This is a genomic window from Micromonospora sp. CA-249363, assembly GCF_050950185.1.
Lineage (GTDB): Bacteria > Actinomycetota > Actinomycetes > Mycobacteriales > Micromonosporaceae > Micromonospora.
In genome coordinates this window covers 1,648,036-1,878,721 of sequence record NZ_CP192020.1, presented here as the reverse complement: position 1 = coordinate 1,878,721, position 230,686 = coordinate 1,648,036, and the positions used below count along the sequence as shown (strand labels likewise).

Annotated in this window: 190 protein-coding genes and 5 tRNA genes (2 of these 195 running past the window's edge); 88 read left to right on the top strand and 107 right to left on the bottom strand. The window is 72.2% G+C overall.

Translation table 11 applies throughout. The features are described from left to right. From ACQPZK_RS08680 to ACQPZK_RS08665, 4 genes are all read right to left on the bottom strand, one after another. On the bottom strand, window positions 1-167 hold the 5' portion of the coding sequence (locus ACQPZK_RS08680) for a sporulation protein (RefSeq protein ID WP_433537780.1). The gene continues 802 nt to the left of window position 1, outside the view; only the first 167 of its 969 coding nucleotides appear in the window; it begins with the start codon at window positions 165-167; its stop codon lies off the left edge, out of view. A 193-nt stretch (window positions 168-360) separates the two neighbouring features. Next, a complete protein-coding gene (locus ACQPZK_RS08675) occupies window positions 361-1,392 on the bottom strand; it encodes a HEAT repeat domain-containing protein (RefSeq protein WP_433537779.1) in 1,032 nt (343 codons plus the stop codon). 119 nt (window positions 1,393-1,511) lie between these two features. Beyond that, a complete protein-coding gene (locus ACQPZK_RS08670; RefSeq protein ID WP_433537778.1) occupies window positions 1,512-1,733 on the bottom strand; it encodes a DUF397 domain-containing protein in 222 nt (73 codons plus the stop codon). Then, entirely contained in the window at window positions 1,730-2,599 is an 870-nt protein-coding gene (locus ACQPZK_RS08665; RefSeq protein ID WP_433537777.1) for a helix-turn-helix domain-containing protein, read from the bottom strand. Before ACQPZK_RS08665 ends, ACQPZK_RS08670 begins: the two co-directional genes overlap by 4 nt. Before the next feature lie 336 nt (window positions 2,600-2,935). On the opposite strand from ACQPZK_RS08665, the gene ACQPZK_RS08660 reads away from it, so the two are divergent. Then, window positions 2,936-3,184, top strand: coding sequence for a DivIVA domain-containing protein (locus ACQPZK_RS08660; RefSeq protein ID WP_433537776.1), 249 nt, complete (start codon window positions 2,936-2,938; stop codon window positions 3,182-3,184). Further along, the gene (locus tag ACQPZK_RS08655; RefSeq protein ID WP_433537775.1) at window positions 3,181-3,513 is read left to right on the top strand and encodes a hypothetical protein; all 333 of its coding nucleotides are present in this window, start codon (window positions 3,181-3,183) and stop codon (window positions 3,511-3,513) included. The genes ACQPZK_RS08660 and ACQPZK_RS08655 overlap by 4 nt, the downstream gene beginning before the upstream one ends. Window positions 3,514-3,623: 110 nt before the next feature. On the opposite strand, the gene ACQPZK_RS08650 is transcribed toward ACQPZK_RS08655, so the two are convergent. Beyond that, a complete protein-coding gene (locus ACQPZK_RS08650) occupies window positions 3,624-4,400 on the bottom strand; it encodes a DeoR/GlpR family DNA-binding transcription regulator (protein WP_433537774.1) in 777 nt (258 codons plus the stop codon). A gap of 37 nt (window positions 4,401-4,437) precedes the next feature. Further along, window positions 4,438-6,426 (bottom strand): beta-galactosidase, encoded by a 1,989-nt coding sequence (locus ACQPZK_RS08645; RefSeq protein ID WP_433537773.1) that lies wholly within the window; start codon window positions 6,424-6,426, stop codon window positions 4,438-4,440. A 282-nt stretch (window positions 6,427-6,708) separates the two neighbouring features. On the opposite strand from ACQPZK_RS08645, the gene ACQPZK_RS08640 reads away from it, so the two are divergent. From ACQPZK_RS08640 to ACQPZK_RS08610, 7 genes are all read left to right on the top strand, one after another. Then, entirely contained in the window at window positions 6,709-8,037 is a 1,329-nt protein-coding gene (locus ACQPZK_RS08640) for an ABC transporter substrate-binding protein (protein WP_433537772.1), read from the top strand. 21 nt (window positions 8,038-8,058) lie between these two features. Then, the gene (locus ACQPZK_RS08635; RefSeq protein ID WP_433537771.1) at window positions 8,059-9,015 is read left to right on the top strand and encodes a carbohydrate ABC transporter permease; all 957 of its coding nucleotides are present in this window, start codon (window positions 8,059-8,061) and stop codon (window positions 9,013-9,015) included. After that, on the top strand, window positions 9,012-9,893 hold the full coding sequence (locus tag ACQPZK_RS08630; protein ID WP_433537770.1) for a carbohydrate ABC transporter permease: 882 nt from the start codon (window positions 9,012-9,014) through the stop codon (window positions 9,891-9,893). Before ACQPZK_RS08635 ends, ACQPZK_RS08630 begins: the two co-directional genes overlap by 4 nt. Continuing rightward, window positions 9,890-12,025: an alpha-galactosidase gene (locus ACQPZK_RS08625; protein ID WP_433537769.1), complete on the top strand. Its 2,136-nt coding sequence runs from the start codon at window positions 9,890-9,892 to the stop codon at window positions 12,023-12,025. The genes ACQPZK_RS08630 and ACQPZK_RS08625 overlap by 4 nt, the downstream gene beginning before the upstream one ends. A gap of 95 nt (window positions 12,026-12,120) precedes the next feature. After that, window positions 12,121-12,522 (top strand): YciI family protein, encoded by a 402-nt coding sequence (locus ACQPZK_RS08620; protein ID WP_433537768.1) that lies wholly within the window; start codon window positions 12,121-12,123, stop codon window positions 12,520-12,522. Between the two features lie 63 nt (window positions 12,523-12,585). Next, entirely contained in the window at window positions 12,586-13,818 is a 1,233-nt protein-coding gene (locus ACQPZK_RS08615) for an RNA polymerase sigma factor (RefSeq protein WP_433537767.1), read from the top strand. Between the two features lie 326 nt (window positions 13,819-14,144). After that, window positions 14,145-14,468 (top strand): DMT family transporter, encoded by a 324-nt coding sequence (locus tag ACQPZK_RS08610; RefSeq protein ID WP_433537766.1) that lies wholly within the window; start codon window positions 14,145-14,147, stop codon window positions 14,466-14,468. Between the two features lie 95 nt (window positions 14,469-14,563). Here ACQPZK_RS08610 and ACQPZK_RS08605 read toward each other — a convergent pair whose 3' ends face one another. Continuing rightward, a complete protein-coding gene (locus tag ACQPZK_RS08605) occupies window positions 14,564-15,970 on the bottom strand; it encodes a cellulase family glycosylhydrolase (protein WP_433537765.1) in 1,407 nt (468 codons plus the stop codon). Window positions 15,971-16,345: 375 nt separating this feature from the next. Here ACQPZK_RS08605 and ACQPZK_RS08600 point away from each other — a divergent pair, with 375 nt between their 5' ends. Together ACQPZK_RS08600 and ACQPZK_RS08595 are read left to right on the top strand one after the other, a co-directional pair. Next, on the top strand, window positions 16,346-17,308 hold the full coding sequence (locus ACQPZK_RS08600) for a TIGR03557 family F420-dependent LLM class oxidoreductase (protein WP_433537764.1): 963 nt from the start codon (window positions 16,346-16,348) through the stop codon (window positions 17,306-17,308). Beyond that, window positions 17,305-18,144 carry an alpha/beta fold hydrolase gene (locus ACQPZK_RS08595; protein ID WP_433537763.1) on the top strand — a complete coding sequence of 280 codons (840 nt, stop codon included), beginning with the start codon at window positions 17,305-17,307 and terminating at the stop codon, window positions 18,142-18,144. The genes ACQPZK_RS08600 and ACQPZK_RS08595 overlap by 4 nt, the downstream gene beginning before the upstream one ends. Before the next feature lie 131 nt (window positions 18,145-18,275). On the opposite strand, the gene ACQPZK_RS08590 is transcribed toward ACQPZK_RS08595, so the two are convergent. The 7 genes from ACQPZK_RS08590 to ACQPZK_RS08560 all read right to left on the bottom strand — a co-directional run bounded on the left by ACQPZK_RS08590 (window position 18,276) and on the right by ACQPZK_RS08560 (window position 24,730). Then, window positions 18,276-18,614, bottom strand: a complete 339-nt coding sequence (locus ACQPZK_RS08590; protein ID WP_433537762.1) for a hypothetical protein — start codon at window positions 18,612-18,614, stop codon at window positions 18,276-18,278. Window positions 18,615-19,453: 839 nt separating this feature from the next. After that, window positions 19,454-20,254, bottom strand: coding sequence for an endonuclease/exonuclease/phosphatase family protein (locus ACQPZK_RS08585; protein ID WP_433537761.1), 801 nt, complete (start codon window positions 20,252-20,254; stop codon window positions 19,454-19,456). 8 nt (window positions 20,255-20,262) lie between these two features. Then, a complete protein-coding gene (locus tag ACQPZK_RS08580) occupies window positions 20,263-21,753 on the bottom strand; it encodes a phosphatase PAP2 family protein (protein WP_433537760.1) in 1,491 nt (496 codons plus the stop codon). Between the two features lie 70 nt (window positions 21,754-21,823). Continuing rightward, window positions 21,824-22,825, bottom strand: a complete 1,002-nt coding sequence (locus ACQPZK_RS08575) for a YihY/virulence factor BrkB family protein (RefSeq protein ID WP_433537759.1) — start codon at window positions 22,823-22,825, stop codon at window positions 21,824-21,826. After that, the gene (locus ACQPZK_RS08570; protein ID WP_433537758.1) at window positions 22,818-23,822 is read right to left on the bottom strand and encodes a diacylglycerol/lipid kinase family protein; all 1,005 of its coding nucleotides are present in this window, start codon (window positions 23,820-23,822) and stop codon (window positions 22,818-22,820) included. Before ACQPZK_RS08570 ends, ACQPZK_RS08575 begins: the two co-directional genes overlap by 8 nt. A gap of 93 nt (window positions 23,823-23,915) precedes the next feature. Beyond that, window positions 23,916-24,494 (bottom strand): Clp protease N-terminal domain-containing protein, encoded by a 579-nt coding sequence (locus ACQPZK_RS08565; RefSeq protein WP_433539150.1) that lies wholly within the window; start codon window positions 24,492-24,494, stop codon window positions 23,916-23,918. Then, complete coding sequence (locus ACQPZK_RS08560; RefSeq protein ID WP_278151289.1) at window positions 24,494-24,730, bottom strand: HTH domain-containing protein; 237 nt, start codon at window positions 24,728-24,730, stop codon at window positions 24,494-24,496. The genes ACQPZK_RS08565 and ACQPZK_RS08560 overlap by 1 nt, the downstream gene beginning before the upstream one ends. Before the next feature lie 170 nt (window positions 24,731-24,900). Here ACQPZK_RS08560 and ACQPZK_RS08555 point away from each other — a divergent pair, with 170 nt between their 5' ends. From ACQPZK_RS08555 to ACQPZK_RS08535, 5 genes are all read left to right on the top strand, one after another. Beyond that, window positions 24,901-25,761: a universal stress protein gene (locus ACQPZK_RS08555; RefSeq protein WP_433537757.1), complete on the top strand. Its 861-nt coding sequence runs from the start codon at window positions 24,901-24,903 to the stop codon at window positions 25,759-25,761. Window positions 25,762-25,826: 65 nt separating this feature from the next. Further along, entirely contained in the window at window positions 25,827-28,220 is a 2,394-nt protein-coding gene (locus ACQPZK_RS08550; RefSeq protein WP_433537756.1) for a phosphoketolase family protein, read from the top strand. Between the two features lie 11 nt (window positions 28,221-28,231). Further along, on the top strand, window positions 28,232-29,077 hold the full coding sequence (locus tag ACQPZK_RS08545) for a universal stress protein (RefSeq protein WP_433537755.1): 846 nt from the start codon (window positions 28,232-28,234) through the stop codon (window positions 29,075-29,077). 150 nt (window positions 29,078-29,227) lie between these two features. Then, window positions 29,228-30,223, top strand: a complete 996-nt coding sequence (locus ACQPZK_RS08540; RefSeq protein ID WP_433537754.1) for an Acg family FMN-binding oxidoreductase — start codon at window positions 29,228-29,230, stop codon at window positions 30,221-30,223. A 97-nt stretch (window positions 30,224-30,320) separates the two neighbouring features. Continuing rightward, window positions 30,321-31,997 (top strand): GAF domain-containing protein, encoded by a 1,677-nt coding sequence (locus ACQPZK_RS08535; RefSeq protein WP_433539149.1) that lies wholly within the window; start codon window positions 30,321-30,323, stop codon window positions 31,995-31,997. A 113-nt stretch (window positions 31,998-32,110) separates the two neighbouring features. Here ACQPZK_RS08535 and ACQPZK_RS08530 read toward each other — a convergent pair whose 3' ends face one another. Beyond that, window positions 32,111-32,749, bottom strand: coding sequence for a response regulator (locus ACQPZK_RS08530; protein WP_433537753.1), 639 nt, complete (start codon window positions 32,747-32,749; stop codon window positions 32,111-32,113). Between the two features lie 191 nt (window positions 32,750-32,940). Here ACQPZK_RS08530 and ACQPZK_RS08525 point away from each other — a divergent pair, with 191 nt between their 5' ends. Next, window positions 32,941-33,915 (top strand): Acg family FMN-binding oxidoreductase, encoded by a 975-nt coding sequence (locus ACQPZK_RS08525; RefSeq protein ID WP_433537752.1) that lies wholly within the window; start codon window positions 32,941-32,943, stop codon window positions 33,913-33,915. A 601-nt stretch (window positions 33,916-34,516) separates the two neighbouring features. Here the strand turns inward: ACQPZK_RS08525 and ACQPZK_RS08520 are convergent. The 5 genes from ACQPZK_RS08520 to ACQPZK_RS08500 all read right to left on the bottom strand — a co-directional run bounded on the left by ACQPZK_RS08520 (window position 34,517) and on the right by ACQPZK_RS08500 (window position 46,378). Then, window positions 34,517-41,338: a polymorphic toxin-type HINT domain-containing protein gene (locus ACQPZK_RS08520; RefSeq protein ID WP_433537751.1), complete on the bottom strand. Its 6,822-nt coding sequence runs from the start codon at window positions 41,336-41,338 to the stop codon at window positions 34,517-34,519. Window positions 41,339-41,484: 146 nt separating this feature from the next. Next, window positions 41,485-45,198, bottom strand: coding sequence for a LamG-like jellyroll fold domain-containing protein (locus tag ACQPZK_RS08515; RefSeq protein WP_433537750.1), 3,714 nt, complete (start codon window positions 45,196-45,198; stop codon window positions 41,485-41,487). 202 nt (window positions 45,199-45,400) lie between these two features. Beyond that, window positions 45,401-46,051, bottom strand: coding sequence for a TOPRIM nucleotidyl transferase/hydrolase domain-containing protein (locus tag ACQPZK_RS08510; protein WP_433537749.1), 651 nt, complete (start codon window positions 46,049-46,051; stop codon window positions 45,401-45,403). A 133-nt stretch (window positions 46,052-46,184) separates the two neighbouring features. Beyond that, window positions 46,185-46,259: transfer RNA gene (locus tag ACQPZK_RS08505), tRNA-Val, on the bottom strand. Between the two features lie 46 nt (window positions 46,260-46,305). Next, window positions 46,306-46,378, bottom strand: a tRNA-Gly gene (locus tag ACQPZK_RS08500). 149 nt (window positions 46,379-46,527) lie between these two features. On the opposite strand from ACQPZK_RS08500, the gene ACQPZK_RS08495 reads away from it, so the two are divergent. The 8 genes from ACQPZK_RS08495 to ACQPZK_RS08460 all read left to right on the top strand — a co-directional run bounded on the left by ACQPZK_RS08495 (window position 46,528) and on the right by ACQPZK_RS08460 (window position 57,581). Continuing rightward, the gene (locus ACQPZK_RS08495) at window positions 46,528-46,773 is read left to right on the top strand and encodes a DUF6458 family protein (RefSeq protein ID WP_355051783.1); all 246 of its coding nucleotides are present in this window, start codon (window positions 46,528-46,530) and stop codon (window positions 46,771-46,773) included. A 99-nt stretch (window positions 46,774-46,872) separates the two neighbouring features. Continuing rightward, window positions 46,873-47,607 carry a GNAT family N-acetyltransferase gene (locus tag ACQPZK_RS08490; protein ID WP_433537748.1) on the top strand — a complete coding sequence of 245 codons (735 nt, stop codon included), beginning with the start codon at window positions 46,873-46,875 and terminating at the stop codon, window positions 47,605-47,607. A gap of 88 nt (window positions 47,608-47,695) precedes the next feature. Beyond that, complete coding sequence (locus ACQPZK_RS08485) at window positions 47,696-48,628, top strand: ABC transporter ATP-binding protein (RefSeq protein ID WP_433537747.1); 933 nt, start codon at window positions 47,696-47,698, stop codon at window positions 48,626-48,628. Then, the gene (locus tag ACQPZK_RS08480) at window positions 48,625-49,344 is read left to right on the top strand and encodes an ABC transporter ATP-binding protein (RefSeq protein ID WP_433537746.1); all 720 of its coding nucleotides are present in this window, start codon (window positions 48,625-48,627) and stop codon (window positions 49,342-49,344) included. Before ACQPZK_RS08485 ends, ACQPZK_RS08480 begins: the two co-directional genes overlap by 4 nt. Before the next feature lie 7 nt (window positions 49,345-49,351). Next, complete coding sequence (locus ACQPZK_RS08475; protein ID WP_433537745.1) at window positions 49,352-52,525, top strand: FtsX-like permease family protein; 3,174 nt, start codon at window positions 49,352-49,354, stop codon at window positions 52,523-52,525. After that, window positions 52,522-55,278, top strand: a complete 2,757-nt coding sequence (locus ACQPZK_RS08470) for an FtsX-like permease family protein (protein ID WP_433537744.1) — start codon at window positions 52,522-52,524, stop codon at window positions 55,276-55,278. The genes ACQPZK_RS08475 and ACQPZK_RS08470 overlap by 4 nt, the downstream gene beginning before the upstream one ends. 186 nt (window positions 55,279-55,464) lie before the next feature. Continuing rightward, window positions 55,465-56,148: a response regulator transcription factor gene (locus ACQPZK_RS08465; RefSeq protein ID WP_433537743.1), complete on the top strand. Its 684-nt coding sequence runs from the start codon at window positions 55,465-55,467 to the stop codon at window positions 56,146-56,148. Beyond that, on the top strand, window positions 56,145-57,581 hold the full coding sequence (locus ACQPZK_RS08460; RefSeq protein WP_433537742.1) for a HAMP domain-containing sensor histidine kinase: 1,437 nt from the start codon (window positions 56,145-56,147) through the stop codon (window positions 57,579-57,581). Before ACQPZK_RS08465 ends, ACQPZK_RS08460 begins: the two co-directional genes overlap by 4 nt. Before the next feature lie 54 nt (window positions 57,582-57,635). On the opposite strand, the gene ACQPZK_RS08455 is transcribed toward ACQPZK_RS08460, so the two are convergent. The 4 genes from ACQPZK_RS08455 to ACQPZK_RS08440 form a co-directional block, all read right to left on the bottom strand. Further along, window positions 57,636-59,786: an MMPL family transporter gene (locus ACQPZK_RS08455; RefSeq protein WP_433537741.1), complete on the bottom strand. Its 2,151-nt coding sequence runs from the start codon at window positions 59,784-59,786 to the stop codon at window positions 57,636-57,638. A gap of 336 nt (window positions 59,787-60,122) precedes the next feature. Beyond that, a tRNA-Val gene (locus ACQPZK_RS08450) sits at window positions 60,123-60,194 on the bottom strand. A gap of 14 nt (window positions 60,195-60,208) precedes the next feature. After that, a tRNA-Cys gene (locus ACQPZK_RS08445) sits at window positions 60,209-60,279 on the bottom strand. Between the two features lie 34 nt (window positions 60,280-60,313). Next, a tRNA-Gly gene (locus ACQPZK_RS08440) sits at window positions 60,314-60,386 on the bottom strand. A gap of 378 nt (window positions 60,387-60,764) precedes the next feature. Here ACQPZK_RS08440 and ACQPZK_RS08435 point away from each other — a divergent pair. Both ACQPZK_RS08435 and ACQPZK_RS08430 read left to right on the top strand, forming a co-directional pair. Then, window positions 60,765-61,367: a TetR/AcrR family transcriptional regulator gene (locus tag ACQPZK_RS08435; RefSeq protein WP_433537740.1), complete on the top strand. Its 603-nt coding sequence runs from the start codon at window positions 60,765-60,767 to the stop codon at window positions 61,365-61,367. A 70-nt stretch (window positions 61,368-61,437) separates the two neighbouring features. Further along, window positions 61,438-62,019 carry a TIGR03086 family metal-binding protein gene (locus ACQPZK_RS08430; RefSeq protein ID WP_433537739.1) on the top strand — a complete coding sequence of 194 codons (582 nt, stop codon included), beginning with the start codon at window positions 61,438-61,440 and terminating at the stop codon, window positions 62,017-62,019. A gap of 4 nt (window positions 62,020-62,023) precedes the next feature. Here ACQPZK_RS08430 and ACQPZK_RS08425 read toward each other — a convergent pair whose 3' ends face one another. Continuing rightward, complete coding sequence (locus tag ACQPZK_RS08425; RefSeq protein WP_433537738.1) at window positions 62,024-63,157, bottom strand: alkane 1-monooxygenase; 1,134 nt, start codon at window positions 63,155-63,157, stop codon at window positions 62,024-62,026. 198 nt (window positions 63,158-63,355) lie between these two features. Here ACQPZK_RS08425 and ACQPZK_RS08420 point away from each other — a divergent pair, with 198 nt between their 5' ends. Then, window positions 63,356-66,286: a M36 family metallopeptidase gene (locus tag ACQPZK_RS08420; RefSeq protein ID WP_433537737.1), complete on the top strand. Its 2,931-nt coding sequence runs from the start codon at window positions 63,356-63,358 to the stop codon at window positions 66,284-66,286. Window positions 66,287-66,331: 45 nt separating this feature from the next. Here ACQPZK_RS08420 and ACQPZK_RS08415 read toward each other — a convergent pair whose 3' ends face one another. Then, on the bottom strand, window positions 66,332-67,189 hold the full coding sequence (locus ACQPZK_RS08415; RefSeq protein WP_433537736.1) for a hypothetical protein: 858 nt from the start codon (window positions 67,187-67,189) through the stop codon (window positions 66,332-66,334). 172 nt (window positions 67,190-67,361) lie between these two features. Between ACQPZK_RS08415 and ACQPZK_RS08410 the strand changes: the two genes are divergently transcribed. The 3 genes from ACQPZK_RS08410 to ACQPZK_RS08400 are packed head-to-tail and all read left to right on the top strand — an operon-like array spanning window position 67,362 to window position 70,126. Next, entirely contained in the window at window positions 67,362-68,030 is a 669-nt protein-coding gene (locus ACQPZK_RS08410; protein WP_433537735.1) for a class I SAM-dependent methyltransferase, read from the top strand. Between the two features lie 9 nt (window positions 68,031-68,039). Further along, the gene (locus tag ACQPZK_RS08405; protein WP_433537734.1) at window positions 68,040-69,218 is read left to right on the top strand and encodes a cytochrome P450; all 1,179 of its coding nucleotides are present in this window, start codon (window positions 68,040-68,042) and stop codon (window positions 69,216-69,218) included. A gap of 35 nt (window positions 69,219-69,253) precedes the next feature. Then, window positions 69,254-70,126, top strand: a complete 873-nt coding sequence (locus ACQPZK_RS08400; protein WP_433537733.1) for a polysaccharide deacetylase family protein — start codon at window positions 69,254-69,256, stop codon at window positions 70,124-70,126. Between the two features lie 176 nt (window positions 70,127-70,302). Here the strand turns inward: ACQPZK_RS08400 and bioD are convergent, their stop codons facing one another. Together bioD and ACQPZK_RS08390 are read right to left on the bottom strand one after the other, a co-directional pair. Continuing rightward, window positions 70,303-71,034 (bottom strand): dethiobiotin synthase, encoded by a 732-nt coding sequence (gene bioD, locus ACQPZK_RS08395; RefSeq protein WP_433537732.1) that lies wholly within the window; start codon window positions 71,032-71,034, stop codon window positions 70,303-70,305. Further along, window positions 71,031-72,167: an 8-amino-7-oxononanoate synthase gene (locus tag ACQPZK_RS08390; RefSeq protein ID WP_433539148.1), complete on the bottom strand. Its 1,137-nt coding sequence runs from the start codon at window positions 72,165-72,167 to the stop codon at window positions 71,031-71,033. The genes bioD and ACQPZK_RS08390 overlap by 4 nt, the downstream gene beginning before the upstream one ends. A 282-nt stretch (window positions 72,168-72,449) precedes the next feature. On the opposite strand from ACQPZK_RS08390, the gene bioB reads away from it, so the two are divergent. The 3 genes from bioB to ACQPZK_RS08375 are packed head-to-tail and all read left to right on the top strand — an operon-like array spanning window position 72,450 to window position 74,176. Next, complete coding sequence (bioB, locus tag ACQPZK_RS08385; protein ID WP_355051766.1) at window positions 72,450-73,445, top strand: biotin synthase BioB; 996 nt, start codon at window positions 72,450-72,452, stop codon at window positions 73,443-73,445. A 1-nt stretch (window position 73,446) separates the two neighbouring features. Next, on the top strand, window positions 73,447-73,665 hold the full coding sequence (locus ACQPZK_RS08380; RefSeq protein WP_433539147.1) for a hypothetical protein: 219 nt from the start codon (window positions 73,447-73,449) through the stop codon (window positions 73,663-73,665). Window positions 73,666-73,669: 4 nt separating this feature from the next. Further along, the gene (locus ACQPZK_RS08375) at window positions 73,670-74,176 is read left to right on the top strand and encodes a GNAT family N-acetyltransferase (RefSeq protein ID WP_433537731.1); all 507 of its coding nucleotides are present in this window, start codon (window positions 73,670-73,672) and stop codon (window positions 74,174-74,176) included. Between the two features lie 63 nt (window positions 74,177-74,239). On the opposite strand, the gene ACQPZK_RS08370 is transcribed toward ACQPZK_RS08375, so the two are convergent. Further along, window positions 74,240-76,717, bottom strand: coding sequence for a non-reducing end alpha-L-arabinofuranosidase family hydrolase (locus ACQPZK_RS08370; protein ID WP_433537730.1), 2,478 nt, complete (start codon window positions 76,715-76,717; stop codon window positions 74,240-74,242). A 215-nt stretch (window positions 76,718-76,932) separates the two neighbouring features. Continuing rightward, window positions 76,933-79,827, bottom strand: a complete 2,895-nt coding sequence (locus tag ACQPZK_RS08365; RefSeq protein ID WP_433537729.1) for a glycoside hydrolase family 9 protein — start codon at window positions 79,825-79,827, stop codon at window positions 76,933-76,935. Window positions 79,828-80,184: 357 nt separating this feature from the next. Here ACQPZK_RS08365 and ACQPZK_RS08360 point away from each other — a divergent pair, with 357 nt between their 5' ends. Next, a complete protein-coding gene (locus tag ACQPZK_RS08360; protein WP_433537728.1) occupies window positions 80,185-80,970 on the top strand; it encodes an LPXTG cell wall anchor domain-containing protein in 786 nt (261 codons plus the stop codon). Here ACQPZK_RS08360 and ACQPZK_RS08355 read toward each other — a convergent pair. Together ACQPZK_RS08355 and ACQPZK_RS08350 are read right to left on the bottom strand one after the other, a co-directional pair. Then, window positions 80,963-82,057 carry a GNAT family N-acetyltransferase gene (locus ACQPZK_RS08355; protein WP_433537727.1) on the bottom strand — a complete coding sequence of 365 codons (1,095 nt, stop codon included), beginning with the start codon at window positions 82,055-82,057 and terminating at the stop codon, window positions 80,963-80,965. The genes ACQPZK_RS08360 and ACQPZK_RS08355 overlap by 8 nt on opposite strands. 89 nt (window positions 82,058-82,146) lie before the next feature. Next, entirely contained in the window at window positions 82,147-82,848 is a 702-nt protein-coding gene (locus tag ACQPZK_RS08350; RefSeq protein ID WP_433537726.1) for an amino acid-binding protein, read from the bottom strand. Between the two features lie 145 nt (window positions 82,849-82,993). Between ACQPZK_RS08350 and ACQPZK_RS08345 the strand changes: the two genes are divergently transcribed. Beyond that, window positions 82,994-84,073 carry a phosphotransferase family protein gene (locus ACQPZK_RS08345; RefSeq protein ID WP_433537725.1) on the top strand — a complete coding sequence of 360 codons (1,080 nt, stop codon included), beginning with the start codon at window positions 82,994-82,996 and terminating at the stop codon, window positions 84,071-84,073. Next, the gene (locus ACQPZK_RS08340; RefSeq protein ID WP_433537724.1) at window positions 84,073-85,275 is read left to right on the top strand and encodes an acyl-CoA dehydrogenase family protein; all 1,203 of its coding nucleotides are present in this window, start codon (window positions 84,073-84,075) and stop codon (window positions 85,273-85,275) included. Before ACQPZK_RS08345 ends, ACQPZK_RS08340 begins: the two co-directional genes overlap by 1 nt. A gap of 164 nt (window positions 85,276-85,439) precedes the next feature. Here ACQPZK_RS08340 and ACQPZK_RS08335 read toward each other — a convergent pair whose 3' ends face one another. From ACQPZK_RS08335 to ACQPZK_RS08310, 6 genes are all read right to left on the bottom strand, one after another. Next, window positions 85,440-86,486, bottom strand: a complete 1,047-nt coding sequence (locus tag ACQPZK_RS08335) for a LacI family DNA-binding transcriptional regulator (protein ID WP_355051755.1) — start codon at window positions 86,484-86,486, stop codon at window positions 85,440-85,442. Window positions 86,487-86,565: 79 nt separating this feature from the next. Further along, complete coding sequence (locus ACQPZK_RS08330) at window positions 86,566-87,999, bottom strand: GH1 family beta-glucosidase (RefSeq protein ID WP_433537723.1); 1,434 nt, start codon at window positions 87,997-87,999, stop codon at window positions 86,566-86,568. Next, window positions 87,996-88,841: a carbohydrate ABC transporter permease gene (locus ACQPZK_RS08325; protein WP_355051884.1), complete on the bottom strand. Its 846-nt coding sequence runs from the start codon at window positions 88,839-88,841 to the stop codon at window positions 87,996-87,998. Before ACQPZK_RS08325 ends, ACQPZK_RS08330 begins: the two co-directional genes overlap by 4 nt. Window positions 88,842-88,911: 70 nt before the next feature. Next, a complete protein-coding gene (locus ACQPZK_RS08320; protein ID WP_433537722.1) occupies window positions 88,912-89,898 on the bottom strand; it encodes a carbohydrate ABC transporter permease in 987 nt (328 codons plus the stop codon). Window positions 89,899-90,007: 109 nt separating this feature from the next. Continuing rightward, entirely contained in the window at window positions 90,008-91,318 is a 1,311-nt protein-coding gene (locus tag ACQPZK_RS08315) for an ABC transporter substrate-binding protein (RefSeq protein ID WP_433537721.1), read from the bottom strand. Between the two features lie 258 nt (window positions 91,319-91,576). Then, window positions 91,577-92,122 carry a plasmid pRiA4b ORF-3 family protein gene (locus ACQPZK_RS08310; protein ID WP_433537720.1) on the bottom strand — a complete coding sequence of 182 codons (546 nt, stop codon included), beginning with the start codon at window positions 92,120-92,122 and terminating at the stop codon, window positions 91,577-91,579. A gap of 150 nt (window positions 92,123-92,272) precedes the next feature. Here ACQPZK_RS08310 and ACQPZK_RS08305 point away from each other — a divergent pair, with 150 nt between their 5' ends. The 10 genes from ACQPZK_RS08305 to ACQPZK_RS08260 all read left to right on the top strand — a co-directional run bounded on the left by ACQPZK_RS08305 (window position 92,273) and on the right by ACQPZK_RS08260 (window position 103,978). Next, entirely contained in the window at window positions 92,273-93,019 is a 747-nt protein-coding gene (locus tag ACQPZK_RS08305) for a pyrimidine reductase family protein (RefSeq protein WP_433537719.1), read from the top strand. A gap of 222 nt (window positions 93,020-93,241) precedes the next feature. Beyond that, window positions 93,242-94,993: an ATP-binding protein gene (locus ACQPZK_RS08300; RefSeq protein ID WP_433537718.1), complete on the top strand. Its 1,752-nt coding sequence runs from the start codon at window positions 93,242-93,244 to the stop codon at window positions 94,991-94,993. A gap of 15 nt (window positions 94,994-95,008) precedes the next feature. Beyond that, a complete protein-coding gene (locus ACQPZK_RS08295; RefSeq protein WP_433537717.1) occupies window positions 95,009-96,157 on the top strand; it encodes an exonuclease SbcCD subunit D in 1,149 nt (382 codons plus the stop codon). Next, complete coding sequence (locus ACQPZK_RS08290; protein WP_433537716.1) at window positions 96,157-98,631, top strand: AAA family ATPase; 2,475 nt, start codon at window positions 96,157-96,159, stop codon at window positions 98,629-98,631. The genes ACQPZK_RS08295 and ACQPZK_RS08290 overlap by 1 nt, the downstream gene beginning before the upstream one ends. Next, window positions 98,628-99,593, top strand: coding sequence for a hypothetical protein (locus ACQPZK_RS08285; RefSeq protein WP_433537715.1), 966 nt, complete (start codon window positions 98,628-98,630; stop codon window positions 99,591-99,593). Before ACQPZK_RS08290 ends, ACQPZK_RS08285 begins: the two co-directional genes overlap by 4 nt. Window positions 99,594-99,606: 13 nt before the next feature. Next, window positions 99,607-100,464 (top strand): spermidine synthase, encoded by an 858-nt coding sequence (locus tag ACQPZK_RS08280; protein ID WP_433537714.1) that lies wholly within the window; start codon window positions 99,607-99,609, stop codon window positions 100,462-100,464. A gap of 136 nt (window positions 100,465-100,600) precedes the next feature. Then, the gene (locus ACQPZK_RS08275; RefSeq protein ID WP_355051883.1) at window positions 100,601-101,293 is read left to right on the top strand and encodes a sigma-70 family RNA polymerase sigma factor; all 693 of its coding nucleotides are present in this window, start codon (window positions 100,601-100,603) and stop codon (window positions 101,291-101,293) included. Beyond that, window positions 101,290-102,072: an anti-sigma factor family protein gene (locus ACQPZK_RS08270; protein ID WP_433537713.1), complete on the top strand. Its 783-nt coding sequence runs from the start codon at window positions 101,290-101,292 to the stop codon at window positions 102,070-102,072. Before ACQPZK_RS08275 ends, ACQPZK_RS08270 begins: the two co-directional genes overlap by 4 nt. A gap of 203 nt (window positions 102,073-102,275) precedes the next feature. Further along, window positions 102,276-102,926 carry a hypothetical protein gene (locus ACQPZK_RS08265; protein WP_433537712.1) on the top strand — a complete coding sequence of 217 codons (651 nt, stop codon included), beginning with the start codon at window positions 102,276-102,278 and terminating at the stop codon, window positions 102,924-102,926. Window positions 102,927-103,057: 131 nt separating this feature from the next. Next, window positions 103,058-103,978 (top strand): DNA-3-methyladenine glycosylase family protein, encoded by a 921-nt coding sequence (locus ACQPZK_RS08260; RefSeq protein ID WP_433118955.1) that lies wholly within the window; start codon window positions 103,058-103,060, stop codon window positions 103,976-103,978. Window positions 103,979-103,995: 17 nt separating this feature from the next. Here ACQPZK_RS08260 and ACQPZK_RS08255 read toward each other — a convergent pair whose 3' ends face one another. Next, complete coding sequence (locus ACQPZK_RS08255) at window positions 103,996-104,526, bottom strand: DUF1990 family protein (RefSeq protein WP_433537711.1); 531 nt, start codon at window positions 104,524-104,526, stop codon at window positions 103,996-103,998. 60 nt (window positions 104,527-104,586) lie between these two features. Here ACQPZK_RS08255 and ACQPZK_RS08250 point away from each other — a divergent pair, with 60 nt between their 5' ends. Then, window positions 104,587-105,081, top strand: coding sequence for a GNAT family N-acetyltransferase (locus tag ACQPZK_RS08250; RefSeq protein ID WP_433537710.1), 495 nt, complete (start codon window positions 104,587-104,589; stop codon window positions 105,079-105,081). Window positions 105,082-105,131: 50 nt separating this feature from the next. Here ACQPZK_RS08250 and ACQPZK_RS08245 read toward each other — a convergent pair whose 3' ends face one another. After that, a complete protein-coding gene (locus ACQPZK_RS08245; RefSeq protein ID WP_433537709.1) occupies window positions 105,132-105,344 on the bottom strand; it encodes a hypothetical protein in 213 nt (70 codons plus the stop codon). A gap of 135 nt (window positions 105,345-105,479) precedes the next feature. Here ACQPZK_RS08245 and ACQPZK_RS08240 point away from each other — a divergent pair, with 135 nt between their 5' ends. From ACQPZK_RS08240 to ACQPZK_RS08230, 3 genes are read left to right on the top strand one after another with little or no spacing between them, the layout of a single operon-like run. Then, window positions 105,480-106,595 (top strand): ATP-dependent DNA ligase, encoded by a 1,116-nt coding sequence (locus ACQPZK_RS08240; protein ID WP_433537708.1) that lies wholly within the window; start codon window positions 105,480-105,482, stop codon window positions 106,593-106,595. Window positions 106,596-106,653: 58 nt separating this feature from the next. After that, window positions 106,654-108,225 carry an alpha/beta hydrolase gene (locus ACQPZK_RS08235; protein WP_433539146.1) on the top strand — a complete coding sequence of 524 codons (1,572 nt, stop codon included), beginning with the start codon at window positions 106,654-106,656 and terminating at the stop codon, window positions 108,223-108,225. Window positions 108,226-108,246: 21 nt separating this feature from the next. Further along, window positions 108,247-108,699, top strand: a complete 453-nt coding sequence (locus tag ACQPZK_RS08230) for an N-acetyltransferase family protein (protein ID WP_433537707.1) — start codon at window positions 108,247-108,249, stop codon at window positions 108,697-108,699. A 472-nt stretch (window positions 108,700-109,171) separates the two neighbouring features. Here ACQPZK_RS08230 and ACQPZK_RS08225 read toward each other — a convergent pair whose 3' ends face one another. From ACQPZK_RS08225 to ligD, 12 genes are all read right to left on the bottom strand, one after another. Then, window positions 109,172-109,897, bottom strand: a complete 726-nt coding sequence (locus ACQPZK_RS08225; RefSeq protein ID WP_433539145.1) for an ABC transporter ATP-binding protein — start codon at window positions 109,895-109,897, stop codon at window positions 109,172-109,174. 11 nt (window positions 109,898-109,908) lie between these two features. After that, window positions 109,909-110,904, bottom strand: coding sequence for an ABC transporter ATP-binding protein (locus tag ACQPZK_RS08220; RefSeq protein ID WP_433537706.1), 996 nt, complete (start codon window positions 110,902-110,904; stop codon window positions 109,909-109,911). A gap of 1 nt (window position 110,905) precedes the next feature. Continuing rightward, window positions 110,906-113,605, bottom strand: coding sequence for an FtsX-like permease family protein (locus ACQPZK_RS08215; RefSeq protein ID WP_433537705.1), 2,700 nt, complete (start codon window positions 113,603-113,605; stop codon window positions 110,906-110,908). Beyond that, a complete protein-coding gene (locus ACQPZK_RS08210; protein WP_433537704.1) occupies window positions 113,602-116,787 on the bottom strand; it encodes an FtsX-like permease family protein in 3,186 nt (1,061 codons plus the stop codon). Before ACQPZK_RS08210 ends, ACQPZK_RS08215 begins: the two co-directional genes overlap by 4 nt. Window positions 116,788-116,895: 108 nt before the next feature. Next, window positions 116,896-117,051 (bottom strand): hypothetical protein, encoded by a 156-nt coding sequence (locus ACQPZK_RS08205; protein ID WP_421475270.1) that lies wholly within the window; start codon window positions 117,049-117,051, stop codon window positions 116,896-116,898. Next, entirely contained in the window at window positions 117,048-117,263 is a 216-nt protein-coding gene (locus ACQPZK_RS08200) for a helix-turn-helix domain-containing protein (protein WP_433537703.1), read from the bottom strand. Before ACQPZK_RS08200 ends, ACQPZK_RS08205 begins: the two co-directional genes overlap by 4 nt. Further along, window positions 117,263-117,721: a DUF2975 domain-containing protein gene (locus ACQPZK_RS08195; RefSeq protein ID WP_433537702.1), complete on the bottom strand. Its 459-nt coding sequence runs from the start codon at window positions 117,719-117,721 to the stop codon at window positions 117,263-117,265. Before ACQPZK_RS08195 ends, ACQPZK_RS08200 begins: the two co-directional genes overlap by 1 nt. Window positions 117,722-117,815: 94 nt before the next feature. Next, a complete protein-coding gene (locus ACQPZK_RS08190) occupies window positions 117,816-118,553 on the bottom strand; it encodes a VOC family protein (RefSeq protein ID WP_433537701.1) in 738 nt (245 codons plus the stop codon). A 29-nt stretch (window positions 118,554-118,582) separates the two neighbouring features. Next, entirely contained in the window at window positions 118,583-119,329 is a 747-nt protein-coding gene (locus ACQPZK_RS08185) for an MBL fold metallo-hydrolase (protein WP_433537700.1), read from the bottom strand. A 59-nt stretch (window positions 119,330-119,388) separates the two neighbouring features. Continuing rightward, a complete protein-coding gene (locus ACQPZK_RS08180) occupies window positions 119,389-120,615 on the bottom strand; it encodes a hypothetical protein (RefSeq protein WP_433537699.1) in 1,227 nt (408 codons plus the stop codon). Between the two features lie 191 nt (window positions 120,616-120,806). Next, on the bottom strand, window positions 120,807-122,057 hold the full coding sequence (locus ACQPZK_RS08175) for a DUF222 domain-containing protein (RefSeq protein WP_433537698.1): 1,251 nt from the start codon (window positions 122,055-122,057) through the stop codon (window positions 120,807-120,809). Between the two features lie 98 nt (window positions 122,058-122,155). Then, window positions 122,156-123,175: a non-homologous end-joining DNA ligase gene (gene ligD, locus ACQPZK_RS08170; protein WP_433537697.1), complete on the bottom strand. Its 1,020-nt coding sequence runs from the start codon at window positions 123,173-123,175 to the stop codon at window positions 122,156-122,158. A gap of 47 nt (window positions 123,176-123,222) precedes the next feature. Between ligD and msrB the strand changes: the two genes are divergently transcribed. Continuing rightward, entirely contained in the window at window positions 123,223-123,627 is a 405-nt protein-coding gene (gene msrB / locus ACQPZK_RS08165; RefSeq protein WP_433537696.1) for a peptide-methionine (R)-S-oxide reductase MsrB, read from the top strand. Here the strand turns inward: msrB and ACQPZK_RS08160 are convergent. From ACQPZK_RS08160 to ACQPZK_RS08150, 3 genes are all read right to left on the bottom strand, one after another. Further along, the gene (locus tag ACQPZK_RS08160; RefSeq protein ID WP_433537695.1) at window positions 123,593-124,198 is read right to left on the bottom strand and encodes a DUF305 domain-containing protein; all 606 of its coding nucleotides are present in this window, start codon (window positions 124,196-124,198) and stop codon (window positions 123,593-123,595) included. The genes msrB and ACQPZK_RS08160 overlap by 35 nt on opposite strands. Window positions 124,199-124,259: 61 nt before the next feature. Then, window positions 124,260-125,006: a lytic polysaccharide monooxygenase gene (locus tag ACQPZK_RS08155; protein WP_433537694.1), complete on the bottom strand. Its 747-nt coding sequence runs from the start codon at window positions 125,004-125,006 to the stop codon at window positions 124,260-124,262. Between the two features lie 109 nt (window positions 125,007-125,115). Further along, complete coding sequence (locus ACQPZK_RS08150; RefSeq protein WP_433537693.1) at window positions 125,116-125,391, bottom strand: isoamylase early set domain-containing protein; 276 nt, start codon at window positions 125,389-125,391, stop codon at window positions 125,116-125,118. A gap of 154 nt (window positions 125,392-125,545) precedes the next feature. Between ACQPZK_RS08150 and ACQPZK_RS08145 the strand changes: the two genes are divergently transcribed. The 4 genes from ACQPZK_RS08145 (at window position 125,546) to ACQPZK_RS08130 (ending at window position 128,181) form a co-directional block, all read left to right on the top strand. Next, window positions 125,546-125,806, top strand: coding sequence for a Prokaryotic metallothionein (locus tag ACQPZK_RS08145; RefSeq protein WP_355051720.1), 261 nt, complete (start codon window positions 125,546-125,548; stop codon window positions 125,804-125,806). A 48-nt stretch (window positions 125,807-125,854) separates the two neighbouring features. Then, window positions 125,855-126,322, top strand: coding sequence for a GNAT family N-acetyltransferase (locus ACQPZK_RS08140; protein ID WP_433537692.1), 468 nt, complete (start codon window positions 125,855-125,857; stop codon window positions 126,320-126,322). A 118-nt stretch (window positions 126,323-126,440) separates the two neighbouring features. Beyond that, on the top strand, window positions 126,441-127,583 hold the full coding sequence (locus ACQPZK_RS08135) for a lytic polysaccharide monooxygenase auxiliary activity family 9 protein (protein WP_433537691.1): 1,143 nt from the start codon (window positions 126,441-126,443) through the stop codon (window positions 127,581-127,583). 91 nt (window positions 127,584-127,674) lie between these two features. Continuing rightward, window positions 127,675-128,181: a GNAT family N-acetyltransferase gene (locus ACQPZK_RS08130; protein ID WP_433537690.1), complete on the top strand. Its 507-nt coding sequence runs from the start codon at window positions 127,675-127,677 to the stop codon at window positions 128,179-128,181. Window positions 128,182-128,513: 332 nt separating this feature from the next. Here the strand turns inward: ACQPZK_RS08130 and hemQ are convergent, their stop codons facing one another. The 3 genes from hemQ to hemE are packed head-to-tail and all read right to left on the bottom strand — an operon-like array spanning window position 128,514 to window position 131,726. Further along, window positions 128,514-129,215, bottom strand: coding sequence for a hydrogen peroxide-dependent heme synthase (gene hemQ, locus ACQPZK_RS08125; protein WP_421475255.1), 702 nt, complete (start codon window positions 129,213-129,215; stop codon window positions 128,514-128,516). Next, window positions 129,212-130,621, bottom strand: a complete 1,410-nt coding sequence (gene hemG, locus ACQPZK_RS08120; RefSeq protein ID WP_433537689.1) for a protoporphyrinogen oxidase — start codon at window positions 130,619-130,621, stop codon at window positions 129,212-129,214. The genes hemQ and hemG overlap by 4 nt, the downstream gene beginning before the upstream one ends. Window positions 130,622-130,628: 7 nt before the next feature. Beyond that, window positions 130,629-131,726 (bottom strand): uroporphyrinogen decarboxylase, encoded by a 1,098-nt coding sequence (gene hemE, locus ACQPZK_RS08115; RefSeq protein ID WP_433537688.1) that lies wholly within the window; start codon window positions 131,724-131,726, stop codon window positions 130,629-130,631. 137 nt (window positions 131,727-131,863) lie between these two features. On the opposite strand from hemE, the gene ACQPZK_RS08110 reads away from it, so the two are divergent. Continuing rightward, a complete protein-coding gene (locus ACQPZK_RS08110) occupies window positions 131,864-132,436 on the top strand; it encodes a DUF3000 domain-containing protein (RefSeq protein WP_433537687.1) in 573 nt (190 codons plus the stop codon). A 31-nt stretch (window positions 132,437-132,467) separates the two neighbouring features. Here the strand turns inward: ACQPZK_RS08110 and ACQPZK_RS08105 are convergent, their stop codons facing one another. Then, window positions 132,468-133,340 (bottom strand): hypothetical protein, encoded by an 873-nt coding sequence (locus ACQPZK_RS08105; protein WP_433537686.1) that lies wholly within the window; start codon window positions 133,338-133,340, stop codon window positions 132,468-132,470. 143 nt (window positions 133,341-133,483) lie between these two features. After that, window positions 133,484-134,707 (bottom strand): trypsin-like peptidase domain-containing protein, encoded by a 1,224-nt coding sequence (locus ACQPZK_RS08100; RefSeq protein WP_433537685.1) that lies wholly within the window; start codon window positions 134,705-134,707, stop codon window positions 133,484-133,486. 210 nt (window positions 134,708-134,917) lie between these two features. On the opposite strand from ACQPZK_RS08100, the gene ACQPZK_RS08095 reads away from it, so the two are divergent. The 5 genes from ACQPZK_RS08095 to ACQPZK_RS08075 all read left to right on the top strand — a co-directional run bounded on the left by ACQPZK_RS08095 (window position 134,918) and on the right by ACQPZK_RS08075 (window position 143,014). Beyond that, window positions 134,918-136,243 carry a ribonuclease D gene (locus tag ACQPZK_RS08095; RefSeq protein ID WP_433537684.1) on the top strand — a complete coding sequence of 442 codons (1,326 nt, stop codon included), beginning with the start codon at window positions 134,918-134,920 and terminating at the stop codon, window positions 136,241-136,243. Window positions 136,244-136,540: 297 nt separating this feature from the next. Beyond that, a complete protein-coding gene (locus tag ACQPZK_RS08090; RefSeq protein WP_433537683.1) occupies window positions 136,541-137,737 on the top strand; it encodes a thiolase family protein in 1,197 nt (398 codons plus the stop codon). Further along, window positions 137,734-139,827, top strand: a complete 2,094-nt coding sequence (locus ACQPZK_RS08085; protein ID WP_433537682.1) for a 3-hydroxyacyl-CoA dehydrogenase NAD-binding domain-containing protein — start codon at window positions 137,734-137,736, stop codon at window positions 139,825-139,827. The genes ACQPZK_RS08090 and ACQPZK_RS08085 overlap by 4 nt, the downstream gene beginning before the upstream one ends. 168 nt (window positions 139,828-139,995) lie before the next feature. Beyond that, window positions 139,996-140,859, top strand: coding sequence for a hypothetical protein (locus tag ACQPZK_RS08080; protein ID WP_433537681.1), 864 nt, complete (start codon window positions 139,996-139,998; stop codon window positions 140,857-140,859). Window positions 140,860-141,031: 172 nt separating this feature from the next. Continuing rightward, window positions 141,032-143,014, top strand: a complete 1,983-nt coding sequence (locus tag ACQPZK_RS08075) for a M36 family metallopeptidase (RefSeq protein WP_433537680.1) — start codon at window positions 141,032-141,034, stop codon at window positions 143,012-143,014. 58 nt (window positions 143,015-143,072) lie between these two features. Here the strand turns inward: ACQPZK_RS08075 and ACQPZK_RS08070 are convergent, their stop codons facing one another. The 6 genes from ACQPZK_RS08070 to ACQPZK_RS08045 all read right to left on the bottom strand — a co-directional run bounded on the left by ACQPZK_RS08070 (window position 143,073) and on the right by ACQPZK_RS08045 (window position 148,336). Beyond that, the gene (locus tag ACQPZK_RS08070) at window positions 143,073-143,480 is read right to left on the bottom strand and encodes a VOC family protein (protein WP_433537679.1); all 408 of its coding nucleotides are present in this window, start codon (window positions 143,478-143,480) and stop codon (window positions 143,073-143,075) included. Window positions 143,481-143,540: 60 nt separating this feature from the next. After that, window positions 143,541-143,669, bottom strand: coding sequence for a hypothetical protein (locus ACQPZK_RS08065; RefSeq protein ID WP_433537678.1), 129 nt, complete (start codon window positions 143,667-143,669; stop codon window positions 143,541-143,543). Window positions 143,670-143,840: 171 nt separating this feature from the next. Further along, complete coding sequence (locus tag ACQPZK_RS08060; RefSeq protein ID WP_433537677.1) at window positions 143,841-145,025, bottom strand: sensor histidine kinase; 1,185 nt, start codon at window positions 145,023-145,025, stop codon at window positions 143,841-143,843. Then, window positions 145,022-145,690: a response regulator transcription factor gene (locus ACQPZK_RS08055; protein ID WP_396802942.1), complete on the bottom strand. Its 669-nt coding sequence runs from the start codon at window positions 145,688-145,690 to the stop codon at window positions 145,022-145,024. Before ACQPZK_RS08055 ends, ACQPZK_RS08060 begins: the two co-directional genes overlap by 4 nt. Window positions 145,691-145,775: 85 nt before the next feature. After that, window positions 145,776-147,062, bottom strand: a complete 1,287-nt coding sequence (locus ACQPZK_RS08050) for a PQQ-binding-like beta-propeller repeat protein (RefSeq protein ID WP_433537676.1) — start codon at window positions 147,060-147,062, stop codon at window positions 145,776-145,778. Further along, window positions 147,059-148,336: a PQQ-binding-like beta-propeller repeat protein gene (locus ACQPZK_RS08045; RefSeq protein WP_433537675.1), complete on the bottom strand. Its 1,278-nt coding sequence runs from the start codon at window positions 148,334-148,336 to the stop codon at window positions 147,059-147,061. Before ACQPZK_RS08045 ends, ACQPZK_RS08050 begins: the two co-directional genes overlap by 4 nt. A 116-nt stretch (window positions 148,337-148,452) precedes the next feature. On the opposite strand from ACQPZK_RS08045, the gene ACQPZK_RS08040 reads away from it, so the two are divergent. Continuing rightward, on the top strand, window positions 148,453-150,309 hold the full coding sequence (locus ACQPZK_RS08040; protein ID WP_433539144.1) for a hypothetical protein: 1,857 nt from the start codon (window positions 148,453-148,455) through the stop codon (window positions 150,307-150,309). Here the strand turns inward: ACQPZK_RS08040 and ACQPZK_RS08035 are convergent, their stop codons facing one another. After that, window positions 150,310-152,100, bottom strand: a complete 1,791-nt coding sequence (locus ACQPZK_RS08035; RefSeq protein ID WP_433537674.1) for a hypothetical protein — start codon at window positions 152,098-152,100, stop codon at window positions 150,310-150,312. It lies immediately after the preceding gene. After that, window positions 152,100-153,905 carry a hypothetical protein gene (locus ACQPZK_RS08030; RefSeq protein ID WP_433539143.1) on the bottom strand — a complete coding sequence of 602 codons (1,806 nt, stop codon included), beginning with the start codon at window positions 153,903-153,905 and terminating at the stop codon, window positions 152,100-152,102. The genes ACQPZK_RS08035 and ACQPZK_RS08030 overlap by 1 nt, the downstream gene beginning before the upstream one ends. Before the next feature lie 587 nt (window positions 153,906-154,492). Between ACQPZK_RS08030 and ACQPZK_RS08025 the strand changes: the two genes are divergently transcribed. Then, on the top strand, window positions 154,493-155,689 hold the full coding sequence (locus ACQPZK_RS08025; RefSeq protein WP_433537673.1) for a hypothetical protein: 1,197 nt from the start codon (window positions 154,493-154,495) through the stop codon (window positions 155,687-155,689). A gap of 591 nt (window positions 155,690-156,280) precedes the next feature. Here ACQPZK_RS08025 and dxs read toward each other — a convergent pair. The 3 genes from dxs to ACQPZK_RS08010 form a co-directional block, all read right to left on the bottom strand. Then, window positions 156,281-158,230 carry a 1-deoxy-D-xylulose-5-phosphate synthase gene (dxs, locus tag ACQPZK_RS08020; RefSeq protein WP_433537672.1) on the bottom strand — a complete coding sequence of 650 codons (1,950 nt, stop codon included), beginning with the start codon at window positions 158,228-158,230 and terminating at the stop codon, window positions 156,281-156,283. A 106-nt stretch (window positions 158,231-158,336) separates the two neighbouring features. Beyond that, window positions 158,337-159,581 (bottom strand): class I SAM-dependent RNA methyltransferase, encoded by a 1,245-nt coding sequence (locus tag ACQPZK_RS08015; RefSeq protein ID WP_433539142.1) that lies wholly within the window; start codon window positions 159,579-159,581, stop codon window positions 158,337-158,339. 40 nt (window positions 159,582-159,621) lie between these two features. Continuing rightward, on the bottom strand, window positions 159,622-161,691 hold the full coding sequence (locus ACQPZK_RS08010) for an APC family permease (protein ID WP_433537671.1): 2,070 nt from the start codon (window positions 161,689-161,691) through the stop codon (window positions 159,622-159,624). A gap of 163 nt (window positions 161,692-161,854) precedes the next feature. On the opposite strand from ACQPZK_RS08010, the gene ACQPZK_RS08005 reads away from it, so the two are divergent. Both ACQPZK_RS08005 and ACQPZK_RS08000 read left to right on the top strand, forming a co-directional pair. Then, window positions 161,855-162,520 carry a potassium channel family protein gene (locus tag ACQPZK_RS08005; RefSeq protein WP_433537670.1) on the top strand — a complete coding sequence of 222 codons (666 nt, stop codon included), beginning with the start codon at window positions 161,855-161,857 and terminating at the stop codon, window positions 162,518-162,520. Between the two features lie 2 nt (window positions 162,521-162,522). After that, window positions 162,523-163,212: a potassium channel family protein gene (locus ACQPZK_RS08000; RefSeq protein ID WP_433537669.1), complete on the top strand. Its 690-nt coding sequence runs from the start codon at window positions 162,523-162,525 to the stop codon at window positions 163,210-163,212. A gap of 21 nt (window positions 163,213-163,233) precedes the next feature. Here the strand turns inward: ACQPZK_RS08000 and ACQPZK_RS07995 are convergent, their stop codons facing one another. From ACQPZK_RS07995 to dut, 4 genes are all read right to left on the bottom strand, one after another. Next, entirely contained in the window at window positions 163,234-163,917 is a 684-nt protein-coding gene (locus ACQPZK_RS07995) for a DUF3159 domain-containing protein (RefSeq protein WP_433537668.1), read from the bottom strand. Between the two features lie 25 nt (window positions 163,918-163,942). Next, window positions 163,943-164,323 (bottom strand): OB-fold nucleic acid binding domain-containing protein, encoded by a 381-nt coding sequence (locus ACQPZK_RS07990; protein WP_357122730.1) that lies wholly within the window; start codon window positions 164,321-164,323, stop codon window positions 163,943-163,945. A gap of 116 nt (window positions 164,324-164,439) precedes the next feature. Further along, a complete protein-coding gene (locus ACQPZK_RS07985) occupies window positions 164,440-165,090 on the bottom strand; it encodes a DUF3710 domain-containing protein (protein ID WP_433537667.1) in 651 nt (216 codons plus the stop codon). A 25-nt stretch (window positions 165,091-165,115) separates the two neighbouring features. After that, on the bottom strand, window positions 165,116-165,613 hold the full coding sequence (dut, locus tag ACQPZK_RS07980; RefSeq protein WP_433537666.1) for a dUTP diphosphatase: 498 nt from the start codon (window positions 165,611-165,613) through the stop codon (window positions 165,116-165,118). Window positions 165,614-165,698: 85 nt separating this feature from the next. On the opposite strand from dut, the gene ACQPZK_RS07975 reads away from it, so the two are divergent. Continuing rightward, entirely contained in the window at window positions 165,699-166,292 is a 594-nt protein-coding gene (locus ACQPZK_RS07975) for a DUF3093 domain-containing protein (RefSeq protein WP_433537665.1), read from the top strand. Window positions 166,293-166,311: 19 nt separating this feature from the next. On the opposite strand, the gene ACQPZK_RS07970 is transcribed toward ACQPZK_RS07975, so the two are convergent. Together ACQPZK_RS07970 and ACQPZK_RS07965 are read right to left on the bottom strand one after the other, a co-directional pair. Next, on the bottom strand, window positions 166,312-167,109 hold the full coding sequence (locus tag ACQPZK_RS07970) for a hypothetical protein (RefSeq protein ID WP_433537664.1): 798 nt from the start codon (window positions 167,107-167,109) through the stop codon (window positions 166,312-166,314). Between the two features lie 120 nt (window positions 167,110-167,229). Next, window positions 167,230-167,526: a DUF4193 domain-containing protein gene (locus tag ACQPZK_RS07965; protein WP_007075406.1), complete on the bottom strand. Its 297-nt coding sequence runs from the start codon at window positions 167,524-167,526 to the stop codon at window positions 167,230-167,232. A 435-nt stretch (window positions 167,527-167,961) separates the two neighbouring features. Here ACQPZK_RS07965 and ACQPZK_RS07960 point away from each other — a divergent pair, with 435 nt between their 5' ends. Beyond that, window positions 167,962-168,480: a LytR C-terminal domain-containing protein gene (locus tag ACQPZK_RS07960; RefSeq protein WP_433539141.1), complete on the top strand. Its 519-nt coding sequence runs from the start codon at window positions 167,962-167,964 to the stop codon at window positions 168,478-168,480. 28 nt (window positions 168,481-168,508) lie between these two features. Here the strand turns inward: ACQPZK_RS07960 and ACQPZK_RS07955 are convergent, their stop codons facing one another. After that, a complete protein-coding gene (locus tag ACQPZK_RS07955) occupies window positions 168,509-169,330 on the bottom strand; it encodes an inositol monophosphatase family protein (protein WP_433537663.1) in 822 nt (273 codons plus the stop codon). Window positions 169,331-169,620: 290 nt separating this feature from the next. Between ACQPZK_RS07955 and ACQPZK_RS07950 the strand changes: the two genes are divergently transcribed. After that, window positions 169,621-171,246, top strand: a complete 1,626-nt coding sequence (locus ACQPZK_RS07950) for an RNA polymerase sigma factor (RefSeq protein ID WP_433537662.1) — start codon at window positions 169,621-169,623, stop codon at window positions 171,244-171,246. A 245-nt stretch (window positions 171,247-171,491) separates the two neighbouring features. Next, on the top strand, window positions 171,492-171,725 hold the full coding sequence (locus tag ACQPZK_RS07945; protein WP_355234582.1) for a DUF7455 domain-containing protein: 234 nt from the start codon (window positions 171,492-171,494) through the stop codon (window positions 171,723-171,725). Window positions 171,726-171,912: 187 nt separating this feature from the next. Here the strand turns inward: ACQPZK_RS07945 and ACQPZK_RS07940 are convergent, their stop codons facing one another. The 3 genes from ACQPZK_RS07940 to ACQPZK_RS07930 all read right to left on the bottom strand — a co-directional run bounded on the left by ACQPZK_RS07940 (window position 171,913) and on the right by ACQPZK_RS07930 (window position 174,726). After that, window positions 171,913-173,646 carry a DEAD/DEAH box helicase gene (locus ACQPZK_RS07940; RefSeq protein WP_433537661.1) on the bottom strand — a complete coding sequence of 578 codons (1,734 nt, stop codon included), beginning with the start codon at window positions 173,644-173,646 and terminating at the stop codon, window positions 171,913-171,915. A gap of 179 nt (window positions 173,647-173,825) precedes the next feature. Beyond that, a complete protein-coding gene (locus ACQPZK_RS07935) occupies window positions 173,826-174,467 on the bottom strand; it encodes a trimeric intracellular cation channel family protein (RefSeq protein WP_433537660.1) in 642 nt (213 codons plus the stop codon). Window positions 174,468-174,507: 40 nt separating this feature from the next. Next, entirely contained in the window at window positions 174,508-174,726 is a 219-nt protein-coding gene (locus ACQPZK_RS07930; RefSeq protein WP_007456912.1) for a DUF3039 domain-containing protein, read from the bottom strand. Window positions 174,727-174,814: 88 nt separating this feature from the next. Between ACQPZK_RS07930 and ACQPZK_RS07925 the strand changes: the two genes are divergently transcribed. Continuing rightward, the gene (locus ACQPZK_RS07925; protein ID WP_433537659.1) at window positions 174,815-175,750 is read left to right on the top strand and encodes a pseudouridine-5'-phosphate glycosidase; all 936 of its coding nucleotides are present in this window, start codon (window positions 174,815-174,817) and stop codon (window positions 175,748-175,750) included. Beyond that, window positions 175,747-176,649 (top strand): carbohydrate kinase family protein, encoded by a 903-nt coding sequence (locus ACQPZK_RS07920; RefSeq protein WP_433537658.1) that lies wholly within the window; start codon window positions 175,747-175,749, stop codon window positions 176,647-176,649. The genes ACQPZK_RS07925 and ACQPZK_RS07920 overlap by 4 nt, the downstream gene beginning before the upstream one ends. Before the next feature lie 29 nt (window positions 176,650-176,678). Here the strand turns inward: ACQPZK_RS07920 and ACQPZK_RS07915 are convergent, their stop codons facing one another. Further along, window positions 176,679-177,038 carry a DUF3099 domain-containing protein gene (locus tag ACQPZK_RS07915; RefSeq protein ID WP_433537657.1) on the bottom strand — a complete coding sequence of 120 codons (360 nt, stop codon included), beginning with the start codon at window positions 177,036-177,038 and terminating at the stop codon, window positions 176,679-176,681. 104 nt (window positions 177,039-177,142) lie between these two features. On the opposite strand from ACQPZK_RS07915, the gene ACQPZK_RS07910 reads away from it, so the two are divergent. Together ACQPZK_RS07910 and ACQPZK_RS07905 are read left to right on the top strand one after the other, a co-directional pair. Then, the gene (locus tag ACQPZK_RS07910) at window positions 177,143-177,430 is read left to right on the top strand and encodes a hypothetical protein (protein WP_433537656.1); all 288 of its coding nucleotides are present in this window, start codon (window positions 177,143-177,145) and stop codon (window positions 177,428-177,430) included. Next, entirely contained in the window at window positions 177,427-177,756 is a 330-nt protein-coding gene (locus ACQPZK_RS07905) for a hypothetical protein (RefSeq protein WP_422738941.1), read from the top strand. Before ACQPZK_RS07910 ends, ACQPZK_RS07905 begins: the two co-directional genes overlap by 4 nt. A gap of 3 nt (window positions 177,757-177,759) precedes the next feature. Here ACQPZK_RS07905 and ACQPZK_RS07900 read toward each other — a convergent pair whose 3' ends face one another. Beyond that, complete coding sequence (locus tag ACQPZK_RS07900) at window positions 177,760-178,344, bottom strand: HhH-GPD-type base excision DNA repair protein (RefSeq protein ID WP_433539140.1); 585 nt, start codon at window positions 178,342-178,344, stop codon at window positions 177,760-177,762. A 95-nt stretch (window positions 178,345-178,439) separates the two neighbouring features. On the opposite strand from ACQPZK_RS07900, the gene ACQPZK_RS07895 reads away from it, so the two are divergent. The 4 genes from ACQPZK_RS07895 (at window position 178,440) to ACQPZK_RS07880 (ending at window position 182,331) form a co-directional block, all read left to right on the top strand. Next, complete coding sequence (locus ACQPZK_RS07895) at window positions 178,440-179,924, top strand: DUF7059 domain-containing protein (protein ID WP_433537655.1); 1,485 nt, start codon at window positions 178,440-178,442, stop codon at window positions 179,922-179,924. A 109-nt stretch (window positions 179,925-180,033) separates the two neighbouring features. Continuing rightward, the gene (dtd, locus tag ACQPZK_RS07890) at window positions 180,034-180,456 is read left to right on the top strand and encodes a D-aminoacyl-tRNA deacylase (RefSeq protein WP_433537654.1); all 423 of its coding nucleotides are present in this window, start codon (window positions 180,034-180,036) and stop codon (window positions 180,454-180,456) included. A 370-nt stretch (window positions 180,457-180,826) separates the two neighbouring features. After that, window positions 180,827-181,831, top strand: a complete 1,005-nt coding sequence (gene sigB, locus ACQPZK_RS07885; RefSeq protein WP_433537653.1) for an RNA polymerase sigma factor SigB — start codon at window positions 180,827-180,829, stop codon at window positions 181,829-181,831. A gap of 92 nt (window positions 181,832-181,923) precedes the next feature. Then, on the top strand, window positions 181,924-182,331 hold the full coding sequence (locus ACQPZK_RS07880) for a VOC family protein (protein ID WP_433537652.1): 408 nt from the start codon (window positions 181,924-181,926) through the stop codon (window positions 182,329-182,331). A gap of 229 nt (window positions 182,332-182,560) precedes the next feature. On the opposite strand, the gene ACQPZK_RS07875 is transcribed toward ACQPZK_RS07880, so the two are convergent. Genes ACQPZK_RS07875 through ACQPZK_RS07865 form a run of 3 tightly spaced genes read right to left on the bottom strand, consistent with a single transcriptional unit; the run spans window position 182,561 to window position 187,222 of the window. Then, window positions 182,561-185,116: a GNAT family N-acetyltransferase gene (locus ACQPZK_RS07875; RefSeq protein WP_433537651.1), complete on the bottom strand. Its 2,556-nt coding sequence runs from the start codon at window positions 185,114-185,116 to the stop codon at window positions 182,561-182,563. A 15-nt stretch (window positions 185,117-185,131) separates the two neighbouring features. Beyond that, entirely contained in the window at window positions 185,132-186,313 is a 1,182-nt protein-coding gene (locus tag ACQPZK_RS07870; RefSeq protein ID WP_433537650.1) for an acetoin utilization protein AcuC, read from the bottom strand. Window positions 186,314-186,361: 48 nt separating this feature from the next. Then, window positions 186,362-187,222, bottom strand: coding sequence for a sulfurtransferase (locus ACQPZK_RS07865; RefSeq protein WP_433537649.1), 861 nt, complete (start codon window positions 187,220-187,222; stop codon window positions 186,362-186,364). A gap of 100 nt (window positions 187,223-187,322) precedes the next feature. Here ACQPZK_RS07865 and ACQPZK_RS07860 point away from each other — a divergent pair, with 100 nt between their 5' ends. Beyond that, window positions 187,323-188,012 carry a metal-dependent transcriptional regulator gene (locus tag ACQPZK_RS07860; RefSeq protein WP_433537648.1) on the top strand — a complete coding sequence of 230 codons (690 nt, stop codon included), beginning with the start codon at window positions 187,323-187,325 and terminating at the stop codon, window positions 188,010-188,012. A 16-nt stretch (window positions 188,013-188,028) separates the two neighbouring features. On the opposite strand, the gene ACQPZK_RS07855 is transcribed toward ACQPZK_RS07860, so the two are convergent. Next, on the bottom strand, window positions 188,029-188,577 hold the full coding sequence (locus ACQPZK_RS07855; protein ID WP_433537647.1) for a hypothetical protein: 549 nt from the start codon (window positions 188,575-188,577) through the stop codon (window positions 188,029-188,031). Between the two features lie 89 nt (window positions 188,578-188,666). After that, complete coding sequence (locus ACQPZK_RS07850; RefSeq protein ID WP_433537646.1) at window positions 188,667-188,921, bottom strand: DUF5522 domain-containing protein; 255 nt, start codon at window positions 188,919-188,921, stop codon at window positions 188,667-188,669. Between the two features lie 50 nt (window positions 188,922-188,971). On the opposite strand from ACQPZK_RS07850, the gene ACQPZK_RS07845 reads away from it, so the two are divergent. Further along, complete coding sequence (locus ACQPZK_RS07845) at window positions 188,972-189,931, top strand: MerR family transcriptional regulator (protein WP_433537645.1); 960 nt, start codon at window positions 188,972-188,974, stop codon at window positions 189,929-189,931. On the opposite strand, the gene ACQPZK_RS07840 is transcribed toward ACQPZK_RS07845, so the two are convergent. After that, window positions 189,907-190,842: a DUF2332 domain-containing protein gene (locus ACQPZK_RS07840; protein WP_433537644.1), complete on the bottom strand. Its 936-nt coding sequence runs from the start codon at window positions 190,840-190,842 to the stop codon at window positions 189,907-189,909. The genes ACQPZK_RS07845 and ACQPZK_RS07840 overlap by 25 nt on opposite strands. 195 nt (window positions 190,843-191,037) lie before the next feature. Here ACQPZK_RS07840 and ACQPZK_RS07835 point away from each other — a divergent pair, with 195 nt between their 5' ends. Beyond that, on the top strand, window positions 191,038-192,498 hold the full coding sequence (locus ACQPZK_RS07835; protein ID WP_433537643.1) for a glycerophosphodiester phosphodiesterase family protein: 1,461 nt from the start codon (window positions 191,038-191,040) through the stop codon (window positions 192,496-192,498). Between the two features lie 260 nt (window positions 192,499-192,758). Here ACQPZK_RS07835 and ACQPZK_RS07830 read toward each other — a convergent pair whose 3' ends face one another. From ACQPZK_RS07830 to nrdR, 4 genes are all read right to left on the bottom strand, one after another. Then, complete coding sequence (locus ACQPZK_RS07830) at window positions 192,759-193,976, bottom strand: MFS transporter (RefSeq protein WP_433537642.1); 1,218 nt, start codon at window positions 193,974-193,976, stop codon at window positions 192,759-192,761. Window positions 193,977-194,064: 88 nt separating this feature from the next. Then, the gene (locus ACQPZK_RS07825; RefSeq protein WP_433537641.1) at window positions 194,065-194,640 is read right to left on the bottom strand and encodes a TetR/AcrR family transcriptional regulator; all 576 of its coding nucleotides are present in this window, start codon (window positions 194,638-194,640) and stop codon (window positions 194,065-194,067) included. A 908-nt stretch (window positions 194,641-195,548) separates the two neighbouring features. Then, window positions 195,549-198,455 carry a vitamin B12-dependent ribonucleotide reductase gene (locus ACQPZK_RS07820; RefSeq protein WP_433537640.1) on the bottom strand — a complete coding sequence of 969 codons (2,907 nt, stop codon included), beginning with the start codon at window positions 198,453-198,455 and terminating at the stop codon, window positions 195,549-195,551. A gap of 34 nt (window positions 198,456-198,489) precedes the next feature. Further along, on the bottom strand, window positions 198,490-198,990 hold the full coding sequence (gene nrdR, locus ACQPZK_RS07815; RefSeq protein WP_433537639.1) for a transcriptional regulator NrdR: 501 nt from the start codon (window positions 198,988-198,990) through the stop codon (window positions 198,490-198,492). A 528-nt stretch (window positions 198,991-199,518) separates the two neighbouring features. Here nrdR and lexA point away from each other — a divergent pair. Continuing rightward, window positions 199,519-200,304 carry a transcriptional repressor LexA gene (lexA, locus tag ACQPZK_RS07810; RefSeq protein ID WP_433537638.1) on the top strand — a complete coding sequence of 262 codons (786 nt, stop codon included), beginning with the start codon at window positions 199,519-199,521 and terminating at the stop codon, window positions 200,302-200,304. 106 nt (window positions 200,305-200,410) lie between these two features. Here the strand turns inward: lexA and ACQPZK_RS07805 are convergent, their stop codons facing one another. Both ACQPZK_RS07805 and hflX read right to left on the bottom strand, forming a co-directional pair. After that, window positions 200,411-202,162, bottom strand: a complete 1,752-nt coding sequence (locus ACQPZK_RS07805; protein ID WP_433537637.1) for a hypothetical protein — start codon at window positions 202,160-202,162, stop codon at window positions 200,411-200,413. Between the two features lie 50 nt (window positions 202,163-202,212). Beyond that, complete coding sequence (gene hflX, locus ACQPZK_RS07800; protein ID WP_433537636.1) at window positions 202,213-203,667, bottom strand: GTPase HflX; 1,455 nt, start codon at window positions 203,665-203,667, stop codon at window positions 202,213-202,215. 184 nt (window positions 203,668-203,851) lie between these two features. On the opposite strand from hflX, the gene ACQPZK_RS07795 reads away from it, so the two are divergent. Continuing rightward, window positions 203,852-205,318, top strand: coding sequence for an NAD-dependent malic enzyme (locus ACQPZK_RS07795; RefSeq protein ID WP_433537635.1), 1,467 nt, complete (start codon window positions 203,852-203,854; stop codon window positions 205,316-205,318). Window positions 205,319-205,694: 376 nt separating this feature from the next. Here ACQPZK_RS07795 and dapF read toward each other — a convergent pair whose 3' ends face one another. The 3 genes from dapF to ACQPZK_RS07780 are packed head-to-tail and all read right to left on the bottom strand — an operon-like array spanning window position 205,695 to window position 208,403. Then, on the bottom strand, window positions 205,695-206,552 hold the full coding sequence (dapF, locus tag ACQPZK_RS07790) for a diaminopimelate epimerase (protein ID WP_433537634.1): 858 nt from the start codon (window positions 206,550-206,552) through the stop codon (window positions 205,695-205,697). Window positions 206,553-206,559: 7 nt separating this feature from the next. After that, window positions 206,560-207,465: a tRNA (adenosine(37)-N6)-dimethylallyltransferase MiaA gene (gene miaA / locus ACQPZK_RS07785; RefSeq protein WP_433537633.1), complete on the bottom strand. Its 906-nt coding sequence runs from the start codon at window positions 207,463-207,465 to the stop codon at window positions 206,560-206,562. Then, on the bottom strand, window positions 207,462-208,403 hold the full coding sequence (locus ACQPZK_RS07780; protein WP_433537632.1) for a hypothetical protein: 942 nt from the start codon (window positions 208,401-208,403) through the stop codon (window positions 207,462-207,464). The genes miaA and ACQPZK_RS07780 overlap by 4 nt, the downstream gene beginning before the upstream one ends. 201 nt (window positions 208,404-208,604) lie before the next feature. On the opposite strand from ACQPZK_RS07780, the gene ACQPZK_RS07775 reads away from it, so the two are divergent. The 3 genes from ACQPZK_RS07775 (at window position 208,605) to ACQPZK_RS07765 (ending at window position 214,289) form a co-directional block, all read left to right on the top strand. Beyond that, window positions 208,605-209,813: a DUF349 domain-containing protein gene (locus tag ACQPZK_RS07775; protein WP_433537631.1), complete on the top strand. Its 1,209-nt coding sequence runs from the start codon at window positions 208,605-208,607 to the stop codon at window positions 209,811-209,813. A gap of 1,179 nt (window positions 209,814-210,992) precedes the next feature. Beyond that, on the top strand, window positions 210,993-212,612 hold the full coding sequence (locus ACQPZK_RS07770) for a cellulase family glycosylhydrolase (RefSeq protein WP_433537630.1): 1,620 nt from the start codon (window positions 210,993-210,995) through the stop codon (window positions 212,610-212,612). A 291-nt stretch (window positions 212,613-212,903) separates the two neighbouring features. Beyond that, complete coding sequence (locus ACQPZK_RS07765) at window positions 212,904-214,289, top strand: cellulose binding domain-containing protein (RefSeq protein WP_433537629.1); 1,386 nt, start codon at window positions 212,904-212,906, stop codon at window positions 214,287-214,289. A 46-nt stretch (window positions 214,290-214,335) separates the two neighbouring features. Here the strand turns inward: ACQPZK_RS07765 and miaB are convergent, their stop codons facing one another. Next, window positions 214,336-215,775 carry a tRNA (N6-isopentenyl adenosine(37)-C2)-methylthiotransferase MiaB gene (gene miaB / locus ACQPZK_RS07760; protein WP_433539139.1) on the bottom strand — a complete coding sequence of 480 codons (1,440 nt, stop codon included), beginning with the start codon at window positions 215,773-215,775 and terminating at the stop codon, window positions 214,336-214,338. A 259-nt stretch (window positions 215,776-216,034) separates the two neighbouring features. Between miaB and ACQPZK_RS07755 the strand changes: the two genes are divergently transcribed. Then, complete coding sequence (locus tag ACQPZK_RS07755; RefSeq protein WP_433537628.1) at window positions 216,035-216,943, top strand: alpha/beta fold hydrolase; 909 nt, start codon at window positions 216,035-216,037, stop codon at window positions 216,941-216,943. Between the two features lie 68 nt (window positions 216,944-217,011). Here the strand turns inward: ACQPZK_RS07755 and fxsT (ACQPZK_RS07750) are convergent, their stop codons facing one another. The 7 genes from fxsT (ACQPZK_RS07750) to ACQPZK_RS07720 all read right to left on the bottom strand — a co-directional run bounded on the left by fxsT (ACQPZK_RS07750) (window position 217,012) and on the right by ACQPZK_RS07720 (window position 230,062). Next, a complete protein-coding gene (fxsT, locus tag ACQPZK_RS07750) occupies window positions 217,012-220,869 on the bottom strand; it encodes an FxSxx-COOH system tetratricopeptide repeat protein (RefSeq protein WP_433537627.1) in 3,858 nt (1,285 codons plus the stop codon). A gap of 30 nt (window positions 220,870-220,899) precedes the next feature. Continuing rightward, window positions 220,900-224,775: an FxSxx-COOH system tetratricopeptide repeat protein gene (fxsT, locus tag ACQPZK_RS07745; protein ID WP_433537626.1), complete on the bottom strand. Its 3,876-nt coding sequence runs from the start codon at window positions 224,773-224,775 to the stop codon at window positions 220,900-220,902. Further along, a complete protein-coding gene (locus tag ACQPZK_RS07740) occupies window positions 224,765-226,015 on the bottom strand; it encodes a TIR-like protein FxsC (RefSeq protein WP_433537625.1) in 1,251 nt (416 codons plus the stop codon). The genes fxsT (ACQPZK_RS07745) and ACQPZK_RS07740 overlap by 11 nt, the downstream gene beginning before the upstream one ends. Then, entirely contained in the window at window positions 226,012-226,629 is a 618-nt protein-coding gene (locus ACQPZK_RS07735) for a TIR-like protein FxsC (RefSeq protein ID WP_433537624.1), read from the bottom strand. Before ACQPZK_RS07735 ends, ACQPZK_RS07740 begins: the two co-directional genes overlap by 4 nt. A gap of 101 nt (window positions 226,630-226,730) precedes the next feature. After that, window positions 226,731-227,543, bottom strand: a complete 813-nt coding sequence (locus ACQPZK_RS07730; RefSeq protein ID WP_433537623.1) for an aminoglycoside N(3)-acetyltransferase — start codon at window positions 227,541-227,543, stop codon at window positions 226,731-226,733. Next, entirely contained in the window at window positions 227,536-229,866 is a 2,331-nt protein-coding gene (locus tag ACQPZK_RS07725) for an FxsB family cyclophane-forming radical SAM/SPASM peptide maturase (RefSeq protein WP_433537622.1), read from the bottom strand. The genes ACQPZK_RS07730 and ACQPZK_RS07725 overlap by 8 nt, the downstream gene beginning before the upstream one ends. A 4-nt stretch (window positions 229,867-229,870) precedes the next feature. Further along, complete coding sequence (locus tag ACQPZK_RS07720; RefSeq protein WP_433537621.1) at window positions 229,871-230,062, bottom strand: hypothetical protein; 192 nt, start codon at window positions 230,060-230,062, stop codon at window positions 229,871-229,873. Window positions 230,063-230,201: 139 nt separating this feature from the next. Between ACQPZK_RS07720 and ACQPZK_RS07715 the strand changes: the two genes are divergently transcribed. Beyond that, window positions 230,202-230,456 carry a DUF2277 family protein gene (locus ACQPZK_RS07715; protein ID WP_433537620.1) on the top strand — a complete coding sequence of 85 codons (255 nt, stop codon included), beginning with the start codon at window positions 230,202-230,204 and terminating at the stop codon, window positions 230,454-230,456. Window positions 230,457-230,547: 91 nt separating this feature from the next. Here ACQPZK_RS07715 and ACQPZK_RS07710 read toward each other — a convergent pair whose 3' ends face one another. Continuing rightward, window positions 230,548-230,686: the 3' end of a hypothetical protein gene (locus tag ACQPZK_RS07710; RefSeq protein ID WP_357122620.1), read on the bottom strand. It continues 341 nt past the right edge of the window; only the last 139 of its 480 coding nucleotides appear in the window; the start codon falls outside the window, past its right edge; its stop codon occupies window positions 230,548-230,550.

Below are 230,686 nucleotides of genomic sequence, written 5' to 3'. Positions count from 1 at the left end.
GTGACCAGGCCGATCACCACCTGCTCGATGGCCGCCGGGTTGTCACCGCCGACGATTCTGACCTGCCCGTCGAGGGTCAGGCCAGGCCGGGTGTTGGGGTTGGCCAGCACAGTGTCCACGCTGGGACCACCCACACCGAACGCGCTCAACATCTTCTTGAAGACCATCGGAACTCCTGTGCGACAGCCGACCGCTCCACCATGGAGTCGGACGTTGACTCACCGCGCACCCTATCCAGACCCCCTGTGAGATGGCTGTGAGCGCGCCGACGCGGGCCCTTTGATCAACTCCACATCGCCGAGGTGGCGGTATCCGCCGCCCGGCAAGGCCCCACGTCGGCGATCTCGCGTCGAGACCAGCTCACGCCGGGGTCAGGTCGGCGACCGCCAGGTCGGCTGCGCGTTCGGGATCGTCGCCGGCCCGGCGGAGCAACCCGTCGACACACCAGTAACCCGACCGGTCGGCACCATCGGTGATGTCGAGCTGGAGGTCGAGGTCGCACCGTTCGCCAGCGAGGGTGACCTCCCAGTCGGGCCGACGCCGGTGCACGGCGAGCAGTAGCCGCCACGCCAGGTCGTGCCGCCGGTCACGTCGCAGCGGATCGCATTCGCGCAGGGCCTCGGCGACGGGGGCGGCGTCGGGATCGAAGCCGGCCAGCAGCGGCAGCAGTGACGGGTCACCGAGGTAGGCGGCGGCCTTGATGGTGAAGTTGTGGACCTCGTCCTGGGCGAGCAGTTCGCGTACCAGTGGAAGCGCCCGCGCGTCCCGCCGCCGGGCCAGTCCGCGGGCACCCTCCGCGCGTACCTCCGGATCGACGTCGCGCGTACGCTCCCACAGCGCCTCCCGGACGGCGTTCCCGTCCGCGGTGCTCACCCAGCCGAGCCCGAAGGTGGCCCACTCCCGCACCCGCGCGTCGGGGTCGGCGCAGAGGTCGACCAGCGCCGCCTCGCCGGCCTCGGCCGGCGGGTCGTCGAGCACCATCGGCACCGCGACAGCGACCTGGAACCGTACGTCGCTGTCGGGGCTGCCCGCGAGGCCGATCAGGGTCGGCAGGACGCGAGGGTCACAGGTGGCGCCCAACGCGCGCGCGACCGACCAGTGCACCTCGGGATCGGTCTCGGTGGCGGCCAGCGAGATCAGCGCCGTCGCTGCTTCCGCGCGCAGGTCGTCCCCGTGCACCTCGCTCGCGAAGCCGAGCAGGTCACACGCCACCGCACGCACGACAGGGTCCGGATCGGCGAGCCGCCCGACGGCCAACTGGACGGCCACCGCGCCCGACGCGGCCGCCTGCCGGAGCAGCTCGGACCCGTCGTCGGAGTCGCCGTCCTCGACGGTCCGCCGCAACCGCTGCACCGCCTGGTCGAACAGATCCGCCACCTCGTACGCCTTCACGCCCGGGATGGTGCCCTCCGGCCCGTGGATGCCGCCAGCGACTTCTGATCGACTCGACTTCGCTGAAGTGGGGGTGTCAACCCGACCGGGACACCCCGACATCGGCGAAGGCGAGTCGATCACGGGTCGGTGCGCGGGAAAGTGCCGTCCTTGACCCCATCGACGAAGGCGGTCCAGCCGCTGCTGCCGTAAACGAGGGTCGCCGCCGCGCGGTCCTTGCTGTCACGCACCGCCACCCGCCCGGAGCCGTCCAGAACAGGCCCCGCCTCGACGCAGCTTCCGCCGTTGCTGTTGCTCCGAGTGCTGATGTGCCACGCCACGGCCGGCAGGGCTTCGTTCATGGCAGTTCCTCCGTGATCTTCGCGATCAGCTCGGCCGCCTCGCGCCGAACGAGCGCGACATCCTGAAGGCGATGGTACGCAAGCGCGTAACGTCTCGACTTCGGAGATTCCATGAACCGGCGCCCACCCAAAGTCTCGGCATAGGCCACCTCGGGATAGGGCTTGGGCATCCGGAAGAGGACGAACGAGCCGTCGAGCCCGGCGTGCAGGCCGACCCGTGATGGCAGCACGCGGACGTCGATGTGCGGCCGCCGCATCAGCTCGGCGAGGTGTTGTAGTTGGCCGCGCATGACGGCAGGGCTTCCGACCGGGCGGCGAAGAACGCTTTCGTCGATGACTGCCGCCACGTGGATGGCGGGATTGCGCGTGAGCACGCGCTGGCGGTCGACCCTCAATTGCAGCCACTTGCGCACCGAGAAATCCGATGCCTGCTCGCCCTCGGCGTTACGGATCACCGCCTCCGCGTAGGCCGCCGTCTGCATGAGCCCCGGCATGAGAAAGGCATCCCACGAGCAGATGCGCTCTGCTCTGGTTTCCAACCAGGGGAAGTCAATGAACGAGGCGTCCACCAACTCGTCGTAGTCGTCGTCCCAACGGTCGGTCCTCCAGGCGTCCTCGGCAAGCTGGAGGAAGCGGTTGCGCTCTCGCCCGTCGTGCTCGCCGTAGAGATCGAGGAGCGATTCGACAACTCCCCGTCGAAACGGCCACTCGGCACGCTCCCAGCGGGCGATGGACGAGAAGTCCCGCTCCAGAAACTCGGCCGCCTGCTTGAGAGTGATGCCACGCTGCTCGCGCAACTGTCGCATCTGCTGGCCGAGCCACTGAGCACGCAATGTCTGGACGAACGATTCACGCCTGGCGGGCATGGGTCCCCTCTCTTGATGTCCCTCATGACGAACTTTGTTGGTGTCGTTGCACCAATGCCGAGGCCACTGGAAACGTGACCTGCGGGTGAGGGTGATTGCCGGCCCCCGGGGATACCCGGTGCCAACACGGCAACCGCGGCTGTGCCAACAGCCGAGAAGGTGACGAGAGGCGGCTTCGCGAGTGGCAGTCGCATACCGGCTCTCGTCGGGTCTCAACTAGAGCGTCGGGATACGCAGAACCCCGGCTCCGAACCGACTTGGACGAATACGTACCACGAACAAGGGCGCTCTCGCGACCCCGACGCACCCATCGACCGACGACGACAGAGGTGACCGATGACGAGAGGCGCGTTCCACGACGGCGGCCGGCTGCATCCGCGGCACGTACGCGACCATCAGTTCGCCACCGTGGGCTTCGGCCGGCGGGGCCTCGACCCCCGGGAGGTGCGGCGGTTCCTGCATCGCGTCGCGCTCGACCTGACCACGCTGCACCACGATCTGGCGCTGCTCAGCGAGGAGAACGCGCGGGTCAAGCGTGCGCTGCGTGCCCGGCAGGTCGACTGGCCCGAGAGGCGGCAGTGGTGATCCCGCCGGACCGGATCTTCGTACCGCTGCCTCGGGCCGCCGTTTTGGCCTTCACCGAGCCGACCGATTCGGCAGACCCACCGCCCCGACACGTGATCCACTTGCCGGTAACGGTTCCCGACCTGGCCGGCACGCTGGATCTGGCCCGCACACTCGCCCGATCGCTGGCCTCGATGCCAGAGGTCGACGTCGCCGGCCTCACGGTGTCGGCCGAGGACGCGCAGCACGTACGACAGTGGGTTTTCTGCGACCGGATCTTGCCCGATCGCCGCCGCTGCGCGCGGCCGGCGGACCACGTCGGCACCTGCCTGTCTGCCGACGACCCCTAACGGCCCATCGCCGTCCACGTTCCGCGATCTTGCACTTTCTGTCACGACATAAGGTGCATCTCACGCAAGCCGACAACCGAAACTGCAAGATCGGCGCAGCGGGGCGGGGTTCAGGCGGGGTCTACTACGACCAGCTCGCCGACCTGTTCGCCGATCGTGGTGCGGGCCTCGGCGGGCATTCCGACGTCGGTGATGAGGACGTCGGCGGCCTCCAGCGGGGCGATCGTGGCGATGCCGATCGTCTCCCACTTGGTGTGGTCGGCGAGCACCACGAGCCGGCGGGCCGCCCCGATGAGGCAGCGGTTGACGCCGGCCTCCAGCAGGTTCGGCGTGGTGAAGCCGGTACGCGGGCTGAGCCCGTGCACGCCCAGGAAGAGCAGGTCGACGTTGAGCGCACTGATCGCCGCCTCGGCGACCGGGCCGGTCAGCGCGTCGGACGGGGTACGGATGCCGCCGGTGAGGACGACGGTCTGGTCGGCGCGCGGGTTCTGGTAGAGCGCGTCGGCCACCGGGATGGAGTTGGTCACCACGGTCAGCCCGTGTACGTCGGACAGCAGGGTGGCCAGCGCGGCGGTGGTCGTACCGGCGGACAGCGCGATGGCCATCCCCGGCTCCACCATGGTGGCCGCCCGCTCGGCGATGGCCCGTTTCTCGGCCTGCTGGCGGATCGACTTCGCGGCGAAGCCGGGCTCGTCGGCCGACCCGGGCCCGGCCAGCGTCGCGCCACCGTGGACCTTGTCCACCAGGCCGCGCTCGGCCAGCACCTCCAGGTCGCGCCGGATCGTCATGTCGGACACGCCGAACCGGCTGACCAAGTGGCTCACCCGTACCCCGCCGCGCTGGCGGATCAGGTCGAGGATGGCGCTCTGCCGCTGCTGGGCCAGCATCTGGGGAACCTCCTTCGCACCGTGGCCGTCGACCACACTACGACCGGTCCTCGCGGACCACGGCCACCTCGCCGGCCGGCACGGTCAGCTCATCCGTGCACGGCACACCGGTCAACAGTTCGACGCCGGTCGCCGAGACCCGTACCTCCGACGACGTGTGGTTGATCGCGAACAGCCAGCTTCGCTCGCCGTCGCGCCGTCGTACCACCTCCACCCCGGTCGGCGCCTGCGCCGCCGGTCGGACGCCGGCCTCGTCGAGCAGCCGGGCGACCAGCCGGTCGGTGGCCGGCTCGTCGAGCCGGGCGCCGACGTACCACGCGGCGCCCGCGCCGACCGGCCGCCGCGTCAGCGCGGGCACGCCCGGCAAGGGCCCATCGGTGTACGACGCCAGCACCTCGGCGTCGTCGGCGTGCAGCCACTCGGTCCACACGTCGGCGGCGCTGCCGTCGTCGAGGCCGACGCGCTCGCCCTCGCGCAGGGGGAAGAACTCCTCGGCGCGGACGCCGAGCAGGTCCCGGAACGCGCCGGGGTAACCGCCGAGGCGGATGTGGTCGTTCTCGTCGACGATGCCGCTGAAGTAGGTGATGGCCGCCGTGCCACCGGTCTCCACGAATCGGCGCAGCGCCTCGACGTTGGCGTCGCGGACGAGGTAGAGGGTGGGCGCCAGGACCAGTCGGTAACCGCCGAGGTCGGCCGACGGGTGGACGATGTCGACGGTCACGCCGGCCCGCCACAGCGCGCCGTACAGGGCGTTGAGGCGGTCGGCGTACGTGACGTCGACGCTGGGGTGGGAGTCCAACTCGACCGCCCACCACGCCTCGAAGTCGAACAGGATCGCCACGTCGGCGTCGACCCGGCTACCGCGTACCTCGGCGAGGGCCTTCAGGTCCGCGCCGAGCTGGCAGACCTCGCGGAACACCTTGGTGTCCGGGCCGGCGTGCGGCACCAGCGCGGAGTGGAACTTCTCGGCCCCGGCCCGGGAGGCCCGCCACTGGAAGAACAGCACGCCGTCGGCGCCCCGGGCGACGTGGGCCAGGCTGTTGCGGCGGAGCTGGCCGGGGAGCTTCGCCACGTTGCGCGGCTGCCAGTTGACCGCGCTGGTGGAGTGCTCCATCAGCAGCCAGGGTTCACCGCCGGCGACACCGCGGGTGTGGTCGGCGGCGAGCGCCAGCCCGAGGTGGGCCTGCGGATCGGCGGCGGTCAGGTAGTGGTCGTTGGAGACGAGGTCCACGTCGCCGGCCCAGGAGTGGTAGTCCATGTGCTTCGCCATGCCGACCATGAAGTTGGTGGTGACCGGCTGGCGGACCAGCGTCGTCAGCACCTCGCGTTCGGCGCGGAGCTGGGCTCGCTGCTCGTCTGAGGAGAAGCGCAGGAAGTCGAGCTGCTGCGTGGGGTTGGCGAACGTCGGGGCGGTGCGCGGCGGGTTGATTTCCGCCCAGTCTCCGTAACGCTGGCTCCAGAAGGCGGTGCCCCATGCGTCGTTGAGCCGGTCCAGGTCGCCGTAGCGCTCGCGCAGCCACCCGCGGAACGCCTCGGCGCTGACGTCGCAGTAGCAGTGCACGTTGTGGCAGCCCAGCTCGTTGGAGATGTGCCACATGACGACGGCGGGGTGCTCGGCGTACCGGCCGGCGACCGCGCGCACCAGCTCCAGGGAGCGCTCGCGGAAGACTGGGGAGCTGGGGCAGTACGCCTGCCGCCCACCCGGCCAGAGGATCGCGCCGTCGGCCCGCCGGGGCAACGTCTCCGGGTACGCGCGGGACAGCCAGGGCGGCGGACTGGCGGTGGCGGTGGCCAGGTCCACCTGGATGCCCCCGTCGTGCAGGAGGTCGAGCACACGGTCCAGCCAGCCGAACTCGAACCGGCCGGGGTGGGGTTCCAGCAGCGCCCAGGAGAAGATGCCGACGGAGACCAGGTTGACCCCCGCCCGTCGCATCAGTTCGACGTCCTCCGACCAGGTCTGTTCGGGCCACTGCTCGGGGTTGTAGTCGCCGCCGAAGTAGATGCCGTCGCCCTGCCATCGCCGCATGACAGGTGAGGGTGCACCCGCCATCCAACGAAGTCAACAGGTTCCAACATCGACTTCTCTTCCAACGTTTACCTCGTAACAGCCAGATCACGACTGGGTTATCAGAGGCGAAAGTACCTCTTGACAGCGGCCTATGGACGGGTAGCTTGAGGCCCCAACTGGCCGATCGTGTTCGCCAATGTGGATTCTCGGTGGATCACGATGCGTATGTGCCAGGCCGGACCGCTCCTCACCACACCTGACCCCTTGGGCGTAGCACCTCTTCATCCGCAGGAGGCACAGATGTCCCGTCCCCGATCGCAAGCCGAATATCTGGCTCGGCTCGTACCGCCCTCCGTCGCCGGCATCAACCGGCGGTCACTGCTGGCCGGCGCGGCCGGCACGGGCGCGCTGCTCAGCACCGGTCTGCTCGCCGGCTGCGGCGACGACTCCGGCTCCGGTGGGTCCAGTAAGGACGTCACGCTCGGATCGAATCAGTCCGACCCGAAGCCCAAGGACGTCCTCGCCAAGATCACCGACGCGTTCAAGACCTCGTCCGGGGTGCAGGTCGCGACCAACACGGTCGACCACAACACGTTCCAGGAGAACATCAACAACTACCTGCAGGGCAAGCCCGACGACGTCTTCACCTGGTTCGCCGGCTACCGGATGCGCTTCTTCGCCGCCAAGGGTCTGGCCGGCGACATCAGCGACGTGTGGGGCAAGCTCTCCGGTTACTCCGACGCGTTCAAGAAGGCGTCCACCGGCGACGACGGCAAGCAGTACTTCGTGCCGGCGACGTACTACCCGTGGGCGGTCTTCTACCGCAAGTCGGTCTGGAAGCAGTACGGCTACCAGGTGCCCACCACCCTGGACCAGTTCACCACGCTCGGCGCGCAGATGAAGAAGGACGGCCTCACCCCCATCGCCTTCGCCGACAAGGACGGCTGGCCGGCGATGGGGACGTTCGACATCCTCAACCTGCGGATCAACGGCTACCAGTTCCACGTCGACCTGATGGCCGGCAAGGAGGCGTGGACCTCCGACAAGGTCAAGAAGGTCTTCGACACCTGGGCCGGCCTGCTTCCCCTGCACCAGCCGGACAGCCTCGGCCGCACCTGGCAGGAGGCCGCGCAGTCGCTGCAACAGAAGAAGAGCGGCATGTACCTGCTCGGCCTCTTCGTCGGCCAGCAGTTCAGCAACGACGAGCAGGACGACCTCGACTTCTTCACCTTCCCCGAGATCGACCCCGCCATCGGCGCGAAGGCCCTGGACGCCCCGATCGACGGCTACATGATGGCCCGCAAGCCCAAGAACGAGGACAACGCCCGCAAGCTACTGGAGCATTTCGGGGGCAAGGCCGCCGCGGACATCAACCTCAAGAACGACCCGGCCGTCCTCGTCGCCAACAGCGGCGCGGACGTCGGCGGTTACACCGCGCTCCAGAAGAAGGCCGCCGAACTGGTCGGCTCGGCCACCGAGATCGCCCAGTTCCTCGACCGGGACACCCGGCCGGACTTCGCCTCGACGGTGATGATCCCGGCGATCCAACAGTTCATCAAGAACCCGAAGGACATCGGCGGGCTGACCTCGTCCATCGAGAACCAGAAGAAGTCGATCTTCACTGACTGACGGCGGAAGGGGGAGGACATCGTGTCCGACCTGCCCCTGATCCAAGCGGATCGCGCCGTGCCGCCGCCGGCGACGACCACCTCCACGGGTGGCCGTCGCCGACGGCTACGGCTCCTGTCCACCACCGACCGCGTGGTCATCACGCTGATGGTGCTCGTCCCGCTGCTGATCGTCACCGCGTTCGTCTGGCTGCCCGCGCTGGCGACCGTGGTGCTTTCCGGCACCGACTGGGACGGCATCGGTCCCCTCAACGAGATCGACTTCGTGGGCGCGCGCAACTACAGCGACGTGGTGAACATCTACCCGCCGTTCGTGCCGGCGATCCAGCACAACCTGCTCTGGCTGGCCGCGCTCTTCGTGGTCGCCACGCCGTTCGGCATGTTCCTCGCCGTACTGCTCGACAAGGAGCTGCGCGGCAGCCGCTTCTACCAGACGGCGCTGTACCTGCCGGTGGTGCTCTCGTTGGCGCTGATCGGCTTCGTCTGGCAGCTGCTCTACTCGCGCGACCAGGGTCTGATCAACGCCGTCCTCGGCAGCAACGTCGACTGGTACGGCGACTCGAACGTCAACATCTGGGCCGTCATGGTCGCCTCCGGTTGGCGACACGTCGGCTACATCATGCTGCTCTACCTGGCCGGCCTGAAGGGCGTCGACCCGTCGCTGCGGGAGGCGGCCGCGGTCGACGGCGCGTCGGAGAGCCGGACGTTCTTCCGCGTGGTGTTCCCGGTGCTACGGCCGATCAACATCATCGTGCTGGTGGTGACGGTGATCGAGTCGCTGCGCGCGTTCGACCTGGTCTGGGTCGTCAACAAGGGACGCAACGGTCTGGAGCTGATCTCCGCGCTGGTCACCCAGAACGTGGTGGGCGAGGCGAGCCGGATCGGCTTCGGCTCGGCGCTGGCGACGATCATGCTGGTCGTCTCGCTGGTCTTCATCACCATCTACCTGGCGACCGTGATGAGGGAGAACCGGCGATGACCGTCGACACCCCGATCCGCCAGCGCAGGCTGACCCCGCTGCGGGCGCTGCTGCACGGCTTCCTCATCGTCGTCTCGCTGGCCTGGCTCTTCCCCATCGGCTGGGCCGTCCTGACGTCGTTCCGCTCGTACGAGTACACCGCGACCAACGGGTACGTCTCGTTCGGCGGCTGGACCATCGACAACTACGTGACCGCCTGGCGTACCGCGGAGTTCGGCAAGCACTTCCTGAACTCGGTCTACATCACGCTGCCGGCGGTGCTGCTGACGCTCTTCCTCGCCTCGTGCGTGGCGTTCGTCATTGCCCGGTTCAGCTGGAAGATCAACCTCGTCCTGCTCGGGATCTTCACCGCCGCCAACCTGCTGCCGCAGCAGGCGCTGCTCATCCCGCTGTTCCGGCTGTTCACCGAGGTGCCGCTGCCGGAGTTCATGAGCGACTCGGAGCTGCTCTACGACAGCTACTGGGGCCTGATCCTGATCAACGTGGCCTTCCAGTGCGGGTTCTGCGTCTTCGTGCTGAGCAATTACATGAAGGCGCTCCCCCACGACCTGTACGAGGCGGCGATGGTCGACGGCGCGAGCGTTTGGCGGCAGTACTGGCAGATCACCATGCCGCTGTGCCGGCCGGCCCTGGCCGCGCTGGCCACCCTCGAGGTGACCTGGATCTACAACGAGTTCTTCTGGGCCACCGTCCTCATGCGTACCGGCGACAAGTTCCCGGTGACCAGCTCGCTGAACAACCTGCGCGGCGAGTTCTTCACCGACAACAACCTGGTCTCGGCGGGCAGCGTGCTCGTCGCGATCCCCACCCTGGTGATCTTCTTTATGCTCCAGCGGCACTTCGTCCGGGGCCTGACCTTGGGAGCCTCCAAAGGATGACGATCCTGCACCTGCGCCGCGCGCGGATCAGCCTGGTGCTCGACGCGCGCGGCCCAGGGCTGCCCCGCGTGGCGCACTGGGGTGGCGACGTCGGCGACCTGGACGACGACGGCCGGCGCCACCTCGTGGACGCCACCCTGCCACCGGTGGTGCCGAGCAGCTTCGACGAGCCTCCCGTGCTGTCGCTGCTGCCGGAGGCGAGCGCCGGTTGGAGCGGCCGACCGGGGCTGGCCGGGCACCGCGACGGGCGGGACTGGTCCACCGCGTTCCGGCTCGACGGACTCGACGTCGACGACTCCACCGACGCGGCGGCGCTCGTCACCGTACGGGCGTCGGACCAGGCCGCCGGGCTGTCCCTGACCATCGAGATCACCCTCGACCCGTACGGCCTGGTGACCATCCGGCACCGGCTCCGCAACGACGGCGAGAGCGCGTACGAGGTGCGGGAGCTGACCCCGGTGCTGCCGGTGCCGGCGGTCGCCACCGAACTGCTCGACCTGACCGGCCGCTGGTGCCGCGAACGCTCGCCGCAGCGGCACCCGTGGCAGCACGGCGCGTGGGTCCGCGAGGGGCGGCACGGTCGCACCGGGCACGACGCGACACTGCTGTTGGTGGCCGGCACCGCCGGGTTCGGGTTCGGCCACGGCGAGATCTGGGCGGTGCACACCGCCTGGAGCGGCGACCACGTCACCGTCGCCGAACGCCGACCCACCGGCGAGTCCACCCTCGGTGGCGGAGAACTGCTGGCTCCCGGGGAGATCCGGCTCGCCCCCGGCGAGGTGTACGAGACTCCGCTGCTCTACGCCGTCTGGTCCGACGAGGGGCTGGACGGACTCAGCGACGTACTCCATTCGCACGTGCGGGCGCGGCCCGGACACCCGCGCTCCCCGCGCCCGGTGACCCTCAACGTCTGGGAGGCGGTCTACTTCGACCACGACCTGGACCGGCTGCGGGCCCTCGCCGACCGCGCCGCGCAGATCGGCGTGGAACGGTTCGTGCTCGACGACGGCTGGTTCCGCGGCCGACGGGACGACACGGCCGGGCTGGGCGACTGGTACGTCGACGAGGGCGTGTGGCCCGACGGCCTGCGACCCCTCATCGACCACGTGACCGGCCACGGCCTTCAGTTCGGTCTCTGGGTGGAGCCGGAGATGGTCAACCCCGACTCGGACCTGTTCCGCGCGCACGCCGACTGGCTGCTGACCGTGCCGGGGCGGCTCCCGCCGGCGTGGCGCAGTCAGCAGACGCTCGACCTGGGCCGCCCCGAGGCGTACGACTACGTGCTGGAACGCCTCGACGCGCTGCTCACCGAGCATCCCGGGATCAGCTACCTCAAGTGGGACCACAACCGGGACCTCACCGAGGCGGGGCACCACGGCCGGCCCGGGGTGCACGGCCAGACCCTCGCGGTCTACCGCCTCCTCGACGAGCTGCGTCGACGCCACCCCGGCGTGGAGATCGAGAGTTGTTCGTCCGGCGGCGCCCGCGTGGACCTGGCCATCCTGGCCCGCACCGACCGGGTCTGGGCCAGCGACTGCAACGACGCACTGGAACGCCTCGGCATCCAGCGCTGGACCGGACTGCTGCTGCCACCGGAGCTCGTCGGCACGCACATCGGTCCGCAGCGGTCGCACACCACGCACCGCGTACACGACCTGGGTTTCCGGGCGGCCACGGCGCTGTTCGGTCACCACGGCATCGAGTGGGACGTCACCTCGATCAGCGGCGCCGAACAGGCCGAGTTGACCGCCTGGGTGGCGCTGCACAAGCGGCTGCGTCCGCTGCTGCACGCCGGGCGGGTGGTCCGGGTCGACCACCCGGATCCGGCCGTCTGGGCGCACGGCGTGGTCGATCACGACAAGACCCGAGCGGTGTACGCGGTGGCCCGGCTCGCCACCTCGGTGGCGCAGACCCCGGGCGCGGTACGGCTGCCCGGTCTCGACCCGGCGCGGCGTTACCGGGTACGGCCGGTCGCGGATGTGCCGCCTCCGGCGACGATCGACCTGTCCGGGCCGCCCTGGCTCACGAGTGGCGTCACGCTCAGCGGCGCGGCGCTGGCCCGGGTGGGCGTGCAGCTGCCCGCGCTGCACCCCGAGCAGAGCCTGGTGCTGGAGGTCGACGAGGTCGGCTAGAAATTTCTGTGTCCGGGGTGTCGAGAACGGTGTCGTCGGCTTCTACCTCAGGGTGAGAGCACCGAGGACGGTGCGCAGGTGTGAGGAGCAGGACGATGAAGTACATGCTGTTGATGCAGTTCAGCGCCAGCGGGACCGACTTCCCGGGCATCGACACCTGGACGCAGGACGAGGTCCGGGCGCACGTGGCGTTCATGCGTGAGGTCAACGAGAAGCTGGCTGCCGATGGCGAGTGGGTCGACGCGCAGGGCCTCGGCGGCCCGCAGCAGGCGCGGATCGTGCGCGCCGGCGAGGGCGGCGCGCCGGTCGTCACCGAGGGCCCGTTCGCCGAGACGAAGGAGTTCCTCGCCGGGTACTGGGTTGTGGACCTCGACAGCCCGCAGCGGGCGGTGGAGTTGGCCGCGCACATCTCCACCGCGCCCGGCCCTGGTGGCCGACCCCTGAACATGCCGATCGAGGTGCACCCGGTGATGTCCGCACCGTCGCAGGAGCTGTGAGCGCTGACCACCGATCCCCGCGTCGAGGACCTGCTGCGCGAACTGGCGCCGCAGGTCCTCGGCGTGCTCACCCGCCGGTTCGGTGACTTCGCCACCGCCGAGGACGCCGTACAGGAGGCACTGCTCGCCGCCGCCACGCAGTGGCCGACCGACGGGCTGCCGACCAACCCCCGCGGCTGGCTGATCCAGGTCGGCTACCGCCGGATGATCGAGCTGATCCGCGGCGAGCAGGCCCGGCGTCGCCGCGAGGACCTGGTCAGCCGTCAGGACCCGGACGACCGCCGGTACGCGCCGACCCCCGACGAGGAGTTGACCGCCGAGCGGGACGACACCCTGGTCCTGCTCTTCCTCTGCTGCCATCCGGCGCTCGCCCCCACGTCGGCGGTCGCGCTGACCCTGCGCGCGGTCGGCGGCCTCAGCACCGCCGAGATAGCCCGCGCGTTCCTGGTGCCCGAGGCGACCATGGCCCAGCGGATCAGCCGGGCCAAGCAGCGGATCCGCTCGTCCGGGCTGCCGTTCCGGATGCCCGAGGAGACGGAACGGGCCGATCGGCTGGCCGCCGTCCGACAGGTGCTCTATCTGATCTTCACCGAGGGGCACACCAGCACCGCCGGCCCGGACCTGCGCCGTGTCGACCTCGCGGCCGAGGCGATCCGGCTGACCCGGGCGCTGCACGTGCGCCTGCCCGACGACAGCGAGACCGCCGGGCTGCTCGCGTTGCTGCTGCTCACCGAGGCGCGCAGCCCGGCACGGACCGGGCCGTCCGGAGAGCTGATCTCGCTGGCCGAGCAGGATCGCAGCCGCTGGGACGCGGCGGCCATCGCCGAAGGCGTCGCCCTGGTCACGGCGGCGCTGCCGCGCGGCCCGGTCGGCCCGTACCAGGTGCAGGCCGCCATCGCCGCGCTGCACGACGAGGCAGCCAGCACCGACGCGACCGACTGGCCCCAGATCCTGGCGCTGTACGACGTGCTGGATCGGATGGCCGGAACCCCGGTGGTGGCGCTCAACCGGGCCGTCGCGACCGCCATGGTGCACGGGCCGGCCGCCGGCCTCCGGGCCCTTGACGCGCTGATCGACGATCCCCGGCTGGCGGAACACCACCGACTGCCCGCCGCCCGCGCGCACCTGTACGAGATGGCCGGCGACCGGGAGCGGGCCATCGCGGACTACCGGTACGCCGCTGCCCGCACGAACAGCCTCCCCGAACAGCGCTACCTCACCATGCGCGCCGCCCGGCTCGCCGCCGAGGCCCGGGGCGAACCAGGGCCCAGCTCGCCTCGACTCGCCTCGCCGTAGTGCTCGGTCGGACCGGGCTCCGCCCGACGGGCGTAGGGGTCTGCTCGCTGCCTTTGGAGCTGATGTCGTAAACGATTCACCCGCTGATCGGGCCGGAACCGCTGACCGCGACCGACTGGGCCGGTCCCCCGCCCGGCGGCCATCCGATTCGTTTACGGCATCAGCTCCAAAGGACTCGCATGACATGCGCCGGGCGGAGACGCCACGCGCGGTAAGGCGAGGCGTCCGCCCGTACCGCCGACGGCATTAGCCTGGGCATCGATGCTTTGATCACGGCCGGCCGCGGCCGGCCAAAGAGGACCGCGAACCGAAGGCTGAGGGGCCGTATGGCGTACGTGCTGTTGGGGATCGCGATCCTCGCCGAGGTGGTGGCGACCAGTCTGATCAAGAGCACCGCCGGCTTCAGCCGCCTCTGGCCCACGCTGGGCTGCCTCGCCGGGTACGCGTTGGCGTTCCTCCTCCTCGCCCAGGCGGTCAAGGAGATACCGGTCGGTGTCGCGTACGCCCTCTGGTCGGGCCTGGGCACCGCGGCCATCGTGGCGATCGGCGCGGTGTTCCTGGGCGAGTCGGTCGGGCTGGTGAAGCTCACCGGGATCGCCCTGATCATCGTCGGCGTGGTCATCGTGAACCTGGCCGGCGAGCAGCACTGACCGGCGAGCCGCACTGACCGCGCTCGGGCTCACGACGGACCAGGTGGCCGGGCCCGTACCGGGCCCGGCCACCTTGCGTTGTCACCACACGTCGCTCAGCTGGCGGTGCAGCTCACCTGCGGCGTCGGGTTGGTTCCGGTCCACGCTCCGAGGAAGCCGAAGCTGGCGCTGGCACCGGCGGCCAGCCGGCCGTTGTAGTCCACGTTCCGCGCGGTCACCGTGCCGCCGCTGCTGGTCACCGTCGCGTTCCAGGACTGCGTGACGCTCTGGCCGTTGGCGAGGGTCCACCGGGTGGTCCAGCCGGTGATCGCGTTCGAGCCGGCCGTCACCCGCACCTCACCCTGGAAGCCGCCCTGCCACTGGTTGGTGATGGTGTAGGTGGCCGTACAACCGCCCGCCGGAGGCGGCGTGGTCGGCGGCGGCGTGGTCGGCGGCGGCGTGGTGGGAGGCGGCGTGGTGGGAGGCGGTGTCGTCGGCGGGGGCGTGGTGGGGGGTGGTGTCGTGGGCGGCGGGGTGCCGCCGAAGACGGTGGCTTCACGGGCGGTCTGCCGGATGCCGTTGACGCCGTTGAAGACCCGCTGCCCCCAGGTGGTCAGGCTGGCCGGGTTGAAGGCGGTGGCCATGTCGAGATATTCGACCCCACCACCGTTGCCGCTCCACGACCAGCCGAGCCAGCCGATCCCGTTGGCCTGGCTGTACGCGAGGATGGTGTCCTCGTCCGGGTCGCCGTCGCTGTGGTTGAAGCCGAACTCACCGACCACGATGGGCAGCCCCGCCGTACGGAACCGGCCCAGGTAGTCGGTGATCTCGGCAGCGGTGTCGAAGACGCCGTACATGTGGATGGAGAAGAGCGTGTTGCGGGCCGGGTCGGCGGCGAAGACCGAGGCGGCGTTGTCGCGCATCGTGAACGACCAGTCCTGACCCCAGTTCGGCGCGTCCACCATGATGGTGTGCGTCAGGCCGCCGGCCCGCAGCCGCTTGATCGCGTTGGCGCTGTCGGTGGCCCACGAACCGTAGTTCTGGTTGCCGTACGGCTCGTTGCCGATGTTCACGATGACGTACCGCTCCTGGCCGACCAGCACGTCCTTGAGGCTGAGCCAGTAGTCGACGGCACGGTCCAGGGTGATGGCGCCGCTCTGCTCGCCGTAGCCGGTGGTGTCGTGGACCTCCAGCACGCAGATCAGCCGGTTGGCCCTGCACAGCGAGATGACGTTGGCGACGTCGGCGTTGGTGTTCCGGGTCCAGCGGTCGCCACTGGCGAGCACCACCCGCACGGTGTTCGCGCCGAGGGCCTTGACGTTGGCGAACGAGCTCGTCTGCTGCGGGTACCAGGTGTGCGCGTGGTTGACGCCGCGCATGACGAATTCGGCGCCGTTGGCGTCGTACAGCTTGCCGCCCGCGATGGAGAAGCCGGCGGCGGCGTGCGCGGGTTGACCGAACGCCAGCATGGCGAGCAGCAACGCGAGCAGGGCGGCGCCGACGGCGGAGAGTCGAGTCTTCATGGCCTTCCTCAGGGAGGACCCCCGATGCCCGGCAGGGGTGGGGTGCGACAGGGGAAGGCGGCTGCAGCCCGACAGCCGCCGCCCGGCTCCCGGCGGCGCGCATCAGCCTAGGGCGATGGATCAGCCCTCGCAACCGGTTCAGTAGGACGCTCGAAGGGGCGGGCAGCCGTGACGGCCCACGCGAACGCGGGCCGTCACGGGGCGGTCATCCCCACCACAGGATGTGCGCCACACCGAGGGTCTTAACCGGTTAAGAGGACCGTAGGCGGGTCCGCAGCATCCGTCAAGCATCGGCTGAGCGAACCGGACGGGAGGGTTGACCGTTGCTGACCTGGGTATCCCGGGACGAACCGTCGGCGAGAAGGAGATACCGGGATGGTGAGCGTCGGCTACACCCTGATGTGCGAGCAGGCCGGTCCGAAGCAACTGGTGGACCACGCGGTACGGGCCGAGGCGGCCGGCTTCGACCAACTGGTCATGTCCGACCACTACTACCCGTGGTTGGACTCCCAGGGCCACTCGCCGTACGCCTGGTCGGTGCTCGGCGCGGTCGCGCACGCCACCTCCCGCGCGGAGCTGATGTCCTTCGTGACCTGCCCGATCCGCCGCTACCACCCGGCCGTGGTCGCCCAGAAGGCCAGCACTATCGGGGCGCTCTCGGACGGCCGGTTCACTCTCGGCCTGGGCGCCGGGGAGAACCTCAACGAACACGTCGTCGGCGGCTGGCCGCACGTGCAGCAGCGCCACGAGATGTTCGAGGAGGCGTTGCAGATCATCCGTCCGCTGCTCAACGGCGAGACGTTGACCTTCTCCGGGAACCACTTCGACGTACCCGACGCCTACGTCTGGGACCGGCCCGAACGGCCCGTCCCGATGGCGATCGCCGCCTCCGGCCGGCAGTCGGCCACGCTGGCCGCCGAGTACGGCAACGGTCTCGTCTCCACCGAACCCGACCGGCACATCATCGAGATGTACGACGACGCGGGCGGCGCCGGCCAGCCGCGCTACGGGCAGGTGGCGATCTGCTACGGCCCCGACGAGGCCGAATGCCGCAAGATCGTGCACGACCAGTTCCGCTGGTTCGGACTGGGCTGGAAGGTCAACGCCGACCTGCCGGGGCCGGAGTCCTTCGCCGCCGCCACCCAGTTCGTCCGGGAGGAGGACGTCGCCGAGGGCATCTCCTGCGGCCCGGACGTGGAGGCGCACGTCGACGCGTTCCGCAAGTTCGTCGACGCCGGTTTCACGCACGTGGCGATCATCCAGGTCGGCGGGGAGACCCAACCGATGTTCCTGGACTGGGCGCAGGACCAGCTACTGCCCCGGCTGCGTCAACTGTGAGGTTGACGGCGACCGGCCGGTTCGGGTTGGCCGAGCTGCGGCTCGCCCTGGCCGCTCCCCGGCCGGCCGCCGGTCTCACCAGCGACTGGCGGCTCGTCGACGGACTGCGCACCCACACCCGGCGAAGCGCCGACCCGGACGTCGGGGCCACCCCCGTGGTGCTGGTGCACGGCCTCGCCGTCTCGCACCGCTACCTCACCCCGCTGGCCGTCGCGCTCGCCGACACCCACCCGGTGTACGCGCCGGACCTGCCCGGCTTCGGCCTGAGCGACCACCCGCGGGGCGCGTACGACGTCGCCCGGCACGCCGACCACCTGGCCGCCTGGCTGGCCGCGTACCGGCTGCCACCGGTCTGCCTCGTGGGCCACTCGTTCGGCGCGGAGGTCGCCGCCGCGGTCGCCGCGAACCATCCGGACGCCGTACGCGCGCTGGTGCTCGCCGGACCGACCAGTGACCCGGCGGCCCGGTCCCGACGAGCCCTGTTCGGCCGGTGGCTGGTGGACACGCTGCGCGAGGCCCCGTTGCAGGCGCCCATCCTGGTTCGGGACATCTGGGACGCCCGGCCCTGGCGGGTCTTCGCGACGCTGTCGCACTCGGTGCGCAACGCGATCGAGACCGACCTCGTACGGATCACCGCGCCGACCCTCGTGGTGACCGGAGGAGACGACCCGGTGGTACCGGCGCGGTGGCGCGACCAGGCGACCCGGCTCGTGCCGCACGCCGACCTGACCGTCGTACCGGGTGCCGCGCACAACGTGGTGACCACCGCGCCGACGCCGGTCGCGGACGCGATCCGCCATCTGCTCAGCCCGCAGCCCGCACTCACGGAGAGGTGAACTCATGCGCTTCGGAAACACGGAGATCCGTCCGCTCGGTGGTGGACTCGGCTGCCTTCTGATGATCCTCTTTTCGATCCTGGCCTCGGTGGTGCTGACCGTGCTGCTCAACCTGGTGCTGTGAGGGGTCGTCAGCGGCGCAGACCCAGTGCGCTCAGCACCTCGCGAGACGCCACCCGTGCCGGGTCGAGCACCGCGCGGCGGGTCCACCGGGCCGCCGGCGTGACGGTGGCCCGCCAGACCGCACGCAGGCCGCGCGCCGTCGGCACGACCGTCACCGACCAGACCCAGCGGATGGCCGACAGCACCGGACGTACGGTGTGCCGCCACAGCCAGCGCAGCCCGAGCCCGATCGGGCGCAGCAGCAGTCGGTAGACCCACCGCAGCAGCCAGCCGGCGGTCCGCCACGCCCCCCACCAGCGCGGCGACGACCAGCCGGCCGAACCCGACGACGAGCCACCAGGCTCCACGCGCCACACCGACCACGACCCATTGGACTCCCCGCGCCAGCGCGACGAACGCGACGCCCACCGCCCCGGCGAGCAGCGTCACGCCGCGCCACAGCAGCCGTCCGGCGGGGGCGAGCGCCGCGCCCAGCCAGCGCAGCGGCCGTCGGACCAGGTGCTCGGCGAGCCAGACCAGCACGCGTCCCAGGGCCACGAGGGGCGGGCGCAGCCCGTTGCGGGCCAACCACACCAACGGCAGCCAGACGAGCGTGCGAGCCACCCACGCGACACCCCGCGCCAGCCACACCAACGGCAGCCAGACGAGAGTCCGCGCTGCCCACGCGAGACCGCGCCCGAGCCACACCAGTGGCAGCCAGACGAGCGTGCGAGCCGCCCAGGCCAGACCGCGCCCCAGCCACACCAGCGGCACCCACACGAGGTTGCGGGCCATCCAGCGCAGGGGACGCCACAGCAGATGGTCGGCACACCAGAGCAGCGGACGCCACAGGAGCCGGTCCAGGGCCCAGACCAGCGGGGCCACCAGCCAGTCGCGCAGGAACCGTCCGACCGGAGTGAGCAGGTACCGGCGCAGCAGCCGGCCGGCAGCCGCGATCAACTCCCAGAGCAGGCGTACCGGCAGAACGAAGACCAGCGCCACACCGCGCGCGACGGCCGCGACGAGCGGAAGCGCGTCGGTGGCCGGCTCGGTCGTGCGGATGGTCGACGGCGCTCGGTCCGCGAGCGTCGCCGTCGGCGCATCCGGGCGGTCTGTCGGCGGCGCGGGCAGCGGTGAACGGAGGGCGGGGCGGTCGGTCACGGTGGGCACGGTAGCCCGGCGACGCCATCCGCCCGGGCCCGTGCCGTCACAGGTCGATGGTGGCCAGGAGCGGGTAGTGGTCGGAGGCGGTGTCCGTCGTCGCGTCACGGATCACCTGGCAGCCGCGCACCCGCTCGGCCAGGGCACGGCTGCCCAGCAGGTAGTCCAGCCGCATACCGGCGAACTCCGCGCCCCCGAACCGGGTGGGGACGGTGAGGCCGGCGGCCTCCGGGGCGCCGGCGTTGGCGGACGGCCACAGGTCGACCAGGTCGGCGTCGAGCAGTCGGGCGATCGCGCGGGTGTCCACGGCGCCGCCGCGCCGGCGCAGGTGCCGTCGCTTGTAAAGGTCGGGCAGGCCGTCCAGACGAGCGGTGTGGTCGACCGTCGGGTCGAGCGAGTTGAGATCACCCGCGAGCAGGGTCAGCGGCCCGGGGGCGCGGCGCAGGGCGGCGACGAGCCAGTCGACCTCCATCCGCCGGCGTCCACCGGAGTACGGCCAGAGGTGGGTGCCGAGCACGGTGAGCGGCCCGGCGGGCGTGGCCACGACGACACGGGCGGCGGCGTGGTGGAACGGCCGGCGCAGCGCCCCCGCGGCGAGGACCCGGTGCGGCGGCCGGACCAGCACCGCCACCGGCTGCCCGAAGCAGGACCGGGCCAGGTGGGGCGTCATCCCGACCCGGTCCGCGACCGTGGCCATCAGCCCGCCCCGGTCGAAGCCGCGCAACTCCTGCAACACCAGCACGTCCGGCGTCTGCCGGTTGACGACCTGGACCACCCGGTCCAGCCGGTCGGAACCGCCCGGGTCCCGGCCGCCGGTACGGATGTTCCAGGTCATCACCCGCAGCATCGTGGCGCTCAGTCGGCTCGTCCGGCGCGCGCCAGCTCGTCGTCGAGGGTGTCCACGTCCTCCGACTCGATGGCCGGCTGGTTGCCCTCCGCCAGGTCGGCGTTGGGGCGGATCACGAGGTAGAGCAGGCCGATCCAGAGCGCCGAGAGCAGGATCGCGCCCATGAAGTCGGTCGGGTGGTGCATCCCTCGGTACATCCGGGAGGTCGCGACCCCGGCGGGCATGATCACGGCCAGCGCCACGAAGATCCACCGCCACCAGCGGTCGGTACGCGGGAACACGATCAGCGTGATCGCCAGCCAGATGCAGATCGTGGCCGCGATGTGCCCGGACGGGAACGAGGAGGTGGGCATCTGCCCGTCCAGGTTCTCCACCGGGGGCCGCGGCCGGTCGACCACGTGCGCCGACGCGAGGAAGAGGGTCAGCTCACCGACCATCGCCAGCACCACGAACAGCACGGGCCGCCACCGCCGCCACACCGCCAGCACCAGCGGGCAGAACACCAGCGAGATGAGCAGGATGGCGTGGGTGTCCCCGAACTTGCTCCACCACCAGCTCACGTCGGTCAGCACGTCGGTGTGCCGGTCGGCGAACCAGCGGGGGACCTCGGTGTCCAGGGTGGCGAAGAAGGTGCCCTTGGCGTAATAGCTGACGAACGTGCCGAAGCCGTACAGCGCGCCGAACACGAGCACCCAGCCGACCAGCAGCTCGGCCACCGCCGAGCGGGGGTGCGCCAGCACACGCTCCTCGGCCGGGGCGATGGCGATGTCGTGCCCCGCCTCCGGCTCCAGGCCCTCGGTCAGCGGCGGGACCGGCTTGCCGCGCTCGCGCCGCCACAGCCGGAAGGCGTACGCGGTGACGCCCAGCCAGGCGGCCCCGAGCAGCCAGGCGCCCAGCACGTCGGAGACGAAGTGCACGCCCAGCGCGATCCGGGTCAGCCCGATCAGCGCCACCAGCACGCCGACGCCGACGATCGCGGGCCTGCGCCAGCGAGGCGCCATCGCCGGCAGGAACACCAGCAGCAGCGCCCCGTACGCGACGATCGAACCGAGCGCATGCCCGCTCGGGAAGCTGTTGCCGGGGGCGCTGGCGACCGGCACGTCCACCACCGGGCGGAGCCGACCGACGAGCGCCTTGAGCGAGGGGTCGAGGATCAACCCGCCGACCCCCGTGACGATCAGGTAGACCGCCAGCCGGGGCTGCCGCCGGATCAGCAGGCCGATCGCCGGGATCGCGACCAGCCAGATGAGGATCGGTCGACCACCGAGGTCGGTCACCGCCTGGAGCACGGTGACCAGCGGGTGGTGGGGGGCGACGAGCGAGTTGAACCACTCGGCGAGCGCGTGGTCGGCGTCCTGCAGCGGGCTCCACCGAAAGCGGACGAGCAACAGCAACAGCCCGAACGCCGCGCCCGCGCCGATGATGGCGACCAGACCGGCGATGCTCCGTTCGGCGAAGTGACCGATCGGACGCCGAGCCACCTCTTTGACCGCGGTCACCCCGCACCTCCCTTGTCGTACCTGGCGAGGCGAGGTACCCGATCCGCGTCCGGCGTACACCCGGACGCGCTCAGAGCGCGGTCATGTCCCCGGTGTCGAACAACTCGGCGCGGTCGGCCTCGGGTTCCCACAGGTCGGGCTGCGCCGGCTCCTGCACGCCGATCCGCAGCGCCTCCAACTGGGCGGCGAAGGCCAGCCCGCCGAAGAGCGCCATGCCGGTCAGGTTGGCCCAGAGCAGCAGCGCCATCATGCCGGTCAGCGCGCCGTAGGTCTGCCCGAAGCCCTCACTGAACTTGACGTACGCGGCGAGCAGCAGGCTGGCCAGCCACCACAGGGCCGTGGCGATGCCGGCGCCGAAGAACAGCCACGACAGGCCGGGCTGGTTGCGGCGCGGCGCGTGCCGGAACAGCACCGCCACGGCGAGCACGGTCAGGCCGAGGCTCAACGGAAACCGGATCACGTTCCAGATGATGTTGGCGGCCTCGCCCCACTCGTAGTGCTCGCGGACCGAGTCGCCCATCGCACCGCCGCCCACGAGGATCAGGAAGCCGGCCAGCGCGGGCAGGCCGGCGGTGACCGCCAGGACGGCCGCCCGTAGGTACTTCCACAGAGCCGGGCGGTCCCGCTCGACGCCGTAGATGCGGTTGGCGCCCCGCTCGATCTGAGCCATCGTGGTGGTCAGCGCGACCAGGCCGGTGAGCAGACCCAGGGTGAGCGCCAGCTCCCCCGCGTCCTCGACGCGGTCGCCTTCGCCGAGCAGTTCACCGACGACCTCGGCGCTCTGGCCGGGGGTGAGCGCCAGCACGGTGTCGGCGACGACCCGGCCGCCCTCCTCGACGCCCAGCTCACTGATCAGACCGGTGAGCGCGATGAGGAACGGCACCACGGCCAGGCAGAGCTGCAACGCGAACGCGCGGGAGTGGCTGAACCCGTCGCCGTAGCGGAACCGGATGAACGCGTCCCGCAGCAGGTGCCAGCCGCCCTTGCGGCGCAGTGTGTGCCACGCGTCGTCGGCCGACAGCTCCTCGTCGGCCATCAGCCGGGTCTCCGGCACGATGCGGGTGCTACTCACGACGCGCTTCCTCGATCAGCTGCTCGCCCCGCTCCCCGGCGCCCTGTGCGTCGACGGACAGGTCGGGGGCGTCCTCGGGCTGCGGAACGCAGAGCCACAGCGCCTGCGGCCGGATCTCGGCGCGGAGCTGCCGTCCGGGGGCGATGAGGTCACCGTCGAGCTCGCGCGGCTGCGCGCGGTTGCTGCTGACCACCACCGTCCGGCCGCGGAACACCTCCATCTGCGGCACCTGACCGCTGCGGCGGACCACGGCCCAGCCGAGCGCGAGCCAGTGTCGCAGGTTGCGCGGGGTGAGTACGGCGACGTCGAGCCAGCCGTCGTCCGGCTCGGCCTCGGTCAGCAGGGTCACGCCGCCCTGGAGCCGGCCGACGTTGGCGATCAGCACCGAGCGGGCCCGGCGGCGCACCGGAGGCCGGTCGTCGATGCGGATCTGCACCCGCATCGGCCGGTCCCGCAGGTGCTTCACGGCACCCATCACGTACGCCGGCCAGCCGATGCGGGCCTTGGTGGTCTCGTTGGTGGCGTCGAGCATCTGGGCGTCGAAACCCATGCCGGCCATCACGGTGAAGTACTGGTCCTCCACCGCGCCGACGTCGAGCAGTCGCCGACCGCGTTCGACGGCGACCTGGAGCCCCGCCGGAAGGTCGGTGGAGAGGCCGAGGTTGGCGGCGAGCAGGTTGCCGGTGCCCTGCGGCAGGACGGCGAGGGCCACGTCGGTGCCGACGAGCCCACTGACGCAGGACATCACGGTGCCGTCGCCGCCGCAGGCGAAGACCAGGTCGACGCCGTCCTTGACGGCCTGTTCCGTCTGGCCCCGGCCGGGATCGTCGACGGTCGTCTCGAACCACCGCGGCTCCGGCCACCCGGCGGCGGCCAGCGCGTCGTTCACGGTGCGGCGCAGCTCGTCGAGGTCGGCGACCTTCGCCGGGTTGACCACCACGGCGGAGCGCAGCCCGCCGTCGCCACCTGAGGGGCGCCTGTCCTGTCCAGCATCCACGGCGTCAGTGTGCAGCACCGGGCCGCTGTCAGCGACCCGGCGGACCGCCGGCGTCGGAAGTGCCACAGACAGGTTTCAACGCCTGGGTGACCGTCAGGCCGCCGTCCGCAACGCCGCCTCCACCCGGCGGCGCAGATCGTCGAGGTCGACCCCGGCCTCGGTGAGCACCAGCGCGCCCAGCCCCTGGCCCTCGCGCAGCACTCCGAGCAGGATGTGCTCGGTGCCGATATGCTTGTGGCGCAGCCGCAGCGCCTCACGCAGCGACAGCTCCAGCGCCTTCTTCGAGCGGGGCGAGAACGGGCCGCCCAGGTAGCGACGACGCCCCCAGCGGCGACGCGGCGCCGGCACCGCCTCGCGCAGCGCGTCGGGGCCGAAGGACTGCTCGATGCGGGCCACGATCGCGGCCAGGTCGATGCCGATCTCGCGCAGCGCCGCCGCGTCCGCGTCGCCGAGACCGGCGCCTCCGCCCGTGGTGTGCCGCCGGACCCGCTCGCGCAGGTCGTCGGCGCGGACCCCGGCGTCGGCCAGCACGCGGCCGGCCAGGCCGTCCTCGTCGGCGAGGAGGGCGAGCAGCAGGTGTTCGGTGCCGATCGGTCGCCGGCCCTCGGCCCGCGCCTCCTCCAGTGCCTGCCGCACCACGCCCCGCGCCCGGTCGGTGAACCGTTCGAACATCACGCCTCCCAGGATGTGTTGACCGCCGGTCGCCCGGCGTGCTTCTTGTGCACCGCCTGCCGGCTGACCTCGAGCGCGTCCGCGATCTCCTGCCAGGACCAGCCCTGTCGCCGGGCGTTGTCCACCTGGACCACCTCGAGTCGCTCGAGCAGCCGGCGCAGCGCGCGGACGGCGCGGAGCCCGACCCGGGGGTCGGTGCTGCCGGCTGCCGCCGCGAGTTCCGTTGCCTGACTCATACTGTCAACATACGTTGACAGCCCCTCGCTCGTCAACATTTGTTGACACCACGCGCCCTGGTTCGCGTACCCCATGGGCCGATCCCACCCACGCGGCGCAACCGCCCGACTACCCTCGGTGCAGGGACAGCGTGGTCGTGCCGGGCGCGACGCCCGGGAGGTGGTATCGGATGGCGGCATCGGCCGACGCGGCGGTGCTGGTCGGCCTCGGCTCGGACGGTGACCTCCCGGTCGTGGAGCAGGCCGCCCAGGAGGCCGCCGGCCACGGGCGGCCCCTGCACCTGGTGCACACCTTCGACTGGCACGCCGCCTTCGCGGCGGACACCGTCGCCGCGCCCCGCGACGCCGCCGAGAGCCTGATCACCCGGGCCGCCCAGCTCGCCCACCAGGTCGAACCGGGTCTGACCGTACGCGGCGAGATCGTCGAGAGCGCCCTGCTGCCCACCCTCATCCGCCGGTCCGAGACGGCCTTCCTGCTGGCCGTCGGCGACAGCGGGATGGCCGGCAGCGGTCAGTGCGTACCGGCCGACACGCCCGCCGTGCAGTTGGCGGCGCGGGCCAACTGTCCGCTGCTGGCCGTCCGCCGCGAACCGCCGCCGCAGGGACCGGTCCTGGCCGGGGTGGACGGCTCACCCAGCTCACACCTCGCCCTGCGGTGGGCCGTGGAGTGCGCCGGCCGGCGGGGCGCGCGCCTCGTGGCCCTGCGGGTGGTGGAGAGCGACGAGGACACCGACGCGGTCGCCGAACAGCTCGGCGAGGCCCTGGCCGGCCACGCCGACCGGCACACCGGAGTGCCCACCGAGTGCCGGGTCGTCCGCGGCGACCCCGCGCAGGTGCTCATCGACACGTCCCGGTCGGCCCAGATAGCGCTGGTCGCCGCCCGCGGCGACGAACCGGGACGCACCATGCTCGGCGCGGTCGCCCAGTCCCTGCTCTACCACTCCCCCGCCCCGGTGGTCGTCGTACGCGGCCTCGCCGAGGTGCCGCTCGCCGGGCCCGACGCCCACCCGACCCGGGACCAACGACCCTGACCGACCACGTCCGCAGCGGCGAGGCTGGACGACGGACAGCCGCCCTACCCGCGAGAGGCAGCAGCATGGACACCGCTCTCGACGTACAGCGCGCACTCACCGACGACGAGCTGCGCCGGTTGGACGCCTACTGGCGCGCCGCGAACTACCTCACCGTCGGGCAGATCTATCTGCTGGGCAACCCTCTGCTGCGGGAGCCGTTGACCCGCGACGACATCAAGCCCCGGCTGCTCGGGCACTGGGGCACCAGCCCCGGGCTCAACCTGATCTACGCCCACCTCAACCGGGTGATCGTCGCGCGCGACCTGAACGCCATGCTGGTCACCGGGCCCGGGCACGGCGGCCCGGCCATCGTGGCCAACACGTGGTTGGAGGGCACCTGGTCCGAGCGCTACCACGACGTCGCACGCGACGAGACCGGCATGGCCCGGCTGTTCCGGCAGTTCTCCTTCCCCGGCGGCATCCCCAGCCACGTCGCGGCGGACGTGCCGGGTTCGATCCACGAGGGCGGCGAGCTGGGGTACGCCCTGAGCCACGCCTACGGCGCCGCGTTCGACCACCCGGATCTCGTGGTCGCCTGCGTGGTGGGCGACGGTGAGGCGGAGACCGGCCCGCTGGCCGGCAGTTGGCTCTCCAATGTCTTCCTCAACCCGGCCCGGGACGGCGCGGTGCTGCCCATCCTGCACCTCAACGGCTACAAGATCGCCAATCCCACCGTGCTGTCCCGGATCCCCGAGACGGACCTGCTGGACCTCATGCGGGGCTCGGGCTACGAGCCGTACGTGGTGGCCGGCGACGACCCGAGCGTCGTGCACCGCGCTCTCGCCGCCACCATGGACCGGGCGCTGGACGAGATCGCCGCGATCCAGCGCGAGGCCCGCTCCGGCGGCGTCGTCGAGCGTCCCCGCTGGCCGATGATCATCCTGCGGACGCCGAAGGGCTGGACGGGCCCGCGCGAGGTCGACGGCACCGAGGTCGAGGGCACCTACCGCGCGCACCAGGTACCGCTGTCCGGCGTACGCGACAACCCGGCGCACCTGGCCGAACTGGAGCGCTGGCTGCGCAGCTACCGACCGGAGGAGCTGTTCGACGCCACCGGCGCGCCGGTCGACGAGCTGCGGACACTGCCGCCGACCGGCGACCGGCGGATGAGCGCCAACCCGGTCACCAACGGCGGAGTGGTCCTGCGCGACCTGGACCTGCCCGACTTCAGCGAGTACGGCGTGGACGTACCCGAGCCGGGCCAGCCGATGGCCGGCGCGACCGGGGTGCTCGGGCCGTGGATCCGCGACGTGATCACCGCCAACCCGCAGACGTTCCGGCTGTTCGGCCCGGACGAGGTCGCGTCCAACCGGCTGGGGGCCGCCTTCGAGGCGACCGACCGGGCCTGGATGGCCGCCACGGTCCCCGGCGACGACCACCTCTCCCCCGACGGCCGGGTCATGGAGGTGTTGTCCGAGCACCTGTGCCAGGGCTGGCTGGAGGGCTACCTGCTGACCGGCCGGCACGGGGTGTTCACCAGCTACGAGGCCTTCATCCACATCGTCGACTCGATGCTGAACCAGCACGCCAAGTGGCTGAAGGTGACCCGGGCCATCCCCTGGCGGCAGCCGATCGCCTCGCTGAACTACCTGCTGTCCAGCCACGTCTGGCGTCAGGACCACAACGGCTTCTCCCACCAGGACCCGGGCTTCATCGACCACGTCGTCAACAAGAAGGCCGAGGTGGTGCGGGTCTACCTGCCGCCGGACGCCAACACCCTGCTCGCCACCATGGACCACTGCCTGCGCAGCCGGCACTACATCAACGTGGTCGTGGCCGGGAAGCAGCCGGCGCCCAACTGGCTCACGATGAACGAGGCGATCCAGCACACCCGCCGTGGCCTGGGCATCTGGGAGTGGGCCAGCAACGACGACGACAGCGAGCCGGACGTCGTCCTCGCCTGCTGCGGCGACGTGCCCACCCTGGAGACCCTGGCCGCCGCCGACCTGCTCCGCCGACACCTGCCGGACCTGAAGGTCCGGCTGGTCAACGTCGTCGACCTGATGCGCCTGCAACCGGACACCGAACACCCGCACGGCCTGCCCGACAGCGAATTCGACACCATCTTCACCCCGGACCGACCGGTCATCTTCGCCTACCACGGCTACCCGTGGCTCATCCACCGCCTCACCTACCGCCGGTCCAACCACGACAACCTGCACGTACGCGGCTACAAGGAGGAGGGCACCACCACCACCCCGTTCGACATGGTGATGCTCAACGACCTGGACCGGTTCCACCTGGTCATCGACGTCATCGACCGGGTGCCGGGCCTGGGCGCGCGCGCCGCGCACCTGCGCCAGCGGATGGTCGACGCCCGGCAGGCGGCCCGCGACTACACGCGCCGGTACGGCGAGGACGACCCGCAGGTCGCCGAGTGGCGGTGGGTCCGCGAGACCGACCCGACCAACCCCTGAAGGAGGACGACGTGCGCGACGCGGAGATCCTGGTCGGCTACGACGGCTCGACCGACGCGTCGGTGGCCCTGAACTGGGCGCTCGACGAGGCCGAACACAGCGGGCAGCCGGTGCGGCTGGCGTACATCTTCGAATGGCTGACCGTGGCCAGTTGGGTCGGTCCGGGCGTGGCGCCCGGCATCTGGCCGGACGACACCGCCCGGCGGCAGGTGGACGACCTGGTGCGCAAGGCCGCCGCGGACGCCGCCGCCGCGCATCCCGGCCTGACGGTCACCGGCGAGGTGTACGACGGGCCGCCCGCCCTGGTGTTGCAGGAACGCTCCACCGACGCGGGGATGCTCGTGCTCGGCAGCCGGGGTCACGGCGGGTTCGGCGGGCTGCTGGCCGGCTCGACGGCGGTGGCGGTCGCCGCGCACGCGCACTGTCCCGTCGTCATCGTCCGCGACGGCGCGGCCCACGGCCCGGCCGACCCCGTGACGGTCGGTGTGGACGCCTCCGAGCCGTCGCTGGTGGCGCTCGGGTTCGCGGCCGAACGGGCGGCCCGACGACGGGTACCGCTGCGCGTGCTGCACGCCTGGACCCCCGGCCCCGACGCGGAGGCCGGGGTGCCCGACGAGCGGGCCGCCGTCGAGGAGGCGGTCGAACCGTGGCGGCGGACGTTCCCCGAGCTGGATCTGACGGTCGACCTGGTCGGGGGCAGTCCGGCGGCGACGCTGATCGAGGCGAGCCGGTCGGCGCAGTTGGTGGTGGTCGGCAGCCGGGGCCGGGGTGGGCTGGCCGGGATGCTGCTCGGCTCGGTCAGCCAGCAGGTCATCCAGCACGCCGGCTGCCCGGTCGCCGTCGTCCGGGAACGCTGACGCCGATCCGCCGTCGTCCGGGTCGACCGGCCCTCGCGTCGGGACCTGTGGCCCCTGCGCGCGGCCCGCCGAGGCCCGACGATGGAGCGGCAACACAGCGCGCGACAGCGGCAGGTCAGGCACGATGGCAGAGACGGAAAGGTCGTGACGATGAGTCAGGAGAGCCAGCTGACCACCGCGCTGGCGGAGGCCGCCGCCACCGCCGGCCACGCCCCCTCGGTGCACAACACGCAGCCCTGGCGTTGGCGGGTACTTCCCGAGGCGCTGGAGCTGCACACGGTCACCGACCGGCAGCTCGCGGCCAGCGACCCGGAAGGACGACTGCTGGCGGTCAGCTGCGGCGCTGCCCTGCATCACGCCCGGATGGCGCTCGCCGCCGAGGGCTTTCGCGCGGTGGTGCGACGCCTACCCGACCCGGGCGAGGAGAGCCTGGTGGCCCGCCTGACCGACCTGACCCGGACCGAGGCCGACCCGGACGCCATGCGCCTCGTGCAGTGCATGTCGGTGCGGCACACCGACCGGCGGCCGGTCAGCGACGAGCCGGTGCCCACCGACGCGATCGGGGAGATCACCCGGGCGGTCACCGCCGAGGGCAGTCGCCTCCAGATCCTCGACCGCGACCAGGTGTTGGAGCTCGCCGCCACGGCCGGGCACGCCGGCGCGGTCGAGGCCGAGGACCCCGAGCTGCGTGCCGAGCTGGCGTACTGGACGAGCCGCGCCGACACCGGCACCGGTCTACCCGCCGAGGTGCTCCCCGCGGAGCCGCCGCAGACCACCGTGCCCGGCCGTGACTTCGGCCGTCCCGGCAGCCTGCCGATCGGGCCCGGCCACGACCGCGCGGCCGTGTACGCCATGCTGCACGGCGACGAGGACGACCGGGACAGCTGGCTCCGCGCCGGTGAAGCCCTCTCCGCCGCCTGGCTGACCGCCACCCGGCTCGGGGTGTCGGTGGTACCGCTCAGCGCGGTCGTCGAGGTGCCCGGCACCCGGCAGACACTGCGTCAGGTGCTCTCCGGCATCGGCTTCCCGTACCTCGTGCTGCGCCTGGGTATCGCGGACCCGGCGCACGCGGAGCCGCCGCACACCCCGCGACTGGCCAGCGAGCAGGTGGTCGACACCTCCGCGGTACGCGGCGACCAGGCCTGACGGGTCGATCGTCGCTGCCCGTCGACGTTACGATCGCGCGGTGACCAGCAGCGTCCCGCAGCCTCGCCCGGAAATCCCGGTCACGCCGTCGCTCGGTCTGAGCCCGCTGTCCCGGGTCCGCCTCGACGAACTGCTTCAGGAGATGCTGGACCGGGTCGGCGAGGTGATGACCAGCCGGGAGCGGCTGCGGGCGCTGCTCGACGCGGTCGTCGGTATCGGCACCAACCTGGATCTGCGCACCACCCTACGGCGCATCGTGCAGGCGGCCTGCGAGCTGGTCGGCGCCCGGTACGGCGCGCTGGGCGTGGTCGGCCCGGACCGGCTGCTGCACGACTTCATCGTGCACGGCATCACGCCCGAGCAGCACGCCCGGATCGGCGACCTGCCCCACGGGCGGGGCGTACTCGGCCTGCTCATCGACGATCCCCGCCCGCTGCGCATGCCGGACATCACCCAGCACCCCCGCTCCTACGGCTTCCCCGCCAACCACCCGCCCATGCACAGCTTCCTGGGCGTGCCGGTACTGATCCGCGACCAGGTGTTCGGCAACCTCTACCTCGCCGAGAAGCAGGGCGGCGCCCAGTTCACCGAGGACGACGAGGAGATCGTCGTCGCGCTCGCCGCCGCCGCCGGTGTGGCCATCGAGAACGCCCGCCTGTACGCCCTCGCGCATCGGCGGGAGCGTTGGCTCGCGGCGACCGCCGAGATCACCGGGGTGCTGCTCGGCGAGGTGCGTCGCACCGACGCGCTGGCGCTCGTCGCCCGCCGCGCCCGCGAGGTCGCCGAGGCGGAGTTGGCGCTGGTGCTGCTGCACGACGCCGACACCGCGCAGTTCACCGTGGAGGTGGTCGACGGCGTGGACGAGCGGGCCCGGGCGCTGGTGGGCGCGGTTCTGCCGGCCGCCGAGACCAGCTTCGGGGCCGCCGTGGCGCAGGGCCGGCACGACCAGGTGGACGACCTGGCGCACGCCGCGCCGTGGCCGGCGCTGCTGCACACCGGGCCTGCGGTCGTCTCACCGCTGGCCACCGCGGAGACGCTGCACGGCGTGCTGATCGTGGCGCACCGGCCGGAGCGTGGCGGCGGCGCCAGCGACGAGGACGTGGCGCTGCTGGGCAGCTTCGCCGGCCAGGCGGCGCTGGCCATGGAGCGGGCGCGTGGGCAGGAGGAGCGCGAGTTGTTGGTGGTCCTGGAGGACCGCGAACGGATCGCGCGTGACCTGCACGACGTGGTGATCCAACGGCTCTTCGCCACCGGCCTGCAGTTGCAGAGCGCCGCGCCGATGATGGCCCGGCCCGAGGTCGCCAAGCGGATCAACGCTGCCGTCGACGACCTCGACGACACCATCCGCGACATCCGACGGACGATCTTCGAGCTGCGGACGCCGATGACCGCCGCGCTGCGCACCGAGATCCGCGAGGCGACCGAGCTGGCCGCCGAGTCACTGGGCTTCAAGCCGCACCTGGAGGTGACCGGCCCGGTGGACAGCGCGGTCCCCGACGCCATCCGTCCGGAGCTGACCGCCGTGCTGCGCGAGGCGCTGTCCAACACGGTCCGCCACGCGCGGGCCACCCGCGTCGACGTGGCCGTACGCGTCGAGGGTGATCAGGTGAGCGTGACGGTGACCGACGACGGGGTGGGCTGCGCCCCGAGCGCGGCCCGAGGTGGCCTGATCAACCTGCGCGAACGCGCCGACCGCCTGGGTGGCACCTTCACGATCCGCCCCGCCGACCCCCACGGCACCGAACTCCGCTGGACAGTGCCGCTGCGCGACTGACCCCCGCGCGCGCCTCCCAACCTCGCCGATCTTGCACTTTCGGTTGACGAGATGAGGGGCAACGTCGGTTTTGTCGGCACAGAAAGTGCAAGATCGCGGAACCGGGGACGGGGTCAGGGGGTTTTGCCGAGCAGGCGGGTCGCCAGGACCGCCGCCTGGGTGCGGCGTTCCAGGCCGAGCTTGGCCAGCACGCTGGAGACGTAGTTCTTCACCGTCTTCTCCGCGAGGAACATCCTTCCCGCGATCTCGCGGTTGGTCAGCCCCTCGGCCACGTACTCCAGGATCCTCCGTTCCTGCTCGGTGAGCGACCTCAGCTCGCGCGGCTGCTCGACGCCGTTGCGGATCCGTTCCAGCACCCGCGTGGTGATCGCCGGGTCGAGCAGCGACTGCCCGGCCGCCACCCGGCGCACCGCGTCGACCAGGTCGGTGCCGCGGATCTGCTTGAGCACGTACCCGGCGGCACCCGCCATGATCGCGGCGAACAGCGCCTCGTCGTCCTCGTACGAGGTCAGGATCAGACCCTTGATGGACGAGTCGACGGCCCGCACGTCACGGCACACGTCGATGCCGTTGCCGTCGGGCAGCCGAGCGTCGAGGATCGCCACGTCGGGCCGCAGCGCCGGGATACGACGCGACGCCTCCTGCGCGGAGCCGGACTCGCCGACCACCTCGATGTCACCGCTGCTCTGCAGCAGGTCGGCCAGGCCACGGCGGACGACCTCGTGGTCGTCGAGGAGGAAGACGCGGATCATCCCCCGTTTCTACCGGTGCCGAGAGACGGGTGCACGGGCCGAAGGTCCCGACCCGATGGACCGACGGTCGCCGGGGCGGTCAGGCCCGGCGGATCGGGACGTCCGGCCCTGCTCGGCGCCGCCCGATCGGCGGACCGTGGGGTGCGCCAGCCGTCACGGCTCGACAACCCAGCCACGGGAGGAGCACCGCCATGGACCTCGGCTACACCGCGGACCACCTGCGGACCGCCGCCGCCAGCGCGGTCCGGGCGCCGTCGCTGCACAACACGCAGCCGTGGCGGTTCCGGCTCCGTGACGGCGGGATCGAGGTACTGGCCGACCCGTCGCGGCGGCTGCCGGCCACCGACCCCAGCGGGTGGGGCGTACGAATCGCCTGCGGCGCGGCCCTGTTCAACCTGCGGATCGCGTTGGCCGTGGCCGGCGTACCCGCCCGGGTGCGCCTGCGCCCGGACCCGGCCGAGCCGGATCTGCTGGCCCGTCTGGTGCCGGACCTCCCGCGCCGACCCAGCCCCACCGAGCAGAGCCTGCACACGGCCATCCCCCGCCGGTTCAGCAACCGGCTCCCGTTCTGGCCGGACCCGGTGCCGCCCGACGCCCGCTGGCGGCTCGGCGAGGCGGTCCGCGCCGAGGGGTGCTGGCTGGAGTTACTGGTCGGGGTGGGCGCGGTGAACGCGTTCGGCGAGATCGCCCGCAGCGCGCACCGGGTGCTGGAACGCGACCCGGCCTACCGCGCCGAACGGGAGCAGTGGCTGCGTCACGAGCCCGCGCCGGACGGCGTACCCGTCTCGGCCGGCGGGCCGCAGCACGAGCCGCAGGACGTACTGCCCTCGCGCGGCTTCGGCGGGCGGGACCGCGCGCCGGGGCGGGACTTCGAGCCCGAGCCCTTGGTGGCAGTGCTCGGCTCGGTCGGCAACACCGCCGTGGACCAGGTGACCGCCGGTCAGGCCCTGCAACGGGTGCTGCTCACCGCCACCGACTCGGGGTTGAGCGCGTCCCTGCTGTTCCAGCCGATCGAGGTGCCCACCGCCCGGGAGCAGCTTCGGGTGTCACTGGGCCGGTTCGGCACGCCGCAGATGGTGCTGCGGATCGGGTACGGCCAGCCGGGCCGACCCACCCCGCGCCGGGAGCTCGCCGAGGTGCTGAACCCGCCGGCGGTACGCCCGTGATACGCCCACACCTCATCAGATGGCCGTGGTCGGCGACTCACCAGGCCCGCAGAACTAGGGGCGACCGCAATTGCCTCGCCGGCCGTCGAGCGACACGACGACACAGGCCGCCCCCATGGACATCCTTCGATGGGGGCGGCCTGCGGCATCAGCGGTCAAGCGACGCTACGACCGCCACTCTCGGGCCTTGATTACTAGGCGAGGGGCGTCAACTCATAATTATCGATGAGGAGCCTGACCAGACGAGTCAGATTCTCAACAGAGTTCACCTCACGCAGGTCCTCGTACGTGCCTCTCCCCACGTCAATCAGCGACACCAAACCCCTGTTCGACCTACCGCTGGCGAAGAACACATGACACCGATAGGACTCGGGCTCGCGGACCAGCCCTCCGTTACGGAAGAGCGGACACAGGAACGCGGTGGACCCTTCCGCGACGTCGCTCCGAAGCGCAGCCGGCGAACTCCACCGAGCCGACCACCCACGGCGCTGATTCTCAACATTAATCTCGACCAAGTCCTCAATGCCAGCCGCACGAACACTAAACTCAGCGTCACGTGGACTGATCTTGTACTCCGGTCGATACTCTAGCTCTCCCGGCATCAGTCGAGGTCCCAGAAATCGCTGAGATCCCGGCGGTACTCGTCGATTCGAACCTTGGTGCTTCCCGTAATCCTCGTGTTACCGACGTCGTCGGCTCGTCGAATCAATTCATTGATCCGGTGATGCCCATTCACGATTGTTCCGCTCTCATTGATTCGCGCCACCCCACCGTCAAGAGGGTTATTGAACGAGGCCAGAAGATCGTCGTCACTCCAGTTCTCCATCGCCTTAGCCTTATCTGGGTCAATCCCGTGCCCCTCGATCGGCTTGGCATTCCGAAGATCATCGACTGAGGTTCCGCAATTGTGGACGAGGACAGGCGTGCCACCGGCCACCACATAGTACGTGTGGATGTCGGCGACCGTGAGGTCGTGCATCGTCTTCAGACCGGCGTACGACCGGACGGCCTGGACCGTGATGGCCGTGCCGTCGAGCGCCCGTAGCGCCTCGCCGACCCGCACGTCGGCGGCGTCGATCCAGTCCTTGCGGTCCTCGCTCCAGAACGGGTGGTGCTGGGTGGTCTTGATGACCGTCGCCTCGGCGCCGTCGGCCTTGACCGTCACGTCGGTCAGGTCCGCATCCTCGTTGCGATGCGTACGGGTGACCTCGCGTGCCTCGGTTTTCCCGGTCTCCGGGTCGGTGGCGAGGACCAGGTCACCCTCGCGCAACTCCTCGATGGCCTTGTAGCCGCCCGAGGCCAGCACCACCTTCGTGCCGGGCGCGAAACTGTGCCGCTTCGTCAGACAACTCTCGGCCGCCTTGAGGACGTCGTCGGCCCACTTTGTATCGTCGCTCCACTTCAACACGGCCTTGAAGGCCCTGTTGATCGTGCTGGCCATGGGCTTGGCCTTGCGGAGGAACTGGAACGCCTTGCCCACCGGCAGCATTCCGGCGAGCGTGAAGACGCAGGCCATCAGGTCGCCGTGGATGCAGTCCAGGATGTCGTTGATGCCGAAGAAGTCGAGCAGGAGCTTCCCACCGGCCTCGATGATGATCGAGATGGCGTTCTGCTTCTTGACCTCCTTGGCCCGCTTGATCTCCTCGTCGGTGGGCCCGCCGTTCTTGCCGCCGCCCTTGCCGCCCTTGCTGCCGCCGCCGTTGCCACCGCCGGCCTCGTGCGCCGCGCGGGCTTCGGCCCAGTCGTCGTCGCCGCACTTACCACCGCAGCCGTCGTTGTCGCCCTTGACCTCGACGTAGTTGCCGTACATGTCCTCGTAGTCGGCGCCCGGACCGCAGGCGTCGTCCGAGCACGCCCGCAGGCCGCTCGGGTCGGAGAACGTGATCGGGCTGTTGTTGCTGTAGGCGTACGCATTCCACTGCTGCGGGTCGGCCAGGTCCTGCACCGGGTCGACGGAAATGAACCGTCCCAGTGCGGTGTCGTACTGCCGGGCTCCGACGTTGGTCAGACCCGTCGGATCCTTGTCGCCTCCGACGAAGCCCTTGCTGTTCGTCCACTGCGGCTGGGTGCCGCGCGGATCGCCGTACGGCGTCTGGCGTCGGATGGTGACGGCCTGGGACGCCGCGTTGATCCCGGTCTGCTGGGTGCCCTGGTGGTCGGAGTAGAGCCAGGTCAGGGCACTCGGCGTACGGTTGGCGACCATCCTGCCGGCGAAGCTGTAGTAGCGGGTGCCGGTGACGACGGAGTTGTTGTCGCGCCGGATCTCCTGGCCCGGCAGGTAGAGCGTGCTTCCGGTGGAGTCCCGACGGATCAGACGCGCGCCGTCGGCGTCGTAGATGTTGGTCTCGACGGTCTGCCCACCAACGCTCACCGAGGCGAGCTTGCCCTCGGTGTTCCACTTCAGCGTCTGCGAGCCGGTTCCGTTGGCGCAGTTGTTCGCGGTGGCGGCGACCGGCCGGCAGGTCATGTTGCCGACGTTGTCGTAGGCGTACTGGGTGGTGACGGCGGCCTGGCCGGGCGCCTCGGTCAGGACCGAGGAGACCGAGTGTGGCCGTACGGAGGTTGGGCCGCTGGCCGGTGACGTGTACGTGCGGGTGGTGTCACCCGCCGCCGTGTGCACCTTCTCCGTGCTGCGGTTGCCGACGGCGTCGACGGTCCACTCGTGCCAGTACGGTGCCGGCCCGCCGAGGTTCGACACGGCCGGATCGGTCTTGCAGTCGACGCCCGCCTTGGGCGTCCAGGCGTTCGTCATCCGGCGCAGGTCGTCGTAACGGAAGCACTGGGTGTCCGCGGCGCCGACCTGCGGGGTGTCCTTGATCCCGATGATGTTGCCGGCAGCGTCGTGTTCGTAGTCGGTGTCCACCACCGTGCCGGCGGCGGTCTCCGGCGTGACCGTCACCCGGTCGAGGCGTCGGGTGGTCAGGTCGTAGGAGGTGTTGTCCTCGACGTACACGCCGCCGTCGGTCTTGCGGGTGGTGAGCGTCGGCTCGCCGTACTGGGTGTACTGCTGGCCGATCACGTAGCGGCCCACGTTGATCAGGTTGGTGGTGAGTTCCGTTGGCAGGCCGGTCGTGGAGTCGTACTTCGTCTGGACCTTCTCGGTGGTCAGACCACCGCCGGCCGGATAGGTGATCGCCGTCGGAGTGCCGTCGAACGGCGAGTACTCGTAGCCGTAGGTCCAGGTGCCGGCGATCTTGTCAGCCTCGTTGGTGGGGATGACGTAGTTCGTGCCGGTGGGCTGGTAGCGGTCACTGAAGCCGCGCACCTGCCACTTGTAGGCGTTCGAGGAGCCGGCCGTCTCGTACCGGATGCTCTCGGTGAGCTGACCGCGCACCACCTGACCGGTGTAAAGCTGGTCGTACTTCCACTCGGCCAGCTTGTTGGCGGCGCTCACGCTGCCGGCGTAGAGACCCTTGCGCCGCCCCGACGTGTCGTACTCGTTGACCAGCACGCCGTTGGCGTCGGTGACCGTCTCCACCTGGTCGTACTGGGTGAAGGTGGTCGTGGTGGTGCCCTTGTCCGGGTCCTTCGCGCTCGTCTGGCGGCCCTTGACGTCGTACGTGTTGACCCACTCGTTCCCGGCGGTGTCCTTGACGAGGGTGAGCTGCCCCTTGCGGTTGTAGGTGTAGGTCGTCACGTGGTCCGGCGTGACCTGGGTCCGGTCAGTCTGCTGTCGCAGCTCCACGGTCCGGCCCTGGACATCGGTCCTGGTGGTGGTGACGGTGCCACCCGTCGGCGGGGTCACCTTCGTGGCGTCACCGAGGTACTCGGTCCTGGTCCGCCACTTCTCGACGAGGTTGGTGATCCCGTCGGTGCCGAAGAAGACCTGGTCGGTGACGCGGGAGGCGTTGTCGTAGACGGCCTTCGACAGCGCCGGCACCGACCACTCGGGCTCCCACCAGAGCGCGCCGTCGGGCGTGCCCGGCTCGGCGTGAGCCTGGTAGCTGGTCACGGCCCGGCCGGTGGCGTCGTAGAGGGTGTCGGTGACCACCCGGCCACCGCCCACCCCGGCGGCCTGCGTCTGGCGCGGCCGGAGGAAGGCATCCTTGATCTCGTACGACGTCAGGTATCCGCCGCCGGCGTTGAGGACCCGACTCTTGGTGTACGGGTAGGCGTCCCGGTTCGGCGCGTAGTAGTAGGTGTACTCGACCGACGGACTGTTCGGGTAGGTGGCCTGCGGCCAGCCCACCTTCCACCCCTTGGCGAGCCGGCCCATCGGGTCGTACACCAGGTCGGACTGCTTGCCGTTGAAGTCCTTGGTCCGGACCGGCTGGCCCCAGTAGGGACGGGTCTCGATCGTGTTCACCCAGTCGACGCTGGTGCCGTTCGGATCCGGCGTCTTCGTGGTCACGGCCGTCACCGGCCCCCCGGTCGCGGGGGTGTACGCCGTGGTGACCGTGCGGCCACGCGCGTCGGTGGCGGTCTTCGGACGGCCGTACTCGTCGAAGGTGGCCTGGCTGATGGTCTGCCAGACGGTGCCGCCGGCGGCGGACCAGTCCTTGAGCCGGTCGATCCGGGTGACCTCGCCCCGGGTCGGCGCGGTGTCGGCGCTCGTCGCGCCGTCGTAGAACTTCCGCTCGTCCGCGACGATGTCGTCCTGGCTGGTGGGTGCGGTCGCACACGGCACGGCCTTGACGGTGATCTGCTTGACCGTGTCGAGCAGGTTCGCGCCGGTGTTGCGGTTGTAGAGGTAGGTGGTGCACGTTTCGTCACCGGTCTTGGCGACGTCACCGTCGGACTGGACGGACTTCGTGCTGCCGTAGTCGTCGTCGAAGTCCTTCACCGTGCGCGCGGTGCGCCAGCCGGACGCGCCGTTGACTCCCAGCGCCACCGCCTCGTAGGTGACCCGGGTGTTCGTGAAGTGGGCGGAGACCAGGTCCTTGTTGATGGTCCGGCTCGCGGTCGCCGGCGATCGCCACGGCACGTTTACCGTCTTGCTGACCGGCTTGGTCGTGGTGCCGTTGTAGACGACCTGCTCGCGGACCATCCCGGCGAACTGATCCTCGTCGTACACCGTCTCGCTGCCCAGGGAGGCGCCGACGGTGACGCTGCGGGTGCCGCCGGAGGGCGCCGCCCGGTCACCGTGCATGCCGCGCAGGAACGTCGTACGCGTCAGCGTCTGCGCCGGGGCGTCGCCCTTGCGGACCTCCACCTGGCCGAAGCCGCGGAACTGGTTCCAGGTCTTGCGCTTCGGCGGCACCAGCCCGTTGTCGTCGGCGTAGTGCCAGGCGGGATCGCCCACGTAGTCGTAGTAGGTGTTCTGCACCGGCTGACCGTGGTCGGTGCCGCCGGCCATCACCTTGATGTCGGACTCGGACACCTGCTCGACGACGTACTTGTGCCAGTACTCGGTGAGCTCCTTGCCCGGTTCGTACGGGTCGGGGCCCACCACCGGGTAGCAGAGGCGCGTGTTGGACGACGGGGACGACGGGAGGCTGTTGCTCTTGCAGTCGGCCTGGCTGTACGTGACCTGGATCTGCCCCCCGGTCTCGGTGAAGATGTTGCCGATCCGCATCCGGTTGTTGCTGGTGTTGTTCTTGCTCAACACCCGGTTCGCCATCGACACCGGCTCGAAGGTCACCGGCGGCATGACCACGGTGCCGCCGACCAGACCCTTGTGCACCAGCGAGGTCAACCACATGCCCGCGTGGTCGCTGCCGTCACCGACCGGCGGGTAGGAGTGGACCAGCGTCCACGAGTCAACCGGCTGCCAGTCCGCCGTGGTCTTGGTGGTGTCCCAGACGCGCGTGGTGACCGTCGACAGCCGCTTCGTCGTCCAGAACGTCGGGCCGTAGTTCTCCTTGCAGTCCGCGGCGGCCGCCGTGCACTCCTGGTCCCAGGGGACGTCCTTCCAGTTGCCCCGGTTCGAGCAGTCGGTCACGCAGCGGTCCGCCACGTCGAGGACGACCTGGGCCAGAGGCTTGACCGAGCGGTCGGTCGAGCTGCGGTCCCAGGTGCCGTAGTCGATGCGCCGCAGCGCACCGCCACGGTCGTAGCGCGCCTTGTTGGTGGACGTGGCGAGCTTGGCGTAGTAGTTGGACTCCTTCTCGTACCAGTACGACAGCGTGTTGCCGCGCGGGTCGACGACGTAGTCGAGGTTCCACCGCCAGGTCTGGTCACAGAACGACGAGGCGAACGAGGAGCCGTTGCACGGCTCCTTCGAGTGGTTGCCCGCGACTGGAACGGTCCAGGCGGACTCGGTGGTGGCGCTCTGACCGGGCAGCGTGTTGCGGCCGAAGAAGTACTGCGTGCCGTCGGGCGTGGTGACCTTCCAGTACTCACCGTCGTCGTCACCGTTGGACGTGCCGGTCAGTTTCTGAATCTTCGTGCCGTCCTCGTTGCGGCTGTGCCAGCCCTTGCCCTCCTCGAAGATCAGTTCGCCGCCGCGGCCGTTCAGCGACATCGTCGCGTTGTCGGAGCGCCAGCACTGGTCTCCAGTGCGGTTGGAGCTGTTGTTGCCGCCGCTCATGTCGTCGGCGCACGCCACATAGCTGCGCTCGATGTAGCCGGACCAGAGGCTGAAGCCCTCACCGGCCCACGACGGCTGGCTGTTCGACGCGTCGGACTGGCCGTCGACCGCGTCCGAGGTGTAGGAGAGGCCGAGGCTGGGCGCCGGGCCGCCGATGGCCGGCGGCATGCGCATCGGGTACGACCAGGCGAAGCCGCCGGTCGACGTACCCACCGACCAGGTGGCGCTGGCCGACATCGGCGTGGCGGAGAAGTCACCCTCCGGACCCGAACTGCCCGCCGCGAGCGCGACGAGCGTCCCGGCCTGCCCGGCGGTCCGCGCCGCCGAGGCACCGGCAGCCACCGGCACCTCGGCGGTGACCGAGCTGCCGTCGTTGTCGGAGATCAGCGGCTGGGCCGCGCACTCGGCCCGCTGCGGGTCGCGTAGCCCGCACTCGGGCACCTGCCACAGTCGCAACCGGGATGCCCAGTCGCCGCCGAAGGCGTCCCGGAAAGCGCGGTAGTCCACCGAGACGGTGGCCGCACCGGGCTGGGTGGAGGTCGCGGACCGGGAGGTCGCACCCTCCTGGCCGGCGTCGTCGATCCGCAGCACCAACCCGTCGCGCCAGCGCGCCGGCATCGCCGCCCGGTCGAGCAGGTGGACGGTGACCGCCGAGGTCCGCGCGCCGGCCGCGCCGGCCGCCCGGTTGACCGACACCGGCAGCGCACCGGCGCGCACCGAGGACGCGGACGCCGAGCGGCGCTGGCCGGGCGTGCCGTCCGTCGGGAGCGCCACCGTCGCCTCGCCCGGCTTGGGCCAGACCGGTGCGGCGGGCTTGGCGTTCGGTACGGCCTTCGTCGGCCAGGCACGACCGACCGCCGGGCCGCCGTCCTTGTCGAGCTTCTCCCGCTGACCGGTCTGGGGCTTGGGGCCGGCCGGCGCGGCGTGCGCCGGCACCGACAGTCCCGTGATCACCAAGGCGGTGCTGAGGAGCCCCGCCACGAGCACCTTGCCGGAGCTATAGGCTTTATGAGGGGATTTGCGGGCGTTTTTTGGGTAGGGGGTCACCATGCCTCCAGGGACGAGGTCGATGTGCGGGGCTGGTCAGGGGTGCGGAGCGATCAGTCCTCGGGTGCTTCCACCGACTCGGGTGACTCCGCGTCGAAGAGCGTCTTGACCGCCACGTCGGTCAGCGCTCCCTGGTAAAGGCCGAGCTTGTCGATGTCACCCCGCCAGAGGTCGGCCCACCGGGTCGTTCCGCCCACCGGGGTGAAGCGGGCAGCCCCGACGACGAGCGGACCGGTCGCGTCGAAGGCGCCGGTGAAGGTGCTACCGCCGTAGCTGTTCAGGCCCTCCTGCTTGCCGTTCACGTACAGCCGGACCTCACGGCGGGTCACGTCGTACACGGCGACCAGATGCGTCCACCTGGCCCGGTCGTCCTCCGTCAGGACCGCCGACGTCATCGGAACCGCCACGGTCTGACCCGAGATGACGTCGTCGTCGACACCGAAGACGCTGACACACCAGCGGGTCTCGACAGTGCTGCCCACCGTGTACGCGCGCTGGCCGAGGTAAAAGGCGGACTGCTCGGTTCCGGCCTGACTGACGGCCGTCATGGTGCCCGTCGCCTCCACGTCGGGTCGCACCCAGACGGACACGGAGAAGGACTGGTCGGTACGCAGCACCCGACCGTCCTGCCAGACGGGGTTCTGCGGCTCGGCGAGATTGTCCTGGGAGCGCCCGTACTCCGTGGTCAGCTGGGTCGGATCGTCGATGCCCTGCCGGTCCAACGTCAGGAACCTGTCGTCGGAGAGCGAGCCGAAATCGGCGCCCGCCGTCAACGCGAGCCTGCGGCCGAACTGCCCGTCCTCCGGCGCGCCGCACAGCGTGGGATCGGTGGACTCCACGTAGCAGCCGATGCCGTTGGCAAAGCCCCAGTCGCCCACCCGGATGGCCGACAGCATCCCCGGCTCGTCATAGCCCCCCGAGTTCGGGTCCTCGGCGAGCTGGCCGGTGAAGTCGTGCTCGACCAGGACGCGGTCGTACACCTGCACGTCGGCCAGGTTGCCCTTGAACCAGTTGCCCGGCCCGCCCGAGGCCCATCCCCGGCCGACGCTGAACGCGCCGCTCGCGCCCCACGTCGCCACGGTCCGATCGGTCTCGGCGGTGAGCTTGCCGTTGACGTAGAGCCGGACCTTCCCGGCCGTCTTGTCGTAGACACCGGCGATGTGGGTCCACCTGCCGACGTCCGCCGTCGTCAGGGCGCTGCCGACCGCCGCCCGGGTCGTGCTGCTCTGCACGTCGGTGTCCTTCATGAGGAACGACCAGCGCGGAGTCGCCGGCGAGCCCTCCAACCGGGTACCCAACACGAAGCCGGCCGTGCTCGTACCGGCCTGCGCGGCGACCGCCATGTCCGTCGTGGTGGGCAGCGCCGCCAGCCGTACCCAACCCGCGACGCTGAACGACTTCGTGGTGTCCACCACCGGTCCGGCCGTGGCCAGGCTGGACGAGGTGCCGTTGAACGACGCGGTCTCGCCACGGATCAGCCGCAGGTCCCCGGTCCAGGAGACGCTGCCCGAGGACAGTGGGGTGCTGCCGGACGGGGGCGACTGCTGCTGGTCGGTGAGAGCCTGTGCGGCCGTGACCCCGGGGTACGTCTCCAGACCCCAGCGGGCCGTCGCCGGCGCGGGGCGGAGCGCGGTGAACTCCTGTGAACCGCGGCCGATGTTTCCAGCGCCGTCGGTCGCCGCGACGAAGAGGGTGTTCAGCCCGTACTTGGGTACCACGAGCGACACGACCGCCTGCTTCACGTTCACCGTGACGTTCGACGGGTTGGTCCACGTGCCGCTGGTCGCCGCGATCTCGGTGACCGCCGGGTCGACCCAGCCGTACCGGAACTTGGTCACCGTCGTGTCGGTGGACCTGATCGTGAAGGTCACCGTGCTGCCCGGCAGCGCCGTCCCGGAGGTCAACGTCGCGGTCACCGGCGGCACCTTCGTGTCGCCCACGAACTTGCACCAGTCCGACCAGACGCTGGTCTGGCTGTAGGGGGCCGGGTCCGTCGCCTTGGCACGGAACGCGTACGTCACGCCCTCGCTGGCGGTCACCGCGGCCGTCGTCGAGCGGCCTCCGGCGGGAACCGACGCCCCGGCGGGCGCCGACCGGCGCGGGGTCGACGCGTCGATCACACCGTTGGCGGGCACCTGGACCCACTCGTACCCGGTCGTCAGCGCCTGGGTGCCGTCCGCGTCCGGGAAGATCGCCGAGAACGTCGGCTTCAAGGTGCCGATGACGAGCGTCGTGCTGGCCGAGCAGGCCACACCGGCCGCCTGCAGGTTGTTCGGCTTACCGGGGATGGAGTCGAAGTCGACCACGAGCTTGGCGTTGCCGGGGAAGAACTTCTTCCACCGGTCGGTGGTGCTCTCGCCCGACCCGTCGGTGGCGCTGCACGCACAAAAACCGAACGTGATGTTGGTGGCGTTGCTGGTCGCCGCGGACTGGATCACACTCGTCACCGGGGAACCCTGGAAGTTGACGGTCATGTCCGGCTGCGGCGAGTCGGAACATCCCGAGCCCTCGTTGGCGTGCGAGCTGGCCGAGGCCTTCAGACCGATCAGCTTCGGCGCCCAGTTCGTACGCGGAGTCGAGGCGATGACACCCGAGTGGTACAGGTAGGTCGGGGTGTTGCCACACGACCAGGTGTGGTCCACCTTCATCTGCACGTACGCCGACTCGATGTGCTTGCCACGCACGGTGGTCAGCGGGAAGTCGAAGTAGGACCGGTACAGCTTGCCCGACTCCGGGTCACGGCCCACCCGGGCCACCGACGTGTCCGTGTTGTTGCTGTTGTTGTTCGTCGAGTACGCCCACCGGGACTTGCCCGTGGACCAGGCCGGGTCGATGTAGACCGGGAACGTCGCACCGGCCGGCGAGAGCAGCGCGGCGTCCGGACGGAGCACCAGGTCACCACCGGCGACCTGGACATCGACGGGCGCGACACGCGCTCCCTCACCCGGGGCCGCCGCCGACGAGGGCTCGGCCGGCCCACCCGTGGACGCGGCGTCTGCGGCCGAGGCCGTCGCCGAGCGCTGGCCCGACGACGCGACGCCGACGCGGGAGTCCCACATGACGGCACTGTCGGCGGCGGCGATCACCTCGTCGCCGGCGAGCGCCGACAGGCGACCGTCCCGACCCCGCACCACCCGCGCGTCACCGCCCAGGTCGAAGCGGAGTTCACGCAACCGCGGGTTCGCCGCCGCCTCCGGCGTCCTGACCACCAGGACGTGGGTGAACCCGGTCCGCGTGGCCCGCAGCACCAGGTCCGTACCGGGCAGCACATCGGCGTAGGTGGCGGCGTCACCCGACACCGACGGTCGGGGAAGGCCGCCCGGCCACGACAGGGAGAACGACCTGCCGTCGCGGGACAGCATCACGGCAGCGTCGCCGCCGCCGGCGGAGAACCGTACGTCCGCGACCGACGACGTGGGCCGCCAACCGTCCGCCGCTCGACGCAGCGCGAGGTCGACGGCCGCCCAGGAACCGTCGCTCCGCTTGACGCGTTGCGGCAGCACGGCGGTCTCCGCCGTGAAACCGCCCGCCGGGTTGGCGAACACCTGGGTCAGCTCGGTACGAGCGGCCGTGACCTCCACCCGCTGCCCGGAGCGACGGGCGGCGGCGGAGGCGGACTCGGAATCGATGCTCCGGGCGGCACCGGTCGCCGGTTTCGGCGAGGGTGTCGGCGCGGCCTGCGCGGGCACCGCGACCGATGGGCCGAGGAGCGCGACGGCGCAGCCGACGGCGAGGAGAGTGCGTTTCTTCAGGAACGCAGGCAGCATCGAGCGGCCAGTGATCATCATCGCTTTCCCCCGTGTGATGAGAACTAGTCGGCCGAACTGTAGGGGTGCCTAACAGGTTTGTCTATGTCCGCTACGGAGCGCGATAACAAATGGGACGGTGGCCTTCAATGATCACCGCCGCGACACCCGCTGTGACCGATGTGAGCACCGGTCACCGTGCCCTCACCAGCGACGCGGCGGGTCAGTCGGCGAGTATCCGGTCCAGCGGGCGGGGCACGCGATCCGGGTCGAGCGCCCGCACGAGCGCCTCGGCATAGCGCGCCTTGCGGCCACTCATCGTGCCCAGGAAACGACGCAGTTGCCGCTCGATCGACCGTCCACGTTGGGCGGGTTGGTTCTGGAAGACCCGGAACCGGGCCAGGTCGCGCTGGTCCGCGATGACCCGCTGTACGCCCTCGCTGCCCAGGGCACGGATCAGCTCGTCCTCCAGGTCGGTGACGCACACACCGAAACCGAGGGCCTCCATCGCCGAGCGGTCCAGGGCGGCGCCGAGGCCCGCCTGCTCCAGGCCGCGACGGAAGAAGCCCTCCTCGGCCTCGTCGCACAGCCCGCGTACCGTCACGGCGAGGCCCTGCGTCCCGAACAGCCGCAGGTACCGGCCGACGCTCATCGCGCCGCCGAGCGGCACCACACAGACACCCTCACCGGCGAGATCACGGTGCCGTCGTTCCGCGAGTGCCTCCACCGCACGCTGGTCGCTGACCCCTTCGACGAGGACGACGGTACGCAGGCCGGCCGCCGACTCCCGGGCCGCATCGGCGGCCGTCGCGGCATCCGGACCGCCGGCCGCCCACAGGTGTACGGCGGCTCGGAAGCGGTCCGGCTCGTGCACGGGACCGAGTCTCGCAACGGTCGGCGCACCCCGCCACCGGATTCTCGACGGCCAGCCCGGCGTCGAGTGTCCTCGGGCGTACCCACGCGAAACGGCTCGTCACCGTGAGAATGGTGACGAGCCGTCAACGAACTGGTGGGCGATACTGGGTTTGAACCAGTGACCTCTTCCGTGTCAAGGAAGCGCGCTCCCACTGCGCCAATCGCCCGTGGTGCCGCTCGATCCGGCCGTCAGGCCCGTCGAGACGGATCGCGAGCGGACGACGGGATTCGAACCCGCGACCCTCACCTTGGCAAGGTGATGCGCTACCAGCTGCGCTACGTCCGCACGTCCCCGGCTACCGCCGGCAACGGAGCAGACTCTACCCGATCCCAAGATCGGCCGGCGCGGCACCCTCGGGCGACCGCGATTGCGCTGCTCGACAGCGGGGTACTGATGAACCTCGACAGCGCACCACACCCCCTAAGGAGGCTGTCGTGGGTATCGGCACCAGCATCTTCCTCATCGCGCTCGGCGCGATTCTCACCTTCGCCCTCGACGCGAGCGTCGGCGGCATCAACCTCGACGTGGTCGGCTGGATCCTGATGGGCGCCGGCGTACTCGGCCTGATCATGACGGCGTTGATCTTCCAGCGCCGCCGTGCCGCGGTCGTGACCACCACCGAGCAGCCGGTCGAGTACCGCCGGGTCGAGGAGCGGCGGGACATCGCCCCGCCGCTGTGACGCGCTCCGGTGAACGGGCCGGCGACCTCCTTGCGAGGATGCCGGTCCGTCACGTTTCCGCTGGTGAGGCCCGGTACGCGCCGCGTTACGATCCAGCTCATGGAGTCCCTCGACGCGGTGCTGGCCGCTCACCGGTCGTACCTGCTCGGTTGGAACATCGGCGCGGACGACGACCCGAGCCTGCCGACCTACCGCAGTGACGTGCCGCACGCCACCCTCAACGGCGTGCTGCGGGTGGCCGGGCCCACGCCCGGCGAGGCGCTGGTCGAGGCCCGGCGACGCCTGCGGGGCGTACCCCGGATCTGGTGGGTCGGGCCGGACAGCGACGCCGGCACCGCCGACGGCCTGGTCGCCCTCGGCGCGACCGAGGTCGCTCGCATGCCGATCATGACGATGGCGCTCGCGGCGACTGCCGGGCCCTCGACGCCGACCGGCGTACACATCACCGAGACCGACGACCTGGATCCCTTCGTCGCGGCCTACGCCCGGGTGTCCGGCATCCCCACGGCGGGTGTCCCGGCGACGATCGAACGGGAGAAGGCGTTCAGTGGCGACGGTACGGTGATCCGGCTGGCTGGTCGCCTCACCGACGGCCGGATCGTCGGCACGGCTGTCGCCTGGCTCAGCCACGGCCTGGTCACGCTCTACTTCGTGGGTACGCAGCCCGAGCAGCGCCGGCAGGGCATCGGCACGGCCATGACCCGGGCCGCTCTCGACCTGGCCCGGATGCGAGGCGCCCACACGGCAGCCCTCACCTCGTCTCCCGTCGGCGAGGGAGTCTACCGTCGCCTCGGCTTCCGGCCGGTGGGCGAGTTCCGGCTGCTGACCTTCTGACCGGTCGACGGCAGATCCTCGTTCCGAACGCGAAATAGCCGCACGGGGGGCATGGTCAACGAGGCCGCCGGTTGCGAGACTGCTGGGAATGTCCACCACGCCGCTGTCCCTGCCGCAGCCGTCCGCGCGGGCACCCGAGTTCGGCCGGGACGCGCTCATCGTCTGCGAGAACCTGGTACGGATCTACCAGACCGGTTCGATCGAGGTGCAGGCGCTTCAGGGACTGGACCTCGCCGTGGAGAGCGGTGAGATGGTCGCCGTCGTCGGCGCCTCCGGATCGGGCAAGTCGACGCTGCTCTCCATCCTGGCCGGCATCGACGCCCCCACCGCCGGGCGGGTCCGGGTCGACACGTGGAACCTGCTGGCGATGTCCCGCGCGGACCGGGTGAACTACCGGCGGCGCACCGTCGGGTTCGTCCGGCAGCAGACGGCGAGCAACCTGATCCCCTACCTCACCGCGCGGGAGATGGTGGACCTGCCGATGACGGCGGCCCGTACGCCGAAGAAGGAGCGGCAGGAGCGAGCGGCCGACCTGCTGGACAGCCTCGGCGTCGCCGACTGCGCCGATCGACGCCCCGGGCAACTCTCCGGTGGGCAGCAGATGCGCGTGGCGATCGCGGTGGCCCTGGCCAACCAGCCGCGGGTCCTGCTCGCCGACGAGCCGACCGGCGAGTTGGACGCCGCCACGTCCGCCGAGGTCTTCGGGGTGCTGCGGGACGTCAACCGGCGCTACGGCGTCACCGTCGTCGTGGTCACCCACGATCCGGCGGTCAGCGGCCAGGTCGAACGAACCGTCGCGATCAGGGACGGTCGCACCAGCAGCGAGGTGCTGCGCCGTGCCACCACCGACGCGGAGGGCGACACGCACATGATCGCCGAGGAGTACGCCGTGATGGACCGGGCCGGACGGGTCCAGGTGCCCCGCGAATTCCGCCAGGCATTGGCACTGACACGACGGGTCCGGCTGGCCCTGGAACCCGACCACATCACGATCCACTCCGACTCGCGGAGCGGCGAATGAGCGAGCCGATGCTGCGGATCCGGGGCGTGCACCGGCGCTTCCGCACCGGGCCGACCGTCGTCCACGCCCTGCGCGGCGTGTCGTTCGAGGTGGCCGCCGGTTCCATGGTGGCGCTCGTCGGCCGGTCCGGCTCGGGCAAGACCACCCTGCTCAACGTCATCGGCGGCCTGGACCGCCCGGACGACGGCACCGTGCACGTCGACGGCACCGACGTCACCGCGCTCGACGAGGACGGCCTGTCCCGACTGCGGCGCGAGAAGGTGTCGTACGTCTTCCAGAGCTTCGGACTGATCCCGGTGCTGTCGGCCGCCGAGAACGTCGCGGCGCCGCTGCGGCTGGCCCGCGTCGCCCCGGCCGAGCGCGAGCGGCGGGTCGAGTTGCTGCTGGAACTGGTCGGCCTGGCCGACCACGCCCAGCAGCGGCCGGCCGAGATGTCCGGCGGCCAGCAGCAGCGGGTCGCGATCGCCCGCGCGCTGGCGGCCTCGCCCCGGCTCCTGCTCGCCGACGAGCCCACCGGCCAACTGGACGCCGAGACGGGTCTGTCGGTGATGGCCCTGCTGCGCGGGGTGGCCGAGTCCGAAGGCGTCACCGTCCTCGTGTCGACGCACGACGCGGTGATGATGGCCCTGGCCGACCGGGTGATCCGCATCCAGGACGGGCACCTCGACGAAGAGCCGGCCGGGCAGGCGTACGAGCCCGTGTCGGACGCCGGGTGACACGACGATGCTGAGGCTCGTGCGCCGGCGCGCCCGCGCGCAGTGGCCGCTGCTGGCGGCACTCCTCGGGGTCGTCACGATCGGCGCGACCCTGCTGGGCACCTGCGCCCTGCTGGTCACCCGTACCGCGGAGCGGGCGCTGGAGGTCGCCGTGGCCCGCGCCGACCCCGCCGCCATCGACACGACCGTCTACACCGGCGCCGTCGAGGGCCCGGACGCGTCGTCCGTCGTCGCCGACACCCGCGCCGGCGTCACCTCCGCGCTGGCGCCGTTCTCCGTGACCACCACCGCACGGGCGTCGACGGTGCTACGGGCACTGCCGCCCGGGCTCGCCCCGGGCACCACGGTCGGCCCCCAGGCGTACCTGTCGGGGCTCGACGACCTGCCGACCCGGGCCGAGCTGGTCAGCGGAGGCTGGCCACAACGCCCCGGCGACGCGGTGCTCCTGGAGTCCACCGCCGAACTGCTCGGCCTCGCCCCCGGCAGCCGGGTGCGCCTCGGCGCCGAGCTGGCTCACCCGCCCGTCCCGGCCATCGACGTGACCGTCGTCGGTGTCGTACGCCCGCTCTCCGGGCGCGGTTGGGACCGCGACCCCCTGGCCGCGGCCGGGTCCGCCACCGGCTACCGGGACGGTCGCTTCCTGCAACCGGTCAACGCCTACGGCCCGTTCCTCGTCGACCTCGCCGACCTGGTCACCACCGGCGCCACCGTCGACCGCCTGGAGGTCACCGCCCACCCGGACCTGACCCACGCCGACCGCCGGGACCTGGAGACCGTGGCCGGGGGCATCCGCGACGTCGACCGCCGGCTGGCCGGCGTCCTCGGCGACCGCGTCCAGATGGCCCGTGTCGCCACCGACCTGTCGCTGACCCTGCGCTCCGCCGACGAGCAACGGCATGCGACCGCCGCCGTCGTGCTCGCGATCGCCGTCCTCGGCGGTGTCCTGGCCGCGACGGCGCTCGTCCTCGCCGGCCGCCTGACCGCCGGCATCCGCGCCGACGAGACCGCCCTGCGGTCCGCCCTGGGCGTCAGCCGTCGTCAACTCGCCGCCACCGCGACCCTCGAGGCCGGGCTCGTCGCCGTCGTCGCCGTCGCGCTCGCGATACCGGCCTCGTCGGCGCTGCACGCCGGCCTGACCCACCTGTCGCCGCTGGACGAGGCCGGCCTCACCGTCCGGCCGGCCATCACCGGTGTCCAGGTCCTCGCGGTCGCCGGGGGCGCGCTGATGCTCGCCGCCGTCCTCACCGTCCTGGCGATCCGTCCCGTCCCGGCGGCCGGCGAGCGGCGCACCCGCCGCGAGCTGCTGGCCCGCTCCGGCGTCGACCTGCTGCTCGCGGTCTTCGCCGCCGTCGGATGGTGGCAGCTGTACGCGCAGCCCACCGCCGCCAGCCCACGCGCCGACGTGGTCCGGGTGCTCGCTCCGGCGCTGCTGCTCACCGCCGGCGCCGCCCTGGCGCTCCGGGTGGTGTTGCCCGCCCTGCGTGGCGCCGACCGGCTGGCGTACCGCGCCCGTGGGCTGGCGCTTCCGCTGGCGGTCTCCGAGAGCGCACGCCGACCCCAGGCGGTCGCCGCCGGCGTGCTCGTCGGGTTGGCGTGCGCGGCCGGAACCTTCGGCCTGGCCTTCGACACCACGTGGCACCAGTCGCAGCGCGACCAGGCCGCCCTCTCCGTCGGCACCGACCTGGCGCTCACCCTCGCGACGTCACCCGGGGCCGGGGAGGGCGCGGTCGTCAGCGCGGCCACCGCGGGAGCGGTCAGCCCCGCCCTCGACCGTGGTATCGCCGTCGGTCAGTGGCTCGGGACATCCGGCGAAGCGCCGCGCCTCGTCGCCGTCGACACCACCCGTGCCGACGCGCTGCTGCGCGGGCGGCTGGACAGCGACCGCGGATGGGCGGACGTGGGCGCCGCGCTGGCACCCCGTACCCGGGTCACCGGCCTCGACGTCCCGGCCGGCGGTCCGCTCGTGCTCAGCGGAACGGCGGCCGGCGACATCCCGCTCGCCGTGACGCCCCGGCTGCTGCTGCAGGACGTCACCGGTCTCCGCACGTCCTGCACCGGTCCCGCCGTACCGCTCGACGGTCGCGAGGTACGGCTGCCCGCCTGCGCGACGGCCGACGAGCTGCGCCTCGTCGCGGTCGCCCTGCCGGTCACCGCCGACACCGGCGACGAACTCGTGGCCGCCGCCGGACCCGTGGCGGTGGCCGTCACGCTGACCGTGCCGACCGCGCCCTCCACCGACGGATCGGACTGGACCGCCACCTCCGCGCCGCCGGTGCCGAGCAGACTGAGCGACCTGGACGTCCGGTTCTCTCCGACCCCGACCGGAACAGCGCTGCGGATGGCCGCGACCGTCGAGCTCGGCGGCGCCGACGACGCCGCCCGGACCCTCGTCGCCACCGCCTTCCCGGACCCCGGTCCGGTGCCGGTCGCCGTCTCCGCCCGCTTCGCCGACGAGGTCGGTGTCCACAGCGGCAGCAAGCTCAGCGTCACGCTCGGCACCACGCCCGTACGGATCGTCGTCACCGAGGTCGTGCCGGCCGTGCCGTCCGCCCCCGGGGCCGTCGCCGTCCTGGCCGACCTGGACGTGCTGTCCCGCGCACGCGTCGTCACCGGCGACCTCACGTTCCCGGTCGATGCCTGGTGGGTCGGCCACCCGGCCGGCCCCGACGCCGCCGCGCGGGCCACCGCCCTGCACCTGGGCACCGTCACGACCCGCGAGGCGGAGACCGCCCGCCTCATCGGCGGCCCGCTGCGCGCCGGACTGCCCGGCGCGCTCCGGGTCGTCGTACCGGCCGCGGCCCTGCTGCTGCTCGCCGGCGTCGTCCTGCACGTCACCTGCGACCTGCAACTCCGCGCCGTCGAGGTGGCGCGGTTGCGCGGCCTGGGGATGTCCCGGCGCGGCATCCGGGCCGTGCTGCTCGGCCAGCACGCCGGCGTTCTGCTCTCCCTGCTCGCGGCGGGCGCGGCCGTCGGCGCTCTCGCCACCCGCCTCGTCGCTCCCCTGCTCGTACGCTCCGACACGGGCGCCGCGCCCGTCCCGGTCGCCCAGCCGCACTGGCCGTGGCCGGCCGAGGTCGCACTGCTCGTCGTACTGCTGGCCGGATGTCTGCTGGCGGTCGCCATCGTGGTCGGCGTCCAGGTCCGCCGAGCCGACGCCGCGCACCTGCGGGTGGCGCCGTGAAGCGGTTGACCCCCCGGTTCCCGACGCCGCACTGGCCGAGCGTCCGGGGCCGGGGCCGGGCCGACGCCGGTCCGCTGCTGCTCATCGCAGCCGTCATCGCAGCCGTCGCGCTGCTCGCCGGGGCCGTGCCGGTGCTGCTCCGCGCCGCCGCCGACCACACCGTCCAGGACACCGTCCGCCGTGCCGGCGACGACGCGAACGTCCTCGCACACGCCGACTGGGAGCGCGACGACGGTCCAACGGGTGGGCGGGTGCGGCTGGCCGACCTCGCCAAGGAGGTCAGCGACTTCCGCGTACGGGCGACGTACGCGCTCGGGCCCGACCTGGACACCGCGCTGCTCCCGCCCGTCGCCGTCGTCAACGGCCCGATCCTGAGCCTCACCGACGGCACCGCGCCGCGTACCTTCCAGTTCACCTACCTGGCCGACGAGACCGGCGGCCCGAAGGTGACCTGGACCGCCGGACACGCTCCCGCCGCCACCGTCTCCGACGAGTTCATCGAAGTCCCCTACGAGGGAACGCCCTGGCCGGTCCAGGTCGGCATCTCCGAAGCGGACGCCGCCGTGCTCGATCTCGGCCCCGGCGACCGGATCCCGGCCAAGGACAGCCGGGGGCGCGACAAGGACCTCCGGATCAGTGGAATCTACCGACCCACGGACACCGCCGACCCCGCCTGGCGACTCGCCCCGGCGCTCCTGCGGCCCGTGCCCGGCGCCGACGGCGTGGGGATCACCCGTTTCGCCGGTCTGCTGTCGCGCGACTCGTTGCCGGACGCCCGGCTCGCCGTCGACGAGGACCAACTGCGGCGCACAATCCACTTCGCCCCCGACCCCGACGCGCTCACCTGGGGCACCAGCGCACACCTGATCAACCAGGTGGTCACCCTCAAGGCGGCTTCCGGCTCGTCAAGCGCCCGCGACGACTCGCTCAAGTGGGAGTCGCAGCTGGACGCCACCCTGCGCGACACCCGTGCCCGGGTCAGCGCCGTCCGGGCGCAGGCGGCCGTGCTGCTCACGGGCGTACTGACCGCCACGGTCCTGGTCCTGCTGCTCGCTGCCGACCTGCTGGTCCGCCGCCGTACCCTGGCGCTGAGCGCCGCCCGGCAGCGTGGGGCGGCGCTACCCGACCTCGGCGCGGAACTGGCCGTCGAGTCCACAGTGGTGTCGCTGTCGGCCGCTGCGGTCGGGCTCGCGCTCGCCCGGGTGGCGGCACCGGGCGTCTCCTGGACCTGGGCCATTCCCGTGGTCCTGGCCGGTGCCGTCGCCGGGCCGGCGTTCGGCACCCTCGCCGCCGGCCGCGCCAGCCGCGATCGGCGTCAGCCCGCCAACCCGTCCGCTCGGCGCTGGGTCCGGGCCACCGGACAGCTGCGCCGCGCCGTCGTGGAGGCCGCTGTCCTGATCGGCGCGGTCGCCGCACTCGTCACACTGCACCAGCGCGGGCTCCTGCCGGTCACCTCCGACGGCGACGCCGGCGAGGTGACCGGCGACGTGATCCTGCCGATCAGCGCCGTCGCACTGGGCGCGCTCGTCGGCGGGCTCGTCCTGATCCGGCTGCTGCCCCTGGGCGCACGGCTCGCACTCCGCCAGGCCCTGCGCTCACGCCGCCCGCTGGCCGTCTTCGGTGCCGCCCGGGCGGTCACGACGGCGGGGCGCGCGCTGCCGCTGCTGGTGCTGGTGAGCGCCACGGCGCTCGCGTCGTTCGCGCTCATCCTCGGCACGACCGTCAACCGGGGCCTCGCCGACGGCGCGTGGAGCGCCGTCGGCGCCGACGCCCGCCTCGACGTCGCCGCGGACGCCAAGGCCGCCACGCCCACCGTCGCCGAGCACATCGCCGCCGCGCCGGGGGTGGGGCAGGTCGTCGTCGCGCAGGTCACCGACTCGGCGCGCGTCTTCACGGACTCGACACCGTTCGCTCCCCGTCTGGTCGTCGTGGACGCCGAGGCGCTCCAGCGCCTGCTGGCCTCGACGCCACTGCCCGACGCTCCGGCGCTGGCCCGGCTCACGACACCCGGCCCCCGCCCCGGCGACGTCCCCGCGCTGGTCCGATCGGGCGACGGCGAACTGCGGGCCGGCACGCGGTTGCAGCTTCCCCGGGACGACGCCCCGGCGATCCACCTCTCCGTGGTCGGTACCGCGCCCCCGGTCGGCGGCGCCGACGACGTCGTCATCGTCGACGCCGCGGCTCTCGCCGACGCCGGCCTGCCCGCCGTTCCGAACACGGTCTGGGTGACCGGTCCCGGCGCGGCGCAGGCGGTGTCGAACAGCGGCGTCGCCGCCGATGTGGTGTCACGCGCGAACGTCCTGCGGACGCAGCGAGCGGCTCCGCTGACGGCGGGACTGCTGCGGCTGGCCTGGGCGGCCGCCGCCGTGCTGCTGGCGCTCGGGCTCCTCGGCCTGGCCCTCGCCGCCGCCGCGGGGGCGTCCGAACGGTGGCAGACCCTGACCCGGCTGCGGACCCTCGGGCTGCGGCCCCGCGACGCGCGCTGGGTCGCCGCCGGAGAGCTGCTGCCACCGGTCGTGGTCGTCGCGGTGTGCGGCCCGATCCTCGGGGTCCTGCTCGCACGCCTGACACTCGGCCCACTCGACCTCCGGCTGCTCACCGGCCAGGCCGACAACCCGGCGGCGGTCCTGCCGTGGTGGCTGCTCGCCCTGCTGGGTTCCGCGCTGCTGGCGGCGGCCGCCACCGTCGTACCCGTGGAGTCGGCGCTGCGACGACGCGACCGGCTGAGCGAGGTGCTCCGCGCCGGCGACTAGGGCCCCTTGGCAAAGTCCTCGGTCGAGCCGAGGCGGAGTTCAGGCGGCGGTCCGGCAGGGTACGGGCGTCCGTCAGAGCTGGCGGCGGGCACCAGAGCGGTGACGGCTCTAATCCTGGCCTCAGGTTGATCGGGAAGAGTAAGCGGCAAAGGTGTCGACTGGAGGGGGCGGGCCGGCGTGCGGATCATGATCGCGGACGATGACGCGGCCATCCGTGAGTCGCTGGAGCGGGTGCTCCAGGTCGAGGGATATGACACGAGCACTGTCGCCAACGGTCTCGCCGTGCTCGACCGACTCGGCGGGGCCGGCGGTGACGCGCCGGATCTGCTGATCCTCGACGTGATGATGCCCCGCCTCGGCGGGTTGGAGACCTGCCGGCGGTTGCGGACCGTGGGTCGGGATCTGCCGGTGCTGATGCTGACCGCCCGAGACCAGGTTTCCGACCGGGTCGCGGGGCTGGACGCGGGCGCCGACGACTATCTGCCCAAGCCGTTCGCCACCGAGGAGTTGCTGGCCCGGGTGCGGGCGCTGCTGCGCCGGAGCACGCCGACCGACGGGGAGTCGCAGATCCTGTCGTTCGCCGACGTCCGGCTCGATCCCGACAGGTTCGAGGCGTGGCGGGGCGGACGGCCGCTGCACCTGACCCGGACCGAGTTCTGCCTGTTGGAGGTCCTCGTGCGCAATGCGACGCGGGTCTTGACCCGCGACGCGTTGTTCGAGGCGATCTGGGGCTTCGACATGAGCACCACCGCCAACAACCTTCAGGTGTACGTGAGCTACCTGCGCCGCAAGTTGGAGGCGGAGGGTGAGCCGCGTTTGATCTACACACTGCGCGGCCTGGGATACACGTTGCGAGCGACTCCCCCATGAGCAGGCACGCCCCTCGGGAACGGCGCCGGCTGACCCGATGGTGGCGCCGGCGGTCCCTGCGGACCAGGCTGACGGTGATCGCGGCGACGGCCATCGCGGTCAGTGTGTTCATGTCCTTCCAGGTAGCCAGCGAGCTGCTGGACTGGCACCTGCGGGACACCGCCGAGAACCAGCTACGCGCCGACTCCCGCGTGCTGGCGACGGACGCGGAGCGCGACGGTCTGGCGCAGATCCCACTACCGCCGTATCCCGGATCCGGTCGGCTGGCGCGGGTCGTCCTGCCCGACGGCTCGACCCGGACGCCGGCAGGGCAACCCGCGCTGCCCCCCGTCAGCAAGCGCGCCGGGCGCGTGGCGCAGGGCGGCTTGGCCGACCTGATGGAGTCGAACGACAGCGACGAGGACGGCTACATCATCTACACGCTCCGGGCAGGTGACGGCGCGGTCCAGGTCGCCCGCGCCGCCGACGACAGCCCGATCAACCAGTTCGGGTTTGGCATGTTGGTGATCGGGCTGCTCTGCGTGGTCGGCGGCGCCCTCGTCGGGCGGACTGTGGCGCGGGCCGGGCTGGCGCCGATCGACCGGCTGACCGCCGCCGCGGTACGTGTCGCGCACACCCGGGATCTCGACGCCGACATCCCGGATGAGGGCGGTGGGGAGATCCGGCGGCTGATCCAGTCGATCAACGACATGCTCGCCGCGCTCCGGGATTCCCGGCGGGCCCAGCGGCTGCTCGCCGAGGACGCCGCCCATGAGCTCAAGACCCCCCTCACCAGCCTGCGCCTCAACATCGAGCTGCTGGTCCGGCTCGACCGCCGCGGCACCCTCGACACTGCCCTCTCGGCGGAGAGCCGGACCCGGTTGCTCAACGACCTGGGCGCCCAGGTCGCCGAGTTGAGCACCCTTGCCGCCGAGCTGACCGACCTGGCACGCGGCGACGTCAGCGACGAGAGCACCGAGCTGCTCGACCTCGCCGACGTGGTGGTGGCCGCCGCGGCCCAGGCGCGTTCCCGCGTGCCCGACATCGAGGTCGCGCTCGACGTGACGTCCGTGTGGGTGAAAGGGCGTCCCGCTGCGCTCCAGCGGGCGGTGCTCAACCTCATCGACAACGCCGGCAAGTGGTCCCCCGCGGACCAGCCGATCCAGGTCCGGCTCCGTACCGAGGGCGCGTCGGCGATGATCGAGGTCGACGACGCCGGTCCGGGCATCGACGACGCCGACGCGCCGCGGGTGTTCGACCGGTTCTACCGTGCCGACAGTGCCCGGGCGCTGCCGGGATCCGGTCTTGGGCTGTCAATCGTGCAGCGGGTCGTCTACGCCCACGCCGGCCGGGTCACGGTCGGCCGCTCCGCGCGCGGTGGCGCGCTGCTTCGGGTCGACCTTCCGACCGCGGCCCCGACCGGTCGAATCACGCGGCCCACCGCCGGGTCATGAAAGATCCGGGACGGGCCTGGGTCCCCGTCCCGGATCTCGTCCGTGCCGCCGCGCTCACCGTTGCGGCGCGGGCTCCTCGTCGTCGACGAGCGGGTGTCGCCCCTGCGGCGGCGCGGCCGTCGGACGGGACAGCCGGCTCGGCCACCAGATCCGCCGTCCGACCAGCAGGGTGAGGGCGGGCACCAGGACCGACCGCACCAGCAGGGCGTCGAGCAGCACGCCGAAGGCGACCAGGAACCCGACCTCAATCAGCATCACCAGCGGAAGTGTGGCCAGCACAGCGAACGTGGCCGCCAGGACCAGTCCCGCCGAGGTGATGACGCCACCGGTGGCGGAGAGGGCTTTGAGCATGCCCTCTCTGGTGCCGAGACGCGCGGCCTCCTCGCGGGCCCGGCTGACCAGGAAGATGTTGTAGTCGACGCCGAGCGCCACCAGGAACAGGAATGCCAGCAGCGGCACCGAATAGTCGACACCCTTGAACCCGAGGATCGTGTCGAAGACGAACACGCTGCCGCCGAAGGCTGCGGCGAATGAGACGATCACGGTGGCCATCAGGACCAGCGGGGCCACGATCGCGCGCAGCAGCAGCCCGAGGATGATCAGGACGACGGCGAGCACCAGCGGGATCACCAGCTTCTCGTCACGTCTGGTGGTCACCTCGGTGTCGAGGTTCTCCGCACTCGGCCCGCCGACGATCGCCTCCGCCCCGTTCACCGCGTGCACGGCGGTGCGCACCCGCTTGATCGTCTCGTACTCTCCGGCGGTGTCCGGCGCGTCCGTCGGGAACACGGAGATGTCGGCCCAGCCGCCGCTGGTCTGACCCGGGATGGCCACGGCCACGCCGGGAGCGCCCTTGACGACGTCGAGCACCCGCTCCTGGTACGCCGGCCGTGTGTAGATCGTCATCGGCTGGCCGCCGAGCTCCGGGAAGTGCTGGCGGAGAACGGTGAAGCCGGTGACCGACTCCGGCGCGGACAGGAACTGGTCCTGCTCCCGGAGGGCGCCGGTGTTGCCGGACAGTCCGATGGCGAGCACGCCGAGGATGCCGAGCGAGCTGAGCGTCGCCACCCACCGGCGGCGGCTGATGGCGGCGCCAAGCCGTCCCCACAGCCTCGGATTCTCCTGAACGGTCGGGCTGAACCGCGGGATGGCCGGCCAGAAGATCCGCCTGCCGAGTACCACGAGCACCGCCGGGAACAGCGTCAGCATGGCCAACAGCGCGCACAGGATGCCGGCTGCCCCGATCGGGCCCAGCCCGCTGGTGCTGTTCAGGTCCGCGACGAGCAGGCAGAGCAGGCCGGCGACCACGGTGGCGGCGGACGCGATGATGGCCGGCGCCGCGCCGCGTAGCGCGTGGACCATCGCGACCCGGACGTTCTCGTGGTGGCGCAGGGTCTCCCGATATCGAGCGATGAGCAACAGCGCGTAGTCCGTGCCGACGCCGAATACCAGGATCGTCAGCAGCGCCGAGTTCTGGTCGTTGACCACGATGCCGAAGCCCTTGACGAGCAGGTAGACGGTCGCCATCGCGGTCAGTGCGGCCGCGCTCACGACCATCAGCGGGATGAACCACAACACCGGGCTGCGGTAGGTGAGGATGAGCAGAAGCGTGACGACGGCGACGGTGGTGAGGAAGACCTGCAGGTCGATGCCGTCGAAGACGGCGTCCATGTCGCCGTCGACCGCGGCCGGGCCGGTCACGTCGAGGTCCAGGCCGGCGGGGCGGTCCTTCGCGGCGTCACGCAACGGGCCGACGATGGCCTCGGGTGCGCCGTAGGTCGTGCTCACGTCGAGGGTGAACATCATCGCCCTGCCGTCGGTGGAGGGTCTCGTCGGTGCGCCCTCGTCGTCCTCGCCGGCCGGGGTCGCCACCTTCGGCGGGTACCGCCTGGCAAGGGCGTCGTGGTGGCGCTGGACCGTCGCGCGGTCGGCGTCGGTCAGGCCGCCGGCGCGGTGGTACACGAAGACGAACGTGTTGTCCTCACCGCCGGGGAGACTGTCCTCCAGCACCGCCACCTTGGTGGACTCGGCGCTGGCCGGCAGGGTGTCCACGGCTCTGTCGGTGGTGACCGAGCTCAGCTTTCCGCTCAACGGCACCATGACCGCCGCCAGCGCCAGCCACAAGCCGATCACCAGCCACGGCACCCACCGGCCTGCCAACCGACCGGGCGGCGCTTCCCTGGGCGGCGCTGCGTTGACTGACATCAATAGCCTCCTGACGGATCGCATCGCTTGTCTGAGGCCGACTTCGTACCGAGCGAATCTGAGACGACCGTTAATCCGGTGCTCAGGCCGGGTGGGCAGTCCACGGTGGGGGTTCGCGGCGGGCGATAGCGAGCGATCCTGGGACGACTGTTGGAACGGCGTTCAGGCCGCTTGGCCGAGGGCTCGGGGTTCGCCGGCGGGCCGCTGTCGTGCGCCCGGAGTCCTCTGCGACCCCTCGCCCGACACGCTCGAAACAGGCAGCAAAAAGCCCCGGCCGAAATCTCGACCGGGGCCTGAAATGCCAGCTCGCGAGATGATCGCGAACGTGAAACTGTGTGGGCGATACTGGGTTTGAACCAGTGACCTCTTCCGTGTCAAGGAAGCGCGCTCCCACTGCGCCAATCGCCCGTGCTTTTTTACCGAGGTGGGGACGGGATTTGAACCCGCGTACACGGCTTTGCAGGCCGTTGCCTCGCCTCTCGGCCACCCCACCGAGGTTGCCCCCGTCATGCGTGGCGGCAGCTCCGAGCGGACGACGGGATTCGAACCCGCGACCCTCACCTTGGCAAGGTGATGCGCTACCAGCTGCGCTACGTCCGCACGCCCCCGGCTTTCCCGGGTGACGGATGAGAACTTTAGCCGAGCCGGCGAAGGACTGCCAAATCGGGGTCCGTGTCGGCGCGTCCCCTGGTGCCCGGTCCGACGCCGAACGAGGAGAGGAGAGCCACCGCTGGCAGGCTTCCTAGTCAACTGACCTGATGTCTCAATTGACCCTCGGCCGTCACACTCCGGCATCATCCGACGGCTGGCGCCGGTGCCGTGAACGACCCTCGGAGCACAGCGACCGACCTCGCCGAACACCATCGGGAGAACGAGTCACGACACCCTCGGAAAGTGTCCAACTTCCGACTCTTACCCCACGAATCGGACGGTAGCGGTAACTGTTCGTGTTCGGGTCGATGGGCTACGGTAACGGTCGTGACGAGACGTGCGGCCGAGATCCGCCTGGATGCCCTGCTGCGCACGGCCTGCGACGTGATCGTGGAGCGCGGTCTGGCCAACACACGAACGGCCGACGTGGCGCAGGCCGCCGGGGTGAGCCAGGCACTTGTTTTCTACCACTTCGCCACCAAGGAACGGTTGCTCGCGCAGGCCTTCGCGTACGCCGTCGAGCAGGATCTGGCCCGTCTGGACGCGGTCACCCGCTCCTCGGCTCCGCCGTTGACGAAGCTCCGCCGGATCCTCAAGCTCTACACCCCGGCCGGCCGGGCGACCTCCTGGTCGATGTGGATCGACGGCTGGTCCGAGTCCCTGCGCACCCCCGAGCTGGAGAAGGTCTCCCGCCGGCTCGACCTGCGGTGGCGACAGGATCTCGCGGCCGTGATCTCCACCGGGGTCGCCGACGGCACCTTCCAGTGCGCCGACCCGGACGGGGCCGCCTGGCGGATCAGCGCCGTGATGGACGGCCTCGCCGTGCAGCTCGCAGTGCACGAGCGGGTCATCTCCCGGCGGCAGTTCGGCGAGTGGGTACGCCTGGTCACCGCCCGCGAGCTGGGCCTGGACCCGGCCGACCTGGACTGAACGGCCGGCGGGTCACGCCAGGCCGGGCAAAACGGCTCGGGCCGGCGCGCCGAAGAGAACAATCGACGGCATGGATCTGCTGGAGGCGTACCGCCGGAGCCTGGCCGAGTTCGTCGACCGGGTGGACCAGATCGGGCCCGGGCAGTGGTCCGAGGAGACGCCCTGCCCCGACTGGGACGTCCGCACCCTGGTCAACCACGTGGTCGGCGAGGACCGATGGAGCGTTCCGCTGCTCGCCGGCCGCACCATCGACGAGGTCGGCGACCGCTTCGACGGGGACCAGCTCGGCGTCGATCCGCTCACGGCGGCCCGGGAGGCGGCCGCGCAGGCCGAGATCGCCGTCACCCACCCCGGCACGATCGACCGCACCGTGCACCTGTCGGCCGGCCCGACCCCGGCCGCCGAATACGTTCAACAGCTCCTCGCCGAACACCTGATACACGGCTGGGACCTGGCGGTGGCGATCGGCGCCGACCCACGGTTCGACCCGGACGCGGTGCACGTGTGTGCCCAGTGGTTCGCCGGCCGGGTCGACGACTACCGGCGCGACAAGCTGGTCCGGGACGCCACGCCGGTGACCGGCGACGCCGACGCGCAGGACCGCCTGCTGGCCGCCTTCGGCCGCGACCCGGACTGGGCGCCCGGCCACTGAGCCGTCACCGCCGGGGTCGCCTGTTGGCCCGCCCCGGGTCGCCGCCGTAGTGGGCGAGCACCCGGTGGTCCATCACGCGGCGCCACAGCGGTGGCACCAGCGCCACGACGATCATCGTGGCGTACCCGGCGGGCAACTGCGGCGAGCTGTCGAAGCTGCGCAGCGTCTGGTAGCGGCGTAGCGGGTCCGCGTGATGGTCGCTGTGCCGCTGAAGTTGGAAGAGGAAGACGTTGGTGACCGTGCGGTCGCTGTTCCAACTGTGCCGGGCGTCGACCTTCTCGTAACGCCCGGTCGCGGTGCGCTGCCGGGCCAGCCCGTAGTGCTCCAGGTAGTTGACGACCTCCAGCAGGGAGAAGCCGACCACCGCCTGCAGCGCCAGGAACGGCAGCACCGCCGGGCCGAAGAGCGCGGCCAGCGCCGCGTACAGCGCCACGGTCATCGCCCAGGCGTTGAGCACGTCGTTGCGGTACGTCCAGGGAGTCCGGCTCCGGAGGCGGAACCGGCTGGTCTCCAACCGCCAGGCCGACCGGAGGCTACCGAGGACGGTACGCGGCCAGAACGCCCAGAAGCTCTCCCCCAGCCGCGAGCTGGCGGGGTCCTCCGGCGTGGCGACGCGTACGTGGTGGCCGCGGTTGTGCTCGACGTGGAAATGCCCGTAGGCGGCCGGCGCGAGGGCCACCTTGGACAACCACCGTTCCACCCGCTCACGCTTGTGACCCAGCTCGTGGGCGGTGTTGATGGCGATGCCGTTGACCACTCCGACGGTGACCACCAGGCCGGCGGCGCCGACGACCGGGAGATCGTCGCGGGTCCAGACCGCGCAGCAGATCACCAGGGCCGCGTACTGCGCCGGCAGGTAGAGGTAGGTCAGCCAGCGGTAGTAGCCGTCGGCGGCCAGCCGGGGCACCGCCTCCTCGGGAGGGTTGCGCCGGTCGTCGCCGAGCAGCAGGTCGATGACCGGGATCAGGCCGAACACGACGACCGGGGTGAGCCACCACGCCCAGCCGACGCCGGTGCTCCGCCACAGCGCGAAGCCGGCGAAGGGTAGCGCCGGCACCAGCAGCGCGAGTGGCCAGAGGGGTTTGCGGTGGTCCCGCCAGGCGACGGGCTCGACGGTCGGATCGGTGTCGACGGCCATCAATCGACTGTGACACCCGCCACCGGGTTTTACAAGAGAGACCGATTTGTAAAGTCGACGGACCTCGATCATTTGACGCGCCGGCCGCCCCAGACCCTTGCCGCTTCCTCGAACGACTGATATCCACAGATGCGCATGCGTCACCGCGCATCTGCCGGTCGGCAGCCGCCGGCCATCCCGCTCCCACGAGGAGGTTCCGTGCCACAACCGGAGTGGTCACCCCTGATGAGCCGGCGTCGACGCCGGCTCATCGCCGTCCTGGCGACAACGGCGACGCTCGCCGCGCTGCTACCCACCGGCGCCGGCAACGCCGCACCAGCCGCCGGCGCCCGGTCCGCCGAGCGCTCGTCCGGGCCGTTCGCCGAGGGGCACCAGCCCGCCGACCTCGACAACCGCACCGGTACGGCCGCACCCGACGCCCGCCAGCGCGGGCTGGCCCGCGCCGCCGACCCCGACGCGCGGTGGAACCGGCTCGGCACGCCCCAGGCGCTCGGCCCCGGGCGTACCCCGCTCGCCACCGGACTGCCCGCCGACCCGGAGGCCGCCGCGCGCGCCTACCTGACCGCGAACCGCGACCTGTACGGCATGGACGCCACGACGGTCGCCGAACTGGACCGGGTGCTGGTCCGGCCGATCGGCAGCGGCGCGGTGGTGACCCTGCGGCAACGCTTCGGTGACCTGCCGGCCGGTCACGACGGCCTGGTCACGCTCGCGGTCAGCGGCGGCTCGGTGCTCGCGGTCAACTCCTCCCTGGCCCGGGACACCCGCGCGCCCGCGCCCGCGACCCGCACCGCCGAGCAGGCGTACGCCGACGCGCTCGCCGACGCCGGGCTGAGTCCGACGGCCGTGGCCAGCCACACCGTGCGGGCCGTGGCCGTGCCCACCCCGCTCGACGGGCCCCGGGCCGCCTACGAGGTGACCATGATCGGTGCGGACGCCGAGCACCCGGCGGCGTTCACCAGCTACGTGGACGGCAGCACCGGCAAGGTGCTGGTCCGCGAGGACCTCGTCGACTTCGATTCGGACAACCCGAGCTGGGCGGTCTTCCCGGCCACCCCGCCCCGCGACCTCGCCGCCGGCCAGGACCCCCGGGTGCGTTGGTGCGGCGACCCGGCCCCCGACTGCCAGGCGGCGTTCCGTGACCCGGCCACCGGGCAGCCGTGGGACGTCGACGCGGCCACCGGCACACCCACCTTCACCTCGCGCGGCAACTCGGCCAACACGGTGCTCTCCTGGGGCAACAACACCCCGGTCGTGCCGGCCCCGCCCAGCGCGGAGCGCCGCTACGAGTACCCGTTCACCGACCAGTGGCACCAGGCGAGGTGCAACCCGGAGGTGTTCACGTCGGCGCAGCGCAACGACGCGGACGCGGCGATCGCCAACCTCTTCGTCATGCACAACCGGATGCACGACTGGGCGTACCAGCTCGGCTTCACCGAGTCGGCGTGGAACCTCCAGGCGGTCAACCTCACCCCGTCCGGACTGGGCGGTGACGCCGAGCAGGGCCGCGCCCAGCAGGGCGCGCTGACCGGCAACCGCAACAACGCCAACCAGGGCACCCCGCGCGACGGCCTGCCGCCGACCACCAACATGTACCTGTGGCAGCCGCAGGCCGGTGGCCCGTACCCGCCGTGCGTGGACGGCGACTACGACATGACGGTGATCGGCCACGAGTACACCCACGCCATCACCAACCGGATGATCGCCGGCCCGGACAACGGGATCAGCGGCCACCAGGGCGGGGCGATGGGCGAGTCGTGGGGCGACCTGATGGCCGCCGAGTACCTCTTCCAGAACGGGCTGCGCGCTCCCGGCGAGACCCCGTCCGTCACCGGCGGCTACGTCACCGGCAACCTGGTCAGCGGCATCCGCAACTACGACCTGAGCCGCAGCCCGCTGAACTACTCCGACATCGGCTACAACACCGCCGGCCCGGCCGTGCACGCCGACGGGGAGATCTGGGGCGCGACCAACTACCGGGTACGCGCCGCGCTGGTCAAGCGGTACGGCCTGGGCACCCCGCAGCGGCAGCGGGAGTGCGCGCAGGGCACGGTTCCCGCCGACAGGTGCCCGGGCAACCGGCGCTGGTCGCAACTGGTCTTCGACTCGTTCCTGCTTCAGGCGGCCAGCCAGGTCAGCATGCTGGACATGCGGGACAACATGCTCACCGCCGACCTGCTGCGCTTCGGCGGCGCGAACCAGGACCTGATCTGGGCCGAGTTCGCCCGCTCCGGGATGGGCCGGGACGCCGCCACCAACGGCGCCGCGGACACCGACCCGACGCCGAGCTTCGCCTCGCCACGGGGTGGCAACGCGACCCTCACGCTGCGCCCTCGCGGCGACAGCGCCGACGCGCCGATCCGAGTGTACGTCGGGGCGTACGAGGCGCGGGCCGTACCGATCGCGGACACCGACCCGGCGACGCCGATCCCGGACACGGTGGAGATGGTCGCCGGCACGTACGACCTGCTGGCGGTCGCGCCCGGCTTCGGGCACCAGCGGCTCAGCGTGGTCGCCGACGCCGGCAAGGCCGGTTACGTGGACCTGCGGATGAGCCGCAACCTCGCGTCCGCGGCCTCCGGCGCGACGGTCAGCGGCGACGGGGTCAACCTGGACCGGGTCGCCGACGACACCGAGGCGACGAACTGGGCCTCGCTGGACGGGGTGGCCGGCAGACAGCTCACCGTGGCTCTGGCCGGCACCACCCCGCAGGTGGTCAAGCGCGTGAACGTCAGCGCGATGCTGCGCCCGGCGATCACCGGTGACGCGGACACCGGCAGTCAGAACGCGCTCAGCGCGCTGCGCTCGTTCGCCGTGTCCGCCTGCGACGCGACCACCACCGACTGCGCCGACCCGGCGCGCTGGCGGCGCATCTACACCAGCGCGGCCGACGCGTTCCCCGGCGGGGCGTACCGGGCGTACAGCCGCGACATCAACCTGCGGACGTTCGCGGTGCCGACCACCGTCGCCACCCACCTGCGGCTGGAGGTGCTGGCGAGCCAGTGCACCGGCGGGCCGCAGTACGCCGGCGAGCAGGACGACGACCCGGCCACGACGACCGACTGCGCCACGGCCAGCCCGTCCCGGGCCCAGGTCCGGATCGCCGAGTTCCAGGCGTTCACGAAGTGACACCGTCGGGGCCGGCGGGCGACCGCCGGCCCCGACAACCCCCGATCAGCGGCGTGCCGGGTGCCAGCGCCCGGTCGGCGCGGGCCGCTCCCAGAGCCGGTCCACCGGCGGGTCCTCGGCCTCGTCCTTCGCGGCGCGGGTCAGGTGGCGCAGTCGCAGCAGCAGGCCCACCCCGAGCGAGAGCAGCAACCCGCCGAGCAGGAACGCCGCCTGCACCACACCGAACCCGCCGGTCTGCGCGACCGGACGGCCGGCCGGCGGTGGCGCCGCGTCGACCGGCTGCTCCGCGACCGGCTCCTCGGCCTGGATGCTCTCCTCCTGCGCCGGTTCACTCGGCGGATCGCTCGGCCGCGCGGGGGTCGGGCTGGGCGTCGGCGTACGGGCTCCGGTGCCGCCCGCTCCCACCACCGATCGGGTGGCGGTCTGGCGGGCCAACAGGCGCAGGTTGGCGTCGTACGCCTCGGCGGCGAGGGTGACCCGCCCCTGCGTGACGTCCTCGGCGAAGGCCACCCGGTAGCGGGCGGTCACCGTACGGCCCGGGCAGAGGGTGCCCGGGTCGAGTTGCCGGTCGGTCAACCGGGCCACGTCACCCTCGGTCCGGGTCTCCACCGGGAAGTCGCCGTTCTCCTCCACCCGGTCCACCTTCACCTGGTCGAGCCGGATGCCCTGCACCCGGAGCACCATCGACCAGCGCACCTTCGCGCACCCGCCACGCCGGTCCGTCTGCGAGACCACCGCGGAGATCGTGCGCACCTGGTCGCCGGCGGTGAACCGGGCGGGCAGGCCGCTCATCTCGGTGGCGAAGGCCGCCTGGGCCGGCGCCGCCAGGGTCAGCACCACACCGGCGCTGCCGGCAACCAACGCTCCGAGCCGCAGCGCGTACCGCCACACGATCACCACCACCTCGCTCCTTCTCGTCCCTGTAGGGAAACGCTAGGAGGAAGCGGGCGGATCACACAGACGGGTGTCTTCGCAGCGGACGCGAAGGACGAGGGGTCATTTCACCGACAGTGGTGAACCGCTCACCACTCCCCCGCGACACGCCGGGCGACGGGTCGCTGGAACAATCAGACGGGTGTCCGAGCTCTCCAGCACGTTCGTCCGGCTGCACGCCCGACTCACCCCGGTCGCCTTCGTTCCCGAGGTGCGCCTGCACCAGGCGGACGAGCCGATCGGGCTCTGGGAGCTGACCGAGGGCGAGTTCTCCAGCGACCGGCCGCCGCCGTTCTGGGCCTTCGCCTGGGCCGGCGGGCAGGCGCTGGCCCGTTACGTCACCGACCACCCGGAGCTGGTCGCCGGCCGCCGGGTGCTCGACCTCGCCTCCGGCTCCGGCCTGGTCGCCATCGCCGCCGCCCGGGCCGGCGCGGCGTCCGTGCGCGCCGTCGAGGTCGACGAACTGGCGGTCGCGGCCGTCGCGCTCAATGCCGAAGCCAACGGGGTACGCGTCGACGCCGAGTTCGCCGACATCCTCGACGGCGATGCGGGCGACGCCGAGGTGGTGCTCGCCGGGGACGTCTTCTACAGCGACGCGATGGCCCGACGGGTGCTGCGGTTCCTGCTGCGTGCCACCCGGGCCGGTGCGCCGGCGCTGGTCGGTGACCCCGGAAGGGCGTTCCTGCCCCGGGACCGCTTCGACGAGCTGGCCAGCTACGACGTGCCGGTGCCGGAGGCCCTGGAGAGCGTGCGGGTGAAGCGCACCACCGTCTGGCGGTTGCGCCCCGGCCTGCCCGGAGCCGGCGGCTAGCGTGTCGGCGTGCTCTTCTCCGGCTGGGCGTCCGCGGTCGAGGCACCCTGGCCGGACGTCGCCGAGGTGACCGACCACGTCGGTGTACGCCACCTCGTCGTCACCCGACACGCGCTGGTCCGCCAGGTCCTCGCGGATCCGAAGCGCTACCGCCCGGACAACGCCCTGGACGCGGTGACCCCGATGCCGGTGACCGCGCTGCGGGCGCTCGCCGGGCACCGGTTCCGGCTGCCGCCGACCCTGGCGAACAACTCCGGCGTCAGCCATCCGCAGATCCGGGGCATCGTGGCGGGCGCGCTGCACCCCACGAAGGTCGCCGCGCAGCGCCCCTGGCTCACGGCTCTGGTCCGGGAACGGGTCACCCGGCTACGGACCACGCTCGACACCGGCGCGCCGGTCGACCTGTACGCGGACCTCGCCGCCGACCTGCCCCTGCTGGTGCTGGCCCGGCTGGTCGACCTGCCGGACGCGCCGGTCGGCGCGGTCAAGGAGTTCGCCCGGGCCGCGCTGGAGCTGTTCTGGGCGCCGCTGGACGAGGACCGCCAGGTGGCGCTCGCCGCCGAGGTGGGCCGTTTCCACCGCGTACTCCGGGAGTTCGCGGCCACCGGCGGTGGCCTGGCCGCCGAGCTGCGCGCCGCCGGACACCCGCCCGACGTGGTCGTCGGCGCGCTCTTCTTCCTGCTGGTCGCCGGCCAGGAGACCACCTCGCAGTTCCTCACCCTGCTGCTGCACCGGCTCGCCGGCGAGCCGGCGGTACGCGCCGGGCTGCGCGCCGGCGACATCGCGGTGGCCGACGTCGTGGAGGAGGGCCTGCGCCTCGAACCGCCAATCGTCACCTGGCGGCGCGTCGCGGCGGCGGACGGCACCCTCGGCGACACGGCCGTGCCGGCGGGCACCAGCATCGTGCTGTGGCTGGCCCGCGCCGGACGCGACCCGGCGGTCGTCGGCGCGCCGGACGAGTTCGTTCCCGGGCAGCGCGGGTCGCGGCGGCACCTGGCGTTCGGGGCGGGGGCGCACCGGTGCGTCGGCGACGTCCTGGCCCGGATGGAAGCAGCAGTGGTGGTCGCGGAGGCGTCGTCGCTGCTGGACGGGGTGGACGTGGTACGACCGCCGTGGTGCCCGGACAACCTCACCTTCCGGATGCCGGACGCCTTCGTGGTGCGACGACCACCGCGCGTACCGGGCTGACCGGATCCTGACAATCGCCCGGTATGTTTCCGGGCGTGTCCGCCACCCCCACCCGTCGGATCATCGCCGCCACAACGCTTCTGGCACTGCTGGCGCTGAGTGCCTGCGCAGCCGGACCCGCGTTCCACGCCCGGCAGGTCGCGGCACAGCCGAGCCCGTCGGGCTCGCCCTCCCCGTCGGGCTCGCCCTCCCCGTCGGGCTCGCCGTCCCCGTCGGGCTCGCCGTCCCCGACCGCCCGGCCCACGCCCGGAAGCCTCGACTGGTATGTGTCGCAGGCGCCCACCTTCCCCGCAGCGCCGCCACCGCAACCGGTGCCGCTGCCGGTGACCGGTCCGATCCCGTTCTGGCACCGCGTGCCGACCGACCAGAAGGTCGCCTTCATCACCATCGACGACGGCGGGCTGGCCCGACCGCCCGCGGTGGCCGACTTCATCTGGCGCGCGCACATCCCGGTCACGATGTTCCTGAACTCGCCGGCCGCCGAGGAGCACGACGTCTACTTCCGCCAGATCCAGGTCGCCGGTGGGGTCGTCGAGAACCACACCATCCGGCACAACTCCCTCGCCGGCCGGTCGTACGACTACCAGAAGCAGGAGATCTGCGGCGCGGCGGACAAACTCCAGACGCTGTTCGGCGAGCGGGCGACCCTGTTCCGCCCACCGTTCGGCGAGTACGACAGCACCACCCTGAAGGCCGCCCAGGACTGCGGCGCGAAGGCGGTCCTGCACTGGTCCGAGACGGTCCACGAGGGCAAGGTGCGCTACCAGACCCCGGAGAAGGTGATCCAGCCCGGCGACGTGCTGCTGATGCACTTCCGGCCGGCGCTGATGGACGACCTCCTGGCGGCGTTGAAGGCGATCCACCGGGCCGGGCTCACCCCGGCGCTGCTGGAGGACTACATCCGCTGACCCGGGCGGCCTGACGAAAGTCAGTGCTGGTGGGTGCCGTTCCGCGAGCAGCGCCAGCGAGCCGAGCAGCAGCGCCACACCGAAACGCGGGTACGGCGGAGTCACCCGCGCGACCACGATACGGCGGCCAGGCTACCCACGGCCGACCTGCGCGGACACCGACGAAAGTCAGGTGTTCAGCTGCTCTCCTCGGCCCAGACCCGCCAGTCGTCGAGCACCCCGTGCAGCGCCGGGGTGAGCCATCCCGGCGCCGACCGTCGGAACACCCCCGGGTCGATCGCGCCCGCGCCGGCCGGCACCGCGCCGAGCAGGTTCGGCACCAGGTCGGTCAGGTTCGTCCAGTGCACCAGCTCCGGCGACGCCGGCCAGGCCCCGATCACCACTCCGGCCGGTACCGCCCGGCGGTCCAGCGCCTCCAGGGTCAGCGCCGTGTGGTTGAGCGTGCCCAACCCGGCCCGGGCGACCACCACCGCGGGCGCGCCGAGGGACACCGCCAGGTCGGCCATCGTCCACGGCTCACCGGACGGACGCAGCCCCATCGGCACCAGCAGACCACCGGCCCCCTCGACGAGGACCAGGTCGTGCTTGTCCGCCTCCTCGCGGACGGCGTCCACCGCCGTGTACAGCTCCAACGGCGGCAGGTCCGCCACCCGGGCCGCGGCCAGCGGGGCCAGCGGATCCGGAAAGCTCGCCAGGGTACGACCGGTCAGGGGGGCCGCCAGCCGGTTGACCGCGTCCACGTCACCCGGCTCACCACCGGCCGTGCCGGTCTGGCCCGGTTTGACCACCGCCACCCGCAGGCCGGCCGCCTGCGCGGCCGCCGCGATCGCGGCCGTGACCACCGTCTTGCCCACCTCGGTGTCGGTGCCGGTGACCAGCACCGGCCCCTCCCACGCCGTATCACTCATGGTGCACAGTCCACGATGACGTCCAGCGCCCGCTCGAAGTCCGCCCGCGGCACCCCCGCGCTGATCGTGAGGCGCAGCCGGGAGCGGGTGTCCGGGGTCGACGGGGGCCGGAAGCAGCCCACCGCGACGCCCCGGTCGCGGCAGTCGGCCGCCCAGGCCGTCGCGGCCTCCGGGCCGGGCGCCGCCACCGAGATCACCGCCGCGTCCGGCGCGGAGACGGCCAGCCCCGCCGCGCGCAGTCGACCGACCGCGAGCGCCACCCGGTCGGCGACCTCGGCACGCAGGTCGTCACCGGCCCGGGCCAGCTTCAACGCGGCGTGTACCCCGGCCGCCACCGCCGGCGGCAGCGCGGTGTCGAAGATGAACGTGCGGCCGGTCTCGACCAGGTGTCGGACGAACTCGGCCGGACCGGCGACCACCCCACCCGCCCCGCCGAGCGCCTTGGACAGGGTGGCGGTGACCACCACGTCCGGCTCGCCGGCCAGACCGGCGGCGGCTACCGCGCCCGCTCCGGACGGACCGGTGACGCCGAGCGCGTGCGCGTCGTCGACGAGCAGCAGCGCGCCGTAGCGGCGGGCCACCCGGTGCAGCTCGGCCAGCGGCGCGAGGTCACCGTCGACCGAGAAGACCGACTCGGTGACCACCACCGCCGGGCGTCCCGGTGCCACGGCCAGGGCCGCGGCCACCGCCGTCACGTCGGCGTGCGCGCTGACCACCGTCTCGGCGCCCGAGATCCGGCAGCCGTCGATCAGCGACGCGTGGTTGTGCGCGTCCGAGACGAGCAGGGTCCGGGGCTGCACGAGAGCCCGCAACGCGCCCAGGTTCGCCAGGTAGCCGGAGGAAAAGACGAGAGCCCGATCGGTGCCGAGCCACTGCGCCAGGTCGTCCTCCAGGGCGTGGTGCGCGTCGGTCGAGCCGCGCACCAGACGCGAACCGGTCGCGCCCAGCCCGTACGCCGACAGGGCCGCCGTCGCGGCGGCCGTGACCTCCGGGTGGGTGGCCAGGCCGAGGTAGTCGTTGCCGGCGAGGTCGGTCATCCGGTCGTCGGCGGGACGCGGGTGCAACCGCCGGGTCAACCCGGCCTTCGCCCTCAACTGCGCGCGACGATCGAGCGCCGCCAGCCAGTCCGCCACCGTCACCCCTTCGCCGCCGTCCGCGCCGGTCACGCCGACGTCCGCCGGGCGAAATTACCACCCGCGACCACCGGGGAGACGAATCCACTCGGTACGCGAGGCGCAGCCGCGACGAACGTGACCCCGGCGCGACCGACCACCACGTACCGTCAGAGCGCCGTGACCGACGGTCGCCGCGCCACCCGACCCTGCAAGACCTTCGAGCGGACCCGGCCGACGGCCCACGTCGACCCAGGCGGCAGGTCATACCCGGCGGACCGGGGGCCTTGTAGGGTACGAGCCATGCCAGAGATCCTCGACCAGGCCCGCACCCAGGTCCTGGGTGACGGCGTCGGCCTCGACCAGGCCGGCGTCCTCGCCGTGCTGAACCTGCCCGACGAGCACCTGCCCGCCGCCCTGCAACTCGCGCACGAGGTACGGATGCGGTGGTGCGGCCCCGAGGTCGAGGTCGAGGGCATCGTCTCGCTGAAGACCGGCGGCTGCCCCGAGGACTGTCACTTCTGCTCCCAGTCGGGCCTGTTCACCTCCCCGGTGCGCTCGGTCTGGCTGGACATCCCGTCGCTGGTCGAGGCCGCGAAGCAGACCGCGAAGACCGGGGCCACGGAGTTCTGCATCGTGGCCGCCGTGCGCGGCCCGGACGCGCGGCTCATGAAGCAGATGCGCGAGGGCGTCGCCGCCATCAAGGCCGAGGTCGACATCCAGGTCGCCGCGTCGCTGGGCATGCTCAGCCAGGAGCAGGTCGACGACCTCGTCGACATGGGCGTGCACCGCTACAACCACAACCTGGAGACCTGCCGGTCGTACTTCCCGAACGTGGTCACCACCCACTCCTGGGAGGAGCGCTGGGAGACGCTGCGGATGGTCCGCGACTCCGGCATGGAGGTGTGCTGCGGCGGCATCCTCGGCCTCGGCGAGACCGTCGAGCAGCGGGCCGAGTTCGCCGCGCAGCTCGCCGAGCTCGACCCGCACGAGGTGCCGCTGAACTTCCTCAACCCGCGCCCCGGCACCCCGCTCGGCGACCGCCCGGTCGTCGAGGGCAAGGACGCGCTGCGGGCCATCGCCGCGTTCCGGCTGGCCATGCCGCGCACCATCCTGCGGTACGCGGGCGGCCGGGAGATCACCCTCGGCGACCTGGGCACCCGCGACGGTCTGCTCGGCGGCATCAACGCGGTGATCGTCGGCAACTACCTGACCACGCTGGGCCGGCCGGCGACCGCCGACCTCGACCTGCTCGACGAGCTGAAGATGCCGGTCAAGGCCCTTTCCGCGACCCTCTGAGCTGACCGGTGGAGGCGACGTGACCGAGCTGGTGGCAGCGCAACGCTGGTGTGACCGCTGCGGCGAGGACGCGTCGGCCGCCGGGCACGAGTCGTGCGCGGCGGCCCGGACGCTGGAGCCGCCGCGCTACTGCCCGGCGTGTCGACGCCGGATGAAGGTGCAGGTGCTGCCGGTCGGCTGGTCGGCCGTCTGCGTCGAGCACGGCGAGAGCAGGGGCTGAGCCGGTGCTGCACGGGCGTGCGGTGACCCTGCGACCGGCGACAGTCGCGGACGTGCCGGCCCTCGCGGCCATCCGGGCGCACCCGGAGGTACGCCGCTGGTGGCGCGGCGGCGACGACCTGGCCGCGTCCGTCCGGGCCGACCTGGACGACGGCGATCTCAACCTGTACGCCATCGAGCACGACGGCCGGGTGATCGGCGCGATCCAGTGGTACGCCGAGTCCGACCCGGACTACCGCCACGCCAGCTTGGACGTCTTCCTCGATCCCGGGTCACGCGGCGAAGGCCTCGGCGGGGACGCCATCCGCACCCTGGCCCGGCACCTGATCGACGAGTACGGCCACCACCGCTTCACCATCGACCCGGCGGCGGCGAACAGCGCCGCCATCCGGGCGTACGCGAAGGTGGGCTTCCGACCGGTGGGCATCATGCGCCGCTACGAACGCGGCGAGGACGGCCGCTGGCACGACGCCCTGCTCATGGACCTGCTCGCCGACGACCTGACGGACTGAACCGGACGCGTGTGCCCGGCACCCCACGGGTGCCGGGCACACGTTCCGCGGACTGTGTGACGCCTAGCGCTGAAGGGTCAGTACACCCGGCCGCCACGGCAGCAGGTTGTAGTCGCCGCTCGCACCGGGGTCCTTGCCCTGGTACAGCAACTGGAGGTTGCAGGCGTCGATGGTCTTGGTCTGGTCGGGGTTGGTGCGGACCAGGTCACCGTGGCTGATGTCGTTGGTCCACGTCGCGCCGCTGTTGGCCTTGCCGGCGAACGGGTTGCTCTCGCTGGCGGCCTGCGGGGTCCACGAGCCGCCCAGGCTGGTGGACGTGAACGACCGGAAGTAGCGTTGCCCCTGGCTTCCGATCGCCTCGACGATCATCAGGTACTGGTTCTGGCCCGCCACCTTGTAGACCTCGACGCCCTCGAACAGGTTGTTCGTCGAGTCGGTCATGATCGTCGTGTAGCTCGAGCCGAAGCTGCCCGGGAAGTTCCCCAGCGGCATGCTCGACCGGTAGATCTTGCCGTTGTCCCCGGCGAAGAACAGGTACATGTTCTGGTCGTCGCCGATGAGGGTCTGGTCGATCACCCCGTACGGGGCGTCCGAGAGGGTGGCCGTGGAGAGCGTCTGCGCCGAGGACCAGCCGTTGGCGTTGGTCGGGTCGCTCGACGTCTTGTAGCTGAACGAGGTGGGTCCCCACTGGTACGCCAGCACCCAGATGTTCTTCGGGGCGAAGTACAGCAGCGTGGGTGCCACCGTGCCCTGGCTCATGCCGTTCTGGCTGGCCGAGGCCATGTCGGACCAGTTGGTGAACGGGCCGAAGTTCATCGAGCTGTACTGGCCGCTGCTGTTCACGTACGACCCGTAGACCAGGTGCTGGCCGTTGTGGACCACGTTGGTGAAGTCCTTGAGCGAGACCCAGCCGTTCTTCGGGCTCGTCAGCGCGCCGGTCGACGACCACCGGTAGGTCGACGGGAGCGCGCAGCCACTGTTCGGCGGCGGCGTGGTGGTCGGCGGGGTCGACGTCGGCGGCGCCGTGGTGGGCGGCGTGCTGCCGAAGTCGGTCCGCCACTGCTGGTTGGTCTGCCCGTGGCAGTCGTACAGCTGGACCTGCTGGCCGTTACCGGTGCCCCAGACGTCCAGGCACCGGCCGGACTGTACGCCGGTGATGGTGCCGTTGGAGTTGATGTTCCACTGCTGGTTGGTCCCGCTGTTGCAGTCCCAGATGATGATTCCGGTGCCGTTGGCGGTGGCCGCGCCGTTCGCGTCGAGACACTTGCTGCCGTAGACCCGCAACTGCTTGGTGCTGGTGTACGTCCACTGCTGGTTCGACTGACTGTGGCAGTCGTAGAGCTGGACCCGGGTGCCGTTGGTCTGCGAGGCGTTGGGCACGTCGATGCACCGGCCCGACTGCACGCCGACGATCCGGCCGGTGCCACCACTCGGCGGCGGGGTCGTGGTCGGACTCACCGTCGGGCTCACGGTCGGGCTCACCGTCGGTCCCGAGGTCGGCGGGGCCGCGTTGAGCGCGTTGAGGACGGAGGTGTAGGCGGCCTTCTTGTTGCCGTTGCCGTCGAAGAGCAGCGGGCTCTCGTTCGAGCGCCAGGAATCGCTGTCGCGTACGCCCCAGACGGTGATGCCGATGCAGCGCGGCACGTTCAGACACGCCTGGGTCAGCCCGGCGTACTGGGTGGTGGAGGAGTTCGTGACGTCGACCTCGGTCAGCGCCACGTCCACGCCGAGCGCGGCGAAGCTGGACAGCGTGGTCTGGAAGTTGCTCGGCAGCGAGCTGCCACCGGTGAAGTGGGTCTGGAGGCCGACGCAGTCGATCGGCACGCCGCGGGACTTGAAGTCCTGGATCATGCGGTAGACGCCCTGCGTCTTGCCGTACGACCAGTTCTCGATGTTGTAGTCGTTGTAGCAGAGCTTGGTCGACGGGTCGGCCGCCCGCGCGGTGCGGAACGCCACCTCGATCCAGTCGTTGCCGGTGCCCTGGAGGTTGGAGCTGCGGCGGCTGCCGTCCTCGTTGAACGCCTCGTTGACCACGTCCCAGGCGGCGAGCTTGCCCCGGTAGTGGCCCATCACGCCGTTGATGTGGTCGATCATCGCCTGCCGCAGGGTGCTGCCGCTCAGGCTCTGCATCCACCCCGGCTGCTGCGCGTGCCAGGCCAGGGTGTGCCCACGGACCTTCAGGCCGCGCTGGGTCGCCCAGTTGTAGATCTGGTCACCGGAGTTGAAGTTGAACTGGCCGCGCTGGGGCTGCGTCGCGTCCGGCTTCATCTCGTTCTCGGCCGTGATCATGTTGAACTCTTGGGCCGCGATCGTGCTGTACTGCGAGTTGCTGAGCCGGCCCGCCGCGATGGCGGTGCCGAAGTACCGGCCCGACTGCGCGGCGGCCGCGCCGAGCGTGCTCGCGGCGGCGTTCGCCGAGGGCATCATGACCGCGACGGCGGCCACGGTCACGACACTGAACGCGCCGGCGAGCAGCGCTCGGAAGACGGGCGATCGCCGTCGCCGGCTCCCGCCGGGTTGAACGGATGGGCTCATTGCCATCGTGGCCTCCTTACTGGCCAAGACCCGGAGCGCCGAGGGGGGACGACCGGACGTCTCAGTTGGGGGGATATTTATCTCAATCGATGTTCATACCACGCGGCCGGCATGGGTCACGGAGGTTTCGGAAAAGTTTCGGAAATGTGTGGGGGTGCCGCCGCATGGCGTGGTCGGTGACGCCGACATCGGCACCGACCACGCCACGCCTCGTCGACCAGTCAGGAGACGGTGCAGGCGGTGCCGTTCAGGGTGAAGGCGGTCGGCTTCGGGTTGCTGCCGCTGTGCGTGCCGTTGAAGCCGAAGCTCACCGACGCGCCCGGTGCGACCGAGCCGTTGTAGGACAGGTTCGTCGCGGTGACCGCCGCGCCGGACTGGCTGACCGTCGCCGACCAGCCCTGGCTGATGGTCTGCCCGTTGGCGAAGCTGAACCGCAGCGTCCAGCCGCTGATCGCGGTGGTGCCGGTGTTGGTGATCGTCACCGTGGCGGTGAAGCCGGTGTTCCAGTCCGTCGTGGCGTACCCCACCGAGCAGGTGCCGCCGACCGGCGGCGCCGCGGTGGTCACCGCGACCGGCGCGGACGCCGCGGAGGTGTTGCCCGCCGCGTCGACGGCCACCACGTAGAACTGGTACGCCGTGGAGGCGGTCAGCCCGGTCACGGCGAGGGTCATGCCGGTCGGCGACCCGACGAGCGCGTCGGTCGCGCCGGCCTCGCGGTAGACCCGGTACCCGGTGACGCCCACGTTGTCGGTCGACGGTGTCCAGGCCAGGGTGAGGCCGGTGGCGGTGACCGCCGAGGCGACCGGAGTGCCGGGCGTGCTCGGCGCGGTCGTGTCGGTGGAGCCGGTCGGCGGCGTGGTCACCGTGAGCACCGGCGAGGCCGCCGAGGCGTTGCCCGCGCCGTCGCGGGCCACGACGCTGAACTCGTACGACGTCGCCGGTAGCAGCGTCGAGATGGTCAGCGTCGTGCCGGTGACCGGCCGGGTCAGCACGGTGTCGCTACCGACCTGGACCTCGCGGACGTCGTAGCCGGCCAGGCCACTACCACCGGTGTCGGTGGACGCCGCCCAGGTCAGGGTGACCGAGCGGGACGCCAGACTGGACGCCACCGGCTTGCCCGGGACGCTCGGCGCGGTGGTGTCCGGCACGACCGGCCCCGGCTCGTCACCCCAGACACGGGTGCTGCCGGCGTAGAGCGGGACCTTGCGGTTCGGCCCGGCGGTCGCCTGGTACGACGGGTCGTTGGTCGGGTCCCAGGTGCCGCCCTCCGGCACACCGATCTTGAACTGGACCTCCATCCGGTGCTGTGACTGCCCGGCCGGGGCGATGGTGTAGCCGGTGCAGTCCACCTCGACGTACCAGATGTCGCCGCTGAACTGCTTGGCCGCGGTCGGCGACGGGCAGCCCTGGGTGTAGCCGGAGGTGACCTGCACGGGGCCGCTGCCGTCGGGCCGGAAGTAGTACCGGAACTTTCCGTTGGTCAGCGCTCGGGCCGGGAACGCCGACTTGTTGTAGACGATCGCCTTGAGCCCGGTGGCCCGAGGCTCGGCCTGCATGACGGTGGTCTCCACGGTCAGCTCGTCGATGTCCGGCGTCTCGGCGACCGGGAAGTTCGCCAGCGGCGTGCCGCCGTACTCGGAGGTCAGCCGGACCAGCGCGGACGTGAAGCCGGCGTTGTAGTCGGTGGCCACCTCGTTCATCACGTAGTCGGACCGGCTGTCGCTGTACGCGTCGTTGGCCGAGGACGGGCCGCCGACCAGCGCGCCGTAGAGGGTGTGCCGGGTCTCGACGGGCACGGTCTGGCTGTCCCACCACGAGCCGTGGGCGGTGCGGTGGTGCGGGTTCTTCGGCGAGTTGGTCCCGAACCCGATCACGTAGCTGGAGTTGCGCGGGTTGTCGCCGAGCGCGTAGTTGATCTGCCGGACGGCGAAGTCGTGGTACCGCGCCTTGCGGGTGGTGTCGGTGGTCTTGTCGCTGTAGACCAGCGCGGCGAAGGAGGTGTTGGCCGCGTAACGCAGCGCGCCCCAGGAGTCGAGCACCGCCATCCCGCCGGGCGAGTAGGGAACCCGCTGCCCGTTCACCCCGACGGTCCAGTAGTCCAGCCAGCGGTTGGCGTCGTCGACGTACTTCTGCTTGCCGGTCAGGTTCGCCAGCAGGACGTACGCGCCGAACTGCTTGTTGTCCCAGGCGATCGTCCACTTGTAGGAGCGGGTCGTGGACTGCGGCTCGGTGCCGAGCTTGTCGTACTCACTCTCGGCCTTGGTCAGGTAGCTGGCGTCCCCGGTGGCCCGGTAGAGCCAGATCGCGGCCCACACCAGCTCGTCCTGGTAGCCGCTCCACGACTTGTAGAACGAGGCCGCGTCGGTGATGCACTCGCTGTAGGCCTTCCGCACGGTGTCGGCGAACGTGTAGAGCTGCCGGGCGTGCGTGAGCAGCTTGTCCGCGTAGGTCGCGTCGGTGGGCCGGAACACCATCGAGGAGGCGGCCATCGCGGCCGCCGTCTCCCCCGCCAGGTCCGCGCCGCCACAGCTCGCATCGATCTTGTACGCGGGCCGCGCCATCGGCAGCACCTCGGCCGGGCCCCACCACTTGTGGTCGTCGTCGCCCTTGCCGACCTGTCCGTAGAGGACGTTCGCCGACGGGTGCGCCTTGATGAAGTAGTCGTTGACGAAGCGCAGGTTGTTCAGCAGGTGCGGCAGCTGGCCGGAGGTGCTGTAGCCGCTGCGGTACTCCACCGCGCCCCAGGCGAGCATCGTGGCGCTGAACGCCATCGGGAAGCCGAACTTGACGTGGTCGCCGGCGTCGTACCAGCCGCCGGTGAGATCGACTCCCGTACCGGCGCCATCGGTGAGGGCGCTGTCGCCGCGCCAGGAGACGCGGTTCCAGTCGGGCAGTTGACCGGACTGCTGCGCCTCGTAGAACAGCAGCGACTTCTGCAACGCCTCCGCGTAGTTGAAGGAGGCCGCGGCGGACGCGGGCCCGGGCGTCGGCGCGGCGACTGCGAGGGCCGCGCCGGTGAGCAGGGCGACGCCGGCGGCCAGCAGCCGCCGGGGCCACGGTTGGTCGACGGGCGACCGGCCGGGATGGCCGGTGGACGGCCGGGTCAGGTGGCGCATGAAGGGCTCCTGTTGGCCAGGCGCCGCCGGCGGTCGCACCGACGCGGGACGGCGTGGGGGCGGCACGGCCACCGGCGACAGCGGGGGTGGCGGTGTGACCATGGGTCGTGGAAGCGCTCCCATGGATATCCGACAATGTAATGTGCACCTCGCCGATTGGGAAGCCCACGCCGCGCCGCAGCGCCATCGCGTTCGCCGACGTTACGGCGACACGCGCGTCACCACGCGGGAAAGTCGACCCGGCTGCCAGGTCGGTCCGAGACGTCGTCGCAGCTCAGCCCGATCTACCGATGCCGTCCGGCGGTCCCGCCCATGGGATCATGAGCGGCCCCCTCGACCGATTTCGGAGGAATCCTCATGCCACTGCGTCGGCGCCTGGAACGCTCGGCCGTCTGCACGGCCGCTGCCACGGCCGTTCTCGCTCTCGCCGCACCGGCCTGGGCATCGAGCGTCGCCCTCCTCAACGGCGCCCACGTCGGAGCGACGGCGGGGACGTTCCACCAGGAGTGCCAGGATCCGCGGTTCGGCGATCGACCCACCGATCAGGACGGCTGGCACTTCGTGCTGCCCACCAAGCGGGCCGGCGACTTCCAGACCCTCACCCTGACGTTCAAGGACACCGCCGGCAGCTCCGTGACGGTCACCGTGCCGAACCCGGCCGACGCCTACACCGACTTCCTGGTCGCCAACGGAGGCGGCGACAAGCAGGTTAAGCACGCCTACCTGTTCACGCCCGCCGGATGGACGTTGACCGGCGGCAGCGCCCAGGTCAGCGGCGAGGGCGAGCGGTTCAACCTCAGCCACACCTGCGCCGGCACCGGGGCCACCAGTTCGCCGACCCCGACCCCGACGACGACCACCGCCCCGCCGACCACCGCCTCGCCGACGCCGTCGGAGTCGGTCACGGTCACGCCGTCAGAGTCGACCTCGCCGACGGGCTCGACCTCGCCGTCGGAGTCGGTCACGCCCGGTGCATCGACCTCGGCCCCGGCGAACGCGGGCGGCGGCGGTGACAGCGGCGGCAGCCTCCCGCTCACCGGCGTGGCCGTCACCGGCTTCGCGCTCACCGGCGTCGCTCTCATCGGCGGTGGCGCACTGCTGATGATGCGCCGCCGTCGCGACCGGATCACCTTCACTAGCTGACCGTCGAACGCCCACGATCGGTCCCGGACATCCCCCGGTGGCCGCTCGTGGGCGTTCCGGACGACACCGGAACCCCGAGCGGCACGGTCAGCGTGAGCAGACCGCCGTCCCGCTGCACCGAGCTGGGCCGGTCCAGCCGACGCAGCGTCCGCAGCATGGGCGCGTTGTCCGCCCGTAGGTGCAGGACCAGCGCCGCGTACCCGGCCCGGTCGGCGTGCGACACCAGCCGGCGCAGCAGGGCCGAGCCCAGACCGCGACGCTGCCAGTCGTCGCGTACCAGAAGCGCCACCTCGGCCTCGTCGCCCTCGCCGAGCAGGTTGGCCATGGCGACCACCGTGCCGTCGGTGTCGGCGGTCGCGACCAGGGTGAGCCCCCGACTCGGCTCCAACAGTCGGCGCAGCCGGCCCGGCCGCGGCAGGGCCGCCCCGCTCAGGTAGCGCCGCTCCCGGCTGCGCGGGGAGCACGCCTCGTGCAACTCCACCACACCCGCCAGATCGTCCGCGCACGCCGGCCGCACTGCCACCTCGACACCGTCGGGCAGCACCAGGGTGACCTGCTCGGCGGCCCGACGGGTCACGGTGGCGGCCAACTCGACCAGGGCCTGCGCCCGGGCGTACTCCGCCGGGGTGAAGGCGGGCGCGGCCCGGCGCAGCGCGAACGCGCCGCCCGCCGGGTCGGCCAACACCATGCTCGTGCCGGTGCTGCCCCGGTCCGCACCGGTCGCCGCCGGACGCCAGCTCACCGAGTCGGCGCCGAGCAGCGTACGCAACGCCTCACCCGTCGCGTCCGGGTCGCGCACCAGTCGGTTGGCCAGCCCGAGCACCCGCGTCGGTTGGTCGATGAGGCCGCGCGCCTCGCTGCGCGCCACCCAGCAGTCCCGTCCGCGCCCCCGCTCGACAGCGGCGATCAGCTCGGCCTCGTCGAGCGTGTCCGGCGCGTCGACGAGGAAGTCGTCCACCGCGCCCTGCTCGGTGGGCTGCACCTGCACCGTGAGGATGTTGACCCCGCGCAGCGCGAGGCTCGCCGTGAGGACCGACAGATAGCCGGGCCGGTCGTCCACTGTCGCTCGGATCCGCCACAACGTCATGGTTGGCTCCCTTCCCCACCCTGAGCTTCGTCCGCGGCTGTTGCCGCCCGGTTGCTCGCCGGTGTCGACCCGGGAACTCCTCGCGTTGGTCAGGGACCGGCGATCACCGGGGGCGCGCCGACCAGGTCGAGCCGGTCACCCAGGATGACCGCGCTGGCCCGGACGAGCTGGGTGAGCCGGTCGACCTCCGTGCTGTGGAAACCCGCGGCGCAGAGGGTCTCGTTGTGCTCCCGGGCCACCACCAGCACCAGACCGGCCCGACCGAACGGGGCGATCGCGTAGTGGGTGCCGTCGGGCGCGGTCATCGACCGGCCGCGCAGCGGGGTCACCTCCGGCAACCGCGGCGGTACGGGAGCGCGCCAGCTCGCGTGACCGACGGTGGCCCCGCCACCCCCCGTACGCGACGCCCAGTCCACCGGGACCACGGCCGCGACCGCCCAGTCTGCCGCCAGCAGCCCCGGTACGGCGTCCACCAGGGTCGCCAGACCGTCAGCCGGGTTCGCCGCGACCTGGGCCAGCAGCTCCGCGTCCTGGCCGGTGGTGGTGGGCGCGCCGATCGCCCGCCACACACCGTCCACCCGTACGCCCGGGATCGCCGCGAGACCGGCCAGCAGACGCTCGACCCGCGCCGCGCCGGGCCACACCACCGTGAAGTCGTCCACCGCGCGTCCGCCGAGACGCTCCAGGACCACGACCTGCACGATGTCCGCGCCGGAGACACCCAGCGTGCGGGCGACCTGGCCGAGGGTGCCCGGACGGTCCGGCAGGGTGACCCGAACTCGCAGCAACATGTCTGTCCCTCCGCTGGGCGGGCCGGCGACGGCCGGCAGGCTGACAACAGCCTCGTTGTTGACCATTTCGTCCCTGTTGCAGAGGCATGTCCCGAGGGGAAAATCTGACCTTGACAACGTGAGCGGCCTGCCATCAACTAGTCGGATGACCGATCCGGCCGTCAGCGCGCTCCGGCCGGGCGCTGTTCCGGCCACCCCCGCCGGCATCGACCTCGAGCGGCTCACCGCCTACCTGGCGACGCACCGACCCGACCTGGCCGTGGGGCCGGTGCGGGCCCGGTTGATCGCGGGCGGCAAGTCCAACCTCACCTACCTGCTGCGCCTCGGCGAGCGGGAGGTGGTGCTGCGCCGCCCACCGCTGGGGCACGTGCTGGCCACCGCGCACGACATGGCCCGCGAGTTCCGGGTCATCTCGGCGCTGGCGCCCACCGACGTGCCGGTACCCGGCGCGCTGCTGCTCTGCACCGACACCGAGGTTCTCGGCGCGCCGTTCTACCTGATGGAACGCATGCCCGGCGAGGTGTTCCGCACCCGCGCCCAGACCGACCCGCTGGGCGACGGGCCACGCCGCGCCCTCGCCATGGCGATGATGGACACCCTCGCCGCGTTGCACACCGTCGAGCCGGCCGCCGTCGGCCTCGCCGACTTCGGTCGCCCCGAGGGCTACCTGGCCCGGCAGGTCCGCCGCTGGGCCGGGCAGCTCGACCGCTCGCGCAGCCGCGACCTGCCCGGCATCGACGAGCTGCGCGACCGGCTCGCCGCGACCGCACCCGAGGGCGCGAACGCCGGCCGCATCGTGCACGGCGACTACCGGCTCGACAACCTCCTCGCCTCGGCCGACCCGGTGGCCGTACACGCCGTCCTCGACTGGGAGATGGCCACCCTCGGCGACCCCCTCGCCGACCTGGGGCTGCTGCTGACGTACTGGGACGTGCTGGGCGACAGCGACACCGCCGCCGGCAACCCCGTCGCCGACGGCCTCGGCCCACGCGCCGGCTTCCCCACCGGCGCGGAGCTGATCGACAGGTACGACGGGCGCAGCGACGTCGACGTCGGGCCGCTGCACTGGCACGTGGCGCTGGGCTGCTTCAAGCTCGCGGTCATCTGCGAGGGCATCCACTACCGCCACACGCTCGGGCAGACGCTCGGCGAGGGCTTCGACCGGATCGGCGAGATGGTGGCACCGCTGGTCGCGCACGGGCTGACCGCCGCCAGGGAGCGGTGATGGACTTCGCGTACGACGCCCGGACCGAGGAGCTGCGCGGCGAGCTGACCCGGTTCCTGACCGAGCACGTCTACCCGGCCGAGCCGGTGCACGCCGAGCAGGCGGCCACCGGCGAGGAGTGGTCGCGTACCCCGGTGCTGGCCGAGCTGAAGGCCGAGGCCCGCAAGCGCGGCCTGTGGAACCTCTTTTTGCCCGACCCGCGCTACGGCGCCGGCCTGACCAACCTCCAGTACGCGCCGCTCGCCGAGCTGACCGGGCGCAGCCCGCACCTCGCGCCCGAGGCGGTCAACTGCGCCGCGCCGGACACCGGCAACATGGAGCTGCTGGCCGAGTTCGGCTCGGACGCCCAGCGCGAGCGGTGGCTGATGCCGCTGCTGGAGGGCGAGATCCGCTCGGCGTTCTGCATGACCGAGCCGGAGGTCGCCTCCTCCGACGCGACGAACATCGCCACCCGGATCACCCGCGACGGCGACGAGTACGTGATCAACGGCCGCAAGTGGTGGTCGTCCGGCGCGATGGACCCGCGCTGCGAGATCTTCATCGTGATGGGCAAGACCGACCCGGACGCCGACCGGCACCGCCAGCAGAGCATGGTGCTCGTCCCCCGGGACACCCCGGGCGTGACCGTCCGCCGGGGCATGCACGTCTTCGGCTACACCGACGGTACGCACGGCGGGCACGCCGAGATCGACTTCACCGACGTACGGGTGCCGGCCACCAACCTGATCGGCGCCGAGGGCACCGGCTTCGCCATCGCCCAGGCACGACTCGGCCCGGGCCGCATCCACCACTGCATGCGATTGATCGGAATGGCCGAACGGGCACTGGAGCTGCTCTGCCGCCGGGCCAACGAGCGGATCGCGTTCGGCCGTCCCCTGGCCGAGCAGGGCGTCGTGCGGGAGTGGATCGCCGAGTCGCGGGTCCGCATCGAACAGGCCCGCCTGCTGGTGCTCAAGACGGCCTGGCTGATGGACACCGTCGGCAACAAGGGCGCGCACACCGAGATCCAGGCCATCAAGATCGCCACACCGGCGATGGCGGAGTGGGTGATCGACAAGGCCATCCAGGGGTACGGCGGCGCGGGCGTCAGCCAGGACACCCCCCTGGCCGCCCTCTGGGCACAGACCCGCACCCTGCGCCTGGCCGACGGCCCCGACGAGGTCCACCGCAACTCCCTGGCCAAACGCGAACTCCGCCGCTAGCTCCCCTAACCACACCCCGCCCCGCCCTTCCCCACCCTCACCCCACCCCCACAGCACGTCGATCTTGCACTTTCTGTCGACGGTTCGCGTGGATTGCCCCAAATGCCGCCACAGAAAGTGCAAGATCGGCGGGAGAGGGGGCGGGGAGCGGGGCGCGGGGCGGGTTAGGCGCTGGCTCGGTGGACTAGTTGGGTGTCCAGGAGGATGTGCGGGGCGGGTAGGTCGTCGCCGCGGATGCGGGCGACCAGCAGTCGGGCCATCTGCCGGCCCATCTCCTCGACCGGCTGGAACACGCTCGTCAACGGTGGGTCCGCCTGCCGGGCGACCGGCGCGTCGTCGAAGCCGATCACGGCGACGTCCTCCGGGACACGCCGGCCGGCGTCGCGCAGGGTCCGCAACGCGCCGAACGCCATCAGGTCGGACGCGACGAAGACCGCGTCCAGGTCCGGGCAGGCGTCCAGCAGCCGGCGCATGGCGGTCGCCCCGCTGCTCTCGCTGAAGTCGCCGTACGCGATCAGGTCGGGGTTGACGCCGACACCGGTGGCCTTGACCGCCTCGGTGTAGCCGGCCAGTCGGGCCAGGCCGGCGCCCATGTCCTGGGGGCCGGCGATGGTGGCGACGCGCCGGCGCCCCTGGCTGGTCAGGTACTCCACCGCCTGCCGTGCGCCGCCAACGTTGTCCACGTCGACGAACCACGCCGGCTGGGCTCCGGGTTGCAGCATCCGGGCCGGTCGGCCACCGAGCACCGCGGGCAGGCCGCGCTCCTCCAGCAGGGTGGGCAGCGGATCGGAGTCGTGCAGCGACAGCAGCAGTACGCCGTCGACGTGCTGGTTGGTGAGGTGGTGCTCGACGCGCTCCCGCTCGACCGGCGACTGGGCCATCGCCAGCCAGAGCTGCATGGGCGTCTCCAGCAGACCGGAGCTGATCCCCCGTACGATCGCCGCGAAGAACGGCTCGGTGAAGACCCGCTCGCCGGATTCGGACACCACCAGGGCGACGGAGTCGGTCCGCTGGGTGACCAGCGCGCGGGCGGCGCGGTTCGGCACGTACCCCAGCTCGGCGATGGCCTGCTGGACCGCGGCCCGGGCCTCCGGGCTGACCTGGGGCGAGCCGTTGACCACGCGCGAGACCGTGCCCCGACCCACGCCGGCGCGCGCCGCGACCGCGTCGAGGGTCGGGCGCCCGAGCGAGCGGGTGCGCTGCGTTGTCATCGTCTGCTCCTCCGACGGCGGGCGGGCCCGGCGCCACCTGAGAGTGGATGCCGGGACCGCCCTGATGGCTGGCCCGAGCCTATTGTGCGGCCAGACCGTTGCGTCGGATCACCGAGGCGTACCACCTGGCGCTGGACTTGGGGATGCGAAGCTGGCTGTCGTAGTCGACGTGGATCATGCCGAAGCGCTTGGTGTAACCCCAGGCCCACTCGAAATTATCCATCAATGACCAGGCGAAGTATCCGCGCAGGGGCACGCCGGCGTTGATCGCCTCGTGGCAGGCCCGCAGGTGGGCATCGAAGTAGGCCAGCCGGTCGACGTCGTCGACCTGCCCGTCGACGACCGTGTCGACGAACGCGGAGCCGTTCTCGGTGACGTACAGCGGCAGGTCGGTGTACTCCTCGTGCACCCGGCGCAGCGTCTCCACCAGGCCCGGGGCGTCGATCTCCCAGTCCATGTCGGTGACCGGGACGCCCCGGGTGACGAAGCGGACGTCCTCGCTGCCCGGCCAGCAGGAGGGCGCCCGCCAGTACGGCTCGGGCTCGGCGCCCTCGACCGGCGCGGCGACCACGTGCCGGCTGTAGTAGTTGATCCCGACCAGGTCCAGTGGCGTGGAGATGGTCTCCAGGTCACCGTCGCGGACGTGGTCGAAGTCGGTGATCTCGCGCAGGTCGGCCACCAGGTCCTCCGGGTACGACCCGCGCAGCAGCGGGTCGAGGAAGAAGCGGTTGGCCAGCCCGTCGATCCGTCGGGCCGCGTCGACGTCGGCGGGAGCGTCGGTGGCCGCGTCGACCGGGTACAGGTTGACGGTCACGCCCACCTCGGCGGTGGGCCGGGCGGCCCGTAGGGCCTGCACGGCCAGGCCGTGCCCCAGCATCAGGTGGTGGCCGGCGCGCACCGCGTCCGCGCCGTTGGACCGGCCCGGCGCGTGTACGCCGGAGCCGTACCCGAGGAACGCCGAGCACCAGGGCTCGTTGAGCGTCGTCCAGTAGCGCACCCGGTCCCCGAGCGCGTCGGCGACGAGCGTCGTGTAGTCGGCGAACCGGGCCGCGGTGTCCCGCGACGGCCAGCCGCCGGCGTCCTCCAGCTCCTGGGGAAGGTCCCAGTGGTAGAGGGTGAGCCACGGCTCGATGTCGTGGGCCAGCAGCTCGTCCACGAGCCGCCGGTAGAAGTCCAGGCCCTTCGGGTTGGCCGCGCCCGTGCCGCCGGGCTGCACCCGGGGCCAGGAGACCGAGAAACGGTACGACTTCAGACCCAGCTCGGCCATCAACGCGACGTCGTCACCGAGCCGGTGGTAGTGGTCGCAGGCCACGTCGCCGGTGTGCCCGTTGACCACCCGGCCCTCGGTGTGGCTGAAGGTGTCCCAGATCGACGGGGTGCGGCCGTCCTCGGCCGCCGCCCCCTCGATCTGGTATGCCGCGGTCGCGGCTCCCCACAGGAAGCCGGGTGGAAAGGTCAGCCCGGAACGCTCGTCGAGGAGTTCGACGGCGGATGGGCTGGCGGGGTTGCTCACGACTTGACGGCACCTTCCATGATCCCGCCAATGATCTGGCGGCCGAACAGAACGAAGACGATGAACAGCGGAAGGGTCGCGATGAGCGTACCCGCGAAAATCTGAGAATTGTCCGCGAAGTACGCGGTGTTCAAACTGCGCAGCGAGATCTGCACGGTCGGGTTGGCCGGGTCGGCGAGCACCACGAAGGGCCAGAAGAACTGGTTCCACTGCTCCATGAAGGTGAGCAGCCCGAGCACGGCCGCCGCGGGCCGAAGCGCCGGCACCACCACGTGCCAGTAGACACGCCAGGTGGAGCAGCCGTCGACGCGGGCCGCCTCGATCAGCTCGTTGGGCACGGCCTGCTCGGCGTACTGGCGCATCATGAAGATACCGAAGCCGCCGATCAGGAACGGCACCGTCACCGACGGCATCGTGTTCAGCCATTCCAGCTTCGCCATGAGGATGTACAGCGGGAGCACACCGAGCTGGATGGGAATCATCATCGAGGCCAGGATGATGAGCAGCAGCGCGTTCTTGCCACGGAAGCGCAGTTTCGCGAACGCGAATCCGGCGAGCGAGCCGAAGAACACGGTCGCCACCGTGATCGTGCCCGACACCAGGAACGAGTTCATCAGGCCCTTGACGATGTTGGCGTCGCCGTTGTCGAGCACCCGCTGGATGTTCTCGCCCAGCTTGCCGCCGGGCAGGAACGGCGGCGGCCAGGAGTTCGCGGCGTCACTGGTCCGCGAGGCGATGACGATCATCCAGTAGAACGGGAAGAGCGACAGGATGACGCCGAGGACGAGCCCGAACCAGGTGAGCGGGCTGGCCGTCCAGAGCTTCTCCGCGCTGTGGCGGATGCCGTTGCGTTCGGCCGGTGGCCGGACCGACGGCGGTCGCAGAGTGGTACTGGTCATGGGTGGGCCACCCTCACTTGTCGGAGCTGATTCGGCGGGCCAGCAGGTAGTTGATGAACGAGACGGACGCGATCAGCAGGAACAGCACCAGCGCGACGGCGCCCGCGTACCCCCACCGGAACCGCTGGTTCATGACGTCCAGCAGGTACATCGTGATCGTCTGGAACTGCCCCTCCGTGCCGCCGGAGAGCCCGCCTGAGCCGCTGGTGAACATCAGCGGCTCGGTGAAGAGCTGCAGACCGCCGATGGTGGAGATGATCAGCGTGAAGATGATGGTGGGGCGCAGCTGCGGGATGGTGATCGACCAGAACTGGCGGCGTTGCGAGGCGCCGTCGAGGGCCGCCGCCTCGTACACGTCCTTGCTGATCGACTGCATCGCCGCGAGGTAGATCAGGGCGTTGTAGCCCACCCACCGCCAGTCGACCATGGTGGCGATGGCGAACCAGGAGGCGAAGCGGTTGGCCCGCCAGTCGATCGGGCCGAGACCGACCAGGTCGAGCAGCCAGTTCATGAGGCCGAAGTCGCGGGCGTAGATCATCGAGAAGATGAGCGCCACGACGGCGGTCGAGGTGATGATCGGCATCGCGATGGCCAGCCGGAAGAACATCTGGCCGCGGATGCGGCGGTTCAGGGCGTTGGCCAGCATCAGCGCGATGAGCAGCTGCGGGATGGTGGAGAGCGCGAACATCCCGAAGGTGTTCACCACCGCGTTCCAGAACTGCGGGTCGTTCGTGAACAGCTCGACGAAGTTGTCCAGACCGACGAAGCTGATCGTCGCGTTCATCGGTGACCGGTCGGTCATCGCGATCCAGAACGTGTAGACGATCGGGTAGACGCCGAAGATCGCGAAGAGCACGAAGAACGGCAGGACGAAGACGTACGGGGTGAGGCGCAGGTCCAACCGGTTCAGCTGCCGGCGGCGCGCCGTTGAGTGCCGCGGCGCCGGACGCGGCCCACGGGCCGAGGCGCCCGGTGGCGCGGGGGTCTTCAGGGAGCTCATGAGCGGTCCTTCACACTCGGCGGCGCCTCGTGGGGCGCCGCGGCAGGGCGTGTTGACGCGGGTCACGGGTGGTGCCGGAGCGGCACCACCCGTGAGCGCGTCGCAGCCGTTACTTGCCTGCTGCCTGGCCGTTCTTCACCGCGTCCTGCCAAGCGGCGTCGGCGGCCTTACCCTGCTCGATGCTGCGCAGCGCGTTCTCGACCGCGTCCCGGACGGCCTGGTTCTTCGGGCCGAGGTAGACCGGCTTCAGCTCCTTCGCGCCAGCGGCGAAGATCTTGCCGATCGGCGCGCCGCTGAAGTACTCGTTGGTGGCGGCGAGCACGGCCGGGTCCTCGAGGGCCTGCGGCGACGAGGGCAGGTTGCCGACCTTCTTGAACGCCTCGGTCTGGCTCTTGGCGCTGGTCAGGAACTTGGCCAGCTCAGCAGCTTCCTTCTGGTGCTTGCTGGACTTCGGCACGGCCAGCCAGGAACCGCCCCAGTTGCCGCCGTTGCCCGGCGCCTTGGCGACGTCCCACTTGCCGGCCGCCGCGTCACCGGCCTGACCCTTGATGACACCGGTCATCCACGCCGGGCAGCCGATGGTGGCGAAGCTGCCGTTCTTGAAGCCGGCGTTCCACTCGTTCGAGAAGCTCCGCAGGTTGTTCGACAGACCCGCGCTGATCATCTTGGTGGTCTGCTGGAACGCGGTCTGCACGTCCGGGTTCTCGCCGACGACGAGCTTGTTGCTCTTGTCGAAGTAGGTGTAGCCGTTGCCCGCGCCCGCCGTCTGCATCAGCACGATGTTGTAGAAGTTCGTGGCCGAGTCGACGAACTTGTGCTTCTTGTCGGCGGCGGTGAACTTCTGACCCTGGGCGATGAAGTCATCCCACGTCGGCCAGAGGGCGCCGACCTGCTCGCGGTCGGTCGGCAGGCCGGCGGCCTTGAAGAGGTCGGTGCGGTAGCAGACGGCCATGCCGCCGACGTCGGTGCCGAGGCCGAGCACCTTGCCGTCCGGCGTGAGGCCACCCTCCCACTTCCAGGGCAGGAAGTTGCTCTTGAGGTCGTTGGCGCCGTGGTCGGCCAGGTTCACGAACTTGTCGGCCTGCGCGAAGAACTGCACGATCGTGCCCTCTTCGAGGGCGACGACGTCGCCGGCACCGGCACCGGCGGTGATCTGCTGCGTCAGCCGGGTGTTGTAGTCACCGAGGCCGAGGCCCTTGCCGCGCTCCTGGATCGTGACGTTCGGGTGCTCCGTCTGGTACTGCTTGTAGAGATCCTCGTAACCGAAGCCCTGGTCGCCGAAGACGTCGACGACCAGGGTGACCTTGCCGCCGTCCGAATCGGACGACGAGTCGCCGTCGCCGCAGGCGGTCGCCGCGGCGAGCACGGCGACGGACGCGAGCGCGATCGCCGCAAAACGGCGACGTGAGGTGACGCTCATCCTGACCCCTCTCAAGTGGTGAGGCTTGGTGTGTCGTGCGTGGTGGGGGGTGCTGTAGCGGCCCGCGCCGCTCAGCCGGTGGCCGAGGGCGTCTGGGGAGTGCGGAGAAGGAAATTTCCGCCACTCCCCCGGGAGCGCTCCCATGAGATTGCCGGGGCGCTACCAGGGTGTCAATAGACCATTGGGAGCGTTCCCAGATCGTTACCGCCCTGTTTCAGCGGGGCGCTTCAGGGACTTTCGCCAGCCTGACCAGCCAGGTCAGCAGAAGCGGCGCAGCAGCGTGGTGGCGACGGCGGGATCGAAGAACACCGGGTCGAAGCCACCCGTGACCCAGCCCGTCAGCAGAGCCCGCTCCGGATGAGTCGGATCGGCCAGGGCCGCCAGCAGCGTCTGGTAGCCCAGCGGACCACCGATACCCTCCGGCGGGCAGGCGCCCTCCCCGTCCAGGCAGAGCGGGTACCGCTCGTCCTGGTCGGCCGTGAGCGCGTCCTCGACGACCAGGTCGTGCTCCCACCAGTCGCCGAAGTCGTACGTGTAGGAGAACCTGCTGCCCTTGCCGAGCACCGCGTCCAGCCGGACGTCCAGCTCGTCGTGCACCGCCAGGCCCCCGTCCGGGTCCGGTTCGCCGTAGGCCACCGTGTCGACCTCGAACGAGTGCAGGTGACAGTCCCGCCAGCCCATCGCGTGCTGCGCGACCCGGTGCAGCCGGTCCAGCGTGTAGCCGGCCGGGACGAGCACCCGACGCCAGATGGGCGGGCGGACGCCGGCGAGGGACATCTTCAGCTGGAAGATCTGACGCGGCATGCTGTCCTGCCCTCCCGCGGCTTAGGCTGCGAGCATGATCTGCCGAGCGTGCCGGGCCCGGCGGCACGACGACTGCCCGGGCCGGAACTGGTGCGACTGCCAGCACCGTACCGCCGAACCGACCCCTCCGGTCACCGGTCCGGCCGGCGAATGACGGTCGGAATTCCGATCCGGCGAATCTGGCCCGAGCCGTCCGCCGAGCCGCTCGACGACGCGGCGTTGACCGGCCTCTACAGCCGCGCCGACCAGCCTCGACTGCGGGTCAACTTCGTCTCCAGCCTGGACGGCGCGGTCACCGTCGACGGCTTCTCCGCCGGGCTGTCGGGCGAGCCGGACAAGCGGGTGTTCGGTCTGCTGCGGATGGTCTGCGACGCCCTCGTGGTGGCCGCCGGCACCCTGCGGCACGAGGGGTACCGGGCCGTCCGCCTCGACGAGCGCCGACGCGCCTGGCGGCAGGCGAACGGGCTGTCCGCGTACCCGACGCTCGTGGTCGTCTCGGGCTCCCTCGACCTCGACCCGGCGCAGGCGGCGTTCGCCGACGCGCCGGTCCGGCCGATCGTGCTCACCCGCTCCGACGCCGAGCCACCACCCGGCCTCACGGAGGTCGCCGACGTGCTGCGCTGCGGCACCGGCCGGGTCGACCTCGCCGCCGCCCTCGCGGAGCTGCACGGGCGTGGGCTGACGCAACTGCTCTGCGAGGGCGGCCCACACCTGTTCGGCGCGCTCACCGCCGCCGACCTGGTGGACGAGCTGTGCCTCACGGTCGCGCCGCTGCTCGCCGGGCCGGGGCCGGGACGGATCACCGCCGGCGACGCCACCGGGGCGAAGCACCTGCCGCTGCGGCACGTGCTCGCCGCCGACGACGGCGTCCTGCTGCTCCGGCACGCCCGCGACTGACCGTCCCGCCACGCCCCGGGACCGACGCCTCCGGCACACCCCGCGACGGACGGTTCCACCGCCCGCGTACGTGACCGGCCGTCGCGCGGTCGCACACCGAGCGTCGTGAGCCCGAGCGGGCATGGTGTCGTCCGCCGCGTCGCGTGGCGACCTGTCGTACTCCTCGGGCAGGATGCACGTCATGCTTCCCGACCGTGCTGTCCGAACGACCCGAGTCGCCCGATGACCGACGCCGACCTCGACAGCCCGGGCGAGCTGGTCGGCCGGGTGCTGGGCACCGCCGACGCCACGCCGTTGCAGTTCTGGACGGCCGTGGCCCCCGGCAGCTACCTCCAGCTCGACGACGTGGTGGTCACCCGTCGTGAACTGCCCGACCGCGAGCCGGTGACGATCGCCGGGGTGGTCACGCAGGTCCGGGCCCGGCACGAGGGCGCCCAGTTCGACTCGGACGTCTTCGCCATCGCCGACGGCACCCTGCCCGCCCAGGTGCAGGAGGCGGCCGAGGTCACCACCACGCGGGTCGACCCGGAGCTGTACGTGCCGCCGACCCCGGGGGCCGTGGTGCACCGCGCCGAGGGCGACGCGCGCGCCCGCGCCCTGCACTTCGACCGGATGGAGCGACGCATCCCGATGGGGATGGGCCGCGACGGCGTACCGGTCTACCTGAACGCCGACTTCCTCGACGGCAGCCGGGGCGCGCACGTCTCGATCTCCGGCATCTCCGGGGTGGCCACCAAGACGAGCTTCGCCACCTTCCTGCTCTACTCGGTGTTCCGCTCCGGCGTCCTGGGCGGCGACGCGGTCAACGGCAAGGCGCTCATCTTCAACGTCAAGGGCGAGGACCTGCTGTTCCTCGACCACCCCAACACGCGCCTCGACGAGCCGACCCGAGCGGCGTACGCGAAGCTGGGCCTGAGCGCCGGCGCCTTCCCCGACGTGCGGGTGTACGCCCCGCCCCGGGTCGGTGACGCGGCCGGCACGCCGGACGTGAGCAGCCGGTTGACCGGCGTCGACGCCTTCTACTGGACCTTGAGCGAGTTCTGTTCCGACCGCCTGCTGCCGTACGTCTTCGCGGACGCCGACGACGAGCGCCAGCAGTACACGATGGTCGTGCACTCGGTCGCGGCCCACCTGGCCCGTTACGCGCAGCCCGCCGACGGTGGCGTGAGCATCGACGGCGTTCGGCTGGGCTCCTACGGCGACCTTGTCGACCACATCGTCGACCAACTCAACGACGACGAGACCCGCTCCGACTGGGCGGGCAGCGCGGTCGGCCTGGGCACCGTCAACGCGTTCGCCCGCCGGCTGATCGGCAGCAAGAAGGACCTGGCCCGGCTGATCCGCGGCGACCTGGCCGTCCGCCGCCCGCACTCGATCAACACCAGCGAGTCGGCGCAGGTGACCGTCGTCGACCTGCACAACCTCCCCGACCGGGCGCAGCGGTTCGTGGTGGGCGTGACGCTCAAGAGCGAGTTCGAGCGCAAGGAGAAGGCCGGCACGGCCAAGCCGCTGCTCTTCGTCGTCCTCGACGAGCTCAACAAGTACGCGCCCCGGGAGGGCTCCTCCCCCATCAAGGAGGTGCTGCTCGACATCGCCGAGCGCGGTCGCTCGCTCGGGGTCATCCTGATCGGCGCCCAGCAGACGGCGAGCGAGGTGGAGCGCCGCATCGTCACCAACTCGGCGATCCGGGTGGTCGGCCGGCTCGACCCGGCCGAGGCGTCCCGCCCGGAGTACGGCTTCCTGCCGCCGGCCCAGCGCCAGCGGGCGCTGCTCGCCAAGCCGGGCACGATGTTCGTCAACCAGCCGGACATCCCGGTGCCGCTCTGCCTGGAGTTCCCGTTCCCGGCGTGGGCCACCCGGGTCTCCGAGGCGGGCCGCGCCCCCTCGGAGACGCTGCGCTCGATCACCCAGTCCGCCGACCCGTTCGCCGTGGTGGGCTCCGGCGGCGGCAGCGACGACGACATCCCGTTCTAGGGGGCCGGCACACCAATGAAGATCCTGCACACCTCCGACTGGCACGTGGGCAAGGTGCTCAAGGGGCAGTCCCGGGCCGAGGAGCACAAGGCCGTACTGGCCGGGGTGATCGACATCGCCCGTGCCGAACAGCCGGATCTGGTGATCGTCGCCGGTGACCTCTACGACACGGCCGCACCGACCTCGGAGGCGACCCGGCTGGTCACCCGGGCGTTGACCGCGCTGCGCCGGACCGGCGCGGACGTCGTCGCGATCGGCGGCAACCACGACAACGGGCCCGCGCTGGACGCGCTGCGTCCGTGGGCCGAGGCCGCGGGCATCACGCTGCGCGGTGGGGTACGCGAAAATCCGGCCGAGCACGTCATCGACGGCACCACGGCCGGCGGGGAGCGGTGGCAGCTCGCCGCGCTGCCGTTCCTGTCCCAGCGGTACGCGATCCGCGCGCTGGAGATGTACGAGCTGACCGCCGCCGAGACCAACCAGACGTACGCCGACCACCTGGGTCGGGTGCTGGGCCGGCTCACCGAGGGCTTCACCGAGCCGGACCGGGTGCACCTGGTCACCGCGCACCTGACGGTGACCGGCGCGGCGGCGGGCGGCGGCGAGCGGGACGCGCACACGGTGCTCGGCTACGCGGTGCCGGCCACCGTCTTTCCGGCGACCGCGCACTACGTGGCGCTGGGCCACCTGCACCGGGCGCAGCGCGTCGAGGGCCCGTGCCCGGTCCGGTACAGCGGCAGTCCGCTCGCTGTCGACTTCGGCGAGCAGGAGAACGTGCCGTCGGTGACGATCGTCGAGGTGACCGCCAGCACGGCCGCCCGGGTGCGGGAGGTGCCGGTGACCGCGGCGAGCGCGCTGCGGACGGTCCGCGGCACGCTGGCCCAGCTCGCCGAGATCGAGGCGCCGGACGCCTGGCTGCGGGTGTTCGTGCGGGAGCAGCCCCGCGCGGGCCTGCGTGAAGAGGTCCAGGAGCTGCTTCCCCGGGCGCTGGAGATCCGGATCGACCCGGAGCTGCTGGCGGCGCCGGGCAGCGGCACGCGGATCGCGCAGCGGTCGGGGCGTTCCCCCCGTGAGTTGTTCGGCGACTACCTGGACAGCCGGGGCCACGACGACGAGGGCGTCCGGGAACTCTTCGACGAGCTCTTCGAGGAGGTCGATCACTGATGCGGCCGATGCGACTGGACATGGCCGGGTTCACGGTCTTCCGGGACGAGACCACCGTCGACTTCACCGACGCGGACTTCTTCGCGCTGATCGGGCCGACCGGCTCGGGCAAGTCCACTGTGCTGGACGCGATCTGTTTCGCCCTCTACGGCACGGTGCCCCGCTGGGGTGGCGCGCGGGGGTTGGCCAACGCCCTCGCGCCGTCGGCGACCGAGGCCCGGGTCCGGCTGGTCTTCGAGTCCGGTGGCGCCCGGTACGTGGCGACCCGGGTGGTGCGCCGGGACGGCCGGGGCAACGTGAAGACCGCGAACGCCGGGTTGCAGGTGATGCCGGCCGGCTTCGACGTGACCAAACTCGACACCGGGTTGAGCCCGGACGACCTCGGCGAGGTGGTCGCCGGCACACCCGCCGAGATGGAGCAGGCAGTGCTGGAGGCGGTCGGGCTGCCGTACGAGCAGTTCACCAGCTGCGTGGTGCTGCCACAGGGGCAGTTCGCCGACTTCCTGCACGCCAAGCCGGCCACCCGGCAACAGATCCTGGTCAACCTGCTGGGTCTCGGCGTCTACGAGGACGTGCAGAAGAGGGCCACGGCCCGCGCGGCGCAGGCGGAAGCCAAGCTGGACGCGGTCGACCAGGTGCTCGCCGGCCTGACCGGGGTGGACGACGAGGCGGTGGCCGAGGCCGACGCCCTCGTCGACCGGATGGTCGAGCTGGCCGGCGCGGTGACCGAGGCCATGCCCGAACTGGCGGCGGCCCGGGTACGCGCGCGGGAGGCGGCGGCCGCCCTGACCGCGCTCGACGACGAGCTGAGTGTGCTGTCCGCCGTCCGCGCCCCGCACGGGGTGGCCGAGGTGGCGCACGCGGTGGCGGCGGCGCGGGCCGAGGCCGAGGCGGCCGCCACGGCGGTGTCGCTGGCCGAGGAGCGCGAGGAGAAGCTGCGCGGCGAACTGGCGGGCGCCGGTGACGAGAGCGCGCTGCGGCTGCAACTGCGGGCGTACGACGATCGGGACCGGCTGACCGGCGAGGCCGAGACGATCCGCGCGGCGGTGCGGACGGCGGACGAGGAGCACGCGGCGGCGGTGTCGGCGCTGGCCGCCGCCCGCGCGGACGCCGAACGGGCCGAGGCCGAGTTGGAGGCGGCCTTCCGGGCGCACGAGGAGGCGAAGGCCACCGACCTGGCGGTCGGCCTGCGGGCGCACCTGCATCCGGGCGGGCCCTGCCCGGTGTGCGAGCAACCGGTGGCGCGGGTGCCGGCGGTCCCCGCGGATTCGGCGGTGGCCGCCGCGACGGCGGCCGGCAAGGCGGCGCGGGCCGCCACGAAGGCCGCGCAGGCGGTGGTGCAGCAGCGCGACGGCGCGGCGCGCGAGCTGGAGCGGACGCTGGTACAGGCCCGGGCCCGGCAGGATCAGGTGGACGCCCGGCTGGCGGAGGTGGGCGGGCAACTCGCGGGCGCGGCCGAGCCGGCGGTGCTGCGCCGTGAGCTGGCCGAGCACGCCCGGCTGCGACGTGCCCTGGACGAGGCGGCGACCGCCGTGCGGGCGGGCCGGGACAGTGCGCGCCAGGCGCGCGCGGGTGTGGACGCGGCGCAGGAGCGGCTGCGGGCGACCTGGCGGGGCTTCGACACCGTCCGCGACGGACTTGCCCGATTCGGGCCGCCGACGGCGGACCGGGACGACGTGGCGGCCTCCTGGACGGCGCTGACCGACTGGGCGACGGCGGAGGCGGAACGCCGCCGGGCCGACCGGGCCGGCCGGGTCAGCGTCGTCGCCGAGGCCGAGGCGGCAGCCGACGAGGTGCAGCAACGGATCGCCGACATCTTCGCCGCCGCCGACGTGCCGGTCGGCGACGATCCGGTGCACGCCGCGACGGTGGCCGTCGAGCGGGCCGAGGCCGACCGACGCCGGCTGGCCGAGCGCCGCGAGCAGGCCGGCACGTTGCGCGAGCAGCGGGCCGGGCACGAGCGCGAGGCGCAGGTGGCGCGGGCTCTCGCGGGGCACCTGCGGGCCAACAACTTCGAACGGTGGCTGCTCGCGGAGGCGTTGGACCTGCTTGTCGACGGCGCGTCCGGGATCCTGCGGGAGCTGTCCTCGGGTCAGTACGAGCTGGTGCACGACAAGGGCGAGTTCTTCGTGGTCGACCACCACGACGCCGGGCTGCGCCGGGGCGTGCGGACGCTCTCCGGTGGGGAGACGTTCCAGGCGTCGCTGGCGTTGGCGCTGGCGCTCTCCGAGCAGTTGGCCGGCATGTCGACGACCGCCGCAAGCCTGGAGTCGATCGTCCTGGACGAGGGTTTCGGCACGTTGGACGCGGCCACCCTGGACACGGTGGCCGCCACGCTGGAGAACCTGGCCGCCCGGGGTGACCGGATGGTCGGCGTGGTCACCCACGTAGCGGCGCTGGCCGAACGGATTCCCGTCCGCTTCGAGGTGCGCAAGGACGCCCGCTCGGCGCGCGTCGAACGGACCGGCCGGTGAGCGTGGGCGACGCGGCGTTCTTCGTCGACTCCTGGGACCCGTCGTACGGGGCGTCGTTCGAGGCGTCCGCCTCCGGGCCGGCCACGCCGAGCAGCACCCAGGTCGAGGTCGACGTGGAGTTGCCGGCCGTCGACTGGCGGGCGATCGGCGTACGCGCCGACGTGCGGGCGCCGGACGTGGTGCTCCTGGTCGACGGGGTCCGCCGGGTCGACGCGAGCATCTGGACGGCCGAGGAGGACGGCGGGTCGTTTCCGGGGCTGGCGGCGTCGTACGCGGCCGGGGTGGTTCGCTGCGACCTGGGTCGGGGCGCGGCGCAGTTGGCCGGCACGCAGGTGGGCCGGGGTCTGTTCACGGCGAGCCCGTCGGCGCGGGACGTGGTGGCGGGCGCGATCCGCTATCCGGTGCACCGGGTGGGTGGCACGGGTGAGCTGGCGAAGCTGCCGGCGGCCGTGCAGGGCCCGTTGACCGCGTTGGAGGTGGCGGTGTCCGACGCCGTCCGGGTCGACGGCGATCTGTTGGTGGTGGACGGCCCGCTACGCAGTCGCCATCATCTGCCGCGCACGCTCGGCTACATCAAGACCCAGCACAGCCAGTACCTGGACGCCCGGCTGACGGCGGTGGTGACGGGCCTGGCGCCGGGCGAGCGGTCGCCGGTGTTCCGGCTCGGCACGCCGTGGGGTGGTTGGTCGTGGTATTTGCGGCTGCCGGTGGCCGTGGGCGCGCCGTGGGCGGGCATCGTCCGGGTGGAGTGCTCCACCGAGCTGCCCGTCGAGGCGGCGATCGACCTGGCCGACCTGTCGCTTGTCACGTTGCCCCGGTTCGCCTCGACGCCGTACAAGGATCCACGGGCGCCGCAGAACCTGATCCCGATCGCCGGTCTGGAGCGCCGTTTACGCGCGCTGCTCGGCGACTCCCGGCTGCTGCACCGGGCGTTGACCGCCGCGGCGCGCGTCGGTCGCTGAGCGGGCGGTCGCGATGGGGCGTAAACGAGCGGGTGACCGGGTGGTCGAGCAGGTGGACACCGGTCTGGCCGAGCTGGTGCCGTCCCCGGACCGGCCCGGTTCGTGGACGTTGCTGCTGGACGGCGCGCCGCAGTCGCACGTGGACCTGAGCGACCCCACGCACCTGGAGTTCGAGTACGTCCGACGGCTGGCCGCCGCGCTGGACCTGGTCGCGCCCCCGGGCGAGCCGCTGCGGGTGCTGCACCTGGGCGGCGGCGCGCTGACCCTGCCCCGGTACGTGTCGGCGACCCGGCCCGGCTCGACCCAGCGGGTGTCCGAGGTGGACGGCGCCCTGGTGGAGTTGGTACGTCGCGTGCTGCCCTGGCCCGCGGACGCCCGGCTGCGGGTCCGCGTGCAGGACGCGCGGGCCGTGCTGGCCTCGACGCGGGACGCCAGCTACGACGTGGTGGTCGCCGATGTGTTCGCCGGTGCCCGTACCCCGGCGCACCTGACCTCGGTGGAGTACGCCGCCGAGGTGGCGCGGGTGCTGCGCCCCACGGGCTGGTTGTTGGCGAACCTGGCCGACGGCCCGCCGCTGCGGTACGCCCGCAGCCAGGTCGCCACGGTGCGCTCGGTACTGCCAGAGGCGTGCCTCGTCGGCGACGCGGGGGTGCTGCGCGGCCGCCGGTACGGCAATCTGGTGCTGGTCGCCGGACGGACCACTCCTCCGGTACCCGCCCTGACCCGACGGGCGGCCGGCGACTGGTTCCCCGGCCGGGTGGTGGCCGGCGACGAGTTGAACCGCTTCGCCGGCGGGGCGGCGGTGGTGCGCGACGCCGACGCCACCGGCTCGGATCCACCACCGCCCGGTCTGTTCTCCGTCCGCCGCTGACCGACCACCGGGGACCGTGGCCCGCGCCGCCGGAAATTTTTTCGGGGTTTGTTGATCCGCTCGGGGCCTCGCTGCGTACCACCGGGCGGCCCGCCTTGTGGGGGCGGCGTTGGTCACGGACATCCCGGAGGTCTGCATGCATGCGGTGGCGGCCGGTTGGCATGGCGACGCGGTTGGCGCGGACTGGTTGTCCGCGCGGTCGTCGTCACGGTCGACCTCGTCTGCCCGGGGGGTCGACGCCCGAGCCACGTCTCGCCAAAATGGTCCGGTGACGCCCCGACCGGCGCCCGGACGCCACCAGGCGACGACAACCGAGGCCAGCCATTCCGACCAGTTGATCCGGCTGCTCTACGCCGAGCACGCCGGCCCGTTGCTGATGTTCGTCATGCGGCTCACCGGGGGGGACCGGCAGCGCGCGGAGGACATCGTCCAGGAGACGCTGCTGCGGGCCTGGCGCAACGCACACCGCCTCGGCGCGCAGGGGCAGGGATCCCTGCGGCCGTGGCTGGTCACCGTGGCACGTCGGATCGCCATCGACGAGCACCGCAGCCAGGAGGCCCGGCCGCCGGAGACGTACGACCGGGACCTGACCGCGTTCGCCGAGGCGGACAGCACCGACCGGGTGCTGCGCACGATGACGGTGGCGGACGCGCTGCGTACGCTGAGTCAGTCGCATCGGGAGATCCTGATCGCGACGTACTTCCGGGGGCGGACGGTGCCGGAGGCGGCCGAGGAGTTGGGGCTTCCGTTGGGCACCGCCAAGTCGCGGGTCTACTACGCGCTGCGCGCCTTGCGCACGGCTCTGCAGGAGCGGGGGGTGACAGAATGAGCCGGCCGGACCACATGGACGTCGCCGCGTACGCGCTCGGCGTGCTTGACGAGCAGGACACCGAGCGGTTCGAGGAGCATCTCGCCGCGTGCTGGGCGTGCGCGGCCGAGCTGGAGACGATGGTGCCGGTGGTGGGCCTGCTCTCCGGCATCGACGGCGAGACGATGATGGCCCTGGAGCAGACCGCCACGGATCCGGCGCTGCTGGACCGGACATTGGTCGCGGTCCGGGCCGACCGGCGACGCACCAGGTTTCGTCAGATGCTCGCGACCGCCGCGGCGGTGGTGGTCTTCGGCGGGTTGACCGGGTACGGCTTCGTGAGCGTGGCCGGGGACGAGGCGCCGGGCAATCTCGCCGAGCCGTCGACGAGCGCCGGCGTCAACGACCCGCCGACGAGCGCGCCGACCGCGCCGCCGAGCGGTCCGGGTGTCGGCGGCACCGAGGAGGAGGGCGACCAGGTCGACGCCACCGACCCGACGACCGGCGTCCAGACGACGATGTTCCTCATCGAGCGGGAGCACGGCACCCGCATCAACTTCAGCCTCCGGAAACTGCCCGGCCCGCGTACCTGCCGGTTGGTGGTGGTACGCAACAACGCCACCACGGAGGTGATTTCGACGTGGTCGGTGCCCGACGGTGGCTACGGGACCAACAGCCGTCCGCAGGGTCTCGAGCTGAGCGCGTCGACGTCGGCGTTGACGAGTGACATCAAGCAGCTCCAGGTGCAGTCGGTCGACCGTAACGGTGTGGCGAGTCCGCTGGTCACGGTCCCCATGTAGGTTCACGTACCATCATCGACGCCGGCCATTTCCAATGGCCGGCGTCGATTCTTTTTCTGGTCCTGATGATCCGTGCTGGGCGATACGGATGATCGCCGCAATCGGTTCAATCAAAACCAGTGAAATTGACCACTGTTACTTCTTCAACCTTGACAGCCCGCTCGCCGTACCTATGGGTGAACTGCCAAGAATGAGGAGGGCACGTGGCACAGATGAAGCGGACCGTCATCGTCGCGAGCGCGATGGTCGCACTAACGGCCTGCGCTCCCGCAGGTTACGACGGGGCGAACTCGAGCGCGGCCGAGCCGGTCGCCGTCGCCGCGGCCGAGCCCAGCGCGTCGGCGGAGCCCGAGGCGTCGGCATCCGCGGAGGCGCCGGTCGCCGACGCGCCGCCGCCCGCGGACGTCGACCTGACCGAGCAGTTGATCGGTAAGAGCGTGGCCCGAATGGGCAAGGTCGTCACCGACCAGGACGGCTGGATCCTGTACCGCTTCGACAAGGACACCGCCGACCCGCCCGCGTCGAACTGCGTCGACAAGTGCGCGGAGGTCTGGCCTCCGGCGCTGACCGACGGGAACCCGCAGCTCACCGGCGTCTCCGACGACAAGGTCGGCAGCGTGACGCGGCAGGACGGCACCCGCCAGCTCACGGTTGGCGGCTGGCCGGTGTACCGCTACATCGGCGACAAGAAGCCCGGCCAGTGGAAGGGCCAGGCCGTCGGCGGCACCTGGTTCGTGGTCCAGCCCGACGGCAAGAAGAACCTGAGCTGCCTGCCCACCTCCACGCCGAAGGCGGTCGCCCCGCCGGCCGACAGCGGGTCCAGCGACGCCGGCGGTTCGGGCTACTCGTACTGATCCTGGTACCGCCAGGGCACGGCGGTGGCCGGTCGCAGCCGGGGAGGGCGCGACCGGCCACCGCCGTGCCCGAGGCGTTTCGGCGGACGGCGGCGACCGGCTCCGCCGCCTGACCTGGCAGAGTGGCAGGGGTGACCGAGACCGAACCCGCCGCGACCAGGGTGCTGCACCCGCCGGTCGGGTACCGGCTGGCCGCGTCGGTCCGCGCGCTGACCTTCAGCCCGTACGACCCGTGCGCGCGCATCGCCGCCGGCACCTTCTGGTGGGCGACCCGCACCCCGCAGGGGCCGGCCACCCTCGCCCTACGACCGGCGGGCGGTGACCTGCTCGCCGAGGGTTACGGCCCGGGCGCCGAGCACGTGGTGGCCCACGCCGACGGGATCGCCGGGCTGCGCGACGACCTGACCGGCTTCGCCGAGCTGGCAGCGGCGCACCCGCTCGTCGCCCGACTGGCCCGGGAGCACCGGGGACTGCGCATGCCCACCACCGGGCAGGTCTTCCCCCGTCTGCTGCGGGCGGTCTTCGAGCAGAAGGTCACCGGCAAGGAGGCGTACCGGGCGTACGCGGCGACCGTGCGGCACTTCCGCGAACCGGCGCCCGGCCCGTTGCAGCCGCTGCTGCTGCCGCCGGAGGCCGCCGCCGTGGCCGCGACGCCGTACTGGGTGTTCCATCCGTTCGGCGTGGAGCAGCGCCGCGCCGACACGCTGCGCCGGGCCGCCGCGTTGGCCGACCGCCTGGAGCGCTGCGTCGACGCGGCGGAGGCGACCCGCCGACTCACCGCCATCGCCGGCATCGGGCCGTGGACCGCCGCCGAGGTGGTCCGGATCGCGTACGGCGACCCGGACGCGGTGAGCGTCGGCGACTACCACATCCCGAACACCGTGTCCTGGGCGCTCGCCGGCGAGCCGAGGGGCGACGACGCGCGGATGCTGACCCTGCTGGAGCCGTTCCGGGGGCATCGGGGTCGGGTGTGTGTGCTGCTGGAGGCCGCCGGTATCCAGGCGCCGAAGTACGGCCCCCGCGCCCCGATCCGCTCGTTCGCCCGCTTCTGACCGCTCGAACCGGCCCGTCAGCGGCCCGCGCAGAGGCGACGCAAGGTCCGGCCGAGCCACCACGCGTACGCGTGCTGCACGGCCCGGACCGCCGGGCCCCCGGCGCGCGTGAACCAGCGGTCCGGGAGGCTGAACGCGCGTACCTCGAACCAGACCGCGCCGGCGTCGTCCCGGACGACCTCGAACGCCTCCTCGCCGCGCTCCGGGTGCCCGGACATCGTGCCGTAGCCGAAACCGGCCACGCTGAGTGAATCCGTACTCCAGATCACCTGGCACGGCCCCCAGAGGCGGGCCGGCCCGAGGCCCAGACCCACGGTCACCAGCACTCCCACGGTGGCCCTTGGCGCGTCGGTACGCATGCGCACGCCAGCGGCACGGTGCAGCCGCCAGCCCAGCACCGCGTCCGCGGCGGTGTCGAAGCAGCCGTCCGGCAGCCGATACCGGTGGCCCAGGTGGTGGTACCCGTCGGGCAGCGGCCCGTGCCGGGTCGACCCCACCTCCGGGTACGTCAGCTCGGCCACCGCGCCCCCACGACCTCGATCGGACACCAGCCAGGGTACGGGCGGGCCGCCCGTCGATGTTTGCGGCGGCTGTGGTGTGCTTCCCGGGTGAACGTCGAGGCGACCATTGTCCCGGCCGGGGTCGCGGACGCCGGCGAGATCCTGACCGTGCAGCGTGCCGCGTACCTGAGCGAGGCGCAGCACTACGGCGAGCCCTTCCTGCCGCCCTTGACCGAGACGCTGGCCGAGGTCGCGGCCGTGCTGGACGGCCCGGACATCGTGCTCGTCGCCCGCTCGGGGCACCGACTGGTCGGCTCGGTGCGCGCCCACCTGGTGGGCGACACCGCACACATCGGGCGCTTGTCGGTTGCCCCCGACCAGCAGGGGCGGGGCGTCGGGGCCCGGCTGCTCACCGCGATCGAGGAGGCCTGCGCCGGCCGGGCCGCTCGCTTCACCCTCTTCACCGGCGCGGACAGCGCCCGCAACCTCACGCTGTACGAGCGGCACGGCTACCGGATCGTGGCGCACCGCCCGGACCCGAATGGCACCCCGTTGGCCGTGCTGGAGAAAACGGCCGTCAGCTCCGCTCGTAGCGACGCCTGAATCCGGCGACATTTCGGAGTGCCGGGTGGATGGGCGGACAGCCGGCGGAGTCAGGCGGCTTCGCGCAGATCGGCCAGGGTGAGCGGGGTCTGCCGCCGCAGCAGCTCTTCCAGCTCCGCCACCGAGCCGACCTCGCCGAGCACGTTGCGGCCGCCACCGAACCGCTGCGGATATCGACGGGTCAGCCGGTAGCGGTAGCGGCCCCGGATCAGCTCGACGCTCACCCGCCACCGTCCGCAGCAGTCACAGACCCACTCGGCCATTCCGCGAAACTAGCTCTGACCTGCGGTTATTTGATTCGCCCAGGCAGGACGAGGGGCGCGCGGGCGGACACGCCACCGCCGCACCGGCGGTGATCTGCCTCACGACTGTCGGCGCCGTCTGATTGACTGGTCGCCGTGGACCTGCCGATCAACCCTCCGGTCGAGCCGATGCTGGCCAAGAGCGTCGCCAAGCTGCCCACCACGCCCGGTGTGACGTACGAGCCCAAGTGGGACGGGTTCCGGTGCATCGTGTTCCGCGACGGCGACGAGGTGGAGCTGGCCAGCCGGGGCGGTAAGTCGATGACCCGCTACTTCCCCGAGGTGGTCGAGCAGGCCCGCCGGCAACTGCCCGAGCGGTGCGCGGTCGACGGCGAGCTGATCGTGATCCGGCGGGACGGGCCGTCCGGCCAGCCGAGGCTGGATTTCGAGCTGCTGGCCCAGCGCATCCACCCGGCGGCGTCGCGGGTGAAGATGCTGGCCGAGACCACGCCCGCCGACTTCGTCGCCTTCGATCTGCTGGCCGTCGGTGACGAGGCGTTGCTCGACCAGCCGTACCCGCGCCGCCGGGAGCGGCTGGTCCAGGCGCTGGCCGACGTCCGCCCGCCGGTGCACGTCACCCAGGTCACCACCGACCCGGAGACCGCGCGCCGCTGGTTCGACGTCTTCGAGGGCGCGGGGCTGGACGGGCTGATCGTCAAGCCGGCCGACCTGCCGTACGAGCCGGGCAAGCGGTTGATGTTCAAGGTCAAGCACGCCCGCACCGCCGACGCGGTGGTGGCCGGCTTCCGCTGGCACAAGTCCGGCCCGGTGGTCGGCTCGCTGCTGCTCGGCCTGTACGACGACGAGGGCGTCCTGCACCACGTCGGGGTGAGCGCGTCGTTCAGCATGGCCCGCCGTGCCGAGTTGCTCGACGAGCTGGCTCCCTACCGGGACACCGGCGGCGAGCACCCGTGGGTGCACGGCGACCACGAACGCGGTCAGCGCATCCCGGGCGGGGTGAGCCGGTGGACCGGCACCAAAAACTTGGAGTGGGAGCCGCTGCGTCCGGAGCTGGTCGTCGAGGTGGGCTACGACGCGATGGAGGGCGACCGCTTCCGGCACACCGCCCAGTTCGTCCGGTGGCGACCCGACCGCGATCCCCGCTCCTGCCGCTACGACCAGCTGGACCGCCCGATCCGCTTCGACGTGGACCAGGTGCTGCGCGGCGATCCGACGGTCACCCTCGATCGGGCCGCCACCGGTCCGGCGTAGCCTGGCCGTCGACCCGACTCCGGAGGATCACGTGAGCCGCACCGCCGACCACCCTCGGATGGCACCCGGTCGCCGGGTCCGTCGCAGCCTCGTCGCCTTTGCCGTGGCGGCCCTGCTCACCACCGGCTGCACGCTGCCGGCGTTCGCGCCGCGTACCGAGGTGCAGGGTGAGGCGGCCCCGGCCGGCTCGTCGGCCACCTGGCGGCCCTGCCCGGAGGTGGCCGAGGATCTGGTGGGGCGGGGCGCACCGGACATGCGCTACGAGTGCGCGCGGATCGCCGTGCCTCGGGACTGGGGCACCGGCGGCGGCGCCACCGCCGGGCCGGGCGCCGGGCAGACCTTCGAGATCGCCCTGCTGCGGGCCCGGTCGACCCAGCAGCACGACCGCATCGGCTCGCTGGTGGTCAACCCCGGCGGCCCGGGAGGCTCCGGTGTGGACACGGCCGTCTATCTCTCGTTCGGCACCCAGTTCGGTGGGCTGCCCACCTCGGTCACCGAGCGCTTCGACATCGTCGGCTTCGACCCACGCGGCGTGTCCCGGTCCAGTCCGGTCAAGTGCATCTCCGACGCCGACCTGGACGCGAGCTTCGGCTACGACCCGGACCCGCAGAGCCAGGCGTCGTTCGACGGCTTCGCCGGGTTGAGTCAGCGGATCGGGCGTGGTTGCGGGGACCGCTACGGCGACCAGTTGCCTCTGTACGGCAGCGAGCAGGCCGCCCGGGACATGGACGCGGTCCGCGCCGCCGTCGGCGACGACAAGCTGACCTACCTGGGTTACTCCTACGGCACGCTGCTCGGCGCCATCTACGCCCAGCTCTACCCGCAGCGGGTACGCGCGTTGGTGCTCGACGGCGCCGTCGACCCTCAGCAGCGGTTGGTCGCCGGGTCGGAGAGTCAGGCCCGCGGATTCGAGCGCGCGTTCGACAACTTCACCCGCTGGTGCGCCGCCAACGCCGCGCGCTGCCCGATCGCCCCGGACGCCCGGGCCGCCGTGACCTCGGCGATCGAGAAGGCCAAGGTCTCCCCCGTGCGGGGCGACGACGGGCGGGAGGCCACGGCGGGCTGGGTCTTCTACGCCGTCATCTCGTCCCTGTACACGGAGTCCGGCTGGCAGGAGTTGGCGCGGGCCATCGACCGGCTGGCCGAGGGCGACCCGAAGGACGTGTTCCGGCTCGCCGACTCGTACGCCGGGCGGGAGAGCGACGGGCACTACTCGAACCTGTTCGACGCCAACCTCGCCATCAACTGCGCCGACGAGACCGAGAAGCCGAGCCGCGAGCAGATCCGCCAGTTGCAGTCGCAGTGGCGCGCGAAGTACCCGCTGTTCGGCCCGGCGCTCGCCGTCGGCATGCTGAGCTGCGTCGAGTGGCCGGGCGGCCGGGACGCGTACCCGACCGGCCGGGCGAACGGCGCGCCACCCGTCGTGGTGGTCGGCACGACCGGCGACCCGGCGACGCCGTACGAGCAGACCGGCCGTCTCGCCTCGATGCTGGGCGTGGGCCGGGTGCTGACGTGGGAGGGCGAGGGGCACACCGCCTACCCGCAGACCTCCTGCATCACCCGGGCCGTGGACGCCTACCTGCTCGACCTCACCGTGCCCGCCGAGGGGTTGCGCTGCCCGGCAAAGTGACGTTGTGCCAGGCTGACCGACATGAGCGACATGATCTTCCGGGAGGCGGTCCGCGCGGACCTGCCCGACGTCATCGCCCTGCTCGCCGACGACGTCCTGGGCAGGGCCCGTGACTTCACCCAGGTCGACGAGGCGTACGAACGGGCGTTCGCCGACATCACCGCCGACCCGCGCAACGTCCTGATCGTCGCCGAGCAGGACGGCGACGTGGTCGGGTGCCTCCAGATCACCTACATCCCGGGGCTGGGCCGGCATGGCGCCGAGCGCTCCCTGATCGAGGCGGTCCGGGTGCGCTCCGACCGGCGCGGCCAGGGGCTCGGCCGACAACTGATGGTCTGGGCCATCGACCAGGCCCGGCAGCGGGGCTGCGCCCTGGTCCAGCTCACCACCGACAAGTCCCGCACCGACGCGCACCGCTTCTACCTGAGCCTCGGCTTCACGGCCAGCCACGAAGGCATGAAGCTCCCACTCTGACCGCGCCTCGCCAGGCCAGGCCAGGCCAGGCCAGGCCGCGCCGGGCCGCGCCGGGCCGGGCCGGGCCGCGCCGCGCCGCGCCGCGCCGGGCCAGAGCCACCTCGTTCGGGTCCTTTGGAGCTGATGTCGTGAACGAATCACTGCCCCGATTCGTTCACGACATCAGCTCCAAAGGACCCGTGGGGCACACCCGCGGTCGCGACAACCCGAGGTCCGCCCCGCTACCGACCCGGCCCGCCCTCACCGCCCTCACCGCTCCACCGCTCACCGCTCCACCGCCCACCGGCCCGCCGCCCACCGCTCACCGACCCGCAGCGCACCGCCCACCGGCCCGCCGCCCACCGCTCACCGCTCACCGCTCACCGACCCGCAGCGCACCGCCCACCGGCCCGCCGCGCACCGGCCCGCCGCCCGCCGCGCACCGCCCGCCGGCCAACGCCCGCCGGCCACCAACACAGACGGCGGGCGCTGGTCAGCCGTCGACGAGGCGGCCGTCGCGCAGGACCAGGACCCGGTCGGCGAGGTCGATCAGGGCCGGGTCGTGCGTGGCGACCAGGGCCGTCATGCCCCGGGCATGCACCACCGCGCGGAGCAGGTCCATGATGGACCGCCCGGTCTCCGAGTCGAGCTGGCCGGTGGGCTCGTCGGCGATGAGCAGGTCCGGCTCGTTGGCGAGCGCCCGGGCCACGGCGACGCGCTGTTGCTGGCCGCCGGAGAGCTCGTACGGGCGCTGGGCCGCGTGCGCGCCCAGGCCCACCAGCTCCAGCAGCACCGCGACGCGTTCCTCCCGCTCGGCGGCCGGCACCTGCGCCAACCGCAACGGCACACCGACGTTCTCGGCGGCGGAGAGGATCGGCACCAGCCCGAAGGTCTGGAACACGAACCCGACCGTGCCCCGGCGCAGCCGCAGCAGCTCGGCCTCCCCGGCCGAGGTCACGTCGTGCCCGGCCACCACCACCTGGCCGCTGTCCGGCCGGTCCAGCCCGCCGACGAGGTTTAACAACGTCGTCTTGCCGGCGCCGGAGCGACCCCGGACGGCGACCAGCTCGCCGCGGTTGGCGGTGAACGAGACGTCCCGCACCGCGTGCACGGCGTGCTCACCACGGCCGAAGGTACGGCTCACCCCGCTGACCCGGACCACCTCGGCGGGCGGAACACCCGGTCCGCCGACAGTCGAGGCCGCTCCCGCGACCACCATGTCCTTGGCGTTCACGCCCGTGCCTCCCGCTCGTCCGAGACCCGGTCACCGGGCCGTACCTGCACATGGTCGGGCTCCAGATCGAGCCGGACCCGCTCCTTCAGCGACAGCGCGTCGACGAACGCGGCCGGTAGCTGCATCCGACCGTTGCGGTCCAGCACCGCGTACTCCTCGCTGACCAGCTCGGTGTTGCCGTCCGCGCCGACGCGCGCGGTCCGGCGTACCTCGGAGGCGGTCCGACCGTCGCGAATCGCGACGGTCCGACGGACCTGGGTGGCGACGGCATGGTCGTGGGTCACGACCACGATGGTCACGCCCAACTCGGCGTTGATGGTGCGCAGCGCGCCGAAGACCTCCGCACCGGTGGCCTCGTCCAGCTCACCGGTCGGCTCGTCGGCGAAGAGCACCTCGGGGTCGTTGGACACAGCCACGGCCACCGCCACCCGCTGCTGCTCGCCGCCGCTGAGCTGACCGGGCCGCCGCTCCGCGCCGTAGCCCACGCCGACCAGGTCGAGCAGTTCCCGGGCCCGCTCGCGGCGGGCCCGCCGGGAGAGCTTGCCCGCCAACTGCATCGGCAGTTCGACGTTCTCCAGTGCGCTGAGGTACGGGAGCAGGTTACGGCCGGTCTGCTGCCAGACGAACCCGACCAGCTGCCGTCGGTAGCTCAGCCGACGCTTCGCGGAGAGCGAGAGCAGGTCGTAGTCGGCCACCCGGGCGATGCCGGCGGTCGGCGTGTCGAGGCCGGAGAGGATGTTGAGCAGGGTCGACTTGCCCGATCCGGACGCGCCGACGATCGCCACCAGCTCGCCCCGGTCGATGACCAGGTCAAGCCCCTGGAGGGCGACGACCTCCACCCCCTCGGTCTTGAAGATGCGCACCAGTCCGTCACAGACGATGTGGCCGCGCAGGCGGTCCTGCCCGCCGGCCCGCTCGGCGGCCCGTTGCGCGGCCCGCTGCTGCAGGGAAGCCAGATCGGGCACCAGGGCACTCTGGGCGGTAGCGGTCATCTCAGCTCTCCTCTCCGAGCCGGAGCACCTCACCGAGGCGCAGCCGGCGGTTGTTCAGGGCCTCGACGGCGACCGCGAAGCCAAGGGCGATCGCGCCGAGCGCGACCACCGCGACGACCAGCCCGGGTTCGAACGCCACCCGGACCGGCACTCCGCCGGTGAACGCGGACAGGCCGAGCACCGGATTGAGCACCAGGGGGAGCACCGCGCCGACAAGCGCTCCGGTCAGCACCGACACCCCGACCAGCGGGGTCAGCTCGACGAGCAGCAGCCCTCGCCACTGCCCGCGGGACAGGCCCAGGGTGCGTAGCCGGGACAGCACCTGCCCCCGGGCCCGCGCTCCGGCCAGCACGGTGAACGCGATGGCCAGCAGGCCGAGGACCGTGCCGCCGGCGGCGCCGGCCACGAACCCGAAGGCCAGGACGCCGTTCGCGCCGCCGTCACCGAGCTGGTGTCGTACGCCCGCCCGGGTGTCGACGGTGACCCCGAGCGGCCGTTCCCGGCCGGTGACCGCTCCCTGCTGCTGGAAGCGCAGCTGACCCTGGTCACCGGCCTGCCGTAGCGCGTCCGGGTCGAGCCGGTCGCCGGCGACGAGCAGGCTGCTCGGCGCCGGTGTGGTGGCCCTCGGCGGCAGCGCCTGCCAGGGCAGGATCACGAACCGGCCGGTGCTCTCCGGAAGCAGGGGGAAGCCGTCCTGCGCGCCGGCCACCCGGAACTCGTACCGCTGGCCCTGCACCGCGACGAACGCCGAGTCCCGCAGCCCCGCCCGCGCCAGGTCGGCGGCGACGGCCGGCGACACGATCGCGGGCAGCGCCCCCGCTCCGGCGCGGGCGGTGCGCAGCGGCTCCGGCACCCGCACGTCCACCCCGGACTCGTCGGTCACCTTGGCCAGACCGGGGCCGTCGACGAGCAGCACGGTGGTCTGGCCGATCCGCGCGTCGGTGCCGAACTCGTCGGTCGCCAACCGCTGGTCCCGCTCGGTCAGCACCGGCGTGGCGGCCCGGACGCCGGGCAGACCGTCCAGCGCCTCGACCGTGTCCGGGGCGAAGCGTTCCCCCCGGATCAGCGCGTCGGCGGGAACGACCTGTTCGGCGGCCCGGCCCCGGCTCGCGTCGACGCCGGCGGCGACGACCGCGCAGAAGGCCGCCGTGCCGATCGCCAGCACCACGACGACCAGCGGCGCGGCGACCGTCGAGCGACCGGCCCGCGCGGTGCCGAGGAAGGTCACGCTGCCGCGGGTCCGCGCGGCGAGCCGGCTCACGAGCAGCAACGGCCACGGGTACGCCCGCAGCGCGAGCACCGCCGCGGCGACCGCGAGCAGCACCGGTACCGAGACGAGCAGCGGGTCGACCTCGCCGAGGGTGAGTCCGCGCCGGCGCAGCAGCACGGCGCCGAGCACGGCCAGCAGCAGGAGGAAGACCTCGACGGTCAGCCGACGGGTCGACGGACGTATCCGGATCAGGTCGCGGCGGGTCGCGCCGACGCCCTGCACCGCCAGCGTCGCCAGCGGTAGCGCGAGGGTGACCAGTACGGTCGCCGCGGCGGCGTACGGCGCGGTCGGGTCGGGCGTACCAGGGAACAGGGTGCCCAGCCACCAGCCCAGCGCCGCCGCGACCGGCACCACCAGCAGTGACTCGGCGAGGCTGCGGCGCGCGCCGGCGGTGGCCGCGCCGCCACGTGCCCGGATGAGCGCGAACTCCGAGCGGCGTCGGCGGGTGGACAGGGTCGCCGCGAGCACGATCAGCCCGGCCAGGGTGGCCAGGACGCCCGCCCCGACCACGGCGAGCAGGGTCCGAGCGGAGTTCACCTGGGCGGCGAACGCGCGCAGCGGGATGTCGACGGCCTGGGTCAGCGTGAGACCGGGCGGAACGTGGCGCTGCACCTGTTGCAGGCTGTCGATCGTCTGGTCGAGCTGGCGCGCGTCGATCCGGTCCACGCCGAGCCGGTAACGCCACTGCGTGCGTACCGGCCAGCCGCTCGCGGCCAGCTTGTCGAGGACCACCGGTGCGACCACGGCGACGCCGATGAAGGGCTCGCCGTCGCCCTCCGGTTCGATGACCTGTAGCACCTGCGGCAACCCACCCCAGGCGCCGTCCGCGCGGTCGACGGGTCGGAACAGCCCGACCACCACCATGGGTGTCGGTTTGACGGCGGCGTCGCCCGGCTGAGCCCGGTCGAGCCGGCTACCGACCCGCAGGTTCAGCTTGCGCGCCACGTCGGCGTCGAGGGCCAGCTCGATGGGCCGGCCGACGACGAAGGTCTCGTTCGGCCAGGCGCCCTGGACGAGCGTGCTCTCCTCCTGGACGCCGGGCATGGCGCGCAGACCGAGGTGGACCAGCAGATTCCGGGCCTTCAGATCGGGACCGACCACCCGGTTCGGCGTGGTGTCCACGCTGAACCAGCGCTCGGTGACGGCGGAGCGGATCCGCGGTGGCATCTCCTCGACCAGGCTGTCGAACTGCTCCCGAGCGCCGGGCATGACCGGCGCCGCGGCGGTGTCGACCTCCCCGGTGGAGTAGTTGAGATCCCGGCGGTCCGCCGGCTCACTGTTGAGCTGTGCCCGCAGGCCCTCCTCGCCGAGCCGGTTGACCAGTCGGGGCACCCCGCTGACCAGCAGGGTGACCACCAGGGTCAGCACCGCCAGAAGTAGGAACTGCCCGCCGTACGCCCGGACCCGGCGGGCGGCCGCGCCGACGCTCATCGTTCTCCCCCGATTCGCAGCTGCACCGCCGCCACCCGCTGCCGGATGCCGGTGGCGATGAACGCGCTGAAGGCGAGCGCCGCCAGCAGCAGGCCGACCGCGGTCACGCCGATGGGCACCCACGGCAGCGCGAACGCCGCCGGAGGTACCGGCCGGCCGGCGGCCGGAGTGAGAATGACCAGCGGAGCCATGGTGGCCCCGACCACGGCACCGAGCAGCAGCCCGACGCCGACGCCGATGCCGGCCAGGAAGGTCTGCTCGGCCAGCAACGCCCGGGCCAGCAGCCGGGGCGTCGCGCCGAGGGTGTTCAGCACGGCGAACTCGCTCACCCGACGTCGTGCGGTGGCCCACACGTCGACCATGAGGCCGACCAGGGCGAGCAGGACCGCGCCGAGCGCGGCGGCGAGCATCCCGGTGCGCGACCCCCGCCAGTACGGGTCGTCGGCGGCGGCCTCGATCTCGGCACGCCGGTCGAGGACGGTGACGCCGGCCAGGTCACCGGCGGCGCGGGTGGCGGCGGCCGGGTCGTCGGCGCCGATCCACCACTCGGGTACGCCCCGGATGGTCCCGCCGGCGCGGATCAGCGCGTCGACCGCCGTGGGCAGGTCGAGCAGGATGCCCTCGCCGGTGGTGGTCGGTACGGAGTCCAGCTCACCGATCAGCCGGGCCGGTACGGACGCGCCGGAGAGGGCCAGGGTGAGGGTGTCACCGGTGTGCAGGCTCAGCGCGTCGCGTACCGCCGGCGTCATCAGGACCGGAACGGGTGTGATCTGCCCGGCGGGCACGATGGCGAACCGGGTGGGCGGCTGGTACGCGTACTGCCCACCGGGGATCACCTGCACCGGGAAGCTGGCGGCCACACCCCGCTCGTTCGACTGCGCCGGGCTGGCCGGCTGACCGCCGGCCGTGGTGGTCCAACCCCCGGTCACCTGGGCGGGCCGCTTGGCGCCGTCCGCGCCGATCAGCGTCAGCCCGTCCACCTGGAGCCGGTACGCGTTCCCGGCCGCCGCCCCGCCGTCGGCCTCGAAGCCGGCGAGTCGCAGTCGCGCGTCCCCCACGTCGGGTAGTCGCACGGTGAACGACGCGGGCCGCCCATCGCTGGTGGCGCTGACCGCCGGCAGCCGGAAGGCCGAGCCGTCGCTGCTGGTGACCAGCAACGCCACGGCGACCTCCAGCGGGCGGACGGCCTGCTCGACGGGGGTGCGGGCGGTACCGGTGATCGCCCGGGTGCCGGCGGGCAGTTCGATACCGGTGGGCGCGCCCCGGGCCGCGACCATCCGCTGGTACTGCGTCGACACCGGATCGTCGCTCAGCCGGTCGGCGAGCCGGACGACGCCCTCCGCACCGGCGGAGTCGAAGCCGATCACGGTGACGGGCAGGTCCCCGCGGCCGACCCGCACCTCGTCGCGCCACACCGGTAGCGCCCGGCGCACGCCCGGCATCGCGGCGAGCTCGCCGGCCCGGGTCACCGGGGCGACGCCGCCGCGCTCGGTCACCCGCAGGTCCGCGCCGACCGTGTGGCCGGCCTGCTCGACCTGGGACCGTTCCCCGGTGCTGACCAGGGACCAGGCGAGCGTGCTGCCGCCGACGGCGAGGGCGAGCAGCAGCACCGGCCCGGCGTGCGGACGGCGGCCGGCCTGCCACATGCCGAGCATGGTGGCGGTCCACGGTCGCCGGTCGACGAACCGCTCGGCGAACCGGGTGAGCGGCGGGAGCACCCGCAGCGCCAGCACGGCCCCGGCCAGCACTCCCAGCGTCGGGGCGGCGACCAGCAGCGGGTCCAGTCCGAGTCGGCCGTTCGAGCCGGCGAGCGGTGAGGCGTACCGGCGGAGCTGCACCCAGGCGAGCACGGCGAGGGCGACGAGCACCAGATCGACGCTCGCGCGCTGGATGCTCGCCGACCGGTTCGGCCGGGACCGGGCGGCCATGTCGGCGACGTACGTGCCGGAGCCCCGCAGCGTGGGCGCGACCATGGCGACCAGGCAGCCGGCCGCCGTCGCGGCGGCCGCGGCCCAGATCAGGGTGGTGTTACCGCCGGCGGTGGACAGTTCCGCCGCGCCGCCGGGCCGGACGAACCGTAGTGCCTCTGCGGCGATCACCGGCCCGAGCAGGGCGGCCGGCGCCACCACCAGGGTCGCCTCCCGGGCGGCGAGGCCGGCCAGTTGGCGGCGGGCGGCGCCCCGGGCGCGCAGCAGCGCGGTCTGCGCCCGACGGTCCTCGTGCAGGAGCGCGGCGACCAGCACCAACGCGTAGCCGCCGAGCACCAGGATGAGCAGCAGCGGGGTGGCCAGCGCGGAGCGGCCCACCAGGTCGGCCCGGGCGATCCGGTCCAGCAGTTGGTCGATCTTCGTCGAGGCCTGCCCCGAGGAGCCGAGCTCGGCGGCCTCGGGCACCGCGACGGCGGCTGCGCTCACCGCGGCCCGTACGGCGGGCAGGTCGGCCGCGTCGACGCCGCCGAGGTCCGGTTCGGCCAGCCAGGACGCCGTCACCGAGCCCGGAAAGAGGGCCGTGAAGTCGGCCGGGTCCAGCGCGAACGGCCCGTAGGAGGTGCCCGACCCGACGCTGCCCGTACCCACGCCGGGAGCCAGCAGCCAGTACGCCCCGGTCGGGTCGCGGGGCCGCCACGTGCCGGCGAGCACCACCGCGCTGGCCTTCTCGGTGGCGCGGTCCCGCAGCGGGATCCGCTCGCCGACGGTCAGGCCGAGCGCCGTGGCGACCCGCTCCGGCAGGCTCACCTGGGTCGGCGTCGTTCCGGGGCGGGGCCAGGCTCCGTTTGTCAGCTCGGCGTGCGCGGTCAGGCCATCGAGGGCGGCCAGGTTGGCGAAGATGGGTTCGGTGCCTTTGCGCGGCACCGAGCCGAGATCGCCGGTCAGTTCCCGGCCGGTGCCGTACCGCGCCGTGGAGACGGTGACCGGGACCGCGGCGAGCCCGTCGGCGAACTGCGCCCGCGCCGCAGCGTCACGCTTGGCGAACTCGGCGGCGTCGCGGCCACCGGACCCGGTGACCAACAGGCCGCGTTCCTCGACCGGCGACGCCGCGACCAGCGCGCGCTGTCCGGCGTCCACCGCGCGCCGGTTGTAGTCCGACAGACCGGTGACCAACGCTACGGCGACCAGGGCGGCGAGCACCGCGGCAATCAGCAGTCCCCGTGCCTCGCGGGCCCGCCTCCACACCAGCTTCATCCGACGCCTCCCCTGGCCCTGGCGGGCCGACGACCTTCAAGACAGGTCACCTACGGGGAAAGGTTCGCGCCCGTTACATGATCGTTATTACGGGTGCGGCCGACGGCGTCACGCGCCGCGTCGGGCCGCCCGTACGGCGAAGGCGATCGCGCCCACGACGAGCAGCGCGCCGATGAGCTGGAGGCCCGGCGAGTCGTCGGCCCCTCCGTACACGACGGCGGCGACGCCGAGGGCGACGGCCGCGATGGCGACGACGTACCTCATGTGGTCTCCTCCTCGACCCATTCGAGCAGGTCTCCGGGCTGGCATTCGAGCACCCGGCACATCGCTTCGAGGGTGCTGAAGCGGACGGCCTTGGCGCGGCCGTTCTTGAGCACCGCCACGTTCGCCGGGGTGAGCCCGACGCGCTCGGCGAACTCGCCGACGCTCATCTTGCGCTTGGCCAACTCGACGTCGATCCGGACGACGATGGGCATCAGATCACCGCCTCCATGTCGGTCCGCAGCGTGGTGGCCTGCCGCAGCAGGGCACGCATGACCACCATGAGCAGCCCCAGCACGGTGACACCCACCGTCAGCAGGAACAGCAGGAGCGGCAGCCCGGGGTCGTTCGCGTTGAACCCCACGTAGAGGAAGACGCCCACCAGCACCACCCAGGCGGCGGCGATGGCCCAGACGATGGCGTCCACCCACTTCAGCGACGCCTCGGTGAAGATGCGGTCGTTCTTGACCAGGCTGAGCAGCTGCCACGTCGCGACGATCACCACCTGGACGCAGAGCACCCAGAAGACCGTCACGATCGTCGCCGGCCAGCGGAGGTACGCATCCTCCGGCGACTCCTGCGCCATGTGCGCGAACTGCCCCGGCAGCGACAGGGTCTGGAAGAGGACCAGGATCCCGAACAGCACCACGAGGAACACTCGGAGAGCGGACACCGCTCGACGTTCAACAAACATGCATCGAGTCTCGCTCGTTACCTATCGAAAGTCAATCGGTACGGGCGATCGGCGTCGTGTCGGGCAGCGCGGGTCACTTCGGGGTGAGGAGACAGAACTCGTTGCCCTCCGGATCGGCGAAGACCTTCCACGGGATGGTGCTGTCACCCAGATCGACGTCGGTGGCGCCGAGGGCGCGCAGTCGCGCTGCCTCGGCCTCCAGGTCGTCATCCGGGTACGGGCGCACGTCGAGATGGACGCGGTTCCACCCGGTCTTCACGTCGGGCGTACGCAGGAACTGCAGGTACGGGCCCACGCCCCGGGACGAGCGCAGGACCGCGCTGTCGTCGCCCACCCGGTGCACGGTCCAGTCCGTCGCCTCGCCCCAGAAACGGGCCATGGCCCTCGGGTCGGCGCAGTCGACCACCACCGAGGCGATCGGGCCGGTGTCCTGGTCCGGGTCGTGCCAGTCCAGCACGCAGAACTCGTTGCCCTCCGGGTCGGCCAGGACGGTCCACGGCAGGTCCCCCTGGCCCACGTCGGCGGGCGTCGCGCCAAGATCCCGAAGGCGCGCGACGACCTCGGCCTTGTGCGCCGCCGAGGTGGTGGCCAGGTCGACGTGTACGCGGTTCTTGACGGTCTTGGGCTCGTCGGTCACGACGACGTCGATGCAGACGGCGACCGGATCGGGATAGACGAAGCCCTTCGGTTCGAGGTTGACCACGCCGGGCCCCTCCCTGGACATCTCCCAGCCGAGCACCTCGGCCCAGAACGCGCCGAGCGCCGCCTCGTCCCGAGCCTTCATGTTGATCTGCACAAGTCGCGTTGCCATGGCGGCGATGCTATCGATGATCGCCCGCGCTACGCGGTCCTGTTCAGGTAGGCCGTCGCCAACTGGCGCAGGCGCGTCCGGTCGAAGCTGTCCCCGTGACCGGGGTGAACGACGGCCACGTCGAGGTCGGCAAGGAACTCCATGCTCCGCCGGTAGGCCGCCACGTCGGAGTTCGGCAGGTTGTCGATCAACGCGCCCTCGTAGACGACGTCGCCGGAGTAGAGGGTGCCGGTGCGCTCCTCCAACAGGGCGATGCTGCCCGGCGTGTGACCGGGGAGGTGCAGCACCGTCAACTCTCGCCCACCCAGGTCGACCCGGTCACCGTCGTCGAGCACACGGCTCAGGGCCAGGGGTTCGATACGGTAGGCCGTCGGGTCGTAGCCCGGGTCCGGCAGGACGTCGATCAGGAGGTCCGGGACCGGCTCACCCGCCGCGTCGATGCCGAGTTTGTCGTAGAGCTCCGCGCCGTACAGGCTCGCCGGCACACCCACCGCCAGCACCTCCGCCTCGGCGGAATGGGCCGCCCGGTCGGCGAACTCGGACGCCCCACCGACGTGGTCGAGGTGCGCGTGGGTGAGCAGGACCAGCGGGTCGCGCGCGAACATGCCCGGAACCGCCGGTCGCAGGGCGACGACGCCGAGCCCCGCGTCGATCACGATGTCGCGGTCGGTGCCGCGCAACCACCAGAGGTTCGCCGACAGGAGTTCGTTGACGTGTGGCTCCGCGACGCGGATGACGCCCGGGCCCACCTCGACCTGCGTGAACCAGTCGACCATGGGCGTCAGTCTGCCAGCGGTGCCGGTTCCACGCCGTCCCGGTTGGAGGACCGCACCGGTCACGCGCCGGAGGCCCGACCCGGGTTGTTCATCTGGCGACGGAACGCGAGGTACGCGGTCAGATTCGCCAGCAGCATCACCACGCCGATCGCCGAGGCCAGGAGCCCGACGTCGAGGCTCGGCAGCGCCACGAAGGTCAGTGCGGCGAGCACGATGGCGAAGATGTTGAGAAAAGTGAAGGCCAGCACCAGTTCGTTGAGCAGGCGCGACCGCCGGTCCTGGAGGCGACCGACAAGTTGCTGGTGGAGCGTGCGGACGAAGTCGAGCCGCTCGTCGAGCGTGGTGAGCACGAGCCGGAACTTCCACTGCTGTTCCAGCGCGTTCCACACGGTGCCGCCGGCCGCGTCGAGGTGCGCCTCGACCGACGAATAGCCGAGCCGGAAGAGGCGGATCCGGTGATAGCCACTGAGAATGCGCTTGGCCTGGTCTTCGAGAGCAGTCATCGACAGACCGCCACGCCCCGGGTCGATCTGGGACAACTCCGCCGAGAGCACCGCGTCGTAGCGCAGGGCCGCAGCCCAGCAGACGTGGTGCACCCCGGTCAGCCGCGCCAACAGCAGAGCCGGGCGCGAACCGAAGTCACTGACCACCGCCGTGGTGTGCGTGCCGACCCGCAACACGCCATCGGACATGCCGTCGGGTGTGCAGTCCACACCGTCCGGGGTGAACCGCTGGGCGATGTCCCGTCGGCGCGCCGGATCGCAGTCCGGGTCCACCCGTACGGCGAAGGTGGTGTTGGCCCAGAGGACGAACACCTCGTCCGCGCCGTCCGGCGTCGGCAGGACAGCACGCAGGAGCCGCGTCGCCGCGGGCACCATCCGCTGCACCGGCGGGGCCACCTCGGCAACCACGTCGCCGGCGCCACCGACGATGCCGTCCGGGAGTTCGTACGTCACGCACAGCAGGCCACAGTCGACGTTCCACAGGCTGATCCGGGCCGAGACCACCTGCCACGCACCGGATTCGGTGGTGGGCATCAGCGCGGGATCGATCTCCTGCCCGGCGGCTCGCAGGATCTCCGCGCCACCGCGGATCTCCATCGTCGGCCGCGGCATGCTGCCGAGCAGCTCGTCGAGGAGCCGCTGACCGTAGGGCTGCAACGCCAGTTCGTCGAGGCCGTCGGTGACGCTCCACCCCGCGGGTACGTCACCCTCGGCGCCGGTCGGCGCGGAGAGCTGACACGGGAAGTAGGCGAGCACCCGTACCGACCTGACGTCCTTGAGCATCAGCCACCTCTCCCCCGACCAGACCTCGCAGGGTATCGACAATGTCAACTGGCTCGTCCGACGCGGGCACGCTCGGTGGCGTCGCTCGTCGGGTCGAGGTAGCGCAGCTGGTCGGAGCCGACGGTGGAGTAAGTCGCAGTCGCGAGTAGGCGTCGTGCGGGATCACAATGTCCGGTGTGGTCCCGCACGGCCTATGTCCGCCGGTGGAACTGGTTGCGGCGCGGGAGTTGGTCGGGGTCGAGCCAGGCCGGCGGCACGAACTCGGGGCGACCGTCGTCGCCCAGCCGCACGAGCCAGTCGGCCTGATGGACATGCCGGTGATGGTGGCCGCAGAGCAGGACGGCGTTGTCGAGGCTGGTCGGGCCGCCGTCGGCCCAGTGCCGGATGTGGTGGGCGGCGCACCAGCGCGGCGGCCGGTCGCAGCCCGGGAAGGCGCATCCGCCGTCGCGCAGCACAAGAGCCCGGCGCAGTGGCCCGGTGACAAGCCGGCGTTGCCGGCCGACATCGAGGACCTGGCCGTTGCCGCCGAGCACGGCCGGCAGAACGGCGGCATCGCAGGCGAGTCGGCGCACTGTGTCGGGAGTGAGCCGCAGGCCGACGTCGAGCGTGCCCGCGCCCAACTGCCGGGTCAGCCCGTCGTAGCTGGTGGTGACGACGAGCTGCGCGGGGTCGCCACCGGTCTCGGGCAGGTTGCCGGTGCGCAGCGCGAGCCGACACACGTCCGCCAGGGCGTCATGGCGGCGCTGGCCGGCGCAACGGTTGTCGTCCGGTCCGGAGGGCGCGCTGAGCGGATCGATGGCGGCGCGGAGCAGCGCGGCCGTCTCGGCGTCGAGGATGCCGCTGAGCCGAAGCCGCCCACCGGTCTGCTCGGAGACGGTGACATGCCGGTCGCGGGTCGCCCGGGCGGCCTCGGCGGCCAGGGCTGCCGCGTCGGCGGCGTCGGCAAGGTCGGGGGCGACGTGATCGAGGATCCGGGTGCCCATCCGACGCAGCAGCATCGGGTCGAACTGCCCCGCCCACTCGACGAGCACGCCGACGGCCTTGTCGGCCACCTCCGCACCCGCCACGGCCGACACCGTGGCAACCGTGTCGGCGATGACCCGGGCCTGCTCCACGCTGACCGTGCCGTCCGCCAGCGCCTCGCGCACACCGGATGGCGCGACGTCGACCGGGGCCGCGAGGGCGACCAGCCGACGCGCGGCGGCGACGTCGAGGCGCAGCCGCCCACGCAGCCACACCGCCGTCGACGACGCGCCCTGCGCGACCGCCGTGCCCCGACCGTCCAACTCGCGGATCGCCGCCAACTGCACCGCCGCCAGCCGTTGCTGCAACCGGTGCGTGGCATCGAGCGCCGCGATCAGATCGTGCTCGCTGAGGGCCCAGGCCCGAGCGTCGGCGCACGCTGCCACCGCCCGATCCGCCCGCGCCAACTCATCGATCACAGACAAACATTAGAACAGGTGTACGACAAGAACCGTCGGCGCCGAATCACCCGACTGGTCAGGGCATCAGCCGGTAGCCGCCTCCCGGAGAAACGGATCTAGGGGGTGCGCTTGGCGCGGCTGGGCTGCACGCGCTTGGGTTCGCCGGGCATCTTGGGGTGGTCCGGCGGGTACGGCAGGTCGCCCTGGCCTGCGGCGGCGTCGCGGTCGGCCCAGTCAAGCAGGGGTGTGATGTCCCACGGGGTGTCGTCGATGCCGGCGTGCGGGTCGCCGCGCTCGGCCAGTCGGGCCGGCACGGTACGCAGGTCGAAGTCGTCCGGGTCGACGTCGGGCAGCTCGTCCCAGGTCACCGGCGTGGAGACGGTGGCCCGGGCGTTGGCGCGCAGCGAGTACGCGCAGGCGATCGTGCGGTCGCGGGCCATCTGGTTGTAGTCGACGAAGACCCGGCTGCCGCGCTCCTCCTTCCACCAGGCCGTGGTCACAAGGTCGGGGTTGCGGCGTTCGACCTCCCGGGCCAGGGCGATGGTGGCGCGACGCACCTCGGTGAACGTCCAGCGGGGTTGGATGCGCAGGTAGACGTGCACGCCGCGCCCGCCGGAGGTCTTCGGCCAGCCGGTCGCGCCCAGCTCGTCGAGGAGCGCGCGCACCTCGGCGGCGGCCCGGGCCGCGTCGGCGAAGTCGGTGCCGGGCTGCGGGTCGAGGTCGATGCGCAGCTCGTCGGGGCGGTCCACGTCGGCGGCGCGTACCGGCCAGGGGTGGAACACGATCGTGCCCATCTGCGCCGCCCAGGCCACGTGCGCCAGGTCGGCCGGGCACAGCTCGGATGCGGCGCGACCGCTCGGGAAGGTGATCTCGGCGGTGGTGATCCAGGGCGGCACGCCCCTCGTGGGCACCCGCTTCTGGAAGAACGCCTCACCCTCGACGCCCTCGGGAAAGCGTTGCAGCGTGGTGGGCCGGTCCCGCAGGGCGCGCATGATCCCGTCACCGACGGCCAGGTAGTAGTGGAAGACGTCCGCCTTGGTGAAACCCCGCTGCGGGAAGATCACCCGGTCCGGGCTGCTGAGTCGTACGGTGTGCCCGGCCACCTCGACCTCGGCGACTGCCTTGGTGCCACCCATCCCGCGACCTTATGCCACGCCCCCGACGTTCGACGTACCGTTGACGGGTGAGTCTTGACGACAACAACCTGCCCAGGACCGAGGACGAGTGGCGTGTCCGCCTGAGCCCGGAGGAGTTCCACGTCCTGCGGGAGCACGGGACCGAACGCCCGTGGACCGGCGAGTACGTGGACACCAAGACGCCGGGCGTCTACCACTGCCGGGCCTGCGGTCTGGAACTCTTCTCCAGCGACACGAAGTTCGACTCGCACTGCGGGTGGCCGAGCTTCGACGACGCCATCCCCGGCCGGGTCAAGGAGATCGAGGACCGCAGCCTCGGCATGGCCCGTACGGAGATCCGCTGCGCCCGCTGCGACAGCCACCTCGGGCACGTGTTCCACGGCGAGGGTTTCACCCCGAAGGACACCCGGCACTGCGTCAACTCGATCTCGGTCCGCCTGGAGCCCCGCTGACCTGATCGTCGTACCCGCTGAGCAGTTCGACCTCGGCGGACCGGGACTGTTCGATCCGCCGGGCCAGGTCGCGGACCCGCTCGTCGCGGCCGACGCCGACCTGGGCCCGGGCCAGGTCGGCGGCGGCCCGCTGGTGGTCGGCGAGGACCTCGCGTAGCACCCGGTCGACGTCGGCGTCCGACGCGGTCCGCAGCCGGTCGAGCGCGGCGTCGTCGCCGTGTCCGGCGTGGTCGTGCCCGCCGGCGGCGCCGACGCCCGGTCCGCTCGTCGGCAGCCAACCCCGCATGGTCGACAGCTCGTCGGCCTCGGTCACCTCGATGGCGGCGGCCAGGGTGCGCAGGGCGTCGTCGCGGAGCCGGTCCCGGGCGAGCCGGACGATCTGGAGGGTGCGCTCGCTGTGCCCGGCCATCGTGCTCAGGAACACCACGTCGATGCCGCTCAGCTCGGCGGCGGCCGGTGCGGAGTCGGCCACCACCGGGGACGCGGGAACCGGTGGGCGGGTGGACGGTCCGGCGCAGCCGGCGAGCAGGGACGCGGCGACCAACCACGCCAGGTGGGATGCGCGGGGCATGCCGGGGCTCCGATCGGGTGGGGGTGGCGACGCGGGTGCGGCCGGGGCCGCACCCGCGCGGTCAGACCTGTTGCCAGAGCGCCGGTACGTTCGGCGGCTCCCAGCCGGAGATCGCCGTGTGGGCCTGCCGGCAGCGGTACGTCAGGCCGCCGTAGGTGACCTGGTCGCCGACCTGGTACGCCCGGCCAGCCGTCCAACTGCCACCCGCCGGGGGCGGGGTCGTCGGCGCGGCGGTCGGGCTGGTGGTCGGTCGCGGCGTGGGTGAGGTGGTCGGCGCGGGGGTGGGAGTCGACCCGCCGCCGCCGATCTGCACGTCGATGCAGGAGTAGAAGGCGTTCGCGGTGTCGGAGATGTTCCACACGGCGAGGATCTTCTGCCGCCCGGAGAAACCGCCCAGGTTGACGGTGTGCGAGACCGTCGCGCCGGGCTGCTGCCCGTTGCCGTTGACCACGCCGACGCGGGTGTTGCCGATCCAGTACTCCCAGTTGCTGGTGGCGTGCCGGGCGGTGTTGACCCAGGTGAAGGTCAGCGAGCTACCGACCGACGTGGCCGGCCAGCCCCGGCTGTCGTCGTTGAGGACGGCGAACTGGGTGATGCCGGCGTTGCAGCTCTTGAGGCCCTTGGGCCCTTCGACGCTCTGCGGCTCGTACTTGATCTGCCCGCAGTCGGGCACCTTGCCCTGCGCGCAGAGCGCCTGCCGGCTCGGCGGAGCGGAGACGTAGCCGTGCGCCTGGGCGGGCGCGGCGACGGTGAGGGTGGCGGCGACAGCGCCCGCCGCCACCAGCGGGACGGTGATTCTTCGACGCATGGGGGCAGCTCCTTCTGCGGGTCCGGTGAGGTGCCCCCAAGGTAATTTAAACTTTATTAACAGTAAAGAGCCTCATCGATAAATACATCGATGGTGACGAGTTGACCTCTCACAGTCGCAGCAGGCTGCCGCTGTCGTCCACGCCGTCGGCGGTTTCGTCGTCGAGCCAGACGCCACCGGTGGCGAGGTAGCGGAAGCGGTACTCCCCCGGGCCGAGCCGCACGGTCACCGTCCGGGTGCCGTCGCGGCGGGCCACCAATTCGTGCCGACCGGGCTCCCAGTCGTTGAACGAGCCCACGACGCTCACCGGACCGGGCGGCGCGTCCCGGGGAAGGCAGAAGGTCACCCGGGTCTGGCTGCCGAAGAGCTTGTTGCGTTTGATCATGGCGATCCTCCGGGGGTCACGGCGGTTCACCTGGCCTAACGCACGACACGCCGACGCCGACACGCCGCCCGGCCGGGCCGACTGGCGGTAATTCGCCCGCCGCCGCCCAGCCTGGGGCACCCTGGGATCACATGTCCTGATACGGGGGGTTCCTGTGGCAACCTGCGAGGTCTGCGGCAACGACTACTGGATGGCGTTCGAGGTGCACACCGTCAGCGGCGACGTGCACACCTTCGACTCCTTCGAGTGCGCGATCCACCGCATGGCGCCCATCTGCGAGCATTGTCAGGTCAAGATCGTCGGCCACGGCGTCGAGGTGAACGGCCGGTTCTTCTGCTGCGGGCACTGCGCCCGGGCGGTCGAGGGCGCCGAGGGCGCCGAGATCCGCGACGCCGTCGGCGCGCGTCCCGCCTGACCACCCCGGCGCGTACGACCTCCGGACCGTCCGCCCTACCATCGGTGGGTGCACCCGCAGACCACTGAGATCCGGACCGCCCTTTTCGCCGAGTTGGACGCCCGCACCTTTCATGACCTGCTCAAGCTGCGCATCGACGTGTTCGTGGTGGAGCAGAACTGCCCGTACCCCGAACTCGACGGGCGGGACGTGGAGCCGGGCACCCGACACCTCTGGTCGACCGACGACGGCGCTCTGATGGCGTACCTGCGGATTCTGACCGACCCGGACGGCCTCGCCCGGATCGGCCGGGTGGTGGCGGCCCCGGCGGCCCGCGGTGGCGGGCACGCCGGCCGGCTGATGGCGGCGGCACTGGACCTCATCGGCGACCGGCCATGCGTGCTGGAGGCCCAGTCGCACCTGGTCGCGTTCTACGCCCGACACGGCTTCACGGTCAGCGGCCCCGAGTACGTCGAGGACGGCATCCCGCACACCCCGATGCGCCGAGACGCGCAACCGGCTGCCATTGACGTCTGACGATCAACCTGGCATCGTGCCGGATAGAGCCATCGCGGGAGCCAGCGAGTAGGCACGGGAGCGGGCAACTCCCGGCAGTCCGGGTGTCGTCGTCCGACCTCATCCCCCCGGGGGCTCCATGTCCACAATCGCCCGAACACCACGCGTGCTCCGGCCGCTCGCCGTCGCGGCAGCCGCCACGCTCCTGTTGACCACGGCGCTGAGCGTCTCGCTGGTCCCCTCCGCCTCCGCTCACGGCTCGGTCGTCGACCCACCTTCGCGCAGCTACAGCTGCTGGCAGCGCTGGGGCGGTGACTTCCAGAACCCGCGCATGGCCACCGAGGACCCGATGTGCTGGCAGGCCTGGCAGGCCGACCCGCAGGCCATGTGGAACTGGAACGGCCTGTTCCGGGAGGGCGTGGCCGGCAACCACCAGGGCGCCATCCCCAACGGTCAGCTGTGCAGCGGCGGACGCACCCAGAACGGCCGCTACAACGCCATGGACACCGTCGGCGCCTGGAAGACCACGTCGGTGGCGAACAGCTTCCGGCTGCGCTTCTTCGACCAGGCCAGCCACGGCGCCGACTACATCCGGGTGTACGTGACGAAGCAGGGCTTCAACTCGACCACCCAGCCGCTGGGCTGGAGCGACCTCGAGTTGGCCGGCCAGATCGGCAACACCCCGGCGTCGCAGTGGACCAGGGAGGCCGATGGCGTCTCCATCCAGATCCCGGTCAACGCGACGGGACGGACCGGCCGGCACATCGTCTACACCGTCTGGCAGGCCAGTCACCTGGACCAGTCGTACTACCTGTGCAGTGACGTGGACTTCGGTGGCGGCTCGACCCCGCCGCCCACCACCCCGCCGCCGACGACGCCGCCCCCCACCACGCCGCCGCCCACCACTCCCCCGCCGACGACGCCGCCGCCGACGACTCCCCCGCCGACGACTCCCCCGCCGAGCACCCCGCCGCCGGCCGGCGCCTGCACGGCGACGTACCAGATCACCGGGCAGTGGTCCGGAGGCTTCCAGGCCGAGGTTAAGGTCACCGCCGGGGGCTCACCCACCAAGGGCTGGTCGGTGAGCTGGAACTACAACAACGGCCAGCAGGTCGCCTCGTCGTGGAGCGCCACCGTCACCACCAACGGCACCCTGGTCACCGCGCGCAACGTCAACTACAACGGCACGCTGGCTGCCGGGGCGAGTACGACATTCGGTCTGCTCGGCTCGTGGAACGGCAGCAACCCGGTTCCGCTGGTCTCCTGCACGGTGACCAGTTGATCCCCGTCCGGTGCCGCACCCGGGCGGGGGCGCGGCGCCGGACGGCGGAAATGCGGTGGTGCCCGGCGATCCGTCCGGGCACCATCCCCGCATGATCGACATCTTGGTGCTCATGCCCGACGACTGGCCCACGTGGCGGAAGCTGCGGCTGGCCGCCCTCGCCGAGGCACCGGAAGCGTTCGGCTCACGGCTCGCCGACTGGCAGGGCGACGGCGATCGCGAGCAGCGCTGGCGCGACCGGTTGAACATCCCCGGCTCACTCAACCTGGTGGCCGTCCTGGCCGGGCGTCCGGTCGGCATGTCGAGCGGTGTACCCACGTCGGACCCGCTGACGCGGGAGCTGATCTCGATGTGGGTGCACCCCGACGCTCGCGGCAGCGGCGTCGGCGACCGCCTGGTGAACGAGGTGGCGCACTGGGCCCAGAAGCGCGGCGCCGAGCGGTTACGGCTCTCCGTCAGGGTGGACAACGCGCGCGCCAAGTCCCTCTACCACCGCACCGGCTTCCGATTGACCGACGAGCCAGGTGACCTCATGCCCGACGGCGTACGCCGAGAACAGATCATGATCCGCCCCCTGCACCCCACCCCGTCGCCCTGACAGAGAAACCGCGTCCCCCGCGCCGCCCTCATCGAGCCCCGTGCCGCGCCGTCACCCCCGTGCCGCGCCGTCACCCCCGCACCGACTCGTCGATCATGGAGTTATAGAGGTCGACAAAGCACCCATGGACGGGTAAACCAGGCACCACCACTCCATGATCGACGGGGTCGGGCAGCCCCGTGCGGCGATCTTGCACTTTCGGTTGCCGGATCGCGGCCTATGTCCCCGTTCGTCGCGACAGAAAGTGCAAGATCGCGGGAGCGGGGCGGGGCGGGGCGGGGCGGGGTTGGGTTGGGTGGGGTGGGGTGGGGTGGGGCGACGGGCGGCAGGGGTCAGACCAGGCAGTTGACGATCTCGGCCACCGAGCGGCGGCGGCCCGTGTAGAACGGGACCTCCTCGCGGACGTGGCGGCGGGCGCCGGAGGCGCGCAGATCCCGCATCAGGTCGACGATCCGGTGCAGCTCGTCGGCCTCGAACGCGAGCATCCACTCGTAGTCGCCGAGCGCGAACGAGGCGACCGTGTTGGCGCGTACGTCCGGGTAGCCGCGCGCCATCTTGCCGTGCTCGGCCAGCAGCTCACGCCGCTCGGCGTCGGGCAGCAGGTACCACTCGTAGGAGCGCACGAACGGGTAGACGCACAGGTAGGGGCGAGCCTCCTCGCCGGCCAGGAACGCCGGGATGTGGCTCTTGTTGAACTCCGCCGGCCGGTGCAGCGCCATCTGCGACCACACCGGGGTCAGCGCCCGGCCCAGCGTCGTACGCCGGAACCGCAGGTACGCATCCTGGAGCGCGTCGCTCGACGCCGAGTGCCACCAGATCATCACGTCCGCGTCGGCGCGGAGGCCGGCCACGTCGTACACGCCCCGGATCACCACGTCCTTGCCGGCCAGCTCGTCGAAGAGGGACTCGACCTCGCCGGTGACGTTGTCCCGCAGCGACGGCAGCGGTCCGCTGGCCCGGAACACCGACCACATGGTGTAGCGGATGCTGTCGTTCAGCTCCCGCAGTCGGGCCGCGTTGGTCTGCTCGGTCATGTCGCCGATCCTCCCAGTGCTGTGATGATCTCGTCGGCCGCCGTCTCGCCGGAGCGGACGCAGACCGGTATGCCGACACCGTCGTAACCGGCGCCGGCCAGGACCAGGGTGGGGTGCGCGGCCCGCAGCGCGGTCCGCGCGGCGGCGACCCGGTCGGCGTGCCCCGGGGTGTACTGCGGCAACGCGCCGCCCCACCGCTGCACGTGCCCGTCCACCGGTGCGGGCAGCGGCGTGTCGAGCACCGCCGACAGCTCCCGGTGCACGGTCGCGGCCAGGTCGGCGTCCGGGCGCTGGAGCTGCGCCTCCTCGCCGTACCGGCCCACCGAGGCGCGTACCAGCGCCAGCCCGTCCGGCCGCCGCAGGTGCCCCCACTTGGTGGTGAAGAACGTCGCCGCCTTGATCAGCAGCCCCTCGGTGCTCGGCACCAGGAAGCCGGACAGCTCGGGCAGCGGCGGCTGCGGCAGCGCCAGGGTGACCAGCGCGACGCTCGCGTAGTCCAGCTCGCCGACGGCCGAGGCGGCCTCCGGGGCCGGCCCGGCGAGCAGGCGGGCCGCCGGCCGGGCCGGCACCGCCAGGACCACGGCGTCCACGTCGATGCTCGCAGGGTCGCGGGTCGGGCCGACGGTGAGCCGCCAGCCGCTGTCGGTCCGGGTCACCTCGCGCACGGCGGCGTCCCGTCGGATCGTCGCGCCGCTGGCCGTCACCGCCGCCTCGACGAGGGTGCCCAGGCCGCCGGCCAGGGTGCCGAAGACCGGGGCGCCGGGCGCGCGCGGGGCGGCGGCCTGCGCGGCCCGGACCGCGCCGACCAGGGTGTGCTCCACCCGCGCCGCGCGGGCCAGCGCCGGCATCGTGGTGACCAGGGACAGGTCGTCGGCGCGGCCCGCGTACACACCGCCGAGCATCGGGTCGACCAGCCGGTCCACCACCTCGTCGCCGAAGCGGGAGCGGACCAGCGCGCCCACCGAGACGTCCGCGTCGGGCCCGACCAGGGGCTGGCCGCCGTCGACGTCGGCGTCCGCCGCCGGCCGCGCGACCGTCGCCACCCGATCCAGATCCCCGGGTACGCCCACCAGCGTCCCGCCCGGGATGGGGCGCAGACCCCCGTCGACCACCAACGCGGCCTGCCCGACGGTGGGGTGCACGATCCTCTCGGCCAACCCGAGCCGGCGGGCCAGCGTCACCGCCGCGCTCTCGGCGCCGGTCGGGTCGCGCATCAGGAATGACTCGGCGCCGAACTCCACCGGTCCACCGGCCAGCGAACCGGTGCGCAGCTTGCCGCCCAGCGCGCCGGACTGCTCGTACACCGTGATCTCGGTGCCCTCCGGCGCGCGGTCGCGCAAGCGGACCGCGGCGGCCAACCCGGCTATCCCGCCGCCGACCACCGCCACCCGCCAGGGCTGCCGCATCGCCTTCTCAGCCCTGGTCGGCCCGACGGCTGGACACCTCGTGCACCAGCGCGACCACCCGGGTCAGCACGTCCGGGTCGGTCTCCGGCAGCACTCCGTGGCCGAGGTTGAACACGTGCCCGGGGGCCGCCCGGCCCTGCTCCAGGATCCGGCGTACCTCGGCCTCGACCACCGGCCACGGCGCGAGCAGCACGCACGGGTCCAGGTTGCCCTGCACCGCCTTGTCCGATCCGATCCGGCCGGTGGCGACGTCAAGTGGCGTACGCCAGTCGACGCCGACCACGTCCGCGCCGGCCTCGCCCATCGCGCCCAGCAGCTCGGCGGTGCCCACCCCGAAGTGGATGCGCGGCACACCGGCACTCGCCAGCCCGCTGAGCACCTTCGTCGAGTGCGGCAGCACGTAACGGCGGTAGTCGGCCTCGGAGAGCGCGCCGGCCCACGAGTCGAAGAGCTGTACGGCGGACACCCCGGCCTCGATCTGTACCCGCAGGAAGGCCAGGGTCACGTCGGCCAGCCGGGCGCAGAGCGCGTGCCACAGCTCCGGATCGCCGTACATGAGGGCCTTGGTCCTGGCGTGGGTCCGCGACGGACCGCCCTCGACGAGGTAACTGGCCAGCGTGAACGGCGCGCCGGCGAAGCCGATCAGCGGGGTGTCGCCCAGCTCGACCACGAGCTGTCGGACGGCCTCGTCCACGTACGGGACATCGTCCCGGCTGATCGTGCGGATCCGCTCGACGCCGGCGGCCGTACGGATCGGCTCGGCGACCACCGGGCCGGTGCCCGGCACGATGTCCAGGTCGATCCCGGCCGCGGCGACGGGCACCACGATGTCGCTGAACAGGATGGCCGCGTCCACCCCGTGCCGGCGCACCGGCTGGAGGGTGATCTCGGTGACCAGCTCCGGGCGGCGGCAGGACTCCAGCATCGGCACGTTGGCCCGGATCTCCCGATACTCCGGAAGGGAGCGACCCGCCTGGCGCATGAACCAGACCGGGGTGTGCGGGCCGGGCCGACGCCGGCACGCCCGGACGAAGGGCGAGTCGGCCGGGCCGCCGGGGCGCGGGTGTCCGTCTCGGGCGGCAGTGCCCGTGGTATCCGTGGTCATCGCCGCAATCGTGCCACGCCGCCCGCCTCCGACCGGGTGGGGGTGAGAGGAAGGGCACGTTCCCCACTCGGGCGCCCCTTCGCGAGTGTCGGCGCGCCGTCGAAGCGGGCGACCCCACGGCGGCATAGGCTGCCGACATGGCCCCCCCGATCGCGCTCCCGGAGACCTTCGCCCGCGCGGTCGCCGGGCTGCGATCGTCGGCGCCCCGGCCGGAGATCACCCTGGAGGAGGTCGGCGCGCCCCAACGGCTCGCGCCGTTCACGTTCGCGCTCTCCGCGACGGTGCTGCGCGACGGCGACGAGGTGGCCACCGGGCGGCTGATCCTGCTGCACGACCCCGCCGGGCACGAGGCGTGGCAGGGCACCCTGCGGTTGGTCACCTACGTGACGGCCGAGTTGGAGGTCGACCTCGCCGCCGACCCGCTGCTGCCCGGGGTCGGCTGGACGTGGTTGACCGACGCCCTCGACACGCAGGACGCCCGTCACCGCGCGATCGGCGGAACGGTCACCCAGACCATGTCGACCCGGTTCGGTGACCTGGCCGGCCCGCCGACGGCCGGCGACATCGAGATCCGCGCCTCCTGGACACCCGTCGACGACAATCTGGCCCCCCACCTGCTCGGGTGGTGCGCCCTGCTCGCCTCGACGGCCGGCCTGCCCCCGCCCGGGGTCACCGCGCTCGCCGACCGCCGACCGGCCGCCACCGCCTGAGAGCTGGGGTGGCGGCCGACGCGACGGCGGATCAGAGGTAGTTCTCCGCCTCGTCGCAGACCTTGTCGAGGCCCTTCATCGCCGCGTCGTACTGGCCCTTGTTGCCGGCCGCCGCCGCGCCCAGCGCCGTGGTCAGCTTGTCCAGGCAACTGGCGATGACCTTCTTCTGCCGGGCCTGCTCGTCACGGTCGTTCCGGGTGCCGGTCAGGTCCTGCTCGGTGTTGTCGAGCTTGTCCTGCATGACCTGCAGTTCGGTCTTGAGCCGGCCGATCTCGGTGGTGTTGGCCGCGATGGTGCCGTCACGCTGGCTGACCTGGGCGTTGAGGCGCTTCTCGGTCCGGTTCAGCTCGTTGTTCTTGGTCACGAACAGCCCGGTCATCACCCCGCTGACGAGGAAGAGCAGCGTGGCCACCAGGGCCAGCACCAGCACCGCACGGCTCCGCCGCGGGGCCGGCGCAGCGCCGTAGGGGGCCATACCGGGCGGGCCCGACATGGGCTGCCCGTACGCCGGACCGGAGACCGGCGGGCCCGACATGGGCTGCCCGTACGCCGGACCGGAGACCGGCGGCGCGGACATCGGCTGCCCGGCGTACGGCGGGGCGCTGGCCGGGTAGGCGGCCGTCTGGCCGGCGCCGTACTGCGGGGCGGCCTGGCCGGCGCCGTACTGCGGGGCGGCCTGGCCCGGGGCGTACTGCTGCGGCGGCACGGGCTGGCCCGCGGCGTACTGCTGCGGGGCGGGCTGAGCGGCCGGGTACTGCACGGTCGGTTCGGTGCCGGTCGGCTGGGGCGCTGCCGCGTGCGGCACCGTCGCGTCGACGTCGGGCGCACCGGCCGGCGGGGTGGCGGCCGGCGGCGTCGGCGCGGCGGGCGGGGTGCCCTCCGGGCCGGTCGGTGGCTGGGACATGTCTTCCTCCAGGTGAGCAGGTCCTCCGCCGGTGGGCGCGACGGACCGGATACAGCGTCGGGATCGCCCGGGGCCGAGGCCCCGGACGGGTTGGGGAACGGCCGAAAGGGCCGTGGCGTGGCGCGAGCGGCCGGGGCCGCCGGTCAGCAGATCTTGAAACCGTCGCAGGCGACCTTGATCGGTACGGCCAGCCCGATGCCCTCGGCGTCGCGAGCCTTGGCGGTGGCGATGCCGACCACCTGCTTGCTGCCGTTGATCACCGGGCCGCCGGAGTTGCCGGGGTTGATCGGCGCGTCGAACTGGATGGCCGGGCCGGAGCCGCCCTGGGCGGCGCGCAACGCGCTCACCACACCGGTGGTGACGCTGTCCTCCAGGCCGAGCGGAGCGCCGACGACGACGATCTGCTGGCCGGACTTGACAGCGGTGGGCGCGGTGACCAGGCCGCTGAACTTGCCGGTCGTCCGCAGGTGCGCCACGTCGTTGGTCTTGTCGACCTTGACGATGGTGGCCGGGAAACGCTGGTCCGTGCGCTCCAGGAAGACCTCGCGTCCGCCGCCCTCCCACACCGCCTCGACCACGTGGAAGTTGGTGAACAGGTTGGTGCCGCCGCCGGCCGCCGGCTTGCCCACCGCGAACGCGCTGCCGGTGAACTGGCCGGCCCGTACCCGGAAGACGCTGGGCAGCACGGCGCTGGCGACGGCCTCCGGGTTGAACGCGGCACCGGCCTGCTTCTCCAGGGCGTCCGCGCGCTTCTCCAGGCCGTCGAGGCGGGCGCCGTCCTTGTCCTGGGCCTGTGCCAGCCGACCGTCGGTGGCGGCGAGCCGGTCACCGAGCCGGTCGAGCTGGTACGCCTGCACGCCGGCCACGGCGGCCAGCGCGACGACGAGCACCGTGGCCAGCACGACCGGCCAGCGGCGTCGGCTGGGTCGCACGGGCGGCGGGGTGACGCCCGGCCAGCCGGGTTGACCGGCGGGGTACGGCGGCGCGCTGGCCAGGTCACCGGCGGGCGGGTAACCGCCGCCGTGTGACGCGGGAGCGCCCGGGGCGTACGGTCCGGCGCCGTACGGCCCCGCCGGGTAGGGCGCTTGTCCCGGCGGCGCGGCGGGCGGGCCGGCCGGAACCGGGCCCTGGCCTGCGCCCTGGCCCCACTGCCCGCTGTTGGGCGGCGCCGACCAGCCGGTACGGGGCGCCGGAACGGCCATCGGTTGCTCGGGGCCTCCCGGCGCGGCGGACCAGGTGGCGCCGGCCGGTGGATGCGGTTCGATGCGCGGGGGCAGCGGACCGGGCCGTTCGGCGGCTGAACCGCTCATGCCGTCCGGGTCGGCGCCCATCGGTCGCCCGTCACCCGAACCGAAACCAGCCGTCATGGTCGTCTTGCCCTTCCCCGTGATCTCCCCGTGCGACCGTCGTCCCGGATGTCACCCGATCGGGGCCGACGGCTCGATGGACCGTACCTGCGTGAACGGGCTTTGTCTCCCCCGATGTCCGGCATCCGAAAGGACACCTTGCGGACACCTGGCCGACACACGCCGGACCGGCTGCGCACGCGGGATCGGCGCGCGCACTAGGGTTGGCAGGTGACCGACGAACCACCCCTGCGCCGTCGGCCCACCGCAGAACCTCCGGGCACCGCACCCCAGCACCCGCCGTCGGCCCAGCCGCAGCCGGCGGGCGAGGGGCCCGACCCGACCGACGGTGGGCCCGTTCCGCTGACCGCCCCGCGTGACGGCACCCCCGAACCAGTGGCCACCCCGGCCGAACTCGCCGAGGTCGTGGCCCGGTTCGCGGCGGGCACCGGCCCGGTTGCCCTCGATGCCGAGCGCGCCTCCGGCTACCGCTACAGCCAGCGCGCGTACCTCGTGCAGCTACGCCGCGAGGGTGCCGGCACGGCGCTCATCGACCCGCTGCCGCTGCCCGACCTCAGCACCCTGGACGCGGTGATCGGCGAGGCCGAGTGGGTGCTCCACGCGGCCAGCCAGGATCTGCCGTGCCTGGCCGAGGTGGGGCTGCGCCCACGCCGACTCTTCGACACGGAACTGGCCGCTCGGCTGGCCGGGTTCGAGCGGGTCGGCCTGGCCGCGCTGACCGAGCAGCTACTCGGTTACACCCTGGAGAAGCACCACTCGGCGGCCGACTGGTCGAGTCGTCCGCTGCCCGAGTCGTGGCTGACCTACGCCGCGCTCGACGTGGAGATGCTCACCGATCTGCGCGACGCGCTCGACGCCGAACTGGCCCGGCAGGGCAAGTCGGCCTGGGCCGCCGAGGAGTTCGCCGCCCTGGTCCGTACCGGCGCGCGCCCGCCCCGGGTGCGCGCGGAGCCCTGGCGGCGCACCTCCGGCATCCACCGCGTCCGAGGAGCGCGGGCCCAGGCCCGGGTCCGTTCCCTGTGGTACGCCCGGGACCAGATCGCCGCCCGACGGGACGCCGCGCCCGGTCGGGTGCTGCCCGACTCGGCCATCGTCGCGGCGGCCGAGCTGGACCCGAAGGACGAAAAGACGCTGCTGACGCTGCCCGGTTTCGGCGGCCGATCGGTCCGCCGGCTGGCCCGCACCTGGCTGGCCGCGCTCGACACCGCCCGGGAACTTCCGGACGACGCCCTGCCGGTCACCCCGACGGTGGAGGGTCCGCCCCCACCGCACCGGTGGGCCGAGCGGGACCCGGTGGCGGCCGGTCGCCTGGCCCGCTGCCGGGAGGTGGTGGTCCGCCTCGCGGGCGAGCACAACCTGCCGCCGGAAAATCTGATCACCCCGGATTCGGTACGTCGCCTGGCCTGGACTCCTCCCGAGGAGATCACCGAGGCGGCGGTGGCCGAGACACTACGTGGCTTCAACGCCCGGGAGTGGCAGATCGACCTCCTCAGCGCACAGCTGACCGAGGCCCTGTCTCCCAACCCCATCCCCTGACCCTCCCTCGCGCCCCGGAACACCGCCCGGAACGCCGTTGATCATGAAGTTGTTGCCACTGGCATCGGCGTGTCCCGACAACAACTTCATGATCACCGAGTCGGGCGGGCCGGGCGGGTCGGGCGGGGCGGGGCGGGGGCGCGTGTTTGTGGGGTGGGCCACAGTGGGGCGTCGGGACGGGGTTGGTTACTGGCGAGTAGCATTCCGGGTGACGTGCCCCGCCCGGCCGACGCTCGTTCGGTCCGGAGCGCCGCCTGGCGGCGCGGAGGCCGAATTGTGGTCGATAAGGAGGCTCAAGTGCCCCGTGAAGTTCGGGATGTCGTCTTCGTCGACGGCGTCCGTACCCCATTCGGCAAGGCGGGTGGCATGTACGCCAACACCCGCGCCGATGACCTGGTGATCCGCTGCATCCGGGAACTGCTGCGCCGCAACCCGCAGCTCCCTCCGGAGCGGGTCGAGGAGGTCGCCATCGCCGCCACCACCCAGATCGGTGACCAGGGCCTCACCATCGGCCGGACGGCCGCCCTGCTGGCCGGCCTGCCCAAGACCGTCCCCGGCTTCGCCATCGACCGGATGTGCGCCGGCGCGATGACCGCCGTGACGACCGTGGCCAGCGGCATCGCCATGGGCGCGTACGACGTCGCCATCGCCGGCGGCGTCGAGCACATGGGCCGCCACCCGATGGGTGAGGGCGTCGATCCCAACCCGCGCATCATCGCCGAGAAGCTGGTCGACCCGTCCGCGCTGGTCATGGGCGCGACCGCGGAGAACCTGCACGACCTGGTCCCGCACATCACCAAGGAGCGCACCGACGCGTTCGCGCTCGCCTCGCAGCAGAAGACCGCCAAGGCGTACGCCAACGGCAAGCTCCAGGACGACCTGGTGACGATGTCCGTCCGCGACGCCGAGGGCGCCTGGGGTCTGGCCGGAGTGGACGAGGCGCCTCGGGACACCTCGATGGAGAAGCTCGCCACCCTCAAGACGCCGTTCCGCCCGCACGGCAAGGTCACCGCGGGCAACGCGGCCGGCCTGAACGACGGCGCCACCGCGAGCCTGCTCGCCGACGAGGCCACCGCCCGCGAGCTGGGTCTGCCGGTCGCCATGCGGCTGGTGTCGTTCGGCTTCGTCGGGGTGGAGCCGGAGGTGATGGGCGTCGGCCCGATCCCCTCGACGGAGAAGGCGCTGCGCCTGGCCGGGCTCAGCATCGACGACATCGGCCTGTTCGAGCTGAACGAGGCGTTCGCCGTGCAGGTGCTCGCCTTCCTCGACCACTTCGGCATCGCCGACGACGACCCGCGGGTCAACCCGTGGGGCGGCGCGATCGCCATCGGCCACCCGCTCGCCTCGTCCGGCGTACGGCTGATGACGCAGCTGGCCCGCCAGTTCGCCGAGCACCCCGAGGTCCGCTACGGCGTGACCGCCATGTGCATCGGCATCGGCATGGGCGGCACCGTGATCTGGGAGAATCCGAACTGGGAGGGTGGCGACAAGTGAAGGCATCGAACGAGGTCGTCACGAAGGCGCTGCTGCGTCAGGTGAACGTGCCGGGACTGGACCGTCCCGCCGCTCTGATCACCCTGGACAACGGCTTCGACCACACCAAGCCGAACACCTTCGGCCCGGCCGGGCTGGCGAGCCTGGACGAGGCGATCAGCGCCGCGCTCGCCGCCGACCCGGCGTTCATCGCGGTCACCGGCAAGCCGTACATCTTCTGCGTGGGCGCGGACATCGTCGGCCTGCCGCAGCTCGCCGACCGCGCGCAGGCGCTGGAGATCGGCCGGCTCGGTCACCGGGTCTTCGCCCGGCTCAAGGACAGCAGCGTGCCCACGTTCGCGTTCGTCAACGGCGCGGCCATGGGCGGTGGCCTGGAACTGGCGCTGCACTGCCACTACCGGACGCTGTCCGGCGGCGCGGCGGCCCTGGCCCTGCCCGAGGTCTCCCTCGGTCTGGTGCCCGGCTGGGGCGGCACGCAACTGCTGCCGAACCTGATCGGCATCCCCGCCGCCACGCAGGTGATCATCCAGAACCCGCTGATGCAGAACAAGATGCTCAAGCCGAAGCAGGCCGCCGAGCTGGGCATCGCGGACGTGCTGCTGGAGCCGGCCGACTTCCTGGAGCGCTCGCTCGAGTGGGCCGCCGGTGTGGTGCGCGGCCAGGTCACGGTGACCCGGCCCGAGGTCGACAAGGACATGTGGGCGGGGGTGCTCTACTTCGCCCGGGAGACGCTGAACCAGCGGCTGCACGGCGCGGTGCCGGCCGCGTACAAGGCGTTGGACCTGTTGGAGACGGCGAAGGACGCCGACTTCGCCGCCGGTACCGCCGCCGAGGACGAGGCCCTCGCGGACCTGGTCTTCTCCGAGGAGCTGCGCAGCGGCCTGTACGCCTTCGACCTGGTGCAGCGGCGGGCCAAGCGGCCGGCCGGCGCACCGGACAAGGGCCTGGCCCGGCCGGTCACCAAGGTCGGCATCGTCGGGGCCGGCCTGATGGCCAGCCAGTTGGCGCTGCTGTTCGCCCGCCGCCTCCAGGTGCCGGTCGTCATGACCGACCTGGACCAGTCCCGGGTGGACAAGGGCGTCGGCTACGTGCACACGCAGATCGAGAAGGCCGTCACCAAGGGCCGGATGGACAAGGGTACGGCCGCCAAGCTGTACGGCCTGATCAGCGGCACGACGAAGGCAGAGGCCTTCGCGGCGTCGACGCCGGGCCAGCTCACGTCGTTCGCTGACTGTGACTTCGTCATCGAGGCGGTCTTCGAGGACCTGGGCGTCAAGAAGCAGGTGTGGGCCGAGCTGGAGAAGATCGTCTCTCCGGATGCGGTGCTCGCCACCAACACCAGCTCGCTGTCCATCACCGAGATGGCGGCGGAGCTGGAGCACCCGGAGCGGGTGGTCGGCTTCCACTTCTTCAACCCGGTGGCCGTGCTGCCGCTGCTGGAGATCGTCCGGGGCGAACGCACCGACGACGCCACCCTGGCCACCGCGTTCGCCGTGGGCAAGCAGCTCAAGAAGTCGAGCGTGCTCGTCAAGGACGCCCCGGCGTTCGTGGTGAACCGGCTGCTCACCCGCTTCCTGGGCACCGTCTTCGCCGCCGTGGACGCCGGCACCCCACTGGACGTCGCGGACAGCGCCCTGGACCCGCTGGGCCTGCCGATGCGGCCGCTCGCCCTGCTTCAGCTCGTCGGACCGGCCGTGGCGTACCACGTGGGCGGCACCCTGCACGCGGCGTACCCGGACCGGTACAGCGTCAGCGAGAACCTGAAGCGCATCGCCGACTCGGGTCAGCCGCTCGTGGTCGACGACCAGGTCAACGCCGAGGTCGCCAAGCTGCTCGTGGTGGGCGACGCGCCGCTGACCGCCGAGCAGGTACGGCAGAACGCGCTCGACGCGCTCGCGCAGGAGATCCGGCTCATGCTGGACGAGGGCGTGGTCGCCGAGGCGCAGGACATCGACCTCTGCATGATCCTGGGCGCCGGCTGGCCGTTCCACCTGGGCGGCGTCACGCCGTACCTGGACCGCACCGGCACCTCGGAGCGGGTCACCGGCCGGCGGTTCCTGCCGCGCGGGGCGGCGAGCCTGCCCGCCTGAGAAATCAGCTCCACCGTCGCGGTGGCCGGACCGTCCCTCGTGGACCGGGCCGGCCACCGCGACCGTTTCCGGGGCGGTCGCGGTGGCCGACGGGACCCGGTGGGTACGGCAGGGGTGGCGTCGCCGGGTTACGATCACGCGTTTCGCACCCCATCCTGGAGCTGACTGATGTCCCAGCCACCGGCCAATCCCTTCGGCCCGCCGCACGACTCCCCCATCCCGCCGCAGCAGCCGGGCCAGCCGGCGCCGTACCAGCCGGGCCAGCCGGCAGCGCCGTACCAGCCGGGGCCGCCGGCAGCGGAGCAGCAGCCCGGCCCGCCGCAGCCCGGTTGGCCGCAGCAGCAGGGCTTCCCGCCCACGCAGCAGCCCGGTGGTTGGCCGCAGCAGGCGGGCATCCCGCCGCAGCCGGGCCAGCCCTACGGTGGCCCTCACCTGGCTGGTCCGCCGCCGAAGAAGTCGAACGTCGGCAAGATCATCCTGATCGTGCTGGCCGTCGTGCTCGTGCTCTGCGTCGGCGGCGCGGCGATCACCTGGTTCGCGGTCAAGGACGAGGTGGGCGACGTCGTCGACGCCACCAGGACCCGGGTCGTCGCGCCGGCCACTCTCGCCGGCCGGGCCAAAAACACCGACCCGCAGTTGCAGACGGTCGCCGACCAGATGGTCACCCAGATGAAGTCCGAGGTGCAGAACGAGACCAGCACGGTCGGCGCGTTCTACGGCGACCCGACCAAGCAGGACCTCGTTCTGATCGCCGCGGTGTCCGGCGTGATGTCCGACCCGAAGAAGGAGCTGGACGAGGCGGTGACCGGGCTCTCCAGCGAGCTGTCGGTGACCAACATGGCGGCGGTCGAGGCGGGGCCGCTGGGCGGGGACGCGCGCTGCGGCGACGGCAAGGCCGAGAGCGTGCCGCTCGGCGTCTGCGTCTGGGCCGACCGGGGCAGCGTGGGCATGGTGGTCATGTACTTCAAGACCGCCGCGGAGGCCACGGCCGAGTTCGTCAGCATCCGGGGTCAGATCGAGCAGCGATCCTGACGGAGTACGACCGGGCCCCGGCCACCCTCGGGTGGTCGGGGCCCCGCCGTTCCGCTGACGGCGTCGCGCGGGCGCCCCGCCACCGCGACGATCTCCGATCTGGTGGATGTCCATTACGGACGTTTAGCGTCTGTCGCGTCATTGATGCCTGCATGAGTATTGGAGTACGACAGTGGGCTCAACCATCATCCGACGCGGCGTCGCCGCAGCGGCGGGCGTCCTGCTCGCGTCCGCGCTGCTGCCGATAAACGCACAGGCCGCGCCCCCCGGCGTCAGGGTCGCCGAGGCGGCGAACTCGCTGCGGGCGAGTCTCGGCGCGGAGGGCATCGTCGAGATCGACCGCGACACCGCGACGCTGCGGCGGCTGGCCCGGCTCGACGGTTACCTGACCAAGCCGAGCGCCGCCGCTCCCGAGCGGATCGCCCGCGACTATCTGGCGGCCCACCGCTCGGTCGTCGGCCTGACCGCCGCCGAGATCGCGGCCCTGCGGCTGCGCAAGGACTACGTCGACATCGAGGGCACCCACCACCTGAGCTTCGTGCAGCGCGTGAACGGCGTCGACGTCGTCGGCAACGGTCTCAAGGCGCACCTCACCAGGGACGGCCGGCTGATCGCGGTCGACGGCGTACCGCTGGCCGGGCTGCCCGCCACGCTCGGCGCGGCGCGCGTCGACGCCGTCGCCGCCCACCGGGCCGCGGTACGCACCGTGTCGGGCACGACGGCGGCGACCGTACGCTCCCGGACCACGTCGTCCGCGACCTTCTCCGACGGCGGTCGCGCCCGCCAGGTCGTCTTCAACACCAACGCCGGCCCGAGACTGGCGTGGGAGGTGATCGACATGGACGGGGGCTACCTCAGCGTGGTGGACGCGGCCGACGGCGGCGTCCTCTTCCAACGGAGCATGGTGGCCAACCACCACGCGACGACGTGGCAGAACTACCCGGGCGCCCCGGTCGGCGGAACCCAGCGCCCGGTCGACCTGAACAGGTGGTTGCCGCCGAACGCGACAAGGCTGGAGGGGAACGTCGGGCACGTCTACTCCGACGTGAACGCCGACAACGTCGCGCAGGCGTCGGAGGAGGTGACGCCGAACGCCGCGAGCAGCTTCGACTTCCCGTTCACGAACTTCTCCGACCAGGTCGGCGCCCCGTGTTCGGCGCAACGGCAGTGCTCGTGGAACCCGGCGGTGCCGTACTCGTGGCAGACCAACCGCGAACAGAACGCGGCGCAGCTCTTCGCCTTCCTGGGCACCTGGCACGACCACCTCGCGGCCGCGCCGATCGGGTTCACCCGGGCGGCCGGCAACTTCGAGGCGGTCGACGGCGACGCGGTGGTCGCCGAGGCGATGGACGGCGCGGACACCGCCAACGGTCTGCCGGACAGCGACCACGACAACAACGCCAACATGACCACCCCGCCGGACGGCATGGCGCCGCGCATGCAGATGTACCTGTTCGTCAAGTCGGCAAGCGTTCTCGCCGGTAACTCGGGAGACACCGCGGACATCCTCTACCACGAGTACACCCACGGACTGTCCGACCGACTGGTGGTCGACGCCAACGGCAACTCGACCCTGATCAGTGCCCAGGCGCAGGCGATGTACGAGGCGTGGAGCGACTGGTACGGCCTGGACTACCTGGTCGACAGCGGTCTCGAGCGGGACGACGCCATCGACGGTGACGTGCGCGAGGGTGACTACATCCTGGGCGGCCGTTCGGTGCGCAGCGAGGCGATGGACTGCCCGGTGGGCAGCACCGAGCCGGTGTGTGCCGGCAACCCCGCCGCGGGCTCGGGCGGCTACACCTACGGCGACTACGGCAAGATCCGCAATTCGTCGACCGTTCCGGGGACCACCGAGCCGGAGATCCACGCCGACGGTGAGATCTGGGCGCAGACGCTCTGGGACCTGCGTGCCGCGATCGGTAGCCGCCTGGCCCGCTCCCTGATCACCCGGGCGATGGAGCTGTCCCCGGCGGATCCGTCCTACCTGGACATGCGTGACGCGATCCTGCTGGCCGACCGGGTGGTGAACCACGGTCGCGGGCAGCGGGAGATCTGGCGGGTCTTCGCCGCCCGCGGGATGGGCGTGCACGCGAGTACGGACGGCGCCGGCGACACCACTCCGACCGAGGACTTCTCGGTGCCCCGGCGCTGACGCGCCAGCCCGGGTACGGCGGGACGTCGAGACTGCGGCGTCCCGCCGTACCGATGCCCTAGGCTGCCGGGTTGTCCGGCCCCGCCGGTGTCGCCGCCCGCTCGGCGGCGCTGCGCAGCACGCAGAACTCGTTGCCCTCCGGGTCGGCCAGCACCACCCAGCCGGCGCCGTTCGACCTGGTCTGATCGTCGATGAGGGTCGCGCCGATGCCGAGCAGCCGCTCGACCTCCTCGGCCCGGGTCCGGTCGGCGGGCTCCAGGTCCAGGTGCAGCCGGTTCTTCACCGCCTTGCCCTCGGGCACGGCGATGAACAGCACCTCCGGCCCACCCGGCGGCAGGAGCATCGCCTCCGGGTCACCCGGGAAGTCGTCCGGCTGCATCGGGCAGTCGAAGACCTGCGACCAGAAGCCGGCCAGGGCGTACGTGTCGGAACAGTCGAAGCTGATGTTGTGGATCCGAGCACTCACTGTTGGGTCTCCTCACTGGCTGCGCGCGTCCGTTCGCCGGCGCTGCGCAGCACGCGGAACTCATTGCCCTCCGGGGTCGGCCAGCACCAGCCAGCCGCCACCGTCGGCGCCCAGCACCGCAGGCCAGAAGCCGGAGAGGGCGTACGTGTCGTGGCAGTCGAAACTGATGTTGTGGATCCGTGGATACACGGGTCCCTCCGTTACCGGTGGGGGCGCCCCGCGCAGGTACGGGTCAGCCGGCGGTGCGGGGCGCGGTTGTCATGACGATGGACATCGGTCCGCACCCCCTTCCTCGCTCTCGAGCTGACCCCGCGATCTTCGCACCGGGCGGCGGGGGTGGCAACCCCGGCCGGGCGGCGGTCAGCGCACCGGTTCCCGGACGTCCGTCGCCGCCGGCACCGCGTCGGCAGCGGGCAGCGTGACGGTCACCTCCAGGCCACCGCCGGGTTGGGCGACCACCCGCACCGTTCCACCGTGCGCCTGACAGACCGCGCGGACGATCGACAGCCCCAGGCCGGAACCCCGCGCGCCGGTGCGTTCCCGGCCGCCGCGCCGGAACGGCTCGAACAGCCCGGGTACGTCGGCCTGGTCCACCTCGAACCCGGTGTTGCCGACCACCAGCCACGAGCGGTCGCCGTCGGTGCCCGTCCGCACCCAGAGCCGACCGTGCAGGTGGTTGTAGCGGACCGCGTTCTCGATGAGGTTGCCGGCCAACCGGTCGAGCAACCCCGGGTCGCCGACGACCGGCGCGGCCTGCAGCGACGTCTGCACCCGCAGGCCGATCCGCTCGACCTCGCGGCGCATCGCGGACAGCGCGTTGGCGGTGCCCGTCGCCAGGTCGCACTCGCTGCGCCGGCCCAGCCGCCCCCCGGCCTGGGCCTCGCTGCGGGCCAGCACCAGCAGCGCGTCCACCAGGCTGTTCGCCCGCTCCGAGGCGTCCCGGACCACGGTCGCCATCCGGCGGTACTCGCCGGCGTCCGCGTCGTCGTCGCTGAGCGTCACGTCGATCTCGGTCCGCATGACGGCGAGCGGGGTACGCAGCTCGTGCGAGGCGTTCGCCACGAAACGCTTCTGCGCCTCGAACGCGGACGCGATCCGGTCCAACATCGCGTCGAACGTCTTCGCCAGCTCGGCCACCTCGTCGTCCGCGCCCGAGTAGCCGATGCGCTGGTCCAGGGTCGCCTCGCCGAGCCGCTGGGCGGTCGCGGTGACCTGGTGCAGCGGTCGCAGCGCCCGGCCGGCCACCGCGTACGCGCCGGCCACCCCCACCACGCTGATCGCCAACAGCGCGACCAGGCCCTTGGCCAGCAGCTCCCCGGAGGCGGCGTCGACAAGTTCCCGCTGCCACTGGGCCGCGTCCATCCTGCCGCCGTCGGAGAGCACCACGGTCGTGCCGGGCAGCAGTTCGTCGGTGGGTCGCAGCGCGTCGCGGACCAGCAGCCAGGCCAGCACCACCAGAATCGCGCCCGCGCCGACCAGCAGCACCCCGTTGAGCAGGGTCAACCGCAACCGCAGGGTGGGCCGCAGCCGTCCCGGCCGCTTCACGGCAGCACCTCGGCCGTGCGGTAGCCCGCCCCCACCACCGTCTCGATCAACGGCGGGTCGCCGAGCTTCTTGCGCAAGGTCATGACGGTGACCCGGACGATGGTGGTGAACGGGTCGGTGTTGGCGTCCCAGACCCGCTCCAACAACTCCTCGCTGGACACCACCGCGCCGCGCGCCTTGAGCAGTTCGCTGAGCACGCCGAACTCCTTGTTCGTCAGGTCCATCGGCACGCCGGCGCGGGTGGCGACCCGACGGGCCGGATCCAGCACCAGGTCGGCCAGTTCGAGCACCGGCGGCGCGGCCGGGGTGGCCCGCCGGCCCAGCGCCTGCACGCGGGCGACCAGCTCGTCGAACGCGAACGGCTTGGGCAGGTAGTCGTCCGCGCCGAGTTGCAACCCCTCCACCCGGTCGGCGACCGTGCCGCTCGCCGTCAGCATGAGCACCCGGGTCAGCGCCCCGGAGGCGGCGAGGTCGGCGCAGATCTGGTCGCCGTGCACGCCGGGCAGGTCGCGGTCGAGCACCACCACGTCGTACCGGGTGACGAACGCCGCCTCGTGGCCGGCGTCGCCGTCGTACGCCACGTCGACCGCCATGCCCCGCTTGCGCAACCCGCGCGCGATCGCGTCGGCGAGGTTGCGTTCGTCCTCCACCACCAGTACCCGCATCCCGGCCCCCTCGCTGCTGACCACCGACAACCTAGTGCCGGTGGGCAACCATCCTCCCTCGCCGGCGCGTCGTGCCCGCCGCTGGTCAGGTCGGCAGTCGCCACAGCCCGAAGTCGGCGTCCCGACGTCGACAGAGCAGCAGGCCGGTGGCCGCCCGGCAGTCCCCGGCGGCGTCCCGCAGCACGTCCAGGATGCGCACCGCGCCGCCCCGGACGTCCAACTCGGCCACGAGCAGACCGCCGTCGGGGCGGCGGCGTACCGCGATCAACGGGCCGTCGAGGTCGTACCTGGCGATCTCCCAGCGGCCCAGCCTCGCCAGCACCCGACCGGTCGGCGGGTCGAGCACGACGAGATCCTCCGATCCCGGCCCGGCGCTGCTCTGCGTGGTGGCCAGCAACCGGTCGGCCTGCGGCCAGACCCACCCCCAGCGGTCGTCCTCCCACCGTGGCTCACCGGTCGCGGCGTCGATCGTCCGCATCCCGCCGGAGGTGCTCGTCAGGCAGATGACGACCCCGCAGTCGGACGCGAACGTCGCTTGCGCGGCGGGGCTACGCCAACGCTGGTCCAGGTGGTCCAGCCCGTACGCCGTGATGACGGACGGAGATCCGTCGATGGTGACCAGGAGGTCGCCCACCACCTGCACGACCCGGAGGCTTCCACCACGGGGCACAGGCAGGTCGGCGCGGGTCAGCACCGCTCCGGTGGCCGTGTCGCGGACCTCGACCTGTCCGTTCCCGCGCTGGAGCACCAACCGGTCCACCCCGCGCGCCCCGTCGCGCAGGGTGAGGTCGGCGCCCGCCGCGACGGACGCCTGCCAGCGCACGGTGCCACAGCACGCTTCGACGACGCGCAGGGCGCCCACGGCCTCGTCCTCGGCGGACCACAGCAGGATCGCCCCGTCGGGCAGGACGGCCGGTCTCCCCGGCTGCTGCCAGCGGTACGCGCCGGTCCGGGGATCCAGCGCGATCGTGAGCGTCCCGGCGCCGTCCTGGCCGGTCTCGTACCCGATGGCCAGCAGTGTCTCGCCGTACCGTACGACACCCCAGTACCGGCCCTCGGCCGGTAGCGACGTACGCCAGACCGGCTCCCCGTCGGACAGTCGGGCGGCGGTCAGCCTCCGCTGCCGCGTCGCCCCGACCGGCTCGACGAGGAAGAGGACGTCGTCGAAGAGGACCGCGTCGGCGCCGGCGGAGGCCGGCAGCGTCACCCCCACGCGCTGCGGATACGGCGTCGACGCGGCGAGGCCGACGAGCACCAGCAGCGCGACGAGCGCGGCGCGGATCCGACGCCCCCGGGCCAGCGGTGGGCGGGGCAGCGGATCGGGGTCCGGGCCGTGCCGCAGCTCCCCGAGGTCGATGACCGCATCGCTCACCGGGGCAACCTCCACAGGGCGGTCGAGCCGTCGAGCCGTCGACAGAGCAGGACGGGCGACGCGGCCTGGCACCCGCCCACCACGCCCGGCAGGACGTCCAGGATCCGCGTCCGGCCGGCGGTGAGGTCAAGTTCGGCGACGACGAGCCGACCGTCGGGTGTCGGGCGTACACCGAGCAGCTCGTCCTCGCGGCGTACCTGGTCCACGAGCTGCCACCGGCCCAGCTCGGCACGTCCCCGTCCGGTCCGCGCATCGCGCACCGCGTACCGCTGCTCGGACGCGGCCACCAGCAGCCTGTCCCGCCGGACGTCGACGAGCGTGTCCGGCCCCGGGTCCGACCAGCGGACGGCGCCGGTGGCGGGGTCGATGGTCTGGATACCGCCGGTCTGCTGAACCGTGCACAGCAGATCCGCGCACGGGACCGCCCAGGCGACCAGCGACGCCGGGGACGTCCAGGCCCGCTGCATCGCCGGCAGCCGGAAGGCGACCAGCTCGGTGCTGCCGGGTGGAACGAGCAGCACCAGGTCGTCCACGACCTGCACCCGCTGGAACGCCGAGCGGTCACCGGGCAACGTGTCGACGCTGTGCAGCAGGTCTCCGGTGTCGGCGTCGTACACCTGCACCTCGCCGGTGGGCTGGACGAACACGACCTGGTCGACCTGCCCGTCCTGCCGGTGGAACCCGGTGCCGCCGAACGGCACGGGCACCGACCACAGGAGCCGGCCGGTGTCGGGCTCGACCCGACTCACCGTGCCCAGCCCGTCCTCCGTGTCGTTGGCGAGGAGCATGCCCCCGTCGGTCGCCCGCTGGGCGATCCCCGGGTGACGCCAGCGCCGCTGGCCCATCTCGGCGTCGAAGGCGGTGGTCTCCAACACACCGCTCGCGACGTTGACGCCCACCGCCAGCACCATTCCGCGTTGGAACCACACGGTCACGAAATCACCGCTGCGATCCAGGGGTGCTCGCCACCGACGCCGCACGACGTCCCCGCCCGTCGGCCCGGGCTGGTCGTAGACGCTCAGGTAGCGGTCGCCGGTGGGCGTGGATGCGTCGACCACCACGATGCCGTCCTCGGTGAGGTACGCCGAGGCGCCCGGCGCGGTCGGCACCGACGTGACGGCGCGCCGCACGACCGGTGTCGCGCCGGCGAGGGTGACGAGGGCCAGCAGCAGCACGGCCACGCTGCGCAGGGGGCGGCCGGCGGCGCGCGGCGGGCGGGCCGGGGGCAGCGACTGCGGCTCGTCCCGGATCTCGCCCAGCTCGATGATCGACAAGAACCGTCCCTTTCTCGCCGGCGCAACCGACCGGGTACGGCCCGGCAAACCGGCCGTGGGCGTACCGGCCCGGCAAAAGCGACGCATCCTCGCCTGTACGATGGCGCGTCGTGGCTGTGCCGGTGGTAGACCCCTCGCTGAATCCCGTGACCGACGCCGAGCCGGCCGAGGTCAAGCCGACACGGCGGCCTCGACGCCGCCCGGCCCGAGCCGACCTGTTGGCCCTCGGAGCCTATGTGCTGCTGGGCGTCTTCGTCTGCCTCAACTACTGGGGGGACGTGACCGGCCGGGTCTCGTCGCACCTGCCCACCGACCACAGTTGGTTCGAGTGGCTGTTCGCGCACGGCGCGTACTCGGTGCGGCACCTGGAGAACCCGCTGTTCACGGCCCGGCAGAACGCCCCGGACGGGGTGAACATGATGGCCAACACCTCGCTGCTCGGCGTGACGCTGCCCCTGGCCCCGCTCACCATGCTGCTGGGCCCGCAGGTGATGTACGCCCTCTACCTGGGCGGGGCGTTGGCCGCCACCGCCGGCACCGCGTACTGGATGCTCTCGCGGCACCTGGTGCGGTCGCGGGCGGCGGCCTTCGCGGGCGGGGCCTTCCTCGGCTTCGCGCCGGGCATCATCCACCACGCCAACGGCCAGCCCAATTTCGTCTCCAACTTTCTGCTCCCGCTGATCGTGGTGCGGGTGCTGCGCCTCGGCGAGCCGGGCCGGTGGCGGCGCAATGGTCTGGTGCTCGGCGCGCTGGTGGCGTACCAGATCTTCATCAACGAGGAGATGCTGCTGCTCACCGCGCTGGCCTGCCTCGTCGTCGTGCTGGCGTACGCGGTGCAGCGGCCCCGGGCCACCCGGGCCATGGCCGGGACGTTCGTGGCCGGTCTGGGCGTGGCCGGTGGGCTGGCTCTGACGCTCACGGCGTACCCGATCTGGTTCCAGTTCGACGGCCCCCAGTCCTACCGGGGCCTTCAGGGTGGTGTCTTCCACAACTGGGGCGAGGACCTCGTCGCCTTCGTGACCTTCGCCCGGGACACCTGGGCGGGCACCCCGGAGGTGGAGAAGACGATCGGGCTGACCGAGCAGAACACCTGGTTCGGCTGGCCGCTGGTGCTGCTCTCGCTGGTGGCTCTGGCGCTGCTCGTACGCCGCTCGCTGGCCGCCCGGATCGTCGCGGTGCTCGTCGTGGTGTTCACCGTGGCCTCGATCGGACCGTGGGTCCGCTTCGACGGTGTGGAGACCGAAATTCCCGGCCCGTGGTCGTACGTGTCGGACGACCTGCCGCTGGTCGAGATGATGATGCCGACCCGGCTGGCCCTGGTGGTCGCCGCCGCGGTGGGCGTACTGCTGGCGCTGTTCTGTGACGCGGCGGCCCGCCAGGCCCGCGCGGGCCTCGCGCCGGCACCACGCGCCGGGGAGCCGGCCGCCGCGCCGGTCGCGCCGCGCCGACGGTGGCTGCGCCCCCTGGGGTACGCGGCGGTCGCCGTCGCCCTGCTGCCGCTGTTCCCCCGGCCGCTGCCCGCACAGCAGATCGACCCGCCGCCGCACTTCATCACGGCGGGCGGCTGGCGACCGTACGTGCCAGCGGGCCGGACCCTCGTGCCGGTACCGATCCCGAGCAACGTGCACGGTCTGCCGACGCTGCGCTGGAGTGCCCTGACCGGGCAGGAGTTCCCCATTCCGGGCGGCTACTTCATCGGCCCGAACGAGCTGGGCGAGGGTGTCTTCGGCGCGCCGAACCGACCGACCAGCAGCCTCATCTACTCCACCATGGACTCCGGGGTCCTGCCCGCGCTCACCGACGAGAACCGGCGGCAGGCCGTCGAGGATCTGCGGTTCTGGCGGGCGTCGGTGGTGGTGCTCGGCGCCCACCCGCGCGAGGCGGTGCTGCGCGAGCTGGTCACCGCGCTGCTCGGGCCGCCGCAGCGGGTCGACGACGTCTGGATCTGGGACGTCCGCGCCCTGGTGGGCTGATCAACCGACGAGGGGCCGCACGTCCCACATCCACCCGCCGTCGACCGGGCGGCCCGCGCCGAGCAGGTCGTCGACGGTCCGCCGGACGGCGTCGCCGTTCGGCAGCCGGCCGAGCACCACGACCGCCGCTCGCCAGTGCCGCAGATCCTCGACGGCCTGGCGGCGGTCGGCCGCGCTCAGCACCGGTGTCACGCCGGTCTCGGCGACCCGGCGCAGCAGCACGGCGGTGGGCCGGTCCGGGGCGCCCCAGCGGGCCGCCGGGTCGTCCGGCCCGCTCGGTCCGATGAAGTACCCGCCCGGGGCGTCGAACGCCAGCCCGGTACGCGCCGACCAGAGCATGACCGGGCTCAGCGCGGCGCCGGTGACCGGCGGCATGCCCACCACCGTCCGCCCGGGTGGGACCAGCGGTCGCCATCCGCCCTCGGCGACGAAGGCCGGCACCGGCGGCACCGGAACGACCCGGATCGGTGTCGGTGTCAGGGGCAGCAACGCGGCGGCCACCGCCGGCACCCACACCAGCCGTACCGGCAGTCCCGGCACGGCCGTCCGGCGGGCCCCGGCGACGCGGTCCACGAAGAGCGCCACCAGGACGCCGAGCACCGGCACGCAGACCAGCGCGAACCGGGCCGGCACCGCGAGGTCGAGCAGCGGCAGCCCGGCGACGAGCCGGTACGGGCCCGGGATCCCGGTGGCGCTGCCGTCCACCCGCAGGTCGGTGCCGAGCGACAGCAGGGCGAAGACCACACCGCAGCCGGCCAGCGCACGGACCAGCGGTCGTCGCCACAGCCAGAGCACGACCACGACGGCGAGGACCAGCAGCCCCGGGCCGAAGAACGAGTTCTCCTCCGTCGGATTCGGCGAGAGCAGACCCGGCAGCCAGTCGTCCCCGAGCACGGTCTGCCGGGCCGACGCCGTGAACGACGCCGCGTCGAGCTGGAAGCCGTGCGCGGCGAACGCCATGCCGGTGTAGTGCTGCGGGCCGTGGAACTGGAACCACAGCGGGTACGCCAGCAGCACCGCGCCCACCACGGCCGCGACCGCGAGCCGACCGAGCAGGGCCGGCGCGAGACGACGGGCCGCGGCCCGGTCGGCCAGGGCGTAGCCCAGCGCGAACACCCCGGCGGCGAGCGCCAGGAAGACCAGCACCTCCTCGCCGATGAAGACCTGCCAGACGAGCAGCAGCCCGAGGCCGACGCCGGGCCGCCACGCCGCCGTTGCGCCGGCGCCCGGCCGGAACACCAGGGCGAGGATCGCCGGCAGCAGGAACTGGGCGGCCACGTGCAGGTGCGCGCCGGCCTGGGCGACCATGCCGGGGGCGAAACCACAGACCAGCCCGCCGAGCGCCGCCGCGGAGCGGGCGGAGACGAGCCGACGGCGCAGCAGCGCGTACCAGGCCGTGGCGGTGCCGGCGAGGCAGCCGACCACCGCGACGCAGAACGCCACCTGCGAGCCGAACAGCAGCGTGACCGGGGCCAGCGGGACGCCCAGGCCGAGCACCGAGGTGTTCGCCATCAGGTTGACGCCGTCCGGCGCGTTCAGGGCGGCGCTGAAGAGCGGGTTCTCCCCCGCGACCACGGCGTGCGCCGCGTGGGCCAGCATCCACTCGAAGAGCACCTGGTCACCGGCCTGGTGGAACAGCCGCTGCGGGTGACCCCACTGCGCGCTGGTCAGCACCACGGCCAGCGCCAGGTAACCGGCGACCACCAGCGCGTCCGGCAGCCACCCCGGCCGTGGCGGCGGCGCGGTCGGGGAATCGGCCGGCGTCGTCGACGGCGCCGTTCCCGTGGTCATCAGACCGAGCGGTCGGTCAGCGTCCGGACATCCCACACCCAGACGTCCAGCTCCTGGCGGCCGGGACCGACCAGCTCCTCGACGGTACGGCGCAACGGCTCGGCGTTCTGCTGACGGACCGGGAGCACGAGGATCGCCGCCCGCCAGTGCCGTAGCTCGTCCGTGAACCGCCGGCGCTGTCGGTCGTCCAGTTTGGAGGTACGACCGGTGGTCGCCACCTCCTCCAGCAGTTGGCCCACCCCGCTGGGTCGGCCCCCGAACCGACCCGGGTCACCGGTGTTGCCGTTGCGGGGAGCGAGGAAGTAGCCACCCGGGATCTTGAAGTCGAGGTTGGTGGCCGCCGCCCAGCGCATGCCGTGCGTGTTGCCCATGCTGGGCACCGGGATCGGCACGAGCGTCTGCTCCGGACCGACGTACGCCCGCCACCGGTCGGCGGTGATGAACTCCGGCACCGGCGGCCGGGAGACCATGCGCAGCGGCATCGGGGCGATCGGCAGCAGCGCGAACGCCAGACCGGCGGCGGTGAGCGTCCGGACGGTACGGCGGTCGGCCGGCCGCAGCGCCCAGGCCCGCTCGACGGCGATCGCGAGCAGCAGGCCGATGACCACCGTGGTGATCAGACCGAACCGGGTCGGCACCACCGCGTCCAGCAGCGGCAGGTGCACCAGCAGCTCCCACGGCCCGGTGATCAGGTCCCGGTCCCACCAGGAGATCTGCTCACCGAGCGAGAGCAGGGCGAAGAACGCCCCGGTGGCGGCGAGCGCTCGGACGATCATCTCCCGACGCAGCCAGACCACGACGCCGACGGCGAGCATCGACAGGCTCCAGCCGAAGAAGGCGTTCTCCTCCGAGTAGTTCGGCGCGAGGTTGACGTTGGCCCGCTGGTTGCCACCGAGCGTGGCCGAGCCGGGCGCGAAGAAGGCGGCGATGTCGTTGCCGTAGTCCTGCACCGCGTCGCTGAGCCCGTGGTACGCCATCGGCCCGGCGAACTGCACGTACAGCGGGTACGCCAGCAGCGCCCCGGCCAGCAGCGCACAGGCGGCGAGACCGGCGGCCAGTGGTCGCCACGCCGCCCGCCAGCGGGCCGGCTCCTGGGCCACCACCGCGAGCAGGAAGATCCCGCAGGCCAGCGCCGTGAAGAGCAGGATCTCCTCGTTGATGAACGCCTGGGCGGTGACGAGCATCGCCAGCAGGAGGCCGTCGAGGACCGGGCGGCGCGAGCGGGTCAGCACCAGGACCCGCCAGACGATGAACGGCAACAGGAACTGGCTGATGATGTTCGGGTGCCAACTCGCGTGCGAGAGCATCGCCGGGGAGAAGCCGCAGAACCAGCCACCGGCGGCCGCCGCGAGCGGCGTACGCACGATGTGGCGGCGGAGCACGAGGTACCAGGCCATGGCGGTGCCGGCGAGGCCGAGCGTCACCAGCACCACGAAGGACACCGCCGGGCCGAACAGCAGGGTCACCGGCACCATCGGGATGCCCAGCGCCAGCACCGCGGTGTTGGCCATCAGGTTGACGCCGTCGGGATAGTTGAACTGCTCGGTGTAGAACGGGTACTCGCCGTGCAGCACCACCCGTACCGAGTGGGCGAGGAAGAACTGCACCTGAGCCGGGTCACCGGTGTAGAGCGAGGCCACCCGGCCGGCCGGGTCCAGCCAGATCCGGCTGGTCACCCAGACGGCGGCGAGCAGGAACAGCGCGCCGACCGCGAGGTGCTGCCGGCGCCTGGTCCAGCGGGCCCAACGCCTTCGCGTCGGCGCGGACACCGGGACCGTCCCGTCCGGCGCGGTGGTCTTCGACACGGCCGCGTCCGAAGCAGCCCCGTGCGGCGCGGCCTGGTCCGGCACGGCCTCGTGCGGCACGGTCTGGTGCGGCGCGGCCTCGCGCGGCACGGTCTGGTGCGGCGCGGCCTCGCGCGGCACGGTCTGGTGCGGCGCGGCCTCGCGCGGCACGGTCTGGTGCGGCGCGGCCTCGTGCGGCACGGCCTCGATCGGCGCGGCCTCGAGCGGCACGGTCTGGTGCGGCACGGTCTGGTGCGGCACGGCCTCGTGCGGCGCGACCCGCGACGGGTCGGCCTCCTCGGGCGGGGTCTGGTCCGGCGCGGTCGTCTCGGGGGCGGTCGAGGTCGGGATGGCCGGGGCGGTGTCGACCAGGTCGGCCGGAGCGGCGGAGTCGCTGGGCGCCCCGACGGACCTGGCCCGGGAAGCGAGGGCGCGGGACTCGGCAGGCGTCACAGTCGGCGGAGTCTACCCGAGTGGCGAAAAGGCACTAAAGCCCCGGTGATGTCCATTGTGGCGGACGAGGAACCGGCCAGCGGCGGCGCGGCGTCGGACATCTCGTACTATGGCGCTTTCCGACAGCGACGGCGAGGCGATCGGGGGCGGATCAGGTGACTCCGGGCCGCCGGCACGGCAGGACGCTCGCTGTCCTGCTGACGGCGTTGTTGGTCAGTACCGCATGCGGTCCCGTCGCGGACCGCGCGCCTCGCGACCTGCGGGTGGGGTACGACAGCCTCGACGGCACCCTGGCCGTGTGGCCGCCACGGGGCGATCTGTCCGGCGACGCCGCGGCGACGACCGCGGTCACCGAGGCGGTACGCGACTGGCGGTCACCGGACGACGACCGGGCGCACCTACCGTCGTCCGGCATTCTCTTCTCCGGACGCGTCGACGGGGCCCCGGTGGCCCTGGTCGCAGCCGACGTGCCGGGCGAGAGCGCGTCCTGGCTGCTGCAACTGACCGGCGACGGCGACCGGTACGCGATCAGCCGCGCCACCGAGTACACCGACCCCGGCTACCTGGTCTACTCCGACGTGCTGCCGGTGCAGACGGCCGGCGGGCGGCGCTACCTGGTCTCGGCGCGGGTGCAGCAGTTGCTGGGGCCGCAGGGGCGGGCGTTGGCCGTCGCCGACGGCCTCAGCGCGCCGGTCGACGTACCGGCCTGCACAGCGGTCGGTGTTACGGCGACCCTGCGGGCCACCGAGTCACTGCCCCGGGGTCGGGCCGCCGACCGGCTGCTCGACCTGGGCACCGGCACGACGGACCCGCGTTATCCGCTGGTTCGGGACGAGTCCGGCGCCGGCCGGCGGGCGCTCACCGGCCTGGACACCTGCGTGCTGGCCGGCGAGCGGGGCCCGTTCGGCAGCATCCCGCGCCGGATCGGCGACCGGGACGCGCCGAAGTCCGTGCCGACGTCCTGGCCCATGGCGAAGCTCTCGGTCCGGTCGCTCGGCGAGGTGGCGCTCGGCGGCGGCGAGCCGGCCGAGTTGCAGCAGCTCAGCTGGGACACCGACGCCGGCACAATGACCGCGGTCGTCTACCGACCGGCAAACGGGAGCACGCCGGTGGTCTCCCCGGCCGACCGGGCAACGCCGTTGCAGACGTACCAGCTCCCGATCCCCGGCCAGCCGCTGCTGGTGCTCAGTTGGCGGGCCACCCGGGACAGCTCCCTCTCGGTACCACCGGGCACGCCGCTGCTGGTGGAACGCCCCGGCCTGGTGGTGGTGCCGGAGCCTTCCCGCACCCAGACCTACAGCCTCGCCAACACCGACAAAACCCACTACCGCTCAGTAAGCCCCCGCCGCTGACCCGACCCGCCCCGCCCGGCCAGCCCTGGCCCCGGCCCAGCCCAGCCTGGCGCGGCCCAGCGCGGCCCAGCCCAGCTCAGCCCGGCCCAGCTCAGCCCGGCCCAGTTCAGCCCGGCCCGGCCCGGCGCGGCCCGGCGCAGCCCGGCCCGGCGCAGCCCGGCCCGGCGCGGCTTAACCCGACCCAGCGCGGCTTAACCCGACCCAGCGCGGCCCAGCCCGGCGATCTTGCACTTTCTGTTGCGACAAAAGGTATGAACGAGTGCGTTTCGACAACCGAAAGTGCAAGATCGACGCGAGGCAGGACGCGGGAGGCAAGATCGACGCGAGGCAGCACGCGCGAGGCAAGATCGACGCGAGGCAGGACGCGCGAGGCAGGACGCGCGAGGCAAGATCGACGCGAGGCAGGACGCGCGAGGCAAGATCGACGCGAGGCAGGACGCACGAGGCGGGACGCGCGAGGCAGGAGGCAGGAGGCGGGAGGGAGTGCGCCTGACTCGGGAGCGCGCGCGGGGTGGAGCCGCGCACGGAGAGGTGGCGTCGACGCTGACGGCGGGCACCCCTCGGGGTGCCCGCCGCCGTGACGTGCCGGGACTAGTTCTGAGCTGCGGTGTTGCTGGTGGGGGTCAGGCGGTCCGGGGTGGCGTCCAGGCGGGAGATCCAGCCGGTGACGTCACGGGCCACGTCCTGCGCGGTCAGGCCGAGGTCGGCGAGGATCTGCGCGCGGGTGCCGTGGGGGTGCCAGTCGGCCGGTACGCCCAGGTCCTTGAGCGGTACCCGGACGTCGGCGTCGCGCATCGCCTGGCCGAGGGCGTCGCCGACACCGCCGACGCGGACGCCGTCCTCGACGGTGACCACGAGCCGGTGGCGGGCGGCCATGTCGACCAGTTCGGCCGGGACCGGGCGCACCCAGCGGGGGTCGACGACGGTGACGCCGTAGCCGTGCTCGGCGACCCGGGCGGCGACCTCCATGCCCATCTGGCCGAAGGAGCCGACGGCGACGAGCAGCACGTCGGTACGCGTCGACTCGGCCAGCACGTCGACGGTGCCGACCCGGCGCAGCGCCGGCAGGTCCGCGGCGACCGCGCCGGTCGGGAAGCGCAGGACGGTCGGGCCGTCGTCGGTGGCCACCGCCTCGCGCAGCTCCTCGCGGAGGGTGGAGGCGTCACGGGGAGCGGCGATCCGCAGACCGGGCACCACGCCGAAGACCGACATGTCCCAGATGCCGTAGTGGCTGGGGCCGTCCGGGCCGGTGATGCCCGCCCGGTCCAGCACGAAGGTCACCGGCAGCTTGTGCATCGCCACGTCCAGCAGGACCTGGTCGAAGGCGCGGTTGAGGAAGGTGGCGTAGACGGCGACCACCGGGTGCAGGCCACCGAGCGCCAGGCCGGCCGCTGAGGTGGCGGCGTGCTGCTCGGCGATGCCCACGTCGTACACCCGCTCGGGGTACTTGCGGGCCAGCTTGGCGATGCCGGTCGGCTCGGCCATGGCGGCGGTGATGCCCACCACGTCGGGCCGCTCGTCGGCGACGGCCAGCAGTTCGTCGGCGAAGACGTGGGTCCACTTCACCGAGGGGGCGGCCAGCAGCGTGCCGGTCTCCACGTCGAAGGCGCTGCTCGGGCCGTGCAGGCAGTCCGCCTCGTCCTCCTCAGCCGGGCGGTAGCCGTACCCCTTGCGGGTGACGGCGTGCACGATCACCGGGCCGCCGAAGTTCTTCGCCGCGCGCAGGGCCGACTCGACGGCCGCCACGTCGTGCCCGTCCACCGGGCCGACGTACTTGATGCCCAGGTCCTCGAACATGGCCTGCGGGGCGACGGCGTCCTTGATGCCCTTCTTGACCGCGTGCAGCACCTCGTACATCGGCTTGCCGACGAGCGGGGTGGAGCCGAGGGCGTCCTTGACCGTGTCGAGGACCTTCTCGTAGCCCGGGTTGAGCCGCAGCGAGGAGAGGTGGTCGGCCAGTCCGCCGATGGTGGGCGAGTAGGACCGGCCGTTGTCGTTGACCACGATGACCAGCGAGTTGCCGGCCGTGGCGATGTTGTTCAGCGCCTCCCAGCACATACCGCCGGTGAGCGCGCCGTCGCCGACCACGGCCACGACGCTGCGCTGCTCACCCCGCAGGGCGTACGCCTTGGCCAGGCCGTCGGCGTAGGAGAGCGCGGTGGAGGCGTGCGAGTTCTCGATGAGGTCGTGCTCGCTCTCGGCCTGGCTGGGGTAGCCGGAGAGGCCACCGCGCTGGCGGAGCTTGTCGAAGCCGGCCTGACGCCCGGTGAGGATCTTGTGTACGTACGCCTGGTGCCCCGTGTCGAACAGGAGCCGGTCCCGGGGGGAGTCGAAGACGCGGTGCATGGCCAGCGTCAGCTCGACCACGCCGAGGTTGGGCCCGACGTGCCCGCCGGTACGGGAGACCTTCGCGATCAGGAAGTCCCGGATCTCGGCGGCGAGCACATCCAGCTCTTCGCCGGACATCCGCTTGACGTCCTGCGGACCGCGGACCGTCTCCAGCAGCCGACCGTGGTTGGCCGTGTCCTCTTCAACGCTCATGACCGGAGAGTCTATCGGCCGCCCGACACTCCGCAGCCTGGCCCGAGCCGCTTGGGCCGGACCGGCCGGCTGAGCGCCTGGTCAGGGGCGAATCCGCCGTCGGTCGCTACGCGGCGGCCGGCGGCAGCAGCAGTCCGACGCACTCGACGTGCTGGGTCATCGGGAACAGGTCGAAGCCGCGCAGCGCCGCCAGTCGCCAGCCCAGCTCGGCGAAGGTGCGGACGTCCCGGGCGAAGGCCGCCGGGTCACACGCCACGTACGCGACCGCCCGTGGGCCGGCGGCGGCCAGGGCGCGCACCACCGGGGCGCCGGCGCCGGAGCGCGGCGGGTCGAGCACCACCACGTCGACCGGGCCGGTGATCCGTCGGCGGGCCAGCGCGGTCTCCACCCGCGCCGACACCACCTCGACGCGGGGCAGGTCGGCCAGGTTCTCCCGAGCGGCGGCGACACCCTGCGCGGACGCCTCCACCAGCGTCACCCGACCGGACGCGCCGACGCGGGCGGCCAGCCCGGCGGCGAACAGTCCCGCGCCACCGTAGAGGTCCCAGGCGATATCGCCCGGCCGCGGGTCGAGGAGCTCCAGCACGGCCGTGTTGAGCGTGTCGGCCGCGGCCGGGTGCACCTGCCAGAACGCGGACGCGGGCAGCACCCAGTCCCGCCCGGCGGCCACCTCACGGACCTCGGTGGGCCCGCTCACGGGGGTGACGACCCCGTCGCGGACCTCGGCGACGCTCACGTCCCCTCCGCCGCTGGCGACGGTCTCCACCGCCTCGGCCACCGGCCAGCTCGCGCCGGTCGGACCGAGCACCGCAAGCTGCTGGATGGCCGGGTGGGCGATGCGGCAACGGTCGATCGGCACGACCTCGTGCGAGCGGTGTTTGAGCAGGCCGGCCCGGTCGGCGGCGTCGACCGCGTAGCGGACCCGGGTACGCCAGCCGAGCAGCCCGCCCGGCAGCGCCTCGACCCGGACGCCGAGCCGGTCCAGCTCGGCGTCGGTGAGCCCGCCGAGGCGGGCCAACTGCTCGCGCACCACGGCGGTCTTCCAGGCCAGTTGCGCGTCCGGGGCGACGTGTTGCAGGTCGCACCCGCCGCAGGCGCCCGGCTTCGCGTACGGGCAGGGCGGCTCCACCCGGTCCGGCGACGGGTCCAGCACGGTCACGGCGTCGGCCCGGACGAACCCCCGGTGCACCTCGGTGACCTCGGCGATCACCCGTTCCCCGGGCAGCGCGTGGCGGACGAACACCACCTGCCCGTCCACCCGGGCGACGCAGTGCCCGCCGGGGGCCACCGCGTCGACGGTCAGCTCGACCCGCTCCGCCTCGCCGAGGCCCCGCTCGGCCGTCGAAGCCAAAGCCGAAGCCGCGGCCGAGGCCGCACCCGCGGTCGTACGCTCAGTCACGGCTGTCTCCCACCGTCTCGCCGCCCGCCGGGCCGGCCTCGCCGGGCGGCGGCGCGGTCACCGCCGCCGGCACCGAGCCCCGGGGTCCGCGCGCCGGCGTGTTGGAGAGGGTGGCGTCGAGCCGGTCCAGGTTCTTGCTCGCGGTCGAGGCGAGCTGCCACGGCACGCTGACCACCATGACCCCGGGCTCGAACAGCAGCCGGCCCTTGAGGCGCAGCGCGCTCTGGTTGTGCAGCAGGTTCTCCCACCAGCGCCCCACCACGTACTCGGGGATGAAGACGGTGACCACGTCGCGCGGCGACGTACGGCGGGTGGAGGCGACGAAGTCCAGGATCGGCCGGGTGATCTCCCGGTACGGCGAGTCGACGACGGTGAGCGGGATCGCCATCTCCCGGCGTTCCCAGTCGGCCTGGAGGTCGCGGGTGTCCTTCTCGTCCACGTTGACGGTCACCGCGGTCAACGTGTCCGGGCGGGTGGCCCGGGCGTACGCGATGGCCCGCAGCGTCGGCTGGTGCAGCTTGCTCACCAGCACGATCGCGTGGTTACGGGCGGGCAGCACGCCCCGGCTCTCGTCCGGCGGCGTCAGTTCGGCGGCGACCCGGTCGTAGTGCCGGCGGATGGCCAGCATCAGCGCGTAGATCACCGCCATCGCGGCGATCGCGATCCACGCGCCGAGCAGGAACTTCGTGATCAGGACGATCACCAGCACGGTGCCGGTCAGACCCATGCCGAACGTGTTGATGGCCCGGGAGCGGTGCATCCGCTTGCGGGCCTCCGGGTCCCGCTCGGTGCGCAGCCGCCGGTTCCAGTGCCGGATCATGCCGGCCTGGGAGACGGTGAACGAGACGAACACCCCGACGATGTAGAGCTGGATGAGCCGGGTCACCTCGGCCTGGAAGCCGACGATCAGGACGATCGCGAAGAGGGCGAGGAACGTGATGCCGTTGGAGAAGGCCAGCCGGTCGCCCCGGGTGTGGAACTGGCGGGGCAGGTAGCGGTCCTGGGCGAGGATGGAGCCGAGCACCGGGAAGCCGTTGAACGCGGTGTTCGCGGCCAGGAAGAGGATGAGCGCGGTCATCCCGGCCACCACGTAGAGCAGGATCGAGCCGGAGCCGAAGACCGTCTCGCCGAGCTGGGTGGTCACCGTCTTCTGCACGTACCCGTCGGGGCCCGAGACGATCTGCAGGGCCGGGTCCTCGACGAACTGCAGGTGGGTCAGCCGGGCCAGCCAGATGATCCCGACCAGCAGGCTCACCGCGATCGCGCCCAGCAGCAGCAGCGTGGTGGCGGCGTTGCGGCTCTTCGGCGCCTTGAACGCGGGCACACCGTTGGAGATCGCCTCGACGCCGGTGAGCGCGGCGGCGCCCGAGCTGAACGTCCGCAGCAGCAGGAAGACCAGCGCGAAGCCGGTCACGCTGTGCTCGGCCTGGATGACCAGGTCGGCGCTGGGCGCGCGGAGGTCGTCGCCCAGGACGAAGACGCGGAACAGCCCGGTGAGCAGCATTCCGCCCATCACGATCACGAAGCCGTAGGTGGGGATGGCGAACGCGGTGCCCGACTCGCGCAGCCCGCGCAGGTTGACCGCGGTCAGCAGGACCACCGCGAGGACCGCGATCATGACCTTGTGGGTGGCCACGAACGGGACCACCGAGCCGAGGTTGGCCACCCCCGAGGAGACGGACACGGCCACCGTGAGCACGTAGTCGACCAGCAGGGCGCTGGCCACCCCGATGCCGAACTTGGGGCCGAGGTTGACCGTGGCCACCTCGTAGTCGCCGCCGCCGGAGGGGTAGGCGTGCACGTTCTGCCGGTAGCTGGCCACCACGGTGAGCATCACCACGACGACCGCGAGGGCGATCCACGGGGAGAACAGGAACGCCGACGCGCCGGCGATCGACAGGGTCAGCAGGATCTCGTCGGGCGCGTACGCGACGCTGGACAGCGCGTCGGAGGCGAACACGGGTAGCGCGATGCGCTTCGGCAGGAGGGTGTGCTGCAGGCGGTCGGACCGGAACGGTCGACCGAGGAGCAGCCGCTTCAGCAGCGAGGTGGGACTGGCCACGAACGCCAAGAGTACGACCACCACGGTGCGAACGCGGGGGTGGGCGATCATCGCCGCCCACGGCGGCGGGGTACGGTCGGTCCCCGCTCTCGACCGGGACGTGGCAGGCTCGCACTCGAAGACCACCGGCAACGGGGATGGTACGTACCTTGGGAGGGACAGCGTGCACGTCGTGATCATGGGATGTGGGCGGGTCGGGTCGACCCTCGCCCACAGCCTGGAGTCCCGGGGGCACTCGGTGGCGGTGATCGACCAGGACGCCGACGCCTTCCGCCGGCTCGGCCCCGACTTCGCCGGGATCACGGTGACCGGGGCGGGCTTCGACGGCGAGGTGCTGCGCCAGGCCGGCATCGAGCGCGCGGACGCCTTCGCGGCGGTCTCCAGCGGCGACAACTCCAACATCATCTCGGCGCGTCTGGCCCGCGAGACGTTCGGCGTGTCCCGGGTCGCGGCCCGGATCTACGACCAGCGCCGGGCGCAGGTGTACGAGCGCCTCGGCATCCCCACCGTGGCGACGGTGCGCTGGACGGCCGACCGGATGCTGCGGCACCTCGTGCCCGAGGGCAACGTGGAGATCTTCCGAGACCCGACCAGCACCGTGTCGATCGTCGAGGTCCCGGTGCACCGGGAGTGGATCGGTCGGCCGGTGCACGTGCTGGAGGAGGCCTCGGGCGCGCGGGTGGCCTACCTGATCCGCTTCGGCATCGGCACGCTGCCCACCGCGTCCACCCTCGTGCAGGAGGGTGACCAGGTGTTCATGCTGGTCAGCGACGACATCGTGGCGACGGTCACGGCGGTGGCGGCGACGCCGCCGGAAGGAGGGCACTGAGCATGCGGATCGCCATCGCCGGCGCCGGCAACGTGGGCCGTTCGATCGCCCAGGAGCTGATCGAGAACGGCCACCAGGTCATGCTGATCGAACGTCAGCCGAAGATGCTCCGACCGGACCGGGTGCCGGCCGCCGAGTGGGTGCTCGCCGACGCGTGCGAGGTGGCCAGCCTGGAGGAGGCCAACATCGCCGGCTGTGAGGTGGTGGTCGCCGCCACCGGCGACGACAAGACCAACCTCGTGCTGTCGCTGCTGGCCAAGACCGAGTTCGCGGTGCCCCGCGTGGTCGCCCGGGTCAACCGGGCGGAGAACGAGTGGCTCTTCACCGAGCAGTGGGGCGTCGACGTCGCGGTGAGCAAGCCCCGGGTGATGGCGGCCCTGGTCGAGGAGGCGGTCACCGTCGGCGACCTGGTCCGGCTCATGACCTTCCGGCAGGGCGAGGCCAACCTGGTCGAGATCACCCTGCCACCGACCGCCCCGTACGTCGGTCAGCCCCTGCACGCGGTGCCGCTGCCCCGCGACTCCGCCCTGGTGGCGATCCTGCGCGGCAAGCGTGTCCTGGTGCCCAGCCCGGACGACCCCATCGAGGCCGGCGACGAGTTGATCTTCGTCTGCACGGCCGAGGTGGAGGACGACGTACGCGCCGTCATCCTCGGCCCGGACAGCGTCGAGCGGACCCGCGGCTCGCGCTGAGCCGGCCCGGTGCCGGCCTCCTCAGGCGCCGGGCAGCGGGGTGGGTTGCGGCTCCCGGGTGACCCGGCGCACCGTCCAGACGGTGATGAGCAGCAGCAGCGCGTACGGCGGGTAGCCCAGGGCCAGCCGGGCCACGCCCAGCGCGGTGTCCTGGTGGGCCAGGTAGAGCCCGGCCTGCACGCCCACCTTGGCCAGCCACACCACGCCCCAGAGCACGGTCAGCCGGGTGAAGGTCTGCACCAGCTTCGGGTCGGCCCGCCACTCGGAGCGGCCCTTGGCGACCAGCACCGACCAGATCCAACCGACGAGTGGCTGCCGGACGGCCGCCGAGATCAGCAGGACGACGCCGTAGCCGATGCCGTAGAGGATGCCGGGCAGGTAGAAATCCCGCTCGTTACCGGTACGCCACGCGATGGCGGCGCCGATGCCGACGCCGAACAGCCCGTTGACCGCGTGCCGGATCGGCCGGCGCTGCGCCAGCCGCAACCCGGCGATCAGCAGCGCGACGGCCACCGAGGCGATCACGGCGGGCCGCAGGTCACCGATGATGTTGGCGAGTACGAAGACGACCACCGGGATGCTGGACTCGACCAGCCCGCGCCAGCCGCCGAGCTGGTCGGCCATCTGCTCGGCGATCGTCGGCAGCGCCTCGTCGTCGCCCGGAGGAGTCTCCGGCTCTGTCGCCCGGTGCTGTCCCGTCGTCATGACCGGCCTTCCGTCCCCGGCGCCGTCACTTCGGCGAGTCCAGCTCGTAGTACGGGTTGTAGATGACCTTACGGTCGTCGCGCATCGCCACCCGGCCACGCGCGGTGAGGTGCCGTCCCGGCTCGATCCCGGAGATGTGCCGCCGGCCCAGCCAGACCAGGGTGACGACATCGCTGCCGTCGTACAGGTCGGCCTCCAGCGTGGGCAGGTTGGTGCGCGGCGTGTAGACGACGGTGCGCAGCCGACCGGCGACCGAGACCAGTTGGCCCCGGGAGCACTGCTGAGCCAGGACGCCACCGCACTCGGCGCTCTCCTGCCGCAGCTCCTGCGCGTCGATCTCGGCCTCGCTGGCGGTGAACCGTTGCAGGATGCGCCGCAGCGACACCTTGCTCTCGTCGGTCGTCATGACCTCCGCGTCACCCTCTCCACGCTCGCCGGTACCGGCCCGGCTCCGACGACGCCGGAACCGTCCCGCCAGCGTACGCCGACAAGGCCGGTTCCGGCGGGCCGGGACGCGGTCGGTCAGACCTGGCGGGGTTCGGTGGACGCGTCCCCGGCCTGGTCGGCGATCTCGCGGGGCAGTCGCAGCGGCAGCGGCTCACGCACCGGCTTCGCCTCCTGGCCACGGTCGACCACCAGGCCTTCCAGGCACTCGGCGAGCGGGCCCGAGCTGGCCGGGTCGGTGGCCACCGGCCCCTGGAAGACACCGCGGACCATCCAGCGCGGCCCGTCGACGCCGACGAACCGCAGGTTGGTCGGGCCGTCCGGGGTCCGCACCTGGGCGTGCAACTCCGTGCCGTACTCGCCGGCGACCTCCTGCGCGGAGGCGCCGTCCCGCAGCAGCGACTGCCGGATCTCCTCGCGCACCTCGTCCCAGATCCCCTCGGACCGGGGAGCCGCGAAGACGCCGAGCTGCAACGCGCTGTCCCCGTGCACCAGCACGACCTGCTGGATCACACCCTGCGGGTCGGCCTGCACCCGCACCTCCACCTCGGCGACCGCCGGAATGTGCAGGCTGCCCAGGTCGAGCCGCTCCACCTCGTCGTCGACCTCGGAGATGTCGTACGGCCCGCGCACCAGCGCCGGCGCCGCGGCCCCCTCGTCGAGGACCTCGGTGGCCCGCTCGTCGCGGGTGTGCCGCCCGGCATCGGCCCGCTTTCGGGAGAAGATCACTGCGCCCACCCTCCGCTGTTCACAATCACCCTGCCACTTCTTCCGTCTGCCCGTCGGCCGGCGACGGCACCAGCTGGGCGTGCCCGCCGGTCGAACCGTGCCCACCGGTCCCTCGCGCGGACCCGGGCAGCTCGGCCACCGGCTCGAACCGCGCCCGCGCCACCCGCTGGACCACGAACTGGGCGATCCGGTCGCCGCGAGAGATCTTCGCGGGCGTGTCCCGATCATGGTTGATCAGGTTGACCATGATCTCACCCCGGTAGCCGGCGTCGACCGTACCGGGCGCGTTGAGCACCGTCACGCCGAGCCTCGCCGCCAGGCCGGACCGGGGATGGACCAGGCCCACGTAGCCGTCCGGCAGGGCGACCGCCACGCCGGTGGGCACCAGGGCCCGGCCACCGGGCGGCAGCTCGACGTCCGCGGCGGCCACCAGGTCGGCGCCGGCATCGCCGGGATGGGCGTACGTGGGCAGCGGCAGCTCGGCATCGAGCAGCCGTACGGGCACGGGTACGACGTCGGTCACGGGTCCCCTCTTCGGTCCGGTTGTCTCCGGTGACCCTGCCATCCTGCCGGTTGGCCGGCCCGCCGTGCGCCGTACCCTCGCAGGAGTGAGCATGTCGCCCTCCCCGTCCGCCGATCGGCCAGGGGTTCCGGCCCGCCCGGCGTACGCCGAACGGCTGGACCTGCCCTGGTGGCTGTGGCTGACCAGCCTGGTGGCCGCCGGGCTGCTGGCGGTCGAGATCTGGATGGGTGGTTCCGGCGCCCGGGCCTGGGTGCCGTTCGCGGTGCTGCTGCCGGTGACCGCCGTCGGGCTGTGGTGGCTGGGCCGGATCCGGGTGGCGGTCGTCGACGGTGAGCTGCAGGTGGACGACGCCCGGCTGCCGGCACGCTTCGTGGCCGACGTGATCCCGTTGGACGCCTCCGGCCGTCGTGAGGTGCTGGGCGTCGGCGCGGACCCGCTCGCCTTCGTGGTGCAGCGGCCGTGGATCGGCGGCGCCGTGCAGGTGGTGCTCGACGATCCGGCCGACCCGACCCCGTTCTGGGTGGTGAGCAGCAGGCGTCCGGTCGAGTTGGCCGAGGCGCTGCTGGCCGCGCGGGACGCCGCCAAGCCCGCCGACGCCAGGCCCGTCGACGCCAGGCCCGTCGACGCCAGGCCCGCCGACGCGAGGCCCGCCGACTCCACGGCCGGCGAGCCGGGCTGACCGCCGCCCCCGGGGCCGCTCAGGTGCCCGTGGGCGGGCCGGGCAGGGCCGGCGGTGGCGCCGGGCGGGCGATGCCGCGACGGCGCAGGTCCGCCTGGAGCTGGTCGGCCATCTGACGGGTGGCCCGACGGTTCAGGAAGCTGGCCACCGCCGCGCCCGTGAGGAACGGCCCGAGGGTGGTGAGGTTGCGCCCGAAGCGGCGCAGCAGCATGTCCCGCATCTCCTTGCGGGCGGCCGTGCCGAGCACCGCGCCGACGCCCACGCCGGGCACCATCGGGTTGACCCCGCGCTGGGTGGCCCAGGAGTGCACCAGAGCCACCGCCCGCTGGCTGCCGGCGCCGGGCAGCGACACGCCGTGGATCTCGTGCAGCTCACCGATCAGTTTCAGCTCCACCGCCACGACGGCGACGGTCTCGGCGGCGAGCAGCACGGGCGCGGAGAGCAGCGTGGGCGCCACCGTCCACTCGACGGCGGCGACTCCGCCGCCGGCCGCGCCGATCCCGGCCGTGGTGCGCGAGGCGTTGCGGATCAGTCGCTCGGCCAGGGCGGCGTCGTCCAGACCGGGAAAGTGTTGACGCAGGGTGGCCAGGTCCCGTACCGGCACGTGCGGTGCGATCTCGGCTACCGTGTCGACCATCCAGCGCACGGCGGCACGGGGCTTGAACAGGTCGGAGATGCCCCGGCTGCGGGCCTGGGACACCATTCGCGTGAGCAGTTGGCGTCGCCGGGCCGGCGCGATGTCGTCCTCGGTCAACGCCGCGACGGTGGCGCCGAGGTCGTCCGCGCCGCCGTCGGTGGTGTCGCCTCGATCGCTCATGGGTGGAACCTCCCGGTGCTGTGGCTACCCGCTACGAGTCAAACAGGTACCCACTGGCGTCGCACGCCTACACCGGTAGCGGCGGCCCCGATCAGGAGGCCGCCGCCGGTGTCGTGCGTGTCAGACGCACTCTCGGCAGATCAGCTCGCCGTTGCGCTCGACCGCCAGCTGGCTGCGATGGTGGACCAGGAAGCAGCGGGCACACCGGAACTCGTCCTGCTGCATCGGTAGCACCTTGACAGTGAGCTCCTCGTCGGCCAGGTCGGCACCGGGCAGCTCGAAGCTCTCGGCGACCTCGGCCTCGTCGACGTCCACCGCGCCCGACTGTGAGTCGACGCGTCGGGCCTTGAGCTCTTCCAGGCTGTCCTCGCCGAGGTCGACCTCGTCGCGACGCGGGGCGTCGTAGTCGGTGGCCATCGGATGTCACTCTCCCATATCGATGTTGTCGCTTCCGGTTGTAACGCCGGACGACGCTGTTTCGGTTCCGCTGGCCGGCAACCACTTGTGTCGGGCACCCGACCCGCGGGACCGTACGGGTCGGGACCGCTGGGGCCACTCCCCTGCGAGCGCGGAACCTTACCCCCCCTTGGGCGAGGCATGTATACCGCCCTTGCGGCTGAGATGTACGCCCCCGCACGCGAAGTTGTTCCCAATGTGATTCAGGCGACACGAAGATAGGGGTAGTAGTACCCGGTTCACGGTCGGCGCGCCGGCATGTCGGACTGTTTCCACGCGACGGCCGGACAACCGTTAACCTCAGCGGCGTATTCGACGGCCGGCGGTCTGTGCGATCGTTGGCGGCCGCCGCCACCCACCTGATGTCCCGGGAGCGCCCAGATGAGTTTTGCGCGAGTGCGAGCACTCGTCGTCGTCGGCCTGCTGGGGGTCCTGGCGCTGGCGTTCGTGATCACCGCGATCGTCCGCGACAGCCAGGGCGAGGCCGGCGCGGCGGGCGGCTGCCCGGACGGCTGGCCACTGGCCGACGTCACCCTGCACGAACCCAAGGACGTCAAGATCAACGTCTTGAACGCCACCGACGAGCCGGGCCGGGCGGGCGCCGTCGCCGACGACTTCCGCAACCGCAAGTTCCAGGTCAAGAAGGTCGGCAACGCGCCCAAGGGCATCGACGACGTCGCCGTGCTGAAGTTCGGTCCCAAGGGTGTCAGCTCCGCCCACCTGCTCAAGGCGTACTTCCTGAACAACGCCGAGCCGGTCTACGACGAGAAGCGCACCGACGACACCGTGGACGTGGTGCTGGGCAACGGCTTCCAGCAGCTGGCCACCACCACCGAGGTCAACCAGTCCCTCGGTGACCTGGGCCCGCCGGTCGCGCCGGCCGGCTCCTGCCCGTCCCCCGCCGCCAAGAAGTGACGGCCTGACCGGCGGCGCCCGACGGACCTCAGGGGCCGCCGGAGGCATCCAGGGCGGCCAGCCGGTCGTGCAGCCCGGCGAAGAGGGCCGGCGGGGCCGCGATGACCAGGTCCGGGCCGGCCGGGCGACCGGCCAGGCCGGCGACCCGGGCGCCCGCCTCGGTAGCGACCAGGCCACCGGCGGCCTGGTCCCAGGCCGACAACCCCTTCTCGAAGTACGCGTCGAGCCGCCCCTCCGCGACCATGCAGAGGTCCAGCGCGGCGGCGCCGAGGCGGCGGATGTCGCGCACCGAGGCGATCAGCCCGGCCACCACCGACGCCTGGTGCGCCCGACGGCCGGCGTCGTAGCCGAAACCGGTCCCGACCAGCGCCTGCCCCAGGTCGGTCTCGCCCGAGCAGCGCAGCCGGACGCCGTCGCGCCACGCCCCGCCACCGGCCGTGGCGGTCCACTCCTCACCGGTGTGCACGTTGCGCACCACGCCGGCGACAACCGTCCCGTCCACCTCGGCGGCCAGCGACACCGCGCTGTACGGCAACCCGTAGAGGTAGTTCACGGTGCCGTCGATCGGGTCCACGATCCACCGCACCCCGCCCGGCGTCACCGGACCGGTCTCCGTCGTGCCGTACTCCTCGCCGAGGACCGCGTCGCCGGGTCGCAGCCGGCGCAGCGCGTCGAGGACCTGACGCTCGACGGCCCGGTCGGCGGCCGTGACCACGTCGGTGACCGTACTCTTGGTCGCCGCCACCGAGACGCCCTCGACCCGCATCCGGTACGCGGTCGCCGCGGCGTCCCGCGCCACCTCGATCGCGATCGCCAACAGTTCCCGCGGTGGCGGTGCCGAACGGTCCATTCCAGGGTCCCCTTCCGGCACGACCAAGGCGTTCCGGGCCGTGCGCGAGTATCATCCTTACAAAGTCCACATCTGCGCCGAATCGGCGGTCCCGCCGCCGTTACGCCGTGCGGCGCAGGATGATCGCCGCAGACGGCGTTACAATTCACCCCTGCCCACGCGCCACGGACCGCCGAGACACCGGCCGGCCCGGGACACGGGGGTCCCTCAACCACATCGCCCGGCCCGGTTGACCCACGCCGTGCCGGACGACCCGGCCGTGCCCGCTCTTCGCCTCCGGAAGGTCATTCGTGACAGAACCCCGCCAGCCCGGCGCCGACGTTCGCTCGCTCACCGACACCCTGATCGCCCACGCGCAGAGCGCTGGCGGCCAGCTCACGTCGGCCCAGCTCGCGCGCACCGTCGAGACCGCCGAGGTGACTCCGGCCCAGGCCAAGAAGATCCTGCGGGCGCTCTCCGAGGCGGGAGTGACCGTGGTGGTGGACGGCTCGGCGAGCACCCGCCGCCGGGTCGCCGCGGCTCGCTCGACGACCCCCGCGTCCCGAGCCACCACCGCCAAGACGACCAAGAAGGCCGCCGCGCCCGCCCCGAAGCAGGCACCCGCCTCCGACGAGGCGCCGGCGACGCCCGCCCCGCGCAAGGTGGCCGCCCGCAAGGCCGCCGGCAGCACCGCCGGAGTCGCCGCCGCCGCGGCCACCCCGGCCAAGGCGACCAAGTCCACCCGCGCGACCAAGGCCACCGTGGCCGCGGCGGCCGGCGCGAAGCCGGTCAAGGCCGCCGGCAAGGCCAAGGGCGAGGGGGCCGAGGGCGCCGAGGGCGAGATCGACCCGGAGGAGCTCGCCGCCACCATCGAGGACGTGGTGGTCGAGGAGCCGGCCGAGCTGACCCAGGCCGCCGAGACCGACGCCGCCGCGTCGGCCACCGACAACGACTTCGAGTGGGACGACGAGGAGTCCGAGGCGCTCAAGCAGGCCCGGCGTGACGCCGAGCTGACCGCCTCCGCCGACTCCGTCCGGGCGTACCTGAAGCAGATCGGCAAGGTCCCGCTGCTCAACGCCGAGCAGGAGGTGGAGCTGGCCAAGCGGATCGAGGCCGGGCTCTACGCCGCCGAGCAGCTGCGTGCGGCCGACGAGGGCGAGGAGAAGCTCGCCCGGGAGATGGTCCGCGACCTGGGCTGGATCTCCCGGGACGGCGAGCGCGCCAAGAACCACCTGCTCGAGGCGAACCTCCGTCTGGTCGTGTCCCTGGCCAAGCGGTACACGGGGCGCGGGATGGCCTTCCTCGACCTCATCCAGGAGGGCAACCTCGGTCTCATCCGGGCGGTCGAGAAGTTCGACTACACCAAGGGCTACAAGTTCTCCACGTACGCCACCTGGTGGATCCGGCAGGCCATCACCCGCGCCATGGCCGACCAGGCCCGCACCATCCGTATCCCGGTGCACATGGTCGAGGTCATCAACAAGCTCGGCCGCATACAGCGTGAGCTGCTCCAGGACCTGGGCCGCGAGCCCACCCCGGAGGAGCTGGCCAAGGAGATGGACATCACACCCGAGAAGGTGCTGGAGATCCAGCAGTACGCTCGGGAGCCCATCTCGCTGGACCAGACCATCGGCGACGAGGGCGACAGCCAGCTCGGTGACTTCATCGAGGATTCCGAGGCCGTGGTGGCCGTCGACGCCGTCTCGTTCTCGCTCCTGCAGGACCAGCTCCAGCAGGTGCTGCAGACGCTGTCCGAGCGGGAGGCGGGCGTCGTGCGGCTGCGCTTCGGCCTGACCGACGGTCAGCCGCGGACGCTGGACGAGATCGGCCAGGTCTACGGGGTGACCCGGGAGCGGATCCGCCAGATCGAGTCCAAGACGATGTCCAAGCTGCGACACCCGTCGCGGTCGCAGGTTCTCCGGGATTACCTGGACTGAGCCTGTTTCGTCAACCGAACGTGTCGTTTTGACCACCTGGCGTGCAACGCCAGATGGTGATCGTCCGGATGCACGAATGTGATCGTTGACGTGGCACCCTGGGTTCACGGCACACTGTCCCTGCCATGTGTGACCTCGGTCCCCCGCGGGCACACAGGGAAGGCAAGGCCCAGCACGGGTGTTGCACGATAGGTGAGCAACGACCGAAGAGATTGTTCATCGGTGACGACCAGAGGAGGAAGGCGATGACCCCGACCCTCACGCCGCCGCCCGAGACGGTGGCGCCCCCAGCCGCCGATGAACGGTGCGACCGCTGCAATGCTGCCGGCAAGCTCCGGATCACTCTCTCGGGTGGGAGCGAGTTGGTGTTCTGTGGGCACCATGCGAACAAGTACGCGGAGGATCTCGTGAAGATCACCGTTCGGTTCGCGACGGACCCCGAGTTCAGCTGGCGTGGCGCCGATCTGATGGCGAACTAAGTCCGCAAACCGACATAGCCGACCGGAGGTACCCCAGGGGTGCCTCCGGTCGGCTTTTTCCTGCGCCCAGATCGCCAAGATCCACGCAACTTCACGGATGTTGCTGCTTCAGACGCGCCGGAGGCAGCAACATCCCCGAAGTTGTGCAGACCTTCAGCACTTGCGCCCCGTGCTGGGGGTGGTGGGGCTAGAGGGTCTGCACCGTGGCGATGCGTTCCTCGAGCTGCTCGATCGTGGCCTGGGCGCTCGGCGGCCCGCCGCAGAGCCGGCGCAGCTCGGCGTGGATCTTGCCGTGCGGCTGGCCGGTGCGGTGGTGTCGGGCGGCCACCAGAGCGTTGAGTTGGCGTCGGAGCGCCACACGGCGCTGGGCGGCACTCATGGGTGCCGGCGGCGCCGCTGTGGGCGCAGCGGCCGGCTGAGCGGCCCGCTCGGCCGTCCGGCGGCGCTGGGCGGCCAGTTGATCCGCCTGCCGCTTGGTCAGCAGCAGGGACACCTGGTCGGCGGTGAGCAGACCGGGCAGGCCCAGGTACTCCTCCTCCTCGGGCGTACCGGCCTGGGCGGCGGTCCCGAACGACGCGCCGTCGAAGATCACCTGGTCCAGTTCGGCGGTGGCCGAGAGCGCGGCGAACCGCTTCTCCAACTCCCCGCTGGCCTGGTCGTCGCGCTGGGCGCGTTCCAGCAGGTCGTCGTCGAGGCCGTCGGACTCCTTGGGTTTGCCCAGGACGTGGTCCCGCTCGTTCTCCATCTCGCTGGCCAGCCCGAGCAGGTGCGGCACGCTGGGCAGGAAGACCGAGGCGGTCTCGCCGGGGCGGCGGGCCCGCACGAACCGGCCGATCGCCTGGGCGAAGTAGAGCGGCGTGCTGGCGCTGGTGGCGTAGACGCCGACGGCGAGCCGGGGGATGTCCACGCCCTCGGACACCATCCGCACCGCGACCAGCCACCGCTGATCGGACGCCGCGAACGTCGCGATCCGCGCGGACGCGCCCTGGTCGTCGGAGAGGACCACCGCGGCCTTCTCGCCGGTCACCTGTTCGATCAGCTTGGCGTACGAGCGGGCGGTCTGCTGGTCGGTGGCGATGATCAGGCCACCGGCGTCGGGCATCCCCGCGTTGCGCAGGACGGTGAGCCGGGCGTCGGCGGCGCGGAGCACCTGCGGCATCCAGTCCCCCGCCGGGTCCAGGGCGGTACGCCACGCCTGCGCCACCAGATCCTGGGTCATCGGCTCGCCGAGGCGGGCCGCCAACTCGTCCCCGGCGTTGGTGCGCCAGCGGGTCTCCCCCGAGTACGCGAGGAAGAGCACCGGCCGGACGACCCCGTCGCGGAGCGCGTCGGCGTAGCCGTACACCGAGTCGGCGCGGGAGCGCAGCAGGCCGTCACCGCCCCGCTCGTAGTCGACGAACGGGATCGGGTTGTCGTCGGAGCGGAAGGGCGTACCGGTCAGCATCAGCCGGCGTACGGCCGGCTCGAAGGCGGCCTTGACCCCGTCGCCCCAGGTACGGGAGTCGCCGGCGTGGTGGATCTCGTCGAGGATGACCAGGGTGCGACGGGTCATCGTGCGTCGCCGGTGCACCTGCGGGGCCATGCCGACCTGGGCGTAGGTGATCACCGCGCCGTGGAAGTCGGCGGCGGAGTGCACGTCGGCGTTGCGGAACGCGGCGTCGAGCTGGATGCCCACCCGGGCCGCCGCCTCGGCCCACTGGGTCTTCAGGTGCTCGGTCGGGGCCACCACGGTGACCGCCTCGACGGTCCCGTCGGCGAGCAGCTCGGCGGCGATGCGCAGAGCGAAGGTGGTCTTGCCGGCGCCCGGGGTGGCGACCGCGGTGAAGTCCTCGGTACGCCGGCGCAGGTACTCCACCAGGGCCTTGCGCTGCCAGGCGCGCAGTGCCGGGAACGTCTCGAGCACCGGCGTCCGGGCTGCCACGCGAAGCTCCTCTCCGACCGCACGAGGGCGGACACCGGGCGAGGGCCACGAGTACCGCCGCCCATGAAAACGCCTCCGCGCAGAAGCTGCCGCGAAGGCCGACTCAGCATAACCAGCGCGCGCCGGCAGGCCCAGGCGACGCCACGCTGGTCACATCCGTGACGCCAGCGACACCGGCCTCACCAGGGGTCGCCGGTGCGCGGTGGCCGCATCGTCGCCACCGGCGCGGACCAGCGGCGGCGCAGCGCGACCAGGCGCAACCCGAACACCCCGACGGCGGCCGCGGTGAGCGGCCCCGGGCCGGTCTGGCCGGTCAGGTACAGCAGCGCCACCACCACCGAGCCGGCCAGCGCGGCCACCGCGTAGATCTCCCGGCGCAGCACCACCGGGATCTCCGCGGTGAGCAGGTCCCGGCCGAGCCCGCCGCCGATCGCGGTCAGCATGCCGATCAGGCAGGCGCCGACGGCCGGCACCCGGGCGTCGAGCGCCTTGAGCGTGCCGGTCACGGTGAACAACGCGAGGCCCGCCGCGTCGAGCACCAGCACGGTGGTACGCAGCCGGGCGAGTTGCGGATGCAGCCAGAACACGGCGACCGCGGCGACCGCGGCGGTCGTGGCGTACCGCCAGTCGGCGAAGGCCAGCGGCGGCACCTCGTCGATGACCAGGTCGCGGAAGATGCCCCCGCCGAGAGCGGCCACGAAGCCGACGAACGCGACACCGAAGAGGTCGAGCCGTTTGGCCACCGCGGCCGAGGCGCCGGAGGCGGCGAACACCGCGACACCGGTCAGGTCGGCGAGGAGCAGGGCGGTGGAGGTGGTCACCGCCGCAGGCTACGTCGCCGGCAGCAGCACCGGCCGGGGTTCACTCGCGGTACGAGTCGTAGATCTCCTTGCACTTGGGGCAGACCGGGGAGCCGGGCTTGGCCGCCTTGGTGACCGGGAAGGTCTCCCCGCAGAGCGCGACGACGAATGTGCCCATGACGGCACTCTCGGCGATCTTCTCCTTGCGGACGTAGTGGAACATTTCCGGACCGGTGTCGGCGTCCTTCAGCTCCGGACGCTCGAGAACCTCTGTGCTCACGTCTGCACCTCCAACCGACAAGTTTGGCAGGTCATCACGGCCGGGTCCACTTGAGGCCGGTCGGGATCGGACCCCGTACGGTGCCCGTGTGACTGACTTTCGCATCACCTACGGCACCGAGGTCGCCGCAGCCCTGCGCGACGGCCGACCCGTCGTCGCCCTGGAGAGCACCATCGTCTCGCACGGCCTGCCCCGCCCGCAGAACCTGCGGGTGGCACGGGAGATCGAGCAGGCGGTCCGGGACGCCGGGGCCGTGCCGGCCACGATCGGCATGATCCGTGGCGAACTGGTGGTCGGTCTGGACGACGAGCAGCTCACCCGACTGGCCACCGTCGATGGCGTGACGAAGCTCTCAGTGCGTGACCTGGCCGTGGCGGCGGCGACCGGCGCGGACGGCGCCACCACCGTGGCCGCGACCAGCGCGGTGGCCGCAGCTGCCGGAATCGGGGTCTTCGCGACCGGCGGGCTGGGCGGGGTGCACCGGGAGGCGGAGCACACCTTCGACGAGTCGGCCGACCTCGTCACCCTGGCCCAGACGCCGATCACGGTGGTCTGCGCCGGAGTCAAGTCGATCCTCGACGTGGGCGCGACGTTGGAGCGCCTGGAGACCCTCGGGGTCGCCGTGCTCGGCTACCGCACCCGACGGTTCCCCGGCTTCTACCTCACCGACGCCGGCTTCGACCTGGACTGGTCGGTGGACTCGCCCGAGCAGGTCGCCGCCGTGCTGGCCGCCCGGGACGAGCACGCCGTGCACACCGGTGCCCTCCTCGTCGCCAACCCGCTGCCGGTCGACGAACAGCTCGACCCGGAGCTGCACGACCGGACCCTCGCCGACGGCCTGGCCCTGCTGGAGCGGGACGGGGTGACCGGCAAGGCCGTCACGCCGTACCTGCTGGCGCACTTCCACTCGGCCACCGAGGGCGCGAGCCTCACGGTGAACATCCGGATCATCCTGCGCAACGCCGACCTGGCCGCGCGCATCGCGGTCGCCGCGGTCGCCCGCGCCTCCGCCGTCCCCGCATGACCCCTGGGACCCGCGTCGTCGTCGTCGGAGACGTGATCACCGACGTGGTCGCGGTGCTCACCGGGCCGCTCGCTGCCGGTACGGACACCGCTGCCGAGATCAGCCTCGGCGGCGGCGGGCAGGCGGCCAACACCGCCGCCTGGGTGGCCGCCCAGGGGTTCGCCGTCACGCTCGTCGGCGCGGTCGGCGACGACGACGCGGGGCGCGACCGGGTGGCCGAGTTGATTCGTGCGGGCGTGGACTGCGCCGTCGAGCGGGTGCCGGGCGTACCCACCGGCACCGTGGTCGTGCTGACCTCCGACGGCGAGCGGACCATGGTCACGTCGCGGGGCGCGAACCTGCGGTTGAGCGCCGAGCACGTCGAGAAGGCCATCGCGGCGGCGCCCGACGCGGGGCATCTGCACCTGTCCGCGTACACCCTGTTGGACGCCGCGTCGCGCGCAGCGGGGCTGCGGGCGCTGGCCGCCGCCCGCGAGCGCGGGCTCACCACCAGCGTCGACGCGGCCTCCGCGGCGCCGCTGCGGCGTGTCGGCGCGCGGACCTTCCTGGGTTGGGTACGCGATGTCGACCTGCTCCTGGTCAATGCGGACGAGGCCACGGTGCTGGCCGGCGGGCTGGACCCGGCGGCGCAGGGGCGGGCGTTGTCGGCGACGGCCCGGCGGGTGGTGGTCAAACGGGGAGCGGCGGGCGCGGTGTGGGTCGAGGGCCGCACCGCCGCGGTGAGCGTGGCGGCGGCCCGGCGGGTGGCGGTGGTGGACGTCACCGGAGCCGGGGACGCCTTCGCGGCCGGCCTGCTGACCGCCTGGCTCGGCGGTGCGACCGCGACCGGGGCGCTGGACCGCGCGACCGAGCTGGGGGCGCTGGCCGTCTCCAGCGTCGGCGCCCGACCACCGGCCTGAGGCGTCGGAGCCCTGGCCCGCGGGGCGGGTCAGGGCTCGGCGTCGATGATCTTGTGGGGTCTCTCGTCAGCGGTGAGGCTCATCGGCGCGGCCTCGTCCCGCCGTCGGGGGTGGAACCGGTTGGCCAGCCGGTGCTCCTCCTTGGGCGGCCGGTCGTTGGCCAGCAGCACGGCCAGCCACGGGATGAGCACCATGCCGAGGGCGCACAGCGGCAACCAGAGCCAGAGCAGGGGCGCCTTCGCGCCGACCAGGATCGCTCCGGCGACGATGCAGGCCACCCGGATGCCCATCATGAGGACATAGCGGCGCTGACGGCTCGTGAGCTGATCGTGCTGGCTGCGTGAGGCATCGGTGATCAGAATCGGCTCGTACGCCTGACGCTTCACCATGGACCTCCTCGAGGGGATTACGCCCCATCCTGTCACCACGGAGCCGTGATCAGCGAAAATCGACTCATCCCGGTACGTGTTACGCACGTGGTACGCTGCGCGACGTGGGCAGCAGGTTCAGCTTCACCGACGAGGCGTTGGCCAACCTGAGGGTCTACGACGTCACGCCCGGGGAAGTCTGGGAGGCGCTGCACAGCGCGCGACGGGTCATCCGCCACCTGGGCGACGACGTGATGGTGGTCTACGCCACCGCCCGGCGGGGCCGCCGACTGGCGGTGCTGCTCGCCGAGGCCGATGGCACCGACAACGACTGGGACATCCTCTCCGCCCGCGAGCTGAGCGACGTCGAGTCCAAGCGCTACGACGAGGCCGTGCGGAGAGATCGCCGATGAGGGGAGCCGTGACGATGCACCGCAACGACGCGACGAAGCAGTTCCACAGCGGCGACGACCGGCTCGCCGAGCTGATCGACGAGAGCCCCGCGGTGGACCTGCCGACACCCGACACCGACGTGCCGATGGTGAGCCGGTCGGTCCGGCTGCCCCTGGACACCTACGAGCGGGTCCGCGCCGCCGCCGACGCCCGGGGCATCGGGGTCACCACACTCATGCGGCAGTGGATCGAGGCCGGCCTCGCCGACCTCGACGACTCGGCCACCGTCTCGCTGGCCGACGTCCGACGCGCGCTGGCGTCCCTGGCGCACCCCACCGCCGCCTGAGCGTCAGCCCTTCTCGGTCCTCGCCGCCGCCTTCATCTGCTGCTTGTACTCCCGCACCCGGCGCAGCGAGTCGGCGTCGGTGACGTCCGCCACCGACCGGTACGCGCCGGGGTCGCCGTACCCGCCGGCCGCCGTCCGCCAGTCCTGTGGGGTCACCCCGAACCGCTTGCCGAGCAGCGCCACGAAGATCTGCGCCTTCTGCCTGCCGAAGCCGGGCAGGTCGGCGACCCTGCGCAGCAGCTCCGGTCCGTCGGCGACGTCCGACCACAGCAGCGCCGCGTCGCCGTCGTAGCGCTCCACCAGCACCCGGCAGACCTCCTGCACCCGGGTCGCCATCGCCTTCGGAAAGCGGTGCAGAGCGGGCGGGGTGGCGAAGAGCGCGACCAGAGCGTCCGGGTCGTAGCCGGCCAGCTCCGCCGCGTCCGGGTCGTGACCGAGCCGCTGCGCCAGCACGTACGGCGAGGAGAAAGCCTTCTCCATCGAGACTTGTTGATCAAGGACCATGCCGACCAGCAGGGCCAGCGGGCTGCGCTCCAGCAGACGGTTGGCCTCGGGGTCGATGGGGAGCACGAGCGTCATGGCCACCATCCTGCCCGGCGCACCGACCCGGCCGGACACCGACGCTCCGACGTCTGTCGGCGGGTGCCGCCGACCCGGGACCCGACGCGGGGCAGGATGGCGACGTGGACGAACACGACATGCTGCTCTCCCCCGCCGGCGTCGACGCGCTGCGGACCGCGCTGACCCGGGCCGGATTCACCAGCAACGGCATCGCCGAACGGCTCGGCCCGCAGGCCACCGCCTCGGTCGCGCGCAACGACTACCGGGCCGCGCTGCGCGGTACCGAGGACCGCGATCCGCTCGCCACGCTGATCCGGCTGTTCATCTGTGACCAGACCGAGCCGGAGGCCGCCGTCGCCGCCGCGCTGGCCCCGCTGGAGCTCGCCGAGGCGCTGGCCGGAGGGATCGTCGAGCGGTACGACGAGGGCCTGCGCGCCGGCGTCGACCTGGAGCCGTACGGCGACGACTGGTGGGTGCTCGCCGACGTGCCGGCCTCGGCCCGGCCCGGTCGACCGCTGCACGCCGAACACGTACTCGGCATCGGCGGCGCCACCCACACCCTCATCGGGGCGACCGTACGCCGGCCGGTCGGCGCCGCGCTCGACCTGGGCACCGGCTCCGGCGTCCAGGCCCTGCACCTGGCCACCCACGCCGACACGGTGACCGCCACGGACCTCTCCGAGCGGGCCCTGCGCTTCGCGGCGACGAACGCCGCCCTCAACGGCCAGGACTGGGAGCTGCTGCGCGGTGACATGGTCGCGCCGGTAGCCGGGCGTCGGTTCGACCTGGTGGTGAGCAACCCGCCGTTCGTGGTGGGCCCGGGAACCACCACCCACGTCTACCGCGACTCGGGTCGGGTGGGCGACGCCATCGCCGCCGAACTGGCCGCCGCCGCCCCCGGCCTGCTCACCGAGGGCGGCACCATGCAGTACCTCGCGAACTGGGTGCACGTCGCCGGCGAGGAGTGGGACGAGCGGGTGGCCGGCTGGTTCGCCGGTACCGGCCTGGACGCCTGGGTGATCCAGCGCGAGGTCGCCGACCCGATGGCGTACGTCGACCTGTGGCTCACCGACGTCGGTGAGGGCGCCGACCCGCAGCGGGCGGCCGTCTGGCTGGACTGGTTCGACCAGCACAAGATCGAGGCGATCGGCTTCGGGATCGTGTCGCTGCGCCGCGGCGGCCACGCCGACCCGGTGGTCCGCGTGGAGGACCTGCGCCAGCGGGTCCAGCCACCGCTCGGTGACCAGATCGGCGCGTGGTTCGACCGCCAGGACTTCCTGCGGGTACGCGACACCGAGGCGTTGCTCGCCGAACGCTACCGGGCCGCCGACGGTCTCCAGCTCCGCCAGGAGGCCACCATGGGCGACGAGGGCTGGGCGGTCGACCGGCAGGTTCTCGCGATGCCGCACGGCCTGCGCTGGACCGAGGAGATCGACCCGTTGGTGCTGGCGCTCGTCGGCGGCGCGGACGGTCGGCTACCGCTTCGCGACCAACTTGCCCTGCTCGCGGCGGCCCACGACGTCGAACCCGACGAGATGGCCGAGGCCGCCGGTCCGATCGTCGCGCACCTGGTCGAGCGCGGCTTCATCGAGCCGGTGACCCCGTGACGCCGCGGTTCCGTGCGGTGCCGACGGCGGCCCTCATGCCGGCGCTGACGCCAACGAGGGCTCTCATGCCGGCGGCGGCGCTGGTGCTCGTGTCGGCGGGGGTGCGCTGATGCGGGCGGTGGTGCAGACGGTCGGGCGGGCCCGCGTGACGGTGGACGACGAGGTGGTCGGCGCGATCGAGAACGGTCTGCTGGTGCTGCTCGGCGTGACGCACACCGACACCGCCGAGACCGCCGGAACGATGGCCCGCAAGGTGCACGAGCTGCGCATCCTGGACGACGAGCGGTCCGCCGCCGACGTCGGGGCGCCGATCCTGGTGGTCAGCCAGTTCACCCTCTACGGCGACGCCCGCAAGGGACGCCGTCCGAGTTGGACGGCAGCGGCCTCCGCCGAGGTGGCCGAACCCCTGGTGACAGCGGTGGTGCAAGCGCTGCGCCACCGTGGCGCGAAGGTGGAGACCGGCCGCTTCCGCACCCACATGCTCGTAGAGAGCACCAACGTAGGCCCAACAACAATCCTCCTAGACCTCTAACCCCCCTCCCCTCCCCTCCCACCCCTCGAGAAGTCGATCAAGAGGTTCGCGTCAAATTCCGCACGGTTCCTGACGCGAACCTCTTGATCACCGGGGCCGGGCGGCCGGGTCGGGCCGGGTCAGGCCGGGTCAGGCCGGGTCGGGCCGGGTCGGGCCGGGTCGGGCCGGGTCAGGCCGGGCCGGGTCAGGGCGGGCGGGCCGGGTCGGGCGGCAAGCGGTCTGGTGACAGTTTTTTGTGGCGATCCTGCGGGATTGCTGTCGGGTCCGCGATCAGCTCACTCCCGTTTCACGTCCTGCCCGCCAAGCTGTGTTTCACACCGGCACTACTGGGCCGGAGACACGGCACAGACGTGGATACGGGGAGACAGAGATGGTCCTGCAGATGACGGAACACCGCACGCGACCGGCCACCGGCACCGAGACCGACGCCCTCACCGACCTGGACGCTACCGACGAGCGCGGCATCTCCACCGACCTCGTCCGGGCGTACCTCAACGGCATCGGCCGGACGAAGCTGCTGACGGCCGCGCAGGAGGTCGAGCTGGCTCGGCGGGTCGAGGCCGGACTGTTCGCCGAGGAGAAGCTCGCCACCTGCACTCCGGTCTCGGAGGAGCTGCGGTCCGACCTGGAGCTCATCGTCGTCGAGGGTCGCGCCGCCAAGGACCACCTGCTGGAGGCGAACCTGCGGCTGGTGGTCAGCATCGCCAAGCGCTACACCGGACGCGGGATGGCCTTCCTCGACCTCATCCAGGAGGGCAACCTCGGTCTCATCCGGGCGGTCGAGAAGTTCGACTACGCCAAGGGCTACAAGTTCTCCACGTACGCCACCTGGTGGATCCGGCAGGCCATCACCCGCGCCATGGCCGACCAGGCCCGCACCATCCGTATCCCGGTGCACATGGTCGAGCAGGTCAACCGGATGGTCCGGGCCCGCCGCGAGCTGGCGGTGACGCTGGGCCGCGAGCCCACCGTCGCCGAGGTCGCCCGGGCCCTGGAGATCCCCGAGTTCCAGGTCATCGAGCTCATCTCGTACGACCGGGAGCCGGTCAGCCTGGACCAGGCCGTCGGCGACGACGGGGAGAGCGCGCTCGGCGACTTCGTGGCCGCGGTGGACCCCCGTACCTCCCCGGGCGAGGGGGCCGCGCAGGGCGAGCTGCGCAACGAGGTGAGCATCGTGCTGGCCACGCTGTCGCAGCGGGAGCAGGCGGTCATCCGGCTCCGGTTCGGGCTGGACGACGGCCGGCAGCGCACGCTGGACGAGGTCGGCCGCGAGTTCGGGCTGTCCCGTGAGCGCATCCGGCAGATCGAGAAGGTGACGCTGCTGAAGCTGCGGGCGCCGGAGCGGGCGCAGCGGCTGGAGGCGTACGCCTGCTGACGCTCCCGAAACTGTGGAAGGCCCTGGCGGTTCGCCGGGGCCTTTCCCGTTGCCGGAGTGGTTGACTGGAACCACCCGACGAGAGGGCGCCCGTGAACTGGACGTTGGAAGTCGTGATCGTGCCCGTGTCGGATGTGGACCGGGCGAAGCGGTTCTACGCCGACCAGCTCGGCTTCACGGTCGACCACGACACCGTGATCAGCGACGACGCGCGGATCGTGCAACTGACCCCACCCGGCTCCGGCTGCTCGATCGTGATCGGCAGGGGTGTCGTCCCGGAGATGCCGCCGGGCTCGCTCAGGGGCCTGCAACTGGTGGTGCCCGACCTGAAGCGTGCCCACTCCGAGCTGGTCGAGCGGGGGGTGGAGGTCAGCGAGATCCAGGTGGTGGGCGTCAATCCCCGACCGGTGCCCGATCCGCTGGACAATGTCGGCTTCGTCTTCTTCGCCGACCCGGACGGCAACACCTGGGGCGTGCAGCAGATCTCCAGCCGCGCCTGACCGGCGCGCGCCCGCACAGCCGGGGAGGGCCGGCGCGCCCGCACAGCCGGCGAGGGCCGGCGCGCCCGCACAGCCGGCGAGGGCCGGCGCGCCCGCACAGCCGGCGAGGGCCGGCGCGCCCGCACAGCCGGCGAGGGCCGGCGCGCCCGCACAGCCGGCGAGGGCCGGCGCGCCCGCACAGCCGGGGAGGGCCGGCGCGCCCGCACAGCCGGGGAGGGCCGGCGCGCCTTCAGAGCCGGCGGGGGCCGGTGTCCGGGCGGGCGGCCACGCCGCCGACGCGTACCTGGGCGTGCAGGACCGAGATGCCGTCCGGGCGGGCGAGCACCGGGTTGAGGGTGACCGAACGCACCCGGGGCTGTTCGTCGGCGAGCTGACCGACCCGCAGCAGCAGGTCGGCCAGGGCCGCCCGGTCGACCGGTGCGGCGCCCCGGTGCCCCCGCAGCAGCGGTGCCGCCCGGGGCTCGTCGACCAGTTCGGCGGCGTCGGTGTCGGTGAGCGGCACGGCCCGCCAGGCCCGGTCCCCGAGCAGGTCGGTGGCGACTCCGCCGAGACCGAAGCCCACCACCGGCCCGAACGCCGGGTCCTCCACCAGCTCCACCACGCAGGCCACACCGGGCGGGACCATCGGCTGCACCAGCACGTCCGCGCCGAAGCCGGCGGCCATCTCGGCGTACGCGCGGCGGACGCTCGCCTCGTCGCGCAGGTCGAGACGGACCGCGCCCAGGTCGAGCCGGTGCCGCAGCCCCGGATCGGCGGCCTTGAGCGCCACCGGAAAACCCACCCGCGCCGCCGCTTCGGCCGCCGCGTCGACCGTGGCCACCGGCGTCGACGGCACGGTCTCGATGCCGTACGCGGCCAGCAGCGCCCCCGCGTCGACGGGCTCGGCGCGCAGCGCGGCCTGTGCGGCGTCCCGGTCGATGCGGGGCAGCTCGGGCGCCACGCCGGGTGGGCGGCCGAGCCACTGCGCGTACCGGTGCACCCGGGCCAGGGCGCGCACGGCCTCCTCCACACCGCCGTAGGCGGGCACCCCGGCGGGCAGCCGGCCGACCAGGAACGTCGCCACGGTCGGTTTGCCCAGGGCGAGGGCCGCCGGGAGAGCGGCGGTGACGTCGGCGTCCACATCGGTGCGTTGACCGGGCAGCGGCGGGGCGAAGACCACCACGAGGGCGTCCACCCGGTCGTCGCCGGCCGTCTCGGCGAGGGCGGTGGCGAACTCGGTGGCCCCGGCGCTCGGGCCGACGTCACGGGGATAGCCGTCGACCACGGTCAGGCCCTGCCCGACGCAGGCCCGGGCCGCCAACCCGGTCAGCGCCGACGAGTTGCCGACCACGCCGACCCGACCGCCGCTGGGCAGCGGCTGGTTGGCCAGCAGGACGCCCACGTCGAGCAGCTCCGCCACGGTGTCCACCCGGATCACCCCGGACTGGGCGAAGAGCGCGGCCACCGCCACCTCGTCGGGGCCGGCGGCGTCACCGACGCCGGGTGGGCGGGCCGGCGAGGCGAGCGCCACGACCGGTTTGGCCCGACCGATCCGCCGGGCCAGCCGGGCGAACTTGCGCGGGTTACCGAACGTCTCCAGATACAGCATGATCACGTCGGTGCCGGGGTCGTCCTGCCAGTACTGCAACAGGTCGTTGCCGGACACGTCGGCCCGGTTGCCGGCGGAGACGAAGCTGGACAGACCCAGGCCCCGGCGGTCCGCCTCGGCGAGCAGGGCCACCCCGAACGCGCCGGACTGGCTGAAGATGCCCACCCGGCCGGCCGGCGGCAGCGCGGGCGCGAGCGTGGCGTTGAGGCGTACCCCTGGATCGGTGTTGGCCACGCCCAGACAGTTCGGGCCGACGACGCGCATGCCGGCGGCGTGGGCCGCGCGGACCAGCGACCGCTGCGCGGACGCGCCCTCGCCGCCGGCCTCGGCGAAGCCGGCCGAGATCACGACGAGGCCGTGCACGCCGGCGGCGGCCGCGTCGGCGACCACCGCGGTCGCCGCCTCCGGCGGGACCGCCACCACCGCCAGGTCCACCGCCACCCCGGCGTCGACAGCCGAGGGGTACGCGGGCAGCCCGGCCACCGTCGACGCGCTCGGATGCACCGGCACCACCGCGCCGGTGAAACCGCCGTCGCGCAGGTGCCCGAGCACGGCCGCGCCGACGCCCTGGCCGGTGGCGCTCGCGCCGTAGACGGCGATGCCCCGGGGAGCGAGCAGCCGGGCGATCGAACGCGCCTCGGTGCGGTGCTCCCGGCCGCGCTGCACCTCCAGGGTGGCCTCGGTCGGTGCGATCGGGAAGCTCAGGTGCACCACGCCGTCGGCGTACGCGCGCTGGACCTGGTAGCCGAAGTCGGCGAAGACCCGCAGCATCGTCCCGTTGGCCGGCAGCACCTCGGCGACGAAGCTCATGATGCCGTTGCGGCGGGCGGCGTCGGCCAGGTGCTCCATCAGCACCGAGCCGATGCCCCGGCCCTGGAAGGCGTCCTCCACCACGAAGGCGACCTCCGCCTCCGGCGCCTGCGGGCCGAGTCGCTCGTACCGGCCGACCGCGACGATCTGGTCGGCGGCCAGCACCACGAACGCCTCGCGGTCGTGGTGGTCGACGGTGACGAAACGGATCAGATCCCGTTCCGGGATGCGCGGGTAGGGCGAGAAGTACCGCAGGTAGCGGGTGCGCTCGGAGAACCGGCCGTGCATCGCCACGATGCCCGGCGCGTCGGTCGGATCGATCTGCCGCAACTGGACGGTGCTGCCGTCGCTGAGCAGCACGTCCGCGGGCTGGTCCACGCTCGTCACCGAAGAGGGCCCGGCTCAGTCCCGCGGGTCGTACGGATCGAGCCCGAACAGCGGGAAGACGGTCTTGCGGGTCGCCGCGATGGCGCGGTCCACGGCGTTGGGCTCACCCGTCGGCTGCCACGGCTCGTACGACGGGTCGGCGTCGTCGGTCATCCGCAGCGGGATGTCCCGGCCCGGTCGGCGGGTTGCCGCCAGCTCCCGCCAGGGCAGCGGGGTGAGCGTCGCCGGGTCGATCGGGGCACCGGTCGCCACGGCCAGCAGGTGGGTCCATGCCCGGGGCACCGCCTCGACCAGGGCGTACCCGCCGCCGCCGGTCGCGACCCAGCGGCCCTCGCACAGCTCGTCGGCGAGCGCCCGCAGCGCCAGGTAGGTGGCGCGCTGCCCGTCCACCGTCAGGTTCAGGTCGGCCAGCGGATCCAGCCGGTGTCCGTCCGCGCCGCACTGGCTCACGAGCACCTGCGGCCGAAAAGCGCGCAGCACCGACGGCACGATCGCGTGGAACGCCCGCTGCCAGCCGGTGTCGTCGACGCCCGGTGGCAGCGGCATGTTCACCGCGCTGCCCTGCGCGCCCGGACCGCCGGTCTCGTCGGGGAACCCGGTGCCGGGAAAGAGCGCGAGCGGTGTCTCGTGCAGGCTGACCGTGAGCACCCGCGGGTCGTCCCAGAAGATCTCCTGCACCCCGTCGCCGTGGTGCACGTCCACGTCGACGTACGCGATCCGCTCCGCGCCCAGGTCGAGAAGCCGGGCGATGGCCACCGCCGGGTCGTTGTAGACACAGAAGCCGGACGCCCGAGCGGGCATCGCGTGGTGCAGGCCACCGGCCACGTTGACGGCCCGGCGGGCGTCCCCCCGCCAGACCGCCTCGGCGGCGGCGACCGTCGCGCCGGCGATCAACGCGCTGGACTCGTGCATCCCCTCGAAGACCGGGTTGTCGGAGGTGCCCAGCCCGTACCCGGCGAACAGCGGGTCACGCGGCGCGGCCCGGACGGCGGCCAGGTAGGCCGGGTCGTGGACGCGGGTCAGCAGGGCGTCGTCGGCGGGTTCCGGCTTGACCAACCGCACGCCGGGACGGGCCAGAATGCCCAGCTCCTGGGCGAGCGCGATGGTCAGCTCGACCCGGACCGGGTCGAGCGGATGGTCACCCAGGTTGTAGGCGAGCAGCGCGGGGTCCCACACCACCACCGTGTCGTCGGACATGAGCCCATCGTCGCACGACGACCGTGACCGGCCCATCGCACGCGCTGGTCAGCGGCCGGGTGTCGGCCCGGTCGCGACCGGCCGGGACTGATCGGCGACCCAGTTGCTCCACGACCCCACGTAGAGCGCCGCGTCTGCTCGGCCGGCCAGGTGCAGCGCGAGGACCGCCTGCGCGGCGGTCACTCCGGAGCCGCAGTACGCCCCGACCTCGCGCGCGCCGCTCACGCCGACGGCGGCGAACCGCTCGCGCAGCACGTCGGCGGCCGGGAAGCGACCGGCGGCGCCAACGTACTCACCGGCGGGCAGGTTCGCCGCGCCCGGCACGTGACCGGCGACCGGGTCGATCGGCTCGACCTCGCCCCGGAAGCGCGGCGCCGCGCGCACGTCGAGCAGCACGGCGTCGTCGGCGGAGGCGAGGGCCGCGGCCTGCCCGGCGTCGAGCACCGGAAGAGCACCGGGGTGCACCTCGACGTCGCCGGGGCCCGGGGTGGGCGCCTCGGTGGAGACCGGTTGCCCGGCGGCCACCCATGCCGGGAAGCCCCCGTGCAGCAGGCGCACCTGCCGGTGCCCGGCCCACCGCAACGTCCACCAGGCGCGTGCGGCGGCCAGGCCGTCGCCGCCGTCGTACACCACCACGGGGTGGCCGGCGCGGACGCCGGCGGCCCGCAGCGCCCCCTGCAGCGCGCCCGGGTCGGGCAGCGGGTGCCGGCCGCCGACGCCGGGCGGCCCGCACAGCGCGGTGTCCAGGTCGACGAAGACCGCGCCGGGCAGGTGGCCGGCCAGGTAGTCGTCGTGGCCGGGCGGCCCGGTGAGCCGCCAGCGGACGTCGAGCAGGGTGGGCGGGTCGGCGTGGTCGAGCTCGGCGGCGAGCCCGTCGACCTCGACGAGCAGCTCCTCGGTACCGGACATGGCGACCATCCAACACCATCCGGATCATCACGGCGCGATTCGGCAGCGGTCGCTCGCCGCGCGGCAGGGTAGCATCGTGCATCGGAGGGCCGCTTACCTTATGAAGTCTCACGATCTGGTCGACACGACCGAGATGTACCTGCGCACCATCCTCGAGCTGGAGGAGGAGGGAGTGCCGCCGCTGCGCGCCCGGATCGCCGAGCGCCTCAAGCAGAGCGGCCCCACCGTCAGCCAGACCGTGGCCCGGATGGAGCGCGACGGCCTGCTCACCGTCGAGGGCGACCGGCACCTGACGCTCACCGCGCTCGGCCGTGGCACCGCCGTCTCCGTGATGCGCAAGCACCGCCTCGCCGAGCTGCTGCTCGTCAACGTCATCGGGATGCCCTACGAGGAGGCCCACGAGGAGGCCTGCCGCTGGGAGCACGTGATGAGCGACGCCGTCGAGAAGCGGGTGTACGACCTGCTCAACCGGCCCACCCGCTCGCCGTACGGCAACCCCATCCCGGGCCTGGAGGAGCTGGGCTCCCCCGAGGCGCAGGCCAGCGAGGCCGGCGAGGGCGAGCGCAACCTGGCCTTCCCCGGGCTCTCCGGGCCGGTCGTGGTCCGCCGGATCTGCGAGAGCGTGCAGACCGACTCCGACGTGCTGCGCCAGCTGCACGCCGCGGGCGTCGACCCGGGGGCCACGGTGACCGTGGCCCAGGAGCGCGACGGGGTGTCGATCGACCGCTCCGGCGACCGGGTGCGGCTGCCCCGCGAGGTCGCCTCCCGGGTCTTCGTCGCCGCCAGCTGAGACCCGGACGCGGGCGTCACAGCGCCCGCGTGTCCACCTTCTTGGCCAACGCGACGAGGTTGCCGGCCATCTTGTCCGCCGCCGCGCGCTCGGCCCCCCGGGCACCGGTCCAGGTCAGGGTGGCGAGACGCCCGTCGCTGGCCAGCCAACCGACCTCGGCGACCGGGCCGTACCCGCCGGTCGCGGCGGCGGTCCGCCGGTACGCCAACTGACCCAGGCCGGTGACCTTCGTCGCCTTGGCGGGCACCACGTCCGCGGTGAAGGTGGCCTTGTCGATGCTGGTCTCGGACACGCTGAGCATCAGCTCCGGCAGCGCCGCGCGCTCGGCCCGGACCACGCAGGTGTGGGTGTCGTTCCGCTCGCTGGCCGCCGCCACGTCGAAGCGCAGCTTGACGGCCTGCTCGATCACCGCGAAGTCCAGCAGCCGGCAGGCGCCGCCGGACGAGGCCGCCGCCACGTCCAGGGCCACCGGCGCCGGTGGTGGCACCGCCACCGGCTCGGCCTCGGCGGCACAGCCACTCACCAGCAGGCCCGCCAGCCCGGCGACCACGATCCGCCCGCGCACGTTGCACCCTCTCGCCGACCGACGGCGGGAGGGGCCCCGCCGGATGTCCGTCGGAAACCGTACGGGGTGTCCGGGTCGGGCGGAAGTCCTCATTCCGAGGGTGGATCGTCCACGTACGGGCAGTGCCGGCAGCCTCTCCCGCAGCACGTGCCGCGACGGGCCAGGAAGGCGGCGCTGAGCACGAACAGACCCGTCGCCGGGTCGGCATAGCCGGCCTCTCCGGCGGCCAGCGCGGCGTCGTGCGCTGCGATGATCCGGGCCCGGTCCGGGTGCTCCGGCGGCAGGCGGGACGGGTGCGGTTCGGTGAGCGGCCGGCCGGCCAGGGGTCGTCGCTCTCCGCTCACCGGGCCAGTCTGCTTGAGTCTCCACCGGCGGGAGACGCGAGGGTGGGGGCATGAGCGGTGACGAGCGATACTCCATCGGCGAGCTGGCACGACGCACCGGCCTGAGCGTCAAGACCATCCGGTACTACGCCGACAGCGGGATCGTGCCGCCGATTGACCGGAGCGTCGCCGGCTACCGCGTGTTCGACGCCGAGGCGGTCGCCCGGCTGGAACTGGTCCGGACGTTGCGCGAGCTGGGTGTGGACCTGGCCGCCATCCGTCGGGTGGTGGACCGCGAGGTGCCGCTGCACGAGGTGGCCGCCACGCACGCCGAGGCGCTGGCGGCGCAGATCCGCGTGCTGCGACTGCGGCAGGCGGTGCTGACCGTGGCGGCGAAGCGCGGGGCGGGCCCGGCGGAGGTGGACGACCTGCGCCGGTTGGCCCAGCTCACCGCCCGCGAACGGACGCAACTGGTGGACGACTTCCTGGACAGCGTCTTCACCGACGATTGGGCGACGTACCCGGGTGTGATCGTCTCGATGACGCCGGAACTGCCCGACGACCCCAGCGCCGAGCAGGTGCAGGCCTGGGTGGAGCTGGCCGAGCTGTGCCGGGACCCGGGCTTCCGCACGAGCATGCGGCGGCTCGCTCGCCAGCACGCCGCCGACAACGACGTACCCGGTCTTCCCCGCCCGGACGCCGTCGCCGTCGTCCGCGACGAGGTGGCGAGCGCGCTGGCCGCCGGTCTCGACCCGACCGAAGGCGAGGCCGAGCCGGTGGTCGCGGCGGTCATCGGCCGGTACGCCCGCCTGCACGGCCTCCCCGACGACGCAGACCTGCGCCGGCGGCTGCTGGAACGGCTGATCCTGGCCAACGACCCCCGCCGGGACCGCTACCTCGACCTGCTGTCGGTGATCAACGGCTGGTCGGGCGGTGCCGCGGCCGCGCCGGCCGTGGACTGGTTCGTCCGAGCGCTGCGCGCCCGGATGCCGGTTGAGGCTCGCTCTCAGCCGAACCAGGTCATCGTCTGACCGTGCCCTCGGGTCCAGGCCAGCGGCCTGCCGTCCAGCGCGAGGACGTTGTGCAGCGCGGCGTCCGGCGAGTCGGGTAACCCCTCGTGGGGCAGCACCTCCGGAGCCTCGTTCGAGATCCAGTGCCCCGGCAGCTCACCGACCAGCCGCACGAACGCGTCCCGGCGCGCGGCGGACACCTGGTAGAGCACCGACGTGTGGAAGACCACGAGTGTCGCGTCGGCCGGCGCGCGGGCCGCCAGCGCCGGCAGGTCGTCCACCAGGTCACCCCGGACCAGCAGCGGCGGGTCGGCGGCGGCCACCACCGCCGCCGCCCGGAGCCGGGCCCGCCGGTGCGCGTGCTCCGGCCAGATCAGGGCGTCCAACCAGGACACGTCGTCGGGGTCGCGCACGTCGAGAGGGTTCAGGTCGAGGCCGGCCCGCCACACCACCTGGGGTACGCGCTCAGGTGGCACCAACCCGCTGGCCGCGCACTCCAGGACGGGCGCACCGTCGCCGACCTCGTGCTCGCCGTACCGGTAGGCGTACCGGTCGGGATAGAGGCAGAGCCCGGCGGACGCACCGACCTCCAGCAGGGCGAGGGGCTGCGGCAGCGCGGCGAGCACCGGCAGCAGCACCGCGCACCGGCCCGCCTCGTTCGTCTGGGTGGCCCTGCGCTTCAGCTCGGTATCTATGAGCGGCCAGTGGGCCAGCACGTAGTCGTGGAACGCGGCCGGATCGTCGACCGGGCCGCCCAGCCAGCGGACCACGCCGTACAGCAGGTTCGGCTGCCGCTTGGCCGGCGGGAGCGCGTCGAGCAGGGCGAGCAGGGCGTGGTCGTCCGCGACGGCGTACGACAGCCGCTCGTACGTCGGTGAGACCCCGTGTGCCTCGCGACGGGCGAACTCGACGTACGCCTCGGCGGTTGTCATGCCCCCATCGTCGCAGCCCGTCACCCGGCCTCCGGATCGGCGTACGGCGGCCGGAACTTCAACGTTCATTCGCGGGGATGCCACGGTCTGTTCAGCCGTCCCGCGTCGGTATGAGCAGCGTGCCTGGACGGTCGTGCCAGACACGGTGCGGCCAGCAGCAACAGACCGGGAGTGGAATCAGTGCGTAGACAGTGGATGAGCTGGGCGTTCGCAGCGGTGGCGACGGGTGTCGTCGTGGGCCTGGTGCCTCCCGCCGTGGCGGGCGCGATCGGCAGCGCGGCGACCGTTGCCGACGCGAGCGCCGACGGCGACCGGCCCGCGCCTCCGGCGCAGACGATCGAGCAGGTACGGCGTCAGTACCTCGACCACGGCTCGGACGCCCCGGTCATGGTGGTGGCCCACCGCGGCTACTGGCGGGGTGCGCCGGAGAACTCCGTACCGGCGATCGACCTGGCGATCAGGCACGACGCTCAGGTGGTCGAGATCGACGTGCAGCGGACGTCCGACGGTCAGCTCGTGGTCATGCACGACACCTCGGTCAACCGGACGACAAACGGCACCGGCGAGATCTCCGGCATGACCCTCGCGCAGATCAAGGCGCTGCGCCTGCGCGCCGGGCTGGGCGGCGGCCAGGCGCCGCTGACCGACGAGCAGGTGCCGACGCTGGCCGAGGCGCTCGCCGTGGTCAAGGGCCGCGCGCTGGTCAACCTGGACAAGGGCTGGCCCTTCCGGGACCAGATGTACGACCTGCTGATCGCCACCGGCACCCTGGACCACGCGATCTTCAAGAGTTCCGCCCCGGTGGCCGAGGTGGAGACGTTCCTCGACCGGGACCCGCGCATCCTCTACAGCCACGTGGTCGACGACGGCAACGCCTCCAGCATCGGCGGCTTCACCCGGCACCAGCCACCGTCGTACGAGCTCGTCTTCGACCGGCTCACCGATCCGCAGATCCAGCCGGCCGCGGTAGCGCTCGCCGGTAGCAGCGCCCGGACCTGGGTCAACAGCATGTGGTACGGCCTCGCGGCCGGCTACACAGACGAGGCATCGTTGATCGACCCGGCCAACGGTTGGGGCGCCCTGGTCGAACGGCACCGCTTCGACATGCTCCAGACCGACAACCAGGACCAGCTGCTCGACTGGCTGGCGAGCCGCCGCGACCACGGCCCCAAGGCGCAGTGGCCCTCCCTGCCGGACGGCACGATCCGGGTGCAGGCCGAGGAGTACTCGCGCGACGGCAAGGACGTCGGCTATCACGACGCCGAGGACGACAACAAGGGCGGCGCGCAGCGCAAGTACGAGGGCGTCGACATCTGCGACCAGAACGGCGCGATCGACGTCTGCTGGATCCGCGGCGGCGAGTGGATGACGTACACCGTCGAGGTCCCGAAGACCGGCACCTACGAGGTGGCGGCCCGGGTCTCCTCGCCGTACAGCCCGGCGGGACGATTCACGCTGACGTTCGACGGAACGCGGACCACAGCGCCGTTCGACGTGCGGACCACGACCTCGCATGACGCGTTCACGCTCCAGCCGCTAGCGGAGACCCAGTACCTGACCCGGGGCACCCACAAGTTCGTGTTCACCGTGGATCCGACCGCGTACCAGAACTTCAACGTCGACCATTTCGACTTCCGCTACACGGGTCAGCACTGAGCCATTCCTTGGTCCCTGCCGTGATCACTTGATGCTGACCAGTTGCCCACGAGTCTCGGTGACTGGTCAGCATCAAGTGATCGTGCGGGCATCGTGTCCGAATTGAAGCGCTAGCAAGCGGAGCCCTCACCGCCCGGCGGTGCCGGTGTCGAAGTTGCCGTCCCACCAGTTGCTGTCGCGGTTCCAGCAACACCGGCCCCGGCGCAGCGCAGCGCGCACCTACGATCGGAGCCGCTCTGCGCTGCACCGGCCGGCACCTCTCATGGGACGGATTCTGTGGCGACAGGCCTCCCAGCAGCCGGCCCGGTCGGCCTCTGGCGGAACGAGCGCAGAATCAAGACCGTGATGATGGCGCAGGCCAGGACGGCTGCGCCGAGCCACATCGAGCTGCGGACGCTGATGGTGTCCACAACGAGACCCCCGAGCAACGAGCCGCAACCTATGGACAGTTGGAAGACGCTGGTATTCATGGCCTGCGCCGCTTCGATCGCGTGGGGCGTCTCGTGGTACAGCCACAGCTGCGTCACCACCGGGGCGGCTCCCCAAGCGAGCGCCCAGACGAGCATCGCCGGGATCGCCACGATCGCATAGCTTCCGAACACGGCAACCGCGAGCAGGGCCAAGAAGAACGTTGTTGCCGTCCCCAGGACCGATGCGGGCAGCCGCCTCCCTGCTGCCGCGCCGCCCCCGAAATTGCCGACCACGGTAAATATCCCGTAGGCCAGCAGCAAAGCGCTGAGCGGACCTGGGCGCAGGTGAACGGTTTGCTGGAGGAACGGTGTGATGAAAGTGTAGGCGGCGTAGTGGCCTGCCACGATCAAGAGGATGGCGGCCAGGATCAGGGACACTCTCGGCGTACGGAGCAGACCGAAGAAATGCGCGGGGATGACGGACTGCCCCGCTTCGATGCGCGGTAGCACCACGGCCTGCAAGGCCAGGGTGGCGGCGGCCAGCACGGCGGCGATCCAGAAGGCATGGTGCCAATCGCCATGCTCAGCTATTGCCGCACCGGCAGGAACACTGACCACACTGGCGACCGAGATGCCACCGATCACCACTGATGACGCGACATGGACTTTGTTCGCCGGTGCGAGCCGGGCGGCCGCGGCCAGGGCGACGCCCCAGAAGCCTCCGATCGCTACGCCGAGCAGCAACCTCGCCCCTAGCAGCACTCCGAAGTTGGGAGCCAGAGCCGATGCGGCCGCCGAAATGATCTGTAGGCCGGTGAGCGCAAGCAGGACCGCGCGGCGGTCGATTCGGCCGATGAGCATGGTCATCGCCGGAGCGGCAACTGCGGCGACCACAGCCGGTGCGGTGATCGTCAGACCGGCTACTCCCGCCGACACACCGGTGTCCGCGCCCAGTTGTGGGAGTAGACCCACCGGAAGAAACTCGGTCACCACCAGAGCGAAAGCCCCGAGCGCGATAGCTGCCACAGCGGGCCAGAAGCGGCGTTCCGCGGTCTCGCCGTCCTTCATCAACATCTCCCACCACTTATTAAGAACGATCAGTGCGGATTCAGAACAGGCCGCCATGCCCTGACGATCGCTGGACCAGCGGCCCCGATCAGTCCAGTAGCCGTAGCATGCCTTCGATCATCGGCGCCAGCCGCTGAGGATCCCTGTCCACCCGCGCCTGCACCCGGAGTCCGATCCAGGCATTGAAAAGAATGGCGGCCAACATTTCGGGATCATGATGGCCGGCGATCTCGCCGGCGAGTTGGCCATCAACGATGACGTCCTCGATAAGCGTCTGCCATTGGCCGAAACTTCGCGCCACCCACTGACCCACTTCGTCGTCATGCACAGCGACCTCTGTAGCGGTGTTCACAACGAAACAGCCCGCCGGACGAGGAGGACCTTCGCGGATCGACGCCTCGAAAAGCACGCGCAACGCATCTCGCGCTCCAGCCTGCTCACCCGCAAGCTGCCTCTGCTCACTCTCGACGGTGCCGGAGTACCGATCCAGGGCCTTCAGGTAGAGAGCGCGCTTGTCACCAAAGGTGTCGTACAAGCTCCTCCGGCCGACTCCCATCCGATCGACGAGGTCCCCCACCGACGCCTTCTCGTATCCGAGATCCCAGAAGACCTCGACCGCGCGGTCGAGCGCCACGTCAGGTTCGAACTCTTTGTGTCGCGCCATGATCCACGCCCTCCCGACCGCCAGCCTAGCTCTTGAGAACGATCGGTGCAAAATAAATGGGCGGACCGTCACAGGATGAACCCGTGGTCAGTGGGGCTGGTCCGGGATCGCCTACCGTCCCGACCCTGAGCCTGTTGATAAGCCGATGTTCGCGGCGGCCGCGATGATCAAAGATGTTGGCCATGAGCCACCAGCACCACACCTTTCACAACCCTCCGTCGGCAACGCCCACCGATGTGCGGAGGGCTCTCGACCGCAACGACATCGTCGGGGCTACGGATGCAATGGTCGGGTGCGCGTTGTACGGCGACGGCGACTGGAGGGTGTCGCAGGATCTCTACCTGACCCTGCTCGATCACCATGACCACCAGGTGCAGGCGCTTGCAGCCACTTGCCTCGGGCACCTCGCGAGGGTCTACGGTCAACTCGACGAAGATCGTGTGGTCCCCGCACTCCGCCACGTACGCGCCAGACCTCACGTCAGGGGGACTGCCGGCAACGCGCTGGAGGACATAGAGGTCTTCTTGCACCCTCGGCGTGCGCGCTGGCGTGGGCGCCTGTGGCGACTGATACGACCGTGGACCTGGTTCTAACGCAGTTTGGCGCGCAAAAAATCTTGAGTAGTCACGGACCCGGATGCAGGCGGGACGTCCACGTTCACTGATCTGCCGCGATCCGCGTGACCTGGCTTGGCCGGCCGGATACGGTGAGCGACCAGCATGCAGCCGAAGCGATACGGGTTGCGCTTGGTGTCACGCTGCCCCGATCGGCGACACTCGAGACTCGGTGAGAATGCACGCTCATAGCCGCTGGGCGGGCGCTCACCTCTGCACGCTCCCGGAAGAGCCTGGAAACGGCGCTGCCCCGGCCTCCCAGAAAGGGAGCCGGGGCAGCGCTTGTTGCGTACGTCAGCTGCAGCCGCTGGTGGAGCCGCAGCCCTCGCAGACGTAGCAGCTACCGGCGGGGCGCATCTTCGTACCGCAGGTGAAGCAGAGCGGTGCGTCGGCGGCCTTGCCGATCACGGCCTCCAACAGCTCGGTGCTGGAACCCACGCTCGGGGCCGGCTTGGCGGCGGCCACGTCGGCCATCTCCTGGGCCGGCTGGGCGACCGCCTCGGTCTTGGCGGGAGCCTCGACCGGCGCGGAGGACGCCATCGCGGTGAGGTCCGCACCGGTGACGGCGGCAGCCTCCGCGTCGGCCTCGGCCCGCAGCTGGGCGGCCCGCTCGCCGGCGGTGAAGATGCCCAGCTCGGCGCGGCGCTCGTAGGGCAGGAAGTCCAGCGCCAGGCGACGGAAGATGTAGTCCATCACCGAGGCCGCCATCCGCACGTCCGGGTCGTCGGTCATGCCGGCCGGCTCGAAGCGCATGTTGGTGAACTTGCTGACGAACGTCTCCAGCGGCACGCCGTACTGCAGGCCGATGCTGATGGCCACCGAGAAGGCGTCCATCACGCCGGCCAAGGTCGAGCCCTGCTTGGACATCTTGAGGAAGACCTCGCCGAGGCCGTCGTCCGGGTAGGACGACGCGGTCAGGTAACCCTCGGCGCCGCCGACGGAGAAGCTGACCGTCTCGGACGGGCGCTTCTTCGGGAGGCGCTTGCGCACCGGCCGGTACTCGATGACCTTCTCCACCGCGGCCGGCGCGGCGGTCGCGGTCTCGACGGCGGCGGGCTCGGCGGACTTGTTGTTCTTGGCCACCGAGAGCGGCTGGCCGACCTTGCAGTTGTCCCGGTAGATCGCCAGGGCCTTGAGGCCGAGCTTCCAGCCCTCGAAGTAGATCTTCTCGACGTCCTCGACGGTGGCCGTCTCGGGCATGTTGACCGTCTTGGAGATGGCCCCGGAGACAAACGGCTGGATGGCCGCCATCATCCGCACGTGGCCCATCGGGGCGATGGTCCGCTCGCCCATCGCGCAGTCGAAGACCGGGTAGTGCTCCGGCTTGAGGCCGGGGGCGTCCACCACGTGGCCGTGGTCGGCGATGTGCTCGACGATCGCCTCGACCTGCTCCTCCGGGTAGCCGAGGCTGCGCAGGGCGCGGGGCACGGTCTGGTTGACGATCTGCATCGAGCCGCCGCCGACCAACTTCTTGAACTTGACCAGCGCCAGGTCCGGCTCCACACCGGTCGTGTCGCAGTCCATCATGAAGCCGATCGTGCCGGTCGGGGCGAGGACGCTCGCCTGCGCGTTACGCCAGCCGTTCCTGTCGCCGATCTTGTTGCCCTGGGTCCACTGCTTGGTCGCCTCGCGGACGATCGCGGTAGCCACCGGGCTGGTCGGCTTGATCTCGTCGTTGGCGGCGGCGTGCTTGCGCATGACCCGCTTGTGCGGCTCGGCGTTGCGGGCGTAGCCGTCGTACGGGCCGACGACGCCGGCCAGTTCGGCCGAACGGCGGTACGCGGTACCGGTCATCAGCGACGTGATCGCGGCGGCGACCGAGCGGCCCTGCTCCGAGTCGTAGGGCAGGCCGGACGCCATCAGCAGGGCGCCCAGGTTGGCGTACCCGATGCCGAGCTGCCGGTAGGCGCGGGTGGTCTCACCGATCTTCTCGGTCGGGAAGTCGGCGAAGCAGATCGAGATGTCCATCGCGGTGATGACGAACTCGACGGACTTGACGAACTTCTCCACCTCGAAGCCACCGTCGGCGCGGAGGAACTTCATGAGGTTGAGCGAGGCCAGGTTGCACGAGGAGTTGTCCAGGTGCAGGTACTCCGAGCACGGGTTCGACGCGGTGATCCGCCCGGTCTCCGGGCAGGTGTGCCAGTCGTTGATCGTGTCGTCGTACTGCAGGCCGGGGTCCGCGCACTCCCAGGCGGCCTGCGAGATGGTGCGGAACAGCTTCTTGGCGTCCACGGTGTCGATCACCGAGCCGTCGAGCCGACCGCGCAGGTCGAAGCTCTTGCCGTTCTCCACCGCCGTCATGAACTCGTCGGAGACCCGGACCGAGTTGTTGGCGTTCTGGTACTGCACGCTGACGATGTCGGCGCCACCGAGGTCCATGTCGAACCCGGCGTCGCGCAGCGCGCGGATCTTGTCCTCCTCGCGCGCCTTGGTCGCCACGAACTCCTCGATGTCCGGGTGGTCCACGTCGAGGATGACCATCTTGGCCGCGCGCCGGGTGGCGCCACCGGACTTGATGGTGCCGGCGGAGGCGTCCGCGCCGCGCATGAAGCTGACCGGGCCGGAGGCGGTGCCGCCGGAGGAGAGCAGCTCCTTCGAGGAACGGATCCGGGAGAGGTTGACCCCGGCGCCCGAGCCGCCCTGGAAGATCCGCCCCTCCTCCTTGTACCAGTCGAGGATGGAGTCCATCGAGTCGTCGACGGCCAGGATGAAGCAGGCGCTGACCTGCTGCGGCGACGGCGTGCCGACGTTGAACCAGACCGGCGAGTTGAAGCTGAACACCTGGTGCAGCAGCATCCAGGTCAGCTCGTGCGCGAAGACCTCGGCGTCGGCCGGGCTGGCGAAGTAGCCGTACTCCTCACCGGCGGTGCGGTAGGTCGTGACGACCCGGTCGATGAGCTGCTTGAGCGACCACTCCCGCTCCGGGGTCCCCACCGCGCCCCGGAAGTACTTGGTGGTGACGATGTTCGCCGCGTTGACGCTCCACGACTCCGGGAACTCCACGCCCCGCTGCTCGAAGTTGATCGAGCCGTCCCGCCAGTTCGTCATCACGACGTCCCGGCGCTCCCACGAGACCTCGTCGTACGGGTGGACCCCCTCCGTCGTCCACACGCGCTCGGTCTTCAGCCCCGCGCCTGCCTTGTTTCGTGAACGGCTCGTTGTCACGCCGTCGCCCCCCTCGTCTGCGCGGTCACCCACCGCGCGTCCTGATCTCTCGGAAAACAGTGAAGTCTCAGTTGGTACGGCCGGCGGCCTCGACCGCGTCGGCCCCGCCCTGCTCCCGGGCTCGCGCCGCCTCCCGCAACGTCTCAATCTCGCGCTCGAAGTCGGCGAGCGAGTCGAAGGAGCGATAAACGCTGGCGAACCGCAGGTAGGCGATCTCGTCCAGGTCGCGCAGCGGACCCAGGATCGCCAGGCCCACCTCGTGACTGGGGATCTCGGCGGCCCCCTTGGCCCGGACGGTCTCCTCCACCCGCTGCGCGAGCAGCGCGAGCGAGTCGTCGTCCACCGGCCGGCCCTGGCACGCCTTGCGTACCCCGCCGATGATCTTCGTGCGGCTGAACGGCTCGGTCACCCCGCTGCGCTTGACGACCGCGAGGACCGCCTCCTCGACCGTGGTGAACCGCTTGCCGCACTCCGGGCAGGAGCGTCGCCGTCGGATGAGCTGGCCGTCGTCGGCCTCCCGCGAGTCGACCACGCGGGAGTCGGCGTGTCGGCAGTACGGACACCGCATCGCGGACCTCCCAATCATGATCAATCGCGTCGTACCGGACACACCCGGGCACGGGCCGCCGCGGCGGTGCCATGCGCTCATGGCGGTCGCCGTGATCGACCCTACGGGAGTGCGGTCGGTAGTCGGACCCAACCTGTGGGCAACTTACGCCCGTGTCACTACTACATCTAGGGGTCGACCGTATGTCGCAGACGAACCCCGGTCAAGTTGACCGGCGTGTCCGGCGCGTCACGGACCATCCGGTCATCCCACCCCCACGAGCCCACCGCAGAACCAACGCCGACACCCCGCCCGAGTTACCGGCCGGACGACCAGGGCAAGGCGGAAATCGGCCGACAATCGAACACGCGTGCTATCCGACGTACCATTTATCAGAACATCCGTACGACCGGAGCCGTTTTTCACCCCGACACGCCGGTGAGAGGTCGTACAGATGTTTGAAAATGACCGATCTCACCTATACGGTCAGGAACAACCGCACGCACCACGAGCCGACGAGGCACCCAGCGCCGACCAGGGAGGACGGACGTGACCGAGGACCGGGCCAGCCGGCCGAAGAGCCCGCAGCAGATTACCGAGGCGGGCCCGCCAGCCACCCGACGCCGCACCGCCGCGCGCAGCCGGACGGGTCAGCCCGCCGTGCGCCCGGTCACGCCGGTGGTCAGCGCCTTCCCCGACCCGGCGACGGTCGACCTGACCGCCCGCCAGCGCCGCATCCTGGAGTTCATCCGCACGTGGGTGGAGCGGCACGGCTACCCGCCGAGCGTCCGGGAGATCGGCGAGGCGGTCGGCCTGGTGTCACCGTCGAGCGTCGCCTACCAGCTCAAGGAGCTGGAGAAGAAGGGCTTTCTGCGACGCGACCCCAACCGGCCGCGCGCCGTGGACGTCCGCGCGCCCAGCGAAGCCATCGACGACGAGGTGTCCCGCGCCCAGCGGCCGGCCCCGGCGTACGTGCCGATGCTCGGCCGGATCGCCGCCGGTGGGCCGATCCTCGCCGAGCAGGCCGTGGAGGACATCTTCCCCCTCCCCCGTGAGCTGGTCGGCGAGGGCGAGGTGTTCATGCTCCAGGTCAAGGGCGACTCGATGCTCGACGCGGCGATCTGCGACGGCGACTGGGTGGTCGTCCGGCAGCAGCCGACCGCCGACTCGGGCGAGATCGTGGCCGCCATGCTCGACGGCGAGGCGACCGTGAAGACCTACCGTCGGCGCGACGGGCACGTCTGGCTGATGCCGCAGAACCCGGCCTTCGACCCGATCGCCGGTGACGACGCCACCATCATGGGCCGGGTCGTGGCGGTGCTCCGCCGGATCTGACCGACACGCGGGTGGGTGCCCACGGCGCTCACCCGCGTCGCTCGACCGTTCGCGCTTCACCGACCCGCAGAGCCGTCGCGATCAGGCCCGGGTGATGCCGGACGCGTCAGTAGCGGTCGCCCCGAGGGCCACGACCGCCGCCGGGATACTGCCCCCCGTACGGGTCGACGGGCGCGTCGTCCTCACGCCGACGACCGGGCCGCTGAGCCCGGTAGTCCGGCTCCTGCCCACCGCGCCGCGGCGGCTCGGCCCGACCACCGCCGGCCCGACCGCCGCCCGGCTGGCCGCCTCCTGGCTGGCCACCACCGCCGTACACGCCGCCGCCCGGTCGGCCACCGCCGCCACCACCACCGGACCGGCCACCGCCGGCACCGGACCGGCCCCCTCCGGGACCGCCGGCACGGCCGCCTCCGTACACGCCGCCGCCGGCCGGAGCTCCGCCGCCCCCACCGGGCCGGGCACCGCCGTAACCGCCTCCCGCCGGGCCGGCCGGACGCCCACTCCCGGCACCGGCCGGTCGTTGACCCCCGCCGCCCGCGCCGCTGGGGCGTGCGCCACCGCCGTAGACGCCACCGCCGGCGGGAGCGGGACCGCCCCGGCCGGAGCCGCCGTAGACCCCGCCACTGGCTGCTGCGCCGCCGTACACACCGGCGGCGTTGGGTCGGCCGCCGCCCGGGGGCACACGGTCGCCACCGGACGTGCCAGCGCGGTCGTCGGCGTCGTCCGCCGCATCGTCGTCGGCGGGCGGTCGACGGCGGGCACGCACGATGCCGACGATGCCGGCGCCGACGAGCAGCACACCGAGTACGCCGACCGCGCCCACGAGATAGGTGATGTCGGTGAAGCTGAGCCCGTCCATCCAGGACTTCTGGGCGGCCGGCTTGTCTCCCGCGGACGCCGCCAGGGGCGCCGCCACGCTGGTGGACGGCGTGTAGCTCAGGATGTCGACCGGCTCGTCGGCGGTGAGCTGACCGGCGTCGGAGACCGTGACGAAGGACTTGCCGTCCGGGGTGTACGAGATGGCCTCGCCGAACGGGTCGGCCAGCGCCGTCACCCGTGGCTTGCCGGTGGTGAGGGCCCCGACGATGTCGTCGCCGGTGACGTCGTACTCGAAGGCGTCCGCGTAGGTGCGGACGACGACGCGGGTGCCGTCCGGCGAACGGGCGGCACCGGTGATCGCGAGCCGCCCGTAGACGCTCAGCGGGTTCTCGGTGGTGGTCTTCGGCAGCTTGATCTCGCCGACCTTCTTCATCGGCACCGGCGGGGTGTCGCCGCTCCTCAGCTTCGCCGTCGGGGTGAAGATCTCCGAGTTGCCGTTCGCCACCTTGGTGATGATCAACGGTAGGTTGTCGGCCCCCACCAGCAGCGCCTCCGCGTCACGGGGCTTGTTCTCCGGGTAGGAGAGCCGGTGCAACACCGGCTGCTTGTTACCGGCGATCGGCATCGTCCAGACCGCGATCCGCGTCCGGCGCTCCTTGCTGGTGGCGTTGTCGCCGATGTCACCGATCCACAGGGTGTCGCCCTTCGGCGAGACGGCGAGATCCTCGGTGTCGAACGGCCCCGCACCCGAGTAGCGGACCGGCTCCTTGACGACCTTGCACTTGCTGTCGAGGAAGAAGATCCGCTTGCGCGCGTCGACCTCGGTGCCGTCGTTGATGACGATGTAACCGCTCTTCGTCGCCACCAGGCCGGACAGCTCCCGCAGACGCTCGTCGGTGACCGTGCAGCGCTTCTTGCCGGCGGCGGCGAGGGGCTGGAACGACACGGGAGCAGGAGCGGCTACGGCGACTCCGGCCAGCGCCACGGTTGCCCCGAACAGGCCGAGGGCAACCGTGACCGAGGAAACAACGCGGCGCATTCGGCCAGTGTCGCATGCCGCGCGTTTCCGATGGATGACGCCGGGGCCGCTCAAGGCCGGCTGCCGACCGCCTCGCCCGCACGCGCGACGTCGTACGGCGCCAGCTCGGCGGCGAGCGCCGCGCTGACCCGCACGTGCAGCAGAGTGCCCTCCGCCAGGTGCGACGTGCTGAGCACCTCGCCCGAACGGTGCACCCGGGACACGAGGTCGCCACGGTCGTACGGCAGGACGGCCCGTACCTCCACGGCGGGCTGCGGGAGCCGCTCCTCGATCGCCGCGCGCAACCCGTCGACACCCCGACCGGAGTGCGCCGAGACGAAGATCGCGTCCGGCCAGAGGCGCTTGAGCCGCAGCAGCGTGTCCTCGTCGGCGGCGTCGGTCTTGTTGACCACCAGCAGCTCGGGGAGCCGGTCCGCGCCCACCTCGGCGAGCACCTCGTGCACCGCCCGTACCTGCTCCTCCGGATCCGGATGGGTGCCGTCGACGACGTGCACCACCAGATCGGCCTCGGCGACCTCCTCCAGCGTCGAGCGGAACGCCTCGACGATCTGGTGCGGCAGGTGCCGTACGAAGCCGACCGTGTCGGAGAGGGTGTAGAGCCGCCCGTCCGAGGCGGTGGCCTTGCGGGTCGTCGGGTCCAGCGTGGCGAAGAGCGCGTTCTCCACCAGCACGCCCGCGCCGGTCAGCCGGTTGAGCAGGCTGGACTTGCCGGCGTTGGTGTAGCCGGCGATGGCCACGGCGGGCACCGAGTTGCGGGTACGACGGGCGCGCTTGGTGACGCGTACCGTCTTCATGCTCTTGATCTCGCGGCGCAGCCGGGAGATGCGGTGGCGGATCCGCCGCCGGTCGGTCTCCAGCTTGGTCTCACCGGGACCACGCACACCCACACCGCCGCCGGCGCCGCCGCCGCGACCGGAACCACCGGTCTGCCGGGACAGCGTCTCGCCCCAACCGCGCAGCCGGGGCAGCAGGTATTCGAGCTGGGCCAGCTCGACCTGCGCCTTACCTTCCTTGCTCTTGGCGTGCTGGGCGAAGATGTCGAGGATCAGCGCCGTGCGGTCGACGACCTTGACCTTGGTGCGCTGCTCCAGGTTGCGCAGCTGCGACGGGGACAACTCGCCGTCGCAGATGACCGTGTCGGCGCCGGTGGAGAGCACCACCGCGCCGAGGTCGTCAACCTTGCCGCGACCGATGTAGGTGGCGGGGTCGGGTCGCGTACGACGCTGGATCAGCCCTTCGAGCACCTGCGAGCCCGCCGTCTCGGCGAGCGCGGCCAGCTCGGTCAGGGAGTTCTCCGCGTCGGTCACCGTGCCCTCGGTCCAGACGCCCACCAGGACGACCCGCTCCAGCCGCAGCTGGCGGTACTCCACCTCGGTGACGTCGCTGAGCTCGGTGGAGAGGCCGGGGACGCGCCGGAGAGACTGCCGCTCCGACAGGTCCAGCTCGCCGGTGCTGACGTCGTCGAACTCGTCCTCCATGGGGACGAAGTTCTCCTGGTCTCGCAAGCGGTTCTCCTGTCCGTTTTGATAAGTAGAACGTAATCCTGACACGTCACAACGCCCAGCGCACCTGCTATATGCCCGTGCTGGAGGTCGCCAAAAGTGGGGGCGAATACCGGTCGACCTCCACAACCCGGTAGAAATGCTGGGCGGCGGCCGACCGGCCGCACAGCCGTGACGGAGGGATCCCGTGGCCATCACCCGACTGCCGAGCGCCGGATTTTCGATCACCATCCGGATCGCCGTGACCGCGGACGCCTCCTCGATCGGCCGGCTCACCACCTCCGTCGGTGAGGCCGGAGCGATCGTCACGGCGTTGGACGTGGTGGACTCGGACCCGACCCACGTGATCGTCGACCTGACCTGCGACACGGCCGACGCCAAGCACGCCGACCAGGTGGTCGACGCGCTCCGGGCGCTGGACGGCGTGGACGTGCGCAAGGTGTCGGACCGGACGTTCCTGCTGCACCTCGGCGGCAAGATCGAGGTGACCTCGAAGGTCGCGCTGCGCAACCGTGACGAGCTGTCCCGCGCGTACACCCCGGGGGTGGCCCGGGTCTGCATGGCGATCGCCGAGAACCCGGCGGATGCCCGGCGGCTCACTATCAAGCGCAACACCGTCGCGGTGGTCAGCGACGGCTCGGCGGTGCTCGGCCTGGGCAACCTCGGCCCGGCCGCCTCGCTGCCGGTGATGGAGGGCAAGGCGGCGCTGTTCAAGCGCTTCGGCGGGGTCGACGCGTGGCCGGTGGTGCTGGACACCCAGGACACCGACGAGATCGTGCAGATCGTGAAGGCGATCGCGCCCGCGTACGGCGGGATCAACCTGGAGGACATCGCCGCGCCGCGCTGCTTCGAGATCGAGGCCCGGCTGCGCGAGGCGCTGGACATCCCGGTCTTCCACGACGACCAGCACGGCACCGCGATCTGCGTGCTGGCCGCGCTGACCAACGCGCTGCGCGTCGTGGGCAAGCGGCTCTCGGACGTCCGGGTGGTCGTCTCCGGCGCCGGCGCGGCCGGCACCGCGATCATGAAGCTGCTGCTGCGTCAGGGCGTGGGCGACATCATCGCGTACGACCGGCAGGGCGCCCTGCACCGCGGCCTGACCGACCTCAACCCCGCCTGGCAGTGGCTGGCGGACAACACCAACAAGGAGAACTACTCGGGTGACCTGCCGGGTGCGATCCGAGGTGCCGACGTGTTCATCGGCGTGAGCGCACCGAACCTGCTCACCGGCGACGACATCGCCGGCATGGCCAAGGATGCGATCGTCTTCGCGCTGGCCAACCCGGACCCGGAGGTCGACCCGCGGGAGGCGCGCAAGCACGCCGCGGTGGTCGCCACCGGCCGCTCGGACCAGCCGAACCAGATCAACAACGTGCTCGCCTTCCCGGGCGTGTTCCGCGGGATGCTGGACGCGCACGCCGAGGAGTTCACCGAGGAGATGGCGATCGCGGCCGCTCAGGCCATCGCCGACGTGGTCGGTGAGGACAAGATCAACCCGACGGTGATCGTGCCGAGCGTCTTCGACTCACGGGTGGCCCCGGCGGTCGCCGCCGCCGTCCGCGCCGCCGCGCACAACCCGAGCCCACTGCCGGCCGCCGACCCCGGCCCCGCCGACCTCCCGGAGATCGCCGCAACCGCCAGCGCCACCCCGTAACCGGGTGCCCGGCGCACTGCCGGGTGCCCGCCGCACTGCCGGGTCTCCGCCGCACTGCCGGGTGCCCGCCGCATTGCCGGGTGCCCGCCGCATTGCCGGGTGCCCGCCGCACTGCCGGGTGCCCGCCGCACTGCCGGGTGCCCGCCGCACTGCCGGGTGCCCGCCGCACTGCCGGGTCGAGAGCGAGGGAAGCTCGGGAGGCGTCCCCGATTGCCTCGCGCCCTTTGCTCTGCTTCAACCGAGGCAACACCCTGGCGTCCGATAACCGGACACGGGGTGTTGCCTGGAGTGAAGCAGAGCAAAGGACCAACAACAACCGACGGCAGCCGGTGAGCGGAAGCCCTTCAGCAGGGGGCCGCGGCCTGAGCGAGCGGCTTCAGCGCCGAGCCTCGGCGGGCAGGGTGGAGAGGTCGACCTCGCCGGTGGCCACCAGGACGGCGGGGCCGGAGAGCCAGCAGGAGTCCTTGGTGACCGTGACCGTGACACGTCCGCCCGGGACGTCTACGGCCACCACACCGGTGTCCCGGCCCGCGTCGCGCAGGGCCACCGCGCCCACCGCACACGCGCCGGTGCCGCAGGACAGGGTCTCGGCGCTGCCGCGCTCGTACACCCGCATCAGGGTGTGGCCGTCCGTGTCGTCGACCGGGTCGCCCGGCACGATGAACTCGACGTTCACGCCGGTCGGGAACACCGCCGGGTCGAACCCGGGCGCGACGGTCAGGTCCAGCGCGGACAACTCCACGCCACTGGGCAGGACGCACACCAGGTGCGGGTTGCCGACGTCCACGACCGTGCCGGACAGGGTCAGACCGCCGAGGGTGGCACTCGACTCGTCGTACAGCCGGGGTCTGCGCATCTCGACGGAGACCGCGCCGCCCTCGACCAGCGCGCGCACGACGCCGGCGCGGGTGGCCACCGGCAACGCCGCGCCGGCGGGCGTGGCGAGCCCGGTGTCGAGCAGGTAGCGCACGAAGACCCGCGCGCCGTTGCCGCACATCTCGGCGAACGAGCCGTCCGCGTTCCAGTAGTCCATGAACCACTCGGCCTCGCCGGCCTGGCCGGCGCCGTCGGGATGCTTGGCCGCGCGGACCACCCGCAGGACGCCGTCCGCGCCGATACCGCGACGCCGGTCGCAGAGCGCTGCGACCAGTTCCGGGGTCAGATCGAGCTGACCGTCCGGGTCGGGCAGGAGGACGAAGTCGTTGCCGGTGCCGTGACCCTTGGTGAACTCCACGTCCCCATCATCGCGCAGTGGCCGGCACAAGACGCACGGCGGCCTCGATCAGGTCCGGCGCGGCCGAGTCGAGCCACTGGATCCGCGGGTCACGTCGGAACCAGGACCGCTGCCGGCGGACGAACCGCCGGGTGGCCCGGATCGTCTCGTCGTGCGCCTGCTCCTCGGTCAGCTCCCCGTCGAGCAGGCGCAGCACCTGCTGGTAGCCGAGCGCCCGGCTCGCCGTCCGCCCCTCGGCCAGGCCCCGGCCGACCAGCTCGCGGGTCTCGTCGACCAGACCGTCGGCCCACATCCGGTCCACCCGCAGCGCGATCCGCTCGTCCAGCAGCCCGGTGTCGAGGTCGACGCCGAGCTGCACCGACGGGTAGTACGGGGTGGGCTGCGGCAGGGACGCGGTGAACGGTGCGCCGGTCAGCTCGATCACCTCCAACGCCCGGACGATCCGCCGGCCGTTACCCGGCAGGATGCCCTCGGCGGCCACCGGGTCGACGGCGCGCAGCCGCGCGTACAGCGGCGCCGGCCCGACCTCGGCCAACTCGCGTTCGAGCCGTTCGCGCAGCGCCGCGTCCGTGCCCGGAAACTCGAATCGTTCGAGCACCGCGCGCACGTACAGCCCCGAGCCACCCACCAGCAGCGGCACGCGCCCCCGGGCGAGGATGTCGTCCACCGCCGCCCGGGCCAGCCGCTGGTACTCCGCGACGCTGGCCGGCTCGGTCACCTCCCAGATGTCGAGCAGGTGGTGCGGCACGCCGTCCCGCTCGTCGGGGGTCAGCTTCGCGGTGCCGATGTCCATGCCCCGGTAGAGCTGCATCGAGTCGGCGTTGACCACCTCACCGTCGAGGGCGTGCGCGAGCGCGATGCTCAGCGCCGACTTGCCCGCCGCCGTCGGGCCCACCACCGCAACGACTGTCACATTCGCTCCCAGGACGCCACGAAGTAGGCCACACCGTAGGGCGCCGACTCGTGCAGCAACTCGCCGCGCCATCCGCCGCCGCCGGCGCGGGCCGCGTCGGCGAGCACCTGCCAGGCCGCCCGGCCCGCGACCTGCAACTGCGCCGACAGACCCGGGTCCAGGTCGCGCAGGGCGTCCAGGTTCGCCTCGGCCAGGGCCGTGGCGACCCCCTCGTCGTACGGGAGAGCGCGCTGGTCGTCGTAGCCGGGGGCCTTCTGGCCCCGGCAGGCCGACCCGTCACCGAGCACCAGCAGCGCCACCCGGTCACCGGCCGCGGCGACCTCGGCGGCGAGCGCGGCCACCTCGACCGGCCCGGCGTCGGCCGCCACCTGCACGGCGGTCACCGGCCCGTTCGTTGCCGGCCCGTTTGTTGCCGGCCCGTTCGTTGCCGGCCCATTTGTCACCTGCCCGTTCGTTGCCGGCCCATTTGTCACCTGCCCGTTCGTTGCCGGCCCATTTGTCACCGGCCCGTTCGTTGCCTGCCCATTTGTCACCGGCCCGTTCGTTGCCTGCCCGTTGGTTGCCGGCCCGCGCGACGGCTGCTCGTGGGACGGCTGCTCGTGGGACGCTGTCGGCAGCGGGGCGTGCCGGGACAGCAGCCAGGCGCCGATGGTCAGGCTCAGCGGCAGCACGGCGCCCCGGTCCGGCTGACCGGGTACCAGGGGCACGTCCAGGTCGACGCCCCACGGCTGGAGCGAGCCGGTCGCCGGGGGCCGCACCAGGCCCGTCACCGGGCCGACACCGAGCAGCACCACCGCGTCCGGGCCGCTCGCCAGCAGCCGGCCGACGGCGAGGTCACAGGCCGACCGCAGCTCGTCCAGTTCGCTGGCGGCGGCACCGGCCACATCGGGCACGAGCAGGGGCGGATGCGGGCAGACGGCGGCGGCGACCAGTGGCACCCGTTCACCGTAGCGGGAATCCCCGGTGCGTCTCCGCGGCGATCCGGTCAATCAGGCCCTAGGACACCGTATGGTCACGGTCGGCGATAGGCGCTCGACGCGGACCGGGTCGGACCTGTGACAATGCCGGAAGCAACTTGGCTGCGCCGTGGCGGCGACGGGGGACGGCTCCCTCGACGCCGGGAGAACGAGGATGGGCACATGAGCGACTGGACTGCCTTCGGACGGGTGGACGCGGACGGCACCGTTTACGTCAAGACCGCCGAGGGCGAGCGGGTGGTCGGATCCTGGCAGGCAGGAGCGCCGGAGGAGGGGCTCGCGCACTTCGCACGCCGCTTCGCCGACCTGGTCACCGAGGTGGATCTCACCGAAGCGCGGCTCAACTCGGGCGCGGCGGACGCCGGGCACTCGTTGAGCACGATCCGGCGGATCCGCGCCACGCTGCCGGAGGCCCACGTGGTCGGCGACATCGACGCTCTGATCGCCCGACTGGACAAGCTGGCGACGGTCGCCGAGGAGAAGGCCACCGAGGCGCGAGCCGCCCGGGACGCCGCCCGCGGTGAGGCCCTGGCCCGCAAGACCGCCCTGGTCGAGGAGGCCGAGAAGCTCGCCGCGGAGTCGACCGGCTGGAAGACGGCCGGTGACCGGCTCAAGGAGATCCTCGACGAGTGGAAGACCATTCGCGGGGTCGACAAGAAGGCCGACGGCGAGCTGTGGAAGCGCTTCGCCGCCGCGCGGGACGGCTTCACCCGGCGCCGAGGCGCCCACTTCGCCTCCCTGGACGCGCAGCGCAAGCAGGCGCAGACCGTCAAGGAGGAACTGGTCGCCGAGGCCGAGAAGATCTCGGACTCGACCGAGTGGGCTGCCACGGCCAACCAGCTCAAGGAGCTGATGACCCAGTGGAAGGCCGCGCCCCGCGCCTCCAAGGAGGCCGAGCAGAAGCTCTGGGAACGGTTCCGGGCCGCGCAGGACGCCTTCTTCACCCGGCGCAGCGAGGTCTTCTCCGCTCGGGACAACGAGCAGCGCGGCAACCTGGAGCGTAAGCAGGCCCTGCTGGCCGAGGCCGAGGCCCTGGACATCGACGCCGACCCCAAGGGCGCCCAGGCCAAGCTGCGGGAGATCCAGGCCCAGTGGCACGAGGCCGGGCGGGTGCCGCGCGAGGCCGCCGCCGGCCTGGAGCGCCGGTTGCGCGTCATCGACGACAAGGTCCGCGAGGTGATGGACTCCGCGTGGCGGCGTACCACCAAGGAGGACAACCCGCTGCTCGCCCAGATGCGGGCCCAGGTGGCGGAGGCCGAGGAGCGGCTGGCCCGGGCACAGAGCGCCGGGGACGCCCGGCGGATCAAGGAAGCCGAGCAGGCCCTCGCCTCGAAGCGGCAGTTCCTGCAGCTCGCCGAGCAGGCCGGCTGACCTGACGCAGTCCGAGAGCCCCCGGTCCCCGAGAGGGACCGGGGGCTCTCGCGCATCCCGGCGACCCCCGCCGCCCCGGCTCGCCTCGCCCTCACCTCGCCCCGCCTCGCCCTCACCTCCCCCCGCGTCGCCCTCACCTCCCCCGCGTCGCCCTCACCTCCCCCCGCGTCGCCGCGCCTCGCTCACGCATCGCCTCGCCCCTGCCCGCCCCGCCCCCGTCTCGCCATTCCCCCGCCTCGCGTCGCCTCTGCCCGCCCCGCCCGCACGCCCGCACGCCCGCACGCCCGCACGCCCGCACGCCCGCACGCCCGCACGCCCGCACGCCCGCACGCCCGCACGCCCGCACGCCCGCACGCCAAGATCGTCACAACATCCCGGAAGTTGCTGCCTCAGACGCGCGGGAAGCAGCAACTTCCCCGAAGTTGTGAGGATCTTGGGGCGGGCTGAGGCGGCGGGTGCGGGGAAGCAGGCTTCGGGCATGTGCCCATCGCCATGATCACGCTCGATCCTGGATGTAGTGCCCATCCAGCATCCTGACACCACTACAACCAGGATCGAGCACGATCTTTCCCGAGCGACCAGGCGGCACCGGGCCGCGCCGGACAGCGCAGGGCGGGGCGGCGCGAGGACGCAGCGCAGGACAGCGCGGCGCAGAAAAGCAGCGCGGGCCGAGACGGTGCGACGCGCGGCGAGACGGGGCGACGCGCGGGGCAGCGCGGGGCGGGACGACGCCGGACGACGCGGGGCGACGCGCGGGGGCAGCGCGGGGCGGGACGACGCGGGACGAGACGGGGGCGACGCGGGGCCACACGGGACGACCGGGACGACCGGGACGACCGGGACGACCGGGACGACCGGGACGACCGGGACGACGCGGGGCGGGGCGACGCGAGGCGACGCGGGGCGACGCGGGGTGACGCGGGGTGACGCGAGGTGGGCAGTTGACGCATTGAGGTGGGCTGATGAGAATGGGCGACGGAGTCAGGTAGGGCCACCGGGCCGAGGGCGCCGACGGCGAGCATCGCCGTCGAGGATCGGCCGGTGAGCTGCCGCGAGTTTCCCGTCCGCGTGACATGGGCCGTCGCGCACTGTCCGCGTACCCCAAGGGGCCGTGATGTGCGCGCGGCCGCCTGCCGGCGTCGTCGATGGACGGCGTCGTGCATCCGAAGTGGAGCTCGAATGACCCGTACGAAAGCTCTCGGCGGCGCGCTGACCGCGCTCGCCACCGCCGCGGCCGGCGTGTTCCTCGCCGCCACCGTCAGCACCACCCCGGCTTCCGCAGCGGGTACCGGCACCGGCTATCTGCACACGAACGGTAACCAGATCGTGGACAGCACCGGGGCGACGGTCCGGTTGACCGGCATCAACTGGTTCGGCATGGAGACCGACAACAAGACATTCCACGGGCTCTGGTCGAGCAATCCGTGGCGCGGTCAGCTCGACACGATGGCCCGGCTGGGTTACAACACGCTTCGGGTGCCGTACTCGAACGACTCGATCAAGGCGGGCGCGACGGCCACCGGGATCAACGACTTCGTCAACCCGGACCTGGTGGGGCTGTCGCCGTTGCAGATCCTGGACAAGGTCATCGATTACGCCGGCAGCAAGGGTATGCGGATCATCCTGGATCGGCACCGGCCGACGTCGGCCGGGCAGTCGCCGCTGTGGTACACGTCGACGGTCTCCGAGGCTACCTGGATCAACGACTGGAAGATGCTCGCGCAGCGGTACGCGGGCAACTCGACGGTGATCGGCGCGGACCTGCACAACGAGCCGCACGCCGAGGGCACGAATCCGGCGGCCACCGGCGCGTGCTGGGGTTGTGGCGACACGACGCGGGACTGGCGGCTCGCCGCCGAGCGGGCCGGTAACGCCATCCTCGGTGTCCAGCCCAACTGGTTGATCTTCGTGGAGGGGGTCAGCTGCCCGAGCGGTGGTCTCTCGAACGTGTGGGACAACGACCCGAGCAACGACGAGGACTGCGGCTGGTGGGGCGGCAACCTGTCCAAGGCGGGTCAGTTCCCGGTACGGCTGAACGTGCCGAACCGGCTGGTCTACTCGCCGCACGAGTACGCGACGTCGGTGTACCGGCAGACCTGGTTCGACGCCCCGGACTACCCGGCGAACCTGCCGGCCATCTGGGACAAGTACTGGGGCTACCTCTACAAGCAGAACATCGCCCCGATCATGATGGGTGAGTTCGGCAGCACGCTGGCCGACCCGAAGGACCGGGTGTGGCTGGAGAAGTTGATGGCCTACACCGGCACCGGGGTCACCGGGATGTCGTTCACGTACTGGTCGTGGAACCCGAACTCGGGTGACACGGGCGGCATCGCGCTGGACGACTGGACCAACGTCAACACCACCAAGCAGGCGATCCTGCAGCCGTACCTGATCGCGCCGAGCGGCGGCGGACCCACCGGTGGGCCGACCGGCAGCCCCACCGCCAGCCCCACGGGCGGCCCCACCGGCGGGCCGACGAGCGCGCCCCCCGGCACCTGCACGGCCACCTACCGGCAGGTCAACGCCTGGCAGGGCGGCTTCCAGGGTGAACTGACCGTGAAGAACACCGGCACGGCGGCGGTGAACCCGTGGACGGTCACCTGGACCTGGCCGTCCGGCGTGACGCTGGGCAGCGGGTGGAACGCCACCGTCACCCAGTCCGGTACGACGGTCACGGCCGCCGCGCCCAGCCACGCGCCGTCTCTGGCGGCGGGCGCCTCGGTCACCGTGGGCTTCACCGCCAACGGTACGGCCAGCGCCCCGGCGACCGTGAAGCTCAACAGCGCGAGCTGTTGAGCTTCCGAGGTGGTCGACGCCCACGCCGAGGGCGTCGGCCACCTCGGGCCGGGCGCGCGCCAAGTCACGTGCAGGGCGACCGCGCCCCGGCCGCGCGGAGCATTTACATCCAGGTGCTTCTATGTTTCCATCGGGAAAGCGCTTGCCTCCGTCGCGGCCGGCGCGAGCGCGGGAGCCGCTCTCCGCACCGAACCGCACCGGCGGACCCGGGACCTTGAGATCCCGGCCCACCTCGCCGCCCACGGGCATGGGCGTCGCGACAGTGTGTCCGCCTCATCGAAGGGAAGCAGCATGCGCACAGCACAGCGTCGAACGACGCTGCTCGCCACCACCGCCGCCGCGACCGCCGCGCTGGTCACCGGCGGTCTCCTGACGGCCGTATCGGCCCAGGCGGCAGCCGGCTGTCAGGTCGCCTACTCGGTCGCCAGCCAGTGGCCGGGCGGGTTCACCGGCAATGTCACGGTCACCAACCTCGGCGACCCGGTCTCCGGGTGGACGCTGCGCTGGTCGTACGGGGCCGGCCAGCAGGTCAGCCAGGCGTGGGGGGCAACCGTCACGCAGAGCGGCAGCGAGGTGTCCGCCGCCAACGTCGACTACAACGGCAACCTGGCCACCAACGGCAGCGCCTCGTTCGGCTTCAACGCGAGTTGGAACAACTCCAGCAACCCGGCCCCGACCAGCTTCACCCTGAACAACGTGGCGTGCACCGGCGGCACGACCACACCGACCACCGCGCCACCGACCACCGCGCCACCGACCACCCCGGGCACGCCCACCACCCCACCGATCCCCAGCGATCCACCACCGAGCGTTCCGCCGCAGACCGGACTGGTCGGCTGGGCCACCCAGAACGGCGGCACCACCGGCGGTGGCGGCGCACCGGCGACCACCGTCACGAACGCCTCGGCGCTGACCAGCGCGTTGAACGCGAGCGGGTCGGCGGTCATCCGGGTCTCCGGCACCATCTCCTGCTCGGGCATGCTGCGGGTGCGGTCCAACAAGACCATCCTCGGCAACTCCGGCGCGACGATCGTCGGCTGTGGACTGAACGTCAGCGGTGACCGCAACGTCATCATCCGGAACCTGACCTTCCGGGACTGGAACGACGACGCGATCAACGTTCAGGAGTCGGCCACCAACATCTGGATCGACCACAACACCTTCAGCAACGGGTACGACGGCGCGGTCGACATCAAGCGCGGCTCGGACTTCGTCACGGTGTCGTGGAACCGGGTCTTCAACCACGACAAGACCATGCTGCTCGGGCACAGCGACGACAACGGCGCTCAGGACACCGGGCACCTGCGGGTGACGTACCACCACAACTGGTTCGACGGCAGCAAGCAGCGCAATCCCCGGGTGCGCTTCGGCAACCCGGTGCACGTCTACAACAACTACTACCGGGCCAACACCGGCTACGGCGTGGCCTCCACCGAGAACGCCGGTGTGCTCGTCGAGGGCAACTACTTCGAGAACGTCCCCGACACGTACCACCTCGGCGAGGCCGACTCCGGGCCGGGCAAGCTGGTCGCCCGGAACAACCACTTCGTCAACTCGCCCGCCGGCCAGACCGGTGGCAGCGTCGCCAGCATCCCGTACTCGTACCAACTGGACACCGCGAGCAACGTCAAGTCCATCGTGACGGGCGGTGCCGGCGCGGGTCGCATCACGGTCTGACCGTGAGTCGGTCGGGGTCCGCCGTGCCGGCGGGCCCCGACCGGCGTCAGTGAGCGGCGCAGCCGGTCGTCGGCGCGGGCGCCGCGGCCGGCGCACCGACCGTGGGCAGTGGAAGCAACACCCCGGGGGTACGCGGAGAGCGGCCGGCCTCGGCGGCGTCACCGGCCCGGGTCCGGCGGTGCGACAGGGGCGCGCCGTCGGCGTTGAGGTGGTGCGGCGCGGCGTACGTGATCTCGGTGTGCACGATGTCGCCGGGGCGGATCGACCCGGCGAAGGTGCCGGCGTCGAAGTGCACGAGGCGGCCGTCGCGGGCCCGGCCGGACAGCCGTCCGGTCCGCTCGTCCTTGCGGCCCTCGCCGACCGCGACCAGCACCTCGACGGTCTCCCCCACGAGTCGCTTGTTCTCCGCCCAGGTGATCTCCTCGACGCAGGAGATCAGCCGCTCGTAGCGCTCCTGCACGACCTGCTTGGGCAGTTGGCCGTCCATGGTCGCGGCGGGGGTGCCGGGGCGCTTGGAGTACTGGAAGGTGAAGGCCGACGAGAAGCGGGCCTCACGCACCACGTCCAGCGTGCGCTGGAAGTCGGCCTCGGTCTCACCCGGGAAGCCGACGATGATGTCGGTGGTGATCGCCGCGTCCGGCATCGCCGCCCGGACCTTCTCGATGATCCCCAGGTACCGCTCGGAGCGGTACGACCGGCGCATCGCCTTCAGCACGTCGTCGGAGCCCGACTGCAACGGCATGTGCAGCGAGTGGCACACGTTCGGCGTCTCGGCCATCGCGGCGATCACGTCGTCGGTGAAGTCCTTCGGGTGCGGGCTCGTGAACCGGACCCGCTCCAGGCCGTCGATCTCCCCGGTCGCGCGCAGCAGCTTGCCGAACGCGTACCGGTCGCCGAACTCGACGCCGTACGAGTTGACGTTCTGACCGAGCAGCGTCACCTCCAACACGCCCTCGTCGACAAGGGCGCGCACCTCGGAGAGGATGTCGCCGGGGCGGCGGTCCTTCTCCTTGCCACGCAGGGAGGGCACGATGCAGAACGTGCAGGTGTTGTTGCAGCCCACCGAGATCGAGACCCAGCCGGCGTACGTGGACTCGCGGCGGGTCGGCAGCGTGGACGGGAAGACGTCCAGCGACTCCAGGATCTCCACCTCGGCGGCGGCGTTGTGCCGGGCCCGTTCCAGCAGGACCGGCAACGCGCCGATGTTGTGCGTGCCGAAGACCACGTCCACCCAGGGCGCCTTGCGGACGATCTCGCCCCGGTCCTTCTGCGCCAGGCAACCACCGACGGCGATCTGCATCCCCGGGTGCTTGTCCTTCACGGGGCGCAGATGACCGAGGTTGCCGTAGAGGCGGTTGTCGGCGTTCTCCCGCACAGCGCAGGTGTTGAAGACGACGATGTCCGGGGTGTCGTCGGCCTGGGGCGCGCGCACGTAGCCGGCCTGTTCGAGCAGGCCGGAGATGCGCTCGGAGTCGTGCACGTTCATCTGGCAGCCGTACGTCACGACGTTGTAGGTCCTAGCCACCCTCTTGGTGCCCCTTCCCCTCGGGCTACCAGGGTAGCGGCCCCTTCCGGAGCCCTCACCCACCGGCATTGACCCGCTGGCCCATGGCGGGTATCCACGACAGGCAGTACGCTGCACAACAAGCATGCGATCTGGGCGATTTCGGGGGCTTTGCACTCGGTGCCGACGATGCGCGGCTCCCTTCACGTGGTAGCACCTGACGACCCGCGGGAGGCCAACCGTGACGCGACAAGATGCGACACAGCGCACCGTCACGACCCCGGACGGACGGCACCTCGCGGTGGAGACCTCCGGCGCACCGGACGGGCCCGCGGTCTTCCTGCTGCACGGCACCCCGGGCAGCCGCAGCGGCCCCCGGCCCCGGGGCATCGTCGTCCACCGCCTCGGCGTGCACCTGGTCTGCTACGACCGACCCGGCTACGGCGACTCCGACCGGCGCGAGGGTCGGCGGGTGGCCGACGCCGCGGCCGACGTGGCGACGATCGCCGACGACCTCGGCATCGAGCGGTTCTCGGTGGTGGGCCGCTCCGGTGGCGGGCCACACGCCCTGGCCTGTGCCGCGCTGCTGCCCGACCGGGTCACCCGGGCCGCCGTGCTCGTGGGTCTCGCCCCGGCCGGCGCTCCCGACCTGGACTGGTACGCGGGCATGGCGCAATCGGACGTCGAGGACTACGGGCAGGCCGACGAGGACCTGGCCGCGCTCACGCTCAACCTCAAGGTGCGCGCCGACGAAGCCCGCCGGGACCCGATGACGCTGCTGGACTTCCTCCGCCCCCAACTGCCCGACGAGGACATCCGGATCGTCGACGACGTCGCGATCCGCCGGCTGCTCACCGACACGTACTCCGAGGCGTTGCGACACGGCCCCGAGGGTTGGATCGACGACGTGCTGGCGATCCGGCGCGGCTGGGGGTTCGACCTGGGCGCCATCCGCGCGGAGGTCCGGCTCTGGCACGGTGAGCAGGACCGCTTCTCCCCCGTGGAGCACTCCCACTGGCTCGCCGCGCGGATCCGGCGCGCCGAGGTACAGGTGCAGCCGGGGGCCGGGCACTTCGGGGCGGTGGAGATCCTCCCGCAGACCCTGACCTGGCTGGCCACGTCGGCCCTCGCGACAGGCCCTCGGCTCTGACCGCCGACTCGGCACGGCCCGATCGGTGGGCCGGCCGGGACGACCGACCCGCCCGCCGAACGAGTCGATCAGAGCAGGTGCGGGTCGATCACCCGGACTACCAACCGTCGCTCCCGCAGGGTCCGTACGCTGGGATGCTCCGCGCCGATCACCACGGCCAGCCGGTCCGCCACGACGCCGACGTCCTCGGCGCCGCTGTCGCCGACCCGCTGGGCCACCAGAGCGAGATCGCCGAGGCAGCGAAGCGTGTCGGGGTGCTCCGCGCCGATCACCGCGGCCAGCCGGCCGGCGGTCTCCCGCAGCCGGTCCCGCGCCGACTCCCCGTCCCCCTCCTCGGCGAGGCACACCGCCTGGTTGACCTCGGCCGCGAGCGTGTGCGGGTGGTCGGGGCCGAGCACCTTACGCAGCTCACCGACCGCCCGGGCCGCCGACGCGAGTGCGTCCGACTTGCGGCCGAGCGCGCGTTCCGCCGCCGACATGTTGCTCACGGTCGCCAGGACGTGCGGGTGCTCCGGGCCGAGCCGGAGCAGATCCTCGAACGCCTGGCGCACGGCGGTCAACTCGGTAAGCGCCCGGGCCGCCTCACCGACCGCCAACAGGTTCGCCGCGCGGCTCGATCGGCACGCCACCGTGTCCGGGTTGTCCGGCCCGAACCGTTCGTCCAGTTCGCGGTACGCCGTCTCGAACATCGGCGCGGCCTCACTCCCCCGACCGCAGCTGCGTAGGGACAGCGCCAGGTTGACCTGCGCCGCCAGGGTCTGGCTGTCCTGCGGCCCGAGCACCTCGCGGTACGTGTCGTACACCGTGCGCAGCAGGGTCGCCGACCGTTCGTACTCGCCGGCCTCGCGCAGATCGCTACCCAGGTGCACAGCGGAGAGCAGCGTGTCCGGGTGGGTGGGGCCGAGCACCAGTCGCTGCCGTTGGTGCACCTCCTCGTCCCACCGGCGGGCCGACCGGTGGTCCCCGACCAGCCGGTACGAGACGGCGAGGTTGCTGGCCGCGCTCAACGTCCGGGGATGGTCCTCGCCGAACAGCTGGACCCAGGAGGCGTAGGTGGACCGGTCCCGTTCCAGCGCCTCGGCGTAGCGGCCGAGCGCACGCAGGTCACCCGCGAGACTGCCGACGGTCATCAGACTGTGCGGGTGCAACGGACCCAGCAGCCGCTGCTGCTCGGCCAGCACCGCCTCGTTCAGCTCGCGGGCGTCCGCGAACCGGCCCATGCTGCGCAGGATGTTCGCCCGGTTGAACCGCAGGTGCAGCAGTTGTCGGCTCAGCGCCGTGGCCGCGCCCTCGTCATCGAGATCCCGCAGCCGCGCCGACCAGCTGTCGTCCACCTGCTGACTGAACGCGTCGGCCTGCTCGAGGCCGCCGCGCTGCCACAGGTAGCGGACGCGGTCGATCAGCAGCTGGCACACCGACTCGTCGGTACAGATCACCGCCTCGGAGACCTCCAGGTGCGGCCAGAGCATGCGCAGTCGGGGCCAGGTGGTCGGGTCGGCCACATCGCCGCTCGGTCGGGACGCGGCCAGCACCAGGTGCGCCTGGTGCCGGGCCATGGCGATCTCGTCGTCGGTCATCCGGCCCCGGACCACCGCCTGCAACAGCCGGTGCACCTGGACCCGACCGCCCTGCGCGTCCAGTTTGAGCAGCGCCAGCCGATTGATCTGCTGGACCAGGGCGCCGCGCATGAGCCGCTCCGACACCGACGGGTCGAACGGCACGAGGGCGGCCGCCATCTCGTCGCTGTAGATCAGGTCGAGGGCGATCTCCGGAGCGAGCACCGAGCAGAGCTGCAACAGTCGGTACGCGGCGGGCGCCTGGTCGTGCAGCCGGTTCAGCGACAGGTCCCAGGAGACCTCCACGGAGAGCACGCTGGGGCCGTGCCGCTCGATCTGCCGCAGGTAGTCGGCCACCGGCGTGCCCGTGTCGGCGAGCCACGCGCCGGCGGCGGCCACCGCGATCGGCAGGTCGCCGAGCGTCTCCGCCACCCGGTCGGCCTCCTTCGCGCTGATCGCGGGCACGCGCTGGGCGAGGTGGGCGACGCTCTCCGCCCGGTCGAAGACGTCGACCTGGATCGGGTGCGCCCGGTCAGCCCAGGCGCTATTACGGGAGGTCAGCAGGACGTGCCCGGGCCCCCGGGGCAGGAAGGGCTCGACGTGGTCGAGTTCCTCGGCGTTGTCGAACACGATGAGCCACCGCTCGTACGGCTCGCCGCGGCCCAACATCTCAAGCAGCGAGCGGACGGTGTCGGGCAGGGTGGGCCCGGTGGTGATGCCGAGCCGGGCCGCCAGGTCGGCGAGGGCGGTGTCGATGAACTGCGGCGGATCCGCGACGACCCACCAGACCACGTCGTAGGCGGCCTTGAACCGGTGCACGTACTCCAGGGCGACCTGCGTCTTGCCGACGCCGCCCATGCCGGCCAGCGCGACCGGCAGCACCGCCGTGCTGCCTCCGCTGCGCAACTGCGCGCGTAGCTGCGCCAGGTAGTCCTCGCGGCCGGTGAACCGGGCGTTGCGGTTGGGCGCGTGGAAGATCAGCGGCTCGGTCCCGGGATAGCGGGCGCCTCCGCCCGCCGGGGCGTCCCCGGGCGAGGGCACCGGCCGGCCGACCAGGCGCAGCACCCGCTCCACGGCCGTCGCGGCGCTCACGTTGACCAGGTTGGTCGAGCGCGGGCCCGGGAACTCCGCCAGTGGGCGCAGGTCAGCGACGTACACGGCGAGGGCTGTCGAGCCGGTCCTGGTGTCGTAGGCCGGCAGAGCGCCGGGCGGCGCCGCCACGTAGGCCGGCGAGACCACCGTCAGCGTGCGCGGGGCGGGCGTGCCGGCGGCCGACGCCGGGTCCACCACCTGCATACCAGCCGAACTGAGCACCCGTTCCAGCCACTCGGCCCAGACGGCATCCTCCGGGGCGCAGCGGAGCACGATCTGGTTGTCGAAGGTCTCGCTGCGCCGGTGGAAGCGGGCCTTGACCCGCTCACGTACCGCCTCGTCCATCGCCGGCAGCGCGGTCACCGCGCCGTCGGTGAGGATCCCGGTCAACGTCTCGAACGCGGACAGCAGCGACGAGGGCGAGCCGGGCGGATCGACGAACGTCGCCAGCTTCTCCTCGTACGCGTAGAACGGCCGGTACGGGATCTCCACGGCCGCCCAGTACCGGTGCCGCTCCGCCTCGGTCAGGCCCGTCGGCAGACCGGCGAACCGGCGCACGGCCAGCAGGCGGCCCGCCTCGGCCCGCTCCCTCTCCGCCTCGTCCACCCGCATCGGCACCGGAAGCACCCGGATGTCGCGCCGCCGGTGGCGGTCCCGCACCAGGTGCGCGACCCGGGCCGCACCGTCGACGCCCTGGTCGCTGAGGGTGAAGCAGGTGACCAGGGTGTCCGGCAGGTCCAGCGTGCAGATGTCGGCGACGTCGCTCAGACCCGCTCGGCTGTCGATCAGGGTGACGTCGTACCGCCGCTTCATGTCCGCCCGCAGCGCCTCGAAGAACTGCGCCCCGCCCAGCCGGTTGTAGAAGCTGTCCCAGTCCAGCCCGCTCACCGGGGCCGCGTAGTCGCTGTTCTGCCGGCCGGCGGGAAGGAAGTCGAGCGTGCCACCGTCCGGGAAGTTCCACCGCAGCGGGAGCGCGTGGCGGCCGACCCTCGCGTGTTGCTCCATCCAGTTGTCCGGCCGCTCGCCGACGCGGGAGGTCTCCCACTCGTAGTCGCGGATCATGTCGATCACGCCGCTGGCGCCCGCGATCGTCTCGGCGTCGAGGAAGGGGTGAAAGTAGCGGTGCAGGCCGGGTGATTCGAGATCCCAGTCGGCGACGAGCACCCGCCGGCCGCTGGCCGCGAGGATCCAGGCCACGTTGGCCAGCGCCATCGTCCGGCCCGTCCCACCCTTGTACGAGTAGAACGTGACGACCTGCCCTTCGCGATCGGTCTCCATGACTTTCCTCCGGTCCCGGAGTCGCATCGGTCAGAAGGGGTGGGGGTCGACGATCCGGGCGACCAGCCTCCCCTCCCGCAGCGCCCGCACGCTCGGGTGTTCGGCCGCGACCACCCCGCCCAGTTCCACCACCTGCGTGGTGATCGTCGCGGAGGGTCGGTCGCCGTCGCTCTCGCGCGCGACGAGCGCCAGGTTCGCCAGGCAGCGCAGAGCGTCCGGGTGGCGCGGACCGGAGGTGGCCACCCAGCGGTCGGCGACAGCGCGGAGGCGTTCGAGCGCGGCCTGCCGGTCGCCCTCCTCGGCGAGGCAGATACCGAGGTTCTCCTCCGCGGCGAGGGTGTGCGGGTGGTCCGGCCCGAGCACCTCACGCAGCGCGGTGGCGGCCCGTTCGGCTGTCGCGCGCGCCTCCGTCACCCGACCCACGGCCCGCTGCGCCGCGGCGAGGTTGCTGAGGGCGCCCAGCGTGTGCGGGTGCAGGACCCCCAGCCACTGCTCGTAGATCCTCGCCACCTGCTCCGCCTCGGTCACCGCGCGATCGGTCTCGCCCAGGGCCAGCAGATTGGCCACCAGGGCGGCGCGGCAGATCAGGGTTTCCGGATTGTCCCGTCCGAACTTCTCCTCCAGCACCGGGTACGCCGCGTCGAGGAGCCCCGCCGCCTCCGTCGGGTGGCCTGCGCTGCGCAGCGATACGGCGAGGCTGACCTGGGCGTTCAGGGTGTCCCCCGCCTCGCTGCCGATCTCCTTGAGGCTCGCCAACTGGTTATGCACGGTACGCAACAACACGACGGACTTGTCGTACTCGCCGGCCTCACGCAGGTCGCGTGCCAGCTGGGCGGCCGAGTGCAGGGTGTACGGATTCTCCGCCCCCTGCACCGCCCGGCGGAGCTGGAGCACGGCCTCGTCCCGAACCCGTGCCGATCGGAAGTCACCCACGAGGCGGTAGGAGTGGGCGAGGTTGTTGGCCGCGGAGAGCGTCCGCGGATGCTCCTCGCCGAGCTCCTCGCGCCAGGCGTCGTAGGTTTCCCAATCACGTTCGATCGCCTTGGTGTACCGACCGAGAGCCCGTAGGTCGGCGCCCAGGCTGCCGGCGGTCATCAGGGTCTGCGGGTGCCGGTCGCCCAGCAACGCCCGCTGCTCGTCGAGGACCTGCTCGTCCAGGGCGAGGGCCTCGTCGTAGCGGGCGAGTGCCCGCAGCACGTTCGCCCGGTTGAAGCGCAGGTGCAGCACCTGTCGACGCAGGGTGGCCAACTCGTCCGTGCCGTAGAGGCGATTCAGTCGCAGCGACCACACCGCGTCAACCTCTTCAGCGAACGCGTTCGCCAGGTCGAGCTCACCCTGACGCCAGAGATACCGCACCCGGTCGATCATCAGTTCCCGGGCCGACTCGTCATGGCAGCGCACCGCGCCGGACGCCTCGATGTGCGGCCAGAGCGTCCGGAACCGGTCCCAGGTCTGCGGATCGTCGGCGTCGCCGCGAGGCCGGGACGCCGCCAGCACCAGGTGCACCTCGTGCCGGGTCTCGGCGACCTCGTCCGCGGTCATCCCCTCCCGGACAACCGCCTGGAGCAGGCGGTGCACCAGCACCCGCCGCTTCGGCATGTTCATGGTGAGCAGGGCCGACCGGTTGATCCGTTGGACCAGCGCCCCACGGACCAGACGTTCCGAGACCGACGGGTCGAATGGCGCCAACGCCTGCGCCATCTCGTCGCTGTGCAGCAGATCCAGGTCGATCTCCGAGGCCAGCACGGAGCAGAGCTGCAACAGTCGATATCCCGCCGGTGACTGCGTGCGCAGTCGCGCCAGTGAGAGATCCCAGGTGGCCTCCACGGACAGTGCGCTGGGACCGTGCCGCTCGATCTGCTCCAGGTACGCGTCGACCGATGTGCCAGCGTCCGCCAGGTACGCCCCGGCGGCGGCCACCGCGACCGCCAGGTCTCCGAGCGCGTCGGCGATCCGGTCCGCCTCCTCGTCGGTGAGGGAGGGCACCCGGCGCCGCAGGTGGACGACGCTCTCCGCGCGGGCGAAGACATCGACCTGGATCGGGGTGGCCCGGTCCCCCCAGGCGGGGTTGCGGGAGGTGAGCAGCACGTGCCCGCCGCCGCGCGGCAGGAAGCGTTCGACCAGGTCGACCTCTTCCGCGTTGTCGATCACCAGCAGCCATCGCCGGGGCTCACCCCGCCCGAGCGCGTCCAGAACCGCGTTCACGTCGTCCACCCGGTTCGGATGGCCACCGACGCCGAGCCGCGCGGCGAGGGCCGCCAGCGACTTCTCCACGTCCGCGTCGGCCGACTCCGTCGCGCCGACGGTGATCCACCAGACCACGTCGTACGCGGACTTGAACCGGTGCACGTACTCCAGGGCGAGTTCGGTCTTGCCGACGCCACCCATCCCCTGCAGAGCGACCGGCACGGCGGCAGCCCCGCCGCCGATCAGGTGCCGGCGCAGGATGGCCAGCTCGCCTTCTCGACCGGTGAACCGCGCGTTGCGGTTCGGGGCCTCGAAGACGGCTGGCTCGGCGGCCGGAAAGCGCAGGCCGGCATCGCCGGGACCGTCGGCGCGCGACGGGGGTGGGCGGTCGACCAGCCGGAGCAGTCGCTCCGCCGCCGTCGTCGCGCTGACGTTGACCAGATGGGTGGAGGAGGCCACCGCGAACTCCGCGAGCGGCCGCAGGTCGCTCACGTAGGCCGCCAGCGGGGTGGTGCCGGCGACCGGGTCCCGCGGGGGCAACGCGGCGGGAGGCAGAGCCACGTAGGCGGAGGAGAGGATGGTCAGCGTACGGGCCGGTGGCTGGACGGTGGGCTCGGCCGGCTGGGTCCAGTCGACGACCCGCACGCCGGCGGAGCTGAGCACCCGCTCGATCCATTCCGCCCAGACCGCGTCCTCCGGGGCGTAGCGGAGCATGAGGTCGTCGTCGGGGAGTTCGTGGCGGCGCCGGAAACGCGCCTTTTCCCGCTCGCGCACCGACTCGTCCATCGGCGGCATCGCACGCACCGCCCCGTCGGTCAGCTCGGCCGTCAGCGTTTCGAACGCCGCCAGCAGCGAGGTGGGCGAGCCGGGCCCGTCGCCGAAGGTCGCCAGCGTCTCCTCGTACGCGTAGAACGGCCGGTAGGGCACCTCCACCGCCGCCCAGTAGCGTCGGCGGTCCGCCTCCGTCATGCCGGTGGGGAGCCCGGCGAAACGGCGCATCGCAAGCGCCCGCCCGGCGTCGGCCTTCTCCTTCTCCGCCTGGTCGACCCGCATCGGCACCGGCAGGATCCGGATGTTGCGACGCGGATAGTGGCCGGCGACGGCGCGTGCGACCTGGGCGGCACCCTCGATGCCCTGGTCACTGAGGGTGAAGCAGTCGACCAGGACATCCGGTAGGTGCAGTGTGCAGATGTCGGCGACGTCGCTGAGCCCGGTACGGCTGTCGATCAGGGTGTAGTCGTACTCGCGCTTCATGTCCGCGCGCAACGCCTCAAGAAACCGTTCGCCACCCAGCCGGTGGTAAAAGGTGTCCCAGTCCAGGCCGCTCACCGAGACGGCGTAGTCGCTGTTCTGCCGACCAGCGGAGAGGAAGTCCAACCCGCCGACGCCCGGGAACTCCCAACCCAGCGAGAATGCGTACCGGTTGACCCGGGCGTACTGCTCGACCCAGCCCTCCGGCCGTTCCGCGTTGCGCATCGTCTCCGACTCGTAGTCGTGGATGAGGTCGATGACCCCGCCGGTGCTGCCGACCGCCGCCACATCGAGGAACGGGTGGAAGAAGCGGTGCAGGCCGGGCGATTCCAGATCCCAGTCGGTGACCAGCACACGCTTGCCGTTGGCAGCCAGGATCCACGCGACGTTGGCCAGCGCCATCGTCCGGCCCGTTCCGCCTTTGAACGAGTAGAAGGTGACTATCTGACCGTCGCGCTCATTGCTCATCGGGCATCTCCGGGGCTTCGAACGATGACGAGACCGAGGTGCGCAGGCTGGGTGGCCGGGTGCTGGGCACCGCTGCCGGGAACACCGCGCCGTGCTTCAGGTACAGCCGTCGGGCCTCGGTCACCAGTGCCGGTATCAGTCCGGCGAACTCGTCCATCCGGCCGACCCACCGGGCCCGCGTCACGCCGGAGTCCTGCAACACGCCGAGCGCGAGCCGCGCCAGGTCCGCGCCGCGCTGCGCGTCGCGCGGGTCGTCGGCGTCGGTCACCAGGAGCGGCACCGCCCACGGCGGAAGCGCCCGCGCGGCAGCCCGCAGGGCGGCCACGCCGCCGGGACGCTCGGTGATCCACGGATCGATCAGGACCAGGCCCGGACGGACCTCGAGCAGGTCCTCGGCGTCGGCGAAGTCAGTGGTACGCACCGGCAGACCGAGTCGCTCGGCGGTGCTCGCGGCGTAGTCGGCCAGGGGAAGTTCCTGTCGTGCCCCGAACGGACGCCACAGCCGACTGCGGTCGGCGTACGAGGACGCCTCCCGTCCCTTTGGCGGTTGGTCCCACGTGGGCGCCAGCACCGCGACCACGAACGCCGGGTCGGCCGAGGTCTGCCGCGAGACCTCGTCCAGATCCGGCGCCCGCGACGGGCGCAGCCAGAACCGTCGGGTGGGCTCCACGATCCGCCGCGCCAGACGCCGGAGCAGGAGCTGATACTGCTCCCGGTAGGCGCCGAGCATGCAGAGCGCGCGCATGCCGTTCTCGGCGTACGCGGGGACGTCCCGTCCCAGGTCCAGTGCGCTGCCGAGTTCGGGATGGTTGTCCCAGCTGGGGACCGGGATCCAGAGGACCGGCACGACGTGTTCGGCCGGCACGACGGGAGGCACCGGCGCCGCGTCCGCGACGGTGCCCAGCCGGGCGAGGAACGACTCCTGCTCGCCCAACGCCCACGGCCGGTTGAAGTAGCCCGGCGAGTAGAGCGGCACGAACACCTGCGCCGCGCCCAGGGCGCCCGCCAGGGCCGCCTTCACATCGGCGCCCGGTGGTATGTGCTGGTCGATGAAGCCGATCTCCACGCCCGGCCGTGGCGCCGCCAACCGACCCACCTCACCGGACAGGTCAGCGAAGAACCGACCGACCCAGATATCGGTGTCGGTGCGGGCGCTCTGCACCGGCGCGGAATGCGCGTAGCTCAGGAAGAAGTAGGTCTCACGCGTCGGCGCCGTCCCGGCGGCAGTGCGCGGCATCATACGGCTGCCTCCTCGTCGAAGAGCGTGTGCAACTCGTCGACGCCCTTGGGCACCATCGGGTGTACCCGGTAGGTCCGATGGATAGCAACCACCCGCTGGGCGAGACGCCACACCACCGCGCGGTACGCCTGCTCCATCTGCATGGTCAGCAATCCGTAGACCCCCTCCTGCTCGTACTGGCGCGCAACGGTGTTGTCGTCCGGTATCGCGGTCGGCGAGAACCGTTGGATGGCACGGATGCTCGGCGGCAGTGACGCCTCGGCGGTCGGTGACCAGTTGACGGGCACGATCGCCGTCTCGTGCGCGGAGGCGCCCGGACTGCGCGGTTCGATCCTGCGTCGCGCGAAGGCGTGCCACTCCATCGCGCACCATGCGCTGCTGAGGAAAGCGCTGGACACCAACGGGATGAAAACCTGGCAGGTGCCGGCCGCGTTCAGCAGCTCGGGGGTCCATCGCTCACCACCGGAGAGCGTGCTGTCCATGAAGCCGGGATCAACCCCGGTCGGCAGCCCGACCAGCTCACTGACGTGGGTGGAGAGGTCGTCGAAGAATCGGCAGACGTACTCCTGGGGATTGTTGCCGGCCCGCCGTACCGTCGGACGGGAATAGCTCAAGAAGAACAGCGGGGATCCCGTGTCAACGACCGATACCGCTTCGCTCACCGTCGTTCCTCCGCCGTCCGGAAAGCGACCGGGATCTCAGCGTAAGGCGTTCGTCAATGGCGCGAGCTGATCCGGTTGCTGACGAACCACTTTACGGCGAAGTCCACTATGGGGGGTATCGGCAGCAGCCGGGCGACGGCCCGCCCGACCGTGCCGCGATGCACGAACGGCTCATCGTCCAGTCGTGCGCCGAGGGCGCCGAAGTCGCTGTCGTCCAACTCCGGTGCGACGAAGTCGCAGCGCAGCCGCCTTCCGTCCACCTGACGGTAACAGCGGTAGGCCTGGGTCGGAACGCTCGGCAGCCGATACTCCGCCAGGTGCAGAGCGCTGCACGCGTCGTACTCGACCCCGAGGAGCAGCACGAAACCCCCGCTGTCGTACATCCGACCAATCGGGGACCGCTGCCCCAGGTGAGAGTCCAGGACATGGTCGGCGGTCAACAGGACCGCCCGGCGACCGACGGCGGCGAACGAGGTCTGCGGATGTTCGCTGCGGACGGCTCCCGGCAGGAGGCGCACGTACTCGGCCAACGCGCCGACGCCCTGCGCGGGCGTGCGCCCCCGGTCCCAGCCCGGCATGGCCGCCTCGTACCGGAGCCGCTCGTCGGCGCTCATACCCCGGGTCGCCTCATGCCACGTACGCGAGGTCGTCGAGTTGCCCGCGTTGTGTGTCGGTACGACGAGCGTGCCTTCCGGGCCGAGCACCGCGTTCAGCGCCTCGACCAGCGTCTCCGCCCCCTTCGCCAGTGGGCCCACCCGGCGTAGCGACGAGTGCACCAGGACGTCCTGCCCGGCGGCGAGACCCACCGCACGCAGGTCGGCGGCGACGGTGCCGACGTCGAGCGGGGGCGTCGGCGACTCAGCCACGAACCAGCTCCGCCAGCCCACGCCCCATGGTCGCCACGAAGCGCTCACCGGCTTCGGTCAGCGAGCCGCTCGCCGCCAACGCGTCGAGTGCCCGGCCCGTCCAGTCGCGGAAACGGTCGGCGTGAGTCGCGGCCATCGGATCGGCAGGTCCCTCGGCGACGACTCGGGCGTGCCACACCTCGGCCACCGCCAGATGCGCATATGCGCCCTGCAGCACCGCCTCCGCCGGGCGTGGATCGGGGCGCCAGCCCACCGGCAACCGTACGGGCGATCCTGGTTCGACCAGGTCGTACAGGTCCAGCACCGCCCCGAGCTTGGAGTGCTGCCACTCGTGCACGAGCAGCACGGCGAGCGCCTCGGGGACGGCCACCGGGCCCGCCGCCACGGCTCCGAACGCATCACGGGCGGTGGCACTGCGCAGCGCGGCCGTGGGCGAGGTGTCCAGCGGAACAATCGCTCGCATTCCTCTGCTCATCCCCTGTGCGTGGTGGGGGACGTCCCGTTCGACAAGCCGCCATGCCTCGGTGACCGTCCGGGCCAGAGCGGCCGCCGGCTGCTCCGCCAGGCGCTCCCGCACCGGCTGCCCGTAACAATCCCTTGCCGGGTCGAGGTCCTCGATGATGAGCCCGTGGATGGGCAGCCCACTTCGCCGGGTCGGTCGCCAACCTGCGGGCCAGCTGCCCGGCTCGTCCAGGCTGACGTCGTACGCCTCGGAGTCGGCGAGCAGCCGGAAGCCGCCGGAACGGACGGTGAGCACCACCGCCTCGATCCCCGTGAACGGCAGCCGGAACGCCCCCAGCGTGGGCAGGAAGACCTCGCCACCGACGACGGGGAGTTGCACGTCGGCGGCGATCCCCGCCCGGACGGCGATCGCGGCGGCGATCGCGGCGAACGGGTCCGGTTCGGGGGAACGGGGTGCGGGTGGCCCGGCACTCCGTTGCAGCAGCCGCGTCATGCGAGGGCGGAGGAACGGATGTGTCAGCACGGTGCGGACCGCCTCGGGCGCGGCGGCGTCCAAACGGACGAGGAGGTCCCATCCGGGGCCGGGAGTGGAAACCTCCCGGACGGCCGCGAGGAGCGCACGGCCGATGGCCAGCTGGGAGTTCACCAGGAATTCGATGGACTCCGGGCCACCGTGGCCGCGCGCGAGATCGTCCAGCATCCACTGCGTGTCGGGCGACGCCAACACGGGTCCGGGCGGGTGCTCGTCCATGATCGAAATCAACTTTCGGAGATCGGCGCAGTAGACCGACGGGTTGTCGAAGCCGGCGCCGGTCCGGTAGCGATGCGCGTACAGGCCGCCGCCACAACGGGCGACCACCGGGCAGGACCGGCAGATCGCCGAAAGCCCCGCCAACCCCGTCTGCCGCACGGCCACACCGGGATGCCGCGCCGCCTCGTCCACCGTGTGGTCGAAGACGTTCAGGTTGGTGCCCGCGGCGCCGTCGTACGCCACCTTCAACGAATCCGCCTGCTCCCAGGCGCCGTCGGTCTCCACCACCAGCAGGTCCGCTGGGCCGAGTCCGACCGCCTCGGTGCCTGCGGTCGTCCCGCCCGGAAGCAGCGCCTCGAACAGGCGGATCGACACCGGACGACCGTCGTCCACCCAGCGCCGGTAGATCCGGCCCAGCCATTCGGCGTAGGGGGTCGGGACGCCGCCGGGCCGGGGCGGCGGATGATCCCACGTGTGGTGCGGTAGGAGCAGGTCGATCCGGGGTGGCTCCTCGGCCAGCAGCGCGGCGTAGACCGCCTCCGGGTCATTGGCGACGTCGACCGTGCAGAGGATACCGGCGTAGCAGGCGCGGTACTTCGGGCTCCGAAGCAGGGCAAGGGCTCGCCGGACCGGATCGTGGCTGCTGGCGCCGTTGGCGAAACGACGGTGCCGGTCGTTGGCGACGCGGTCGCCATCCAGGGAGACCCCCACCTTGACGTCGTACTCGACGAAGAGGTCGCAGAACGCCGCATCGAGCCGGACGCCGTTGGTCTGCAACCGCACGTCGAGGGGGACACTCGGGTCGATCGCCGTCCGCAGCCCGCTGAGGATCCGCCGCATCCGCACCGGACCGAGCAGCAAGGGTTCGCCGCCGTGCAGCACGACGTGAACCACCGGCAGTCCCTGCGCCCGCGCATGTTCGGCTATCCGGGCCGCGGCCACGTCCAACGTCTCCGCCGTCATCTCGCGCGGTCGACCCCGCCAGGTCTGGTCGGCGTGCTCGTAGACGTAGCAGTGATCGCAGCTCAGGTCGCAGCGGCTGTGCACCTTCAGGACGTACTGGCCGATCGCGGCGCTGGGCCGAGCCGGCACGGTTCGCCCAGCCGTCATAGGCTCAGATGGCCGAGTTGAAGGCCGCGACGGGCACGGTCGTCTCCGCCGGTCCGGTGATCGGGGGGAGGACGCGGCGCAGGAGCACGTCGACCGTCTCGGGGTGCTCGGTCGCGACCTGGTCGAGCCGAGTCCTCAGGATCGACGCGATCGGGTCGGGACTCCGACCGGCGGGCGGTGCGGGCTTCTGGTCCACAGTGAGTCTCCGGGTCCCGTGGGCACGCCACGAGAGGTGTGATGGTCGGCCCGAGGGCCCTGACGCGCCACCAGAATAGGCAACAGCCCCAACGATGTCATCGTTGGTCAAGTAGCGCACGAGACGTGAAGGAGCGCACATGTGCCGGAGCATCAAGACGTTGCGGGAGCCGTTCACCCCGCAGGTGACCGACGCCGACATCGAAGCGGCGGCGTTGCAGTACGTCCGGAAGATCTCCGGCTTCCGAGCGCCCGCCGCGCACAACGCCGCCGCGTTCGAGGCCGCCGTGGCCGCCGTGACCGAAGCCACCCGCACCCTGCTCGACCAGTTGGTCGTGCGGGGTGGGTCGAACGCCGCCGATCGACCGGCCGCCACCGTCACCGGGCGCGGCTGACGCCCCGCCCCGCCGGCTCGGGTTGAACGGCCCGGCTCGGCTTCAGCGGCCCGCCGGCTCGGCTTGAGCCGCCCGGTCGGTTCGGTGGCGGTCAGGCCGCGGCGAGGACCGGCGCGACGGTGTCGGGCGCCCAGCGCGAGCGATGACACTGCGACCAGCCCCGGCAGCCCGGGTCGCCCAGCGAGCAGAGCCGTCGCCGGCTGAGCACCTCGCCGTCGTCGGTGTCCCGG

What these genes read in the sequence shown, in the direction of transcription:
- ACQPZK_RS08200 (WP_433537703.1), bottom strand. Translation starts at nt 117,263, where the DNA reads ATGCCCATCGTCGTCCGGATCGACGTCGAGTTGGCCAAGCGCAAGATG.
- ACQPZK_RS08215 (WP_433537705.1), bottom strand. Translation starts at nt 113,605, where the DNA reads ATGAGCGTCGGCGCGGCCGCCCGCCGGGTCCGGGCGTACGGCGGGCAG.
- ACQPZK_RS08600 (WP_433537764.1), top strand. Translation starts at nt 16,346, where the DNA reads ATGGTGAGCGTCGGCTACACCCTGATGTGCGAGCAGGCCGGTCCGAAG.
- ACQPZK_RS07945 (WP_355234582.1), top strand. Translation starts at nt 171,492, where the DNA reads ATGACCCCGACCCTCACGCCGCCGCCCGAGACGGTGGCGCCCCCAGCC.
- ACQPZK_RS08295 (WP_433537717.1), top strand. Translation starts at nt 95,009, where the DNA reads ATGAAGATCCTGCACACCTCCGACTGGCACGTGGGCAAGGTGCTCAAG.
- ACQPZK_RS08480 (WP_433537746.1), top strand. Translation starts at nt 48,625, where the DNA reads ATGAGCGAGCCGATGCTGCGGATCCGGGGCGTGCACCGGCGCTTCCGC.
- fxsT (WP_433537627.1), bottom strand. Translation starts at nt 220,869, where the DNA reads ATGGAGACCGATCGCGAAGGGCAGGTCGTCACGTTCTACTCGTACAAG.
- ACQPZK_RS08355 (WP_433537727.1), bottom strand. Translation starts at nt 82,057, where the DNA reads ATGACGTTGTGGCGGATCCGAGCGACAGTGGACGACCGGCCCGGCTAT.
- ACQPZK_RS08525 (WP_433537752.1), top strand. Translation starts at nt 32,941, where the DNA reads ATGGACCTCGGCTACACCGCGGACCACCTGCGGACCGCCGCCGCCAGC.
- hemQ (WP_421475255.1), bottom strand. Translation starts at nt 129,215, where the DNA reads ATGACCGAGCAGACCAACGCGGCCCGACTGCGGGAGCTGAACGACAGC.
- ACQPZK_RS08035 (WP_433537674.1), bottom strand. Translation starts at nt 152,100, where the DNA reads ATGACCACGGGAACGGCGCCGTCGACGACGCCGGCCGATTCCCCGACC.
- miaB (WP_433539139.1), bottom strand. Translation starts at nt 215,775, where the DNA reads ATGAACGTGCACGACTCCGAGCGCATCTCCGGCCTGCTCGAACAGGCC.
- ACQPZK_RS07970 (WP_433537664.1), bottom strand. Translation starts at nt 167,109, where the DNA reads ATGAGCGATCGAGGCGACACCACCGACGGCGGCGCGGACGACCTCGGC.
- ACQPZK_RS07825 (WP_433537641.1), bottom strand. Translation starts at nt 194,640, where the DNA reads ATGGCGCGACACAAAGAGTTCGAACCTGACGTGGCGCTCGACCGCGCG.
- ACQPZK_RS07770 (WP_433537630.1), top strand. Translation starts at nt 210,993, where the DNA reads ATGACCCGTACGAAAGCTCTCGGCGGCGCGCTGACCGCGCTCGCCACC.
- ACQPZK_RS08300 (WP_433537718.1), top strand. Translation starts at nt 93,242, where the DNA reads ATGACCGACGCCGACCTCGACAGCCCGGGCGAGCTGGTCGGCCGGGTG.
- ACQPZK_RS08190 (WP_433537701.1), bottom strand. Translation starts at nt 118,553, where the DNA reads ATGGCAACGCGACTTGTGCAGATCAACATGAAGGCTCGGGACGAGGCG.
- ACQPZK_RS08270 (WP_433537713.1), top strand. Translation starts at nt 101,290, where the DNA reads ATGAGCCGGCCGGACCACATGGACGTCGCCGCGTACGCGCTCGGCGTG.
- ACQPZK_RS08290 (WP_433537716.1), top strand. Translation starts at nt 96,157, where the DNA reads ATGCGGCCGATGCGACTGGACATGGCCGGGTTCACGGTCTTCCGGGAC.
- ACQPZK_RS08660 (WP_433537776.1), top strand. Translation starts at nt 2,936, where the DNA reads ATGACGAGAGGCGCGTTCCACGACGGCGGCCGGCTGCATCCGCGGCAC.
- ACQPZK_RS08630 (WP_433537770.1), top strand. Translation starts at nt 9,012, where the DNA reads ATGACCGTCGACACCCCGATCCGCCAGCGCAGGCTGACCCCGCTGCGG.
- ACQPZK_RS08160 (WP_433537695.1), bottom strand. Translation starts at nt 124,198, where the DNA reads ATGCCCCGCGCATCCCACCTGGCGTGGTTGGTCGCCGCGTCCCTGCTC.
- ACQPZK_RS07965 (WP_007075406.1), bottom strand. Translation starts at nt 167,526, where the DNA reads ATGGCCACCGACTACGACGCCCCGCGTCGCGACGAGGTCGACCTCGGC.
- ACQPZK_RS08345 (WP_433537725.1), top strand. Translation starts at nt 82,994, where the DNA reads ATGACCGATCCGGCCGTCAGCGCGCTCCGGCCGGGCGCTGTTCCGGCC.
- ACQPZK_RS08000 (WP_433537669.1), top strand. Translation starts at nt 162,523, where the DNA reads ATGCGGATCGCCATCGCCGGCGCCGGCAACGTGGGCCGTTCGATCGCC.
- ACQPZK_RS08530 (WP_433537753.1), bottom strand. Translation starts at nt 32,749, where the DNA reads ATGATCCGCGTCTTCCTCCTCGACGACCACGAGGTCGTCCGCCGTGGC.
- ACQPZK_RS08475 (WP_433537745.1), top strand. Translation starts at nt 49,352, where the DNA reads ATGCTGAGGCTCGTGCGCCGGCGCGCCCGCGCGCAGTGGCCGCTGCTG.
- bioD (WP_433537732.1), bottom strand. Translation starts at nt 71,034, where the DNA reads ATGAGTGATACGGCGTGGGAGGGGCCGGTGCTGGTCACCGGCACCGAC.
- ACQPZK_RS08210 (WP_433537704.1), bottom strand. Translation starts at nt 116,787, where the DNA reads ATGAAGCTGGTGTGGAGGCGGGCCCGCGAGGCACGGGGACTGCTGATT.
- ACQPZK_RS08670 (WP_433537778.1), bottom strand. Translation starts at nt 1,733, where the DNA reads ATGAACGAAGCCCTGCCGGCCGTGGCGTGGCACATCAGCACTCGGAGC.
- dxs (WP_433537672.1), bottom strand. Translation starts at nt 158,230, where the DNA reads ATGAGCGTTGAAGAGGACACGGCCAACCACGGTCGGCTGCTGGAGACG.
- sigB (WP_433537653.1), top strand. Translation starts at nt 180,827, where the DNA reads ATGGTCCTGCAGATGACGGAACACCGCACGCGACCGGCCACCGGCACC.
- ACQPZK_RS08425 (WP_433537738.1), bottom strand. Translation starts at nt 63,157, where the DNA reads ATGGCCGTCGACACCGATCCGACCGTCGAGCCCGTCGCCTGGCGGGAC.
- ACQPZK_RS07865 (WP_433537649.1), bottom strand. Translation starts at nt 187,222, where the DNA reads ATGTCCGGTACCGAGGAGCTGCTCGTCGAGGTCGACGGGCTCGCCGCC.
- ACQPZK_RS08080 (WP_433537681.1), top strand. Translation starts at nt 139,996, where the DNA reads ATGTCCCAGCCACCGGCCAATCCCTTCGGCCCGCCGCACGACTCCCCC.
- ACQPZK_RS07920 (WP_433537658.1), top strand. Translation starts at nt 175,747, where the DNA reads ATGACCCCTGGGACCCGCGTCGTCGTCGTCGGAGACGTGATCACCGAC.
- ACQPZK_RS07915 (WP_433537657.1), bottom strand. Translation starts at nt 177,038, where the DNA reads ATGGTGAAGCGTCAGGCGTACGAGCCGATTCTGATCACCGATGCCTCA.
- ACQPZK_RS08225 (WP_433539145.1), bottom strand. Translation starts at nt 109,897, where the DNA reads ATGGTGGTCGCGGGAGCGGCCTCGACTGTCGGCGGACCGGGTGTTCCG.
- ACQPZK_RS08555 (WP_433537757.1), top strand. Translation starts at nt 24,901, where the DNA reads ATGGCGGCATCGGCCGACGCGGCGGTGCTGGTCGGCCTCGGCTCGGAC.
- ACQPZK_RS08205 (WP_421475270.1), bottom strand. Translation starts at nt 117,051, where the DNA reads ATGAGGTACGTCGTCGCCATCGCGGCCGTCGCCCTCGGCGTCGCCGCC.
- ACQPZK_RS08620 (WP_433537768.1), top strand. Translation starts at nt 12,121, where the DNA reads ATGAAGTACATGCTGTTGATGCAGTTCAGCGCCAGCGGGACCGACTTC.
- ACQPZK_RS07805 (WP_433537637.1), bottom strand. Translation starts at nt 202,162, where the DNA reads ATGCGCCGCGTTGTTTCCTCGGTCACGGTTGCCCTCGGCCTGTTCGGG.
- ACQPZK_RS08515 (WP_433537750.1), bottom strand. Translation starts at nt 45,198, where the DNA reads ATGCTGCCTGCGTTCCTGAAGAAACGCACTCTCCTCGCCGTCGGCTGC.
- ACQPZK_RS08550 (WP_433537756.1), top strand. Translation starts at nt 25,827, where the DNA reads ATGGACACCGCTCTCGACGTACAGCGCGCACTCACCGACGACGAGCTG.
- dtd (WP_433537654.1), top strand. Translation starts at nt 180,034, where the DNA reads ATGCGGGCGGTGGTGCAGACGGTCGGGCGGGCCCGCGTGACGGTGGAC.
- hemE (WP_433537688.1), bottom strand. Translation starts at nt 131,726, where the DNA reads ATGACCACGGATACCACGGGCACTGCCGCCCGAGACGGACACCCGCGC.
- ACQPZK_RS08320 (WP_433537722.1), bottom strand. Translation starts at nt 89,898, where the DNA reads ATGAGCTCCCTGAAGACCCCCGCGCCACCGGGCGCCTCGGCCCGTGGG.
- ACQPZK_RS07725 (WP_433537622.1), bottom strand. Translation starts at nt 229,866, where the DNA reads ATGACGGCTGGGCGAACCGTGCCGGCTCGGCCCAGCGCCGCGATCGGC.
- ACQPZK_RS08230 (WP_433537707.1), top strand. Translation starts at nt 108,247, where the DNA reads ATGAGCGACATGATCTTCCGGGAGGCGGTCCGCGCGGACCTGCCCGAC.
- hemG (WP_433537689.1), bottom strand. Translation starts at nt 130,621, where the DNA reads ATGCGGCAGCCCTGGCGGGTGGCGGTGGTCGGCGGCGGGATAGCCGGG.
- ACQPZK_RS07990 (WP_357122730.1), bottom strand. Translation starts at nt 164,323, where the DNA reads ATGACGACCGACGAGAGCAAGGTGTCGCTGCGGCGCATCCTGCAACGG.
- ACQPZK_RS08645 (WP_433537773.1), bottom strand. Translation starts at nt 6,426, where the DNA reads ATGCGGCGATGGCAGGGCGACGGCATCTACTTCGGCGGCGACTACAAC.
- ACQPZK_RS07775 (WP_433537631.1), top strand. Translation starts at nt 208,605, where the DNA reads ATGAGCGACTGGACTGCCTTCGGACGGGTGGACGCGGACGGCACCGTT.
- ACQPZK_RS08365 (WP_433537729.1), bottom strand. Translation starts at nt 79,827, where the DNA reads ATGCGCCACCTGACCCGGCCGTCCACCGGCCATCCCGGCCGGTCGCCC.
- ACQPZK_RS08465 (WP_433537743.1), top strand. Translation starts at nt 55,465, where the DNA reads ATGATCGCGGACGATGACGCGGCCATCCGTGAGTCGCTGGAGCGGGTG.
- ACQPZK_RS08460 (WP_433537742.1), top strand. Translation starts at nt 56,145, where the DNA reads ATGAGCAGGCACGCCCCTCGGGAACGGCGCCGGCTGACCCGATGGTGG.
- ACQPZK_RS08610 (WP_433537766.1), top strand. Translation starts at nt 14,145, where the DNA reads ATGGCGTACGTGCTGTTGGGGATCGCGATCCTCGCCGAGGTGGTGGCG.
- ACQPZK_RS08105 (WP_433537686.1), bottom strand. Translation starts at nt 133,340, where the DNA reads ATGTCCCAGCCACCGACCGGCCCGGAGGGCACCCCGCCCGCCGCGCCG.
- ACQPZK_RS08540 (WP_433537754.1), top strand. Translation starts at nt 29,228, where the DNA reads ATGAGTCAGGAGAGCCAGCTGACCACCGCGCTGGCGGAGGCCGCCGCC.
- ACQPZK_RS08130 (WP_433537690.1), top strand. Translation starts at nt 127,675, where the DNA reads ATGATCGACATCTTGGTGCTCATGCCCGACGACTGGCCCACGTGGCGG.
- ACQPZK_RS08315 (WP_433537721.1), bottom strand. Translation starts at nt 91,318, where the DNA reads ATGAGCGTCACCTCACGTCGCCGTTTTGCGGCGATCGCGCTCGCGTCC.
- ACQPZK_RS07740 (WP_433537625.1), bottom strand. Translation starts at nt 226,015, where the DNA reads ATGATGCCGCGCACTGCCGCCGGGACGGCGCCGACGCGTGAGACCTAC.
- ACQPZK_RS08110 (WP_433537687.1), top strand. Translation starts at nt 131,864, where the DNA reads ATGGCCCCCCCGATCGCGCTCCCGGAGACCTTCGCCCGCGCGGTCGCC.
- ACQPZK_RS08585 (WP_433537761.1), bottom strand. Translation starts at nt 20,254, where the DNA reads ATGCTGCGGGTGATGACCTGGAACATCCGTACCGGCGGCCGGGACCCG.
- ACQPZK_RS08055 (WP_396802942.1), bottom strand. Translation starts at nt 145,690, where the DNA reads ATGCGGGTACTGGTGGTGGAGGACGAACGCAACCTCGCCGACGCGATC.
- fxsT (WP_433537626.1), bottom strand. Translation starts at nt 224,775, where the DNA reads ATGAGCAATGAGCGCGACGGTCAGATAGTCACCTTCTACTCGTTCAAA.
- ACQPZK_RS08430 (WP_433537739.1), top strand. Translation starts at nt 61,438, where the DNA reads ATGGATCTGCTGGAGGCGTACCGCCGGAGCCTGGCCGAGTTCGTCGAC.
- ACQPZK_RS08360 (WP_433537728.1), top strand. Translation starts at nt 80,185, where the DNA reads ATGCCACTGCGTCGGCGCCTGGAACGCTCGGCCGTCTGCACGGCCGCT.
- ACQPZK_RS08640 (WP_433537772.1), top strand. Translation starts at nt 6,709, where the DNA reads ATGTCCCGTCCCCGATCGCAAGCCGAATATCTGGCTCGGCTCGTACCG.
- ACQPZK_RS08220 (WP_433537706.1), bottom strand. Translation starts at nt 110,904, where the DNA reads ATGACCGCTACCGCCCAGAGTGCCCTGGTGCCCGATCTGGCTTCCCTG.
- ACQPZK_RS08650 (WP_433537774.1), bottom strand. Translation starts at nt 4,400, where the DNA reads ATGCTGGCCCAGCAGCGGCAGAGCGCCATCCTCGACCTGATCCGCCAG.
- nrdR (WP_433537639.1), bottom strand. Translation starts at nt 198,990, where the DNA reads ATGCGGTGTCCGTACTGCCGACACGCCGACTCCCGCGTGGTCGACTCG.
- ACQPZK_RS07765 (WP_433537629.1), top strand. Translation starts at nt 212,904, where the DNA reads ATGCGCACAGCACAGCGTCGAACGACGCTGCTCGCCACCACCGCCGCC.
- ACQPZK_RS07830 (WP_433537642.1), bottom strand. Translation starts at nt 193,976, where the DNA reads ATGAAGGACGGCGAGACCGCGGAACGCCGCTTCTGGCCCGCTGTGGCA.
- ACQPZK_RS08665 (WP_433537777.1), bottom strand. Translation starts at nt 2,599, where the DNA reads ATGCCCGCCAGGCGTGAATCGTTCGTCCAGACATTGCGTGCTCAGTGG.
- ligD (WP_433537697.1), bottom strand. Translation starts at nt 123,175, where the DNA reads ATGGGTGGCACCAAGGCAGTCGCCGAGGTCGAGGTGGCCGGGCACACC.
- ACQPZK_RS08275 (WP_355051883.1), top strand. Translation starts at nt 100,601, where the DNA reads ATGCATGCGGTGGCGGCCGGTTGGCATGGCGACGCGGTTGGCGCGGAC.
- ACQPZK_RS08625 (WP_433537769.1), top strand. Translation starts at nt 9,890, where the DNA reads ATGACGATCCTGCACCTGCGCCGCGCGCGGATCAGCCTGGTGCTCGAC.
- ACQPZK_RS08150 (WP_433537693.1), bottom strand. Translation starts at nt 125,391, where the DNA reads ATGATCAAACGCAACAAGCTCTTCGGCAGCCAGACCCGGGTGACCTTC.
- ACQPZK_RS08565 (WP_433539150.1), bottom strand. Translation starts at nt 24,494, where the DNA reads ATGTTCGAACGGTTCACCGACCGGGCGCGGGGCGTGGTGCGGCAGGCA.
- ACQPZK_RS08135 (WP_433537691.1), top strand. Translation starts at nt 126,441, where the DNA reads ATGTCCACAATCGCCCGAACACCACGCGTGCTCCGGCCGCTCGCCGTC.
- ACQPZK_RS07955 (WP_433537663.1), bottom strand. Translation starts at nt 169,330, where the DNA reads ATGGACCGTTCGGCACCGCCACCGCGGGAACTGTTGGCGATCGCGATC.
- ACQPZK_RS08350 (WP_433537726.1), bottom strand. Translation starts at nt 82,848, where the DNA reads ATGTTGCTGCGAGTTCGGGTCACCCTGCCGGACCGTCCGGGCACCCTC.
- ACQPZK_RS08180 (WP_433537699.1), bottom strand. Translation starts at nt 120,615, where the DNA reads ATGCTCAAGGACGTCAGGTCGGTACGGGTGCTCGCCTACTTCCCGTGT.
- ACQPZK_RS07870 (WP_433537650.1), bottom strand. Translation starts at nt 186,313, where the DNA reads ATGTCCGACGACACGGTGGTGGTGTGGGACCCCGCGCTGCTCGCCTAC.
- ACQPZK_RS08305 (WP_433537719.1), top strand. Translation starts at nt 92,273, where the DNA reads ATGACGGTCGGAATTCCGATCCGGCGAATCTGGCCCGAGCCGTCCGCC.
- ACQPZK_RS07900 (WP_433539140.1), bottom strand. Translation starts at nt 178,344, where the DNA reads ATGGTGGCCATGACGCTCGTGCTCCCCATCGACCCCGAGGCCAACCGT.
- ACQPZK_RS08370 (WP_433537730.1), bottom strand. Translation starts at nt 76,717, where the DNA reads ATGGCAATGAGCCCATCCGTTCAACCCGGCGGGAGCCGGCGACGGCGA.
- ACQPZK_RS08280 (WP_433537714.1), top strand. Translation starts at nt 99,607, where the DNA reads ATGGGGCGTAAACGAGCGGGTGACCGGGTGGTCGAGCAGGTGGACACC.
- ACQPZK_RS08485 (WP_433537747.1), top strand. Translation starts at nt 47,696, where the DNA reads ATGTCCACCACGCCGCTGTCCCTGCCGCAGCCGTCCGCGCGGGCACCC.
- ACQPZK_RS07995 (WP_433537668.1), bottom strand. Translation starts at nt 163,917, where the DNA reads ATGACGACGGGACAGCACCGGGCGACAGAGCCGGAGACTCCTCCGGGC.
- ACQPZK_RS07715 (WP_433537620.1), top strand. Translation starts at nt 230,202, where the DNA reads ATGTGCCGGAGCATCAAGACGTTGCGGGAGCCGTTCACCCCGCAGGTG.
- ACQPZK_RS08605 (WP_433537765.1), bottom strand. Translation starts at nt 15,970, where the DNA reads ATGAAGACTCGACTCTCCGCCGTCGGCGCCGCCCTGCTCGCGTTGCTG.
- ACQPZK_RS07860 (WP_433537648.1), top strand. Translation starts at nt 187,323, where the DNA reads ATGAAGTCTCACGATCTGGTCGACACGACCGAGATGTACCTGCGCACC.
- ACQPZK_RS08235 (WP_433539146.1), top strand. Translation starts at nt 106,654, where the DNA reads ATGGCACCCGGTCGCCGGGTCCGTCGCAGCCTCGTCGCCTTTGCCGTG.
- ACQPZK_RS08455 (WP_433537741.1), bottom strand. Translation starts at nt 59,786, where the DNA reads ATGTCAGTCAACGCAGCGCCGCCCAGGGAAGCGCCGCCCGGTCGGTTG.
- ACQPZK_RS08100 (WP_433537685.1), bottom strand. Translation starts at nt 134,707, where the DNA reads ATGACGGCTGGTTTCGGTTCGGGTGACGGGCGACCGATGGGCGCCGAC.
- ACQPZK_RS08490 (WP_433537748.1), top strand. Translation starts at nt 46,873, where the DNA reads ATGGAGTCCCTCGACGCGGTGCTGGCCGCTCACCGGTCGTACCTGCTC.
- ACQPZK_RS08155 (WP_433537694.1), bottom strand. Translation starts at nt 125,006, where the DNA reads ATGCGTCGAAGAATCACCGTCCCGCTGGTGGCGGCGGGCGCTGTCGCC.
- ACQPZK_RS08185 (WP_433537700.1), bottom strand. Translation starts at nt 119,329, where the DNA reads ATGGTCGACTGGTTCACGCAGGTCGAGGTGGGCCCGGGCGTCATCCGC.
- ACQPZK_RS08245 (WP_433537709.1), bottom strand. Translation starts at nt 105,344, where the DNA reads ATGGCCGAGTGGGTCTGTGACTGCTGCGGACGGTGGCGGGTGAGCGTC.
- ACQPZK_RS07840 (WP_433537644.1), bottom strand. Translation starts at nt 190,842, where the DNA reads ATGACAACCGCCGAGGCGTACGTCGAGTTCGCCCGTCGCGAGGCACAC.
- ACQPZK_RS08310 (WP_433537720.1), bottom strand. Translation starts at nt 92,122, where the DNA reads ATGCCGCGTCAGATCTTCCAGCTGAAGATGTCCCTCGCCGGCGTCCGC.
- ACQPZK_RS07845 (WP_433537645.1), top strand. Translation starts at nt 188,972, where the DNA reads ATGAGCGGTGACGAGCGATACTCCATCGGCGAGCTGGCACGACGCACC.
- ACQPZK_RS08560 (WP_278151289.1), bottom strand. Translation starts at nt 24,730, where the DNA reads ATGAGTCAGGCAACGGAACTCGCGGCGGCAGCCGGCAGCACCGACCCC.
- ACQPZK_RS07905 (WP_422738941.1), top strand. Translation starts at nt 177,427, where the DNA reads ATGAGGGGAGCCGTGACGATGCACCGCAACGACGCGACGAAGCAGTTC.
- bioB (WP_355051766.1), top strand. Translation starts at nt 72,450, where the DNA reads ATGCCAGAGATCCTCGACCAGGCCCGCACCCAGGTCCTGGGTGACGGC.
- ACQPZK_RS08335 (WP_355051755.1), bottom strand. Translation starts at nt 86,486, where the DNA reads ATGACAACGCAGCGCACCCGCTCGCTCGGGCGCCCGACCCTCGACGCG.
- ACQPZK_RS08340 (WP_433537724.1), top strand. Translation starts at nt 84,073, where the DNA reads ATGGACTTCGCGTACGACGCCCGGACCGAGGAGCTGCGCGGCGAGCTG.
- ACQPZK_RS07835 (WP_433537643.1), top strand. Translation starts at nt 191,038, where the DNA reads ATGAGCTGGGCGTTCGCAGCGGTGGCGACGGGTGTCGTCGTGGGCCTG.